Origin of the sequence: Levilactobacillus senmaizukei DSM 21775 = NBRC 103853 (genome assembly GCF_001592085.1) — a bacterium.
GTDB lineage: Bacteria > Bacillota > Bacilli > Lactobacillales > Lactobacillaceae > Levilactobacillus > Levilactobacillus senmaizukei.
The window spans coordinates 1-161,848 of sequence record NZ_BCWD01000001.1 but is presented as its reverse complement, the minus strand read 5'-3'; the positions used below and the strand labels follow the sequence as shown (position 1 = coordinate 161,848).

Here is a 161,848-nt window from a genome sequence, read left to right as displayed (position 1 = left end):
TTTTTTTGTGGCTTGAGGTTGAAGATTATTCAGTCTTGGTCGGTGTCATCAGGAAACGCAATCAACGATATCACCTGCGGCAATAATTAAAAGCGACTAAACAAAAAAACGCTAACTACGAAAAAAATAGTTAGCAGGGGAGCTTATTTTGGTGATTTTTGAAAGCTAAAGTATTATTCAACTGTCTCCATTTGGAGATTGACGTTAGTTGCTTTAATAATGATTGTGAAAATCAATAAAGCATTTAAATAGTACACAATTGGTTGCTAAATTCGATTGATTTGTTATGAAATTTAACTTTTTTATTTAAAAATATTTTCGTTAAAAATCCCGATATGACTGCGTTATTAGATGATCAGAGAAACATTTATGTGCCACAAAGTTTCACGTCATTGATTACTTCTCACAACCTGACTATAATGGATAGTAAATAGAGCTTATAGAACGATATGCGGTATAGGCTTGGTTTCAAATTATCTGATTTTTGGTCATAGTTAATGAGGGGGACCAATCATGAAGAATTTTGAACAGAGAACACATTATAAGATGTACAAGTCACACAAGGGCTGGCTGGTAGCCGGTATCACGGTAACCACTATGGCAGTCGGCATCATTGCAGGACCACAAGGGACCCAGACTGCGCAGGCGGATGACAACCTACCAAAGACGGAAAATGTGTCAGGGGCTAATGGGAGTTCTTCAAAGCCAGAGGGATCGGAGCAACAAGACCCTGCAAATTCAATTCAGAATTCAGCAGGAGGGACTAATGGAAATACCGCAGGCGCTGGAGGAGACACCGGAAGTGCTGGAAACGCCGGAGGTGCTGGGAAAACTGGTGCTACACCAGTGACAGAAAGCACAGATGTTACCAACGATGCAACGACATCAGCGCCTACTAACGTGAAGACTGGGATCACCGTTCAAAATCCAGATGACCTGACGGATAAGGTCACAGGCCAAGCGGTGTTCAATGTCAGCAAGACCCATCGGCTTCAATATACTTATGACCACTCGGACGCTAACGGGGTCAGTACCGACTTACGCGTCGTCAATGGTTATAGCACAAAGTATCAAGCACAGGGGTCAAAGGTTTGGTTAGGCGAGACATACGCCAATAATATTGCGCAGGATGCTAAGGGAATGGATGTGAATTCCCCGCTACAATACAGCGATGGGACGCATCCACTCTACATTGACGAATGGATGCCCGATTCTGGTTTGCAATACTTTATTTGGCAAAGCAATTTTACTAAGCAGTATGCAACCATTGCGGACTTCAGAGATAACTTTACGAAGGCCGAACTCGCCACGGTTACGAGTATCTACTCGGATGAGAACAAGCAAGCGGTCAACAGTAATAACCAGCCCTCAACGTACTACTATGCGTTGATGTCGATGACCACGCTGGAAGGTCTTCAGAACGCGACGAATCTTCAAAGCCTGTATCTTAACCCTAATCTTGTGGTTAGTGTCAATGCGTATAACGATGGTTTTCAATCTGGAAATTTATGGGATATTCGGGCCTTAAGTAACTTGAACAAGTTGCAGCGTATTACCGTGAGGTTATTCTCCGTGAACGATATCTCTGCACTGAGTAATAAAGACCAATTGACGACGGTCGACATGGCCTATAATCAAATTACCGATATCTCACCACTAGCTACGGATAAGAGCCTGGACATCAAGACGGGGACTCAATTAGCTGAACAACATGTTTTATTGGCTCCGATCACCGTTAGTACCGCGCTTGGCAAGGGCCAGAACGATACCGCTGATGGGACATTGAGTTACACGACGCCATCCTTTATTATCAAGGACCTGTCGGCAGCTAACTTACCGGTTAAAGGTTTCGATAATGCTAATAATGCCAAATATCCGTCCCTATTCCCATCTAGTGCCGACGCTGGGAGTATCAACGATAATACCTTGAGCTGGTACAACTTGCTTACTGGAACGGATACAGACTATGGTAGCCTATCTACAATTTGGTCCGATCCAAACAGTAGCTTCGCTGGGTACATCATTCAACCGTATGACATGGCTGAAGATGTCAGTGATTTAAACGTTAACATTCAACTCCTGCAAGCCGATGGGCAACAGCTTAACTTGGCCCCTGCAACGCTGATTTCTGGTGATGTGGGTTCCGATGTGAACGTACAAGCTAACGCCACGGTCATGACTTTCCTGAACCAACAGATTGCCAAGGGGTACACCTTCTCTGGCTTGATTTTAGATGGTACGGGTCTGTACTCTGATTGGTCGGCTGGCAATGGTAAAGCGACGCGTCAGACAAGCTGGACCACGACTCTGACGGATGCTCCTAAGACCTGGACGGTCCTGTTTTACAAGGACGTCTTGCCTTGGAATGTCTCCGTGGATTATGGGACTAAGGATGCCGCCGGGAACTTCACGCCGATCACCAATGAAGATGGGACGCCAGTTACCGACAAGTACAACGGGACGTCAGATGCTCAGGTCGCCTTGAATAGTTACCGGAAGGACTTCCCGGACTACGTTTATACCGGGGCTGAAACCAGCGTGGATGGCAAGACCTGGACCGATATCAGTCAATCAACCGACATTCCATTTGCTGGGGCCAAACAAGCTATTCGCATGGTTTACGTCAACGCCAAGCGCGCGACCGTTAGCCACGACGGGTAAGACGGTTCAAACGTTAGACTACACGACTAATCCTGAACTGCGGGGCGCCATTGGGACGACCAGTACCTTTGACTCCGCATTAGTGATTGATCCAGCCGTGGCTAAGGGCTACAAGTTGGTCAGTGACACCACTAAGAATGCCGATGGTACCAGCGCAATTGTCTTCGGGAAAGATGCCGACACAAATCTCGACTTTACGATTACGTTAGCCCACGACTTTAAGACAACTGAAAAGGCCGTTAAAGAAACGATTACGTACCAGGATCAACAACAAAAGCCGGTCGCTACTCCGGTGACGAAGACCATGAACTTTGCCACGGTAACGGATCAAGTTACCCAAGACGCTGTGACCTACAGTAATCCGGCTGCCACCGGTACACCAGAATTGGATGTCACCGGTCGACCAACCGATGCCAATTGGACCGTTTACCAGGACGGTAACCCATTAGCATTTGCTGCCGTTAAGAATCCGACCGTAGCGGGGATGCACGCCGCTTCGACGACTGACCCAGCCAAGGATTTGACCCAAACCACGGCCCAAGTAATTACGCCAGAAAGTACCGATGTGACCGTCGTCGTCACCTACGTGGCGGATACGACGACCGGTGGCGGCGGTGATAATAACGGTGGCGGTAACGTGACGCCACCAACCACTGGACCCACTGCGGGTGGTGGGGCTGCCATTGTAAAGCCTGGCAAGAAGCCAGTAACGACGCCTAAGGCACCAGTCAAGGTTGTCACGCCTAAGGCTGAAGGTGATCAGGCGGCCGTCGTCACGGCCGGTGGTCAAGGTGCTAAGGTGCAACCACTGGCGACGCCTGTCAAGCGCGTACAGTCGCGGAAGACACCCGTTAACCTGGCTCAAGGCAAGGCTGAATTGCCACAGACCAATGAACAATGGGGGAGCAGTTTAGCCCTTGTTGGCCTGGCACTTTTGGGAAGCTTAGTCGGCCTGGCCGGTTGGAAGAAACGGGAACATTAGATGTGGATTCTCTTAAGTAAATAAGAGTGACTCTTTGTCAACGAGCGTTGATAAGGGAAATTTGCGAGGTTCAACTCATTTGCGAGTTGGACCTCTTTTTTTGACCTAAAGATGGTGCTGATATCAGATATCATAGAACAAAAAAAGGCAGACCTCGACGGTTGTCGGGGTCCGCTTTCGTTAGATTATTTATGGGACTTGACGGTCAGGTTGTGACTGAGGTGGCGAACCTGCTTGGCGGCATGTCTTTCATTAATCAGGGTGACAATTTTGGGGAGGGTTGTCGAGTAGGTCTGATCCTTGCGAAAGGAGTGGACGATCATACTGTCGTAGGCCACGCCCTGATGCGCGGTGAGGCGAAACCAATTAGGTTCGAGATTCTTCTCGGCATCCGTGATGTGCTTATCTGGCCAAACCAAATAACGCCAGTCGTTGCCATGCGGATAGCGCTCGACTTGCCAGCCGGCCTCTAAGTCAGAAAGCTCCTGCCACCGTTGTAACTTGGGTTGGTGGAGGGCAAAGTAAATAATGCTGGTATATTTCAATTCCGGATTGTGGGCCAGCTCGTGAACGGTCAATTTTGGCGTTTGCCGCTTGGGGGTCGGTTTACTTGTCGATGAGGTAGGGGTCCCTGTCGATGGCTGGTGAGTGAAGATGGCCAGGCCACCGCCGATGAGCAGTAAGCCAAGGAGCCCGGTTAATAATAAGAATCGTCGTTTCAAAAGCGTCACTTCTCCTGAGCGTATTTTCTCTAGTGTACCCGAAGATCAAAAAAACGGCTAGTCCGTGGGGGATTAGCCGCGAATAAATGACATTTTAGTACCAGTGATGATGTTGCCAGAAGCTCTTAGCCTTGGTCCAAGAACCGTAACGACCCTTAACATACTTGTTAGCAGTCTTTTCTTGGTTTGCAGGGGAGTAGTCGCCGTGCAGGTAAGACTTCAAGAGTTGGTAACGACCATAACAATGACCATTACGAGCTCTGTAGTTGTAACGGGATTCGTGGTAGGCGATCCAATTCTTGGCTTTCTTTTGTTTCTTAGAAAGGCCGGCGTTGATCTTAGCGATCTTCTTCTTTTGACTAGCGGAAACCTTGGTTGAGGCTTGGGCCGTCGTCACATTTGACGAGACCAGGCTGCTAGTCACATCGGTAACCATACCGAAAGTGAAGCCGAACATTAATAAGATAGATGCAATTTTGATTTTAAATTTAGACATATTTTTATTAAACACTCTTCCTAATCTCGTTTTCGTTACTTACTAGAATACAAGAAGAGTGTTGCAGTTTTATTACTAAGGAGTTAAAACGGCGTCACATCTTCGCCATTATACGTAAAATTTGAGATATAAGTCGTAAAAGTATGGGAGAATGACAACGCTTAATGCCCATAACGGCGGGCCTGGTGACATGGATGACGGTTTAAGTCATCAAAACCGCAATTATTTTAACATTTTGACCAATTATCCACGAATTAATCCAAAATAGCTGATAACGATGATCCCCAGGCCAATTCGGTACCAACCAAACGACTTAAAGTCGTTATTGCGGATGTAACGTAACAGGAATTTGATGGCTAGGTAGGCGACCACGTAGGACACAACCACGCCGGTTAACAGGACGATCAGTTGCATGCCGGTGAAACTGTTGCCATGCAGGAAGTACTTCAAGACTTTCAAGAGTGAGGCGCCAAACATCGTCGGAATTGCTAAGAAAAAGGAAAATTCGGTGGCCACGTAGCGTGAGGTCCCAAGGAGAATCGCACCGAGGATGGTCGCGCCTGACCGGGAGGTTCCTGGAACCAGTGCCAACACTTGGAAGAGTCCAATCAGAATGGCCAGTTTAATGGGTAGTTGGTTAAGGTCGGTGAAGATGGGGGTCCGATCCTGGTTATAATTTTCAATCCAAATGAATAGGATCCCGTAAATAATTAGGGTCGCTGCGATCACTTGCCAACTCGTTAGGTGGGCATCCATCCAGTCATTTAAGGGAATCCCCACGATGACGGAAGGTAGGACCGCAATGACCACCTTCAGCCACAACGTCCAAGTCTGCTGCCGCTCGCGGATGCCCTTGCTGGGGGCCCAGGGATTTAGCTTGTTAAAGTACAGGACCAGAACGGCCAGAATGGCGCCCAACTGGATGACGACCATGAACATGTTGATGAAGGCCGTCGACTCATGGAGTTTGACGAATTCGTCGGCCAGGTAAAGGTGACCGGTGGAGCTGATCGGCAGGAACTCCGTAATTCCTTCGATAATGCCTAAAATAATGGCTTTTAAGATGTCTAACACGGTTGTTCTCCTCTTGGATCAGTTTATGATTCCGTAAGAATAAGCATACCGGAACCGTGTAAAACGACCGTTTCAAAGACGTAAATTATTGGTAAATCTCTGAATAACATTAATTGTGAAAAGGGAGCCATCGGGCCAAAAAAATGGCCACACGTTCACAGACGTGTGGTCACTTCGGAATATTTTAGATTAAAGGATGTGGATGTTGTGGGCTTCACATTCGTCGATCATGGCTTGGGGCCAGGTTGAGGCTTGCACCTCGCCGACGTGGGCCTTACCCAGCAACAACATGCAGAGCCGTGATTGACCAATCCCACCACCGATAGTGAAGGGCAGTTCGTCATGCAAAACGGCTTGGTGGTAAGGGAACTTCAAGCGATCTTCGGCGTCTGCTGCCTTGAGTTGTTTCATCAAGGAGTCGGCGTCGACCCGAATCCCCATGCTGGAGATTTCAATCCGTTGGTTGAGCGGTTCATACCAGAACAAGATGTCCCCGTTCAGTTCCCAATCGTCGTAGTCGGGTGCCCGGCCATCGTGACGTTTGCCACTCTTCAATGGGCCACCAATCTTCATTAAGAAGACGCAACCGAGTTCCTTAGTAATGGCGTTTTCCCGTTCGAAGGGGGTCATATCAGGGTAACGGTCTTCCAATTCCTGCGTCGTGACGAAGTGAATTTCGTCAGGTAAATGGTGGACCGCCTGGGGGAACTTGTACCAGACTTCATGTTCCATGTGCTTAATGACTTTGAAGATTGTGCGAACGGTGTCCTTCAGAGTTTCTTCGGTCCGTTGGTCATGGGTGATGACCTTTTCCCAGTCCCACTGGTCAACGTAAGCGGAGTGGAAGTTATCAAGATCTTCATCCTTACGAATGGCGTTCATGTTGGTGTAGAGGCCTTCACCGAGTTCGAAGCCGTACCGTTTCAAGGCAACCCGCTTCCACTTAGCCAAGGAGTGGACGATTTCCATTGTCGAACCGCCCATGTCTTGCATGGTGAATGAGACGGGCTTTTCGATACCATTCAGGTTGTCGTTTAACCCCGTTGAGTGTTCAACGAACATCGGTGCTGACAGCCGTGACAGATTCAGTTGGTCACCAAATTCATCTTGGAATGTTTCACGAATGTAGCGAATTGCAGCTTGCGTTTCCTTAACGGATAACTTTGGTGCGTATGATTCTGGAATGATTAAATGCATAGTCCTTTTTCTCCTTTACGTTATAAACTAAGACAAAATAAAAAGTCTTCCGTCCCTTAGACAAGGGACGAAAGACTTTCTTTCGCGGTACCACCCAAGTTGCTTATCCTAAAGATAAACCAGCTCATTTGGAGTACAAACATACTCCACCGATGGTAACGTATCGGTAACGGCTCAACCTACTGCGACCCGGGTCGTTTCAGCCAGCAACTAAGAAAGTGTTATTCCGAAAGGTCAACTCTGATTGGGTTTTCACTGAGCCCCAACTCACTGCCAGAATGACGAAACGTACTTGTCTTTCCTCCGTTTTTTATCTTGTGGCATTAATATTAGCACCTTTTGTGATTTTGTAAAGAGGATGATGAGAAAATTATGAGTAAATCATTTTCTTCGATGGGTTATCACCAAGATGTCAAGGCTGATAATCAACTGGTATCAAACGGCTGGAGGCCGTTTAGAACTGGATAATTTCTGTTGATCAACCCTGGGAAAAACCTTTTATCGACGGTCTTTAAGCGGTTGATTCTGTGATTTATGACAAATGGCTCAAAGCGTAATCGGCCTGGGCCTGAGTGAATTGTTCGCCCGCACTAGACGTCAGTTGGTCGCGAATGGCGGCTGGTGCCATGGCCATATCGTTTTGATAGGACTTGGCCTTGGCAAGGGCGTTGGCGTTCCAGCTCACGCCTTTTAGATGACTGATCGCGTAATCTGCAGCGGCCGCTGAGAATTGTTCGCCGGAGGCAGAGGTCAACTGGTCATAGAGGCTGGCCTTTGACATATCCATTTCCGTGGCGTAGATTTCGGCCTTACTCAGGGCAGACGTGTACTCGGTGGATATTTTTGATGACGAGCTGGTGGTCTCAGCCACGTCGTCACTGGTGGATTCACTTTCGGCGTTAGGCTCGTCGGAGTCCGATGAGTCGGCCGTGGTCGCGGTGGAACTGTCCTGGTCCTCGTCGTCATCATTGTCAGAATCTAAGCCATTGAAGTATTCGGCCTGACTGCTGGTCAGCGTCAGGGTGGTACTATCGAATTTGTCCACGGCTTTGGTGGCAATTTTCTTAGCGATGGTGCTATTAGTCCAAGGTTCGTGGTAGTCGGTAATGGCAAAGAGTTGAACCTTGCACTGATCACCAGCCCGATACTTGGACTTGTAGGCCACGCTGATGGGATCAATATTTACTGAGAACTTGCCGTCATGAACGGTGGCCCATGATGCGGGATTGTTGGCGGCTTCGCCCCCCAGGTCGCCGAAAAAGTCGTCGTCTTCATCGGCGTTGGTCACGATGATCTTGGCGTTATCTGGTGCCTTAGTGGTGCCGTGGACGGTCCAATCGCCATCGTCGTCGGTGGCCTTGCTCGTCTGCACGTCTACGGCATAGATGGCGTGACCATCGACCTCCGCAGCATGAGCGCCAACGCCACAGGCACTCAGTGGCAGGATAAGTAAGGCGATGATGCCCACTATTAGGTGTTTCTTCATCAAGTTAACTCGCTCCTCAAAGATCAGCTTTTAATGACGTCAGTGTTTGGTCGGGGGTCCCCTGAATGGTGAAAGAGGTCATGGATGCCAGTCCCGTGCGGGCGATCTAGCAAACGGTTTAACTTGTATATTGTAACAATAGTTGTATAAATCGGCAATGGGTGAATTAACTACAGCGATCATTAAAAAGTCAGACAGGATGAGCTGATAATGCTATAAACTTGCGGTATTGGTTGAAGATAAGTGGGTGATTATTTGTACATTCTTGCAAAACGGGTCTGGGACAAAATCCCCAGACCCGTTTTTTGCGTACCAGCCTTAATGCTCGCCGGCTAATCGCCTTTTGTCCCACTCTCTTTAAATATCAGTTAGTTAATCTTGTTTGCGTCGTAAGGCTAATGAACCGGTCAACGCTAAGAGAACGAGGCCCAACTCGGCCGCCCAGGCGTCGGCCTGTTCGCCGGTTTGTGGCAGACGGGTCGATGAGGTCGATGATGAAGGCCGGCGTGGGTCGGTCACGAACGTGGCTGGTGAGCCGTTAAAATTGGTGGCGGTCCGTTGTGTGGTGCCAGTGGTGGTCGGGTATCCCGTTGCGGCCAGCTTGCCAGTAGTTGTACGCGGATGACGCTTCGTGGTGGTATGCGGGGTCTTCGTGACCTTGGCTGGCGTCTTACCAGTCGTCGGGTTACCCGGAGCGGTCGGCTTAGCCGGCATCGTTGGTTGATTAGGCGTTGTCGGATTGGTGGTCGTTCCGGTTGTCCCGCTATTGTTAACGGGGGCCTTGATGGTCAAGCTGACCTGCTCCGAGGTGATGGTGTTGCCATTGGCATCGGTGTACGTGTAGGCCAGTTGATAAGTAGCTGGCGTCTTCAAATCAAGGGCAGCGGGATCGACGGTTTCACCTTTGCTGTTGGTAATTGTCACGGTCGCCTTGGAACCATCGGAATTGGTTCCAGCTAGGGCAGCCGCAATGTCGGCACTGGTTCCATCAACGCCGCTTAGAGCCGTAATATTGTCGGCCGGTGTCCATGAATCGCCGGCCGTAAGGGTCTTGTTGGTGACGGCCAGGCTGCTGGCTGTGGGCAGAACGGTGATCGTTGCCTCGGCGACTGTTGAGATTAAGGCGGGGCCACTTAGGTAAGAACCGATGTTGCCTTGAATGTCAGTGTAAGTGTATTTAACGGTATAGGTTCCAGGTTTCGTTAATTGGTCCTGGGTGACGACTTGGCCAGCGGCATCCGTGATAGTTAGGGCCAGTGTTCCTAAATCTTTAGCAACTTGGGAATTCGGATCGAGCGACCCGTCCACATCGAGAACACTGCCATCGGGTGCGATGCCTGTCAGTGTGTCGGCTGGCTTCCAGCCATTGTTTGGTCCGGCATGGTAGGTCGCATTGCTTGATTTGAGAGCCGTTTGAATCAAGTTAATGAAGAAATTATAAGTTTTACCCGGTGCAGTGGTGGAACCCTCTGGCAGGTCCAGGCTGGTTGGTTCAAGCGTGACCGTTGTTGGCAGCGTCTGTGGGGTGTAGTTTGATGTGCTGTATCCTTCATACTGAAGGGAATCTAACCAGTATCTCCTGGGAGGCATGTTAAGCTTTTCTACTTGAGAGGACAGATTATAGGTGACGCCAGGTTTATTATCACTGATATCTTTATTATTAATGTAGACCGACAACCCCCTTTGAATGGCGCGCTTGCCGGACGCATCAGTGGGCGAATAGACATTAAGGTGGTCATTGACCGTGACATTGATATAGGTCAATTTGCCAAAGTTATCGCTCTTAGTGGCCGCTCCGTTGTTGGCATAGATGCTGACAAGGTTGGTGTCTGGCCAATCCTCAGCGTTGTTCCCAAAGGCGTCCACGGCGTTATAACCAATATAGTCATCGCCGTTGCCTTTGTAGTCCTGATCGCCAACCCCCATGAAGAGGACGTCGTGGATTGGCAGATTACCATCCTTTCCGGCAGGGTTGTTGAAGGTAAGGGTGGTGGGTTCGGTGGTCGCCCCCGTAGATTTACCCGTGGAAACCAGGGTGTACATGTGAATTTGCCCACCGTAGCCAACGGCACCCGGTTGCTTGGCGGTAAAGGTTGCCCCGTCGTTGGGTTTGAAATAGTAGACTTGGCGGCCGTCGTTGGTGTCTTTCAAACGATAAACGGTTAAGCTCTTGATATCCACATAGGGCAGGCCGGTACTTGGATTGATGTTGGCTCGTAAGGCGGTGACATAATTGGCAGCGCTGGTCCGAACGTCCAACAGGTTTGGCCGTAATGGTCTCGGGCAGGATTACATAGAAGCCGAAGACGTCTTGCGGGAAGGTGGTAAAGTTTTCCGCATCATAAGGGACCAGGCCAACCATGGCCTTGGCATCATAGGGGATATAGCCCCCACCCGTCACGTTGACGTAGAAGTTACTGAGTACGGGGAGTGTTGAGAGCGCCGTACCCGTCACGACGTTACCGTCGCTATCAGCCCCCGTCTTCGCTGTGAGAGTGGTGGTGTCGTCGGGTAAGTCAAAAGTGGTTGGGAGGCTGGCGTCATAGGCGGCAATTTGGGATGTGGTCGACTTAGAAGCCGGGGCGGCACCGATTAGCCCTTGTGCCGAGCCATCATAAGTTGATCCATGGATCTGTGATAGTGAACTTTCCGAGTTGATAAGTTGCCCAGATTGGTCGTTAGCAGTAGATTTATTCGGGTCAGATGTGGGATTGTCAGACGGTTTATCTTCGCTCCCAGTGGAGTTGTTCAGACCGTTGTCAGAGTCGTCAGCACCTTGAGCGGTTCCGGCAACCTGGCCACTTGGATTCTGGGATGCGCTATCATCGGTGGCCGCTTGGGCAGTTGTGAATCCCAAGCCGGCAATGATGGCAATGGAAGTCAAACCGGCAACTAGCCACAATTTTCCTGCTTTGTAGAGCTTGAAGTGAAGTTTAGTGGTCGTTGGGATATTGCCACGCTTTTGCATTCTCATAAAAATTTCTCCTCGCTGGTGAACCAAAGTCAGGAACGTCACGAAACAGCGTGGTGGCCGTGATTACGATTAATACTATCTAAAGTTCATATTAGCACAAAACAATGTACATATGTATTGTTTAAATGGGCAATAGGTTACTCACTAATAGCCGGCTTGGTGAGAAACTCAAGTCGTGATTGGTGATTAGCCGAAGTGTGGTGAAGTATGGTAGCGACCTTGCTTTTTCGTGGCTAAATGTTTGTGGGATCATGAGGGCGATGGGGACAGACCGAGTGATTGCAGCGAAACACTTTTGAACAGTGACCAACATGTGGGCAAATCGTGACGAGGATCGTTTAAAATTAGCCGCTCACCTTGGCGAGAATTTCTCGCAAGCGTATAATTAGGAAAAACGGCCATATGGAGGAAAATATGATTGCATTAAAGTCACAACGAGAAATTGATGGGATGCGGCAGGCGGGGGACATCTTAGCTGGTCTATTCCATGAACTGGAAACTTACATTAAGCCGGGGATGACCACCTGGGATATCGACCACTTCTCCTACAAGTACATCGTCGATCATGACGCCACGCCAGGTGAATTGAACTTTGAGGGCTACAAGTATTCGACTTGTGTCAGCGTTAATGACATGATTTGTCACGGCTGCCCCAGCAAGGATATCCTGGTGAAGGACGGCGACCTGATCAAGGTCGATACGGTCATCGATTACCACGGGTACTTGAGTGATGCTTGCCACGCCTTCGTGGCCGGCAAGGCTTCCGCTGAGGTCCAGAAATTGATGGATGTGACCCTGAAGGCTCTATACCTGGGGATTGACCAGGCGGTCGTTGGTAATCGGATCGGTGACATTGGTTTTGCCATCCAAGACTATGCGGAAAACAAAATGGGTTATGGCGTGGTTCGCGACTACATCGGCCATGGCATTGGGCCGACCATGCATGAAGAACCCGACGTGCCACATTATGGGGTTCCTGGCCATGGCACGCGGTTAAAGGCGGGGATGACCATCACGATTGAACCCATGATCAACGTGGGCGACTACGGGTGTAGTGCTCCGGCCGATGATGGCTGGACGATTCGCACCCTGGATGGTAGCCTGAGCTGTCAGTATGAACACACTCTCGTGGTGACCGACAACGGGCCTAAGATCTTGACCTCATTTGACCACCAGTTGGACGCAAAATACCTGTAGTAAGGGGTGCCATCGGGCGATACCGATCGGCATAAACGGTTAAGAGTCTGTGCTGATAAGTTGAAAAATTTTAAATTAATTGTGGTTATTTCAAGAATAGGCCTCATTATAAAAAGCACGTCGACTAGTCATTGGTCAACGTGCTTTTTCATGGTCCCAGACTTCGTGGGTTGGTAATAGAAGGGCATCTTAGTCGTTTTGATGAATTTTGTGATAACGAATTTTGGCGGGATCTAGACGCTGGTTTTTCGAGATGATAAACTAGAGACCTATCGGGGAATGGACCATTGATTCTGTGAAATTATCGGAGAATAGGGGAACTAATCATGGAAGATCGCTTTAAGTTTTGTCCCAAGTGTGGGACGCAAGTAGCCAAGGACGTCGTCTTCTGTCCTAAATGTGGGACGAATTTAGCGGGTGAGGGCCTGCCTGACCCAGCAACTAATCAGCAGGCAGTACCGACGTCAACAACGCCGGAGAAGTCACCTAACGCGGCTTTACTGATTACGCTGGGCTGGATTTCTACCGTCGTTTCATTACTGTTTGTACCGATTCTATTTGGGGTAGCGGGCGCCTTTTGTGGCTACCGGTTGACCCGCTTCCCGGGTAATCGGACCGCCGGAATCGTCCTCATGATTTTTGCCATCTTGTTTGGAATCATTGGCGTTGTCATGGGTGCCGCTGTTGGTGCTACCATATACGGGTCTTAAAAAACAGAGCAACGCAAAAGCACCGTCTGGATAATTTATCCGGACGGTGTTTTTTAGTGACTAGTCTTCCGTTGGAAACAGGATGACGTCGGTTTCGTAGTGGTCGGACCAGACAGAGATGGTCCGCGCGCCACGCGGTAACGTCCCATAGGTGTTGTAACCCGTGACGTTGCCGTAGTTTAAATCGATGCCACCGGTCGTTCCGGTGAAGTTGTTATCGTGATCGTGACCGGCAAACAGGGCCTTGACGTTGCCGGCCCGTTTTAGTGAATAGAACAAGCCGGAATTAGTGACGGGCGAGCAAATTTCTTCGTTTTTGCCACCGGTCATCACGTGTGCCGCGGCCAATTGGTATTCGGGCAAAGGAATGTGGATGAACCCGAGGTCAACCTGGTCGACTGTCCGGGCATAGGGCAGCCGATAGAACCAGTCGATCTGTTCCGGTTCGATCGCCGCATACTGTTCATCGCTGGGCCAGTGAGAATATGCACCGCTGTCCCAAACGTAGAACACGTGCGCCAGCTGACCATCGCGAGTAACTTCCAGGGTATAACTCTCCCGATCATTCGTGACCATGGCCTGGTGTTTATCTGCTGGATAACGAATCAGGCTTTCCAGTTCGCGGAGCTTGGCCCGCGTGTAGGGGCCTTCGCCATCGTGATTGCCGTAGGTGACGGCCACGGGAACCGGATACTGGTTCAACGTGCCGTAGAGCGCGGTGAGCGTTTGGTCTGGTCGTTGCACCTCTTTGCCCCAGAGTAGGTCACCCGTTAGCATGATCAGGTCAAAGTCCTGCGTGGCCAGTAAGTGGTCGATGGCTGCCAGGGTTTGTTGGCTGGCGGCATTCAGTGGGGTGGCCCCCAGGTGGATGTCGGTCAGCTGACAAATCCGGAATGGTTGATCGCCGGTCGTGGTTAATTTCATCCTCGTTAATCCTTCCTACAGGTAATCCTGTTGTTCCAAATACGTGTTGTAACCTTGGGCAACGGCCGCCACTCGGTGGGCATCGGCCCCGAAGACGAGTGGAATGTGACGTTGCTTCGCAGCTACTAGCCAAGGTGTCGTTGGGGTGGTTTCTGTTTCGGTTTCCCGGAACAGACCGGCCATGTTGCAATCGAGTAGATCGTGTTGTTCGGCAACCTTATCCAAGATCGTGTTCAACAGATCCCGGGTAGTGGCGTCTTCCCAGACGGTTTGCGGCGAGAAGGTGTTGCGCCACTTCCGATACAACATGATGTGCCCGTACCGACAAGGCTTTAGCGGTGAGTTCCAACTTACGGCGGCTAGAACCTGCTCCAGGTAGGCGTTAGCGACCTGGAGTGGGGTGTCATAGGCAGCCAGGACGCCGGTCCGAAAGTCCAGGGCCGTATCATCGATGGCACGGAGCCCACTTGGGGTCGGCAAAAAATGAACAGACAGGATGGCATCGTCAATTTGAGACCCGTAGAGGGCCAATTGCTGATCCGTCCAACTGGTAAATTCGGTGGCGTAATCAATCTCAAAGCCGACCAGTAGGCGAATCTGGGCCTGGTACTTCTCCTTGAGATGCTTCATCTTGGCGAAGTAGGTGGGTAATTCCGCCGCGGTCATGGACGCGGTGTAGATGGCGTGTCGAGAGCCAGTCGGCTGGCGGTAAAATTCTGGTGGCATGGGAAAATGTTCCGTAATGGAATAGGTCTTGAAGCCATTTTGGATGGCTGCCCGGATGAATTGTTCCACGTCCTCACCGGAACCGTGGGGACAAAACTCCGTATGGTTATGACCACTCCAGGTGCGACGGTCGATGGCATTGAGATCGGCTCGACTAAGCATTGGTGGCACCAACCTTCTGAATGGTGCGTTCCTGAACGTACAGCGTGACGTCGCGGTCCATCGGCAGCGGTTCTTCTTGGTTCAGCAGTTCCACCTTTAGCTTCAAGCCAGCGACACTCTTAAACCGATACTGAATCCGGTCCCCGAGGACGGCGCGTGAGGTGATCTTCCCCGTGATGGGGCAGCTCTTTTCCGTGGTTGAGGCGGTGGGACAGAATAACTCTGGCCGAATGATATAGTGCGCGGTATCGTCCACCGCGGTCCCCCGAGCGGACTGAAAGCCTAATTGCCGAAGCTCGGCGCCCGTCAACAGGTTATGGTTACCGATGAACTGGGCCATAAACAGGTTCGCCGGGTTGGCGTAAATGTCCATGGGTGACCCCTGCTGCTGAACCTGACCGTCGTTCATCACGATGATGTCGTCCGAAATGGCCATGGCTTCAGCCTGGTCATGGGTCACGAAGAGCATGGTGATGCCCAGCTTCTGTTGATACTTCCGAATTTGTTCGCGGAGTTTCACCCGAATCTTGGCATCCAAGGCACTCAAAGGTTCATCAAGGAGTAAGAGCTTAGGCTGTAACACCATGGCCCTGGCGATTGCGACCCGTTGCTTCTGACCACCAGACAGTTGGTCCGGGTAGGCATCCTTCTTCTTGGCTAGCGAGACGGTCTCCAACATTTCCATTACCGCTTGTTCAATCTCCGCGGCCGGTTTCTTTTGAACGCGCAACCCGTAGGCCACGTTATCGAAGATGGTCATGTTGGGAAACAGGGCGTAGGATTGGAACACCATCCCAATGTTTCGTTGGTTGGCCGGCAGAGCGTGAATCTCTTCACCGTCTAACCGAATGGCACCAGCAACTTGCGTATTTAAACCGGCGATTGCCCGCAGTACCGTGGTTTTACCACTCCCACTGGGGCCGAGGAAGGTCGTCAGGGTATTCTTCTTAATAGTAAAGTTCATCTGATTGATGATACTGTTGCCAGAAAGATTAATCCCGAGATCTTCAATTTGCAAAAAGGCTTCAGGCATTAGTGATCAGGCACCTCCTTAGGTGATTTGTGGGGCGCTGAATAGCGCTGCATAATGATGATTAAGATTAGTGAAATCAGGGCCAGGAAGAGGAAGTAGATGGTGGTCAGCACACTGCTAGCCTGACCATTACTTTGCATCAACCGGAACATGTAAATCTTCAGCGTCTCGAAATTTCCACCTAATAGGAGGTTGGTCAAAACGTATTCGCCAAAGGCACTGGTGAACGTGAGGAGCATCGCCACCAGGATGCCGGCCCTGATATTTGGAATGATGATTTTAACGAACGCGGTGAAGGGCTTGTCGCCTAGCACCAAGGCTTGTTCGAACATGGCCCGGAAGTCGCGGCCGATGAAGGCGTTGTCCAACGCTTGATAGGTCATCGGTAAACTCAGTAGCGAAATGGCCAGGACCAAGATGAGAATCTTGGGGATGGGTAGGTTCGCGTAGAGTTGAATTAACCCGGTAACCAGAATGATGCCAGGGATGGTAAACGGCAACACCGTGATGAAGCGCAGGTGAGACTTCACGCTCGGACTGTAAACGTTGGCGTAGAAGACGACCGGTAGGAAACAAATCATGGCAATCACCGTGGTTAAGAGGCCCAGGCCGAGTGACCGCACCAGAGCGGTGGTGAATTCAGGATTGGTCACCAGTTGGCCATACCACTTGAGCGTTAACCCCGAGGGAACGATCGACTTCACCCAGGTCGTGGAGAAGGAGTAAATAATCGTGACCACAATGGGTGTCGCGAGATAGATAAAGAGAAAGGTAATGATGGCCTGAGCCACCCGACGACTAGTTTTAGGGGTCATGCTGCCTCCCGTTTAGAGCGTGTGACACGGTTCCCAACCCAGACGATCAAGGTCATCACCAGGGCAAAGAGGGTGGCAAAGGTACAAGCCAACGGAATGTTGGCCGTCAGTCCACCATCGATCAGGGTTCCGATGAGGATGGGGATGGTCACGATACTGTTACCCGTTAAGGCGTAAATGGTTTCGTAGGTCCCCATAGCGTTGGCGAATAACAGGGTGAAGACTTCAATCATGTTGGGCAGAATAACCGGCAAGATGACCTTCTTGAAGAAGAACAACGGCTTGGCACCCAGGACGGCGGAGATTTCCCGCCATTCTGGATTCAGTTCCTCGAAGACCGGGAAGAGGAACATGATTCCCAGTGGAATTTCGAAGAAGGTAAAGGCCAGCGTGGTCCCCGTCAAGGAGTAAATTTCTAGGCTGTCCTTAAGGTGCATGGCAGCCGTCATGGCCTTCCAGACACCGGCATTCCCAAACAGGATGATTAAGGAAAAGGCCAGGGGCACCCCAGCAAAGCTGGCCGACATGTTGAAGAGCGTAATTAAGATGTTCTTGGTCTTCTGTGACAGCCGAGTCAGAGCCCAGGCGCCGATGACGGCGATGACCAGCGAGACGGCAGACGCCACGACGGAAATCCCAAGACTGTTACGGATGGCCTTCAGGTAATAGTGATTCGTGATCACCTGTTGGTAGTTGGCCAGGCTAAAGCTGCCGTCCGTAGACTGGAAGCTCGCGATAACCATGATGAGGATGGGGAGCAGTAAGACCAACACCACTAAGATACTGAGTGGAAAGAAGACTTTTAGGCGGGTTCTCATGGGCGTTACTTAGACCCGAGAACTTTGTCTTGCCATTGTTGACCTAACTTAACCGTGGCCTTGTTCCAAACTTCGTTACTCTTAACGTGGAAGACCTTCTTGTATTCACTTTGTGGGATTAACTTCTTTTCCACGTCGGCAGGTAACTTCACGCTGGAACGGATTGGTCGGGCGTAACCCTTAGCCAAGTTGATTTGACCTTGGTCGGACAGGATGAAGTTACGAGCTAACTTCGCTGCGTAAGGGTGAGCGGCGTTCTTGTTGATGATTTCCGTGTAACCACTGGTTACGGTACCGTCGGTTGGTACGGTAATCTTGAAACGTTTGGAATCGATGTGGTGCGCGTAGTTCAAGGCGTTGAAGTCCCACATAACGGCAACTTTCAATTCACCCTTTTGCATGTTTTGGATGTTTGGTTCCACCGTGGAAAGACGCTTCTTGGCCCCTAACTTGGCAAAGTAGTCTAAACCAGGCTTCAGGTCGTTTTCGCTCCCACCGTTAGCGTAGGATGCGGCCAGGACCGAGTATTGGGCTTGGGCGGCTGAGGCCACGTCACCAATGGAAACCTTGTAGTCGCCCTTGGCGAGGTCGGCCCAGGACTTAGGTGCGTCGGCCGCCTTCACGTTCTTCGTGTCCGTGATGAAGACGATGGAACCGGAGTAACCAGCGGAGTAGTAACCCTTTTTATCCTTGGCCCAGCTAGGAATTTCCTTCCAGTACTTGGTTTTGTAAGGCGTTACCAGGTTTTGTTCAACGGCGGTTGGGGCAACGTTCAAACCAATGTCACCAATGTCAGGGGAGTCGCTAGACTTGGCTTGCTTGAACTTTTGCAGTTCCTGCGCACTCGACATGTCGGTGTCGGTATGAGCAATGCTGTACTTGGACTTGATGTCGCTCCAAGTGCCAATCCAGTTAGCCCAGGTATCAGGCATCCCCACGGAAGCCACTTTGCCTTCCTTCTTGGCTTGCTTTTCAATGGTGCTCCAGCTATCTGACGTTGCCGTGGCCTTCTTGCTTGAGCAACCGGCCAGTGACGTAACCGCGAAGACGGCAGCCGCAGCCACCACTAAATTCCGTTTTAACATTTTGTATGAACACTCCTCTTTCTCGATTTGGTACGGCTACTACACTAACCGATTTATGTAAATACTCTGCAAAATGACGGTATAATTCGTGTAAAGGTTGAATAAATAAAATCATGTAATCGGTTTTCGTAACCCGCGAGGAACGAAGGATTAATCGGTGAGTCGTTGATAAATTTAGGGTGAAAAAAAGGCGCCGAGATAATCAACACAGTTGATTATCCCGACGTTAATTTATGGGTCCAGTTAGTCTGGGAGAATGGCCACCCGGACTAGCTGGTCAGCGGTAACGCTAAATTTGAAGGGGCTGGTGCCGTTAAAACCGTTACCGGTCACGGCTAATTGAACCGTCCAGTCCGTGGCGGAATCCTGTTGAAAATCCACAAGTTCGAAGTGGGAGTCCTTGCCGATGTTGTCGGTTTGATTCCATTTGGCGATACCATCTTGACCGTGATACTCATTGCCCCAATCGTTTAGCGTGGCGTCCGCCGCAAATAAAGCGACGAAGCCGGTCGAATCGGCGGCATTGGTGGTATTGATGAACGCCGTAATCACAGTGGGTAAAGTTAGGTCGTCCATGATAAGTCTCCTTTAGTGCGGCCGTTCGCCGGCCGGATTAGCTTTATAAAACCATATTAGATCTGATAAGTCAATGGATTGAACCATGTGGGGGCCTGACGATTAGGTGGTTTATCCTGCGAAACGCGATCCCTGGGTGGCCCCATCGGATGGAGGTGGACGGCGAATTTAGTGTTGGCCCTGAATTGTCGAGGCGAACTAGTTGCCGTGCTTAAGTGGATGACCTAAACTCAAATCAACTTAAACAGAGAATTGAGGGGTGAACGGTGTGAAGGTGGTCAGGCGACTCCTGGTGGTCATGGTGGTTGCGATAGGTTTATTTGTGCTGAGTAATTGGCCCACCCTTTCGTTGCAGTTCAGATATTATCATTCGGCACTGACGGCAACAGCGGGGCAGTTACTGGACCAGAAGGGGTCTTCAGCGAGTTCGGGAAATACTAAGTCGAGCGGGTTGATCCTTCGCAATACCAAGGATGCCACCACACAAACGGGAGCCGATGCCACGCCCGTCGAAGCGGCGGTGCAAGGGGTGTTACTCGACCAGCAATACACCTACCAGTTTGCCCAGCAGACGCCGCTAGCTGCTCGCCGGGTCTTGGTCAATGCGATTCAAACTTACAATGATACGGGGATTGTTCGCTTGAGACCGGGAGCGGCGCAAAAGGGGCGAAATCACTTGACGTTGAGCGTTTATCGTAAGCAGGAGCCCAAGGCCCAGACCATTGTGGAGTATGGTCACGGGGGGCCATTGATCACCCAGCGGATCACCTGGCGTGGTATTGAGACCACCAACGCGGCGACGGCAAAGTTAAACGCGACCTATCCCCGGTCTTTTAAGAATTCCGTGGCGGTCCACGAGGTTGGACATGCGCTCGGACTGGATCACAGCTCGGACAAGCGTTCCGTGATGACGCCCATTGACCAGGGCCGCACGGTGCTATCGGCGGCCGATCGTAAGAGCCTGAAGGCCATTTATCAAAAAGCCCTACACTAAAAAATGGACACCATGATGATCAGCATCATGATGTCCATTTTGGATTACTCGTCGGTAGGTTTGGTCTGGACGTGGGCCTGGATGGTGGCCATGGCGTCTAGTACCTGTTGTGTTTCGGTTGGCGTGAGGTTGGCGAAGAGGTGCTGGACCTGTTCATCGGCTCGTTCGTTAATGGTGGCCAATGACGCTTCGCCGGCGGTCGTTAAGACCAGAATCTTGGTCCGCTTGTCGACGGGATTGGCCGTGCGCTGTAAGAGGCCGCGGTCTGCCAACTTGGTTAATAGGCGACTCAGGTAACCCTTGTCGATCGTCAGGGCTTGCGTGAGTTGCACGGCGGTATTCCGGTGGTTTTCGCCGATTTCTAGTAGGAGCCGGGCTTCAACCAGGGTCAGCGTCGTGTGGAGGTGATACTTGTCCGTCAGCCGAAACAGCTGGGTATAGAACCGATCGAAGTGCCGAATTTGGTGAATTGCTTGGCTGTCCATATAAATTCCTCCAATAGTTGACAAAAGCAACTAGTGTCATTATGCTTATGACAGTTGCTTTTGTCAACTAAAACTAAAAGAGGTCGGCGAATCGGTATGCACAGACACCAAGTTTCCTTCATGCTTCTCATGGTTGGGGCCTTTCTCAGTGTCCTCAACCAAACCCTGATGTCCACGGCCTTACCCGCAATCATGCGGGCATTTAGCATTACCACGGCTCAGGGGCAGTGGTTAAATAACGGATATCTCCTGATCAACGCGCTGATGATTCCCACGACGGCGTACCTGATCAAGCGGTATACGACGCGTCAACTTTATCTGACGGCGGCGGTCATCTTCATGCTGGGGTCGTTGATTGGGGCCGTGGCGACCCAGTATCCCATTCTGATTATTGGCCGGATGATTCAGGCCTTGGGCGCCGGAGTGGTGATTCCACTAGTTAACGTGGTGGTGATGACCTCGACCCCGCCAAGTCAACGGGGCGCTGCGATGGGGGTCGTGGGGTTGGCATTAAACCTAGCACCCGTGCTGGGGCCCACGGTAGCCGGAGCCATTCTTGAACACCTCAGTTGGCGGTACTTATTTGGGCTGACCTTGCCCCTAATGCTGGTAGATATTCTGCTGGCAACCAAGTTATTACATAATGTCGGTCACCTGGAGCACTTCCGGTTAGACCGAATTGGGCTGTTATTGTCGGGCTTGGGTCTGACACTAGCCCTTTATAGTTTCTCAAATGTTGGGGAAGCGGCCTTCCTGTCGTTGAAAGGGATTGTCCCGCTGGTCGCCGGGCTAGTCTTACTGAGCCTCTTTGTCCACTGTCAGTTCAAACAGACTCATCCCTTATTGAACCTACACGTCTTCGACTACCGGCAGTTCATCTTGCCCCTAATTATCAATATGTTGTTAATGGTGACGATGTATGGAAATTCGGTGATTATTCCCGTCCTGGTGCAAAATGTTTTCCACCACAGTGCGTTGGTCTCCGGATTGACCCTGCTGCCAGGGTCGGTGCTGACGGCGATTATTTCACCGCTCAGTGGGCGGTTCTATGACAAATATAATTTCCGGTGGATGGTGATTACCGGGCTCTGTATCGATATGAGCGGGTCGCTACTCTTGAGTTCAACGGGTAGCCAGTCGTCAATCTGGTTCGTGGTTTTGGGGCAAACGATTCGCCAATTTGGTCTGGTGCTGGTGCTGATTCCCATTCAGACGCACGCCTGGTGTATGTTGCCGGCCCCGATGATTCCAGATGGCGTGGCCGTTTACAATACCCTGCGGCAGGTGGCGGCCTCCTTTGGGACCGCCCTGTTGGTCGCCATTATCAGTGTGACGGCGAGTGGTCAGTGGCATTGGTCCATGAACAGTCAGTTGGTTGGGATCAAGCTCAGCTATTTGTCATCCACAATTATGGTGGGGATCTGTGTGCTGTTGGCACGCCAGCTCCGGCGAGCGCATGCCTAGCGGGTCGTTTGCACCGACTGGCGGGAAAGCTTAGAATCAGAGTAACTTATGGAACGGTGAAGGGGGGCGGTAAAGTGAAGAAACTTTGGCGATGGCTGATGGGTCTAGGCATTATCGCGGCGGCGCTGCTCATCTTGAATGGCCGGGCGGTTCGGCGATCGTTAGCCACGCACGTCACCCATGCCAGTATCGGTTTGGTTGAACGGCTCCAAAATAAGGTTATACCGAAGTGGACGGGAACCAAGGCACCATCCAGCGCCAGTCATAGCGTTGGCACCACGGATGATCAGGCGACACCGATCGAGGCTTCGGCCCAAGACGTGGCGTTGACTCCCACTTATTATTATCATTTCACCAAGCAAACTCCAAAGGCCGCTCAGGAGGCCTTCCTGAAGGCCGTGAAGGTTTATAACCAGACCGGTGTTGTCGACTTGCGATCCGGCACGGCTAGTGGCGCCCAGAATGAATTGACTTTTAGCATCTATCACAAGGCAATCGTTAAGGGGCAGACGGGGATCGAATTGGGAATTGGCGGTGTTAATGTGACGCGTACCGTATCCTGGGAGGGGACTAAGGTTCGTAATCAGGCGAAGGCCACGTTCAATGCCACCTATCCCCGGTCGTTTCGCGAATCGGTAGCCCTTCACGAAATCGGGCACGCCATGGGCTTGGCCCACAGCAGTTCGACTAGTTCGGTGATGTATCCGTATGATCGCGGTAATCGACAGCTGTCACCCGATGATATCGCCGCACTGAAGAAAATTTATCGATAAAACTATCCGAGCACGGCGGCTTTCCTCAGAGGAAGTCACCGTGCTCGTTTTCGTTCGGTTTTAGAGTGAACGAGGAGAATCGGCCACCGGAAATGATTAGTTTGGTTAACGTCCAATGAGCGATAGCTCCGCATGGTAGCGTCAAAGCCGCATTGCACGGGTTAGTCCAATAATTGAATTCCTGATTAGCTTAACGGGCAAACTAAAACTTGCTCCGTTTATTCGGGTTTTGCTTTCCTTCGTGAGTTGGATCTGGTATAGTCTCAATTGAGATAGCTAACTATTTCTAATTATAAGTAGACTAATATTCGGATTTAGGAGGAAAACACCGTGGACAATTTCTTTAAACTTAAGGAGTCAGGCACCACCGTCGGCACTGAAATTGCGGCCGGCGTCACCACCTTCTTCGCCATGTCGTATATCTTATTCGTTAATCCACAAATCCTGGGGCAAACGGGGATGCCTCAACAGGCGGTCTTCCTGGCGACCATTATTGCCTCCGTGGCCGGAACCTTGGTCATGGGACTCTTCGCCAACGTGCCCTATGCGGTTGCACCGGGGATGGGGCTGAACGCCTTCTTCACCTACACCGTGGTCATGGGGCTCGGCTTCAAGTGGCAACAGGCCCTGGCGCTGGTATTTTTCTGTGGCATTATTAATATCATTATTACCGCAACCAAGATTCGGAAAATGTTAATTTCGGCGATTCCGTTGAATTTACAATTAGCCATCAGTGGTGGGATTGGGGCGTTCATTGCCTATGTTGGCCTGAAAAATGCCAACTTTTTACAGTTTACCAGCGATGCGAACAACATCTTGTCAATCAACGGTCAAGCCTTTAAGGCGACGCAAAAGACCTTTGAACACGGCGTCGGGTCGATCGTCACCGGCGGGGGCATCGTGCCCGCCCTATCTAACTTTACGTCGCCGGCCCTGGTGCTCGCACTGATCGGGCTGGTCATTACCGTGATCTTCAAGGTTAAGAAGGTTCCCGGTGCCCTATTGATCGGGATCCTGGCGACGACACTGATCGGAATTCCCATGGGGGTTACCAACCTGCATCTGGTCAGTGGCTACTCCATTGGTTCATCCTTCCATGAATTGGGGACGACCTTCCTGGCGGCTTTTTCGGCCGAAGGGATGGGGTCACTATTCACAGAACACAACCGAGTAATTTTAGTCTTGATGACCATTTTGTCCTTTAGTCTTTCCGACACGTTTGATTCTCTGGGGACCTTTATCGGGACCGGGCGGCAAACGGGGATCTTCTCGGGCGAAAAGGAGTTGGCTTTGGAACAAGAACCGGGATTCAAGTCCAAGTTGGATAAGGCCCTGTTCGCCGACTCCATTGCGACCGGGGTTGGGTCGATCTTTGGGACGTCTAACCTGACGACTTATGTCGAAAGCTCTGCCGGGATTGGTGCCGGTGGGCGGACTGGTTTGACCAGTGTTGTGGTAGCCGTGCTCTTCCTGGTCAGCTCGTTGGCGTCACCATTACTATCTATTATCCCAACCGCGGCCATTGCACCATCGTTGATTCTGGTTGGGATTATGATGATGAGCTCACTGGGGAAGATTCCTTGGCACGACCTGAACGAGGCCATTCCAGCCTTCATGACCACGTTCATCATGGCCTTTGCCTACAACATTACCTACGGAATCGCCGCTGGGTTTATCTTCTACTGTGTGGTGAAGTTGGTCCTCGGGAAGGCTCGAGAGGTTCATCCATTGATTTGGATTGTCTCACTGCTCTTCGTGATTAACTTTGCCGTGTTAGCCATCGTCTAACGCCAACATAATAACGTTTCGCAAAAAAATCGTTGCTGAGCTTGTCTGAAGTCGGTAACGATTTTTGGGTGGGATACATTATCGGGGGTAAAAAGTCGTATAATCTGACTTGTAAGCAGGAAATGTCGATCTAAATAGTCAGCAGCATACCACGCCGTACCAGAAGGTCCGGGGTGGTATTTTAACTAGTATGGCTCATTTTTTTAGGGTTCCGACGAGACATTTCTTAATTGCAGGTGTACAGTATAATTGTGCACAACTAAAAGCGATGGGTTCCAGAAGGGCGGTTTCACAATGGCAAGAATTTATGATTTTCAAGAAACTGAAATGAATGGTCACGCAATTGATTTCAATGATTACCGCGGCAAAGTGGTTTTGATTGTAAACACCGCCAGTAAGTGTGGCCTAGCACCACAGCTCGAAGGTTTAGAGGATCTCTATCAACGTTTCCATGCGGCGGGTTTAGAGGTGATCGGATTGCCTTCGAACCAATTTCGACAGGAGCTGGGTTCCGATAAAGAAATCAGTGAGTACTGCCAACTTCATTATGGGGTGACATTTCCAATGACAAAACCAATTCGGGTGAATGGTGCCGAAGAGGATGAGTTGTTCACGTACTTGAAGAAGACTGCCGGTCACGGCCGGATTAAGTGGAACTTCACCAAGTTCTTGATTGGTCGTGACGGCAACCTGATTGATCGGTTTGCACCGGTGACGAAGCCGGAGAAACTGGTTAAGGTGATCGAGGCCGCCCTGCGTTCTGAAACTGAGCCGGATTAGCGGCTTAATTTTAATAGTTGGTGTACAATTGTTTTTAGGGTAACTTATCGCACTATCACAGATGAGCTGATTGGAAAGGATGATTTAATCGTGACGACTGTTTATGATTTTTCTGAAACCGAAATGGGTGGCAAAACCATCGACCTGAAGGACTACGAAGGTAAGGTAGTCTTAATTGTTAATACCGCCAGTAAGTGTGGGTTCACACCACAATTCAAGGGCTTGGAATCACTGTACAAGAAGTATCATGACCAAGGCCTCGAAGTACTGGGGTTGCCATCTAACCAATTCAAGCAAGAATTAGATTCTGACGAAGCCGCTAGTGAATTTTGCCAAATGCATTATGGGGTAACTTTCCCAATTACGACGCGGGTTGCCGTTAACGGTGACGACGAAGACGCGCTCTTCACCTACCTGAAGGACGCTTCTGGTGAAGGCGACATCGAATGGAACTTCACCAAGTTCTTAGTTGGTCGCGATGGCCAATTGGTCAGCCGGTTCACGCCTGACACCGAACCCGAAAGTTTCGAAGCCGACATCGTGAAGGCTTTGGACGCTAAATAATCGCTTAACTTAACTAGCCGCTGCTGGAGTAATCCAGCGGCGGCTTTTCTTTTGGTCTTTGAATGACCGCCGTCGGCGGTCCGGGACTGCGTCCTATGGGGCCCCGTCTAAAGCCAAAGAGCGGTCTTTGAACTCGCTTGGAAGCCTCACTAAGACCGTGAGTCTCCCAAGACGGCCCGTGGTGTAAGCTTGGCAAACCCGGCCAACCTAACACCACCGACACAGGACTCCGTCCCGGGCCACCTTTGGCTAGGACCGTCGACAAAGTCAGATTGATCTTCGCGTGACCCTTACCAGCGCTTCCAGGCTGTGTCCTATGGGGCCCGTCCAAAGCCGAGGGTCAGTCTTTGAACTCGCTTGGAAGCCTCGCTAAGACCGTGAGTCTCTCAAGGCGGCCTGTGGAATAGGTTCGGCAAACCCGGCCGACCAACCAACACCACTGTCACAGGACTTCGCCCCGAATCGTCTCCGGCTAAGATAGACGCCCGGTACCGGGAAAACGTTTGGTCCTCGGCGCCAAGGGTTCGGAGCTCGACGATTAATCGGTGTCATTGGTCTGTGGCCCCCCAGGTGAACGGTCTATTTACGAGTGACCGGAGTTGGTTCAAATCGATATTGGCCGTTGTTTGGGAAAGCTTTTGGACGGCGTCTTTAGATTTTGATTTAGGCCTTCGTTCCTGAAGCCAGTGGACATTTCAACGACAAGTTTGAGCCGAAGGCAGGCAGACCAATTTCATTAAAAAGAAAAACCCTCACCAAAAGGCAAGGGTTAAACAATTTAGAAGTGAAGGAAATTTAACAAGAGACTACCGGCCAGGGTGGCAATGCCGACGTAGACGACAGCAATCACACTGGTTTGTAAGGTACTCTTGTTCCAGAATTTTTCATTCATGAGACGATGCCTCCTAAGCAGTCACAGCGGGAGCGGAAGTCAACTTCGTGCGGTTCAACAGTAGTGAGCTGGCCACAACGGAGAGGGAACTGAGCGCCATCCCGAGGCCGGCCAGTTCTGGGCTGAGCGACAGGTCCAGACCGAAGAAGACGCCGGCGGCCACCGGAATGCCCAGGGTATTGTAGATGAAGGCCCAGAATAGGTTGAACTTAATCCGTTTGAAGGTGTGCTTACTGAGTTCAAGGGCCCGAACGACGTCTTGCAGGTCATTTTTGACCAGCACGATTCCACCGGATTCGATGGCAATATCGGTTCCAGACCCCATGGCAATCCCCACGTCGGCTGTGGTTAATGCCGGCGCATCGTTGATACCGTCGCCGACAAAAGCCACGGGACCGGATTCTTGCAAGGCTTTCACGTGGTCGGCCTTGTCACCGGGGAGCACGTCGGCAATGACATCGTCGATGCCAACCTGAGCGGCAATCGCTGCGGCAACCCGGGCGTTGTCACCGGTTAGCATGACGGTTCGTAACCCTTCACGCTTGAGGGCGGCAATTGCACCGGCCGAACTGGCCTTGGGTGCGTCTTGAATGGCAATTAGGCCGATGACCTTACCGGCGAAGCCAACAATGACGACCGTCTTGGCTTCTTGTTGCAAGTGTTCCATGGTGGCTTGTTCTGCGGCGGATAGGGTGTAATCGGTCAGGAGTTTATCGTTACCAATAAAGGCGGCGTGACCATCAACGGTGGCTTGGACACCTTTGCCTTGGATGGCGGCAAAGTTTGTGATCTTTGCGGGCGTTACCACGGTGGTCTTGGCCCGATTCAGGATGGCCGTGGCCAGTGGATGTTCCGAGCTGGCTTCCAGGGCGGCCGCGACCCGGAGTACCTGGGTCGCGTCGCCAACAATGTCGGTCACCTGCGGATGACCTGCGGTGATGGTTCCCGTCTTGTCGAAGACCACCGTCTTAATCGTATTGGCAGCTTCCAAGACCTCACCATTTTTAATCAGGATACCGAGTTTGGCACTGCGACCGGTTCCAACCATGAGGGCGGTAGGTGTCGCAATCCCCAAGGCACAGGGACAGGCGATGATGACGACCGAGACGGCAAACAACATGGAACTAACCAGGCTGGCACCAATCAAGACATCCCACACGAAGAAGGTGGCAATCGCGATGATGAGGACCGCGGGAACGAAGATATCCGCAATCTTGTCGACCGTCCTTTGGATCGGCGCATGACTGGTCTGTGCCTTTTTAACCATTTCGACAATCTGAGCTAACAGCGTGTCATCGCCAACCTTGCTGGCCTTGAACATGAAGGTTCCAGTGCTATTCATGGTGGATCCGATCACGGCGTCGCCAGTCGCTTTGGTGACCGGCATACTTTCACCGGTGACCATGGATTCATCAATCGTGGATTGGCCCTCGGTAATGACCCCATCGACCGCAATCTTTTGTCCCGGTTTCACCTGAATAATATCGCCGACGGCTACATCACTGAGGGGAATACTGACCAACCGGCCGTCTCGCAGAACGGTCGCATCCTTGGCCTGTAAATCCATCAGTTTTTCCACGGCGCCAGACGCCGAATGCCTCATCCGGTCTTCGAAGACTTGGCCTAACAGGATGAACGTGACCACGAAGGCGGCGCTTTCGAAGAAGACCGCTTGGTGGGTTAACATCGCGTAGATACTGTAAAAGTAGGCCGTAGCAGTCCCGATGGCGACTAGGGTGTCCATGTTGGCGTGATGATGCTTGAAGGCCGCCCAAGCACTCTGGATGAACGGACCGTCGGAGACGAGCATGACGGCCGTGGCTAACAGGAACATGGTCCATTCGTGGCCGGGTAACATGAAACCAAAGGGCTTCAGGAACATTTCAATCAGCATGGGTAGAGAAACGATTAATGAGAAGACGAAGCGATTTTTGATGCTCATGGTTCAATCACCACCGTCCCGCGGAACATGTCCATCCCGCAACTAAAGGTGAAGTCGCCAGCACTTGAGGTGTCGATGGCAAAAGTCTGAGGGTCGTTTAGGGGTAAGTCGTGGGTGTCGGAGCTGTTGGGCAAGATGACTTGGTCCAAACAACCGGCATTGCTGACCCGGTTGAAAGTTAATTCTGCGGGCGTGCCTTGTTTAAAGGTAATCGTGTTGGGTTGGTAGCCACCGTCTACGGTGACCTGAGCAGTTTGTTTGTTTGTCATAATAAAGACCTCCATGATGTGAGTTATTTAACGATGACCTTACCGTGAAACATATTCATCCCGCAGGCGTAGTCGTATTCGCCGGGCTTGGATGTGTCGATGGTCACGCTGTGTTTTTCATTTTTAGGCAGGAAGTCGTTGATGCCGAAATCCTCAAAAACCACTTGTTCCAAACAGCTTGAGGCATCCTTACGATTGAAATTAATTTGAGCAGGGATCCCCTGTTTTAAAACGACGGTGCTGGGGCTGTACCCCCCGCTGACCTCGACGTCGACCGATTGCTGGTCCGCAGCTTGGTTGGCCGCCACTTCCTTGACGGCGTGCTTGCCGAAGAACCACCAGCTGATGAAGGCGATCAAGCCAAAGGCCACGACCGTCACAATGAGTTTATCCATGAGTTCGACTCCTTTTTTTAATTGCCAGTTAGCAAAAATGTATGATTACGTTTGTAATCGATAAATCCAATTTACACCGAGCGTTTACATTTGTCAACGATAAAAAACCGCCACGGCCAAATTAATTGGCACGGGCGGTTCTGAAGGTGGAAATTAACTAACGACGCGGTGTTCAATGAGTCGCCGTAGCTGGTTGAGGTTGGCGGCGAAGGCCTGTTTAGCAATTGGGGCCAGTAGTTTGAGCGGTAAATGTGATCCATCGGCTGTCCAAAGTTCTTCTTCGATCAGCGTTTGGTCGGTCACGCTGGTCAGGTGAAAGCGCAGCTGGTAGACTAGCCGCCCGCCGGTGCTGTCATAGATGACCTGATTGGGAGTGGTCGTGATGGTTAGCAATTCATGTTGATTGAGTGCGGCCGTCGTCCGGTCGATACGAAACTGATGGCCGTTCCCAGCGACACTGCTGATGGCCGGATTCCAAGTCAGCAGTTGTTGGGCGTCAGCCAGAATGGCGTGTACGGTGGCACGGTCAGCGGTGATCAGGACTTGATTCGTAAAGAGTTTATTCATGAATGGGACCTCCTCTAGTTGATGGCCCCAGTGTACATAATTTGCCGATTCGTTAAAAATCAGCTTACTGATATTTGGTAAAGTCGTCGAAAATTTTCTCATGGAAGAGGGTCGTCAGCATGGTCGCAAACTGATTGGCTTCATCGGCCTGGTTTTGGTGGTCACTTTTGGCCGAGATGACGGCCAACAGGTGGTAGCTATTCGCCAGCATGTAATGTGAATCGTGAGCGGTGATGAAACGGAGGCCATCCTGTAGCCTGACGGTGGCCGCTACGGGCCGGCCCAACTGGTAATCGGCGAGCGCGGCTAGGTAAAATAGTATGTTCAGATCCGCTTCGTAAGGTGCCTGGTCGATATCGGCCAGGGCCGTGGTGAACGCCGTCGTTGCCACCGTTGGTTTACCGGCTGTGGCGGCGGTCAGACCATTGGCCGCGTGAATCAGTCGGGTGAGTGTGGTCGCGGGTCCGGCGGTGCTGTTCAAGGCCAAATCAAAGTCCTGCTGGGCAGCGTCAAGGTTGTGCTTGAGTTGATACTCGGTGATGCCGAGGTAGTAATAGTAGGCTTGAGTTTGGCGATCGGTCGTGATCGCTGCCAAGACCGGTGCCGAGAGAAGGTAATCGTTGAGGGTTTGATAGGCGTGCCGATTACACAAGCGGTCGAGCTCTTGATTAATGGCGACCTGGTTGCTGATATCAAAATTATCGGCGAGGCTGATGGCGGTGAGACTGATCTTTAACCGTTGACAGAGCTGAATTAGAATCTCCGAATTGGGGATGTAGCGGCCGTTCTCGATGGCCGACAACATGGATTGAGCACAGATGCCTTCGGCGGTGGCGGCCTGGGTTAATTGTGCATCGTGCCGCGCTCGTCGCAAGGTGAGTCCCAGTGAGTGGGTCATGAACGTTCTCCTAACTTGAACAAATTTAGTCTCAGTATACTGAAGTTACGGGGAAAGTGTTTGTAAGGTTATGCCGCCAATTGAAGGTTGGGAATAGGTCTTAAAAAATTCACTCGGTACAATTGGGTCAAGTTAGGGAGGCGATACAATGAAACCAGCACGGGTGCGTATACCGTTAGAGGTTGGCGGGAGCCTGGTGGGGTCAGCCCTGATCATCGGCATCATTATTGCCTTTGCCACCTTTTGGACGCAGGCGGCCGGTCGCGTTCGGCTCAGGGTGGCGCTGCTAGGATTGGTGGTGGTTAAGCTGACGCGGGTGGCTGGTCGGTGGATTAGCGTGACCAACAGCCGGGATATGGGGTTCGTCTGGCTCTTGGGCGCCCTGTTGATATTTGGTCTGTGGGAGGCCCACTGGCGGCTCCGTCGGGGCGATCAGTAAAAAAGCGACGGCCGTTTGGCCGTCGCTAGTTGTTATTTAAGTCCTGGATGATCTGGGGATTATAGACCATTTTCTGAACGTGTTGCGTAATCTGAGCGATGTGTTTGAAGCCCGTCTCGCCGTCAGGTTGCGGTCCGTGGGTCGTCACAACCAGAATATACTGTTCGCCATTGGGTAGGGTGACGATGCCGGCATCATTATTGGTATCACCGAGGAAGCCCACCTTGTCGGCTACCCGGGTGCCGGGCTTTGCGGCCTGCGCGCCGGCGGGGATGCCGTGCCGATAAACTTGCTTATGCATGAGGCCCAACAACCATTGCCGATCGGCGGCGTGGTTGAAGGGCTTTTTTTGTTGGGCCAAGTGACGGAGAATCAGCGTCAGACTGGCTGTCGTGGTTCGTGCCGTTTCTCCCGCGATGAACATGGGGGTGAAGGCCTGCTGTTGATGGGCAAATTGGTTCAAGCCCGCCAGACCATTGGTGTCCATGAAGTCCTCGGCAAAGTCATTTTCGCTGTAGACGATCATCCGGGTCAGGCCCTCACGATTGGCCGCGGTCCAAGGATACCGCCCCTGATGATGCAGAGAGAATAAGTACCCGGCGACGAAGAGCTTGTAGGTGCTGGCGGAATCAATGGGGGTGTGCGCATTGGCCGCAGCGGTCAGCCGACCGGTCTGGTAAAGCTGGGCTGTGGTGGTATTCTTGGCGGCCACACTGTGGGGCTTGGCGCCCAGGCTGTAGAAGCTCACGCCGGTCGTACCGTCGGTGGTGACGGTCTCGAAGTAGCGTTGCAGCTGGTTCTCGAGTCGATCCTGACGCCGTGCAATCGCCTGGGGTGTCGGACCACTAGGCCCCTGGTCGGCGGATTGGGTGGGTTGACCTTGGTGGGCTTGACCGACCAGGATCCCGACAAAGCCGAGGACCACCATGGCGCTGATGATCATCAGTCCCCAGTGGGGCACGGGGCCGCGGTTATGTTTGTTCGTTGGTCGGCGTCGCATTTCGTCCATCATCCATTTCGTTATGTATTTAATGACTTAGTTAACAGCTTGAATTATACGCTTACATTGGCGAGGCCACAATGCTAATCAGGGTGGCGAGAGGGAGGTCCTTTCGTCGATTATAAAATTTATAAGGCGTTGCCCTTGTCAACCGTCAGTTCTGATGTTATAGTGTAATAGTCAAATAGAACACTATGGAGGTGTGACAACGTGCAGTTTGATGATAAGGTGCCAATTTATTACCAAATCAAAAATCAGCTTTATCATGAAATGATTACCGGCGAACTTGAACCAGGGGACAAGCTACCGGCAGTTCGGCAATTAGCCGTTGATATGACGGTCAATGTTAATACGATTCAACGAGCGTTAGGGGAAATGATTACGGAAGGCGTGATTGAATCGCAACGGGGAAAGGGGAACTTTGTCACGATGGATCATGAACGAATTACCCAATTAAAGGAAGCACTCATTACGGAACAATTAGAACGCGTCTATCAACAGCTCCACGCTTTAGACTTGAGCGATGAGGATATCATCGCGAGTCTACAAAACTTTATCAAGCAAAGAGGTGAACAGCATGTCTGATGTTTTAACGATTAAGAATTTGAATTATAAGCGCAACCTGAAGGTGATCCTGCATGACGTCGACCTGACGTTAGCCCAAGGAAAGATTGTCGGTCTGTTAGGGGAAAACGGTGCCGGGAAGACGACCCTGATGCGACTCATCACTGGCAGCGCCAAGGGGAGCGGCCGCATTGCCGTTCGCGATTCAGAAAGAGTCGTCGATCGCAAGCTGCATGTGAGTTTCTCGGAGCAATTGAAGGGGTTTGCCGATGGCACTCGGGTGGATCGGGTCGTGGACTATTACCGGTTGGTCTACCCCGACTTCGATGGCCAACGCTTCGAAGAGTTGGTGACCTTCCTCCAGATCGATACCAGCCTGAAGCTGTCCGCCCTGTCTAAGGGGATGAAGGAAAAGGTGGTTATCGCCTTAACCCTCTCACGCCAAGTGGACCTCTACCTCTTGGACGAACCCTTCAGTGGAATTGACAGCATGAGTCGTAAGCGAATCATTAGCAGTATTATCAAATGGAAGCCGGACGATGCCACGATGGTGATCAGTGACCACTACGTTACCGAAATCGCGCCGATTCTGGATGACGTGGTCATCGTGAAGGACCGGACGGTTGCCATTCACCAAGCCGCCGATGACATTCGTGACGAATATGGAATCGGTATCGAAGCTTACTACGAGAGTTTGTATGAAGGAGGGGTTAAGCATGACTAATCTTTGGTCAGCGATTAAAGCAATGAGCGGGTCACGGTTTCGCCAAATGAATCAGATTCTCCTCATCGACCTGATCGCTATTGTTGTGACGACCCTCTGGTCAGCGGTGACCGGTCACTTTGCCGACCTCACGATCCTGCAGTCCGTGAGTGGCTGGGCGTTCGTGACTATGGCGGTGAGCTTCGTGATGCTGGCGGTTGCCAGTGAGCGCGCCTTCACCAGCGATAGCCTACGATTAATGCCCTTAAGTGATGGCAAATTTTATTTTGCGAACCTCGTCACGTCTTTCGGCCAACTGCTCTATGTCTGGGTCGCTCAGACGATTATGACGGCGATTGGCGTGCTGCTTGGTTGGAGCACCATCAGTCGCGAGCTCCACGGCATTTGGTCCTGGAATGCGGGCCTGCAGACGCCGGGCGACTTATTCCAGACGGGAGCTACCATTCTGGTCTTGGGCTTCATGGTGTGGTTGGTGATTTGGAGCACGATTTCACTCGCCCACTTGGCAACCAATGTGATTACGCGTTTTCTCCCTCAGTTCCGTCAACAGGTGGTGTCCTTCGTGCTTTACGTGGCCATCATTTGGTTAACCATTCGCCTAGTTTCCTTCGTTGGCGGATTGGTCGCGAAGTTTAGTTCGCTGTTAATTGGTCAACAGGACCTGGGACAGCTATGGATTGCCATTTTGAGTTTAGCCATTATTAGCGCCTTAGAAATTGCCGCAAACCTCTTCATGCTAAAGAAGTGGGTTGAAACGGTGCACTAGCAGAATAGCGAAAAGGCTGTGACATTGCTGTCACAGCCTTTTTTGTACGTTGAAGTTACATTAAAAGGCAGCTGGTTCCGCTTAAAACTGATAACCAGCTAACCACCTTTGGTCGCACTCTTTTTTTATGGAAGCGCCAATTCAAAAGCCACCCGTTTGCCGGTTGGCGTGTCATCCACGTAGATGATCCCGCGGTACTCATAGCCAAAGGACTTAATGATGTGTTGCATCCGCAGGTTGATCTCGTGGGTATCGATGCGGAAGTGGCGCACGCCGTCATTGTAGGCGTGTGACAACAGATTGGAGAAGAAAATCTGACTGAGGTGCATGCCGCGGAAGTCGGACGACAGAGCGATCCGGTGAATCGTGGCATAGGGATGGGTCTCGTCTGCCCAGTGGCCAGCCTCAATCACGGCGTAGTTGGGTTCGGCGCCCGTGATTAAGGTGGCGGTGCCGGCGATTTGTCCGTCGACCATCAGAACAAAACAGTGGTGTTGGTCAATATCCGTTCCCATGATTTCCCGGTCGGGATAGCCATCCTGCCATTGAGTACTGCCATCGGCCTTGAGTAATGCCTGGGCCTCCGTGATGATGGCCATGATGCGGTCGAGATCGGCGGGCTGAGCGGCCCGCATGTAAATACTTGCCATGAATGCATCGACTCCTTTAGTTAGTGTGATCAGAAGAATAAGTAGTAGAGGCCACTGAGGCCAATGAAGAGATAGATGCCACGTTTCATGTGGTTAATATCCAAATGATTCAGTAGGTGAGCCGCGATAATCGTTCCGGTGGTGGCGCCAACCATCCCCAGTAGAATCAGGGGAACGTTGCTGGCAACCAGCACCCCGGTGGCGACCCGGACGCTGGTGACGTAGATGGTATCGAACAGGAAGAACGTTTCGATACTGGCCAGGTATTCATCGGTTGAGTCAGACAGTGATAGAAAGTACAACGCCATCAAGGGACCACCGATACCGAACAGACCATTGAAGAAGCCCGAAATGAGCATGAAACCAATGGCAACGGGCCAAGGATACTTGCGGTCACCGGCACTTTTACTCCAGAGAAAGTAGATGGCCAGACAAACCAGGAGTATTCCCAGCATGAGTCGGAGCCGGTGGACGTCCCAGACGCGGGTGAGGTGAATTGACCAGGTGGCTACACTGGCGTAAAGGATAAACGGCAGGATGATGCGACGGAGGTGAATGGCATGCCGATACCGGTAGACCAAGGTGATGACGCTGGCCGCCATGACGAGCGTCGCTACGCCGGCCCCCTGGCCAATTGGCAGGATCGCTGGTAGGAAAATCATCATGATAATGGCGGAACCGAAGCCCGTCAATCCCTGAATGAGTCCGGCCAAAAGTGCTGGTAGAAAGACCAACCATAACATGGCCATGCCGTGTCGCCTCCTTTACCTAATTAAAATTATTTTGGCGGTTTTTCTCGGACTTGTCAAACGCTTATTGTGGGGCCTGCGGCACCTTTTGATAAATAAATGAGTATGGTCTATACCGAAACGTTACAACTTCTCACCATTAACTTTACATGGTTTTGGTAATCTAGGGTTAATCAGAAAGGGGATTGATTAGTAATGCGATTTCGGACAGTTTTAGCAGGCATGAGTTGTGCCTTAACATTGATGGGAGCTGCGGTAGTTCCCGTTCAGGCGGCAACGTCAAATGCTCAACTACAACCGGCCATTTCACAAAAAGTTACCCGACCAATTAAATTGCAGGGTGCAGAAAATATGCGGGATTTAGGTGGATACAAGACCAAGTCCGGCCAACGCGTCAAGCTGGGCCGTTTGCTACGGAGCGACTCGTTGGAAAAGCTGACCACGTATGATACATTCCGGTTGACCGACCAATACCACCTGACGGAGATCGTCGACTTACGGACGACCGACCAGATTGCTAAGAAGCCCGATCCAGTCTTGGATGGCGTAAAATACATGCAGGCCTCTGTCTTGGGCAGTAAGTCCAACTATGACAACGATGACGAAGGAATGTACGTCGACATGGCGACGAAGGGCGCTGCCCGTCGGAGTTACCGCAATCTATTAGTTCAGATGGCGGAAAACAAAAAGGGTGCCCTGTTATTCCATTGTTCTCATGGGATGGACCGAACGGGAACGGCAGCCGCCATTCTCTACTCGATCCTGGGGGTTAGCAAGAAGGATATTCAACGTGATTACTTATTGTCCAACACGCAATTAAACGTGACCTGGGCCAAGCCAGAACTGCTGAACCTGTTCTACAAGAAGGTTAACAAGCAGTATGGCTCCATGGACAAGTACGTTAAGAAGGGCTTGAAGATTAAGCCAAGCCAATTAAAGGCTATCCGGACCAACTACTTAACAAAAGCCCATAAATAAATCGACTTTAATTCTAAGGACGTGACGGTGGTCACGTCCTTTTTTGGCGACGTAAAATTTGGGGCATTTGCATGGAAACCCCCATGGTTTACACGGGCAAGCCAAGTCGAATAGTTTGTGAATTGACTTTCAGAAAAATCATCCTAAAAGCGAACCATCGATTATGTAAATAGTGCGAGAGTGACCATAAATAACGCCTGGTAAATCGCCAATTAGACTGAAATATCAGTGTTTCTTAGGATTGAAATCCTCATGAAAAACTTCCGGGGGATCATTGTGTTACGGGGCTAAATGTCTTATAGTGAATATGTGAATACTTTATCAAAAGGGGGAAGTTTTGAATGCCAATTACGATATCGGTTTTAAAAGAAAGACCCAATGAAAATCGGGTGGCATTATCACCGACCGTTGTGAGCAAGTTGGTCAAAAGTGACTACCAGGTGCTGATTGAACAGGGTGCTGGGAGCCGCGCTTTCTATCGTGATGAAGCCTATACCGATGCCGGGGCCAAGGTCGTGGACCGTGAGACAGCCGTCAAGGATGCCACGATTATCGCGACGATTGACCAGCCGGATGATGCCGTGATTGATCAAATGCAGGCGGGCCAAGCTTTATTAGGACTTTTGGCACCGCTTACAGATTTAGATTTCGTGAAGAAACTCGCCGCCAAGAAGATTACGGCGCTAGCCTTTGAATTGTTGCCACGGACCGTTTCGCGGGCTCAAACAATGGATGTCTTGAGCTCACAAGCCAGTGTGGCCGGGTACAAGGCCGCCTTATTAGCCGCCGACAGTTTTGCCCGTTACTTCCCAATGATGATTACCGCCGCCGGGACTGCTAAACCAGCGAAGGTTTTGGTCCTAGGAACCGGGGTGGCCGGTCTGCAAGCCATTGGGACTGCCAAACGGTTAGGGGCCATGGTCTCCGGGTATGATATCCGACCAGCCTCACGGGGCGAAGTTGAATCATTGGGGGCCACCTTTTTGACGACCTCCGTTTCGGCCACCGGTGAGGGGGGTTATGCCCGGCAACTGACTAAGGAAGAAACCGAACAACAACAAGCCGAACTGGCCAGTTTTATTGCCCAAAACAACGTTATCATTACGACGGCGCAAGTTCCCGGGCGGCGGCCACCACTATTGGTTACCCAAAAGTCGGTTGATGAGGCTAAGCCGGGCACATTATTTATCGACCTGGCCGCTAGTGACCTAGGTGGTAACGTGGCTGGGTCCCAGCCGGGAACTACCGTCACGACCGACAGCGATGCCCAAATCGTGGGTGCCGGGGACATGGCCAGTCAATTACCAGCCTCGGCTTCCGACATGTATGCGAAGAACGTCCAAGCGGTCATCACTGATTTGACGACCGACGGCGCCTTGGTCTTTGATGTTGACGATGAAGTGGTGGGCGATCTCTTGGTCACCACCGATGGAGAAATCATTAGCAATCGGCTCCGCTCTGCCATGGATTTGCCAGAGCGCAAACCGGCAGTGGCTGACACACCGGATGAAGCGGCCGATGACAAAGGAGCTGAATAAGTCATGAGTGAAGAATTATTCTCGAATCTCGCCATCTTTGTTTTAAGTTTATTAGTGGGTTTTGAAGTTATGAGTAAGATTCCCGCAACCTTACAAACACCAATGATGTCTGGGGCTAACGCCATTCACGGGGTCGTTGTTGTAGGGGCCTTCGTGATTGCGGCGGAAGCCAACAACTGGCTATTCTATTGCCTCGCCTTCTTCGGTGCCTTCTTCGCGGCGGTCAACGTTGCCGGTGGTTACACGGTGACGGACCGGATGCTGGGTATGTTTGACCGGAAACCAGCGGCTAAAGCAAAGGAGGATGATCACAAATGAGTGCCTTACAAACAGTCTCATCCCTCATTTACCTGGTCTCCGCGGTTTGCTACGTCTTAGGTGTTCACCTGATGCGTTCGCCAAAGACCGCTCGTAAAGGGAATGGTTTGTCAGCTGTCGGGATGTTCCTGGCGGTTATTACAATTATTGTTAATGTCATTATTGAAAAGCGGATCACGCCAACCGGCTGGATCGTCTTGATCTTAGGCCTGGCCTTTGGGATCGGCTACGGGGTCATCAAGGCCCGCAAGGTTCCCATGACCGACGTACCACAACTGGTTAGCTTGTTCAACGCCGTTGGTGGTGGGGCGGCTGCCGTCATCGGGATCTTCGATTACTTGTTGAAGGGTGACGGTGCTAGCCTGAACCTGGCCTTCTCACTCCCAGTTTGGTTGGACGTGATTATCGGGGGAATTACCTTCTCCGGGTCACTGATTGCCACGGGTAAGTTGTCCGGCCACGTTCCCGGTAAGCCAATTACGTTCCCCGGTGCTCGGTTGGTTAACGTTGTGGTCGTCGTCGCCATCCTGGCCTCTGCCTGGCTGATGATGGGCATGGAAACCAACGTTTGGTACGTAGTTTTAGCCTTAGCTATGAGTCTGATCTTTGGTCTATTGATGACACTGCCAATTGGTGGGGCCGACATGCCGGTGGTGGTGTCCTTACTGAACGCCTTTACCGGGTTAGCGGTTGCCTTTGCCGGGTTCGTCATCAACAACCAAGTCTTGATTATTGCCGGGGCCTTAGTTGGGGCGTCCGGGACCATCCTGACCTTGCAAATGGCCGAGGCCATGAATCGGTCGGTTGCCAATATCTTGGCTGGTGGCTTTGGGACTGGTGATAGCGACAGTGGTAGTGCCGCAGCCGATGTACCCGTTGATGTGAAGGAAACTTCCGCCGATGACATTGGACTGCAACTGGCTTACGCCCACAGCGTCATGATTGTTCCTGGGTATGGTTTAGCCGCCGCTCAAGCGCAACATGAAGTGGCCGAACTGGCTAAGTTGCTAGGCGACGCCGGAATTAATGTGAACTACGCCATTCACCCAGTTGCTGGGCGGATGCCGGGGCACATGAACGTGTTGCTGGCCGATGTTAACGTTCCTTATGACCAAATGAAACAATTGGACGATGCTAATCCAATGTTTGAAAGTACCGATGTTTCCTTGGTTATCGGGGCCAATGATGTCACGAACCCATTAGCACGTGAAAGTGGTAATGAGATTTCCGGGATGCCAATCCTGGACGTGGACAAGTCGAAGTCCGTGGTTGTCATTAAGCGGTCAATGAGTACTGGGTATGCCGGCATTCAAAATCCGCTATTCTCAGCCGACAATACGCAAATGTTCTTCTCCGATGCTAAGAAGGGGTTACAAGACATTGTGGCCGCTACGAAGCAATACTTGGATGACTAATTGAGTTGAGATCAAAATAACCGGACGCCACGATTAGGTCGTGACGGTCCGGTTTTAGTTTACAAAAAAAGCCCCCATCAATCCGAGATGGAGGCAACTAGTTGATCCATAGGATACATCTGGAATGTACAGAGCAACTAGGCAGGTGGGAACCTGCATTAACAAGCATACGCGTCTTATCTGAGAATAGCTAGGAAAACTTATAAAATTGATGATGGACGGCTGGCAGGGAAACCGGTATGATCGGGTCATCACAGTTAAAGGGGTGGCTTTTAGGATGCAGAAAACACGGTTGATGCTTTACGTTAATGACGTTGATTTGGTGGCTGACTTCTGGCGGAATAATTTTGCCGCGACCACCGTCGCAACCGATCCGTTACCGGACGGATCGGTTAATATTGTTCTGGCGACACCCTTTGGGGTGGAACTTTCGTTCTTCTCACGGGAATTTATCAAGCAGTATTCACCGGAGGTCCTGGACAACCAGCCATCCGTCATGTTCTTCAGTGAAGACTTCGCGGCGTTGCATGACCGGCTAGCCGGTGCCACCCCGATCGTGGACGACAATGGCCAACCGGCATTTGGCTTTCCCGATCCGGAAGGCCACTACTTTGCGATTGGCAAGGCTTAAAGACTGAACTAATCGGATAATGATTGGTTTGGTGGGTCGATCCGATTGTGATAGTCATGAGCTAGGGGCCATGCTATGCTGATGGCATCACGATTAGGGGGAGACTATCGATGAAAAAGATGATGGCAACACTGGTCACCGTTGGCCTGGCGGCAACCACCTGGGGTAGCGTGAGCGCCAAGGCCTGGACCATCGAACCAACGATGCCGACACCAATCTCAAGTAATGGCTGGTTACACGGCGAGGACAGTCAGCTGGGGGCCTTTCGTAATCAGTATTACCGGCTGAACGCGGCCACTAAGGCGACCGTCTTGACCAGTAAGATCAAGGGTCGGGGGTGGATTAAAAAATCGGTGACCCTGCCAAAGGGAACGGTGATTACCGGTCATCGATCTGGAAACCACGTTATGTCAAATGTTTACGATTACGGTAGCGTCAGTTATGGCCTTAAGCGGGCCGGGTTACCTGCCAAGAATGGGGCCAACGACGGTTATGTGGATTTCAAGATCGCAAAGAAGCGGGTCACGAAGATCGCCCGCCCAGCCTATGCCTTAACCTTTGGGGATAACCAATTCTATCGTGGTGGTGTCAAGGCGATTAAACAGTTACCCACTCGCGGAAGCAGGATGATTAAGGTGACCAGCGATGGTTACTTGGAGGATTATCCCTATGCACCACGGGTGTTCACCGCGACGGACGAGTATCAAGGCGACTACACCTGGCGGATTGATCACGCTGCTAAGCCGAAGACCAGCCTCAAGATCACGAAGGCTACGGTCAAGGGGGCCAATATCCAGTTGTACACCAAGGCCAGGCCGAGTGGCGTGACGAGCCGACGCGTCACCAAGACGGGGCGTTTCCAATATCGGACCACGTTAACCAATCGGCATCGGCCTTACCAGTTCCAGGATAACCGTTATGGTGATGATATGGCCTGTGCCAGTACCTACAGTATTGGCAAAACCGCCTTTTACACGGTGATTGGCGAGGGACATAATTAATTTTGATTGAACGAGCGGCTGCCTTAATGAGTAGCCGCTTTTCTTGTGCTAGAAACGCCGTGTACCCGGGGCTTCATGCGATATCTGAGGATAGATAGTTAGCGTTTAGTTAGTTTTAATTTACAAAAGCTAACTAAAATGCTAAGATAATTTCATTCAATTAAAGGAGGAAGCATGATGTCAGAAAAAAGTCGTGATTTATTAAAGAGTTTTGGTAAGCTGTTGCACAATCGAGGCTTCATGATGGTCGTGGGCCATCAGCCGGGCGGTCACGGTGGCCCGAATGGTGGCCGGGGACAAATGCAATTGGCCCAGCTACTCTATCAGACACCGGATGGTTTAACCAATGCTGAGATTGCCGAGATTTTAGATATTCGGCCAAGCTCCGTGAGTGCCACGATTACCCGGCTGGTCGACGCCGAATTGGCGGAACGTATTCCCAGTGCCACCGATAAGCGGGCCGTGATTGTTCGGTTGACGGACCGTGGTCGGGAATTCTTCGATCAACGCGATAGTCATGTGGACGAGATGGCGGATAAGTTATTTAGCGGATTAACACCGGAAGAACAAGCCCAGTTGGCTAAATTACTGACGAAGCTGAGTCATCAGGTGGACGATTTACAATGGAACGATTTCCGGCGTCCAGGCCATGGGTGGCCACACCGGGGGATGGATCGGCCCCACTGTTAATTTTTTAAAATACCGGAGGCAAAGAGATGGAACACAGAATTGCAGCACCACGGACCGCCAAGCAACGGCCAACGGGCAAATTTGATTTCAAAGGATTTTTAAACCTAATTCGGCAAACGAAGCCGAAATATTGGCAGTTATGGGTGGGCCTGTTCCTGGGGATGCTCGCGACGGGCGCCCAACTGGCCGTGCCGAAGCTGGCCCAGTCCCTGATTAACGGACTGGGGCATGCGCTGAATCGGCCATTGCTAGTGACCGTGATCGGCCTGTTCATTGCCAGCGCCCTGATCAGTGCAGTCTCGGGGGCCTTACTGGGCTTCTTCGGTGAGAACGTCGTTTCCCGGCTCCGTGAAACGCTGTGGCAGAAACTCATTCGCTTACGGGTCAGCTACTTCGACAACGTGAAGACGGGGGAGATGACCTCCCGGTTGGTTAACGATACGATGCAGATTAAAAATCTGTTGGCTAACTCCTTCCCACAGATGGTGACCTCGCTCCTGCAATTAGCCGGGGCGTTGGTTATCATGTTGATCATGGACTGGAAGATGACCATGATTATGTTTGTGGCCATTCCCCTGGTGATGCTGGTGATGTTTCCGATCATGCGGCAGTCCAGTAAGATTGGTCATCGGCGGCAGGACGCCATGGCCGCCTTCAGTGGTGAGACCGATGAAACCCTGAGTGAGATTCGTTTGGTGAAGTCGTCCAACGCCGAGCGCTATGAAATGCAGACGGGGTCTAACCAGATTCAGGATCTCTATCAGATCGGGTTGAAGGAAGCCATCTACGATTCGATTGCTGGCCCAGCCATGACGGCCGCCATGTTAGCGGTATTCGTGGGTGTGCTAGCCTATGCCGCGGTGCGGGTTTCCGCCGGAACGATGTCCATGGGGACTATGTTTTCCTTCCTGATGTATCTCTTCCAAATCATTGGTCCCGCGGGCACGTTGGCGCGGTGCTTTACGGACCTGTCCAAAGCCAACGGGTCGACGGAACGGGTTCGCGATTTACTGCGGGAACCGGAAGAGCAGCTACTTACCGGGCCCACACAGTCCGTTTCCGACCAAACGCTGGCCATGGAACACGTGGACTTTGCCTATGACGACGAGGGCTTAGTGCTGCACGACGTGTCGTTTGAAGCTAAGCCCAATACCGTGGTGGCCTTTGCCGGACCTTCCGGTGGGGGCAAGTCGACCATCTTTGGCCTGCTGGAACGCTACTACCAGCCAACCAAGGGGATGGTGACCATTGGTGGCGAGAACGCCAATGATTTCAATCTGAGTGACTGGCGGTCACAAATCGGCTATGTCAGCCAAGATTCGGCCATTATGGCCGGCACCATTCGGCATAACCTGACCTACGGATCTGCTAAGACCTATACTGACGAGGAGTTGTGGCACGTGTTGCAACTGGCCTCCGCCGAGGACTTTGTCCGTCACATGGCGGACGGCCTCGACACCCAGGTGGGTGAACGCGGGGTCAAGGTCAGTGGTGGACAACGCCAACGGCTGGCGATTGCCCGGGCCTTCCTCCGCGATCCCAAGATTTTGTTGTTGGACGAGGCGACGGCGAGCCTGGATTCCGAGTCAGAAGCCATGGTCCAAGTGGCCCTGGGCGAACTGATGAAGGGCCGGACGACACTGATCATTGCACACCGGTTGAGCACGATCGTCGATGCCGACACGATTTACTTTATCGAGGACGGACACGTCAGTGGGAGCGGGAACCATCAGGAATTGATGGACCGGTTGCCGTTGTACCGCGATTACGTGAAGATTCAATTTAAGAATTAATGATTAAATAAAAATTGGTGTTGATGGGGAAACCATCAGCACCAATTTTTTGTGTTATATAAACAATGTTTCAGTAAATACGCAATGTACTTAGGCCTAATTGCAGATCGGGTCGTGACTCACGGTGTAGCGCAAGAGTTGATCGACCACAGATTAATGTTACATTTTCATTACAATTTTTCGGCTTAGAAACCGAATTCTTTTAAAATGCTGATATGACGCAATTTATCACAATTCGATGTTCCCTCGTGAAACAGGTCCTGCTGATATTAAGTAAAAAGGGGGGACGCCAATATGAATAGGAAGTCATACAGGGAACAGTTGAGACAGACACGACGACGTAGTTCAATTCGAAACTTCGTCAGATCAGTAGTAATTGCTGTCGTTGCTTCATACATAGCCTCACTGATTTAATTCAATAGCCTGAATTTCGTTCACTTCAATTGAGGTGAGTGAAATTCAGGCTATCTTGTTCTGTTTCAGTATCTTTTGTGCTCGTCCTAGTGCATAGCCAAATACTCACTTTGTAGGCACTATAACGCAGCTCACAACTGAACAGCTCATGTATACATTCATATTCCAAATGTTCCAGAAGCGATCGTGTTTTTACTTAGTAGCGACCATGTCGTGATTGGTCTTTTTATAAATATTTATTGAACATCGTCCATATCATCACTGTCTAAACGATGATGGTAAAGGCTTTGGTCGGTCTTGTCAGCGTCGGTATTTAACGCCTGTTCGATGACAGATTGGACTTCCATCATGTCAGCCTTGTTGAAGAATGGCACGGAGATCAGGTAGCCGCTACCACCCTTTTCGATAACGAATTGGGTTAAGATCCCGTTCAAAAATAGGGCAACACCAATTAACAGGGTAATGAAGCCCATTAACGGTGATGAGACGAATGAGGCAAGTCCGGCAAGAATAAAAAGGATCCCCCAGATGAAACGGCTGATCTTGTAAGAAGTGTTCAACTGAACATCGGTAATATTCTTCAAGGGAATGTTTTGCTTGCTGCTACCAGCAGGGATTAAACCGAAGACCGTGTTTTGTTCAACGATGTGAACCGCACGGTAGTCCACGGAAACTTTTTCCTTGATCCAAAATAATAGGGCACTAGCGGAGAATTCCTTATTAATCCATTCGTTAGCGCGTGACTTTTTGACAGTTGTGGCAGTTTCATTATGTAAGTTTACTTCTGGCATATTTTTGTCCTCCAAAGACGTTTAGTAGGAATTAATTATATATTTATTAATTTATGATTGCAATCTTTAGTCTAAATTAATAAATAGTAAACGTTTTCTTATGGCGTGATAGGTCTGAATTTGATACTTAAGAAGCTAAATTGCGAAAACTAGTGATGATGAACTTGAGAATTGGTTTTAAAAAAGCGATCACCTTCTCACTGGAAGATGATCGCCTATCAGGTTTTGATTAGTGGATATTAATTACTTAACGAGTTTAACGGCGTTCTTGGTGTAAACCACGTGCCAACCCTTAGGCAAACCAGAGACGTGGTTGAACTTCCCATGACGGGAACGGAAGGTTAAGACCTTGCTGCCAGACTTAACTTTCCCGGCAGTTAACTTCAACGTGCCAGCTAATTTGGCCGACTTCTTGATGGTCAGATGACCGTTGCGGGCAAGTTTGATTTGGCCGCCCTTGCCGTTTTGGAAGTTACCCTTCACCGTTACGCGTTGGGTCGTCAGTTGTAGGGAACCTTGGTTGACCTTGACGTTACCCTTACCAGCGGCACTGCTGGTAGCTAATTGCAGGGCGCCGCCTTTGACCAATAGGCCGCCAGCGAAGTTGTTGTGACCACTCAGGGTCAGGCTACCAGTCCCGGTCTTAGTCAGACGACCACGACCGGCAATGTCATTGCGCCAGTTGTCTTGCGCGTTGAAGCTGCCCTTGGACGCATCCATGTCGACGGTAACGTTGTCATTCAAGGCACCGTAACCATTGGCTGCGGAGAAGAGGTCGAGGCGGCCCCAACCTTCAGCATCGTCCATATCGGGGTAGCCGGAAGGCATCCCGGTGGTGAAGAGGACATCGCGACGTTGCGTATCAGTCAGGTAAGGCAACCGGGTTGCCAGTAGGACTTCGGCGCCCTTAGGCACGCGCATGGCTTGGGTGGTATCCCCGGTTTGGTTGAAGCCGTAAGTCATCCGGAAACGGTAAGCGTCCCGGTTGGTCTTGTAGTCGGCGAAGTCGTCGCTCGCGGAACTGTCTTTGGCACCCAAGAGCGCGTCGGAATGGGCGGCCTTGATGGCTTGCTTCATGGTTTCTTGGTTATTGGCATCGTTTAAGGTTGCGGCGGTCATGGCGGTTCCGACCATCCGACCACCCATAACGGCTAATGGTGAGTGTCGGCCGGCCAGAACTCGGTCGTAACCCACTTCGGAAGAACGGGTAATTAATTCCTGGAACCGTTCTGGGAAGACGTAGGCCAAGGTTTCACCGGTTTCGAAGGCAGCCGTGGTATGGCCACTTGGGAAGTCGTAGTCATCGTGACCAGCGGCGGCCATGATTTTTGAAAGGGCCGGTAATGGCTTGACGTCGGTACTCTGACGGTATGGCCGTTCGTATTGCACCACGTGCTTAATTGTCCCGGTCCCAGAGAACTTGGAACGGGAGGTCGTGTTGACCAGCTGAACGACGGGTCCAAGAGCGGAAGTCGTTGAGGCCCAGTTCATCTTGATGTAATGCCGGTGAAGTGGCAGTGGCTGATCGGGCATCGAAGTGTAAGGCGTTTGGGCATCGGCGTTTTTGATGAAGGCGCCAGCGTAAGGTCCAAGCCCGGAGATTAAGTTGTAACGGAGATCCCGGACGTCGGTCAGGTAGGAACGTTCTTCTTCGGCGTGGGTCCGTTGTTGCGTGATCGTTGCGGCTTGGGACACGTTAGAGGCTAACATGTCGGGATCCAGCTTTTGACCGTTGGCCCAGTACTTGGCAAATCCAGACATTTCCCCAATAACCGGGTTGGTTTCGGGGGTCTTGTTCTGACCCACGTTCTGTTGGTATGTATCGATAAAGTAGCCATAAACGCCGGGATGATTTGAGAGGTCATCGGTGCTGGCTTGAGCAGTGGTGGTCACCATGGGGAGCGTGATAGCGGCGAGAGAAATCATGGCCGCAATCTTGCGAGTCCATGTTTGTTGACGAGTTTTCATGAAAATACCTGCCTTTCAAAAGTGAGGTGTCCTTTTCATTTCCGATTACATTCTCATCATAGGTCAGTTCTCGAAGGTTGTCAGTAGGATTAATGAAATCGATACAGCAACCATACAGAACCATTACATTCTAATTGTGTCAAAGCCACCAAAAGGTGAGATTAAATTCATGAAAATCATTGCCAGGGCGGCAATCGGTCGGTGTTTTATGAAAGAGGTTGTGAATGGCTATAAGTCAAGTGTTTTGCTGTTTGGGGGTGTCCCCAGCTGACTAAAGTTTCAGTGAGTAACAGAATCATTTGCATTTCTATTTCTCCAGCCGGTAGTTGGGACTATAATAAAAATTATAGAGAGATTGGAGGTCGTTTTATGCAAAAATATTTGGCAGAATTCATGGGGACCTTTATGTTGGTCTTCCTGGGGACGGGTGCCGTAACGGTTGCGGCCGGTAGCACCCTGACGATTGGGTTAGCGTTTGGTCTAGCCATTACGGTGTCAGCCTATGCCTTTGGTGGCATCTCCGGCGGGCACTTTAACCCAGCCGTGACGACGGCGATGTTGATTAATCGGCGGATCGATGGTCGTGACGCCTTAGGCTACGTGGTTGCTCAAGTCCTTGGGGCGACCGTGGCATCGGCTTGTATCAAGTTGTTCGTCAGTGGCCTGGGCCTGGCAACCAATCAATTGGGGCAAACGGATTTCCCAAAGATTTCAACGGGCCTAGCCTTCTTAGTTGAAGTCCTGGTAACCTTCTTGTTCCTGCTGGTCATTCTCAACGTGACGAGTGACCGTCACGGTAATGGGGACTTTGCCGGCTTGACCATTGGGGTGACCTTAGCCTTTCTGATCATTGTCGCCTTGAACCTCACCGGGGGTTCCCTGAACCCGGCACGGTCATTTGGCCCCGCCATCTTTGCCGGTGGTAGTGCGTTGAAGCATCTCTGGCTTTACATCCTGGCCCCAGAAGTTGGTGCGATTTGTGCCGCTTACGTTGGTCGCTTCATGGGCAGTGAAGATTAATTGTTGTGACAGTAAAAGAACCTCCGATAGCCGTTTTTAACGGTTGTCGGGGGTTCTTTTTTACTGGTTGTTTTGAATTTCTTTTAAGCGAAACTGGACCATAGCTGTGATTAAGTCTTCCGGCAGCGGTTGGTCGTAAGCAAACTGCACGGCGCCCTTACTAGTTGGGTAGGCGGCTAAGTCCGTCCTGAACTGCACAATGGGACTGCTGGTTGGGTAGAAGCCCAGGTGATGCTTGGTGGCCCCGAAGTAGGCTACCGGCTTATCCTGATAGAATGCCGGCATACCGTAGCTCATCTTTTCGGTGGCGTCCGGTAAAGCGGCCTGCAGCAGATGGTACATGGCGGTTAATTGTGCCTGCTGGGCGGCGGGTGCTTGAGCGATGTAGCCAGGAATTGGTGACATTTGGGGGTCTCCTTAGTGAGTAACGAGTAGTTCGGAAACGTTGCCACGACCCTTTGCCCGAGCCGAGATCATGCGGGCCGCTTGAATGCGTTGGATCGTGAAGTCGGCATACAAATCATCGAAGAAATTATCATCGGGATCGCTCTGGTGGGGATCGGAGTTACTTAAGGCAAAGTGGGCCCCTTTAGCGGCTAGTTGCTGGGTAAAGGTGGCTAATTCCACTTGGGCGTCGTCGTTAAAGGTCGACTTGGCATAGCTGGTAAAGCTGGCCGAATCGGTCAGTGGCCGGTAGGGCGGATCGAAGTAAAAGAAGGTCTTAGGTCCGGCATATTGAGCCGTCTGATGGTAGTCACCTAAGAGGATTTCCGTATTCTGTAAGAGCTGAGAAAAGTTGGTTAGGTTAGCCGGTTCAAAGAGATTGACCTGTTTGCGCTGGCCGAAGGGGACGTTGAAGGTGCCCTTGGAATTGACTCGATAGAGGCCGTTGAAGTCGGTCTTGTTCAGAAACATGAACCGTACCGCCTGATCGACGCTGGCTTCGTCGACCAGGATACCTTGGTTAAAGGCCGACCGAACCGCGTAGAAATTTTCCTTTTGCGTGGTTAAGTCCGGTAGGTCATTGTAGGTGGCTTGAATGGTGGTGAGTCCCGTCATGAGGTCGGTGAGGTGATCACGAACCTGGCGGTAGAGATTGATCAGCTCAGGATTGATATCCAAAATAACCTGGTGCTTGAAATGATATTTGGTGGCCAAATAAAGCAGCATCGAGGCGCCGCCGGCAAACGGTTCGACGTAGGTGTCGATGGTCGAAAAATCAATTTGATTGCTGGCAGCCTGTTCGATCGTTGGCGCTAGCTTTTTCTTACCGCCGGCCCACTTGATGATGGGGGTGATCACGGGAAATAATTCTGAATCTGCGGCCAAGTTAGTCGCCTCCTTTAGTTGTTACCGTGGTTAAAGACCGAACCACCAGTAATCATAGTTGTCGAAGAAAATTTTTATGCCATCAATCCGGAGATTGTCAAAGTAGTCTTGATAGGCGACTTCATTCTTGCGGGGTGGGTTCGTACCAGCCGGTAGGGCGTGGTCGAGGCCATAGATCCACCACGAGGCATTAAACAGTGCCGCAAATTCCACGGTCGGTTTGGGTTCGGTGGGCAGTTGATTGAAGTTATTTTGATAGAGGCGCCGCTTATTGACGAAGCCAAAGATCTTCTCATCAACCGAACCGGACTTTTGCTGCCATTTCTTTTCAACGATGAAGATGGTATTGGCATCAAAGTTGAAGAAGACCTCGTCGGGTTTCCAGCGTTTATGATTTTGATTAGTAACGTGATAGTACTCAGATAAAATGTTATAAAATTGGAATTGTTTGGTAATGATTCCGACGAGGTGATGGTCGGTTCGGCGATAGACGTCGAAAGCCTTTGACGTTGAAAGGTCTTTCGTACTAGCGTGTTCAATTAGTTCATAGTCCGCGGACCGGTCCCGTTCGATTCGGGCCGCCAAATCCGTTTTATTTTCAAAGGCGAGCCCACCACGATTGGTGTTGGCCCCACCAGTTCCCCCGGTTTTCACGGTTATCGCCTCCTGGAAAGTTAGCTTTCGTCTTCTTATTATACGGGACAACGGCGAATCTTCAACCAGAGTTTGGTACACTAAGAGCAAGAGAAAATGAGAACTGAATCCGGAGGGCAGACTTTTTGGAGGCGAACCAAGATGACAAATGATGACCTTAAAATCATTGGTAACATTGGCGCGGGAACCATGGGCCACGCCACGGCATTACAGTTTGCGATGCACGGGTACCCAGTCCATCTACTAGATCAAAGTGACGCGGCTTTGGCGGCGGGGATGGCGGCCATTGAACAGGACTTGGCAACCTTTGCGGATGCTGGTTTACTAACCGACTCGATTGCCACGATTATGAGCCGGATCACGCCGACCACGGACTATGCGGCGGCCTTGAGTGATGTGGACTTTATAATTGAATCGGTCGCTGAGAATTTACAGGTGAAGCAGTCCGTTTGGCGGCGGGTCGAATCGATTGTCGGAACGGCAGTCACCATGGCGACCAACACGTCTGGGCTGAGCCCCACGGCGATTCAGTCAGTCTTGAAGCGCCCCGAACGCTTCGTGGTGGCCCATTTTTGGAATCCGGCGCAACTGATGCCACTGGTCGAGGTGGTTCCTGGCGAACAAACGGAGACGGCCACGGTGACCACGACGGTGGCCTTGATGCGCGCCATTGGTAAGCATCCGGTGGCCCTGAAGAAGGCTTCATTGGGATTTGTGGGTAATCGGATCCAATTAGCAGTCTTACGTGAGGCGTTGCACATTGTTGCGGAAGGAATTGCCAGTCCGGCGGCGGTCGACGAGGTGGTCCAGACGAGCCTTGGCCGCCGCTGGGGCTTAGTGGGACCGATTGCCAGTGCCGATCTTGGTGGCTTAGATATTTTTGATCATATCAGCCAATACCTATACGCCGACTTGGCCAATGAAACGACCGGCGATGCAACCTTGGCTAAAAAGGTGGCGGCCGGAGATCTAGGGTTGAAGAGTGGTCAGGGCTTTTATGACTGGTCGGGCACCGCGGGTCAGGACCTGGTTAAGCATCGGGATGCCGAGTTATTGGCGCTCCTACAACATGACCGGTCCAGCGACTAATAGAAACCGCCTAACCTGAGCGAATCGTGACGGATTCACCTGGGTTAGGCGGTTTTAGTTATAGCAGATTATTTATCTGTGGATTTCTGGCGGGGGAGTTTGGCATACTCATCCTCACCGAGCAAGTGGTAGAGGGCCGTTTCTCTGGGCTGGTGTGCCCGACGGCCCAGAAAGTAGAAGAGCAGTCCCAGGCCGATCCACACGGCCAACATGATGTATTCCGTTGGCCAGACCAAGGCAACTGGGGACTTCGGATATAGGGTTCCAATCGCAATGGCAACCGCTAGGACCCCACCAAGAATGCTCGGCCACAGATGCTTTAGCCGAAAGCCAGCTTCCAGCGTGGGATACGCACGGCGCACCCGCCAGAGTGACAAAGCGGTTAGCGCCCAGGCCATGGCGACGAAGAAGCCGCCTAGATCGAGAAAGTAGGTCATGGCCCCCTTGCCAAGCCAACCAAAACCAATTGCGAAAATTAGGACCAGGGCGGTGGCGTTAATTGGTGTACGGTGTTTTTCATTAATTTTAGCAAATTGTTCTGGCAATAAGCCCGCTCGTGCCAGGGACAAGATTAGTCGTGGTGCCGCGGTGAAGAGACCGATAAAGCTGGTCAACAGGCCGAGAAAGGCAATCAGGAAGGCCGCCATTCCGAGGATTGGGAAGCCGGCTTTGGTAAAGGCGGTTATCGACCCCATCGTGAATGTTGCGGTTTTTTTCCAAGGGTAGACCCAGGCGCTGGCCAGCAGCACGATGATGTAGTAGCTGGCCGCGATGACAATGGCACCCACGACGGCCTTCCCGATCTTAGCCGGGGCCATGTCGGCTTCCTCTGCCAGGATGGAAACGACTTCCCAACCAGTCAGGAACGTCATGGCCGGCAAGACAAAGCGAACCACGTTTAGTAGAGCGGGGGTTCCCACCTTGAAGGCGGGCCAAAAGTTAGCCGGTCGACCCTGGGTGAACCCGGTTACAACCAAGGCGGCCCCCAGAACCACGAGTCCGATGAAGAGAGCGGCCTGGACACCCGCGGTGACCTTAGTCCCACGAACGTTGAGAACGAAGATCATGATGGTAAAGAGAATGCCAATGAGTAATTCGAGAAAGGAAACGTGGGCGCCAGCAATGGTATAACCGGGACCCGCCGATATCTGAGGAAAAATGGTCGCCAGGAGCATGCTGCTGGCGGTGACGTAAAAGGATAGGGCACTGAGGTAGGCGCCCAGAATGGCCCAACCGGTGGCGAAGCCGAGGCGTTTGCCAAAGGCCAGGTAACTGTAGACCACGGGGCCGCCGCTTCGAGGGAAGATTGACGAAAGTTCCGCAAAGGAGAGGGACGCCAGGATCGTAATGAACATGGCGAGACCGAATCCGAAGATTTCGCCACCGGCGCCGTATTTATCGAAAAAGATTCCGTTGGTGTAGATCCAACTGCTCCCAATGACGCTGGCGGCACCTAGGATTAACAGGCGGGGAAAAGAAATATGCCTGGACAAGTTTTGCATGAATATCGCTCACTTTCTGAAGATCGCAGATTTATGTACTTGTGAAGCCCACAGTCTACCTTATGTGAACGCTTACATCAACGAAAGCGACTCGGTTAATTCACAAAGTTAAGCAGGCCCCAAGCGGCGTCGACCGGTCGGGGGACTCTTCGGTAACGGGGAAAAATGGAAAGCATCAGTGCGGTTCAAGCGCGCCGTCATGAATGACTTGCGACGGGGCACTAATTCCACTAGAGTAGGGTTAAAGCGTCTTTGAACTGGAGGAATTGCGATGCAGGCACCGTTACGTTTCGATGAATCAACGTATGAAAAGGCCACGACCACCGTGGCCGGTGAGGCGATAGCCTACCGGTCGTTCAAGCAGATCGACTACGTGAGTCGGCCAGTAGACCCAATTCAACGGTTAAATATTTTTGTACCGGAGGCCTATTTCAATGGTGGCCAAGTGAATGGCTACACGCGGGTGTCGGCACCTATTTTTATGCCCAATACCATTGGTGGGTATCGACCGGGGCCGAGCGACTTTCCGGAAAATGTGGCCCGTTATGGGCAAGGAGCCACCATGCTGGCCGCGCTGAAACAAGGCTATGTGGTCGTCTCTGCCGGGGCCCGTGGGTGGACCTCTCGGGACAGCAACAATGAATTCACCGGTAAAGCGCCGGCATTTATTGTCGATTTGAAGGCGGCCGTTCGTTATGTGACCTACAATGCCGGTTGGTTGCCGGGGGATCCCAATCATATTGTGGTCAGTGGGACCGGTGCCGGTGGTGCTGCTGCAGCTTTGTTGGGGGCCAGCGGGGAGGCAGATTTCTTTGAAACACCCCTGCAAGAGTTAGGAGCGGCCCCGGGGACGGACGCGGTCTTTGCGGTGGCGACCTACTGTCCAATCATGGATTTGGAACACGCCGACGACGCCTATGAATGGCAGTTCCACGGGATTAGCGATTGGACCCAGCGATCACTTAAGTTGGTTGACGAGCAGCCCCAGATTACGGTGCAATCCAGCCACTTGTCGGGCGAAGAACAACGCTGGTCATCCGAGCGTCAACAGGCCTTCATTGCCTATATCAATGGGTTAAAACTGCGCGATGATCAGGGGCACGACTTAACCTTGAATCTTAATGGTACGGGAAGCTTCCGGGAAGCCATCGTTGCCGATCTATTAAGTGCCGCGCAAGCAGCCGGAGTCGCTGGTCAGGCGTTGGGAAATAGCGCCGGCGTTACGACGAAAGATGGCCATATTGTGGCGATCGACTGGTACCGTTATACGGCAGCGCTCGGCCGACAAAAGGGATTGCCGGCATTCGATGCGCTAGATCTCAGTCATCCAGAGAATCAGTTGTTTGGTAATCGGTTGATGCCGGCGCGGCACTTCACCGAATTTGCGCAGTCCCATACGTTGGAGGCTGCCAGCCGGGCCGATCCGGATCTGGTGGCCGCCATTAACCCAATGACCTATCTTAAAACGACGCAAAGTCAGGTGGCACCACATTGGTGGATTCGGCATGGGGCAGCTGATGCCGAAACGGCGTTCGCAATTCCCAAACTGCTAGCGACGCGCTTAGCCAATCAAGGTTATGACGTGAACTTTGCCTATCGCTGGGCGACCAAGCATGAAGGCGACTATGACTTGCCGGACTTATTCAACTGGGTTAATCAGTGCTGTCGTTAATAAGTGAATGTTATCGAAATGAGCCTGGGGCTACCCAGACTCTTTTTTGATCGGTGAGGTTAATTTGCGGTCGTAACGGTCGGTTTAAATAGTTAATTGCTGGACAAATTGGCCGCCGGGTCTATATTTGAGCCAATCAAATAAAGGAAGTGGCAGCTATGCAAAAGTTGTATCGGCTGGTGCCCTTAATGAACGCGTCTGGTGCGCTACTTTTCTTGTTAATTCTGTCGATTGTTCCGGCGACAACCAGTCTTGGTTGGCATTTTCATTGGCAGATGTCGGATATCTTAATGACGGTTGTCTTGGTTGGTATTACGGTGGTGACGGCGTTGGCACATCGTCGACAAGCTCAGTTGATTGGCCTAGCCATCAATATCGGATTAATTGGGGTCATGATCTTTGTCCTATGGTGGGCCAACTTAGCGGCGTTAGTTGGTGATTACCTGTGGTTGTGGTCGCTGCTGATGAGCTTTAACGCGGCCCTAATTGGTTGGGGTTGGGTTCATTTACGTAACGGTGACTGAACTGGATCGCCGCATGATCGTTGGCTGCCTTTAGTCACCGATAGGTCTATGCCGGGTACCTGGATGGTATTTTGGTAAGTTGGTATCACCAGAGCGGCATTCGTTAATTTGAAAATTAGGCAAAAATAAAACGCCTCGTCATGATTGGTTTAATCAATCATGGTGATGCGTTTTGGATTATCTAAATGAGGATGCCGTCGCAGTGGTCAATTTCGTGTTGGATAATCTGCGCAACGAAGCCCGTAAAGGTTTGCGTTTGGTTTTGGAACTGGGCGTTTTCAAAAGTTACCGTGATGGAACGGTAGCGAGTTGTTGGTCGCTCACCGGTGAGTGAGAGACAGCCTTCCTGTGTATGATACTGTTCGGATTTTTGCGTAATGACGGGATTAATCATCGCTACCGGTAGGACCCCGATTGCGACGACAATGATGCGGCGGTGAATGCCAATCATGTTGGCGGCCATGCCGACACAGTTTTCGCGATTGGCCCGAAGCGTGTCCAGCAGATCGGTGACAGTTGCGGCGTCCAGGGCCGTGGCTGGCTGTGAGGGTTGACTGAGTTGTGTTTGATCGTGAATGATGGTTCTAATCATGAGGTGCCTCCAGAATTGTTTTAAGTTTGGTCGTAGTATTGAAGTTACGGGCGCTGGTTTGGTGGTACAGGTCCGATCCCATGATTTTTGAGTAAAAGGATCGGCTAAAGTGGGCCTTTAGAGTCGACGTCCAGAAAATCACGGTGGGAGTAATCCAGATCCGATCATAATCGCTCGTCACATGGGCCGTTAACCACGCATCGTTGGCCGGTTCATACTGGTTCAGCTTGAAGAGGGCGTTGTGTCGTAAGGCGGAATCGGCGCCCCACCAGGTCGGGGCCGCGGCCAGGTCGGCGAGAAAATCAGGCCGGGCCAGCAAGCGAAAACTGATTGGAAAATCGTAGTTCAGCTCGAGCAACTGGCCGATGATGGTTTCACAGTCGGCTGGTGAAAGGTCACTTGTCACAAATAGGTTGCCACTATTAATGTATGATCGAACATGAGTAAAGCCGCCCTGCGTGAGTTGTTTCCGTAGGTTCGCCATGGGCACGCGGTGCCGGCCACCAACGTTGATGCCTCGTAATAAGAGTAGGTAGTCCATCTTGTCGCCGCCTTTCGATGTTTTCCAGTATAGCATGTCAGACGGTGACGTCATTAAAATGTTTAGTCTAAAGAGATACCTGATTGAAGCTGGCCCGGCGATGTGCGCATTGATTACGGGCAATCTTAGTTTCAACCAGGGTAGATTGCAATGGATTATTGCGGGTTTGATGATTGAACGAATATTCACAAGAATGTGGCGGACCGACCGGTGCTAGCCAGCGAATTAAGTACAATTATTTTTGCCAAGGCGTCGATAATTTACTGCGCGGGTTGACGGAAATAAGGGTATACTGAGGGCATCATTTAGCAACGGGGAGGTTGTTAGGATGTTTAAAAGATTGGTAAGTATAATGGGGCTCTTGGCTTTAGGACTAGGCTTGGGTGGTGCCCTGGTGACGGAGCCAGTCACGGCATCGGCCGCGAGCAAGTCAACCATGAAGACGTTTCCCAAGGCCTATCGGCACACTTGGTATCATTACAGTCGGGGGCACTATGATACCGTGACGTTTGGTGCCAAGCGGGTCGGTGGTTTGAGCTATTTCAATGGCGTCGCGACCAAGTATGTGGCTTACCTGCATGCCCACAAGCTGACAACGACCAAGCTCAAGCAACATCCGTCATGGAGTACTGCCGTTAACGTGACCGCGCGGCAGGCGACCTGGGTAAATGTCCGGGGCTGGAACCAGATCATGGGTGCCGGTGATTTCTATAAGGTCATGTCAAAATCGGTGAGTGGCCAGCAACATCAAGTGTTGAGTCAAGCGGGCGGTGCCGGTGTTTGGACGGATGCGCATTACTATCGGAGTAAGGTCGTCGCCAAGCAGCTCGGCAACCGTCATTTCAAGGGTGAACGGTACTACTAATTTATTTGAATCGGTCCGAACGTTTTGCGGGTGAATGGTTCAGTGGCAATGCGATTATGCTAAACTTATCATTTGAATCCCCAAACGAAGTTGGTCGTGACGAAGGTTCAAAAGGTGGCGGAGCAGGTCGAGGTCTACCAGTCGATTAACGGTAAGTCTAAGACCAAGAAGGTCAAAGAAAATGATCATTATAAATTGGTGACCTTAAGCTTAATGACATAAATCATGGGCCCATCGGCGGAAGTCGACGGGCCTTTTTGCTACGATCAGTCCATCAAGGCTAGATTCGCTTGCGACGGGTTACAAAAGAGGGGATGGATGATTGACAAGAAAACAGGGTGAGTATATACTCACCTTATCTGGTAAGTAAGTAATCACTCACCATTTTAAACTTGAATTTCTGGGAGGCAATATTATGGCGCGGGCAATCATTGATTTAACACATCTAGCTAAAAAATTTGGTCAGCAGATGGTCTTGAAGGATATCAATTTAACGGTGAACCAGGGTGAAATTGTTGGCCTGATCGGGCCTTCCGGTGCCGGCAAGTCGACGGTGATCAAGGTGGCCCTGGGAATGGAAGTGGCCAGTGGGGGTTCCGCCAAGGTCTTCGATACCACGATGCCTAATCGCTTATTGTTGGGTCGAATGGGTTACATGGCCCAAACAGACGCGTTATATACGGACCTCACCGGCCAGGAAAATTTGAAGTTTTTTGGTGAAATGAAGGGAATTAAGTCAAACGACATGGCGGGCGAGGTCAAACACGCGGCCGCGGTGGTTGATCTGACCGCCGATTTGGGCAAGCGAGTGGCCGGCTATTCTGGTGGGATGATGCGTCGCCTCTCACTTGCGATTGCCCTGTTAGGTAGTCCGGAACTGCTCATCTTAGATGAACCAACCGTTGGGATAGACCCCGCATTGCGGCGTCAGATTTGGACGGAACTGAAGCGTCTTCGAGATCAGGGACGAAGCATCCTGATCACGACGCATGTGATGGATGAAGCGGAATTGACCGATCGCGTTGCTTTATTGCTGGATGGCGAAGTGATGGCCTTTGACCAACCGACAGTGCTCAAACAACAATACGAGGTTGACACGATTGAAGACGTCTTCCTAAAGGCGGAGGGTGTGGAATAATGCGGACAATTGCGATTATGAACCGGGTCTTGAAGGAACTCTTCAGAGATAAACGGACGTTGGCGCTGATGTTTTTGGCTCCAATTTTAATTATGTTGTTAATGAGCGTGATCTTTAACACCAACTCCACGACGGATGTCAGTGTCGGAACGGTTTCCGTGACCCACAAGTTGAATCAGGAAATGGCGGACCTCAAGCACGTTGATGTGCAGGCCTACGAGACCGAGCACGCCGCCGCCAAGGCTTTGGAAGATGACAAGATTGATGCCATGATTAGGCAGCATGGCAATACTTACAGCCTGACCTATGCCAACACGGACTCTACCAAGACGGCTGCCGTCAAGATGGCCTTCAAGAATGCCTTGACCACGACGAGTACCGACCAGTTGAAGGCGGCCCTGAAGCAGAGTACCAAGACTACTCTGAAGTTACAAGCACAGCTTCAGGCCATGCAAAAGCAACAGGCGGTCGCCGGTGCCGCGACCGCTGCGACCGGTAACGCCGCGGCAGCCAAGGCAACGTCAGCGACGAACGCCACCAAGCAACCCAGTCCACAGGCGCCCAAGATTACCAATCACTATGTCTATGGTGACCAGGATACCGGCTACTTTGCTAAGATGTTACCGATCCTGATGGGCTTTTTCGTTTTCTTCTTCGTCTTCCTGATCTCAGGGATGGCCCTGTTGAAGGAACGGACAACCGGGACCCTGGAGCGGCTCTTGGCAACGCCCGTTAGGCGGTCTTCCATTGTCTATGGTTACATGTTGAGTTATGGCATTCTGGCCGTTATCCAGACGATTGTGATCGTCTTGGTTACCGTGTGGTTACTGGGTATCGAAGTGGTTGGGAGCATGTGGAGCGTGGTGGTCATGAACCTGATCCTGGCCTTGGTTGCCCTGGCCTTCGGGATTTTGCTATCCACATTTGCCAACTCTGAATTTCAAATGATGCAATTCATCCCACTGGTTGTCGTGCCGCAAATTTTCTTCTCCGGGATTATTCCGTTGGATTCCATGGCCGCTTGGGTCAAGGATATTTCTTACATCGTTCCCTTGAAATACTCCGGTGATGCCGTTAACGACATCATCATGAAGGGATCGTCACTAATGGATGAGGGTGGTAACATCTTGGTTCTGTTAGGTTTTCTGCTAGTGTTAACGGTTTTGAACATCGTCGGCTTACGGCGGTACCGGAAAGTTTAACTAGAAAATAATCACAACCAGAATCCGGATCGCGTATAATGGTTTAATGAATGTGAAATGAAAGGGTGAGTGGCGTGGAGCCAAGTATTTTCAAGAGTTACCGCGAATGGCTAGAACACGAACAGATGCCCAAGGGTAAGAAGGCCGCGTTGGTGGCCGCGATGGAACTCTTCGCCGAGACGGGGTTTGATGGGACCTCAACTAGCCAGATTGCCGAGCACGCAGGCATCAGTCAGGCAACGATCTTTAAGTACTTCCATACCAAACAAGACCTGTTGTTAGCCATCGTCAAACCGGTCATGCAGCACCTGTTTCCCGAATACCGGGATGAGTTCTTCCTGGGGATGAGCAAGTGTGAGACACTTCCCGACCTCATTCACTTCATTGTGACGGATCGCTATGCCTTCATTAGCAAAAATGCCGAAGTGGTTAAGATTCTAGTCATGGAAATGATGACGAATCAGGAAATTCGGGAACTCCTGCACCAACTCATTGCAACGAACGATTATAACTTTTTGAGTGAACTGATGGGGAACTTTCAGCGGACCGGGGAGTTGCGGGATGACATTGATTCGGCCGCGATCCTGCGGGTCATTGGCGGGCAGCTGATTACCTATACCATTCAGCGGCGCTATGCACCGGGATGGGTCGGCGACGAAGCGACTGACCTACGGAACATCACGGCACAAATCATTCGCACAATCAGCCAATAGAAGTTAGGAGCCTGGGGCCAAGCCCCGGGCTCTTTTTTGGTGAAAACAATTTTCTTAGGCCGTTCCCCTAATAATTTGGCGGTGGATAGTGTAGTCTGGTAATTAGAAATCAAAATGAAGACGGAGGAATCGTTGTGAATAGGTATCGGTGGCAGGCCATTGTTTTTGTGCTAGTGGCGTTTATGTTGGGGTGTAATGAATTTATCGTGGTCGGGGTTCTCTCGGATATTGCCAAGGAGTATCGCATTCCGGTAGCAACCGTGGGCTATTTGGTGACGATCTTTGCCACGGTGTATGCCGTCAGTACGCCATTTATTACGATCTTAACCAATCGTTTCAGCCGCTATAAGACGCTGATGGTCTTAATGGGAATCTTCCTGGTCGGTAACACGCTAAGTGGCTTGGCCATGAACTATCCGGTCTTACTGCTGTCGCGGATGATGACGGCGATGGTGGCCGGCGCCATTATTTCCCTAATCATGACCTTTGCCAGTACGATTGCGCCGCGTGAGAAGCGGGCGAACCTGGTGTCTTGGATCTTCGCGGGCTTCAGTATTGCTTCGGTTTTCGGGGTACCCATTGGGACGGCCATTAGTACCAGTTACAGCTGGCACGATGCCTTTTATCTGATTTCCGTGATCAGCGCCATCACCTGCGTCTTACTCGGGTGGTTACTACCTCGTGAGGTAGAACAGGTTCAGGGGAGCATCAAGAACCAGCTGGTTTTGTTGAAGGACCGACGTATTTATGTGGGAATCGCCCTGGTGCTCTTCACCGCGGCGACCATGTACGCTTACTATACCTACATTCGGCCATTGTTAACTAATGCGTTGGGTTTCAGTACGGCTAGTTTGAACTGGCTGCTGTTCCTGATTGGGATCATGAGCATCATGAGTAATCGGTTTTCGGGGATGCTGGCGGAGCGCAATGGGTTGCGGATTATGCCCCGCTTCTACGTGGCCGACATGGTCCTGCTCTTCATCCTGCCCTGGGCGTTGCACCTTAAGTGGGCCGGGCTAGCCGTCCTGCTCATCATGAGTCTAATAGTGACGCTGTTGAACTCACCGATTCAAATTCACTTCTTAAACATTGCCGAGGAGGAGTACCCGCAGTCGGCGGTACTAGCTTCCTCGTTGAACTCGATCTTCTTTAATTTTGGGATTTCCTTGGGATCGGCCACGGCGTCCGGCATGTTAGGCACAGTGGGGTTGAACCATATCAGTTGGGGGGCCGCGGCCTATGCGGCCATCTCGTTGGTACTGGCACTGATCTTGAACCGAGTCATTCGCGATCATCGGCGGCAAGCACAGGCGAAATAGTTTTCATCGTTTGCCGATAGCGTTACGCTACTTGTATGACTTTTAATGGAGGTTATTCAGGATGAAAAATAGGCCAGTTGTAACGTTAAATGATGGCTTTCAGATGCCATCGGTTGGTCTGGGTACGTTTGGTGTCCGGGGTGGCCAGGGGGTTAACCAGATCGTGGCGGCCATCGGTGATGGCTACCGCAGTCTTGATACGGCGACCAACTATGATAATGAAGGGGCCGTGGGCGCAGCTATTCGTCGCAGTGGTGTGGCCCGAGCAAAGCTGTTTGTGACGTCCAAGCTACCGGGGAAATATCAGCGGTACGCGGATGCCACGATGGCGATTCAAGAGTCGCTGTACCGGATGGGTCTCGACTACTTTGATTTGTTTCTGATTCACTGGCCGTTGCCTAAACGGGACCACTATGTGGAGGCTTGGCAGGCCATGATTGATGCCCAGCAGCGCGGTTTGATTCGGTCAATCGGCGTTTCTAACTTTGAGCCGGAACACCTGGACCGGTTGATCACTGAGACCGGCGTGACGCCAGCGGTTAATCAGCTGGAAGTGCATCCTTACTGGGCGCAGGAGAGCATGCTTGCTGCAGACCGCAAACGCGGGATTGTCACGGGAGCCTGGAGTCCCTTAGGTCGTGGTAGCGCCGCCTTAAAGGAGCCGTTGATTAAGGACCTGGCAGACAAGTATGGGAAGAACGTTGGGCAAATTATTTTGCGCTGGCATGCCGAACGCGGGGTGGTTCCGATTCCTAAGGCGCGGCACTTGGATCACCAACGAGCCAACCTAGATCTGTTTGATTTCGAGTTGACCCCGGATGAAATTGCGGCAATTACCGCGCTGAGCAAGCCGGATGGTCGCATCGATAATCAGGACCCCAACGAGTATGAAGAATTCGATTAAAGACTGAGTGATTGAAGCTCGCAACGATAGTTGTTGCGAGCTTTTTGTCGTCTAAAATGCTTGGCCCCGGCATTAGTGGATAGCGATTGGTGTGGTTGGTCAACCGCATTACAATTTTAATTTTAAGTTAGGGGATGATGGTTTATCTAGAGTCGATTTTCAGACAGGGGTCGAACGCTTGGGCTGTGAGGAGATTATAGTATAACCAAAGTTATCAGAGGATAGATTTTTGACAGCTTGAAAGGATTTATAGGTAGAGCTTGTTAGGAATATTTTAGCCAGTTACACAGGTTTAAGTGATTGGAGGGAATTAGAATGCACAGGAAGATCTATGCAGTCATTGTAAGTGTTCTCATGGCGCTGACCGTCTTCCTCGTTGGCAGCGGCACGTTTGGAACAGTGACTGCGCACGCCGCGGAAATCCCGACATCGGGATTGACCGCTGGAGATGCCACGGTTTTGGATATTAATGGTAACTCCGTTCCGGACAATGGTGATCTAAGTTGGTGGACGAACTATTCCGTCGCTTATGATTGGTCAATTCCGAATGGGACCACCATTAAGGCGGGAGACACGGCAGTTGTTGAACTACCAAATAGCGCTCAAGCGAAGCACGATCTGAACATTCCCTTGGTGAATGATTTGGGGGTTGTTGTCGGGACCTTCAGTATTAAGGCTGGAGAAACGACAGGAACGATTACTTTCAATGATGTCTTAACCTCGCAAACTACGAATCGTAAGGGGACCCTGTCCTTCTACGTTCGTGGGTCCAATACTAGTTCTGATGTGAACATGGAATGGGGATTGAACAAAGTTGGCTGGATATCAGAGAAAGACGCCAACGGTGTTCCAACGAAGTTAACTTGGAATGTCGCCTTTAACCCTAAGGGAATTAACTTGGGGAATGTGACCGTCACGGATACCTTGGGGCCTAACCAAACTTTTGTTCCAGGCAGTGTCATTGCCTCGACTGGGTCATATGACTCAGCCGGCCACTTTAGCACGAGTGGTAGCACGACACCAACGGTATCTCAAAGTGGGAACGTTTTGACATTTGGTTTTACCGACGTCACGACCGCTGTTAACATGACTTACAATACGGTACCAGATTTGAATGGTGCTGCCAGTGGGACTTGGAAAAACAGCGCGAGTCTGAATGGTAAAACGGTCGATTCTCAAATTGCTTGGGGCGGTTCCGGGACTGGTAACGGAACGAATGACCAAGACTTGGGAGAAGTTATCTTAACTAAAATGGACAAGTCCACGGGGATGTCATTGGCGGGTGCTGAATATGAAATTCGGGATGCCAACAATGACGTCATCATGAGCGGCTTATCAACTGAGAGTAATGGTGAATTGCGAGTGAAGGACTTAGCTGCTGGGAGCTACACGTTTGTTGAAACGAAAGCACCAGAAGGTTACGAGCTATCGACTGAACCAATTCCATTTACGATTGCGGTCGGTCAGACCAGTGCCGTCACGGTGAACGCATTTGACGAAGAAGAAGCGCCAAGTGTCACCTATCCTGGCGGGCCAGAGAACCCTGAAAATCCAGAGGAACCAGAAAACCCAGGGACGACCACGCCACCAACGAATCCTGGTAACCCTGGAACCACAACGCCACCAACGCATCCTGAAAATCCAGGAACGACCACGCCACCAACCACGACGCCAACGCACCCCGAAAATCCAGGAACGACGACGCCAACGCATCCAGAAACACCAGGAACCACAACACCAACACATCCATCAACGACTTACAAGCCGGGAAGTGGATCAGGTGCAGCTAACGGCGGTGCCGGTGGTTACGTAACTGGTAACAATGGCTACGCAGGTAGCAGTAGCGGGAATAATGGTTACGGTTACCCAGTCGCTAGTGGTTCCGGCAATGGCTATGTCGGCTCGACCTTACCACAAACTGGTGAACGTCGTTCCAACACCGTCTCCTACTGGATTGCCGCTTTAGCCTTAGTGGCGGTTGCCAGTGGCTTATGGTACGACTGGAAGCGTAAGCATCATTAGAACGTCCAGCGAGTTGAATCTTAAGTAGAGAGATGGTCGCCCAATCGCGACCATCTTTTTGTTTTGGCTCAATGAAAGCCCGTTTTCATGCAAAGACAACCCCATAATGAAATTAGTTGTAAGCATTAGGCTTCGTCCGCTAGCGGTCCTGTGATATACTGACGGTAAAAATAAGTAAATGGTGTAAATTATATATAGGGAAGCTGGCAGGAATTCGGGGGTTAGTGGGCGGATAGAAACGGTGCCATAGGGAAGGAAGAGCGAGTTTGCTGGAAGTGAAGGAACATCGGGAGTGGTGGCGGTGGATCGCGATAGTGGCAATGACCATGGGATTGTTGGTTGGTCTGAATCAGGGTCACCAGGTTCCGGTTGCTCATGCAGTTGGCGGGCGGACCCTGGATGGTCATTATCAGGCCGCATTAACCGTTAGAGCGAGCCCGGAGTCGGCTACCGGCATTGTTGGTGATCCGGTTGGGTCAGTTCAAGCGGTTGGGCGTCCAGTCAACGGCCACCGGTTACCCCAGGTAGACGAACCTGTGATAGCTTCGGTGACCGTCAAATCTGGGCCATCACGTCCCAGGCCGCCGCAACTGATGGTTCCCAGTAAAGGGCTTAGTCAGGAGAGGATCATCATCGCTTGCCTGATACTGGCGATCGTGGTCCTTTTGCGCAGCAAGAAACGCGCTTAAAACCCGGGTTAGATGTCGGGATGGTCAACCAAGAAGTTAATGAATAGTGACAGGGAATAAACTAACACCACCAGTTTATTTTGTAGATAATTAAAGGTATAATGGCGAAAGGATTTAGAACGGGGGCAAAGCATGGTAAAGAAGCGAACGTTAACACGTGAAAAGGTTATTGATCAGGCAATCCAGATGATTGCTGAACGCGGGGTTGACCAACTAACTATTCGGGCACTGGCGGATGAACTAGCGGTACGGCCTCAGTCAATTTATAACTATATTGAGAGCTTGAATGATCTCTTAGACCAAGTTGGCGTTCGATTCGTTGGCGATCTTGCGGATCGACTCATGCATAACTTAATGGGTGTTTCCGGTAAAGAGGCTCTGATGATCTTTGCCCGGGAATTCCGTCAGGGCTGTTTGACTCAGCGACACCTGGCCCCACTTCTAATGAACCCTAATGACTTGCGGCCCCTGGTCCAGACCCATGCGGCGCTGGTGCAGTTGTATCAACAAATGTTTCACAGCTTACATCTGAGCGAAGCGGACGGCACGACACTGGTTGAAGCTAGTCTTTATCGCTCGGCGCTGTTTGGGTTTATTGTTCAAGAAATCGGTGGGTTCATGCGGGTAACGCCACAAAAGGTCAATGAACGGTTTGACCAGACTATGCGGTTAGCCATTTCTCAATTCAGCAGCTTAGCTTAAATACCGACACGTCTGAGACAATTTTGGCTTGGGCGTTTTTATTTGGCCTTTTTTTGACAAAAGGCCTTGCCTTACAGTGCACTCGAAGGTGTTTACTAGTCTTGTTAACCAGTTAAGGGGGTCAAGGTGATGGCAGAAAAACAATATCGGATTGGTGAATTTTCTCAGCTGGTCGGATTATCGACTTATACCCTCCGTTATTATGAAGACCAGGGCTTAATTCTGTCTCAGCGCGACGATAATGGCGTGCGGTTCTACACGGAACATGACATTCGCTGGGTCGGCTTTATCCTACATCTTAAAGGGACGGGGATGCGGCTGAATGAGTTGAAGCGCTACGTGAAGTTACGAGCCGAGGGCGACGCAACTATCGGTGAACGCCGGGAGATGTTACAGCGGATTAAGAATGAGGCTGAGGCCGAAATTGCCGAGCGTCAGCTGCATCTGACGGTGTTAGAACACAAGATCAAATGGTATGACGAAAAACAAGCGCATACGATCGATGACTCCGAGACTTTTCACGACTACCTACAAAGGTTTCAGGACTAGAAAGGATGATTAATGATGGCAAAAAATGTGGATATTAAAAATGGGGTTATTTTCCCAGCAGGTGACAAGAACGTGGCTTATCAAGATTTCTTTGTTGGTCAAAGTTATCTCCAAGGGTTGGTCAACGACCCCGATGTGAGCGTTGGGGTTGGGAACGTGACCTTTGAACCCGGATGCCGGAATAACTGGCACATTCATCATGATGGGTTTCAAATCCTCTTGGTTACTGGCGGTGAAGGGTGGTACCAGGAGGCCGGTCACACTGCTCGTCGGTTAAAGGCGGGCGACGTGGTGGTGACCAAGGATGGCGTTAAACACTGGCACGGAGCAACCAAAGATAGCTGGTTCAGTCACATTGCCATTACGGCTGGGACTCCAGAATGGTTGGAACCGGTCAGCGACGAAGCCTATGCCGCACTAGATGGAAAGGAAGAGTAAGATGGCTAAAAAACAAACTGCCGGACGCGACAACTTAGGCGAGTTTGCCCCGAAATTTGCGGAGTTAAATGATGATGTTTTGTTTGGCGAAGTCTGGTCCCGTGAGGCGGAGTTATCCGCACACCAACGGAGTTTGATTACGATTTCGGCGTTGATCTCTGCCGGAAGCTTTGAACAATTACCCGCTCACTTGAAGATTGGGAAGAGCAATGGGATTACCAAAGATGAAATTTCTGAAGTGATTACTCATTTAGCCTTCTACGTCGGTTGGCCCAAGGCCTGGTCAGCTTTTGGTATCGCTAAGGAAGTCTTCGGTAACTAAATTGAGCGTAAATAAAAATCGGTTGGGAATTTGATTCCCAACCGGTTTTTTGATTAATTGTTTAGTAAGTTGAAACGTAAGCTTGGTTAGCAGTAATGTACTTGCCGTTCATCAATTGGAACCGGTAAGCATTCTTGCCGTTCTTGACAATCGCCTTAACCTTAAAGTTTTGACCGGCTTTGAACTTCTTCACCCGGTTCTTCTTGGCGAAGCTAGTAGACTTGTATTCGTAGACGGCCTTGTCACCCTTAACGCCGGTGACCCCGTTCAGGCTATTGTAGTAACTAGCCTTGGCGTGACTAGTCTTACTTGCAAACCAGCTCTTAACCGTCTTGCCGTCTAAGACCTTGTTCAAGTCCACGTTTCCGCTGATACCGGAAACCCGACCGGAACTGGTGTATTGCCAGAGGTCAACGGATGTGCCGGAAACCTTAGGCTTGACGGAACTGTACTTGGCAATCCAAGTTCCATCAAATTTCGAGAAGTTTAATTTATGTGCGTTGGCATAGTATTCCCCAGCGTACATGATCAGTGGCTTGTCGGTTAAGCTACGCATAGTCTTCAACCAGGCATTGACGTAAGTTTGTTCCTTACCCTTGGCAGAAGGCATCCGCTTTTCTTCGTCTAAGACGTAGAATTTGGTGTGGGAGTTACTCCGCTTGTAGAAGTCCTTGGCTTCTTTTTGGGCATCCTTAACACTGGTGAATTCGGCGAACATGTATTGACCGAAAGGAACGCCATACTTGTAAGCACCCTTGGCGTTGACGTTCCGCTTGCTGTCGACCATGTAACCGGCATCGCCCTTGCTCCCATGTTGAACACGGATGATAGCATACTTTAAGTCTTTCGAAGCCTTTTTCCAGTTAATGTTCCCTTGATATTGTGAAATATCGGCAACTTTCTTGCCTGAAGCACTGGCGGTTGTCGTGTTTAAACCAACGCCGACGGCAACAACGGCGGCTAATGCGGCTAAGCCAGCACCTAATTTATGTAACTTACTTTGCATGAATGATGTCCTCCTCAGTATTTAGAATCTATTGTACACGGTATGACTGGCTAGCAGGTTACCGCAGATTTACATTTGATTACAGTTAAGTTGCAAATAAAAAAGTTACCGACCAAACGAAGCAGTCGATAACTTTGACGGAGTTACGGGTTAGTGCGTTGCGGTATAAACCTTGAGCGCTAACTTAGCGCGATTCTTGTCAGTCGTGGTAATTGGATTGTACTTGGATAGCCCCGCCTTGACTTTGGCGTAGCTGTAGACGTTGGAACTACCGCTTTCAAAGTACATCAGGTCGGCCTTGTTAGGCGAATGATTCATCCCTAAGACGTGGCCAAATTCGTGAGCGATAGTGCTAGCGTATTCATACATCCGGCCTTCGGTAGCTAACTTACTGTTAACTGCGGCAACATCCTTTTTAAGGCTGCTGTATGCGGAGAGACTCTTTTCAATCCGTTCGGCTTCTTGGTCGAACAGGGTATTGTAATTGTTGTCGGAACTCGTGATGCCTTTGGCAGCCAAGTTGGCCTTAGCCTTTGATTCAACAACGTTCGAGTAGCGCCTATAGAAGGCGTTATTAAGCTGATTAGTCATTGCGACGCCAATGTTGTCCGTTTCAGCCTGGTAGTAGGACCAGCGAACCTGAACCTTTTTTCGACTGGGCGTCCACCAAGCGTCACTTTGGTCGCTCTTAGTGGGCTTAGCATATGAGACGGAGAAGGTTAGGGTATGGTTCTTCTTGGAACCCTTAACGAATTCCTTCTTGCCGAGTTTCTTGTTCCAGTAACCCATAGCAACTTTGACGCTTTGTTGGAGTTTCTTATCTTTGGTATTCACGTACACGTAAGCCTTGCCGTTTTTCTTCAGGCCGGTCTGCGCGTTGTAGGCTAATTTGTATTTTTTACCTAAGGTTTTAGCATGTTTGCGATAATAATTCTTACTCTTTTTCAGCATGGCCGATGATGGCTTGACGCTGGCCGCTTGAGCTGTCACGGTACTAGCCGCAACAACCGGCGTTACTAAGACGGCAGTTGCCGCTAGAATTGTCAGTGAACGTGCTTTCAAATGATGTGATCCGAGCATGATGCTAACCTCCCTAATTCCCCAAAACATTTAACATTTACAATAGCATAGACTTTTAGCCATTCAGGGTCAAGTATTAAAGGCCCTGGCTGTATGCGGTTTCAATTAGCTATTTATAAGAACACCTGTTTGGGGTGCGATTTAGAATCTGGTATAGTAGTCTTAAACCAACAAATGGAGGAAATTCAAATGACAAAGCGTTGCGATTGGGCCAATTCATCACCGGAGATGCAAGCATATCACGATAACGAGTGGGGCCACCCAGAGCATGCGACGCCGGTCTTATTTGAATTGTTGTGTCTAGAGACGTATCAGGCGGGCTTAAGTTGGCAGACGGTGATTAATAAGCGGGCGGCCTTTAGACGAGCTTTCTATAATTATGATATTGAACGGGTCGCAGCAATGACCGCCGATGATTTGGAAAGATTACTGACAAACAAAGCCATTATTCGGAATCGACTTAAATTAACCGCCACGATTAATAACGCTCGGGTACTGGCCAATTGGTCGGCGTCGGTCCCATTTGACGACTGGCTGTGGGCCTTTGTGGATGGCCAGCCAGTTAGACATGCGGTCACGACGATGGCAGAGATACCGGCGACAACCGACCTTGCCAGGACAATTGCCAAGGCTATGAAGAAGCGCGGATTTAAATTTGTGGGTCCCACGACGGTTTATTCATTCTTACAGGCTGCGGGATTGGTTAATGACCACCTGATAAGTTGCGATTGGGCGCCGGAGAATCAAGTTAGAGGGGTGTCATAATGAAATTTCTACATACGGCCGATTGGCATATCGGTAAGCGGCTCAATGGCTACGACTTACTAGAAGAACAGCAGGATGCTTATCGTCAAATTAAGGCCATTGCACGTGAGGAAGCCGTCGATGCTGTCGTCATTGCGGGTGACCTATTTGACCGTGCCCTGCCGAGTGAAGCGGCCGTGGCCGCGCTAGACGACATGTTGGTGGATTTAAACCGCCACGAGCACTTTCCATTGCTTGCCATTAGCGGCAATCACGACTCTGCGGTACGGCTAGGTTATGGCCAAGAATGGTTTGCCAGTACCGATTTTTACTTGCGGACGGATCTGAAGAACTGCTTAACCCCCATTAGCTTGGGTGATACGGAATTCTTTTTATTACCCTACTTTGAGCCCTTTGCCGTACGCCAATTTTTCCAGGATGAAGAGATTCGCACGGTTGCTCAGGGGATGGCGCGGTTGGTGGCCGCCATGCAACAGCATTTTACGGCTGGCAAGCGGCACGTCCTGGTTGCCCATTTCTTTGCGGCGGGTAGTTCACATACGGATTCCGAGACGCTGGTACAAGTCGGGGGCTTGAATGCGGTTCCCGTCGATCTCCTATCGCCATTTGATTACGTGGCCTTGGGTCACCTGCACCGCAAGGAAGCCCTGCAAGGCGAGGCAAAGATTAAGTACAGTGGATCACCGTTAAAGTTTTCCACTAGCGAGGCCGCGGATACCAAGGGGGTGTGGATTGTGGATACGGCGACTGATCCAGTTACCGTGTCTTTCCGCCCATTGAAGCCTCTGCATGATTTGGTCGTCTTGACCGATAGCTTTGCTCATTTGATGGATCGAGAGCAGGACTATCCAGTCACACCGGAAGACTTTGTCGCCGTTGATCTGACCGATACGGTGCCGATTACGAATGTAATGCAGGAGCTGAAGACCCGGTTCCCAAAGATCATCGAGTTAAACCGCGTGAATCAGTTAACCGTGACGCCAGATGACTTGGAGACCCAAGAGCTACAGCAAGACCCCCAAACATTACTGGCTAACTTTTTTGAGCAGATGACACAGCATCCCCTGACCGATCAGCAACGAACGTGGTCCGAGGCGGCCTTGCAGCGTGCCATGAAGGAGGATACGGAATGAGCCCCTTAACCCTACATTTAGAATTTTTTGGGCCGTATCGCGATACGACCATCGACTTCACCAAGTTTGCGGCTACGCCGTTATTCTTAATTAGTGGAAAAACGGGTAGCGGCAAGACGACCATTTTTGATGGCATGAGCTATGCCTTATTTGATCAGACCTCCGGCACCGATCGTGAACCCAAGGCCATGCGGTCCGACTTTGCAACGACGACAGATATCACGCGAGTAACCTTTAATTTTACCCATCGCCATCGGCGTTATGAAATTATTCGTGAACCCAATCAAACCTTGGCCAAGAAGCGGGGATCAGGGACAACCGATGTGGCCTCTAAGGTCACGTTGACCGTGTTTGAGGATGACCGTGAAGTGGCACAATTAACCAAAAATGGACAGGTGAAGGACTACCTGCAGACCTTACTACAGATGGATGGTAAACAATTTGCCCAGATAGTTCTGTTACCGCAAGGCCAATTTCGCCGGTTCTTAGTGGCACCTAGTGATGAGAAGGCTACCGTGTTAGAACAACTCTTCAACACGGAAATCTTTGCTAAGTGGACGGCAGAACTCCGGGAACAGGCCAAGCAAGATGTCTTGAACAACCGGGCTGCCGCGGAGTCGTTAAGCCGACTACAGGAACAACTACAGTGGACCGAAGCCAATGAAGTCACGGCCAAAGCAGCCTTAGAACAACAGCAAACGACGACGTTATTGGACTTAATGGCCACGCAACAAGCAGCGAGTCGTCGAGATATCCAGGCGTTGACGGATCGGGTGACGAGTGCGCAGGGTCGGGTGGAACAATTGACGCGGCAAGATACGCAGGAAGCCCAGTTGGTCAAGGATCAGGCTGCCTTGAAACAGGCCAAGCTCATGCAGCAGACCTTAACAAATCGTGAGTCCGAGATGCAGCAAGTGCAAGCCGAGATTAGTGAGCTGGAATGGGGCCAAAAAATCCAGCCCCAGTGGTTGGAAGAACAGGAAGCAACGCGAGCCCGTACCCAGCGGCAGCAGGCTCTCGAGAAGACGCAACTGGTGTTAGACCAAGCAGAAGCTGGCAAAACGAATGCCATTGCTGAACAACAAGCGTTAGCCGCGGTCAAGCAACGGGTCCAGGATGGACAAAGTGAATGGGACCGAATGCAGCAGTTACAACCGCTCTATCACGAATTGGCGCAAAGAACCACGGAGCTAACGGCTCAACGCCAAGATCTGCAGGCAAATCACAGTAAAGTCGAACGCCTCAAACTGACGATCAAGGATGGCGAACGGCAACAGGATCAGTTTCAGGCGGTGTTGGATCGTCAGGTTGCGGTGACAAAACGGTCGCAAGTCCTGAGTGAACGGGGAGCTCAGTTAAAGGAATACCGTCGGCAATTGTCCGTGCTCACGGCGGGGGATCAAGCATTGCAGCAGTTAAGGCTGCAAGCCGATTCCTTAGGGAAACAACTAGCCGAAGCCCAAGCGGCAGCAGGGAAACTGGATCAGCAAGCCGAAACGGTTAATCAGGCCTTTATTCGTGATCAGATTCAACAGCTAACCCGGCAGTTAACGCCAGGAACACCGTGTCCCGTTTGTGGGTCAACCGACCATCCCCATCCGGCCACCATTACCGCCGAGCCCGAGGTCACGCAGCAAGCCGTTGATGATGCTAAGGCTTTGGCCGCCACGGGCGCTCAGAAAGTGACTGCCCTGACGCTAGACAGTCAGCAAAATCAAACGCAGTTGCAGGAACAAGTGGCGACCCAACAAGCCGGACTCAGCGAGCTGGCCCAGGTCTTGAAAATTAAAGAACAGCCGGATGTGTCCGTAGTGGCAGGCGCCTTAAAGGCCCAGGAAAAGGCTCACCAGACTGCCCTGACAGCTAATCATGACCAGCAAGTGGAGTTGACCCAGACACAGGAAAAATCAAAAGAATTAGTGGCGGCATTGGCCGGACATCGCCAGGATTTTGACACGGCCCAGCAGGCGTTACAGGAGGCACAGCGTCGCGTGGATCGCTTGGAAACCACCATTCAAGGTCAACGGGATCAGTTGCCAACGGATGCACCGACCTTGACAGCCTTTACCGAACGGGGTCAAGCGTTACAAGCGCAGTTGAAGGCAGACCGAGACCAGCTTGACCGGGCGGCTGCCGCGGTCGTGACGGCTGAACAGGTGTTAGCGGGTGCTCAGGCGAGCGTCCGGAACGCCACGACCGAAGTGACGCAAAGTACCCAACGGTGGCAGAAAGCTCAAACAGCACTAGCCACCAGTCTTAGCCAACATTTTGACCAAGTAACTGAATCTTCACGGCAACACGTCGCGGCCCTGTTGACAAAGCTGCCGGCGTTAGCCGCAAAACGGCAAGTCATTCAAGACTTTCACAGTCAACGAGAACGTTTAACCACCCAACTCGAGGATTTACAACGCCGGACGGCCGGTCGGCCGATGCCGGATCGGGAACAAACGGAGGGTAAGCTTAAGGCAGCTCAGGGCGCGGTGACCGTGCTTCAGGATGACCGGCACGCGCAACAGACCCGTTGGCAACAGAACGATCGGTTGGTCCAACAAATCACTGAGCAGGTGGCCCGGCAAGCAGCAGCCCTGCAACGGACTCAGGCACTGACAGAACTGAGTGGTGTTGTAACGGGGGATGGCACCAGTAGTCATTTGGGCTTGGAACGCTATGTCCTGCAGACATATCTGCGCCAAATCTTAACGGTGGGGAATACGCGTCTGCGGCAGCTGACCAATGGTCGTTATCAGTTTGTGATCGATGATTCTCAGGCCTCTTCGAAGAAACGGTCGGGGCTGGAAATCAATGTCTACGATGACCACGTGGGTGAACAACGGAGCGTCCATACGCTATCCGGTGGTGAAAGTTTTATGGCGTCCCTGGCGTTAGCGTTAGCGCTTGGCGAGGTCATTCAAAGTACCACGGGAAGTGTGGAAGTCGATGCCTTATTCATCGATGAAGGATTCGGATCACTGGACGAAGAGGCACTCATGACGGCTTTGGAATCGTTAGAGACCATTGAGGGACAACACCGAATGATTGGGATCATCAGTCATGTTAGCGAGTTACGCGATCAGGTAGGGAATCAACTGCAGGTCCTTTCAAATGGAAATGGTGAAAGTACCGTTGCCTATCAGGCCGATAACTAAAAAAGAGTCGTCATCGGGGTCGGTGGCGGCTCTTGTCTTTAGGGAAGCATCCCTTAACTACCGGGGGCGTTGTCGGCATGGAGGGGTAGTCTAGGTGGTTGCGGCAGGGTGGCAGTCACTGACTAACCTGCCGAAGTTAGCGAACGATCATGTTAACAGAACCTAAACAATGTGATGACCGACAACGCAGCCAACCGGGCAGTACCCACGGGGGTAGTTAGGGTTAGAGTGGGATGCTTTCCATGCTAAGAATACCCGACGGCCGGACCGATAGATATCGGAGAACCGTGAGATCTTTAAAAAAGCCAAAGTTTTACCGGTGAATTTAAAATGCTCAGTTAATTATGGTAACCAAAGATCAGGCACCGTGAACATAACGGGCTTAAACCGTTTAGGGACGTATAGAATGCTGATCTGAAGGGATTTAGCGATTCAATCATATAATTAACGATTATCCGTGCACAAATTCACCTCAAGGTTTAAAATAGTGGATAACTATATTGGAAACGGGATGATTTTTAATGTGTACTAGTTTGACCTACGAAAATGGTCGTGGCGATCACTTCTTGGCTCGGACCATGGATTTTGCTTTTGAATTGGGTGGTCAACCGGTCTTTATGCCGCGTCACCAAACTATTCACGGGGATGCCGGGGATTTCACCACTAAGTATGGGTTCGTTGGTGGTGGCCGCAATTTAGGTCACTATGTTTTTGTCGACGGAGTCAATGAGTTCGGGTTAGGCGCGGCGGCCCTGTATTTCCCACAATATGCTAAATACCAAACCGAAGCAGCTGACGATAAGTTAGGCTTAGCGCCACATGATTTTACGGCTTGGGCGATGGGAAATGCCAAGAGTGTTGCGGATCTTCGTGAATTAGTCAAGACGGTTCAGTTACTGGATATTCCGGTCTCATTGTTAGGCCTCACAACGCCCTTGCACTACATCTTTAGCGACCCAACCGGTGACACTGCCGTGTTAGAAGCTACTGATGATCATTTACAGCTAATCGATAATCCAGTGGGTGTCATGACGAATGCCCCCCAACTGAGCTGGCATTTACAGAATTTAAGCACTTATGGCACCATGCAGGCGGCCGAACGGCCCTTACATGACTATATGGGAATGGAATTGAAGACCCAAGGACCTGGAACTGGCGCCCTCGGGTTGCCTGGTGATTACACGTCACCATCCCGATTCGTTCGGACCGTCTTCAACCGGCATTACAGTGAAACGGCCGCCGATACGCCCACAGCGCTGAACACCTTGCAACATCTACTCGACAGCGTGACGATTCCTAAGGGGGTCAAGCTTAAGCCGGATGGGAACAGTGACTACACCCAGTATCGAGGCTACATGAGCTTGGACGAACGTGCCTACTACATGGAACCCTACGATAACTTGGAGTTACAAGGGGTTAAGATTACCGACAAGATGTTGTCTGACTGGGATACGCCGATGGAATATCCACTGGATCACACCCCACACGTCAGTCACTTGAATTAGCCTATGCTGACTTTTAAACGAGTGGCCTTTGCGGATTTAACGACGACGGAGCTTTTTGCGATTTATAAATTACGAACGGAAATATTTGTGGTAGAGCAGGCGTGTGCCTATCAGGAAGTTGATGATCTGGACTTAACTGCCCAACATCTGTTCAGTTTGGACACGGATGGTCAAGTCCTGGCGTATGCCCGCATCATGGACGAGGGCGATCAGGTTCGAATTGGCCGGGTGGCGGTGGCTAAGCGTCAACGGGGCCAGGGATCGGGCCGCACTTTGGTAACACAGGCCATTCAGGCCGCCCAAACCGTCGCGCCACAAGCGCAGCGGATCGTGATTCAGGCGCAGGCTTATCTACAGGCGTTCTACGCGTCATTTGGATTTGAGCCGGTGAGCGACGTCTACCTGGATACAGGGATTCCCCACCTTGACATGGTTTTAAAAATATCAAAATAAATAAAACACGAGTTATCCCGGTTAACTAAAGGGATAGCTCGTGTTTTTGGTTGAGAGGCTTCGCAATATTTCGCGAAAATATCTCGTTGGATTTCGTTAGTAAGGGTAAGGGCTAATGTTGGTTAGCCGCCGCAATGAAATTGTTAATGAGGTCCGCGGGTGTACCGAGTGAAACGGTTGCTCGTAACGGCATGTTCAGAAATAGCCGGTTTTGTAAGGCCAAGAGTTGGCCATCCTGATCGGTCGCGGTCAACATGGATGGTGTGTCCTCGTTGGCTTGCAGGGGGGCGATGACGGTCTCGAGGAATAATTCGCGAAGTTGGTCATCCGCCACGATTCGACTGAGGTACGTCTCTTCAGTTACCGGCGCAGGAGAGTTCTTGAAGTCCATCGTCAGCTTGGTTTGTAAGCGCATGTCTCGTGAAGAGTCACCGATCATAATCTCGTAGTCACCAGAGTCGGCTTGCCACCGTTGCTTAGGTTCACACCACCAGCTAAAGTCGCGGCGATTGAGCTTGAGGATGACTTGCTTGGTTTCATTCGGGGCCAGATTGACCTTGGTAAACGCCCGCAATTCCTTGGTAGGCATGGGGGCGTGGGTTGCATGGTTGGCAACGTAGAGTTGGGGAACCGCTTGACCAGCACGGTCACCAGTGTTGGTGACGTTAAAGGTAATCGTTGCGCCGTGTTCATTCTTGGTAATAATCATCTGAGTATATTCGAAGGTGGTGTAACTGAGACCGTGACCAAATGGGAATAAGACGTGCATTTCGTGGGTGTCGTAATAGCGATAACCCATGAAGATTCCTTCCGTATAGTACTCGTGATGTGGATCTTGGCCAAAGGTGGGGGCCATTGGCGTATCCGTCAAGCGTAATGGGAAGGTTTCGGTCAAGTGACCGGATGGATTGACCTTACCGGTGATAATATCCCAAGTCGCTTCACCGACCGCCTCACCAGCTAGATAGGTTTCAACGATCGCGTCGACCGAGTGAACCCACGGCATTTCAACCGCCGAACCGTTTTGTAAGACCACGGTCGTATGAACGTTGGCCTTCGCTAAGCTTCCAATCAGGTCAGTTTGATTTTCAGGCAACATCAGGGAATTTTTATCGAAGCCCTCGGACTCACTGGCAGCCGGGTAACCGGCGAAAACGATGACGTGATCAGCGGCCCGTGCCGCGGCTAGCGCGGCGTCGGCCAGGTGTTCATCGGTCTCGTCTTCGTCCAGGCGGTAACCGGGGTAGTAATTAGCCTTCAGACCACTGGCAGCCAGAGCTTCCAAGGGCGTCTTGAGGGTCGTGGGATTGACATGTGAACTCCCGGCACCTTGGTAACGGGGATGTTCCGCCAGCTCACCGATAATGACAACCTGACCGGACTTGCCTGGTTCAAGGGGTAACTCGTCATGATGGTTCTTGAGTAATACGATGCCATCGTCGGCGAGCTGCCGAGCAAAGGCATGGTGCGCGGCATGGTCGTAGGTGCTAGCTTCGGCCGCTGGTGCCCAGTCCTGAATGACGTGCAGCAGATGACGAATGGATTTATTGAGGGTTCCCTCATCCAATTCACCGGTTTCCACGGCACGGATAATTTCGTCGATTGACGCCTGTCCCTTACCAGGCATTTCCAGGTCTAACCCAGCGCGTAAGGACTGGGGATGGTTGGCAACGGCCCCCCAATCGGACATAACGGCGCCATGGTAACCCCATTCATCGCGCAGAATTTCACGTAACAGGTGCTTATTTTGAGAATTTAGCACGCCGTTAATCTTGTTATAAGAGGTCATCATCGTGGCGGGGAATGCCGCCTTCACAATGATTTCGAAGGTACGGAGATAGAGTTCTCGGAGTGCCCGTGGTGACATGTCACTTGAGGCGGTGAAGCGTTGATTCTCGCGGTTGTTGGCGGCGAAGTGCTTGACGGCGACGCCGACGTGTTGGGATTGAACGCCTTGAACGTAGGCACTGGCAAGCTTACCAGCGACCAGCGGATCTTCGGCTAGATACTCAAAGTTGCGACCGCCAAGGGGTGAACGCTTTAAATTGACCCCGGGTCCCAATAACAGACTGACTTGTTCTGCGCGGGCCTCGGTCCCTAAATGTTCACCTAGTTGGCGCATCAAATCTTCATTCCAAGTGCTAGCGCTGAGCGCCGATGAAGGGTAGGCAATGGCCTTCACGGAATCGTTAAAGTCGGTGGAGGAGGTGACTTGCTTACGGAGCCCAGAAGGGCCATCGGTCATCATTAATGCCGGAAGTCCTAGGCGTTCTATGGCGGCGGTAAACCAACCATTGTGTCCGGTGACCAGTGCAGCTTTTTCTGGCAATGTCAGTGCGGCAAGCGTGCGTTCGATGTCCATACGTTCAAATCCTTTCTTTTCTCTTAGAATATCTTTAGTATACCGTTTTCGACAGGTGGTTGTTACCCATGAAGTAATATCTTTTGACAATCAATTCAAAGTGCGGTAACTTTAGTCTTGTGCAATCCAATTAGTTATTAAAAGTAAGGAGGGAAAATCACGATGATGATGAACGCAGGCCGAGTTGAAGTATTGAATGCCGCATGTTGCGTATGTAACGTGTCTCTTTGCGTTGCTCTAAATCGTGATTTTTCGGCTAACCAGTAGCATTACATAGCGACGACCGTTCCGGTCGTCAGTGTAACGGGTTACCTTTCACGATGCGAGTGAGAGGTAACCCGTTTTTTATGGCTTCAAGTGTGTTAGGGATTGCACGCCAATAAATTCATGAGGAAAAGGGAGCAATTATTTTATGAAAAAATGGACAGGAATTGGCTTGATTGCTGCATTAATCACGGTGAGTTTGAGTCTCGCCGCATGTGGTAACTCAGCCACATCGTCAAAGCCTTCGCAGGTCTTGCGCCTACCAGCAACGGCTCAACTCGATACGATTGACCTTGCCAAGGCCACTGGTTATGGTCAGACTGGGAATGTGTTCGAGGGCTTCTATCGTTTGGGTAAGAACGGCAAGGTCGCCCCAGGGTTGGCCGACTCGGTTAAGGAATCCAAGGACCAAAAGACCTGGACGTTCCATATTCGTGACAATGCGAAGTGGAGCAACGGTGACAAGATTACCGCCCAAGACTTTGTTTACTCTTGGCGCCGGACATTGACGCCATCCACCAAGTCCTCTTACCGAAATATGTTCTCCGGGATTAAGAACGGGGACCAGATTATTGCCGGAAAGGCTCAGCCAGAAACGATTGGGATTCATGCGAAGAATGCTCAGACGGTCGTGGTCAAGCTGGATAAGCCAATCGCCTACTTTAAAATTTTGATGGCCTATCCGCTGTTTGCCCCACAAAATGAAAAAGTGGTCAACAAATACGGCAAGAAGTACGCGACCAAGTCCGAATACATGGTCTACAGTGGGCCATTTAAGATCTCAAACTGGAGTGGGACCGGTAACACGTGGTCATTCGTTAAGAATAATCACTACTGGGATAAACAGGTGGTTAAGCTGAACAAGGTTAACTTCCAAGTTGTCACGAACCCGCAGACGGGTCTGAGCCTCTATCAAAACAACAAGCTCGATTTTGCTAACCTGACCAACGAACAGGTTAAGAATTACAAGAACGATAAGGCCTTTAAGGAATATCCATACTCCATCGTGATTCATCTGAAGTATAACTTCCAAGATGCCGACAAGGCTAAGCGGCGGATCATGAGCAATCAAAATATTCGGCAAGCAATTGCACTGTCGATTAATCGAGGTCAATTGACGGAGAAGGTCTTAGGTGATGGTTCCGTGACACCAACCGGTTTCGTTGCCAGCGGTCTGGCTAAGGATCCCAAGACGGGTGAAGATTTCGCCAAGCAACAGACGGTGAAGGACTCAACGACGTACAACCCAAGTTTAGCCAAGAAAAAGTGGGCCGCGGGGTTGAAAGAATTAGGTGTCAAGAAGGTAGACTTGAACATTATGGCCGGTAACGACGACGTTGCAGCCAGCACCGTCACGCAATATTTGAAGAGTGCCCTGGAAGATAATCTCAAGGGCTTTAACTTGAAGATTCAAAACGTGCCGGCTTCCGTCGCCCAATCGCGTTCCACGAGTGGTGACTTTGACCTGTACCTGTCACACTGGGGAGCTGATTTCAACGACCCAATTTCCTTCCTACAAATTCCGGTGAGCTCAAATTCTCTGAACTACGGCAAGTGGTCCAACAAAGAATATGACGAATTGATTGATAAGGCCCAAAACCAAGATGCCGGTCAGCCAGAGGTTCGTTGGCAGGATATGATTAAGGCGGCTAAGATGCTGAACAAGACGCAAAGCTTTACGCCGTTGTATCAGGCTAACTATGCCTATCTCCAGCGGAACACCGTGAAGGGCATCATTCACAACACGGCTGGTACGCAATGGAGTTACAAGTACGCTTATATTCAATAAAATAATTTTACCTGATTAAACGCACGGGCGAGCCATGACGAAGGTTATGGCTCGTCTTTTTGGTTTGCGCCGCTGAGCGTGTACAATGGGATCAAACTAGATTAATGAGGGGGGATTGCATGACCATTGGACCTAGGGATGGCCACGAGTGGACGACAAACGGTACGGCTGAGTATTCAGCCTATTTTGGCACGCCAACTCACGATGATCACGTGCTATTTGAATTATTGACGGTCGGGGTTTTTCAAGTTGGCCTCAGTTGGCAGGCCGCAGCCAGCAAGCTACCCGTGTATCGTCGGGTATTTGCGGGGATGGACCCGTTGACCGTGGCCGGTTTTGAGGACGAGGTCGATGGCGAACGAATTGCCCAGGATGCCAAGATGATTCGCAATGGTCGTAAGATTCGCGCCACGATTCATAACGCGCGGGGGATTGTCCAATTACAACAGGAATTTGGTAGTTTCAGCAATTACCTGTGGGAATTTGTGAATGGGACCCCATTGCTCTTACCAGCGGTTACGCGCGAGGAATTAGTGAATCAGTCGGCCATTGGTACGGCCGTAGCCCAGGACCTTAAACGGCGGGGATTTAGTTTTGTGGGTCCCGTTGTCACGCACATGTTTTTGTTGGCAGCAGGAATCATTCGTGAACAAATTATTGATGAGTAAGTGAAATTTAGGTTAGAAAATCTTTTGTTAATAAATTCATTTCAAGTGAACATATATAGTAGATTGCCGTAGTTCCGGCGCTAATTAGTGACTTTTTTGAGATTTGTGCTTGACACTTAATTAGAACTGCATTAGACTACTTGTAACTTAAGCGATTGAAAACAATGTGATCAGGAGAGTAACCACGTCAATGGTTCAAAGAGAGCTCGTGTTTGGCTGAAAGCGAGTAACCCACGGCGAGGTGAAGATGGCCTGAAAATTAATTGGTATCACTGAGTCATTTGATGAGGTGGTAATGCTTGGCACTCATTATCGTGCACGCACTCCAAGGCGCAAGTTGGCGAGTGTTAATGAGGAGCCGGCATTAGTCTATGCCTGACTCGAATTAGAATGGTACCACGACAAAGTTCGTTTCTATTAATTTAGGAGCGGACTTTTTGTTTTGGTCACGGTTTTCGATCGCGAGGGTAACAACCTTGAGTTGTTATAAAATTTGAGAATTAAAGGGGATTTTGAGTATGAAGAAATCATTCAAACATTTTAGCTGGTTATTGTTATTGCTGATTCCACTGTTGATTGTTGCCGGTTGTGGTAAGTCCAGTAGCAGCAACAAGACGATTAAGGTTGGGATCATGGGATCCGACGAGAAGATTTGGAAGCCGATTAAGACCAAGTTAGCCAAAGAAGGCGTCAAGATTAAGTTAGTCACCTTCACCGATTACAACCAACCTAACGCCGCTCTCAGTAATCATGAAATTGATATCAACTCGTTCCAACACACGTACTTCATGAATGCCTGGAACAAGGCCCACAAGACCAACATCGTTTCCATTGGTCGGACGGTCCGCGCACCACTACGTTTATACTCCAAGAAGGTTAAGAACGTCTCTGATATCAAGAAGGGTGACCAAATCACCATTCCTAATGACTCCACTAACGAAGGCCGGGCCCTACACTTACTGCAATCGGCTGGGTTAATCAAGGTTGATGGCAAGGTTGAATTACCAACGCCCAAGAACATCACCGAAAACAAGTTGAACTTGAAGATTACGCCGGTTGATGCTGCGCAAACCCCACGCTCCTTATCCGATGCCGCTGGTGCCGTGATCAACAACGAATTTGCAGCCGAAGCTAAGTTGCCAAACAACGAAACCATCTACAAGGAAAAGCTGAACAAGGCCTCAATTCCTTACATCAACATCATTGCTGCTAACAAGTCTGACAAGAACAACGCGACCTACAAGAAGATCGTGAAGGCTTACCAAACCGAAGCAACCAAGAAGTTGTTGAAGAAGTACTACCATGGTTTAACCATCCCGGCATGGTAAACCAGCCGTCTCATTCGGGACCACTGAGAGTTAGACCCGGTGAGTTTCGATGAACAACTAAACGATTAGCGACCGACTTCAATCAGTCCAATGGTGAATTGCCAATGAATTGATTGAAGTTTGGTATTAATATAGTAGGTTTTTGTTAATTAATGTTCTTTTAAAGCGTTGGGAACAGCGTGAGAACGGTCGTTGGTAGTTGACATGGGTCTGTCACTTAGATCCGGTCACGAAAACGCCGATTAACGATACCCCATCAATGATTAAATTTGCCGGCATAGGCGAGTGAGGAGAATGAAATCTGTGACTAATGAAGCGATTATTCAGTTAAAAGATATCGATGTGACCTTTCATACCAAGGGTCAGACCGTGAATGCCGTGAAGAATGTTTCTCTCACGGTTAACCGCGGTGACATCTATGGTGTCGTCGGTTATTCCGGGGCCGGTAAGAGTACCCTGGTACGGGTGATCAACCGCCTTCAACGGCCAACCGCCGGCACGGTGTCGGTCAATGGCCAGGCCATCTTGAATCTTCGGCCGAAGGAACTCCGAGCGGCTCGAACGAAGATCGGCATGATCTTCCAACACTTTAATCTCATGGCATCACGGACGATTGCGGACAACGTGGACTACCCCTTGAAGGGCGGTTCATTGTCCCGCGCGGAACGGAAAGATAAGGTCGACCATCTCTTGGACCTGGTTGGCCTGACGGATAAGGCCAGCGACTATCCCGCCCAACTTTCCGGTGGGCAGAAGCAACGGGTCGCAATCGCGCGGGCGTTGGCCAATGATCCTGAGATTTTAATCAGTGATGAAGCCACTAGTGCGTTGGACCCTAAGACCACGTCATCGATCCTGGAACTATTGAAGCGGTTGAATCAAGAACTGGGTCTGACGGTGGTGTTGATCACCCATGAAATGGAAGCCGTTAAGGAAATCTGTAACAAGGTGGCGGTCATGGATGAAGGAGCGATCATCGAACGGGGTAGTCTGGTCGACATCTTCAGTCAGCCTAAACAACCGCTGACGCGAGACTTCATTAACACCGCTACGCAGATTGACCAGGCTTTGGTAAAGATTTACAAGCAGGCCGATAAGCTCGATCTGGGCGATACCCAGCAATTGGTTCAACTCCAGTATGTGGGCGATCAGACGGATTCGCCCCTGATCACGGAACTTTACAAGCGCTACGGCGTGGTTTCCAGCATTTTGTATGGTAACGTGGAAATTCTGCAAGACACCCCACTGGGCAATTTAATTGTGGTGATGAGCGGCGAACCTGACAAGCTGACGGCAGCTTGGGACTACTGCCAAGAGCAGGGTGTCCGGATTACACATTTGAAATCAAAGAACTCGGAGGTGGCCTAATTGACCTTTTTTGCAAAATACTTTCCCAACGCGGTCACGATGAAGAGTGACTTTATTCAAGCAACCGGTGAAACTTTCTATATGACCCTATTTACGGCAATCGTGGCCGGTATTCTCGGCATGGCGATTGGAATTGGGTTAATTGTGACCCAACCCGGTGGGATTCTAGAGAATCGAGCGGTTTATAATATTCTGGATAAGCTGGTTAATCTGTGTCGGTCGATTCCGTTCGTTATCTTGCTGGCCGTGATTGCCCCTTTGACCCGACTGGTCGTTGGGACGGCCATTGGGACAACGGCCGCCATTGTGCCCTTGGTCATTGGTTCTGCGCCGTTCTATGCTCGACAGATTCAAAATGCCCTGGCTGAAGTCGACCATGGGGTGATTGAGGCGGCCGAGTCGGTGGGTTCTGGTCCAATTGCGATTATCTTCCGGGTTTACCTCAAGGAAGGTCTAGCAGATATCATTCGTTCTTCCGTTCTAACCTTAATTAGCCTGATTGACCTGACCGCCATGGCCGGAGCAATCGGTGGTGGTGGCTTAGGGAACTTGGCCATCAACGTCGGGTACAGTCGGTTTGAAAGCGACGTCACGATCCTCGCTATGTTAATCATCTTGGTCATTGTGTTTGCCATCCAATTGATTGGTGACCTATTGGCCCGGCGGGTAGACCATACGGCCTAAGTCGATCGGAATTTTTCATCAATAAAAGTCATTTAACAAATAAGTAGTCGTAAGCTCAGCCTATGTTTGGCGCCGCTTTACGGCTACTTATTTAGATTTAGGCGTTGATAATTAGCCCCGTTCGTGGCTTAATGAAGAGTGGAAACGAAAATTTTTTGACCATTTATTGCCAAATTCTAATTTGCTTTCGGTAAAATAAGTCAGATTATTAGGAGTTTTGAATAGTTGATGAAAGTATGAAAGGATCTGCTGTTTCTTGAAAACGAATGCAAATTCGTCCGAAAATATCAAAAAGGGTATTTTTTGGGCAACGATGGCGTCTGCTATGTGGGGGATTTCTGGGACTGTGTTGCAGTTCATCTCCCAGAGTCAAAACGTTCCAGCCAGTTGGTTCCTATCTGCCCGGACTTCCGTGACTGGAGTGGTACTTCTGATCGTGAGTGCTATCATGTATGGCAAGAAGATTTTTAATGTCTTCAACTCGGTGCGCAATATATTATGGTTGCTCGCCTACGCCATCTTCGGTTTAGGGGCCAATCTGTTAACCTTCTATATGTCGGTTCAGACCGGTAACTCCGCGGCTTCAACGATTTTGCAATATTTGAGCCCCTTATTCATCGTGTTAGGGAGCTTAGTCTTCCTGCACCAGCGACCATTACGAAGCGATTTAATCGCCTTTGTTGTGGCCATGATCGGGGTCTTCTTGGCCATCACTCGGGGAGATATTTCCCAATTATCCATTCCGATGGTTTCGTTACTCTGGGGGATCGGCTCCGGGATTACCGCTGCTGGTTACGTCGTTTTGCCACGGAACCTAGTCAAGGAAGGTAACTCACCCATCGTGGTCTTAGGTTGGGCCATGTTCTTGGCGGGCATCATCTTTAACTGTTACCGGCCCGTCTGGGTGCAAACACCACCCATTAACCTGGGTTTGATTGCCTCGATGAGCACCGTGATTTTATTGGGGACCATTATTCCATTCGCGCTGGTACTGTACAGCACCCACTTCGCGCCGTCTGACGTGATTAGTATTGTGGACGCCACGCAACCAGTCATGACCTTTGTGCTCTCGATTATTTTCTTGGGCTTGAAGATTTCTGTGGCTGAGATTATTGGGTCAATTTTAGTTATTTTGGCGATTTATCTTTTGAATCGTGGTCGTCAAAAGGCGGATAGTCAGCGCGGCTGATAGGAAGTGAGACAATGACCACTTTTGATTGGGTTCGTCATGGCCAAACACAGGCCAACTTAGACGGACTGGCACAAGGACAATTGGATACCGCAGCAACCCATCTAACGCTGCGCGGCTTGCAACAAGCGGAACGGGTAGCTCAATGGATTCAGGGGACCAGCTATGATCAATTGATTAGTAGTCCCTTACACCGTTCACGGCAAACCACGGCGGCACTGACCCGAATGATCAGCCTGACACCAGAGTTTGATGACCGGTTGATGGAAGCCGACTATGGTGACTGGACCGGGGCCAGCCTGGAAGAATTACAGGCCAAGAACCCGGCCGCCTTCGATCCCATTACGGGTGAGGCGATGCCGGATGCGTTGCTGGCAGTCGGTGGTGAGTCCTACCGAGATGTGCAGCGGCGGGTTGGTGAATGGTTGGCTGAAGAAGTAGTTAACCATCCCGACGACCATATTTTAGTGGTTAGTCACGGGTTGACCATCAAGGTGACGGCCTTACTCATGCTAGGCACTCCGGCAACCGCTGCCTTAAGTGAGCCAGCGAATACGAGTGTCACGCGGATGGTGATTGATCCGGCAACGGGCCAACGCTATTTGCAGGGCTACGGTCTCGTGCCACAGTTAGACGAATTATAATTGATTGTAAACAAAAATCCTCTCGTTGATTAGCGAGAGGATTTTTTTGGTTGAAACAGCCGGGTGCTGTTACTTCTTGAGGTTAGCTTCAACGTAAGCCCGAACATCAGCGTCGGACTTAGCATCGATTTCCTTCATCGAAGCTTCAGTTTCATCGGTGTTGTGACCATTGGATTCCATGAAGTGATCCCAGAGAGCGTCACGAACAGGTAACGTTGCGTCGGACCAATCGAATACTTCGCTCATCTTTTCATCCAATAAAGCAGTCTTTTCTACAACAGCCATAACCAATTACCTCCAATTAGAAATTGGGGTCAGCGGTTTATGTTACTGGCATAGCCACCGGCTTCAACTTTTATGTTAGTCCTTTTGACGGCGAATGGTAAATATTTTGTTCAACCGGTCGCACAAATCGATTGAAATGCCCGTTTATTACTGTCAGAATGAGAGGGAAAGTACCGGCATGACTGGTACGGGAAAGTAGGGATAATGAATGAAGTATCGGACCTTGGGCAAAACAAATTTTGAGATCAGCGAGGTCTCATTAGGAACATGGCAACTTGGTTCAAAGTGGGGTGACCCGTTCAATGAACAAGACGCCCAGGACACGTTGGCGGCCGCTTACGATGCCGGTGTGAACTTCTTTGACACCGCGGATATCTATCAAGACGGTCAGAGCGAACGGGCCTTAGCCAGTTTCATTAAGGATAAGCGTGATAAGGTCTTTGTTTCGACTAAAATTGGCCGGAAGCTAGATCCACACGTGGCTAGTGGCTACACCAAGGCCAATATCACGAAGTTTGTTGAAGAAAGCTTGCAGAATTTACAAGTTGATGCCCTGGACAATGTGTTATTACATTGTCCACCCACACCGGTTTACTACGAACCCGAAGTCTTCTTCGCACTGGATGAGCTGAAGAAGGCCGGTAAGATTAAGAATTATGGGGTCAGTGTCGAACGGGTTGAAGAAGGCATGAAGGCCTTGGACTACGATATTTCGGCTGTGGAAATCATTTACAACATGTTCCGCTTACGGCCAGCCGATAACTTCTTCAAGATGGCCCAAGAACACAACGTCGGGATCATTGCCCGGGTGCCATTAGCCAGCGGTCTGTTGAGTGGAAAATACACGCTGGACACCACGTTTGGTAAGGACGACCACCGGAGCTTTAATCGCCATGGTGAGGCCTTTGACCAAGGGGAAACCTTCTCCGGGGTCGACTACGCCACGGGGGTCAAAGCAGCCAATGAACTGCATGAACGCTTGGGGTTGGATCAAGCGCTGGCGCCCCTTGCTTTGCGGTATATCCTGATGGCGGATGCTGTAAGCACCGTCATTCCTGGCGCTTCCAAGCCAGAACAAATTGCTCGTAACGTGGCGGCCGCGGATTTGCCAGCCTTTACGGATGACCAAATGGCCATCGTGCGGGATGTTTACAATAAGTACATTAAGAACCCCGTTCAATACAAGTGGTAAATTTAGAGACACTTAAAGACGCCGGACTCGCTGTCCGGCGTCTTTTGTTAGACGAATTTATTTGGCTACAAGCTGTGCGAACGAGGCGCCAGCCTTGCTTAAAGCTGGCGCCCCACACGCGCGGTTAGTGGCTTTGAATATCCAAAACCCAATTATCACTTTGTGAGTTTTCATTCAGCCGGGAGGGGTCGGTAATCAATGCCTCGTTGACTTTGATTATGGTACCGGCCACCGGCGTCTTGAAGTTTTCGACGGCCTTGTCGCTTTCAACCTCGAGGATGTCATCGCCCTCGGCGAGCACATCACCATCCAGGACGGGAAGATCGGCAAAGCTAATCTCGCCGATTTGGTCCAAGGCATCGCTGGAGAGGCCGAGCCGATAATGCCCCTGATCGCGCTGCTCTAACCAGACACCATCCTTGATGGTTACTGATGGCTCTGGGGCCTTATGCCGGGGCCACCAGCTGAATAGTCGTTGCCAAAGTGATGGTCTTGATTCACTCATAAGAATTCCTCCCTCGTGTCTACTCATATTGAGTATACGCTTTCATTAATCATCCTGACAATAACTCGGCTCGTTGAAAGTTGTTGCGGCCGTAGGTGTATGCTAAACTCAATTTAAAATAGGCTCAGGGAAGGGAGCAACACAGATGTTTCTGATCGATACGAATCGCCATGGCAAGGTAGTCACGGATGCGGTGGTGAACCAGTCCATCGATAATTATCTGGTAAATGACTTAAAGCTACCTGGTCATGGCCTCATGATGTACGTTAATCAACCGGCCGTAATTGTGGGGATTAACCAGACGGTGACGGCCGAGGTGGATTTTAAATACCTGGCCGAAAATCGCGTGCAACTGGTACGGCGGACCTCCGGTGGTGGCGCGGTGTACCATGATGAACGCAACTTAATCTTTGAACACATCGTGAATGGTGACCCGCAAGATGGGTCAAAGTTTGGCGACTATACGGTCTTTGCCGACCCGATCTTAAAGGCATTGGCTGAAATGGGCGTCGACAACTTAGGTATTAGTAACAAGAGTGCCTTGATGGTTGGCGACCGTAAATTTTCTGGCATGACCATGTTTAAGAATGGGGACGGCTATGCGGCTGGTGGCACAATCATGTATGATCTCAATGTTGCGGCGGCCCATGCGGCGTTAATTCCCGCTGCGGAAGGGGGGCACCCCGGGGTTGCCTCGAATCGCGTTTCGATTACGAATTTACGCCAACACCTGGCACCGGCCTACCAGGATCTTTCCATTCAGGAATTCCGCGTGGCACTACTTTGTCACATCTTTGGCGTCGAGCGACTGGATCAAATTGAAACCTACCATCTGACCGACCACGATTGGGCGGTGATTGATAAGCGGCTAGCAGAAAAGTATGCGACAGCCGCCTGGAACTACGGGGCTAATCCCGGTTTCCGCGAGTATCGGCAACTCAATCTGGCGGCCGGTCAACTACACGTTAATTTCACACGGCACCGTGACCTGTTGCGGTCAGTGGCCTTGTTTGGCACGGTGGCGACGCCGGCCGCACTTGCGGCCATTGCCCAACGGTTAGTGGGCCAACCGGCCACCATCGCGGCGGTGAAGGCGATCCTGACTGTGCCGGCGGTGTCGGCGGTCATTGGCACCGATGGCGTTGGAGCATTGGTTCAGGCCTTAACGGAGGTGAGCGAATGAAGGGACAATATGCGGTAAACCTCTATACGGGGGTCCCGGTGGTGGCCAACGCTTCGGGTGACTATGAGATAAAACGTGAACCGGATGGTGACTTTAAGCTGCACGCCTGGCGCACCGGTAAACACAGCAAAGGAAAATACCAAGGTGTCGGCCAGATCTTCTTGACCGAGAATAACTTGAAGGTGGCCGTCATTGCAGCCGAGCCCGTGCCATTTAAAAAGCGTCACGATTACACCCCCATGCAACGCCTCACCAGCGAGTTCGTCAGTGACGCCGTCGTTGCGGCGGCATCTACGGCGCTGAACTAATTTTTTTAGGTTAGGGACTCGCTTACGGTGGTTAAATATAACAAAAATGGGTCTGGGACAAAGCCCCCAGACCCATTTTTTGCGTACCAGTCGATATGGCTGAAACGTGCGACCAAGGGCAGCCGGTTCCGCTTAAGGCTAATTGCCTTTTGTCTCACTCGCTTTATTTATTTCACGAAGTAAGCACCCTTGAAGTTGGACTGGGTACCGACCGTGTTAAATTGCACCCCATTAAGCTTAGGATTGACCAGGTAGTTGCTGGCTGGTTGTAAGAGTGGGGTCACGCCTTGATACTTCATCAGGATACCCTCGGCCTTTAGTAGGTTCTGCCACCGCCGATTATTAAAGCTGCTGGCGTTGCTGGCCTGAGCAACCAAGTCATCGTAGGTCTGGTTGGACCAGTGGCCGGTGTTCGCCGCATTTTCGGTCGTGAAGAGGGCTAACATGGACAAGGGGTCCGCGTATTGGGCCCGTTGGGTGGTGAGGGTAATATCGGTATCGACCTCGTCGTCCTGTTCGCTGATGGTCCATTCACGGGCCTTCAGCGTTACCTTGAGGCCAGGCAGTACCTTGGTTAATTGTTGCTGCAGCCGCTGCGCCACCTTTTTTGTCGAGGGTCCCACTAAATAGCTGAGGGACAGCGTGGGATGGCTGATTTCAGCCTGCTTCAGAGCGGATCGCCATTCCTTGGTGGCTAATTTGGGATTGTAGGCCAAGGTTGACTGGTTCGTTTGCGCCGCGGCGAAGTCAGCGGTGCCTCGTTGACCACGACTCAGGCCGGCGGGAACAATTCCCTGTGCTGGTAACGAGGTAGCACCATAAGTCGTCGTTCCTAAGCTCTTACGGTCGATGGCATGCGAGATGGCCAGTCGAGCCTGCGACTGCTTGAGTAAGCGATTGACGCCGGGCTTGGGCCCTCGTTGCCGGTAACTCAAAAGTAACATCTTAGAGTATGGCCGCGCCGTGTAATCAGCCTGCTTTTCCAGGTGTTTATCTTTTTGGAAGGGCAGATGCACCTCATCCAATCGGCCATCCTGGTAGGCTTGCCACATCTTCTTTTGTGATTTGAAGACGGTGACATTGATCCGCGTCAGGTAGACGTGGTCCCGGTCCCAGTAGTGGGGGTTCGGCACGAGGTGCCAGTGAGTCTTGGTGTAGCCCTTGGTTGCCACCATGAAAGGTCCCCCATAGACTTGGTATTGCGGTTTGGTGGCGTACTTGGCCCCATATTTTTGGGCCACCCGTTCATTCTGGGGTCCAAATAAGGGATAGGCCAGTCGTTCGGGCAATTCCGCCATGGGGTGATCGAGCTTGACGACAAGTTTGAATTTGCTGGGAGCACTGACGCCTAACTGCGTTGCCGGGAGCTTGCCCGCTAAGATTGGCTTGGCATTGTGGATTCCCGTGAACAGATCGGCGTCTGGCGCCTTAGTCTTGGGGGCGAGGGCGCGTTGCCAGGAATAGACGAAATCCTTGGCGGTGATCACGTCACCATTACTCCAATAAGAATCGTGATATAACGCGAACGTGTAAGTCGTTTTGGCTGCATTCACCGTGACCTTTTTAGCCAGAGCTAGTTCGGCTTGCCCCTCGTTGGCAGTGGTGTAGAGGCCCTCAATGGTATTGTTTAGTCGGCCAAATTGACTCAGTTTGTCGGTATCCAACGTACGAATGGGCTGAGTGCTGGCCAGATTAACGACCTGGTGTTTCGTCATCACCCCTTTGCTATCGCTGGGTGTTTCCGTTTCGTGGCTGATGGAACAGCCGGCAAGACTTCCACACAGAATAAGTAATAAGAATAATCTCCAATGTTTCACAATTAATCCTCCGATAGGTTAACGCATGTCCCTGAACAATTAGCCGATGGCTGCTAGCAGGTAGCGCGGTTAGTTGGTGCTGCTGAACGTGGCGTGATGGCCCGCAACACCCGATTGTTCAATGGGTTATCTTTCTCGATAATAGGTGAGTCCTGAGGTGGCGTCAAGCCCCATTTATGGTCGCACTTGTCGTCACGGTCAGAATTGGCTAGAATGGGGAAAACGATGGAAGGATGGGATTCAATGGAAGAGTGGACACCGGCCACTATTCAAGCTTTTCGCCGGGCACTATTGACCTGGTATGACCACGAAGGTCGGGATTTACCCTGGCGACGCGATCACGATCCCTACCATGTATGGGTGAGTGAAGTCATGCTACAGCAGACACAAGTCCAGACGGTGATTCCGTATTATCAAAACTTCATGGCAATCTTTCCCACGGTGGCGGCCTTAGCGGCGGCTCCGGAGCCCGACCTATTGAAGGCTTGGCAGGGGCTGGGTTATTATTCGCGTGCTCGTAACCTCCAGCGTGCCGCCCAACAGATTGTGACGGACTATCATGGACAATGGCCCCGGACCGCCGCGGGACTGGCAGACTTAATCGGCGTGGGACCTTACACGGCCGGGGCGATTGCCAGCATTGCCTTTGGTGAAGTGGTACCGGCCGTCGATGGCAATGCCTTTCGCGTCTTCGCCCGACTCCTAATGATTGACGATGACATCGCTAAACCGCGGACCCGTCAACGATTTGAAAACATTATTCAGCCAATCGTGGATCCCGAACGGCCGGGAGCCTTTAACCAGGCGATTATGGATCTGGGGTCAAGTTATATGACGGCCAAGAATTCCGATCCCGCCCATTCACCGGTTAGGGACTTTGATGCTTCGTACCAAGCAAATCGGGTGGCAGACTTCCCCGTCAAAACCAAGGCACCACGGCCAAAATTAATGCCGTATTATGGCTTGATTATCCATTCACCAGCGGGGTATCTCATGGTCCAACGCGGGGAACAGGAAATGTTGAGTGGTTACTGGACTTTTCCATTGGTCTTACAGGCCGACCTTCGGGAGGACGAGGCGGAGGTTGCGCCGACAGTGACAACGGATATTACCGAAATGACGCGGCGCTGGCAAAAAGACATTCAGTTGGATCTTGATTTACAGCCGCTAGGTGGCCGCCCAGTGAGTCAAACCTATACGCATCAACGGTGGCAGGTGAAATTATTAACGGCCAACTTACAAACCATTTCCGACCTGCAATTTTACCCGGGGCAATGGGTTGCCCCCGGGGATATCACGGATTTACCCTTGCCAAAAGTTCAGGAAAAGATGCTGCAACGGTTGCAGGACCAAAATCCCTTTGAAGAATTGGAATGGAAGTAGTTCTCGTTCGGTGAAAAAGGCTGTATGATTGGTTTAAAATTAAATTAATTCAGGAGGAGTGATCAACATGCCCACAATTTTTTCCGTTTTAAAACAAGTCTCCATGAATCATCAAGAAGTTGAAAGTCATCAGGTCGTGGTCACCGATCCCGCGGGAAAACCCAATGGATTATTGACCGATTTGTTGCGGGATTTAATTAATAACGCGTTGTTGTTTGTCTCACTGAAGGAAATTACCTCGGCGAAGGAACTAATTGAACACTTACGGAGCCACACACCACTACCGATCGACGTTTTATCCGAATACGAAAAGATTCTCACCGAGACCTGTTCCGGCTTAAACTTCGCGCCGCAAAAGGAACAAATTGAGATTGTGGTTCGGCGTTAGGAGGTTCGCTCGTGGATGACGATGACTTAATTGAATGGTTGCCGGGTGCCAATACCGAGCCGCCGGTACTCCTCTTGCAGGGGACCGGTGGAACCAATCAGGAAATATTAACGTTCGGTCGACGCTTGGCGCCACAGAGTCCTTTGATGACCGTTGCAGGGCGTCAAGGGATTGGAGCCCAGCGGCAATATTTCCGGCAAACGGCCGCCGGTGCCATCAATGCCGAACAAGTCGCGACCGAGGCCCAATGGATCGGTAGAATGGCCCTTCAGATGTGCACAGAGCAACACTGGGAAAGCCAACGGTTAGTTGTTATCGGCTACTCTAACGGGGCGGCTATGGCTGCATATGGCGTGCAGACGGGCGCAATTCCGGCCACGACGGCCGTCTTGTTTCATCCGCTCTGGTTGGCGGCTCCGTCGATTCAGGAACGCCCCGACTTGGCGGCCTGGCTTTCAGCTGGTCGGCGTGATCCGCTGGTTAGTGTGGGTACGGTGAGTCAGGTTGAATCCGCTTGCAAAAAAACCGGTGGGACAACAAAATTAGAAGTCACCAATGGCAGTCATCAATTAACGCCGCAAGAAGTACTCGCGGCGCGGTTATGGTTAACACGGCAGATCGGTAACTCTTAAAAAAAGCCACTAAAATCAAACAACTCATTTGCTATTCTGCCGAATACCTGTTATCCTATGGATAATGTATTTATGGTTCGGAAGTTTTAAAGGCTCGACGTTCTTTAAGAATGGCTCCTTTGACCCCAGCTTTCAAATGCAAATATTATTGCGCTATGCGCACGGAGGTTTCATTCTTATGGAACAAGGTACTGTTAAATGGTTCAACGCTGATAAAGGTTACGGCTTCATCACTTTGGAAAACGGCTCAGACGTTTTCGTTCACTTCTCTGCTATCAACAGTGAAGGCTTCAAGACTCTTGAAGAAGGCCAACACGTATCCCTTGATGTAGAACAAGGCGACCGTGGCCCACAAGCTGCTAACGTTTCGGTTGTCGACTAATTTACATTAGCCTAAATCGAGTTTAAAAAAGCCATCGACGGTGTGTCGGTGGCTTTTTTGCTGTCATCATTTTTACTTATCGGGTGACCACCAAAATACTTGAGTTGGCTGGTTATCTCCACTATGATGGGGATAAATAAATTAGGTGGTGGATTGGATGAGTGAAAAGGTCTTTAATCAATCGGAATTAGCAAAGTTTGACGGTCAAGCAGGGCAACCAGCATACGTGGCTGTCGATGGCACAGTGTATGATGTCACTGGGGTGGCCGCCTGGTCCGGTGGTCGACACCACGGTAATTTAGCAGGGCAAGAATTGACGAAAGTCATTGATGGCCAATCGCCTCACGGTCGCAAGGTTTTAAAAGATCTACCCGTCGTTGGCACCTATGCTGACTAAATAAATTGACCAAGAGCATCCCGTTGAAGCCGGTTGGCTGATGGGGTGCTTTATTGTTAGTTGTTGTAATCAACTAACAAGCGGAAAAGTTCGTCAAAATAAGGTCCAAGGGGCTGAATTAATTTATCCAGGAATTATGCAGAACCTCAGCAAAAGTCGTGAACGAGGTTGGCTGGAAAGGTATCATGGATAAACCGGTTGAGCAATGGTATCGCTTACATGTGGCTGATGCCGTGGAATCAATCATAGCGATAGCCTGAGTATCACGTTTAACGGTTCAATCGACTAGTCTGCACCTGTCGTGGCCAAGTCAGGTTTTATGAATAAAATCGTGAACGTATAAACTCGAGTAAAGTGGGGAAACTTTTTTTAGGAACGCCGTGCTAACAACGTTTTGAAAACGTATTCAATAGAACTCCTCGCTAATCGACCACAAACATTAGAAACGGGTTAAACGATTGAGGCCGTACATCTGGATATTGAACATTTGTTCACAAGAAAAATGCAAAACATGAATTATTATACGAAAATGGTCTAAAAAATACTGGGTCTATACCATGTCGTCCCCTAAAAGAGTTAGACACATCATAGTAAATGTCTATTACCGTTTTTTAATTTATGGCTTATGATTAGCACGTAATTTAGATTACATACATTTGGCCAAGTGTACTCGCGCTATTACTTCATTTTTAATAGATATTACTTCAATTATAAAGGATATGACATAATTATGAAGAATAATGAAACCTCAGGATCCAGTGAAGCGACTAGCAGCGCCGAACTTAAAGCGCGTAATCAACTTACTGGACCTCAATTTTTCTCAATGACGATTTCCATGGTTCTGACGGCTTATGGTTTTGCGGCCTTCGCCCTGAACGGTGCCGTTGCCATCTTCTTCCTGTTTATTGCCGGTATTTTATGGTTTGTTCCCGTTACTCGTACCGCCGGTGAAATGGCGTCTATCGATGGTTGGGAACGTGGTGGTGTCTTCACTTGGACTAAAGCGACGCTGGGTGACCTACCTGGTTGGGCTTCAATCTTCTATCAATGGATTCACATCACGGTTGGGATTAACACCATGATGTACTTTGCCATTGGGTGTTTATCGATTTCCGTTGGCTTCCCATTCATGAACGACAATCCAGTTATGCGGTTCTTCTTCCAAATGTTAATTCTTTGGAGCTTGATTGTTATTCAACAACGGGGGACTAAGACCACTGGTAAGATTGCGCAATGGTGCTTCTTACTTGGTGTTGCTCTGCCAACCATCTTCTTACTCTTGGTATTTATTATCTACTTAGCAAAAGGCAACAAGATGTTAATTACGATCAACTGGCACACGATCTTCCCTAAGAACTACCAGTTCGCAACGTTAGTTGGTTTGGTTCCATTCGTTCTGGCCTTCGCCGGTGCCGATGGTTCTGCAACCCACGTTAAGGACTTAAAGAACCCACGGGTTTACCCAAAGGCTATGATGCTCTTAGCAATTATCGCGATTGCCACTGATATCATTGGTAGTTTGTCAATTGCTGGGACCATCCCAGTTGACAAGATCCAATTGAGTACTGGTGTGGTTTACGCATACGGCTACATCGTTGCCAAGCTTGGGTTCTCTGCAGCCATGGTTCAAGTAACGCAAACGATTCTCGGTGTGCTTTTCGCTATCGGGATTCTTGGAATCATCAGTGGTTGGGTTGTTGGACCTAACGCTGGGATGCACGAAGCGGCTTTGCAAGGTTACATGCCTAAGATCTTCACTAAGACTAACCGTTGGGGTATTGAAACTAACCTGATGATTCTTCAAGGGATCGTTGTTTCACTGATGGGTGCTTACCTGACCTTTGGTGCTGGTGGGACTAGTAGTAACGTTTCCTTCCGGACGGCCATGGGGCTAACCGTTGCCATTTACATGGTTATGTACATGACCATGTTCGTTGGTTACCTGGTTCTTCAATTCAAGCACAATGACATTCACCGGGTCTTCCTGGCCGGCAGAACTCACATCATGCGGATTCTGATTGGGATCTCTGGATTCCTACTGTCATTGCTTAGCTTCATCGTGACCTTCTTCGCACCAACTGGTTACACGGTTGCTCAAGGTCATACCTACACGAAGATGTTGCTAATTGCCTTCACGATTGTTCTGGTTATTCCATTTATCATGTACACCTTCCGTAAGAAGTGGGCTAAGGAAGTTGGTTTCAGTATCGAAGATGCTAAGGAAGACCGGAAGCGTTTATTAGCTCCTGGTAAGCCTAGCGATGACGATGCCAAGGTAGCCACTGAAGAAGACTAGACGTTTCGGAAGCTACCGGTTTATGTTGTTACTTAATAATTTTTGTGAAATGTGATGAAAACGAAAGAAGGTTTTTCTTTTGGACAAGCGGCCTATCGGCTTTATGGATTCTGGTATTGGTGGATTAACGGTTTTCGATCAAGTTTTTAAGAAGTTACCTAATGAAGATTACATTTATATTGGTGATCAAAAGAATTTGCCATATGGTGAAAAGTCTTCAGAACTGGTTTGCCAATTAACGACACGGATTGCAAAATACGAAGAAACCTTGGGTATTAAGATGATGGTTATCGGTTGCAACACGGCAACCGCTGCCTCATTGGATTACCTGCAAAAAGAATTAACCATTCCAGTGATTGGGGTTATCGACGCGGGTGCTGAACTCGGTGTTGAAACAACCAAGAACCATAAGATCGCTGTTATCGCAACTAACGGGACGGTTAAGTCCGGCCGTTATGAACGCAAGATTAAAGAGTTATTACCGGATGCAGAAGTTATTTCTAAAGGGTTACCAGACTTTGTGACCTTGGTTGAAGGCGGCCATGCTAAGGATGCCGACACACCAGCTAAGGTTGCGGATGCTTTGAGTTCATTCGATGGTACTGGTGTTGACACCATGATCATGGGATGCACCCACTTCCCAATTATCCGGGATAGCATTCAAAAGGCTGTAGGCCCAGACGTGACGTTAGTTGACCCAGGTGTTGGGGCAGCTAAAGCCGTTGACAAGTATCTCGGTGACAATGACATGTACAACGACCAAGACAAGGGAACCCAAAAGTTCTTGAGTACTGGGGACGAAAAGGCGTTCGAAGAACATGCTAGCACGTTCTTATCCTACCCAATTACGGTCAGCCACATCGATCTGTAGAAATTGAGATTCCATTATAGTGCAAGTTAAAAATACCCATAACGTTGGCATCAAACCAACGTTATGGGTATTTTGTTTGGAACGATTAAAATTGATGTCGCAAGAGAGATTCGAACCCTCGACCTACGGTTTAGAAGACCGTTGCTCTATCCAGCTGAGCTATTGCGACCTAATGGCTCATAGCCCCTTAATTATAGAGAAGCAAGCAAGGTGTGTCAATTGATTGTTAGGGTGAATGGGTGGCTAGTTGACGGGGTAATGCTGTTCAAGTAGAGTGGAATTAAACAACCAATGGGGGGACGTAAAAATGGCCATTATTCATACGATTGCAGAGGTCGTGGTATTCTTTGCGGCGATCTGTGTCATTTACTACTTTTTCCAAATTACACAGGCCCAAGGTGTCCGTAAGCAAAATCTCAAGTATTTGGGATTGTCGGTGCTGGTCTTACTGGTAGCCTACCCAACGGCAAACCTCTCGGGGAAGAAGGATGTTAGTCCAACCAACCAGGTGTCTAACCAGGTCCGCAAGACTAAGAAACGGCGTGAGTCTGAGTCTCGCGAGCAGTCAAGAAAGGAATCCGCGAAGAAGGCCTCAACGAGAAAGGAATCCCGATCGACAAGTAAGTAACTTAACAATTCAATGAGAAAATCAAGAAATTCTAATTATTGAGTCGGAGCCCTTGAAATATTCCTGTAACATTAGGATAATAGTCTTGTAACCTAATGTTGACGGGGGGAATTGTTATGTATGCTGTTTTGATTATTTTATTGCTCATCGCAGTTGCCGCAGCAGGACAATTGTATGTCAGCAATCGAGAGGCTTTCCGCAAGCGAAGCAAACACTTGGCCACTCGACGTAAATATGATGACGACTCAAATGGTCGCTTAATTTAACAATCGTCAACGGTAGTGAATTGACTCACTACCGGGGGTCGTGGCTGATGGCTACGACCCCTTTTTCTGTTTTCTAACCAACGAGTGCTTGATATGAAGTCGTTAGGGTGTTTGTGCTAAAGTATGAAGGAGAGTACGTACGCGAAGACGGCGTAAAAATAACGAGGAGCTGAAGGCATGACCACCTTGGTTTTAGTATCCCATCCAGAGCTAGCAGACTCGAGTACCCAACAGTTTTTAAAGGCGAGTCTGCCCAAAACGGATGTTGTATGGGAACATATCGAAAGTCAATCAACGATTGATATTGAAAAGGAACAGCACCAACTACGTGCGGCGGACCGGATTATTTTACAATTTCCATTGTATTGGTACACTGCCCCGGCAGGGTTAAAGCAATGGGAAGACACCGTGCTGACCCGTAACTTTGTGTATGGCGATCGACGTTATCCGTTGGCTGGTAAGGAGTTAGGGCTCGTGGTATCGACTGGCATGCCAGCCACCGCGTTCCAACGGGGTGGAACCGAAGGCTTCTCACTGGATGCTTTATTGACGCCATTTGCCGCCCTGGCTCAGCGAGCCAGGATGGTGTGGCTGCCGACGCTAGCTATCCCCCAGTTTGGTTATCTGGAGGAGCCGGAAAAGCTCAGGCTAGTCACCGACTACCAACGATATCTGACGCAGACTTATCCGGATAGCTTAGCCAATCGACAGGTTTGGTTTGCGGAACAATTGGCTAAACAAATTGCTCAGTTACCAGCCGACCAACGGGTGACCGGGCGAATGCTGGCCGACCAGTTTGACCAGCGACGCACAGCCATTTCAGATTTGCAAGGCACCTTGGCAATGATTAAGGAGCAGGAAGATGACTGAAGAAACGAAATGGTTAACCGAACAGCTTGATCGGCTGGCACAACAGCAACCGGATTTCACTAACCGGGCGTTCTGGTTAGCGTTGGAACGAGTGGTTGCCGAGCAAGACCGCCGGACCGAACAGTTAGGCGGCGAGGTTGATGGCCGAACCTGGAGCCCGGATCGCTGGTAGATGAACTAAAGGTGGGTTCATAAGGTTGAAAAGGACCGTGACGATGGTCACGGTCCGGATAATCTTAGTCTTCAGTTGCAGGGGTCAGGTCAATCTTGGCAGCCTGGGCGGCCCAATGGTTGATAGGACCGAATTTGTGACCAACCTGGATGGGGTCACCGATAGCGGTGTTAACGAACTGCTTGGCAATTTGAATCGCCATCTTTATCGGGGTGCCCTTGGCCAATTCCGCCGTGATGCAGGCCGACAGCGAGTCGCCGGTGCCGTTAACTCGGTCGGTGTCATGGTACGGTTCACTGAGCCAGAAGCCTTCGCCCGATTCGAGTAACACGTAGTCCCTGACGACCGTCTGGTTGGAATCGCTATGGGCCCCCTTGGCGATCACGTTCTTGGCGCCCATGGCTTGTATCTTGTGGGCAGCGGTAATGGTATCATCATCGGTCCGGATGGTCATTTCGGCAATCTTCTGTGACTCATAAAAGTTAGGCGTAATAACCGTTGCCAGCGGTAAGAGTGCCATCCGAAGGGTGTCAAAGGCGCTTTCCTCCAGCAATTGGCTACCGTGCTTCGTCATAATGACGGGGTCCACAACCAATGGACCAAAATCACCTTTTTGATAATTCTTGACCACATTTTTAATCAATTCGGAGTCTGCCAGCATGCCGGTTTTAGAAGCCTTGATGTGGTAGTCGTCCGTTAAATCTTGAAATTCTTGGTCGATGAAGTCAGTGGGCATGGGGACGCTGGCGTGAATACCGTAAGAATTTCCGGCAACACAAGCGGTAATCACCGAAGCCCCGTAGACGTTGCGAGTAAAGAAGGTGTGCAAGTCGGCCTGCATACCTGCGCTACCATCGCTGTCTGAGCCGGCAATGGTGAGTGCCTGGGGAGTTGAATTAATCATGAGTTGTTTAGCCTCCATCGAAGAAATTAAAAAGCACGACAAGCATAGCATAGCGGAGAAACCGGTGCGAACATTCTGGCCTATAAAGTTATTCATAGCGGGGTGGGGGGCCTTTATATGAGCAAAATTACACAACATTTGGTAGGATGGCTAGCCGGCGGCATGGTGGCCGCCTGGTTGGCTTGGCTGGGTGTGACAGATACTTTGTATCAAATAATTCCCAGCGAACCGATCATTTTAACACTCGGAGTGGTGGTAACTATGATAAGCTTGATAGGGATTAGTCGAACAGCTAGGCGCTGTTCGCAGGGGTGGTTGGTCCCGGCAACCGTGGTTGCTTTCTTTGTGGCGACGGGGTTACTGATTGATCTCACCCTGTTAGGTTTTGGCCTGACGATCCCGGGATTTTACTGAGTATAGGTAAATAGGAGGAAGATTAGCACTTATGTTAATTCAACACGGACTGATTGAAAATGCCAAACAACCACAAGACATTCGGATTACGGACGGTAAGTTTGCGGCGATTGCCGACCACTTAAGCCCTGAATCGGGGGAAACGGTTATCGACGCCACCGGTAAATTAATTTTGCCGCCATTCGTTGATCCTCACGTTCACCTGGACAGTACGATGACTGCCGGTGACCCAGAATGGAATCAATCTGGGACACTGTTCGACGGTATTCGGATCTGGTCCGAACGTAAGAAGACGTTAAGCATCGAAGACGTCAAGACCCGCGCACGTCAGGCCTTGGAACTCCAAGCCGCTAACGGTATTCAATTTGTACGGTCTCACGTGGACGTAACCGACCCTGATTTAACGGCTTTGAAGGCCTTGATTGAGGTTCGTGATGAAGTCAAAGACTTTATCGAGTTACAACTGGTGGCGTTCCCACAAGAGGGGATTCTGTCATTCCCTCATGGAAAGGAATTAATGGAACAGGCGGCCAAGTTGGGCGTCGACGTGATCGGGGCAATTCCTCACTTTGAATTCACCCGTGAATACAGTGTTGAGTCGCTGCATTTCGCTGTTGAATTAGCCCAAAAATACGGTAAGCTAGTTGATGCTCACTGTGACGAGATTGACGATCCCGCCTCCCGCGGATTGGAAACCTTGGCCACCTTAGCCTTGGAAACGGGTTTGGGGGACCAAGTGACGGCCAGCCACACCACGGCGATGGGGTCTTACAACAATGCCTATGCGTACAAGTTGATGCGTTTGCTGCAGATGTCACATATCAATATGATTTCAAATCCACTGATCAATACCCACTTGGGTGGCCGGTTCGATACGTATCCTAAGCGTCGTGGGTTGACTCGTGTGAAGGAACTGAATGCTGCCGGAGTTAACGTGGCTTTTGGGGAAGACGACATTAAGGACCCTTGGTACCCAATGGGGAATGGCGACATGTTGGACTCGTTGCATATGGGCTTGCATGCCGCGCAGGTCATGGGCTACGATGAAATCATGAACTCCTACGAATTCGTGACGACTCACGGGGCCAAGGCCATGCACGTGCTAGACCACTATGGTTTGAGTGAAGGTAAGCCAGCTAACCTGGTGATCATGAATAACAATAACTTCTATAACGCGTTGAACGAGCGCTCAGAAATTCTTTACTCTATTCACCACGGTAATGTGACGGTTAAGACCGATCCTAAGCAGGTCCATTTAAACTTAAAGTAACTAAATTAGCGTAGGCGAAAGGCGGCGTGGAGATTAATTCTCCACGCCGCCATTTTAGTTAGCTTATTTCTTAATATGTTTCACCTTGTTTACCCGTTTGACGTCAGTCACGCTAGCTGGCTTAGGGGCAGGTGTTACGGGCTTTTTCTTTTCATGATGTAAGATGCGCAGTTGTTCCTTCAACGTGTCGATTTCGGTGGTGTGTTCTTGACGCCAATCGACGTAAGAAGTGGTTGAATCGGTATCGCCGGGCTTCAAACCGGTGTTTAACCAGAAGCAGGCTTCTGATAGGCTGGCGAAGTTGTGAATCCACAGCGTCTGACCATTGTCGGAATCAAAGGCCACATATGAGCGGAAATGTTTTTTTAAGAAAGTGTGCCGCCGAATCTTAAATGCTTCACGCTTACGAGTTAGCCGGTAATCGGGTAAAATATATTGACCGGAGACGGCTAATTGTGGAAAGCGTTCGTCGCGTTGTTCACGCTGATCTTTCAGCATGGCCCGAGCTTGATCGACGGTGATAATGGTGGCGCGTATCGGATTTTTCATGAAAAACCCCCTCTAAGATTTCGTGAATTAAGTGGTTCTGAGTTCTCCGATCATAATTCACCCTTACTAGGATAGCATAATATAAAAGTTATGAGAATAATTTACACTTTGAAATTAATCTTTTTTAAGTTTTCTCACGGAAAGTTGGCTCAACAAATTAATCGGTCATCACAACAATGGTAACGCATTCACTAACTTGGCCCTATTCGATTTGGCAGAAAAGTTGGCAAAGTATGGTAAACTAGTTTAGATTAGTTTGAAAGTGGGGGTTCAAGTGGGACAGAAATACTATGCCGTTCGACAAGGTCGACAGAGGGGAATTTACCGAAATTGGCCTGAGACCCAGAAACAAGTTAGTGGATACGCCGGTGCGCGGTACAAGAGCTTTATGACGTTGGCAGAAGCCCAGGCTTTTATGCGGGCAACGCCAACGCAGCGGGTGGCCCGACCGAGTCAGCCCACACAGCCACAGACTACCCGTGCGGCCGTTCCAGCAACGATCACGGTCTATACCGATGGTGGGTCCCGAAATACCGGGAACGTCGCTGGTGGCCACGTGAGGGCCGAAGATAAGGCCGCCTGGGCGTATCGGATCGAACTGGCCAACGGTGAAGTCGTTGCCGACTCTGCCGGTGAATTTGGGGCCAGTAATAATCGAATGGAAATCATGGCTTTTCGCAATGCCCTACGGAAGTTGGCAGAACTTGGGCTGACAACCAGTGGGATTAAATTCGTTTTAGACTCCAAGTATGTCTTGGATGCCGTACGGCTTGGCTGGTTAGCGGGTTGGAAGCAGCGGCAGTGGCGCCGGAGTGCCGGGCCATTGGCTAATGCAGAATTATGGCAAGACGTGGACCAGTTACTAGGACGGTTCACGGGTCTCTCGTACGAGTGGACCAAAGGACACGCGACCAATCAGGGGAACGTGTTTGTGGATCACCTGTTAAACCAAACGATGGATCAAATGTGATTGATCGGGGATGGTTCGGCCGAAATGCGACGGTTGAATGACCTTTAATTAAGTAGATGAATGGGGTTCCGATGATGCAAGCAAAAATAATTCCGTACCTGGAATTCGAGAATACAAAGGACGCAATTACCTATTATCAGGAGGTTTTTGGCGCCACTAATGCCTATCGTGTCAGCCCAACGGCGGCTGAAGCGGAACAATTGGGCTTGGAAGCTAGTGTGGATCTAGAGGCCATCACCATGCGTGGCGGGTTTCAAATCATGGGCGTGGATGTTCAATGTGCCGATGCCTTAATGGGCCAGCCAACGTCGTCAACGTTGATTTCGTTAATGTTAACGGTTGACGAAGATGATAATGCGGCCGTCAAAGCCTTAGGCGAGCTGTACCAGCGCCTGGTTGACGCTGATGTTAAGGTTATCAGTCCCTACATCAACATGGCCTTAGGGGGCAAAATGGGGCAGGTCGTCGACCAATATGGGATTACTTGGATTTTACGGGAACATCCCCATACGATGACAGAAACAGCTGAATAAATCCTAAGTGAGTTCGCGGTGGTTGCCGAGGACTCTTTTTTTGTTGCCGGTGAGAGTGGTATCATGACGATAGAGGAGTGATTTTTAGATATGACAACTGCACGTGAAGCGATGACGGCCGGTCAGCCCTATAATCAATTTGATACAGAGTTGATCAACCGGCGAGTAAAGGTTCGGGAAGCATTACAGGCCACGAATCAACTGGCAGATAATCAGCAACGTAACGCGGGTTACCAAGCTATGATTAAGGATAGCGGGGCCGACTTCTTCGTTGAAGCTGGTTTCAAGTTTGATTATGGCTGGAACATCCACATCGGCGACCATTTTTATGGCAACTATGATATGACGTTTCTTGACACTTGTCCCATTACCATTGGGTCACACTGTTACTTTGGGCCCAACATTGGTCTGTATACGCCAGTCCATCCCTTAAATGCCAAGGCGCGAGTAGCTGACGTTGAAATGGGGGCACCCATTACTATTGGCGATAATGCTTGGTTAGGTGGTCGGGTGACGATTTTACCAGGAGTCACGTTGGGTAATAACGTGGTGGTTGGTGCTGGTTCGGTTGTCACCAAGTCCTTCGGCGATGATGTCGTGATTGCCGGAAATCCAGCGCGGGTCATTAAGACCATTGATAATGGCGCCACGGGGGATGCTGCGGCCGTGGAACAGTGGCCAGATTTGCTGAAATAGACCGGGATTTTCTGGGGCCCCTAAATTCTCATCAAATTCTTAGATTGTAGTTATCATCGTCGATGTAACCGGCTACATTTTCACTTTAAAAACTTATTAATGACCTAGATTTTACTTATCGATCGCTCTGCGTATAATAGACGTTGGATATTGATTTAACGAGATTGACGCAGGCATTTTGTATTTAACGCGGTAGCGCTGTACAGGTGGCTCGGATGACGACCCCAGGAACAGCGCTTTTTTTGTACAATCTCACCTGAACAACATCCGCTGGGAGCTGGGCTCCCAGGAAACAAATGAGGAGGATTATTTATTTTAGCGCGTAAAAATATTGATAAGTTAGTATTCGTACCAACCATCGTTTTATTTATTCTCGCGTCATTGCTGTTTATCCTAGGTGGCGGCCAATTACAGGCTGGCCTAAGTTCACTTTTAAACTGGATTGATACTCGCATGTCATGGGCTTACTTGATGGTGTACGTCGTCAACTTCTTATTTTTTATGTATTTGGCTTTTGGAAAATTCGGTAAGATTAAGTTGGGTGATCCCGACGACAAGCCCCACTACAGCAACTTTCAGTGGGGGAGCATGGTATTTGCGACGGCGATCGATGCCAGCATCCTGATGCTGTCGATCGTTGATCCCTTACGGTACGTGCAACACCCAGCGTTTGGCTTCAAGCCATTCTCAAGCAATGCTTACGGCGCTGCGCACATGCTGGGGCAGTTCAACTGGGGCCCGATGGCGTGGATGATGTTTGCACCAGCCACGATTGCGATTGCTTACGTGTTATACGTCAAGCATGCTAAGGTCCAACGAGTTAGTGCGGCAATCACCAGCCTTCAGGGTGATAGTCGGGGCAAGGTCATTGCTCGACACGTCGTGGACTTCTTAGTGGTCTTTGGTATTATGGGGGGGATTGGTTCATCCGTCGGGATGGAAATCCCCATCATTTCCAAGGTGCTCAGTCGACTTACCGGTGTCCAAGACAATTTAATGCTAAAGATTGAACTCTTTATTGTATTGTTTATCCTCTTTGCTGTGACGGTCTTTCACGGCCTGAACGGGGGGATTAACCGCTTGAGTTCCGCCCATATTTGGACGGCCTTGGGTTTGTTGGCCATTATTTTAGTGATTGGACCAACCGTGTATATCTTAAATTCTGAAACCAATAGTATTGGGTTAATGGCCCAAAAGTTTATCGCAATGTCGACCAACACCCTACCAAATGGTGGGGATAGCACGGCTCAGCAGGAAACAATTTTCTACTGGGGCTGGTGGTTATCCTACATGCCTGTCATGGGCTTGTTCATTGCCCGGATCTCTAAGGGACGGACGATTCGTCAGGTCTTAGTCGGGATGTTAACGTATGGGGCCTTGGGCTGCATGAGTTTCTATGCTATCTTCGGGGGTTATTCCTTGTGGCTCCAACGGACCGGTGCTGTGAATTTGGTCCACATTCTGAATACGCAAGGTCAAGCTGCCGTGGTTGCCACGGTGATTGCCACCTTGCCATTCAAGATGATCATCTTGGCACTGTATTGTGTCTCTTGTTTTATCTTCCTAGCAACCACGATTTCATCGTCAGCGTTCATCGTGTCATCCTTTACCAGTCTTCACTTGGATGATGGTCAAGAACCTAGCCGTTGGAACCGGATGATCTGGGTGGTGGTCTTCATTATCTTCTCCTTCGGGATTGTGATGGTGGGGGGCTTCAAGACGGTCCAAACGGTCTCGACGATTGCCGGGTTCCCATTGATGTTTGTCTGTGGCCTGTTGTTGCATTCAATTTGGCACATGCTAACCGAGAAGGAACGGGCTGTGGCTCCCGTCACAGTTCCGCATCCCGTGGTTATGCGCCGGAGTACGGTGGAATTACCGCGGGCGGTTCAGGGACCGATGATTCTTTCGCCTAATCACGCTAGCTAAACCTTTAAACTGAAAAGATTGTGAAAACGTCCCAGTAAAGTGGGGCGTTTTTTAATTAACTATGATACAATTAGGCCGACTATTTATTGGAGGGGTTCGATGACAGACGAGAATAATAATCCGTTGTTCTTCCGGCGGATTCTAATCACGATTGATGAGGATGATCGACCATCGACTAGTCGGGCATTTCGGTTCGCGATGACGATGGCACGGGATTATCAAGCCCATCTGGGAATTGCTTCCGTCATGGAAAACAATGATATTAGCATTTACGAATCACTGATGCCCGCTAAGTTAAACGAGCGGCGGGATCACTTGAAACGCATTGTTGCCACGTATGCCGAACAAGCCAAAGACTTCGGCGTTGAGCAGGTGCGGTCGATTGTGGCCGAGGGCGGTGACGTTGACGACGTGGTTTTAGACAAGATTGTCCCCGATTTCGAACCCGACCTGATTGTTTGTGGGGCCGACGTGGACTTTGCCAGTCACGGTCGTCCGGGTGCCATTGGGTTACGGTTGGCCAAGAAATCGACGACATCCGTGATTGTCATTCGCTAGGCATAAAAAAACGAGGCCAGGACCAGTGTCCTAACCTCGTTTTTGTCGTTAATCTAATAGCCGGTCATCGGGAACCAAGGTGCGGAGTTCGTGAATCAGAACTTCCTTTAAGATGACTGCTTGGTTATGTTCTTCGTCCTTGGCACCATACAGTAAAATGACGTCTTGGTCGGGGAGAATCTTTTCTACTTGTTGAATGAATTCGGTGAGGGCGGGGTTGATCTTCAGCTCGGCACGATACCGTTCATTAAACTTTGGAAATTTTTCCGGTTCATGGTTGAACCACTTTCGTAATTCCGTGGTGGGACCAACTTCCTTGTTCCAGTCGTCGAGGTGGGCATTTACTTTTGAAATGCCTCGTGGCCAGAGCCGATCGACTAGGACCCGGTAGCCATTGAGATCTGCCGGTTTAGTATAAATACGTTCACACTTAATTGCCATAAGGATACTCATCTCCAATGAGTCTAGTTTAACATAGTCGAAAGGGGAGCGTTAATGGATGAATAAGTCGTTAGGTGAGTTTTATACCGGTCGACCAACCGCCGAAATTGCGGCGGATCTACTGGGACATGAATTAATTTATGAAACGCCAGCCGGCAGGATTAGCGGTTGGATCGTGGAGGCTGAGGCCTATTTGGGTGAGCAAGATACTGCAGCCCATGCCTTTAACGGTCGGTACACGGCGGCTAACGCCGCGCTGTATGATGCTCCCGGTACCATTTATATTTACATATTGCGGGGCTATTACATGTTAGATATTGCCACCCAGGCTGAAGGGACGCCTCAGGGGATCTTAATTCGGGGCATCGAACCACATCAGGGATTGAATCTGATGCAACAAAACCGGGATAAGCCGATTCCAGATGTTACCAATGGTCCCGGCAAGTTGACGGCTGCCATTGGACTGCAATCCAAGGATTTGAACCGCACTTTGTTGGGGGCCAACAATTTAACGATTACGGCCGATGCAACCCGTCAGCCGAAGCAAGTGTTGGCGACTTCACGGGTCGGTGTGAGTGATGGCAGTTGGCAGGATCGTCCGCTACGGTATATTGTGGCGGGAAATCCGTTTGTCTCGGCCAGCCGTAAGCGGGATTGGGATCGAGAACAGCATGGCTGGCAGCCGGACAAAACGCAAAAGTAAGGACTGAGTACGCGTGAATATTGATATTTTTATCGAGACCCGTCGGCGATTACACCTCTCACAACAACAGCTAGCCAAGGGCATTTGTACCCAGGCTACGCTGAGCAAATTTGAACGACGTGGTCAGGTGCCGGCTATCAAAATACTATTACAATTATGTGAGCGCTTGGAGTTGACGCTCAATGACCTCTTTCCACTGGACCAAGGCGACGATCCTACCGGGACCGCGGCCTTAGAACAAGCCGAGTGGGGCCTACTTCAAGGCGAATTCGACCTGGTCCGGGAGCAACTCGGTCAAGTCAACCACGTGGAACGGGGAACTCAGACCTTTCAGATGCGGTATTACTTCATTAGAGGTTATGTAACAGCACTGGATGGCGGTACTATCACGGACGCCCTGTTTGATTTTTCTCAGATTCTTGACCACTTTGACGAGGGGCACCATACCCTATACGCTTTGTTGGCGTATGCAGGAACGGGGATTGCTTATCAACAGGCGGGAGACAACGATCGAGCAGGATTCTATTTCCAACGAGTTACCGAGGACCTGGTAGAACTTAAATTACGGCCACGTCAGGGCGTTTGGCGAATCTTAACGGTCTTGTACTACACCGCGCGGTTTTACGGCGAGACGGGAGAATTAGGCACGAGTAACGACCTTTTGAATCGTGGGGTGGCCCTTTGCGCTGAGTATCACGTAACTTATTACGTGGCCCGGATTCTCTATCAGCGGGCGTTGAATACGCGTCGCCAGGGTGGCGAGCCTGCGGATATTCATCAAGACTTGCGGGACGCGGCGGCCTTTGCCCGCCTCAATGGTAATCAAAAACTTCTAAAAAAAATTACGGCGATCGATCACAATTAATGAGATCGAAAAGGGCCAGTCATGGTTGCTCCCTTATGGGAAGACCATGACTGGTCCTTGTTATTAGGGTTTATTGGTAGGGTTTGGTGCCGAAATGCACGGCGGCCGCACCGAAGTTGAAGCTTTGATAGTGGACGTGGACCAGTCCGGCCGTGTGAAACATCGCCGCCAACGTTTGGACGTCCACGAACTGGTGGGTCGAACGTTGCAGATAGTTATAGGCCCGGTACTGGTGGACAACGACGCGGCCCATCAACGGGACCAGCTGACCGAAGTAGAGTTGCCAACCAGCGTGAATCACGGGATTTGTGGGTTGCGACGTTTCTAAACAAACCACTTGGCCCCCCGGCTTGACGACGCGGGTTAGTTCGCTCAAAACCTGGTTGGCATCGGGAACATTTCGCAGGCCAAAGCCAATCGTTACCACGTTGAAGGCATTATCCGGATAAGGGAGCTGCATCGCATCACCCTGTTTGAGGGTAATCCGATTCGCAAACCCGGCCGTGCGCACCTTGCGATCGGCTAACGCTAGCATTTGATCACTAAAATCCAAGCCAACCACCTGACCGGCCGGGCCCACCGCTTGCGCCAGGGCGAGCGTCCAGTCGCCGGTGCCGCAACAGACGTCTAGCGCAAAATCACCGGGATGGATCGTCATGCTGGTCATGACCTGGTGGCGCCAGTGGTGATGTGTGCCTAAACTGATCAAGCTGTTCATTCGATCGTACTGCGGGGCAATTTGATTAAAGAGTTGCTGAACCTGGTGTTCAGGCGTATGGTTTGTCAGGCTCATGACCGGTCACCTCACCAAATTAGAGTAAGTACTTGGCATCAAAATCGGGGTCTTGCGACGTTAGGATCTTGGGACCATCCTTGGTGATGACCAAGGTGTGTTCGTATTGAGCAGACAGGGACCCATCGGCCGAGACATAGTATTCCCATGAGTCGTCTGGCGTCATCTTTGACGAAATTTCCCAGGTTCCCAGGTTAACCATGGGTTCGATGGTAATGGTCATCCCTTCACGCAAGCGCAAACCATGGCCGGCTTCACCGTAGTGGGGGACATTTGGTTGTTCATGCATGGTGGGTTGAATGCCGTGGCCGATCAGCTCACGGACATCGCCCATGTGATTCTTATTTTCGACAAAGTCTTGAATGGCGTGACCAATGTCACCGATCCGGTTGCCCACCGTGGCTTGGTCGATCCCTAAGTACAAGGCCTTCTTGGTCACGTCCATGAGGTGCTTAACGTCGTCGGAGACTTCACCGACCGCGTAAGACCAGCAGGAGTCACTTTCGAAGCCGTCTAAGTTGACCGTCATGTCGACCTTGACGATGTCGCCATTCTTTAAAATAAGTTCCTTACGAGGGATGGCATGGGCCACTTCATCGTTAACACTGACACAGGTGGCGTACTTGTAGCCTTCAAACCCCTTTTCGGAAGGCGTGGCACCGTGTTCGGCGATGTAACGGTTGGCAAAACGTTCGATTTCCCAACTGGAAATACCTGGCTTGATGATATCGCGGAGGCCCTTGTGGACTCCAGCCAAGACGGCCCCGGAGGCCGCCATCTTTTCAATTTCACGAGCTGACTTAATGGTTATCAACGTGTTACCTCCTAAAAAATTTTCTTCTCTTCTAATCTACACCTAATGAGAACTTTCAGCGAACCGGATTCCCTAAAAGGGATGAAATTGAAGAACGACCGAACGAAGGGTCTCGTTCGGTCGCTTGACTACTCAGCCTTAAGGCGATTGATGTTTCCAGTGTCGATTTGTTTTAAGATATGCTTGGCCTCGGTAATCCGGGCGTCACAAAGGAAATGCATGGCATTGTCCTGGTCGTCTTGAGCCTGTTCCATTTGTTCAGTTAAAAAATCAATCTCGTCAGTTAAATATGCAACTAAATCCATAGTCTGCCCTCAATTCCTTGCGTAGTCCGCTGTGACCGATGAACATCAGTCATCAATTAATTCTATTGTAACAAAGATTAACAGATAAGTAACTTGATTGAACAGGTCACCCCTGGCACGATCAGTTTACAGGGGACGTCAAAAGGACTACGATAGTTACTAGTTGATAATGTTTCTAAAGTAGACGTGAGGGGAGCGGATCGAATGCAACAAGCAATTGATTTGAAGGGGCGGCCATATAGCCATTTGGCTTTCATATGGACGTTATTAGCGGGAACCTTTACCATGTCGATCAGTCAATCGTCATTATCCACGGCTTATCCGACCTTAATGAGGTATTTCAATATTCCGGCGTCAACGGTGCAATGGCTCACGACCGGCTTCATGTTGGTGATGGTGGTCATGATGCCGGTTAGCCCATGGCTGTTGAACAATATCCGTTTCCCAGTGCTCTTCGTAACGGTCTTGGCCCTGTTTGATGTGGGGACCTTCATCATCTATCTGGCCCCGAGTTTTGGCTTGATGATGCTGGGACGGGTCATGGAGGCCATGGCCGTTGGGATTATGTTTCCCTCGTATCAAACGGTGATGCTTCGGATTACACCGGAAGACCAACGGGGGAGTGTCATGGGCTTTGCCGGCCTGGTTATGGGATCCGCACTGGCCGTTGGCCCAATTATCTCGGGAATCGTGTTGAAATATACCACGTGGCAAGGCCTATTCGTAGTCTTCATGGTGATTATTACGGTGGTCTTCCTGATCGCACTTAAGACGATTAAGGATGTGATGCCGGCCCATGCCTCCAAGCTGGATTCGGGTTCCGTCATCAGTAGCCTGGGCTTCATTGGCATTCTCTACGTGGTCAATCAGACGGGTAAAGCCAACGTCAACTGGGGTTGGATGATGGGTCTGCTGGTCGTGAGTGTCTTGGCCGTGGCCTACTTCGTTTGGCGGCAATTTCACGTCGACACGCCACTCTTGGACTTACGGGTTTTAAAGACGGTCAACTTCGATCTGGCGGTCCTGTTGACGGGGGCGTCTTACATTGCCCTGATTGTCGTGACCATCATCTTCCCATTGTATTATCAAGAGGTGTTGGGATTATCACCATTTGCTTCGGGGATGGCGCTGGTGCCGGGGGCCGTGGTACTCAGTCTCCTGAATCCGTTAACGGGTAAATTAGCGGACCGGATCGGCTTCAAGGCCACCATGCTAGCGGGGATGACCATGATTGTCTTCGGCTGGTTGTGGTTGACCCTAGTCGGGGGGCGGCAATCCTTGGTCGCCATGATCTTGACGGCAGCTTTAATCGAGGGTGGTAATGCCTTTGTGATGATGCCAGCGGTGACCTTGGGGGCCAATTCGCTACCGGATCACCTGATCTCGCATGGGACGGCGGTGATTACGACGGTGCGACAAATCCTTGGCTCGACGGGGGTTGCGGTGGCTACCCTGGTCTTGGCTGGAGTGACGGCCAGTCGTGCAAAGGCGGGCTCGGCCAGTGCTGCCTTGGTCGGATACCGGGCCGTCTTTGCGGCCTTCCTGGTCGTGGCCGTCGTTGGTTGGGTCTTCGCCGTTCTCCTGCGGGATGGTCGGCAAACGGCCCAGAAAACCAGGAACGATTAAAGAAGTCGCTTCCCTCAAAGTTAAAACTAAGCTAAAATGGCGAATAAGACAGTTGTGAAAGGGGCTTTCCCATGGAAAAAACTAAGGCGATTGATTTGGCATCCTTCTATGCCAACCCAGACCGCAATGTGGCGGTGCTGAACTTCAACGCACACTTCATTACCAATATCTTTGACTTGGTTAACAGCGAGGAATTAGCGGCATTTGTTCGCTTATTCTTAAAGGACCAACGTGACAAGACGCCTGACGATGCCGAGGCTAAGGATACCTTCAACCTGGCATCACCGGAAGTCTACTTAGCCACGGTTAAGGCCATTTTAACCGATAGTCCAGACGCTTATGCGCAATACCAGCCGGCGGAAATTCTGGCCAGCATTGAAGCTCTGTATAGTTACTACCGGGCCTACCTGCGGGTTGCCACGATGACGGTTAAGCATAACGATGTCGTCAGTGCCGAATTTATGACGATTGATCAACGATTTAATAACCTGGTTATTCGGCTATACCGACAGATTGAAGAAAAATTACAAGGACATGCCAACCATGTTTACCGGCAAGTGAATGCGGGGTCCAGTGCGTGTGTCCTGCTACAAAAGATTAACTGGCCAGTGCCTGCGGGTTACGAGGACTTACGAGATATCCGCTTCATGAGTCGCCTGATGTTGCGGCCACCAATGATGCTGCATACCAAGAGTAATAAGCGTAAGGGGCACTTCACCCCAACCGCAACCAACCCCATCGAACATTTTACTGGGACGAAAGACGATTGGTTCTGTTACCCAGCTATGATCGGTGAGAGCTTGGCTTACATTTATTTCCACCGGGACTATTTGGCTTCGGGGATGGCCCTAGCCAACCTGTTCAAGCTGGCCGACCATGCCCGGATCGAAAATCACAAGCCAGATCTGGTTCTGATGTTCGGGACACCCGGTTCTCAAGGCGATGACCAACCGGCTAACGGTCATTACTTCTACGATGCTGAAAACGACCTTTATGTGGGTCAGGTGCCGTACAACGATGACACGACTTACTTTGGCTACATGAAGAAGATGTGTTTGACACTGCACAACTTGCACATGATTTCGAAGCACAAATTGCCCATCCATGGCTCCATGGTCAAGATTACCTTCACTAATGGTAAGACTAAAACGGTGGTCTTCTTCGGTGATTCTGGTGCCGGAAAGTCCGAGTCGATTGAGGCGCTACAAACCGTCGCGGATGAGGAAATTGTGAACATTGAAACGATCTTCGACGACATGGGGAGTTTTACCCTGGAAGACGGTAAGCTCTATGCCCAAGGGACCGAAACCGGGGCGTTTGTCCGGCTTGATGATCTGAGTAGTGAAGTGGCCTTTAACAATATGGACCGTGGGATCTATATGAATCCCGAACAAAAGAATGCCCGGGTCATTATTCCAGCCAACAGTTGGCCTCGGGTCGTTGCGCACCATGAAATTGACATGTGGGTTTACGCGAACAACTATGACGATGCGGTGGGTATTCACCGGTTTACCGATGAAGCAACCGCCAAGGATACCTTTGTTGCTGGGAAGCGACGGGCCCTTGGTACTACCGACGAAGTGGGGATGAGCACGACCTTCTTTGCCAACCCATTCGGCCCCGTTCAAGAGGAAGCGGCGACGCGGCCAATTATCGATAAGGTCTTCGACCGGCTGTTTAAGGATGATGTCTATGTCGGCGAAATCTACACCCATCTTGGCAACGACAAGTCACAAGACAAGTTGAACGAATCGGCCCGCGAGCTGCTACAGGTCCTACTCGACCTTTAGACTGTCGCTGTTTAGTGGTCATTGGTCGCTCCCGACGATGGGCTAGAGGCTGGAACGTGGTGCGCTCGTTTGGAAGCCAAAGGGCGGTCTTCCAAGCCGGCGTTGCCTAAGCGAGGAATCTACTCACCAAGGCATTTTCACCACGGCTGCTTTGACTTGGCATTCTGATTTTGTCAGGAAGGCTAGTGTTCATTGGCCGCTCCCGGCGGTGGGTTAGAGGCTGGAACGTGGTGCGCTCGTTTGGAAGCCAAAAAGCGGTCTTCCAAGCCGGCGTTGCCTAAGCGAGGAACCCACTCGCTAAGACAATTACACCACTGAGCCTCGCTCACCTCTGGTCGCTTAGAATTGTCATTCTGATCGGAATGGTTAAGTGACTTGAGGCGAGTGGTGATCTGGAATTATACGATCGTGAGTGGTGTCTTAAGGGTGGACAGCAGTGACTGCCCTTAGCTCCGCAATTTAATCAATTAAGACAAAATAAATACACCTAACGGATGTAATCCGCTAGGTGTATTTTTACGTTTTATTGTTTTATTGTTTTATTCGTTTGCTCTTTAGTCATGACAGCGACTAATGGTGAGCCGAGGGTGTGGCCGGGGCTCAACCGTGTCGTTTCTCTTGGGCCGGTGGGCTTACCAGGCCTAGAGAAAGGCCAGTCTTTGAGACGTTCCTTGGCTCAAAGCTGTGCCCACGGCGTTCCAGCCCGTCAAGGCCACATCTTCGGCGGACGTTGTCCACCATCTTAATTGAATCAGAAAACTAAGATCTTAAGGTCCTAGTTAAACTGACTCAATAAGGCTGTCATGAAGGCGGAGGCATCGCCGACATAGCCGTAGTCGGCAACATCGAAAATAGGGGCATCGGGATCCGAGTTGACGGCCACGATGGTCTGGGAATCTTGCATACCAACCAAGAATTGAACGGCACCACTGATCCCGAAGTTCAGGATCAGCTCGGGGTGAATGGTGTTTCCACTCTGGCCGATTTGGTCATCGTGGGTGAAGCGTTCCTGGTCGGTTAATGGCCGGGAAACACCAATACGACCGCCTAGTTTTTCAGCTAACTTGGTTGCGGTATTAATGGTCGTGGCACTAGCAGCCCCCCGGCCTAAGGCAACTACGCGGCTGGCATCGCCAACCGTTGTCGCCGTATTAACGACCGGCGTTGCGGTCTTTACTTGTAGGCGTTTAACGGGGTGGAAGGTGATGGTTGCGGTCGTGACGGTTGCGGCACCATCGGTGGGTTCAGCCACGAAGGTGTTGGGCCGAACTGTCGCCATTTGTGGTCGGTGATCTGGGCAGATGATTTCACACATGATGTTGTCCCCATAAGAGGGCTTGGTGGCTACCAAGGTATCGTCATCGAAACGTAAGTCCAGGCAGTCGGCCGTCAAGCCGGTTTGCAGCTTGGCCTGTAGCCGCGGTGCAATCGAGCGGCCCGTGATGGTGGCCCCGAACAGAATTGAGTTTGGTTCGTTGCTCGTCACGAGTTGTTGCAGGGCGTCGGCAATTTCGGCATCGGTGGCTGTCGGGAATCGGTCATCCTTGACGATCCGGATTTCATCGGGACCGTAAGCCTTGAGCTCGTCTTCTAGGTGATCCGTCGTGGCTTCAAAGAGGACCGCAACGGTATGCATTTGGTCGCCGGCAAGATGCTTGGCTTTGGTAATCAGTTGTTGCGTCGTGGGTTCAATGTGGTCAAGTCGTCGTTCAGCGACGACCCATAATTCTGGTTTTGACATACGTGCTTCCTCCTTAAATTAATTGCCGGCCCTTGAGCGCCGTGATCAGTTGGCTAGCAGCCTCGGCAGGCGTGCCGTCGAGCTTGGTGAGTTCCCGCTTGACGGGTTCCGGGGCGTAAACTTTCGTAACAATGGTGGGCGATCCAGCCTGACCTAAACGTGTGTCGTCAAGGTCTAAGTCGTCGTGGTGCCAGGTGGTCAGAGGTTTGTCGAAGCTCAGTTGGATGTTTCGTGGTGTTGGGTAACGGGGCGTGTTTAACTCGCTCCGGACGCTAACGACCGCTGGTAGTTGCGCGACCAAGGTTTGCTTGGTGTCTTCCAACAACCGTTCGGCGGTAACTTCATTATCACCGCTCAGGCGCAGACTGGCCGCGTAGGTGATTTGTGGTTGTTGTAGAAATTCGGCCACAATGGGGCCCACTTGGCCGGTGTCGGCGTCGACGGCTTGGCGGCCGAAGAGGATCAGATCGGCATCGCCAATCTTCTTGAGGGCTTGGGCAATTACATAACCGGTGGCCAGCGTGTCGGCACCGGCGAAGGCGCGATCGGACAGAAGGTAGCCTTCGTCGGCACCCATGGCCATGCCTTCACGTAGGGATTCGGCATAGTCATCGGGTCCCATCGTCAGTAGGGCAACCTGTACGTCATCGCGACTATCCTTAAGGTCCAGGGCGAGTTCAATCGCGTTCTTGTCAAAGGGATTCATAACGCCAGCTAGACCGCGGCGATCCAGGTTATGGGTCACGGGGTCAATGGTGACATCGTTGGTTTCGGGAACTTGTTTGATACAAACCACAATTTTCATGGGGAACCTCCTATTTATTAAATTCGGCGGTGGCAATCGCGGACCGCATCTTCTCAACGGTTCCTTCGGCGATTTCCATGGCCCGGGCGTCACGGATCAAGTGTTCAACGGGATATTCCCGACTGTAACCATAGCCGGCGAGGATTTGTAAGGTGTCGTCACCGGCGGCTACAGCGGCTCGTGAGCCGTGGGCCTTTGCCATGGCGGCTTCTTCACTGTATGGTTGGCCCGCAGCCTTTAATTGGGCCGCTTTTTCAAATAATAATTTCGTTGTTTCTTTGCGCATCGCGATGTCGGCAACCTTACGATGGGTGACCTGCAGGGCGGTCAGGGGTTGATCGCCGGCCTTACGTTCTTTGGCGTAGTCAGTGGCAATCTTCAGTTCATGTTCCATGATACCGGTCAGCACGGCGCCCATTAGGATTCGGGCGTCATCGTGGGCGGAGTCGCCGATTCGGCCGCCGTCGCCGACCTTACCCAATAGGTGGTCGTTATCGACAATGATGTGATCCATCACGATTTCACCGACGGGCGTCCCGCGAAGGCCAATGAAGTCTTCCCGTTTCCCGAATGAAAAGCCGGGCATGTCTTGGTCAACGACGAAGACGGAGAGCTCATGTGGGGCAGTCTTGACCAGTACACAGTAAACTTGGGCCAGGCCACCGTTCGTGATCATGATTTTATCCCCGTTTAAGACCCAGTGATCACCTTCACGAGTTGCCGTCGAACCGATCCCCATCGGGTTGGAACCACCGCTGGCTTCAGTCATCGAGAAGGCAAAGATCCGGTCGTTAGCAGAGGGCAACAGTTGTTGTTGCAAGGCTGGTGTCCCAAACTTCAGAATTTGGTCGATGGTCTTAAAGTGACCTTCCAGCGTGACGGCCGTGCTGGCGTTGCCGCGGGCAATGTGGTTCAAGGCCGCAGCGGTCACTTCAGGACCGAAGCCGGCACCCCCAAATTCTTGGGGCAACATCATGCCTAAGAATCCGGTATCCGTTAGTTTTTGAATAAAGCCAGCGGGAAAGTCGCCCGCGGCGTCCATGGGCATATCTTCTGGACTGATTTCGCGTTCAGTATAGTCGTCGACCATTTGAAGCAAGAGCTTCTCGGCGGCTGCAGTAGTAGATGGCATTATAGTTCCTCCTTATATCAAGCGTCAGTAATTTGTGTAATGCTGAACGATTCGCAAGTAGTATAGCGAATAATCAATTGATAAGTCCAGAGAAATCACGGGGGTTGCGAATACTCATTATTCCATTATCGTATATTTGCCATTCCTGATAAATATGGACTGATAAAAAGCGGGGTGGTCGCGGTGGCTGGGGCCGAAGCTAACTTTTCTACAAAAATTTTACTAAAAATTGGTACATTTCCTTCGAGTATTATACAATGAAACCGGATTCTTAATTTTGGAGGTGCGCGATTTATGGAAATTACTGAAAGCGCTGCCGGGACATTACACCAGCAGGCGGTTAAAAAGTACGTGTTAACCAATCAACAAGGCACGCGGGTGGCGATTCTCACCTGGGGCGCAACCTTGCAAGAGTTTAGTGTCGTGGAAGATGGTAAACGTCATCAATTAGTTGTGCATCAACCCAATTTAACTGACTACGATCATAATCCCTTCTACCTGTGCCAAACTTTAGGCCGGGTAGCTGGACGGATTGCCGGTGCGCAATTTGACTTAGATGGTAAGACGGTCCACTTGGATGCCAACGAAGATCCCAATGCTAGTCACGGGGGACCACATGGTTTTACCTTTGTGAACTGGGAGGCAACGACTACTAAGACGGCGGACACGGCCAGCGTCATCTTGACGCATACCGCGACGGAAGCCGACGACAAGTATCCTGGGACTATGGACGCCAAGGTGACCTTTACGCTATCCGAAGAAAATCACCTCGACATTCAATTCGATGCCAAGAGTGATGCGACGACGTTGTTTAATCCAACGGTTCACAGCTACTTCAACGTCACAGATGATCAATACAGCCTGGACGACCAGTGGTTGAAGTTGAGTGGCGACAAGCGCCTGGTCTTAGACCAAGCCAAGATCCCTACGGGGGAAATGGTTGCCACCGCCGGAACCGGGTATGATTTCAGTCACCCACGAACCATCAAGGATGGGCTGGACCAACTGCATAAGACGGGGCAAGTCGAATACGATGATGCCTTCGTCGTGCGTCCAAGTAAAGATGAACCCATCGCCGAGGTTGGTGACAAGGCTGGTCACCGGACGGTTTCCGTCTTCTCCGATCGGAACGCCTTAGTGGTCTTCACGGCCAACGCCACCGATCCTAAACGGGCCGAGAAACATGATTACAATGCCCTGGCCATGGAGGCCCAAACCTTACCGGATGCCATTCACCACGAGGACTTTGGCGACGTGATTCTACCAGCCAATCAACCGGTCACACACTGGATTAGCTATCAATACGAACGGAAATAAGAGGAGAGATTTTAATGAGTTGGCAAGATAATTATCAAGTTTGGCAAGCACAACCAACGATGATTCCTTACATTAAAGGTGAATTAGCCGCGATTGCCGGCGACGATGATGCCCTGAAGGCCGCCTTCACGGCCCCTATGAGTTTTGGGACCGCCGGTATGCGGGGGATCATGGGCCCCGGAATTGGCCAAATGAACGTTTACACGGTTCGGCAAGCTACGGAAGGGGTTGCCCGCTACCTGGACACCCTGGATGACGCGACGAAGCAACGTGGGGTCGCCATTAGCTTCGACTCCCGGTACCACTCTAATGAGTTTGCGCACGAGGCAGCCCATGTCTTAGGTGCTCACGGGATTCCTAGTTTCGTGTTTGATGACTTACGGCCAACGCCAGAGTTGTCGTTTGCGGTCCGTCATTTACACACGGCAATGGGCATCATGATTACCGCCAGTCACAACCCCAAGCAATACAACGGGTACAAGATTTATGGCCCTGATGGTGGGCAAATGCCACCTAAGGTGTCCGACATGATCACGACGTTTGTCCGTTCCGCCAAGGATGTCTTTGGCATTGCGGTGGCTGACGAACAAAAGCTACGGGCCGACCACCGGTTGACCATCATTGGCGAAGACGTTGATCAACCTTATTTGGAACAAGTTGAATCTGTCACGATTAACCATGACTTGGTGGCTAAGGTGGGGAAGACCATGAAGTTGATCTACACGCCACTGCATGGGACTGGTAAGGTAATTGGTGAGCGGGCCTTACGGGGCGCCGGCTTCGAGAACTTTACCATGGTTCCCGAACAAGCCATCGCCGATCCTGAATTCCCAACGGTGCCATTCCCGAACCCTGAGTTCGCCCAAGCCTTCGACATGGCGATCGCGTTAGGGAAGAAAGAGGGCGCCGACCTCTTGGTTGCCACCGATCCCGATGCCGACCGTTTAGGAGCCGCCGTTCGTCAACCGAATGGGGACTATCAACTGTTGACAGGAAACCAAATTGCGTCCATTTTGTTGGCCTACATCTTGAAGGCCCGCAAGGCCGCTGGCCAGTTACCGGCCGACGGGCGCGTGGTGAAGTCCATCGTTTCCACCGAATTAGCCACCAAGATTGCGGCAGCTTATGGGGTAGAGATGAAGAACGTCTTGACTGGGTTTAAGTTTATTGCCGAACAAATCCACCAATACGAGACCAATCACGACCACACGTTCCTCTTTGGCTTCGAAGAGAGCTACGGATACCTGATCAAACCATTTGTTCGTGACAAGGATGCCATCCAATCGACAGTACTCCTGGCCGAAGTTGCGGCGGACTACAAGGAACGGGGGATGACCCTGTACGATGGGATCGAAGAACTCTATGCGACCTATGGTTACTCAGCCGAAAAGACCACGTTTGAAGAATTCCCTGGTGTTGACGGGGCCGATCAGATGGCACACTTGATGAGTGAGTTCCGTGACAATGCTCCGAGAGACTTTGCTGGAACGGCTATCACCGCCGTGGAAGACTTTGCGACGAGTGTGAAGACCGCTGCGGATGGCACCACCAGCAAGATTGACTTACCACAAGCCAACGTCTTGAAGTACTGGCTCGCCGATGAGACCTGGATCTGCATTCGACCTTCAGGGACCGAGCCTAAGGTTAAGTTCTATATCGGGACCAGTGCAAAGACGGATGCCGCTGCGCAAGCCCAATTAGCGATGTATGAAAAGGCCTTAAAGGCGTATGTCAATTCAGTTGAATAGCTGAGTGAAAACATTTCACCGGTAAGTGAAAAACGCTTACCGGTGATTTTTTGTTTTCATTTATAAATATTGTTTACTAAAAAAGTTATGGCCACAGGACAACCGGTTGCAACGTGACAACTAGTACTTATAACAGAACATTTTGTGTTAAAACGCACAAAAATTGCGGTTGCAATTTTGCTGAAGAGTCCTAGAATGACATATGTAAAGCGCTTACATTTTAGTAAAAGCGCAACAAGTTTTACCGATCCTATAAATAACAATTGGGAAGACGAGGTGTTTTGCAATGGCAAAGAAAAACGAAAAGATTACGTTAGATCCAGAGGCGTTCGCAGCGGCAGTCCTTGGAGGGAACGAGCAACGGCCAGATGAGGCGAATAAGCTCTACATCAAGCGTCAGTTGACCCTTTACCTTGAGGCAACCCTGTTAGCCCAAGATTTTAACGAACTGGAAGAGTCACAATTTGATATGGCGAAGTCCCAACAACGAGAAGCCGTCTTATCGAAAATCATTGAACACCGTTATCACTAATACATATAACGGCATAAGACGGAGTTTCCGTTGAAAGGTGTGGAGGAAAAAATGATTAAGCAGTATCTCTCATATGCTTTAGGGGCGTTCGGTCATGATGCGTTCTACGCGACCCTGAATACTTATTTTGCTATTTTTGTTACCAGTGCCTTATTCGTTGGCAAGGGTGCGGCTGCTGAAGCCGGTATCGTTACCACGATGGTGGTGGTTATTCGTTTAATTGAAATTGCGTTTGACCCAATGATTGGTGGGATGGTTGATAACACCAATACCAAGGTTGGGAAGTTCAAACCCTGGATTTTGGCTGGGGCGATCGTTAGTTCCGTTGGGATTATCCTGATGTTCTCCAGTCTCTTCGGTTTGGCGGACAGCAACACATCCATTTACTTCCTGGTATTTGGGATTGTCTTCGTCATCATGGATATCTTCTATTCATTCAAAGACATTGCCTTTTGGTCCATGTTACCTGCCTTGAGTGTTGATTCTAAGACGCGGAATAAGTTCGGGACGATTGGTCGTTTCGGTTCTACGTTAGGTTCTCAAGGGGTGATCATCGTTGTTACCCCATTAGTCGTTTACTTCTCACAAATGTTCTCTGGGTCTCACGGAGATACGCAAACTCGGGCCGGCTGGTTAGGCTTTGCCATCGTCATCGGGGCCGTTTCATTTTTAGGGGCTCTGGCGACTTACTTTGGGACCAAGGAGCAGACGAGTTTGATTCGGGAAAACACCGAACAAACGCGGTTCCGCGATGTGTTCAAGGTTATCGGGGAAAACGATCAACTGATGTGGTTGGCGTTCTCGTACCTGTTATTTGCCTTAAGCTACGTGGTTACCAACTCACTCCTGATTTACTACTTCCGTTACGTCATTGGTAACGCCGGTGCCTACAGTCTGGTCGGGGTAATTACCGCCATCTTAGGGATTCTTTCCGTACCACTGTTCCCAACCATCGTGGCTAAGATTACGCGGAAGGGTGTCTACATTGGTGGGATTTGCATGATGTTAATTGGTTACGTCTTGTTCATGTTTGCGGGGACCAACACCATCATGATGTACATTGCCGATGCTATCTTCTTCTTCCCATACCCAATGATCTTCTTGGCGGCCTTGATGACCATCACCGATAGTGTTGAATATGGTCAATACAAGAACGGCACTCGTAATGAATCCGTTACCTTGTCCGTCCGGCCACTGATTGATAAGTTGGCCGGGGCCTTCTCAACGGGGATCGTGGTTATCGCCGCCGTCCACTCTGGGATGACCGGGGATGCCAAGCCTAGTGACATTACGGCTCACGGGATGTTTATCTTCCATTCCTTCATCTTCTATATGCCGATGATCTTATTGATTGTGGCGGCCTTGATTTACCAATTCAAGATTACCTTGTCTGAAAAGAAGCACGCTGAAATCGTGCGCGAATTGGAAAAGAAATTGGAAACTGAAAAGGCTGAAGCTAAATAAACTGGTTTTTCACAAGGCCGCAGGTGATATGAGCCTGCGGCCTTTATTTAAAAGGAAAGAAAGCGCTTTAAAAAGTTGTTGACAAGCATCGCTGAAGCGCCTATGATAATGGTAAAAGTTTTACTAAAACTACGAAGGAGTTAATAGCCATGGATTATGCTACCCTTGCATCTGAATATCAAGAACAGTTTAACGTCGCACCAGAACGGGTCTTCTTTGCCCCCGGTCGGATTAACCTGATTGGTGAATACACCGACTTCAACGGCGGCCACGTCTTTCCGGCCGCTATCAGCATGGGCACCTACGCTGCCTACTCAGCTCGGGACGACCGCGAATTCCGCGTTTACTCAGCTAATGTGCCAGATGCCGGGGTCTTAACCTTCTCTCTGGACAACTTGACCTTCGACAAAGCTGACAACTGGGCCAACTACCTGAAGGGGATGCTGTTCGAACTGGCTAAGCAAGACTTAACCATCGACCATGGCTTCGACCTCTATGTTCACGGGAACTTACCAGATGCTTCCGGCTTGTCCTCATCTGCCTCGATGGAAATGTTGATGGGCGAGATTTTGCATGTCGGTTACGATATGAAGTTGGATGAAGTTGAAATGGTCAAGGTCGGCCAACAAGTTGAAAATGATTACTTCGGTTTGAACACCGGGATCATGGACCAATTTGCCATTGGCATGGGGAAGAAAGACCAAGCCATCCTGTTGGACACCAACACCATGGACTACGAATACGCCCCCCTAGACTTGGGCGATAACGTTGTGGTGATCATGAACACGAAGAAGCGGCGGGAGCTGACCGATTCCAAGTACAACGAACGGCGGGCTCAATGTGAAGAAGCCCTGCGTCGCTTACAAACGAAGCTGGACATCAAGACGCTGGGCGACTTGAACGAAGATGAGTTTGACCAAAATGCTTATCTGATTAACGATGAGACCTTAATCAAGCGGGCCCGTCACGCGGTCTTCGAAAATCAACGGACGTTGAAGGCCTTCGATGCGTTACAAAAGGGTGACATGCAGAGCTTCGGTCACTTGGTCAACGCCTCACACATTTCCTTACATTATGACTTTGCCGTAACGGGTAAGGAATTGGATACGTTGGTTGAAACGGCTTGGGAACAACCGGGTGTCTTGGGTGCCCGGATGACCGGTGCTGGCTTCGGTGGCTGTGCGATTGCCATCGTCAACAAGCACAACGTTAAGGACTTTGAGGCTAAGGTTGGCAAGGTTTACGAAGATACGATTGGTTATCCAGCCGAATTCTACGTCGCCGAGATTGCCGATGGCCCTTCAGAATTAACCAAGTAATTTAACTTTCAAGTCAAGAATGGCTGGCGGAATTGGGTCAACGTTGTGTGAGTAACTCCGCTGCGTGTGACCTGATCGCCGGCCATTTTTGGTTGAGAGACGGGCCTACAAGATTTTAGTTAATTAGCGTAAAATAAAGACGTAAAGACATAAGAGGAGGAATTGAACAATGACAGTTTTAGTATTAGGTGGTGCCGGTTACATCGGTTCTCACGCCGTTGATCGTTTAATCGAAAAAGGTTATGACGTTGCCGTTGTCGACAACTTAGTCACTGGCCATCGGGCAGCCGTTAATAGCAAGGCCCGGTTCTACGAAGGTGACGTTCACGATCAAAAATTCTTGAACGACGTGTTTGATAAGGAAGACATCGAAGGCGTGATGCACTTCGCTGCCTTCTCAATTGTCCCCGAATCGATGGAAAAGCCATTGAAGTACTTCGACAACAACACGGCTGGCATGGTTTCCTTACTGGAAGTCATGAACAAGCACAACGTTAAGCGGATTGTCTTCTCTTCAACGGCCGCAACGTACGGCGAACCTAAGCAAATTCCAATTAAGGAAACCGATCCCCAAATTCCAACGAACCCTTATGGTGAAAGCAAGCTGATGATGGAAAAGATCATGCACTGGTCTGACGAAGCTTACGGTATCAAATTTATCGCGTTGCGGTACTTCAACGTTGCCGGGGCTAAGGAAGACGGGAGTATTGGTGAAGACCACCATCCAGAAACCCACTTGATTCCAATCATCTTGCAGGTTGCTGCTGGCGAACGCAAGGAGTTATCCATCTTCGGCAGTGATTACCCAACCAAGGATGGGACCAATGTGCGAGATTACGTCCACGTCGTTGACCTGGTCGATGCCCACATCTTGGCCTTAGAATACTTGAAGGCCGGTCACGACAGCGATGCCTTTAACCTCGGTTCTTCAACTGGCTTCTCTAATAAGGAAATGTTGGAAGCCGCTCGCAAGGTCACAGGTAAGGAAATTCCAGCCAAGATGGCACCTCGTCGTGCCGGTGACCCAAGTACCCTGATTGCCGCCAGTGACAAGGCTCGTAAGGTCCTGAACTGGCAACCGCAATTTGATAACGTGGAAGACATCATTCGCACGGCGTGGAACTGGAAGCAAACGCATCCACAAGGCTATGCTGACCGGACTGAGGAGACGAAGTAATGACTGAAGACACGATTCAAACCTTTATCGATGCCGTCGTGGCATCGCCAGCACCTTATACGGAGTTGGATCGGCAGTATGTGACCAACCGGATCTTTGCCCTCATTGGTGATGGCCAAGCCGAGGCTGCCACTAGCAATGAACCGATCGATCTGGTTAATGCCATGATTCAAACGGCGATCAATCACGGTAAAATTGAGGATTCTGCGAGTCCTAAAGAAATCTTGGAGTCGCAACTGATGGATCTGATGACGCCACTACCATCCGCCTTAAATCGTGGCTTCTGGGATCGGTATCAAAAGAGTCCCAGTGCGGCAACCGACTGGTTTTATCAATTAAGTCAAAAGAACAATTACATTAAGACCCGTAACATTGCTAAAAACGTGGTCTTTCCTGCCAAGACACCGGCCGGTGAGTTAGAGATCACCATCAACCTGTCGAAGCCAGAAAAGGACCCAAAGGCCATTGCTGCCGCGTTGAAACAGAAGTCGACCAGTTATCCTTTGGACCAACTGTGCATGACGAACGAAGGCTACTTGGGTCGCTTGGGCTATCCCGCCCGCAGCAATCACCGGATTATCCGAATGATGCTGGGCGGCGAAACCTGGGGCTTCCAATACTCCCCATACGCCTACTTCTCAGAGCACGCGATCTTCTTGGCCCAGGAACACCGACCAATGCTGATCAACCAGCATACCTTCACCAACTTGTTGGAAATTGTTCGGCAATTCCCAACCTACTTTGTTGGGAGTAACGCCGACCTGCCAATCGTTGGGGGCTCGATGCTCACACACGACCATTACCAAGGTGGGAAGCACGACTTTCCAATGATGAAGGCGCCGGTTGACCGCGCGATCGACCTGGGCGTTGCCGGTGTCGCTGCCGGTGTTGTGGATTGGCCAATGACGGATATTCGCTTGACCGGGAGTCAACCGGAACCCCTCATCACCGCTGCCACAAAGATTTTAAACAGTTGGATTGACTACTCCGATGAGTCGGTCGATGTTCGAGCCTACACGGATGACACGCGCCATCACACGGTGACGCCGATTGCCTACCGGAAGGGTGACGACTACGTTTTGGATATTGTCCTGCGAGACAATCAAACGTCCACGACTTATCCTGATGGGATTTTCCATCCGCACCAGGATGTGCAACACATCAAAAAGGAAAACATTGGCCTGATTGAAGTCATGGGTCGAGCCATTTTACCCGCTCGACTGAAGGCCGAAATGGCCGAGGTCACGAAGTACTTGTTGGACGAACCCAATGAGATGGCGGACATGCACCAGGCCTGGGCCGATCAGATTAAGCGAGACCACCAGTTGACGGCAGAGAACGTCACTGAGGTCTTACACCAAGCGATTGGGAACGTCTTTGCCCGAGTCCTGGCCGATGCCGGGGTCTTCAAGCGTGACACCGCCGGTCAAGCCGCCTTGGATAAGTTTATTGCCCAAATTTAGTTGGAAAGGGAAGTGAGGAATCATCGCAGCTACGTTGAAAGATATTGCCCAAACAGTCGGGGTGTCCTTGGCGACGGTTTCTCGCGTCCTCAACTATGATCGGACCTTGTCCGTGAGCGAGTCTACTCGGAAGCAAATCTTCGAGGTGGCCGAGCGGTTGAACTATTCTAAGTTCAAGCGGCGGCCGGTTCCTGTGACCAAGGAATTAAAGATTGCCATTGTGCAATGGTATTCCAAGACCAAGGAACTGGATGACTTGTACTACATGTCGATTCGCTTAGGCCTCGAGAAACGATGTGAGGAACGCCACTTCTTGGCCACACGAACTTTCCACAGTGATCTGAGCTCCATCGATGCCGATGTTGATGCGATTATCGCGATTGGAAAGTTTAGCGCCCAGCAGGTCACAGCGATGGCTCAACTCACGCCAAATCTAGTCTTTGTGGACCAAGACCAGCTGGCGGAGGGCTACGATAGTGTGGTGACCGACTTCGATATTGCCGTGAAGCAGGTCATCGATGGGTTTTGGGCGGCCGGCCAGCGACGGATTGGCTTGTTGTATGGGACTGAGTGGACCACGGATGAAAAGTTGGCGGTCATCGACCCACGGTATCTGGCCTTCAAACACGAGATGGAAGACCACGGGGCGTTTGATCCCGCACTGGTCTTCTCCGGTGACTATACCAATCAGTCCGGTTACGAGGCCATGATGACGGCCATTAAGCAATTTGGTTCGGATTTACCCGCAGCCTTCTTTGTGACCAATGATCCCATGGCAGCCGGGGCGCTCAAGGCCCTGCATGAACAGGGAATTGCTGTTCCCCAGCGGGTGAGTGTCATGAGCTTTAACGATACTACCATCGCCAAGTTCGTTTTTCCTGAGTTGAGCAGCGTTCACGTGGACACTGAGCTCTTAGGTAGCGCAGCCGTAGACTTGGTGGCCGACCGATATAACAACGGACGGACCACGCCCCAGCGGATGACGATCGGGACTAAGATCGTGAAGCGAGACAGCACGAAATAACTTCGATGAACAAATCAAAGGATCGAGACAAAAATTAGTCTCGATCCTTTTTATTGTGGCTGTTTTTAATGAATTGATGAATCTTTTTCGGAAGCTTGCCGTTTCTGGACGGCCAGCCGGTCGGCCTGGTGGCCCCATTCGGCCAGATGGCCATAGGTGGCCAGGACGTCGGCTTCAGGAGTGGTTGTGAGGACTTCTTGCCAGATACTCGTCATGATAGTCCGAACGGCTACCGCGGTCTCCTGGCCCGTCTGGGTGAGGGTAATCCAGGTGATTCGATGATCAGCTGTGTCGGCTTGGCGGGTAATGTAGCCAGCCGCTTCCAGTCGGGTCATTTCACGACTGACCAGGCCCTTATTAATGACCAGCTCATTTGAGAGTTGTTTAGCGGTAATGTGGTCATGCTCACTGATGAAGAGGAGAAAGTTGGCATTCGTGGTGCTCAATGCCGGGAAGTCTAGTTCATGACTAATCATGGTTTGAAATCGCCGGTGTAGGATGCCAATGATTTTGCTGAGTTGTGTGATTTCCATAGGAACACCGTCCTTTGCGCCTTAGTATAGCATATAGTTGACAATTAAACTAATCAGCGTATACTAAACAAATAGTTGCCTTATCAACTGAATAGGAGATCTTAAAGTGAATTCAAAGCAAAGATTATTATTTTCGATTACAATGACGACGATTATGGCGAGTGTTATGAGCTGGTTAGGCATGGCGAAGAGTACGGGAATCAATTTGGCGTTTTGGCGGGCCTATGCCACGAGCATTCTGCCAACGTTGGCGTTTGCCATCATGTGGAACGTGTTGGTGGCCTCGAATGTGGCCAAGCTGATGATTAAGTTGGGTACTCGTAAACTAACAGACGAGGCAGAAATCATCACGCGGAGTGGCACGATTCGTAGTTGGACCATGATTTCTGTGATGTGTTTCACCATGAGCACGTTGGCCCTGGTCGTTAATGGAGAGTTATTCGCGATGACACCGGTGACCTTCATCCTCGCCTTCTTTGGGGACTTCACGATGGCGTTCTTTGTCCGGGGGATGTTTGTGATGCCCCTGGTCAAGCGAATGGTGCTGGGGACGCCTAAGACGGTTCAGATTATTTCTGAAGAGGAAGCCGAAGAAAACGTTGAGGCCGCGGCTGAATAGCTTAGCCAGAAATTCCTAACATGAACTAAACTGGCAGTGTAAGTGGCCAGCTAAACAAAATTAAAGGAGTCGCTATCGTCTAGGAAAAGACGATAGCGACTCCTTTTTTCGTGCAATTGAGGATAACTAGTTGGCTAGCGCAGACTCGTAAGTTTGTGAATGACCATCAATCAGAGCCGTCGGCGACCTTACCTGGAGGACGAAGGCGGACCATGGAATGAGTCTACCAGATCTTAACTCGGTCGGCAGGAGCCAGGTACATGGCATCGTCGGGTTGCACGTTAAACGTGGTGTAGAAGTCATCAAGGTTCTTGACCTGCACGTTAGCCCGCAGCTTGGCTGGTGCGTGAACGTCGATCGACAATAGGAGCTGCATGTATTCCGTCGTAGCCTTCATCCGCCAGACATTGGCCCAGTTGATGAAGAAGGCTCGGAGGTCGACGTCATCGGCTGACTTGGCAGCCTCGAGCGCACAGCTCAGACCACCGGCGTCGGCAATGTTTTCGGAAACAGTGAGCTTTCCGTTGACCTTTTGGCCGGCAAATTCGATCCCATTGAATTCGTTGATCATGGCTTTAGCCAAGCCTTGGAAGTGTTCCAAGTCGGCATCCGTCCACCAGTTGTTCAGGTTCCCAAATTCGTCGAACTGTGAACCATTATTGTCAAATGCGTGGGAAATTTCGTGGGCGATCACGGCCCCGATTCCGCCGTAGTTGGCACTGCTGGATTGGTCCAAACTGTAGAATGGCGCCTGTAAGATAGCCGCCGGGAAGACAATTTCGTTGTTGGATGGGGAGTAGTAGGCATTAACCGTGTTGGCACTCATGTCCCAACGTTCACGATCGACGGGTTTGCCCCAGTGACCGTAGTAGTTTTGGATGGCAACTTCACTGATGGCTTGTAGGTTATCGAACAGCGACTTGTCTGGATCAACCCGGTATTTGCGGTAGAGTGGGTCAATTTCGTCAGGGTAGCCGACCTTAATGGTTAGCTTCTGGAGCTTGGTGATGGCCTTTTCACTGGTGGCGGTGCTGAGCCAGTCGTTGGCCTTTAACCGTTGTTGGTAAACGTGGGTCATCTTCAAGACCATCTTGCGGACGTCGGCCTTGGCGGCTTCACCAAAATATTTACGACCGTAGTAGTCCCCAACCACTTGGGAGAAGGTTCCGGTAGCGAGATAGAAGGCGGCTTTTTCTTTGGAGCGAGCCTGTTTTTGGCCGGACAGTGCGCGCCGATAGGTCCCACCGACTTGACGGAATTCTTCCGTGAGGGCACCGGTACCATCGAAGACGGTCTTGACCATCATCCAGTGTTTGATCAGCTCAAAGTTGGCGGGGGTGATCAGGTCATTGGTCGCATCGAAGAAGATCGGTTGCGGTAGGATAGCCTGTTCAGGCACGTCACCTAATAGGGCCTGGATGGTCCCAGTTAAGTCCAAATGGCTGACTTGCTTAGCCACGGCGCTGGTGTCACGTGGGTTATAGACCTTTACATAATCCGCCGCCTCTTCGGATGACTTAACGTGGGGGGCAATTTGGGCGTCGAAGGCCTTGGCATCTGCCACGATCTGGTGGGCGTCGTCGGTTGAGTAGCCCAACATTCCTAATAGTTTTTCGGCGGTACTGGTGAAGATTGGCATTAGTTGGGCCGCCGCCTGATTGCCTTTCTCGTAGTAGGTCTTGTCTGGTAAGAAGAGGTTCGGGGCATCCAGATATAGGGCGTAGTTGCTCGTGTCCTTCATATCGGGTTCCACGCCAAAGTCAATCGGCGTTGGTAAGCCAACCTTGATGAAGTCGACCAAATGACGGTTCAAATCGTCGAGATCGGTTAAGGCCGTGATCCGGTCGAGATAGGGCTTCAGGGGTGCCGTTCCGGTGGCCTCACGTTGCTGGAAGTCGTTGGCTTGGGCATAGAGCCGCTTGAAGGCAGCCATTTCATCGTTGGCCGGCATTAATTTTCCAGTCAAGAGATCACGGAAGTCGCTCATTAGAGTCTTTTCGATGTTATCAACCAAATCCATAAACCCACCGGTTGACGCGTGGTCGCCGGGAATGGTGGCTTGGTCGGCCCAGGCGCCATTAACGGCGTCATATAAGTCTTGAGTCAGTTGCTGGTCGTTGACTGGAAAGTCCTTGGTGGCCCCTCCAGCTGCTGTATCAGACGTAAAATGATTAAGTCGCATACGAAATCCTCCTAAAATTTGTGTGATTACTAAAAGACTAACCCATTTGTGAAGAAAAAGGAATTTTTTTGACGGTGACGACACGAAAAAAGAGCTGAGAAGATCTCAACTCTTTTTAGCTGGCTTTAGTCATCACCCAGAGCCCGTTTTTTAGCGCTGATGACTGGCCGGTGAAACTTCGGCCGCGTCCGGTCCCAGGTCGCAATGTTGGCTTGGTATTGGGTGAAGAAAGCGTTGATGTCTTCGGAAGTCAGGCTGCTAGGAATTTCTTCCCAGGCTTCGGCACTTTGAAGAAAGGCTTGGCGGATGTCGCGTTCCACGTTGGTCCCCTTGGTGGTCAACCGGAGATACTTAACCCGGCGGTCATCCAACTTGGCTTCTTGTTCCACAAATCCGTCGAGCAGTAGTGCTCGGAGCTTACGAGCAGCCGCCGAACGAGTGGTACGAGTGGAATCGGCCAATTCACTCAACGTGATGTTGCGTTGTTCATGAATTTGTTTTAGAAGTAAATATTGTTCAAAACTGACTGAGTACTGACTGGTAATCTGTTCTGCGGCGTTGATCAGGACGCGAAAAATTTCGCGGTATTGCCGCAAGAACGCTTCAAACACGCGATCTTCATTCTGCATATTAACTCCCCCTGGAAATGCATATTCTGTTGAGTGTCACGAAGTTGGCCGGGTTAATGGCGGCGGGTCTTCATGACCTCAGCATACCGTCATTATGCGGCCTGACCAGTGGGGATAAAAATGATTGTGCTCGCGCACATTGGGTTAGGATAAGTCAGCTTGTTTTCTAAATGGTCGGTGGATCGGAATATAGCGCATATAAAAAGCCGACAACGATGTGTCGGCAGGGGTACAGCGTTATTTTGTCATGTAAATATAGAGGTGGTCGGTGGAGAAGCCCACGTTGAAGCGAACCCCATTGGAGTGAATGGTCTTCGTGGTCGTGGAGGAACTGTTCTTTTTGGCATCCTTCATAACTTTTTCGAATTGCTGCATGACGCTCTTGGGCTTCGTCCCCAAGGCGTTGCCAAGTAAAGCGAAGGTCGTGATGAATTTCTTCTGGCCGGTCTTAGTCTTCATTTCCTTGGTCGGGACCAAGAGGGCTAATCCCATTAAATGGCCATCCTGAACGTTTCCCCGAATCGTGGTGTACTTGGTGGTTGCGAGGTTATGCAAGCCAGTGGTTGTGGTTGTTGGGAGCAGATCGTCTTTGGCCTGCTTTTTAGCCGTAGCCAGGCGCTGTTGTAACTTCTGACCGGCCACTTTTTGTTGTTGAACGGCTACGGCGGCTGCCGCTGGATCGGTTTGCGCGAGGGCCGCTAATTTTTTCTTGGTTGCGGCCTGGTTAGCCTGGGCACTCTGCAATTGTTTCTGCGTCTTGGCGGGCAGGTAGCTGGCCGTGGCCATTTGGTTGTAACTAGTGGCAATCTTCTGGTAGTTGCCTAATGCCGCCACCTGCTTGACCGTAACGGTTTTGTGGGCGGCCCCGGCGGTAATCTTGACAGTTTGATCTTTAGTTGCCGCGGGAACTTGGAAGAAGTAGGTACCGCCGTTCAGGTTAGCCCGTTGGCTGGCGCCATTATCGATCCGGTAGGTGACGTGTTTGGCCGCAGCCTGTCCCTTGATGACAGCGGTCAACGCGGTCGGCTGGTAGCTTTGGTGATTAGTGGTTAATTGATTGTTCGAGCAGCCGGCAAGGGTAAGCGTCAGCAGGCCGCCGAAAACAAGTAGTAGCTTTTTCATATTAGATCCATCCCTTGGTCAGTAATTTACTTGGTTCATCTTACCACAAACTACTTGCTAATCGGGTAATGAGACTCATCCATTTCTTTTGCCAGTTAACTGGCGAGAATCCTTGCTAGTCAAGCAAAAATTGGTATGATAAGAATAAGTAAGTGGATGAGCTGAGCTGAACTGAAGGGAAGGGATCGCATGTATGAACGGATTTTAGTACCCACCGACGGCAGTAAGAATGCCCACGCGGCGGTCAAGGAAGCCATTGCCTTAGCCAAGGTTTTAGGATCGGAACTTTTCATTGTGGCCGTGGCCACGGACCAGAGCTATAACCACTATGGGGCTAAATTTGGTGGCGAAATCATGGACCATTTCAGGGAAGAAGCGGCCGGTTATCTGAAGGATGCGGCTGATGAAGCTCGTGAAGCGGGTGTCAAGGCCAGCACGAGTTTTAAAGTTGGGCTGCCGAAGCCAACGATTGCCCAAGTTCTGCCCGAGGACTTCGATACCAGTTTAACGGTGATCGGGCGGTCCGGTTCCCACGGGATCGGACGGGCCATCATGGGGGCGACGACAACCTACGTGGTTCAACATTCCGATACGAACGTCTTAGTAGTCGATTAAAAATTAACGAAAAAAGAAGCACTGACCCGTAGGTCAATGCTTCTTTTTGGTATAGGCGTCAGACTACTTCTTGTTCTTTAACCAACGTTGTAAGTCTGAAATTTCGTCGCGGCGCTTCCGGTCCTTTTTACGGTTAACCTTCCGGCGGCCTTGAACGCCATTTGGATGTGCTTTTTTCATTAGTAAACCCTCACTTAATTAAAATAACAATCGACTGTTATTCTACTGGTTTTCTACGGGAATTGCAAGGGGGTCCACCGTTTTCGTGGTAAATGACGGAATGACAGTCCGTGGTGAGCAAGGCTTTACTGTGATTTGGTTAAAAATTTTTGGTGAGGAAAAATCCCCCGTTTGAGAGTGGTATATTGGGCATATGAGTAATTAGAAAGGGACGAAGCATGTGCAATTCTTGAAAACACGACCCGGCCGCATCTGGACCTGGGTATTAGCCCTCGTGCTGGGATTCTTGTTGGTATGGGGAACGCAGCACGACGCGGCGTTGTATCACGACCCCATCATGCGAGTGACGCAGGTTCAAACCGGTCGACGCGCCACGATGACCGATGATTTTCACAATCACGATACGCAGATTACCCAGAAGTTGACGGGGGTCATTTTAAATGGTCAACACCGGGGCCGGCGATTAACGATTAGCAACACGTATTCACGGTCGCGAGCCATGGATCAGCGTTACCGCCGAGGAAGTCAGTTGTTCGTGGTGATTCATAACCACAGCCGGTCGAAGTTGACAGCTACCGCGAAGGACTTGAAGCGTGACACGACACTAGTCTTCATGATCTGGTTGGTCGTTGCACTCTTACTCTTAATTCTTCAATTCAGTGGGTTGATGGCCTTTCTTAGTGTGGCCGCCAACGGGGTGTTATTTTACATCGCCATCCTTATTAATGGTTCGACCCAAGGAGCCCAGGTCCTCTGGATCTTCGGCAGCTTGGCGGTCGTCTTTGCGGCCCTGACCCTCTGGCTAGTCATTGGGACGAACCGGCAAATGTTGATCACCTTGGCCACGACGATTGGGGGCACCATGGTGGCGCTGGTTATTGGCTTACTGGTCTTTCACTTTACCCATGAACGGGGCGTTACCTATGAATCAATGCAATATGTGACCCAACTCCCCCGGCCCTTATTCTTGGCGGAAACGTTGCTGGGATCACTGGGAGCGGTCATGGATGAGTCAACCGATATTATTTCCTCGCTTTTCGCCTTGAAACGGGAGCGCCCGGAATTAACGGCGGGGCAAGTCTTCAAGTCCGGCCGGCAGATTGGGAGCACCATCATGGGACCGCTGATTAACGTCTTGTTCTTTATCTTCGTGGCGGATACTTTCCCGATGGCGATGTTGTTTCTAAAGAACGGCAATAGCTGGGGGTATACCTTCACGATGAACATGTCCCTCGGGGTCGTCCAGAGCCTGATTAGCGGGATTGGTATCGTGTTAGCCGTCCCGTTAGCCAGCTACTTGGCCAGTCGATTCATGGAAAAGCGGGTGATTAAATGAGTGCGATTACCGTTTTAGGTCTCATTTTATTAATTTTAATGATTTTAGTTGGCGGCAAGGCGGGGGCCCAGTCGTTCCTAGCACTGTTACTGAACTTTGGCTTGCTATTCCTGGCGATTGTCCTGGTGGCCTTTCACTTTTCACCGTTGATCGTGACGCTGGTCGTGGGGCTACTGGTATTAGCACTAACCATCTTTATGAGCAGTGGGGATGACCTATCCAGTACCGTGGCCTTCATTGCTTCGGCGGTTGTGCTGGTGGCGCTGGTCTGCTTGATTGTTCCAGTTGAACAATGGGGCCTGGTTCAGGGGTTTGGCCCCGAAGATAGCGAGGACTTGGAAGGTCTATCGGTGCTGGTAGGGATTAACTTTGTTCAGGTTACCACCGCCACTGCCATTTTAAGTACCCTAGGAGCCATTGCGGAGGCTGCCATGGCCATTGCCGCTGGACTGAGTGAAATCCTCCAGCAGCACCCGCAAGTGGCCATCAGTGACCTCTACCAGGAAGGTATCCTGGTGGGTAAGCAGATTATCGGGACGACATTTAATACCCTATTCTTCGGTTTCTTTGGGGGCTTCTTGGCGTTGTTCATCTGGTTTACCGGCGTTCACTATTCTTTTGGTGAAATCTTTAACGATAAAATTTTTGTCTCAGAAATTTTGATGATTCTGTTTGCGATGATCAGTGTGATCCTGACCGTGCCAATTACAACGTGGGTGATGACCCGCGCAGTGAGCCGTCAGCGACGGCATCCGGTCCGGTCAACGGATGATCAATAGGAGTTGAAGGGTAATGTACTATTTAAAGACAACGGCGTCCGCACCACTCTATGAGCAACTGACCAGCCAAATGAAGGCCGCGGTTCACCGTGGTGAATTGGTCGGGCAGCTGCCTTCGATTCGGTCCTTGGCAGACGAGCTCAAGGTCTCCAAGGGGACGGTTGAGAATGCTTATGAATTATTGGTTGCGGAGGATTTAGTCGAGAATCGGCCACAACAAGGCTTCTTCGTTAAGACCGCGGTGGCGTTACAAGACGTCAGTGAACACGACCGTGACTTGGCCCAACCAGATTTTGACTTCTCTCTCCAATACGCCTCTTCAATGTTGGAAACCCATGCCAAGAGTGCCTGGAAGCGGTCGTTGAATACAGCCATTCAGTCGCAGTTTGACCGGATTGCCAAGACGGCCATTCGACGGCAAGGTTCAATTGAGCTCCGGGAAGAAATCGTCAAGTTACTGGCCCGCCAACGGGGAATTCATTGCGATCCAGATCAGGTGATTGTGACCACTGGGAGTACCGAGTCCCTGACAGTGGTCAACCAGATCGTTCGGGGCTGGTTGCAGCATCCAGTCACGTTGGGGATTGAGGACCCGGGTTATCGTAACGCATACGAGACCTTGAAACGCCAAGGCGTTCACCTGGTGCCCATTCCGGTGACCGCAACGGCCGGGATCGTGGTTGACCGTGTGGCAGAAGCCCCGTTGGATTTGGTCTACGTGACCCCATCACATCAGTTTCCTCTAGGGGCACCGTTAGCCGTCGACCAGCGCCGGCGACTGTTGCAAATCATGGCGGCCAAGCAGGGGTTGGTAGTCGAGGACGATTATGATAGTGAGTTCTCGGTCTTAAGCAAACCCGTGCCAGCCTTGAAGGCATTGGCGCCCGATCAGGTGATCTATCTGAGTGGTTTTTCCAAAACGATTTCATCTGATTTGCGGTTAAGCTTTATCGTCCTGCCGCCGAAATTACTGCCAACTTATCACCGGTTGTTCGAGTACGAGAGTAGTTCGGTCTCGTATATTGCCCAGGCAGCCACGACCGACTTTATTCGATCGGGGGCTTACAGCCGACATATTCGCCGGTCGTTACAAATGAATCGCCAGAAATATGACCTGTTGAAGGACCGACTGACGCCGTTTGTCAATCGGGGATTATTAGCGGCCCGGTTTGGCGAGGCGGGGATTCATATCGTCTTCCACCTGTGTAACGTCACGAATATTGCCCCATTTGAAAGAGCGTTAGCCCGGCACCATCTGTACCTGCGGGCAATGGATCGGTGCTGGTTCACTCAGGTTAAGCCGGGGTATTACATCATTGGGTTTGCTCATTTCTCTAAGGCGGAATTCAATCAGGGCTTATCAAAGCTGGTTGCGATTCTCAACACATTGTCCGTTTAAATTTGATCAGAACTGTCACTTTTCGCAGGTCACGGATTGCCTATACTTAAGGTAATCTAACGGATAGGAAGGCGACATCATGATTGAATACAAAGTGGATAAGATGCTGGACGTGGCAACCTTTAAGGATTTAATTCTCAGGGCTAAGATTCACCGGCAGACCAACGACGATGCAAAATTACAGCGCATGTTGGACAATGCTAATTACCTCTTTACGGCCTGGGACGGGGACCAAGTTGTGGGTTATACCCGTGGTCTAACCGACTATGCGGACGCCGTTTACGTGGCCGACTTGGCGGTTGATGAACATTACCGTTATCAAGGCATCGGTCGGCACCTGCTTGAACTCGTGGACCAAGAGGTCGGGCATAGTATCCATTCGGTTCTCTTCGCATCGGAATTAGCCAAAGACTTCTATGCTAAGATTGGTTACACCAAGGATCCCCGCGGGTACGTCAAGAATCCCGTTCATCTTGATCCAGATGACTGGACCGTTTAAACATTAACTAGCCCAAAAAGGCCGCCTGAGTAATTCTCAGGCGACCTTATTTTTAACTAATGATTTGGGGTGGTGACGATTTAGTTGCTGGAACTGGCAGATGTCGTGTCTTGAGCATCCTCAATATCGGTTAAGTTACCAGCGTATACCCAGTAACGAGTCTTGCTGGTGGTGTCAGTAGCCGGCTTGATCCGGTACCAAGTTGTCCCGTTGCTCTTCTTACCGACCATGTCGATGCTGTAGGTCTTGCCAACCTTAGGCGCAATCTTGGACCAACTTTGACGCTTAGCGTTCTTGTTGGCACCCTTAAGATGGTTGTACAGATAGTACTTCGTGTACTTGCTGCTCAACTTAGCTTGTTGGTTAACGGACGTGTAAGTTGCGGTCATTAACTTGGTGTGCTTCGTGTTCATCTCGTTGTAGTACTTCTTAACCATCTGGTAGAAGGCGGCCATGTTGTAAGACTGACCGAAGTATTTCTTACCAGCAGAAGAGTAGTAGCCAACGGGATCGGTATGAGTCGACCCACCGAGCTTATGCGCAACGGCCTTATGAGACCAAACCGTCCCTTTGTAATCATAGGCGGCGTCGTTAGGCTTCAGGTTGTACTTGTTTAACAGGTAAGCCGTGTACCAGGAAGCGTTAGCAATTTCGTGGGCAAAGGCCGACTTGCTGTGAACCTCGACCTGTTCGAATTGAACATAACGAGCGTTTCCAGGGTAACCAACCCCCCAAGCCAGGTAGTCCGTGTTAGCGATGTTGATGATCCGGGAACCATCGACGAAACTGTGCACGAAGGCGTTGTTGTAGTTGCGCTTCATGTAGGCAATTTCGTTGTAAATGGTTGAGGAAGGGTTCGCGGTTTCGTGAACGACCACCCCTTCTGGTTTAGCCTTACCATGACGGTATTTATTCTTAGGGAAACCACTCCAAACGGACTTGGTTACCTTAGCAGGCTTAATCTTCTTGCTATTAATATAGTTGTTGACCTTGGAACTACTTGCTGATGCCGTGGTCGTGGACATCCCGATAAAACCAGCAGCCCCCAGTGTGGCCAGTACGGTTAAAACAATTTTTTGCATCTTCACCCTGATCATCCCTCAAATCTTTCTTGTCATTTGACAACCGTCCGTTAGACCGTTGCCTATTCGATATTATTCGTTATCAACTATAAACATTATTGTGGCCCACGACAACCGGCCTGACGGCATTTTCGTGTAATATTACGCCGATTATAACGAGCCTAATGGGCTTTGTTCGGCGTGTTTTCAAATAGATTAAAACTTCACGACACCTGTAATCTCCTTGTAATATGCTGGGTGCAGGTCATTTTCTTCCCAATTTCCAATCAAAAAGCGTCTGGCCGGGGCCACACGCTTGAGTCGAGCTATTCCGGTTGTGACCAGGTTTGTCGAGCCGGGTCGATATGCAGCTTTTGTTGGCATTCGGGGCAGAGCCCATAGACTTCGACGTGGTTACTGGTAATCAGGTAGCCCGTCTGCTCACTGGCTTGGTCATTTAGGGACCGTTCAATTTCCGCAAAGTTAGGCGCGAAGACGTCGGTAATTTTGCCGCAGTTTTCGCAGATCACATGGTAGTGGGGCCGACCATAGAAATCATAGCGCAAACCACCGTTATCATTGGGTAACTCGATGACGATACCAAGGTCCACCAGAAGATTTAGGGTGTTATAAACCGTGGCCATGCTGAGATTGGGGAGCTCGTCTGCCAATGACGTAAAGATCGTCTCGACTGCCGGGTGGTTATGGTGGGTGACCAGGTAGGTTAAGATGACCCTTCGTTGGGGGGTGACCCGCACGTGATGTGACTTTAACGTTTGCAAGGCTTGATTTAACAATTGTTTCTGACTAGCCAAGGTTATCCCTCCTTATTTGTAATCGCTCTAGTTTGTATCTATTAAACCACTTTTTTAGAATACTTCCAGTTTTATGATTGATCATTGGTAAAAATTAGCGTTAACAAAGAATTAATGGTGGATGGTTTACATTTAACTAGAAATTGAGTACAATGGCCTCGTTAAGCAATTAAGAATGATTCTAAAGTGATGGTTAAAGTTAGATAAGCCAAACTTTTATCTCCATGTGTGTTAACATGGACTTGGTGCGATAGGCACCATGATTTCGGGGGCGAAAGAGTATGAAGAAGAATAAGAAGCAGGCAACACTGGCACAGCGAATCAACGTGTTGCGGGCAAGTGTGATGGGGGCCAACGATGGTATCCTATCCGTTGCTGGGATCGTGGTTGGTGTGGCTGGCGCCGCCACTAGTAGTTATGCCATCTTTATTTCGGGGATTGCGGGGATGATTGCCGGCACCGTCTCGATGGCGATGGGGGAATATGTCTCGGTGAACACCCAGAAGGATGCCCAACGTAAAGCGATTGAAACGCAGACGATTGCGCTGGATAACGATTATGAAGGGGAGGCCAACTTCATTCGTCGTAAGTATGTCGCCACGGGGATCAAGCCCGAATTGGCTGAACAAGCAACGAAGGAAATGATGACGAAGGATCCCCTGAAGGCGACGGTCAGAGAACGTTTTGGGTTCAACGTTGGCGAATATACCAACCCGTTTTCGGCAGCAATTGCGTCAATGATCTCATTTCCAACCGGGTCAATCTTGCCTTTGGTCTCCATCAGTCTCTTACCGCGTCAATGGCGGGTTGTTGGGACCTTTGCGGCCGTCGTTATTGCCTTGTCAATCACCGGCTACGTGGCGGCAATCTTGGGTAATGCCAACCGGCGCAATGGGACGGCACGTAACGTGATCGCCGGCATCTTGACGATGTTAGTGACCTATGGCATCGGACACTTATTCGCTTAGGGGGCGGTCGTTATGGCAGAGAATGAAAAAATACAAGTAAAAAAAGCTAAGCAACATCAAACCATGGATGAACGCCTGAATACCTTGCGGGCCGGTGTGCTCGGGTCAAATGACGGTATTCTAACCGTTGTTGGGGTCTTGTTCAGTGTGGCCGCGGCAACCACCAATCAATTTACCATTTTCATTGCTGGGCTAGCCGACCTCTTGGCCTGTGCCTTCTCCATGGCTTCAGGGGAATACGCTTCCGTCAGCACACAGAAGGATACAGAAAAGGCTGCTGTCGCTAAGGAAGCAGCGCTGTTGAAGACTAATTATGCCGATCAATTGGCCGCCGTTCGTCATTTTTATGAAGAACGTGGGGTGACCACGGCAACCGCCGAAGCGATCGCGGAAGACTTAATGAATAAGGACGCCCTGGGAACGGTCGTCAACGTGAAGGAAGACATTCAGCTGGGACACTACATGAATCCCTGGGATGCGGCCTTTTCATCCCTGTTTGCGGCGGCACTAGGAGGCACCTTCCCCCTGGTTGCCATGACCATCTTCCCGGCGGCGACGCAGTGGCCCGCCACCATTGTGGCCGTGTTATTGTCGGTCACATTAACCGGGTATCTCAGCGCCAAGTTGGGTCACGGGTTAGTTAAAACGGCCATTATTCGTAATGTCATTGTGGGAATTATTACCATGTTTATTCATTACTATGTTGGGCAATTCTTCTAACCGATTGTCGAGATACGGTCGACCATGGTCAGGCTTCCCCAGCTAGTGTACAATAGGCAATACGATTGCTTAGAAAGTAGGGAATGCCGTTGAGACGGAAGATGAGTTTATTTTCATTGGTCATGCTGACACTCAGTGCCATTATTGGTTCTGGGTGGCTTTTTGGTGCCGGAATGGCCGCGCAGATCGCAGGTCCTGCAGCCATTATCTCCTGGCTCCTAGGGGCCCTTGTGATTGGGCTGATCGCGATGAACTACATCGAGTTGGGCACCATGTTTCCAACCAGCGGGGGAATGAGCCAGTATGCGGCTTTTTCCCACGGGCCCTTGCTGGGGTTCGTTGCCGGTTGGGCCAACTGGTTGTCACTCCTGACCATCATTCCAATTGAGGCCGTCGCCGCCGTTCAGTACATGAGCTCCTGGCCCTGGGCCTGGGCCAACTGGACCCGTGGCTTCCTGCGTGCGGGAAACGTGACCAATGAGGGGTTGGTCATCGTCTTCCTCTTTATTCTGGCATTTACACTGCTTAACTTTTGGTCGGTGAAGCTGTTGACTCGCTTTACTAGTTTCGTCTCAGTCTTTAAATTAGTGATTCCAACCTTAACGATTATCGTCCTGGTCATCACGGGATTTGAACCGCAGAATTTTGCCCACATAGGAGGCTTCATGCCCTATGGGAGTTCCGCGATCTTCTCAGCAACTACGGCGGCCGGCATTATCTTTTCATACAATGCCTTTCAAACGACCATTAACATGGGCAATGAAATTGAACATCCTGAGCGAAATATCCTTTGGGGAATCGTGATTGCCTTTGGGATTAGTACGGTTATCTATACGCTCCTGCAGGTTGCCTTTATTGGGGCAGTCCCAGGTGGGAGCCTCGTGCACGGGTGGCATGGCGTCAACTTCCAGTCGCCATTTGCGGATATTGCCATTCTGTTGAACTTGGGGTGGTTGTCGACACTACTGTACCTAGATGCCTTCGTTTCGCCATTTGGAACCGGGGTTTCGTTTGTCGCCACGACCAGTCGGGCCTTAGCTGCTATGACTGGGACCAAGCATATGCCAACCAAGCTGGGCGAAGTTAACCGGAAGTATCAAACACCTCGGCGGGCGATGGTGGTCAACCTGTTCCTCGGGGTTGTTTTAGTCGCGGGATTTCGGAACTGGGGCACTCTGTCGAACGTGATTTCGACGTCGACCCTGATCGCCTACCTAACCGGACCGGTCACCGTGAGCTCACTGCGGCGGCAAGCGCCAGAGCTTGTGCGGCCGTTTCGGCTGCATGCCGCGCAGTGGTGGTCACCTTTGGCCTATGTGTTGGCGAGTCTGGCCATCTACTGGGCTAAATGGCCAACCACGGTCGAAGTCTTTGGCGTCATTGCCCTGGGCCTGATTTTTTACGTTTACTATGAGATTCGGCGTCCATCCGGTTGGCAATCGTTACGGGCTAGTCTGCGTGGCGGACGCTGGTTACTGGCCGAAATGGTGTGGCTGACGTTGATGTCTGTGGTGGGGAGTCACCAATTTGGTGGGAGTGGCTGGCTGAGCTACCCACTCGATTTTGTTGGTGTCATCCTCGGCAGTCTTGCCTGTTACTATCTTGGGGTGCACGATGCCTATGAGAGTGACTCGCTGGACATTGCACGGTCATTGAATCGGCGCGTGGTCGAAAAAGAATAAAAAGTAAACCCGTCAAGTTGGCGGCGTGTGTCCTTGTACACACGCTGTCAACTTGACGGGTTTTTAAATCGGTTAGTCATGGTTAACGATAACGATGCCATTCCCAATGTTGTGGGGATTTACTAGTGAAGCCGGCTGCTTCGATCGCGGTGGGGTCGAGGTGTTTGGCCGTTTGTAACGTGAGGGTGTCGAGTTGCAATTCATCTCGCCCAAAGGCGACGAGGCGTTCCAGAATCTCCCGTTGGTCATTTGCCGGTAGCGGGCGTCCCAAGACGTAGACTTGCCCGGCCTGATCGGTGAGGTCGAGAATGGGGAAACCGCCCCAGGCCACGAGCTTGTGGGTGGTGCGATCCTCGATGCCCCAGACCAGTTTACGGCGATCCATGGTGTCACGCATGGTGGTATTGATCCAGTCAGCGGTGATTGAAAGATCTTGTTGGGTTAAATCGGCAACATTTTTTAAATTAAAGCGCGTTAACCAATCGAAACGATAACGAGAGGTTAAGAGTGGGTGGTAGCCTTCAAAGCTGGCCATGTGACTCGCGTCCTTTCTGAACATTTATCTCCATTGTATCGGTAATTGCCGAGGCTGACCAGTGACTTTATCGGTGGTATCAGATCGGCTGTGCTATACTTAATAGTAAGTACGGCAAGAGAAAGGAGCAGCATTCATGACGGAAGATTTTTATATTGGGACCTACACCAAGCGCATTAGTCGCGGAATTTATCGGGTGAGCGTCGATTCCAAGGCCAATCGATTGGTTGATTGTGAATGGTTGGCGTCTGCAGGTAGTCCCACCTACCTTGCAAAGGCGGCAGCCCAGCGGTTGTATGTCATCAATAAAAAAGAAACGGATGGTCAAACTCAAGGTGGGTTAATCATCTATGACGTAACCGATGTGAAGCCGCGGGCGATTCAACAGGTTCTACGCGCTGGATCCTCACCAGCTTACGTGGCAGTGGATGAAGACCGACAACTGGTCTACACAGCCAACTATCATACGGCGGTGGTCACCGTTTACGCGATTGCTGCTGACGGGACGTTGACCCAAGCAGATGAAGTGGTCGATCAAGGCCCAGTTGGCACGGCACCAGAGCAGGCCGATGGCCCACATCCGCACTTTGCTGACCTGACCCCGGATCATCGGTTAGTCGTTTGTGATTTAGGGACTGACCGGGTGTACATCTATGATGTTACCGACGCCGGTAAGCTGACGCTGGTGAGTCAATTGGCCTTACCCGATGGCTTTGGCCCGCGGCACATTACCTTTGATGCCAAGAAGGGGGTGGCCTATCTGGTTGGTGAATTGAGTAGCAACGTCGCCACCCTGGCTTACGACGCTGTCAAGGGTTCCTTAGCCCTGAAGGGAATTGTCTCAACGATTCCTGACGACTGGACGGAACATAACGGGGCCGCGGCTATTCGGATGAGTGCCGATGGTCAGTTTATCTACGTTTCCAATCGTGGCAATAATTCAATCACGGTCTTTGCGACCGACGATGCCGGGACGTTGACCACGGTTCAACGGATTAGCACGGAAGGGGACTTCCCACGTGACTTTAACTGGGATGCCAGTCAACGGCTGGTTCTGGTGGTGAACCAGAATTCCGATAACGCGAGTCTTTATACCCGGGATGCCTCGAGCGGTAAGCTCACATTGGCCCAAAAAGACTTTATGGTGCCAGAAGGCGTCTGTGTTTTACCCGTTAAATAAGTCAAACGAATCTAAATAAGGAGCCATGACAAATTGTCATGGCTCCTTTTGGCGTTCGGTGATGATTTTAAATGGGATAGTTTTGCTTGAAGTAGTTCGCCATGACTTGGAGATGGTGAATAATGCTCAGGCGTTTGATCACGCCTAATCCTGGAAAATGTTGCGTGGCTTGGTAGCTGGCCAGTTGTTGGGCGGCCGGCGTTTGAACGGCCGCGTCCTGAGTAGGTAACCAGGCGGCGAGCTTGGCGATCGCCTGGAAGAATTTTTCTTTTGGATGCTTGAAGTCCACGTGATCGTCCGAGACGAATCGGTGAATTCGTAGCTGTGATCCGTGAAAATACGTGAGGTGGATGGTCACCGCCCGTGCGGGGTAACCGTGTTCACTGTAGTGGCCACCACCAATCCCGTAGTCACTGTACCCACTGTAGGGGCCGGTACCAGCCACCCAGTCGTCACTGAACAGGGCGTCTGGCAGATCGGCGTAGGTCCGGTCATGTTCCGGGAACCACGCGTGATCGAAGAGCTGGATGGTGGGCCGGTCTAATAGTTGGCGAATGCGGGCTTCCGGCGGAACCAACAAGTGAGTGGGCGTCGTCAGTAGGCCGGTTTGTTTGGCGGCCACGAGTTCATCGTATTGTCGCGCCACCAGGAGGGTTTGCTGTCCCGGTTGAGCCATCAGGTCCTCCGCCACCAGGGTTGGTGACAAGATGTGACCGACAATCAGTGCCGGGTCGGCTTTCCAAGGGGACCAGTCGTGCAATTTCTGTTGCGTCAGACCATAGTCACTGACCGTGGGGTTGGCGATGATCGCGAGCGGTTGGTGACGATCCATGAAGGCCGCAATGGTTTTGGGCAAGGCAGGAATGTCGCGGACAGGTTCGATGATGGGGATGATGTTGGGTGGAAGTAGCCGTTGCTGAGCCACCGTTTTTAATGCTAGCAGGTCGAATTGACGACCTCGAAAGTAGGGGAAATAATACACGACGGTCACTTCTTTTCTGGGTGCTGGAGTTGGTAGATTTCCAAGTTGAGGGCATCGACTTCGCTTTGCAGGGCGGTGACCGCGGTAGATTCGGTATCCTCGATGAATTGATCGTAAAAGTTACGGTCCGGATCGTAGATATCGTAGTGTTGGTGGCGCCGCTTTAGTTCATGATAGAGTTGGTCGGTGTGATATTGTTTGAGTCCAGTGGCCATTTGCTTGGCCTTGTAGACCTCACGGGCCTGGGAGGCGATGAACCGGGTGGTGAGTTCGGTCGCCGGTACCTGCAGTGGTTGGCGCCGCGGCGACCTAGCTACCGTGAGATACCCGGGTGTCAGTGGCGGCTCGGTGGCCGTGGCCAACATCGTGGGATTGAATGGTCGGTAAATGAGGACGCCAATGCCGGCGGGGATCTCGTCCGTCACCTGCTTGTACAATTTTAGTGGTAAAACAAAGTAATTGTAGTGGCCCACGAAGGAAAGCTTGGCTTGTGAGTGAAAATCACTCTTGGTGACCTTCAATTCGTAGCAGCGCCACTCAATGTCGCCGGAAGGTAACGCTTGATAACTGAGGGTGTCCACGATTCCTTGATCATCCGGCATGGTGACCTCTTCAACCGGAGCAGCGCCCGTCTCGCGACAATACTCGTAGAGGGTTCGTTCTAAGTCGAGAGTTAATTTAGTCTTCATCGGGAGCCTCCTTTTGCCAAAATGCTTGAATCATTGGGGCGAGTTGTTCGGGTCTGTAGAGGCGTTGGAAATGTTGCCAGTGTTTCGGGTATAGGTTGGTGTAGCGGGGACTGGCAAATCGCTGGTCCATGAGTAAAATGATGCCAACATCGTGTGATCCACGGATTAAACGGCCAGCTGCCTGAAAGACGTTGTTGAGGCCTGGAAGTTGATAGGCAAACGCGAATCCTTGATGAGATTGTACGTCAAAGTAGTCGCGGATGAGGTTGGTTTCGGGATTTATGCCGGGAAGGCCGACACTGACAATGCCCACGCCGATTAAACGGTCGGCCTTGAGGTCGATTCCTTCGGCGAAGATGCCGCCAAGGAGGGCAAAGCCTACCAAGCTGGTCTGGGGATTGCTAGTAAAATTGGCCAGAAAGGCGGTCCGGTCGGCTTCGGCCATCTGGTTCTGCTGAATGACCGTCTTGACGTGGGGGTAAGCCAGTTGGAAGGCCTGACTGACCGTCACCAAATATTGATGGGAGGGCAGAAAAATCAGGTAGTTACCGACCTTACCGTCGATGAGTTGCTTAATGGCGAGCAGAATGTTGGCCAGGTTTGCATCGCGTCGTTGATAGGTGGTCTGAATGTAGTTGGTGACTAGAATGGCCTGATGCTGAGGTGGAAATGGTGAATCCAAGCGGTAGGCCAGACTATCTGGTTTCCCGCCTAAGACGGCTTGGTAGTAATCGAGCGGGGAGAGGGTGGCAGAGAAGAGCACCGCACCGTGGCCCAATGCCAGGCTGTCGGCCAGAAAGACACTGGGATCTAGGCACAGCTTTTTCAAGGTAATGTTGCCCTCATCGAGCTCGAGGCGCATCCGGTAGGTGTCGTCATAGTATTCGCTAATTCTTTGATAACTAATCGCGGCAAAGTAATAGTCTAAAATGGCTTGTACGAAGGGGGTCTGGGGCTGGTCGATCAGCCAGTCATGAACGGCCTCGACCAGGCGCGCTAGATCGTGTTCGAAATTTTCAGGTGGTGTGAGGAAGGTACTATCCGTTTGATGGTCGGCAATGAGGGGTGCCGCCAAGTCATCGAAGGTCGCCCGCAGGTCACCCAGCCGGCGGCGAAGCTTAGGTGTTGCTGCACCGGCTTCGTCACTTAAGCGCAGTAGGTGGTTCAGTGGACGGCTACTGATGGCTGCGGAGTACATTTCACGCGAACGATTGACCAGGTTGTGGGCTTCGTCAATGAGGAAAAAGTTGTCGGGGTCCGTGGTAGCAAAGAATCGTTGCAGATGGACTTGGGGATCGAAGAGGTAGTTGTAGTCGCCAATGATGACATCACAAAATAGGCTGGCATCCAGTTGAAATTCAAATGGATCCAGGGTGTGTTTACGGGCAACGGTCTCAATGACCGGGCGCGTCAGCTGGTCATGATTTTGGATCAGGTCCAACAATGCGGGCTTCAGTCGATCGTAGTATCCGAGCATGAACGGGTTCTCTTCGGGCTGCAGGTCGGCTTCTTCTGGGAAACGAATCTTATCCTTAGCGGTTAGGGTGATGCTCTTTAGCTTGAGACCCTGCGAGGCCATGAGGTCGAGCGCCTCTTCGGCGACGCGGCGGGTACTTTGCTTAGCGGTTAAATAAAAGATTCGCTGAATGACGCCCTCGCCGATGGCTTTAATGGTTGGGAAAAGCGTGGAGATCGTCTTACCCGTGCCGGTTGGCGCCTCAGCGAAGAGCCGTTGCTGGGTCAGGATGGTCTTGTAGACGGCAACGGCCAGCTCGCGTTGTCCCGGTCGATAGTGGTCAAAGGGAAAGGTAAGTCGATGAATGGTGGGGTCGCGGCGCTCACGCAGGTCCGATCGAAACTTCAGCCAGGTGACATATTCGTCGATGACTTGCTGAAAGAAGTCACCGGCGGCTTGGCGACTGATGGTTTGTGTCGTCTGCGTCGTTTCTTCCGTATTGGTTTGGAAGTACGTGAGGGTTAGCTTGACCTTATCTAGATCAGGTTCCTTTTGCATGAGTAGGTAGGCGTAGATCTTAACCTGGGCCCAGTAGAGGGTGAGGGTGTTGTCACTTAGCTTGTCGAAGACGGTCTCGGAGGTTTTGATTTCTTCGATACTGGCCGAGTTTTCCGTTAAGGTGACCCCGTCGGCTCGACCATGGATCAGGTATTCCTGATCATTTAGGGACAGTTTCAGGTCCAAATAATATTCTTTTTGATAGTTGGCCCCGCGCTGCTTTTGCAAACGCCGATGGATTTGGGCCCCGAGGAGGGCGGTATTCTGGCTGCCAGAGACGTTGCTCAGATCGCCAGTTCGTAAGGTAAATTCAACTAATTCCCGGACACCTAATTTGATCAAAGGAACGCCTCCATTTCTGGCAATATCATACCATATTTTGCGGGTGGATTGAACGCGTGTTCGTTGAACGACCGAGTCTCCGGGAATTTAAAAAAGTGGTTGGCAAGCTTAATGTAATCGCTTACAATTAGGCTAGAGGTGATTTTTGATGAAAACAATTGGGTTCCAGTTACACCAGGATATGCCAAAAGTAGACGAGGCCGATGCCTTTACGACGATCTGTCAACGACATCAAGCCAAGGCAACCATTAAGATTCACGATATTGAAATCAATCCGCGGGATAAAGATGAAGTCAGCTTATTGGCCGACCATGCCGGTCACTTCGTTCAAGTGGTTACCGATGGTCCGGATGAGGCCCAATTGGCTGCCGCACTGCATCAACAATTAGCCAAGGACAAGTACTGTAATTAAGCGCTTGACGCTAATCGCGGTTTTGCGTAAGCTCAAGGGAGTTGCGTGAATGGAGATTAGCTAATGAGTGAAGAACAAGTGAAACGGCTCTGCGAAATTGCCCCGAAGTATGGGCTGACGTTGGAGAGCCAAGGGTTGGTCATTACCAAGATTAATGGTCAGCCAACGCAATTGGATACGGCAAAGTATATGCCAGACCAGTTTGTTGACCTATTGGCTCAGATTATTGCGACCAATATGAAGGCCGACCTATGGCAATGGCAATAGCGACTCAAAAAGGCATTAGGCTAAATTATCCTAATGCCTTTAATTTTGACAAAATTTAGAACCCTTAGGCTTCTTCCCAGCGGTCGAAATCGCCAGCATGGCTACCTAAGTAAGCCATAGCTTCTTGGGCTAAGGCTTGACTTTCGGCGTCATAGTCCGTGTTGGGATCGGCTTCATCTGTTTGAACCTCGTCGTGGAGAAAGCCCGAAGCGACATCTAGGTACTTGGTCCGGCGGCCGATGCCGTTATCCTTGAATAACGTGTCTAATCCCGTCAGATCGTCTTTGGCAGCGGCAAACACCGATTGTGCCAGATTAGGATCCTTACCTAACCGCGTTGCTGCATAGTCCATCAGAAAGTCATTCATATCGGTAATGATGGCTTCGCGGGCTGCCCGTTCATTTTTTTTAGCCATTGCGACTCACCTCTTAATTTCATTTTAGTCATTTTACAATTGAAGCGCAATGATTCAATTAGGAACAAACATTTATTTACTGGTCACGCTAAATCCCTTTCATAAGTGAATTTATGGGGACTTTGGCAACATTTACCGAAAATTTACATGATTGCGACGAAGACTACATATTAATCGCTTAGAATCTAAATTGTAAGTTAAGGGGAGGCACCACAAGAAGTGCTTAGCTTACGATGTGGTGGTTCTACAATATCTTAAAAAGACATGGAGTGACAGAGATGAATAATGGGTCAAAGTTAGCAATGGGGATTGCGGCAATTAGTTTATTACTGGTTGGTTGTGGTAAGGCCACGAGTTCAACTAGTAGCAAGAGCAGTAGTAGCAGTCAGGCGTTGTCCGGTAAGGTCACGGCGGTGGGCTCAACTGCTTTACAACCATTAGCCGCAAAGGCCGGCACCAACTTCACGACTAAGAACAGCAAGGTTACCTTGACGGTTCAAGGTGGTGGTTCCGGGACTGGTTTGAGCCAAGTTCAAGCCGGTGCCGTTTCCATCGGTGATTCCGATATCTTCGCCGAAGAAAAGGATGGCATTAAGGCCGACAAGTTAACTGACCACAAGGTCGCCGTTGTTGGTATGGCACCAGTTGTTAACAAAGACACTGGTGTTAAGAACTTGAAGATGGCCCAATTGAAGCAAATCTTTACTGGGAAGATTACCAACTGGAAAGAAGTCGGTGGTAAGGACCAAAAGATTGTGATTGTGAACCGGGCCCAAGGTAGTGGGACGCGAGCAACTTTTGAAAATGCTGTCTTAAAAGGGGCAACGGCCGTTAAGTCACAAGAACAAGACTCCAACGGTGCCGTTCAAAAGATTGTTTCTTCAACACCAGGGGCAATTAGTTACTTGGCCTTCTCATACTTCACGAACAAGTTACAAGCCGTTTCCATCAACAACGTGACGCCAACGGACAACAATGTTGAAAACAACAAGTGGAAGATCTGGTCTTACGAACACATGTACACGAAGGGCAAGCCTGACGCCGCAACGGCTGCTTTCCTGACTTACATGAACTCCAAGACGGTTCAAGATAGCTTGGTTAAGGACATGGGTTACATCAGTATCCATGACATGAAGGTCGCCAAGGATGCAAAGGGTGTCGTTACACAAAACTAGTACCGATTTGAGGCGGTGTTAGTTACAGGGGTGAAGGTGCGGTTGCAGCACCTTCACTTTTTTTAAAGGGGGAGTCAACTTATGGAACAAACTAATTTACAACTTAACAAGCCGGATTCCCAAACCAATGAATGGGATGCTCGGCTGCATCATGCTACTCGGGCCACCCGGGAAGATTGGGCCGGTCGGGGTATTAGTTACCTCTGTATTGGCGCGATTATCTTGGTGGTGGCTTCGATGCTCTGGTTCATCAGCTCTAAAGGAATTGCTACCTTTACGCAAAATCACGTGAGTGTTTGGAAATTCTTGACCGGGACTAACTGGGCGCCGGATACCGGCCACATTGGGGCCGCCCCTATGATTGTGGGGTCATTTGCCGTGACCTTTGCGGCGGCGATCGTGGCCACACCCTTCGCGATTGGGACGGCCATCTTCATGACTGAAATCTCGCCCAATCGAGGTCGTAAGCTTTTACAGCCGGTGATTGAATTGCTGGTCGGAATTCCCTCGGTTGTTTATGGGTTTATTGGATTAGCCGTTGTCGTTCCATTCATGCGACACCTGGTCGGGGGCTCCGGGTTCGGGATTATTTCCGCAACCTTCGTTCTCTTCGTCATGGTCTTACCCACGATTACGTCCATGACGGTCGATAGCCTGCGGGCCGTTCCTCGTTACTACAAGGAGGCCTCACTGGCATTAGGTGCCACGCGTTGGCAAACCATTTCACGGGTAATCTTACGATCGGCAACGTCGGGGATCTTGACGGCGGTCATCTTCGGTATGGCACGGGCCTTTGGGGAAGCCTTGGCCGTTCAAATGGTGATCGGTAATGCGGCCGTGATGCCAAAGAACCTGATTTCCGCCGCTTCAACTTTAACGAGTCAATTGACGTCGGGGATTGGAGACACCATTGATGGGACACTACCCAACAATGCCTTGTGGTCGTTAGCCTTAATCCTGTTGCTAATGTCATTGTTCTTCAACGCCTTGGTACGGTTCATTGCGAAGAGGGGGCAATTAAAACATGAACGCTAAACAACGAGATCGCGTAGCCACGGTGATTATTGACCTAATTGTCGCTGCCGTTGTGGGAATTCTATTGTTCTTATTGGTCTACATTTTAAGTGCTGGTCTACCGCACGTTAGCTGGAAGTTTATCACGGGGGCCTCTGACCCCATGAGTGGTGCCGGTGGAATTGGCGTTCAACTGTTTAATTCCTTCTACCTTCTAGTCTTAACGATGTTGATTTCGATCCCAATCTCGTTGGGCGCCGGAATTTATCTGGCAGAGTATGCCAAGGATAATTGGCGCACCAGCCTGATTCGCTCCGCAATTGAAGTCTTGAGTTCGCTGCCCTCTGTGGTAGTCGGGCTCTTTGGGTTCTTGCTCTTCGTGGTGAAGTTTAAAATGGGCTTCTCCGTTATTTCTGGGGCCGTGGCTTTAACCTTCTTCAATCTGCCCTTGTTGACACGAAACATTGAAGAATCTCTGAGCGCCGTATCGCGTAGTCAGCGGGAAGCGGGTCTTTCTCTGGGCCTGTCTAAGTGGAAAACGGAGATCGGCATTATTCTGCCCGTGGCCTTGCCGGGGATTGTGACGGGGGTTGTTCTGAGTGCCGGACGGGTATTCGGTGAGGCCGCCGCATTGATCTATACGGCCGGCCAGAGTGCTCCCGTCACGAATTTTTCCGATTGGAATCCGATGGATCCGGCCAGCCCATTGAATCCAATGCGGCCGGCAGAAACCCTTGCCGTGCATATCTGGAAGATTAATACCGAAGGCATGGCCGAAAATGCCGCTCAGTTATCCGCGGCAGCCTCAGCCATTCTGATCTTGGCGGTCCTGTTGTTTAACTTGGGAGCCCGCCTATTAGGTAATTTCTTGTATCGCCGTGTCACGGCCAGTAAGTAGGGGGAACGACCAATGTTAAAACAATATTCATTTGAAAAGACGGCCGTTCAGTCGTTTGATGCGCAGACGACGTTGGCCTTGAAGACGGAAGATCTTCAAGTATTCTATGGTGCCAATCATGCCATGCATGATGCCAACTTAGGCTTTCCTAAGAACCAAATTACCGCTTTGATTGGGGCTTCCGGTTCGGGGAAGTCAACGTACCTACGGTCTCTGAACCGTATGAACGATGGGATCGCCACCGTAACCGGTAAGATTTGGTATCACGGGGTAAATATCAATGAGCCCAACGTAAATATTTATGAAATTCGCAAGCATATTGGGATGGTCTTTCAGCGGCCAAATCCGTTTTCGAAGTCCATTCGGGAAAATATCGTTTACGCTTTGAAGGCTAATGGTATGAAGTCTAAGGCCGATCTGGATGAACGCGTTGAGACGAGTTTACGGGGAGCGGCACTATGGGATGAGGTTAAGGACACGCTTGATAAGAGTGCCTTGTCACTGTCCGGTGGCCAGCAACAACGGTTGTGCATTGCGCGGTCGATTGCCATGGCGCCGGATGTGCTATTGCTCGATGAGCCATGTAGCGCACTAGATCCCATTTCCACGGTGAAGGTTGAAGAAACGCTGCTCGAGTTGCAGAAGCAATATACGATTATCATCGTAACGCACAACATGCAACAGGCGGCGCGGGTTAGCAGCCAATGTGCTTTCTTCCATCTAGGACATGTGATGGAATACACGTCTACTGGCACGATGTTTAGCAATCCTCAAATTCCAGTCACCCAAGATTATATTGCCGGCAGCTTCGGCTAAAGAGGCTCGTGAGTTAACGAAATGGCGTTGGCTCACGGGGCTTTTTTAGATCACAAAACGCCTAACGGCTGGAACCATGATTCCCGGCCATTAGGCGTTAAGTTTTAGTGATGCATTTTGAATTCGAGGTAGCGATCGTTATATAGCTGAACCTTGGCTGGTGACAGGTCTTTGTAAATCTGTAGATGATCGAGCGTCGTGTTATCCGGATAGAACTGGCGGTCAGCGCGCACGGACTTCGGTAATAGTGCCTTAGCTTTCCGGTTCGGCGTGGCATAACCAATGTATTCCGCGTTTTGGGCAGTATTTTCCGGCTTACTCATGAAGTTCAGGAAGGCGTAGATGGCGTTCTCATGTTGAGCAGTTTTGGGAATGACCAGGTTATCAATCCACAGATTGCTACCTTCACTGGGGACCACATAGTGAAGGTGGTGGTTATTGGCTAGCATTTCGGCAGCCTCTCCTGACCAGTCAACCGCCAGTGGGGCCTCGTCTTGGCTCATGTACATCTTGATTTCATCGGCCACGACAGCTTTCACGTTCGGGGCTAGGGCGTTAAGTTTGTTTTCGGCATTTCTCAGGACGGTCGGATTGGTGGCGTTCATCGATTGATGTTGCGTAATCAAGGCCATCCCCATGATATCGCGAGCAGAATCAATCAACATAATTTGGTCGCGATACTTGCTGGACCAAAGGTCGTTCCAATGGTCGACCGTTCCGGGTTTGATGGTTTTATCGTTGTAAATAATGCCTAATGTTCCCCAGAAGTAAGGTATCGAGTATCGATTGTTGGGATCGAACGACTCATTCATGAAGCGAGAATCATAGTTGTTAAGCCCAGTTAGTCGGCTCTTGTCGAGTGGCTTCAACAGGTGTGCCCGTTTCATCTTAGTGACCATATATTCACTGGGAATGGCCAGGTCATAATGAGTTCCACCCTGATTGATCTTAGTATACATCGCCTCGTTGCTGTCAAAGGTTTCAACATTGACGTGGTAGCCCGTTTCTTTTTGAAACTTGGTGAGAAGTTTCGGGTCGATGTAATCGCCCCAGTTATACAAATTGAGGACTCGGCTGCCCGTGCTCCCACTCGACCGCTCCAGTTGTTGGCTGGAGTAGCCCAACAGACCACAGATGGCGAGGAGCCCAATGATTAAAAGCATTAAACGTTTCATGAGGCCATCCTCCGTTTCCGTTGCTTCCGCCGTGAACTGGCCTGTTCAATCCAGTAGTAACCAGCGACCAACAAGAGTGAGAAGAGAAACATCACGCCGGACAGGGCGTTGATTTCCAGGTTAATCCCTTGGCGGGCTCGCGAGTAAATTTCAACCGACATCGTTGAGAAGCCGTTGCCCGTCACGAAGAAGGTGACGGCGAAGTCATCAAGTGAATAGGTGAGGGCCATAAAGAAACCGGCGAAGATTCCGGGTGAAATGAACGGGATGATGACGTGCGACAGTAGTTGCCGAGTGGTGGCTCCCAAGTCTTGTGCGGCGTCCAACATGGAACTCGACATTTCCCGTAATCGGGGGAGAACCATCAGGACCACAATCGGGATTTCAAAGGCAATGTGACTGAGTAAAACGGATACGAAGCCCAAGGGGATCTTAAGCATCGTAAAGAAGATCAGAAAGCTGGCCCCAATGATGACGTCCGGGGAAACCATCAGAACGTTGTTTAAAGCCAGCAACGATTCCTTGGTGACCCGACTGGTGGTGCGGTTGATTCCCAGGGAGCCTAAAGTTCCGACTAGGGTGGCAATTAGCGCGGAAAGTAGGGCTACTAGTAAGGTGTTGGCCACGATGGCCAGCATCCGCGAGTCGTTGAAGAGGTCGCGGTAGTGTTGCCAAGTGAAACCGTGAAAGGCCGTCATCGTGTCGCCGGCGCTGAAGGAGTAGACAATTAGGAAAACAATCGGGGCATAGAGAATGATAAATACCAGAATTAAGAAGGCATTTGACAGTCGTTTGCTCATCGTGGCGTTCCCCCCTTCGGCTTCTGGTCACCGGTCAATAGCATGACGATGACCATGGCAACGATTAGGACGACCCCAATGGTTGAACCCATTCCCCAATTCATCGTCGTCAGGAAGTGTTCTTCGATGGCGGTCCCCAGGGTGATGACCTTGTTACCACCGATCAAGCGGGTCAACATGAAGAGGGATAGTGAGGGGATGAAAACGGCTTGTACACCAGCCTTCACACCAGGTAAGGTTAACGGAAAGATGACGCGCTGAAAGGTTTGCCAACCACTAGCGCCGAGATCCTGACTAGCATTGATAAACGCTGGGCTCAGGTCATCGAGGGCGTTGTAAATAGGTAGAATCATAAAGGGAATTTGAATGTAGGTCGCCACGAAAACAAAGCTAGCATTGGTGAAGAGAATTTGTTGTGGTCCGATGCCAATGAAGCTTAGAAATTGATTGGCGATCCCTGCTTGGCTAAAGATGCCAATGAAGGCATAAGCCTTCAAAAGAATATTAATCCAGGTGGGTAAGATGACCAACAGTAGCCAGAACTGGCGATGTTTTAAGCCGTGTAAGAAATAGGCGGTTGGGTAACTGATTAGTCCGGTAAAAACCGTAATTAACAAGGCATACCAGACCGAGTTCAGCGTCATCTTTAAGTAGGTTAGTGACTGAAAATAATTAGCGTAATTACTAAAGGTAAAATGATGGTCGAGATTGAAGAACGATTGATAAAAAATCAAGGCCAAAGGTGCGATCACGAAGAGTCCTAGCCACAGGCCGTAAGGGATGAAGTAAAACCAAGTCTTACGTTTCGTCAAGGTCATCATCCTCCGTTCCCTCGTAGGTCTCTAGACGGGCATCGAATTCCTCTTCTTTTTCATCGTAACGCATGACGTGAAGGTCTTGAGGGCGGAAGGTGATGCCGATCGTTTCACCATCTTCGGCGGGATTGACGGAGTGAATGAGCCAATCGTTACCCAACCTATCGGTCGCAGAGATTTCATAGTAATCACCGCGAAAGAGTTGGGTATCGATGGTGACCTTGAGTTTGGCGTGTTCGGGTTCGGTCAGGTTCAGGTCTTCCGGTCGAATGACAATTTCAACGGGTTCGTTGACGGGAATCCCGGCATCGGCACACTCGAACTGGTGCCCGCCAAAGGCGACTTGATAGTCGCCCATCATTTTTCCCGGTAAGATATTGCTTTCCCCAATGAAGTCAGCGACAAAGTGATTAATCGGTTCATCATAAATATCAACGGGCGATCCGCTTTGGAGGACCTCACCCTGGTTCATGACAAAAATTTCGTCACTCATAGCGAGGGCCTCTTCTTGATCATGAGTGACAAAGAGAAAGGTGATTCCCAGTCGTTGTTGGAGATCGCGCAGTTCATATTGCATTTCACGGCGCAATTTGGCATCGAGGGCAGAGAGAGGCTCATCAAGGAGCAAGACCTGGGGCTGCATCACGATGGCTCGAGCAATGGCAATCCGTTGTTGTTGGCCACCGGAGAGTTCGTCGATGGCCCGGTCACCAAAGTCCGCGAGTTGGACTAACCGCAGAGCTTGATTGACTCGTTCGTCGATTTGATCTTTGGGCATTTTTTTAAGGGTTAGGCCAAAAGCCACGTTCTCAGCAACCGTCATGTGTGGGAACAGAGCGTAGTCTTGGAAAACCGTGTTAACATTGCGCTTGTTGGCCGGGACATCATTGATTCGCTTGCCCTTGAATAGGACGTTGCCCGAGGTGACGGTAGTAAAACCGGAGATAGTTCGTAAAATAGTGGTTTTACCACAGCCGGAAGGTCCCAGGAGAGTGTAAAACTTTCCTGGTTCAAGTGTGATACTAATGTCCTTTAGGACCGTATGGGTCCCATAACTTTTGGTGACCTGTTCAAGCTCGACAATTGGTTCAGTCATCAGGGCACCTCCTCTACAGAAAATTTGCGTTAAATAAAACGGTTTCAACTCTGTTAATTATAGCGGGTTTAGGCTAAAAATGAAATGAACAGATACCTAACTTCTCTAACCAACTCGCGGTGATGGACTGGCGCATCAAAGGCTGAATTTTATGGGCACCGGCCACGGGTAGAGTGAGTGGCCAACGCCGCTTGTCCTGGCGAATTTTATTGGGACCGCCTGGCTTCTAAAACGATTTGGATTATAATTGATTTAATATCACCAAGGAGGTGGGGTTAATGGAAGATGAACCAATGACGGTCACGCTGGAGTATACGTTGAGCGATGTCCGGCAATTGTTTTGGCACACGACGGGACGTAGCTTGTTAGCCCTGCTGACACCACTATGGATTATTCTGACCTGTACAGAGTACTACACGGCACTCTTGCCACTTGGCTGGATTAGCGGTGAAACGATTGTTCTAGTTGTCGCAGAGATCGGTTACATAACCTATTATGGTAATCGTTGGGCGCACCAGTACCTACAGCAATGGCGAAATGTTTGGGATGGTCCTACAACCTTTGCGTTCTTTGATGATCGGGTGGTTATGCATTATTTTAACGAAAAGACGACTATTTATTATCAACAGCTGTATCGGGTCAAGAAGACGCATTCGGCCTTTTATCTGCGACTGAATCGGCACCGGACGTTGTTATTTAGAAAACGAGAATTACCGATTGATTTACGGCGATTCTTGACGCGGTTAGCTAAAACACGGCATTAAAGTCGCCATGCATGAAGGCCATTTTGTGGATGGCTTCTGTTGGGCAAAGAAGGGCACGATTAGTTTTCGGTGGCCTCCGGGACGTCACCAAATGATAAATAAAACGCCTGCGAAATATAAATTCGCAGGCGTTTTTTGCTTATTTTTTAATCACCAAGGTCTTGTTAGCAGTGATGTAGTAGCCATTGGTTAATTGGAAACGGTTGGTTAAATGATAATGCTTAATGGTTTTAACTTTCAAAACCTGACCGTGACGGTAGTGCTGAACGGCCTTACCAGATAATTTGGTAGTGTGATACGCGTTCACACCGTGTGCATTAAGAACGTCAATCTGCTTGGGGACAGTGGCGTAGTAGGTTGGCGCAACGAAGCTAGTGTGGTCAAATAACCGGTGCGCCCGTTTGACTTGGTGTGATGGTTGAGGTCGCGAACATGGTCACGTAATGTGCCTTTCTTTGTATGAGCGTAGCCGGTGACGACAAATTGCGGGCGCTTGGCTCGGTCTTGCTTCGAGTACCAGAGTTCACGATTTTTGGTGTCAAAGTTGGCATGTCGATCGAGTCCGACTTTCTTGGTGACGTAAATGGCAATCCCTTTTGCAACCACGCGGTTTGGGGAGGACATAACGGTATTTGAGGAGCTGGATAATGACGAGGTGTTTGGTGCCGGAGTTGCGGTTCCACTGTGACCGTTGATATCAGTAGGGCTTACATAGTGATAGGTATAGGTATCACCGGAGACAGTGACGGGGTTGGTGGTGCGAAGCGTATGACCGGAGATTGACAGGTCGGCAAGCATTACAGCCTTGCGCAGGTTGGTCAGCGTTGGATCGTCCGGATAGTAGCTGGTTTGAATGGTTTTGCTGCCGACGATGTCCTGACCTTTGGCATCGACAAATCTAAAGCTTAGGGCAACACCAGCGGTTGATTCACCGTATCCGGTGATCGTCCCATTAGTGTCTTCATTGTCAGTGGAGTGGGCATCAACACTAACGACACCTGTTCCCCGGACAAGGTAATCATCAGGGGTGCCGTCCTTTTTGACTAAACGATAGGAAAGACCATAGTCGTTAACTTTTTGGGCGGGAGTCCCCAATGTGAGTAAGACACGGTCTGCGTGTCTTGTGGTATCCAATCGGGGCCTACAATGACTTTAGGCGTCGATCGAACGTTATGATCAGTATCGGTCAAGGTTGTTATAATCCATTGATCCGTATTATCCGACGCAATGTAATCGTAACCAAAATCTGAACCAATCATAAAAAAATTTGATCCAGCCGGTAGCTTCGCCCAGATGGCATATGGTGCACCGGCCACTCCATAATCCGTGCCCGCAACGCTGGTAGTTGGCGTGGTATCGGCCGCGTGAACGGTCGGTACCGGTTGTCCCATCTATAAGCCGAGACTAGCGGTGACAAAAATCAGCGATATCCCAAAGACTTTTAATCACATAAAATGGTTCCCTTTCTGAATATTAACTATAATCGCTGTCAGTATAGGGGCTTTAGTTAAGTTACACAATGCGAATGGTGTTCCGATTAGTCCGATCTGGGTGATTGCCTTTTTCCGGTTTCGGGTACCAGGAGGGGTGACGATCCTGTGAATAGTGAGAATAGGAGAGACGGTGAGATTAAAAAAATAGCTAACGCGTCAGTTAACTGTTACTGAACTGACATAGAGGTTCATTTATGAATCCATTAACGGTACGGGAGTTGTCTCCTCCGATTTATCTGCGGTGGGGGAGATGAGTTCTCGTGGTGCAAAAGGTTCTTGTGATAACTGTTGTTGGCAACCTAGTTACCGTATTTACATGGCT

General features: G+C 50.5%; 163 protein-coding genes, 1 tRNA gene and 1 pseudogene. 101 read left to right on the top strand and 64 right to left on the bottom strand.

Annotated elements, in window-relative coordinates:
- Positions 1-513 precede the first annotated feature (513 nt).
- The gene (locus LSE01S_RS10885) at positions 514-2,661 is read left to right on the top strand and encodes a KxYKxGKxW signal peptide domain-containing protein (protein WP_061775722.1); all 2,148 of its coding nucleotides are present in this window, start codon (positions 514-516) and stop codon (positions 2,659-2,661) included.
- The gene (locus LSE01S_RS00805) at positions 2,543-3,643 is read left to right on the top strand and encodes an LPXTG cell wall anchor domain-containing protein (protein WP_082622284.1); all 1,101 of its coding nucleotides are present in this window, start codon (positions 2,543-2,545) and stop codon (positions 3,641-3,643) included. Before LSE01S_RS10885 ends, LSE01S_RS00805 begins: the two co-directional genes overlap by 119 nt.
- 185 nt (positions 3,644-3,828) lie before the next feature.
- Here the strand turns inward: LSE01S_RS00805 and LSE01S_RS00800 are convergent, their stop codons facing one another.
- The 7 genes from LSE01S_RS00800 to LSE01S_RS11095 all read right to left on the bottom strand — a co-directional run bounded on the left by LSE01S_RS00800 (position 3,829) and on the right by LSE01S_RS11095 (position 11,592).
- Positions 3,829-4,365 carry a hypothetical protein gene (locus LSE01S_RS00800; protein WP_061775720.1) on the bottom strand — a complete coding sequence of 179 codons (537 nt, stop codon included), beginning with the start codon at positions 4,363-4,365 and terminating at the stop codon, positions 3,829-3,831.
- 94 nt (positions 4,366-4,459) lie between these two features.
- A complete protein-coding gene (locus tag LSE01S_RS00795) occupies positions 4,460-4,861 on the bottom strand; it encodes an aggregation-promoting factor C-terminal-like domain-containing protein (RefSeq protein WP_061775719.1) in 402 nt (133 codons plus the stop codon).
- A gap of 243 nt (positions 4,862-5,104) precedes the next feature.
- On the bottom strand, positions 5,105-5,935 hold the full coding sequence (locus LSE01S_RS00790; RefSeq protein WP_061775718.1) for an undecaprenyl-diphosphate phosphatase: 831 nt from the start codon (positions 5,933-5,935) through the stop codon (positions 5,105-5,107).
- A gap of 189 nt (positions 5,936-6,124) precedes the next feature.
- Complete coding sequence (asnA, locus tag LSE01S_RS00785; protein WP_061775717.1) at positions 6,125-7,132, bottom strand: aspartate--ammonia ligase; 1,008 nt, start codon at positions 7,130-7,132, stop codon at positions 6,125-6,127.
- Positions 7,133-7,664: 532 nt separating this feature from the next.
- Positions 7,665-8,618, bottom strand: coding sequence for an Ltp family lipoprotein (locus tag LSE01S_RS10740; protein WP_082622286.1), 954 nt, complete (start codon positions 8,616-8,618; stop codon positions 7,665-7,667).
- 372 nt (positions 8,619-8,990) lie between these two features.
- Positions 8,991-9,332 (bottom strand): LPXTG cell wall anchor domain-containing protein, encoded by a 342-nt coding sequence (locus LSE01S_RS11100; protein ID WP_235808281.1) that lies wholly within the window; start codon positions 9,330-9,332, stop codon positions 8,991-8,993.
- A gap of 1,303 nt (positions 9,333-10,635) precedes the next feature.
- Positions 10,636-11,592, bottom strand: coding sequence for a KxYKxGKxW signal peptide domain-containing protein (locus LSE01S_RS11095; protein WP_156470438.1), 957 nt, complete (start codon positions 11,590-11,592; stop codon positions 10,636-10,638).
- 414 nt (positions 11,593-12,006) lie between these two features.
- Between LSE01S_RS11095 and map (LSE01S_RS00765) the strand changes: the two genes are divergently transcribed.
- Together map (LSE01S_RS00765) and LSE01S_RS00760 are read left to right on the top strand one after the other, a co-directional pair.
- Entirely contained in the window at positions 12,007-12,789 is a 783-nt protein-coding gene (map, locus tag LSE01S_RS00765; RefSeq protein ID WP_061775714.1) for a type I methionyl aminopeptidase, read from the top strand.
- A gap of 326 nt (positions 12,790-13,115) precedes the next feature.
- Positions 13,116-13,499, top strand: coding sequence for a zinc-ribbon domain-containing protein (locus tag LSE01S_RS00760; protein WP_061775713.1), 384 nt, complete (start codon positions 13,116-13,118; stop codon positions 13,497-13,499).
- Between the two features lie 60 nt (positions 13,500-13,559).
- On the opposite strand, the gene LSE01S_RS00755 is transcribed toward LSE01S_RS00760, so the two are convergent.
- From LSE01S_RS00755 to LSE01S_RS00725, 7 genes are all read right to left on the bottom strand, one after another.
- A complete protein-coding gene (locus LSE01S_RS00755; RefSeq protein ID WP_061775712.1) occupies positions 13,560-14,423 on the bottom strand; it encodes a metallophosphoesterase in 864 nt (287 codons plus the stop codon).
- 15 nt (positions 14,424-14,438) lie between these two features.
- On the bottom strand, positions 14,439-15,311 hold the full coding sequence (gene hisJ / locus LSE01S_RS00750) for a histidinol-phosphatase HisJ (RefSeq protein WP_061775711.1): 873 nt from the start codon (positions 15,309-15,311) through the stop codon (positions 14,439-14,441).
- A complete protein-coding gene (locus LSE01S_RS00745; protein ID WP_061775710.1) occupies positions 15,304-16,344 on the bottom strand; it encodes an ABC transporter ATP-binding protein in 1,041 nt (346 codons plus the stop codon). Before LSE01S_RS00745 ends, hisJ begins: the two co-directional genes overlap by 8 nt.
- Positions 16,344-17,159, bottom strand: a complete 816-nt coding sequence (locus tag LSE01S_RS00740) for an ABC transporter permease (RefSeq protein WP_061775709.1) — start codon at positions 17,157-17,159, stop codon at positions 16,344-16,346. Before LSE01S_RS00740 ends, LSE01S_RS00745 begins: the two co-directional genes overlap by 1 nt.
- Positions 17,156-17,977 carry an ABC transporter permease gene (locus LSE01S_RS00735; protein ID WP_061775708.1) on the bottom strand — a complete coding sequence of 274 codons (822 nt, stop codon included), beginning with the start codon at positions 17,975-17,977 and terminating at the stop codon, positions 17,156-17,158. The genes LSE01S_RS00740 and LSE01S_RS00735 overlap by 4 nt, the downstream gene beginning before the upstream one ends.
- A 5-nt stretch (positions 17,978-17,982) precedes the next feature.
- On the bottom strand, positions 17,983-19,062 hold the full coding sequence (locus tag LSE01S_RS00730; RefSeq protein ID WP_061775707.1) for an ABC transporter substrate-binding protein: 1,080 nt from the start codon (positions 19,060-19,062) through the stop codon (positions 17,983-17,985).
- 243 nt (positions 19,063-19,305) lie between these two features.
- Complete coding sequence (locus LSE01S_RS00725) at positions 19,306-19,638, bottom strand: nuclear transport factor 2 family protein (RefSeq protein ID WP_061775706.1); 333 nt, start codon at positions 19,636-19,638, stop codon at positions 19,306-19,308.
- Positions 19,639-19,906: 268 nt separating this feature from the next.
- On the opposite strand from LSE01S_RS00725, the gene LSE01S_RS00720 reads away from it, so the two are divergent.
- Positions 19,907-20,632 carry a matrixin family metalloprotease gene (locus LSE01S_RS00720; RefSeq protein ID WP_156470437.1) on the top strand — a complete coding sequence of 242 codons (726 nt, stop codon included), beginning with the start codon at positions 19,907-19,909 and terminating at the stop codon, positions 20,630-20,632.
- Between the two features lie 44 nt (positions 20,633-20,676).
- Here the strand turns inward: LSE01S_RS00720 and LSE01S_RS00715 are convergent, their stop codons facing one another.
- Entirely contained in the window at positions 20,677-21,117 is a 441-nt protein-coding gene (locus LSE01S_RS00715) for a MarR family winged helix-turn-helix transcriptional regulator (protein ID WP_061775705.1), read from the bottom strand.
- Positions 21,118-21,213: 96 nt separating this feature from the next.
- Between LSE01S_RS00715 and LSE01S_RS00710 the strand changes: the two genes are divergently transcribed.
- The 5 genes from LSE01S_RS00710 to LSE01S_RS00690 all read left to right on the top strand — a co-directional run bounded on the left by LSE01S_RS00710 (position 21,214) and on the right by LSE01S_RS00690 (position 26,486).
- On the top strand, positions 21,214-22,581 hold the full coding sequence (locus tag LSE01S_RS00710) for an MDR family MFS transporter (protein WP_061775704.1): 1,368 nt from the start codon (positions 21,214-21,216) through the stop codon (positions 22,579-22,581).
- A gap of 74 nt (positions 22,582-22,655) precedes the next feature.
- Positions 22,656-23,354: a matrixin family metalloprotease gene (locus LSE01S_RS00705; RefSeq protein ID WP_156470436.1), complete on the top strand. Its 699-nt coding sequence runs from the start codon at positions 22,656-22,658 to the stop codon at positions 23,352-23,354.
- Between the two features lie 330 nt (positions 23,355-23,684).
- Positions 23,685-25,142 (top strand): NCS2 family permease, encoded by a 1,458-nt coding sequence (locus LSE01S_RS00700; RefSeq protein WP_061775703.1) that lies wholly within the window; start codon positions 23,685-23,687, stop codon positions 25,140-25,142.
- A 294-nt stretch (positions 25,143-25,436) separates the two neighbouring features.
- The gene (locus LSE01S_RS00695) at positions 25,437-25,922 is read left to right on the top strand and encodes a glutathione peroxidase (RefSeq protein ID WP_061775702.1); all 486 of its coding nucleotides are present in this window, start codon (positions 25,437-25,439) and stop codon (positions 25,920-25,922) included.
- Between the two features lie 90 nt (positions 25,923-26,012).
- Positions 26,013-26,486 carry a glutathione peroxidase gene (locus tag LSE01S_RS00690; RefSeq protein ID WP_061775701.1) on the top strand — a complete coding sequence of 158 codons (474 nt, stop codon included), beginning with the start codon at positions 26,013-26,015 and terminating at the stop codon, positions 26,484-26,486.
- 905 nt (positions 26,487-27,391) lie between these two features.
- Here the strand turns inward: LSE01S_RS00690 and LSE01S_RS00685 are convergent.
- The 5 genes from LSE01S_RS00685 to LSE01S_RS00665 all read right to left on the bottom strand — a co-directional run bounded on the left by LSE01S_RS00685 (position 27,392) and on the right by LSE01S_RS00665 (position 31,449).
- Positions 27,392-29,320, bottom strand: a complete 1,929-nt coding sequence (locus tag LSE01S_RS00685) for a copper-translocating P-type ATPase (RefSeq protein WP_061775700.1) — start codon at positions 29,318-29,320, stop codon at positions 27,392-27,394.
- Positions 29,317-29,589, bottom strand: coding sequence for a cupredoxin domain-containing protein (locus tag LSE01S_RS00680; protein WP_061775699.1), 273 nt, complete (start codon positions 29,587-29,589; stop codon positions 29,317-29,319). The genes LSE01S_RS00685 and LSE01S_RS00680 overlap by 4 nt, the downstream gene beginning before the upstream one ends.
- 23 nt (positions 29,590-29,612) lie before the next feature.
- Positions 29,613-29,984 carry a cupredoxin domain-containing protein gene (locus LSE01S_RS00675; protein ID WP_061775698.1) on the bottom strand — a complete coding sequence of 124 codons (372 nt, stop codon included), beginning with the start codon at positions 29,982-29,984 and terminating at the stop codon, positions 29,613-29,615.
- Positions 29,985-30,137: 153 nt separating this feature from the next.
- The gene (locus tag LSE01S_RS00670) at positions 30,138-30,551 is read right to left on the bottom strand and encodes an SRPBCC family protein (RefSeq protein WP_061775697.1); all 414 of its coding nucleotides are present in this window, start codon (positions 30,549-30,551) and stop codon (positions 30,138-30,140) included.
- Positions 30,552-30,615: 64 nt separating this feature from the next.
- On the bottom strand, positions 30,616-31,449 hold the full coding sequence (locus LSE01S_RS00665) for a helix-turn-helix transcriptional regulator (protein WP_061775696.1): 834 nt from the start codon (positions 31,447-31,449) through the stop codon (positions 30,616-30,618).
- 148 nt (positions 31,450-31,597) lie between these two features.
- Between LSE01S_RS00665 and LSE01S_RS00660 the strand changes: the two genes are divergently transcribed.
- Positions 31,598-31,888, top strand: a complete 291-nt coding sequence (locus LSE01S_RS00660; RefSeq protein ID WP_061775695.1) for an LlsX family protein — start codon at positions 31,598-31,600, stop codon at positions 31,886-31,888.
- 25 nt (positions 31,889-31,913) lie between these two features.
- Here LSE01S_RS00660 and LSE01S_RS00655 read toward each other — a convergent pair whose 3' ends face one another.
- Positions 31,914-32,888 carry a serine hydrolase gene (locus tag LSE01S_RS00655; RefSeq protein WP_061775694.1) on the bottom strand — a complete coding sequence of 325 codons (975 nt, stop codon included), beginning with the start codon at positions 32,886-32,888 and terminating at the stop codon, positions 31,914-31,916.
- Positions 32,889-33,098: 210 nt separating this feature from the next.
- Here LSE01S_RS00655 and LSE01S_RS00650 point away from each other — a divergent pair, with 210 nt between their 5' ends.
- The 3 genes from LSE01S_RS00650 to LSE01S_RS00640 are packed head-to-tail and all read left to right on the top strand — an operon-like array spanning position 33,099 to position 34,942.
- Positions 33,099-33,473 carry a GntR family transcriptional regulator gene (locus tag LSE01S_RS00650; protein WP_061775693.1) on the top strand — a complete coding sequence of 125 codons (375 nt, stop codon included), beginning with the start codon at positions 33,099-33,101 and terminating at the stop codon, positions 33,471-33,473.
- The gene (locus tag LSE01S_RS00645; protein ID WP_061775692.1) at positions 33,466-34,176 is read left to right on the top strand and encodes an ATP-binding cassette domain-containing protein; all 711 of its coding nucleotides are present in this window, start codon (positions 33,466-33,468) and stop codon (positions 34,174-34,176) included. Before LSE01S_RS00650 ends, LSE01S_RS00645 begins: the two co-directional genes overlap by 8 nt.
- Positions 34,169-34,942 carry a hypothetical protein gene (locus LSE01S_RS00640; RefSeq protein WP_061775691.1) on the top strand — a complete coding sequence of 258 codons (774 nt, stop codon included), beginning with the start codon at positions 34,169-34,171 and terminating at the stop codon, positions 34,940-34,942. Before LSE01S_RS00645 ends, LSE01S_RS00640 begins: the two co-directional genes overlap by 8 nt.
- 125 nt (positions 34,943-35,067) lie before the next feature.
- On the opposite strand, the gene LSE01S_RS00635 is transcribed toward LSE01S_RS00640, so the two are convergent.
- Together LSE01S_RS00635 and LSE01S_RS00630 are read right to left on the bottom strand one after the other, a co-directional pair.
- Positions 35,068-35,592 carry a GNAT family N-acetyltransferase gene (locus LSE01S_RS00635; RefSeq protein ID WP_061775690.1) on the bottom strand — a complete coding sequence of 175 codons (525 nt, stop codon included), beginning with the start codon at positions 35,590-35,592 and terminating at the stop codon, positions 35,068-35,070.
- 29 nt (positions 35,593-35,621) lie between these two features.
- Positions 35,622-36,335, bottom strand: a complete 714-nt coding sequence (locus LSE01S_RS00630; RefSeq protein WP_082622295.1) for a sulfite exporter TauE/SafE family protein — start codon at positions 36,333-36,335, stop codon at positions 35,622-35,624.
- A 201-nt stretch (positions 36,336-36,536) separates the two neighbouring features.
- Between LSE01S_RS00630 and LSE01S_RS00625 the strand changes: the two genes are divergently transcribed.
- The 8 genes from LSE01S_RS00625 to LSE01S_RS00590 all read left to right on the top strand — a co-directional run bounded on the left by LSE01S_RS00625 (position 36,537) and on the right by LSE01S_RS00590 (position 44,705).
- On the top strand, positions 36,537-37,319 hold the full coding sequence (locus LSE01S_RS00625) for a tyrosine-protein phosphatase (protein WP_061775688.1): 783 nt from the start codon (positions 36,537-36,539) through the stop codon (positions 37,317-37,319).
- A 341-nt stretch (positions 37,320-37,660) separates the two neighbouring features.
- Positions 37,661-38,857, top strand: coding sequence for an NAD(P) transhydrogenase subunit alpha (locus LSE01S_RS00620; RefSeq protein WP_061775687.1), 1,197 nt, complete (start codon positions 37,661-37,663; stop codon positions 38,855-38,857).
- 3 nt (positions 38,858-38,860) lie between these two features.
- The gene (locus LSE01S_RS00615) at positions 38,861-39,175 is read left to right on the top strand and encodes an NAD(P) transhydrogenase subunit alpha part 2 (RefSeq protein ID WP_061775686.1); all 315 of its coding nucleotides are present in this window, start codon (positions 38,861-38,863) and stop codon (positions 39,173-39,175) included.
- Positions 39,172-40,590: an NAD(P)(+) transhydrogenase (Re/Si-specific) subunit beta gene (locus LSE01S_RS00610; RefSeq protein ID WP_061775685.1), complete on the top strand. Its 1,419-nt coding sequence runs from the start codon at positions 39,172-39,174 to the stop codon at positions 40,588-40,590. Before LSE01S_RS00615 ends, LSE01S_RS00610 begins: the two co-directional genes overlap by 4 nt.
- A 277-nt stretch (positions 40,591-40,867) precedes the next feature.
- On the top strand, positions 40,868-41,221 hold the full coding sequence (locus LSE01S_RS00605; protein WP_061775729.1) for a VOC family protein: 354 nt from the start codon (positions 40,868-40,870) through the stop codon (positions 41,219-41,221).
- A 110-nt stretch (positions 41,222-41,331) separates the two neighbouring features.
- Complete coding sequence (locus tag LSE01S_RS00600; protein WP_061775684.1) at positions 41,332-42,222, top strand: hypothetical protein; 891 nt, start codon at positions 41,332-41,334, stop codon at positions 42,220-42,222.
- A 177-nt stretch (positions 42,223-42,399) separates the two neighbouring features.
- A complete protein-coding gene (locus LSE01S_RS00595; protein WP_061775683.1) occupies positions 42,400-42,912 on the top strand; it encodes a MarR family winged helix-turn-helix transcriptional regulator in 513 nt (170 codons plus the stop codon).
- Between the two features lie 26 nt (positions 42,913-42,938).
- Positions 42,939-44,705, top strand: coding sequence for an ABC transporter ATP-binding protein (locus tag LSE01S_RS00590; protein ID WP_061775682.1), 1,767 nt, complete (start codon positions 42,939-42,941; stop codon positions 44,703-44,705).
- Between the two features lie 650 nt (positions 44,706-45,355).
- Here LSE01S_RS00590 and LSE01S_RS00585 read toward each other — a convergent pair.
- Together LSE01S_RS00585 and LSE01S_RS00580 are read right to left on the bottom strand one after the other, a co-directional pair.
- Positions 45,356-45,910: a hypothetical protein gene (locus LSE01S_RS00585; protein WP_061775681.1), complete on the bottom strand. Its 555-nt coding sequence runs from the start codon at positions 45,908-45,910 to the stop codon at positions 45,356-45,358.
- A 243-nt stretch (positions 45,911-46,153) separates the two neighbouring features.
- Positions 46,154-47,878, bottom strand: a complete 1,725-nt coding sequence (locus LSE01S_RS00580) for a phosphatase PAP2 family protein (RefSeq protein WP_061775680.1) — start codon at positions 47,876-47,878, stop codon at positions 46,154-46,156.
- A gap of 369 nt (positions 47,879-48,247) precedes the next feature.
- Here LSE01S_RS00580 and LSE01S_RS00575 point away from each other — a divergent pair, with 369 nt between their 5' ends.
- A complete protein-coding gene (locus LSE01S_RS00575) occupies positions 48,248-48,898 on the top strand; it encodes an MIP/aquaporin family protein (RefSeq protein ID WP_061775679.1) in 651 nt (216 codons plus the stop codon).
- 60 nt (positions 48,899-48,958) lie between these two features.
- Here LSE01S_RS00575 and LSE01S_RS00570 read toward each other — a convergent pair whose 3' ends face one another.
- Genes LSE01S_RS00570 through LSE01S_RS00560 form a run of 3 tightly spaced genes read right to left on the bottom strand, consistent with a single transcriptional unit; the run spans position 48,959 to position 50,881 of the window.
- On the bottom strand, positions 48,959-49,303 hold the full coding sequence (locus LSE01S_RS00570) for an iron chaperone (protein WP_061775678.1): 345 nt from the start codon (positions 49,301-49,303) through the stop codon (positions 48,959-48,961).
- Between the two features lie 12 nt (positions 49,304-49,315).
- Positions 49,316-50,227 carry a DNA adenine methylase gene (locus LSE01S_RS00565; RefSeq protein ID WP_061775677.1) on the bottom strand — a complete coding sequence of 304 codons (912 nt, stop codon included), beginning with the start codon at positions 50,225-50,227 and terminating at the stop codon, positions 49,316-49,318.
- Positions 50,228-50,257: 30 nt separating this feature from the next.
- Positions 50,258-50,881 carry a hypothetical protein gene (locus LSE01S_RS00560; RefSeq protein ID WP_061775676.1) on the bottom strand — a complete coding sequence of 208 codons (624 nt, stop codon included), beginning with the start codon at positions 50,879-50,881 and terminating at the stop codon, positions 50,258-50,260.
- Between the two features lie 141 nt (positions 50,882-51,022).
- On the opposite strand from LSE01S_RS00560, the gene LSE01S_RS00555 reads away from it, so the two are divergent.
- Positions 51,023-51,970 (top strand): 3-hydroxyacyl-CoA dehydrogenase family protein, encoded by a 948-nt coding sequence (locus LSE01S_RS00555; RefSeq protein WP_061775675.1) that lies wholly within the window; start codon positions 51,023-51,025, stop codon positions 51,968-51,970.
- Positions 51,971-52,038: 68 nt separating this feature from the next.
- Here LSE01S_RS00555 and LSE01S_RS00550 read toward each other — a convergent pair whose 3' ends face one another.
- Positions 52,039-53,472 carry an APC family permease gene (locus tag LSE01S_RS00550; RefSeq protein ID WP_061775674.1) on the bottom strand — a complete coding sequence of 478 codons (1,434 nt, stop codon included), beginning with the start codon at positions 53,470-53,472 and terminating at the stop codon, positions 52,039-52,041.
- Between the two features lie 271 nt (positions 53,473-53,743).
- On the opposite strand from LSE01S_RS00550, the gene LSE01S_RS00545 reads away from it, so the two are divergent.
- Both LSE01S_RS00545 and LSE01S_RS00540 read left to right on the top strand, forming a co-directional pair.
- Positions 53,744-55,144, top strand: coding sequence for a subtype B tannase (locus LSE01S_RS00545; RefSeq protein ID WP_061775673.1), 1,401 nt, complete (start codon positions 53,744-53,746; stop codon positions 55,142-55,144).
- A gap of 158 nt (positions 55,145-55,302) precedes the next feature.
- A complete protein-coding gene (locus LSE01S_RS00540) occupies positions 55,303-55,668 on the top strand; it encodes a hypothetical protein (protein WP_061775672.1) in 366 nt (121 codons plus the stop codon).
- 181 nt (positions 55,669-55,849) lie between these two features.
- Here LSE01S_RS00540 and LSE01S_RS00535 read toward each other — a convergent pair whose 3' ends face one another.
- Together LSE01S_RS00535 and LSE01S_RS00530 are read right to left on the bottom strand one after the other, a co-directional pair.
- Entirely contained in the window at positions 55,850-56,260 is a 411-nt protein-coding gene (locus tag LSE01S_RS00535) for a peptide deformylase (RefSeq protein WP_061775671.1), read from the bottom strand.
- Positions 56,253-56,801, bottom strand: coding sequence for a DUF1697 domain-containing protein (locus LSE01S_RS00530; RefSeq protein WP_061775670.1), 549 nt, complete (start codon positions 56,799-56,801; stop codon positions 56,253-56,255). The genes LSE01S_RS00535 and LSE01S_RS00530 overlap by 8 nt, the downstream gene beginning before the upstream one ends.
- 328 nt (positions 56,802-57,129) lie before the next feature.
- On the opposite strand from LSE01S_RS00530, the gene LSE01S_RS00520 reads away from it, so the two are divergent.
- From LSE01S_RS00520 to LSE01S_RS00465, 13 genes are all read left to right on the top strand, one after another.
- Complete coding sequence (locus tag LSE01S_RS00520) at positions 57,130-57,666, top strand: hypothetical protein (RefSeq protein ID WP_156470435.1); 537 nt, start codon at positions 57,130-57,132, stop codon at positions 57,664-57,666.
- A 96-nt stretch (positions 57,667-57,762) separates the two neighbouring features.
- Entirely contained in the window at positions 57,763-57,888 is a 126-nt protein-coding gene (locus LSE01S_RS11165; protein WP_268872853.1) for a hypothetical protein, read from the top strand.
- A gap of 193 nt (positions 57,889-58,081) precedes the next feature.
- On the top strand, positions 58,082-58,804 hold the full coding sequence (locus LSE01S_RS00515) for an ABC transporter ATP-binding protein (RefSeq protein WP_061775667.1): 723 nt from the start codon (positions 58,082-58,084) through the stop codon (positions 58,802-58,804).
- Positions 58,804-60,006: an ABC transporter permease gene (locus tag LSE01S_RS00510; RefSeq protein ID WP_061775666.1), complete on the top strand. Its 1,203-nt coding sequence runs from the start codon at positions 58,804-58,806 to the stop codon at positions 60,004-60,006. The genes LSE01S_RS00515 and LSE01S_RS00510 overlap by 1 nt, the downstream gene beginning before the upstream one ends.
- A 74-nt stretch (positions 60,007-60,080) precedes the next feature.
- On the top strand, positions 60,081-60,719 hold the full coding sequence (locus LSE01S_RS00505; RefSeq protein ID WP_156470434.1) for a TetR/AcrR family transcriptional regulator: 639 nt from the start codon (positions 60,081-60,083) through the stop codon (positions 60,717-60,719).
- Positions 60,720-60,853: 134 nt separating this feature from the next.
- On the top strand, positions 60,854-62,038 hold the full coding sequence (locus LSE01S_RS00500) for an MFS transporter (protein WP_061775665.1): 1,185 nt from the start codon (positions 60,854-60,856) through the stop codon (positions 62,036-62,038).
- A gap of 61 nt (positions 62,039-62,099) precedes the next feature.
- The gene (locus LSE01S_RS00495; protein ID WP_061775664.1) at positions 62,100-62,942 is read left to right on the top strand and encodes an aldo/keto reductase; all 843 of its coding nucleotides are present in this window, start codon (positions 62,100-62,102) and stop codon (positions 62,940-62,942) included.
- Between the two features lie 315 nt (positions 62,943-63,257).
- Positions 63,258-64,964: a SpaA isopeptide-forming pilin-related protein gene (locus LSE01S_RS00490; protein WP_061775663.1), complete on the top strand. Its 1,707-nt coding sequence runs from the start codon at positions 63,258-63,260 to the stop codon at positions 64,962-64,964.
- Positions 64,965-65,230: 266 nt separating this feature from the next.
- On the top strand, positions 65,231-65,653 hold the full coding sequence (locus LSE01S_RS00485; RefSeq protein ID WP_061775662.1) for a hypothetical protein: 423 nt from the start codon (positions 65,231-65,233) through the stop codon (positions 65,651-65,653).
- A 132-nt stretch (positions 65,654-65,785) separates the two neighbouring features.
- Positions 65,786-66,355, top strand: coding sequence for a TetR/AcrR family transcriptional regulator (locus tag LSE01S_RS00480; RefSeq protein WP_061775661.1), 570 nt, complete (start codon positions 65,786-65,788; stop codon positions 66,353-66,355).
- Positions 66,356-66,484: 129 nt separating this feature from the next.
- Complete coding sequence (locus tag LSE01S_RS00475) at positions 66,485-66,904, top strand: MerR family transcriptional regulator (RefSeq protein ID WP_061775660.1); 420 nt, start codon at positions 66,485-66,487, stop codon at positions 66,902-66,904.
- Between the two features lie 15 nt (positions 66,905-66,919).
- Positions 66,920-67,342 (top strand): cupin domain-containing protein, encoded by a 423-nt coding sequence (locus tag LSE01S_RS00470; RefSeq protein WP_174520174.1) that lies wholly within the window; start codon positions 66,920-66,922, stop codon positions 67,340-67,342.
- A gap of 1 nt (position 67,343) precedes the next feature.
- On the top strand, positions 67,344-67,664 hold the full coding sequence (locus LSE01S_RS00465; protein WP_061775658.1) for a carboxymuconolactone decarboxylase family protein: 321 nt from the start codon (positions 67,344-67,346) through the stop codon (positions 67,662-67,664).
- Positions 67,665-67,725: 61 nt separating this feature from the next.
- Here the strand turns inward: LSE01S_RS00465 and LSE01S_RS00460 are convergent, their stop codons facing one another.
- Together LSE01S_RS00460 and LSE01S_RS00455 are read right to left on the bottom strand one after the other, a co-directional pair.
- Positions 67,726-68,670 carry a GH25 family lysozyme gene (locus LSE01S_RS00460; RefSeq protein ID WP_061775657.1) on the bottom strand — a complete coding sequence of 315 codons (945 nt, stop codon included), beginning with the start codon at positions 68,668-68,670 and terminating at the stop codon, positions 67,726-67,728.
- 150 nt (positions 68,671-68,820) lie between these two features.
- Positions 68,821-69,750, bottom strand: a complete 930-nt coding sequence (locus tag LSE01S_RS00455) for a matrixin family metalloprotease (RefSeq protein ID WP_061775656.1) — start codon at positions 69,748-69,750, stop codon at positions 68,821-68,823.
- A gap of 189 nt (positions 69,751-69,939) precedes the next feature.
- Here LSE01S_RS00455 and LSE01S_RS00450 point away from each other — a divergent pair, with 189 nt between their 5' ends.
- From LSE01S_RS00450 to LSE01S_RS00430, 5 genes are all read left to right on the top strand, one after another.
- Positions 69,940-70,515: a DNA-3-methyladenine glycosylase I gene (locus LSE01S_RS00450; protein WP_061775655.1), complete on the top strand. Its 576-nt coding sequence runs from the start codon at positions 69,940-69,942 to the stop codon at positions 70,513-70,515.
- Positions 70,515-71,648, top strand: a complete 1,134-nt coding sequence (locus LSE01S_RS00445) for an exonuclease SbcCD subunit D (RefSeq protein WP_061775654.1) — start codon at positions 70,515-70,517, stop codon at positions 71,646-71,648. The genes LSE01S_RS00450 and LSE01S_RS00445 overlap by 1 nt, the downstream gene beginning before the upstream one ends.
- Entirely contained in the window at positions 71,645-74,794 is a 3,150-nt protein-coding gene (locus tag LSE01S_RS00440; RefSeq protein WP_061775653.1) for an AAA family ATPase, read from the top strand. The genes LSE01S_RS00445 and LSE01S_RS00440 overlap by 4 nt, the downstream gene beginning before the upstream one ends.
- 521 nt (positions 74,795-75,315) lie before the next feature.
- Entirely contained in the window at positions 75,316-76,299 is a 984-nt protein-coding gene (locus LSE01S_RS00435) for a choloylglycine hydrolase family protein (RefSeq protein ID WP_061775652.1), read from the top strand.
- 3 nt (positions 76,300-76,302) lie between these two features.
- Complete coding sequence (locus LSE01S_RS00430) at positions 76,303-76,752, top strand: GNAT family N-acetyltransferase (protein WP_061775651.1); 450 nt, start codon at positions 76,303-76,305, stop codon at positions 76,750-76,752.
- 112 nt (positions 76,753-76,864) lie between these two features.
- Here the strand turns inward: LSE01S_RS00430 and LSE01S_RS00425 are convergent, their stop codons facing one another.
- Positions 76,865-79,114, bottom strand: a complete 2,250-nt coding sequence (locus tag LSE01S_RS00425) for a beta-glucosidase (RefSeq protein ID WP_061775650.1) — start codon at positions 79,112-79,114, stop codon at positions 76,865-76,867.
- A gap of 412 nt (positions 79,115-79,526) precedes the next feature.
- Between LSE01S_RS00425 and LSE01S_RS00420 the strand changes: the two genes are divergently transcribed.
- The 7 genes from LSE01S_RS00420 (at position 79,527) to LSE01S_RS00390 (ending at position 87,048) form a co-directional block, all read left to right on the top strand.
- Positions 79,527-81,167 carry a peptide ABC transporter substrate-binding protein gene (locus LSE01S_RS00420; protein ID WP_061775649.1) on the top strand — a complete coding sequence of 547 codons (1,641 nt, stop codon included), beginning with the start codon at positions 79,527-79,529 and terminating at the stop codon, positions 81,165-81,167.
- A 119-nt stretch (positions 81,168-81,286) separates the two neighbouring features.
- Positions 81,287-81,835, top strand: coding sequence for a DNA-3-methyladenine glycosylase I (locus tag LSE01S_RS00415; protein ID WP_061775648.1), 549 nt, complete (start codon positions 81,287-81,289; stop codon positions 81,833-81,835).
- A gap of 518 nt (positions 81,836-82,353) precedes the next feature.
- Complete coding sequence (locus LSE01S_RS00410) at positions 82,354-83,163, top strand: MetQ/NlpA family ABC transporter substrate-binding protein (protein ID WP_061775647.1); 810 nt, start codon at positions 82,354-82,356, stop codon at positions 83,161-83,163.
- Between the two features lie 303 nt (positions 83,164-83,466).
- Positions 83,467-84,531, top strand: coding sequence for a methionine ABC transporter ATP-binding protein (locus tag LSE01S_RS00405; RefSeq protein ID WP_061775646.1), 1,065 nt, complete (start codon positions 83,467-83,469; stop codon positions 84,529-84,531).
- A gap of 39 nt (positions 84,532-84,570) precedes the next feature.
- Positions 84,571-85,215 carry a methionine ABC transporter permease gene (locus tag LSE01S_RS00400; protein WP_061775727.1) on the top strand — a complete coding sequence of 215 codons (645 nt, stop codon included), beginning with the start codon at positions 84,571-84,573 and terminating at the stop codon, positions 85,213-85,215.
- Between the two features lie 256 nt (positions 85,216-85,471).
- The gene (locus tag LSE01S_RS00395) at positions 85,472-86,404 is read left to right on the top strand and encodes a DMT family transporter (RefSeq protein ID WP_082622289.1); all 933 of its coding nucleotides are present in this window, start codon (positions 85,472-85,474) and stop codon (positions 86,402-86,404) included.
- A 14-nt stretch (positions 86,405-86,418) separates the two neighbouring features.
- Complete coding sequence (locus tag LSE01S_RS00390; RefSeq protein ID WP_061775645.1) at positions 86,419-87,048, top strand: histidine phosphatase family protein; 630 nt, start codon at positions 86,419-86,421, stop codon at positions 87,046-87,048.
- A 69-nt stretch (positions 87,049-87,117) separates the two neighbouring features.
- Here LSE01S_RS00390 and LSE01S_RS00385 read toward each other — a convergent pair whose 3' ends face one another.
- The gene (locus LSE01S_RS00385) at positions 87,118-87,333 is read right to left on the bottom strand and encodes a P8 family protein (RefSeq protein ID WP_061775644.1); all 216 of its coding nucleotides are present in this window, start codon (positions 87,331-87,333) and stop codon (positions 87,118-87,120) included.
- Between the two features lie 208 nt (positions 87,334-87,541).
- Between LSE01S_RS00385 and LSE01S_RS00380 the strand changes: the two genes are divergently transcribed.
- Positions 87,542-88,525: an aldo/keto reductase gene (locus tag LSE01S_RS00380; RefSeq protein ID WP_061775643.1), complete on the top strand. Its 984-nt coding sequence runs from the start codon at positions 87,542-87,544 to the stop codon at positions 88,523-88,525.
- Positions 88,526-88,649: 124 nt separating this feature from the next.
- Here the strand turns inward: LSE01S_RS00380 and LSE01S_RS00375 are convergent, their stop codons facing one another.
- Entirely contained in the window at positions 88,650-89,030 is a 381-nt protein-coding gene (locus LSE01S_RS00375) for a glycine cleavage system H family protein (protein ID WP_061775642.1), read from the bottom strand.
- A gap of 145 nt (positions 89,031-89,175) precedes the next feature.
- Here LSE01S_RS00375 and LSE01S_RS00370 point away from each other — a divergent pair, with 145 nt between their 5' ends.
- A complete protein-coding gene (locus tag LSE01S_RS00370; RefSeq protein ID WP_061775641.1) occupies positions 89,176-90,213 on the top strand; it encodes a lipoate--protein ligase family protein in 1,038 nt (345 codons plus the stop codon).
- Positions 90,210-90,521, top strand: a complete 312-nt coding sequence (locus LSE01S_RS00365; RefSeq protein WP_061775640.1) for a DUF7671 family protein — start codon at positions 90,210-90,212, stop codon at positions 90,519-90,521. The genes LSE01S_RS00370 and LSE01S_RS00365 overlap by 4 nt, the downstream gene beginning before the upstream one ends.
- Before the next feature lie 167 nt (positions 90,522-90,688).
- Here LSE01S_RS00365 and LSE01S_RS00360 read toward each other — a convergent pair whose 3' ends face one another.
- Positions 90,689-92,338, bottom strand: coding sequence for a peptide ABC transporter substrate-binding protein (locus LSE01S_RS00360; RefSeq protein ID WP_235808278.1), 1,650 nt, complete (start codon positions 92,336-92,338; stop codon positions 90,689-90,691).
- Between the two features lie 243 nt (positions 92,339-92,581).
- Here LSE01S_RS00360 and mutY point away from each other — a divergent pair, with 243 nt between their 5' ends.
- The 7 genes from mutY (at position 92,582) to murI (ending at position 98,687) form a co-directional block, all read left to right on the top strand.
- On the top strand, positions 92,582-93,721 hold the full coding sequence (gene mutY, locus LSE01S_RS00355) for an A/G-specific adenine glycosylase (RefSeq protein ID WP_061775639.1): 1,140 nt from the start codon (positions 92,582-92,584) through the stop codon (positions 93,719-93,721).
- 67 nt (positions 93,722-93,788) lie between these two features.
- The gene (locus LSE01S_RS00350) at positions 93,789-94,109 is read left to right on the top strand and encodes a hypothetical protein (RefSeq protein WP_061775638.1); all 321 of its coding nucleotides are present in this window, start codon (positions 93,789-93,791) and stop codon (positions 94,107-94,109) included.
- 11 nt (positions 94,110-94,120) lie between these two features.
- Positions 94,121-94,741: an alpha/beta hydrolase gene (locus LSE01S_RS00345; RefSeq protein WP_061775637.1), complete on the top strand. Its 621-nt coding sequence runs from the start codon at positions 94,121-94,123 to the stop codon at positions 94,739-94,741.
- A gap of 178 nt (positions 94,742-94,919) precedes the next feature.
- Positions 94,920-95,123 carry a cold-shock protein gene (locus LSE01S_RS00340; protein ID WP_011668621.1) on the top strand — a complete coding sequence of 68 codons (204 nt, stop codon included), beginning with the start codon at positions 94,920-94,922 and terminating at the stop codon, positions 95,121-95,123.
- Positions 95,124-95,280: 157 nt separating this feature from the next.
- Positions 95,281-95,520 carry a cytochrome b5 domain-containing protein gene (locus tag LSE01S_RS00335; RefSeq protein WP_061775636.1) on the top strand — a complete coding sequence of 80 codons (240 nt, stop codon included), beginning with the start codon at positions 95,281-95,283 and terminating at the stop codon, positions 95,518-95,520.
- A 730-nt stretch (positions 95,521-96,250) separates the two neighbouring features.
- The gene (locus LSE01S_RS00330) at positions 96,251-97,816 is read left to right on the top strand and encodes an amino acid permease (RefSeq protein ID WP_082622290.1); all 1,566 of its coding nucleotides are present in this window, start codon (positions 96,251-96,253) and stop codon (positions 97,814-97,816) included.
- A gap of 79 nt (positions 97,817-97,895) precedes the next feature.
- Positions 97,896-98,687, top strand: coding sequence for a glutamate racemase (gene murI, locus LSE01S_RS00325; RefSeq protein ID WP_225417563.1), 792 nt, complete (start codon positions 97,896-97,898; stop codon positions 98,685-98,687).
- A gap of 95 nt (positions 98,688-98,782) precedes the next feature.
- Here murI and LSE01S_RS00320 read toward each other — a convergent pair.
- A tRNA-Arg gene (locus tag LSE01S_RS00320) sits at positions 98,783-98,856 on the bottom strand.
- A 138-nt stretch (positions 98,857-98,994) separates the two neighbouring features.
- Between LSE01S_RS00320 and LSE01S_RS00315 the strand changes: the two genes are divergently transcribed.
- From LSE01S_RS00315 to LSE01S_RS00305, 4 genes are all read left to right on the top strand, one after another.
- A complete protein-coding gene (locus LSE01S_RS00315; RefSeq protein WP_061775635.1) occupies positions 98,995-99,315 on the top strand; it encodes a hypothetical protein in 321 nt (106 codons plus the stop codon).
- A gap of 116 nt (positions 99,316-99,431) precedes the next feature.
- Positions 99,432-99,581 (top strand): hypothetical protein, encoded by a 150-nt coding sequence (locus tag LSE01S_RS11040; RefSeq protein ID WP_164510961.1) that lies wholly within the window; start codon positions 99,432-99,434, stop codon positions 99,579-99,581.
- 177 nt (positions 99,582-99,758) lie between these two features.
- Positions 99,759-100,451: an NAD(P)H-dependent oxidoreductase gene (locus LSE01S_RS00310; protein ID WP_061775634.1), complete on the top strand. Its 693-nt coding sequence runs from the start codon at positions 99,759-99,761 to the stop codon at positions 100,449-100,451.
- Complete coding sequence (locus tag LSE01S_RS00305; protein ID WP_061775633.1) at positions 100,444-100,623, top strand: hypothetical protein; 180 nt, start codon at positions 100,444-100,446, stop codon at positions 100,621-100,623. The genes LSE01S_RS00310 and LSE01S_RS00305 overlap by 8 nt, the downstream gene beginning before the upstream one ends.
- A 64-nt stretch (positions 100,624-100,687) precedes the next feature.
- Here LSE01S_RS00305 and thiD read toward each other — a convergent pair whose 3' ends face one another.
- The gene (thiD, locus tag LSE01S_RS00300; RefSeq protein ID WP_061775632.1) at positions 100,688-101,527 is read right to left on the bottom strand and encodes a bifunctional hydroxymethylpyrimidine kinase/phosphomethylpyrimidine kinase; all 840 of its coding nucleotides are present in this window, start codon (positions 101,525-101,527) and stop codon (positions 100,688-100,690) included.
- A 117-nt stretch (positions 101,528-101,644) separates the two neighbouring features.
- Here thiD and LSE01S_RS00295 point away from each other — a divergent pair, with 117 nt between their 5' ends.
- A complete protein-coding gene (locus LSE01S_RS00295) occupies positions 101,645-101,941 on the top strand; it encodes a hypothetical protein (protein WP_061775631.1) in 297 nt (98 codons plus the stop codon).
- Between the two features lie 31 nt (positions 101,942-101,972).
- Complete coding sequence (gene codA / locus LSE01S_RS00290; protein WP_061775630.1) at positions 101,973-103,211, top strand: cytosine deaminase; 1,239 nt, start codon at positions 101,973-101,975, stop codon at positions 103,209-103,211.
- A gap of 63 nt (positions 103,212-103,274) precedes the next feature.
- Here codA and LSE01S_RS00285 read toward each other — a convergent pair whose 3' ends face one another.
- Entirely contained in the window at positions 103,275-103,760 is a 486-nt protein-coding gene (locus LSE01S_RS00285) for a hypothetical protein (protein WP_061775629.1), read from the bottom strand.
- A gap of 274 nt (positions 103,761-104,034) precedes the next feature.
- On the opposite strand from LSE01S_RS00285, the pseudogene LSE01S_RS00280 reads away from it, so the two are divergent.
- The 5 genes and pseudogenes from LSE01S_RS00280 to LSE01S_RS00260 all read left to right on the top strand — a co-directional run.
- Positions 104,035-104,727, top strand: a pseudogene (locus tag LSE01S_RS00280) (ribonuclease H family protein); the annotation flags it as partial.
- A 77-nt stretch (positions 104,728-104,804) separates the two neighbouring features.
- Entirely contained in the window at positions 104,805-105,263 is a 459-nt protein-coding gene (locus tag LSE01S_RS00275) for a VOC family protein (RefSeq protein WP_061775627.1), read from the top strand.
- Between the two features lie 90 nt (positions 105,264-105,353).
- A complete protein-coding gene (locus tag LSE01S_RS00270) occupies positions 105,354-105,959 on the top strand; it encodes a sugar O-acetyltransferase (RefSeq protein ID WP_061775626.1) in 606 nt (201 codons plus the stop codon).
- A gap of 312 nt (positions 105,960-106,271) precedes the next feature.
- Positions 106,272-107,888, top strand: a complete 1,617-nt coding sequence (locus tag LSE01S_RS00265; protein WP_305775253.1) for a BCCT family transporter — start codon at positions 106,272-106,274, stop codon at positions 107,886-107,888.
- A gap of 99 nt (positions 107,889-107,987) precedes the next feature.
- On the top strand, positions 107,988-108,446 hold the full coding sequence (locus tag LSE01S_RS00260; protein ID WP_061775624.1) for a universal stress protein: 459 nt from the start codon (positions 107,988-107,990) through the stop codon (positions 108,444-108,446).
- Between the two features lie 48 nt (positions 108,447-108,494).
- Here LSE01S_RS00260 and LSE01S_RS00255 read toward each other — a convergent pair whose 3' ends face one another.
- Positions 108,495-108,887: a DUF488 domain-containing protein gene (locus LSE01S_RS00255; protein WP_061775623.1), complete on the bottom strand. Its 393-nt coding sequence runs from the start codon at positions 108,885-108,887 to the stop codon at positions 108,495-108,497.
- A gap of 58 nt (positions 108,888-108,945) precedes the next feature.
- On the opposite strand from LSE01S_RS00255, the gene LSE01S_RS00250 reads away from it, so the two are divergent.
- Together LSE01S_RS00250 and LSE01S_RS00245 are read left to right on the top strand one after the other, a co-directional pair.
- Positions 108,946-109,590, top strand: a complete 645-nt coding sequence (locus tag LSE01S_RS00250; protein WP_061775622.1) for a DNA-3-methyladenine glycosylase — start codon at positions 108,946-108,948, stop codon at positions 109,588-109,590.
- Positions 109,591-109,603: 13 nt separating this feature from the next.
- Complete coding sequence (locus LSE01S_RS00245; protein ID WP_061775621.1) at positions 109,604-110,455, top strand: helix-turn-helix transcriptional regulator; 852 nt, start codon at positions 109,604-109,606, stop codon at positions 110,453-110,455.
- Between the two features lie 70 nt (positions 110,456-110,525).
- Here LSE01S_RS00245 and LSE01S_RS00240 read toward each other — a convergent pair whose 3' ends face one another.
- The 3 genes from LSE01S_RS00240 to LSE01S_RS11035 form a co-directional block, all read right to left on the bottom strand.
- Positions 110,526-111,248, bottom strand: a complete 723-nt coding sequence (locus tag LSE01S_RS00240; RefSeq protein ID WP_061775620.1) for a demethylmenaquinone methyltransferase — start codon at positions 111,246-111,248, stop codon at positions 110,526-110,528.
- A 19-nt stretch (positions 111,249-111,267) separates the two neighbouring features.
- The gene (gene map, locus LSE01S_RS00235; protein WP_061775619.1) at positions 111,268-112,062 is read right to left on the bottom strand and encodes a type I methionyl aminopeptidase; all 795 of its coding nucleotides are present in this window, start codon (positions 112,060-112,062) and stop codon (positions 111,268-111,270) included.
- A 128-nt stretch (positions 112,063-112,190) separates the two neighbouring features.
- Positions 112,191-112,367: a hypothetical protein gene (locus LSE01S_RS11035; RefSeq protein WP_169790362.1), complete on the bottom strand. Its 177-nt coding sequence runs from the start codon at positions 112,365-112,367 to the stop codon at positions 112,191-112,193.
- Positions 112,368-112,571: 204 nt separating this feature from the next.
- Here LSE01S_RS11035 and LSE01S_RS00230 point away from each other — a divergent pair, with 204 nt between their 5' ends.
- Positions 112,572-113,993 carry an MFS transporter gene (locus LSE01S_RS00230; RefSeq protein WP_061775618.1) on the top strand — a complete coding sequence of 474 codons (1,422 nt, stop codon included), beginning with the start codon at positions 112,572-112,574 and terminating at the stop codon, positions 113,991-113,993.
- Positions 113,994-114,064: 71 nt separating this feature from the next.
- Positions 114,065-115,783: a phosphoenolpyruvate carboxykinase (ATP) gene (locus LSE01S_RS00225; RefSeq protein WP_061775617.1), complete on the top strand. Its 1,719-nt coding sequence runs from the start codon at positions 114,065-114,067 to the stop codon at positions 115,781-115,783.
- A gap of 775 nt (positions 115,784-116,558) precedes the next feature.
- On the opposite strand, the gene LSE01S_RS00220 is transcribed toward LSE01S_RS00225, so the two are convergent.
- From LSE01S_RS00220 to LSE01S_RS00210, 3 genes are read right to left on the bottom strand one after another with little or no spacing between them, the layout of a single operon-like run.
- A complete protein-coding gene (locus LSE01S_RS00220; RefSeq protein WP_061775616.1) occupies positions 116,559-117,524 on the bottom strand; it encodes an electron transfer flavoprotein subunit alpha/FixB family protein in 966 nt (321 codons plus the stop codon).
- A 13-nt stretch (positions 117,525-117,537) separates the two neighbouring features.
- Entirely contained in the window at positions 117,538-118,329 is a 792-nt protein-coding gene (locus LSE01S_RS00215) for an electron transfer flavoprotein subunit beta/FixA family protein (protein ID WP_061775615.1), read from the bottom strand.
- Between the two features lie 10 nt (positions 118,330-118,339).
- On the bottom strand, positions 118,340-119,461 hold the full coding sequence (locus tag LSE01S_RS00210) for an acyl-CoA dehydrogenase family protein (protein ID WP_061775614.1): 1,122 nt from the start codon (positions 119,459-119,461) through the stop codon (positions 118,340-118,342).
- 294 nt (positions 119,462-119,755) lie between these two features.
- Between LSE01S_RS00210 and LSE01S_RS00205 the strand changes: the two genes are divergently transcribed.
- The 8 genes from LSE01S_RS00205 (at position 119,756) to LSE01S_RS00170 (ending at position 129,505) form a co-directional block, all read left to right on the top strand.
- Positions 119,756-120,778: an aldose epimerase family protein gene (locus tag LSE01S_RS00205; protein WP_061775613.1), complete on the top strand. Its 1,023-nt coding sequence runs from the start codon at positions 119,756-119,758 to the stop codon at positions 120,776-120,778.
- A 14-nt stretch (positions 120,779-120,792) separates the two neighbouring features.
- Entirely contained in the window at positions 120,793-122,526 is a 1,734-nt protein-coding gene (locus tag LSE01S_RS00200; RefSeq protein WP_061775612.1) for a phospho-sugar mutase, read from the top strand.
- Between the two features lie 286 nt (positions 122,527-122,812).
- A complete protein-coding gene (locus LSE01S_RS00195; RefSeq protein WP_061775611.1) occupies positions 122,813-123,058 on the top strand; it encodes a hypothetical protein in 246 nt (81 codons plus the stop codon).
- 51 nt (positions 123,059-123,109) lie between these two features.
- The gene (locus LSE01S_RS00190) at positions 123,110-124,522 is read left to right on the top strand and encodes a glycoside-pentoside-hexuronide (GPH):cation symporter (protein ID WP_061775610.1); all 1,413 of its coding nucleotides are present in this window, start codon (positions 123,110-123,112) and stop codon (positions 124,520-124,522) included.
- Positions 124,523-124,671: 149 nt separating this feature from the next.
- A complete protein-coding gene (locus LSE01S_RS00185) occupies positions 124,672-125,841 on the top strand; it encodes a galactokinase (protein WP_061775609.1) in 1,170 nt (389 codons plus the stop codon).
- Positions 125,842-126,010: 169 nt separating this feature from the next.
- Positions 126,011-127,018, top strand: coding sequence for a UDP-glucose 4-epimerase GalE (gene galE / locus LSE01S_RS00180; RefSeq protein ID WP_061775608.1), 1,008 nt, complete (start codon positions 126,011-126,013; stop codon positions 127,016-127,018).
- A complete protein-coding gene (locus tag LSE01S_RS00175; protein ID WP_061775607.1) occupies positions 127,018-128,481 on the top strand; it encodes a UDP-glucose--hexose-1-phosphate uridylyltransferase in 1,464 nt (487 codons plus the stop codon). Before galE ends, LSE01S_RS00175 begins: the two co-directional genes overlap by 1 nt.
- Before the next feature lie 22 nt (positions 128,482-128,503).
- The gene (locus LSE01S_RS00170) at positions 128,504-129,505 is read left to right on the top strand and encodes a LacI family DNA-binding transcriptional regulator (RefSeq protein WP_061775606.1); all 1,002 of its coding nucleotides are present in this window, start codon (positions 128,504-128,506) and stop codon (positions 129,503-129,505) included.
- Between the two features lie 65 nt (positions 129,506-129,570).
- Here LSE01S_RS00170 and LSE01S_RS00165 read toward each other — a convergent pair whose 3' ends face one another.
- Positions 129,571-130,038: a MarR family winged helix-turn-helix transcriptional regulator gene (locus tag LSE01S_RS00165; protein ID WP_061775605.1), complete on the bottom strand. Its 468-nt coding sequence runs from the start codon at positions 130,036-130,038 to the stop codon at positions 129,571-129,573.
- A gap of 106 nt (positions 130,039-130,144) precedes the next feature.
- Between LSE01S_RS00165 and LSE01S_RS00160 the strand changes: the two genes are divergently transcribed.
- Entirely contained in the window at positions 130,145-130,657 is a 513-nt protein-coding gene (locus LSE01S_RS00160; protein ID WP_061775604.1) for a DUF2798 domain-containing protein, read from the top strand.
- Between the two features lie 223 nt (positions 130,658-130,880).
- Here LSE01S_RS00160 and LSE01S_RS00155 read toward each other — a convergent pair whose 3' ends face one another.
- From LSE01S_RS00155 to LSE01S_RS00145, 3 genes are all read right to left on the bottom strand, one after another.
- On the bottom strand, positions 130,881-132,839 hold the full coding sequence (locus tag LSE01S_RS00155; RefSeq protein WP_061775603.1) for a M13 family metallopeptidase: 1,959 nt from the start codon (positions 132,837-132,839) through the stop codon (positions 130,881-130,883).
- 125 nt (positions 132,840-132,964) lie between these two features.
- Complete coding sequence (locus LSE01S_RS00150; protein WP_061775602.1) at positions 132,965-133,468, bottom strand: MarR family transcriptional regulator; 504 nt, start codon at positions 133,466-133,468, stop codon at positions 132,965-132,967.
- A gap of 237 nt (positions 133,469-133,705) precedes the next feature.
- Positions 133,706-134,590: a hypothetical protein gene (locus LSE01S_RS00145; protein ID WP_061775601.1), complete on the bottom strand. Its 885-nt coding sequence runs from the start codon at positions 134,588-134,590 to the stop codon at positions 133,706-133,708.
- A gap of 189 nt (positions 134,591-134,779) precedes the next feature.
- Between LSE01S_RS00145 and LSE01S_RS00140 the strand changes: the two genes are divergently transcribed.
- From LSE01S_RS00140 to LSE01S_RS00120, 5 genes are all read left to right on the top strand, one after another.
- On the top strand, positions 134,780-135,205 hold the full coding sequence (locus LSE01S_RS00140) for a universal stress protein (protein WP_061775600.1): 426 nt from the start codon (positions 134,780-134,782) through the stop codon (positions 135,203-135,205).
- 400 nt (positions 135,206-135,605) lie between these two features.
- Entirely contained in the window at positions 135,606-136,721 is a 1,116-nt protein-coding gene (locus tag LSE01S_RS00135; RefSeq protein ID WP_061775599.1) for a YibE/F family protein, read from the top strand.
- The gene (locus tag LSE01S_RS00130; protein ID WP_061775598.1) at positions 136,718-137,500 is read left to right on the top strand and encodes a YibE/F family protein; all 783 of its coding nucleotides are present in this window, start codon (positions 136,718-136,720) and stop codon (positions 137,498-137,500) included. Before LSE01S_RS00135 ends, LSE01S_RS00130 begins: the two co-directional genes overlap by 4 nt.
- Before the next feature lie 13 nt (positions 137,501-137,513).
- Positions 137,514-138,899, top strand: a complete 1,386-nt coding sequence (gene pdxR / locus LSE01S_RS00125; protein ID WP_061775597.1) for a MocR-like pyridoxine biosynthesis transcription factor PdxR — start codon at positions 137,514-137,516, stop codon at positions 138,897-138,899.
- 79 nt (positions 138,900-138,978) lie between these two features.
- The gene (locus LSE01S_RS00120) at positions 138,979-139,398 is read left to right on the top strand and encodes a GNAT family N-acetyltransferase (RefSeq protein ID WP_061775596.1); all 420 of its coding nucleotides are present in this window, start codon (positions 138,979-138,981) and stop codon (positions 139,396-139,398) included.
- 80 nt (positions 139,399-139,478) lie between these two features.
- On the opposite strand, the gene LSE01S_RS00115 is transcribed toward LSE01S_RS00120, so the two are convergent.
- A complete protein-coding gene (locus tag LSE01S_RS00115; protein WP_169790363.1) occupies positions 139,479-140,480 on the bottom strand; it encodes a peptidoglycan recognition protein family protein in 1,002 nt (333 codons plus the stop codon).
- Between the two features lie 305 nt (positions 140,481-140,785).
- The gene (locus tag LSE01S_RS00110; RefSeq protein ID WP_061775594.1) at positions 140,786-141,274 is read right to left on the bottom strand and encodes a Fur family transcriptional regulator; all 489 of its coding nucleotides are present in this window, start codon (positions 141,272-141,274) and stop codon (positions 140,786-140,788) included.
- A gap of 281 nt (positions 141,275-141,555) precedes the next feature.
- Here LSE01S_RS00110 and LSE01S_RS00105 point away from each other — a divergent pair, with 281 nt between their 5' ends.
- The 3 genes from LSE01S_RS00105 to LSE01S_RS00095 all read left to right on the top strand — a co-directional run bounded on the left by LSE01S_RS00105 (position 141,556) and on the right by LSE01S_RS00095 (position 144,644).
- The gene (locus tag LSE01S_RS00105) at positions 141,556-142,242 is read left to right on the top strand and encodes a VIT1/CCC1 transporter family protein (RefSeq protein WP_061775593.1); all 687 of its coding nucleotides are present in this window, start codon (positions 141,556-141,558) and stop codon (positions 142,240-142,242) included.
- Between the two features lie 12 nt (positions 142,243-142,254).
- Positions 142,255-142,962 (top strand): VIT1/CCC1 transporter family protein, encoded by a 708-nt coding sequence (locus LSE01S_RS00100; RefSeq protein WP_061775592.1) that lies wholly within the window; start codon positions 142,255-142,257, stop codon positions 142,960-142,962.
- An 83-nt stretch (positions 142,963-143,045) separates the two neighbouring features.
- Positions 143,046-144,644, top strand: a complete 1,599-nt coding sequence (locus tag LSE01S_RS00095; RefSeq protein WP_061775591.1) for an APC family permease — start codon at positions 143,046-143,048, stop codon at positions 144,642-144,644.
- 82 nt (positions 144,645-144,726) lie between these two features.
- Here LSE01S_RS00095 and LSE01S_RS00090 read toward each other — a convergent pair whose 3' ends face one another.
- Positions 144,727-145,179, bottom strand: coding sequence for a GNAT family N-acetyltransferase (locus LSE01S_RS00090; protein ID WP_061775590.1), 453 nt, complete (start codon positions 145,177-145,179; stop codon positions 144,727-144,729).
- Positions 145,180-145,315: 136 nt separating this feature from the next.
- Here LSE01S_RS00090 and LSE01S_RS00085 point away from each other — a divergent pair, with 136 nt between their 5' ends.
- Positions 145,316-146,359 (top strand): lactonase family protein, encoded by a 1,044-nt coding sequence (locus tag LSE01S_RS00085; protein WP_061775589.1) that lies wholly within the window; start codon positions 145,316-145,318, stop codon positions 146,357-146,359.
- Between the two features lie 67 nt (positions 146,360-146,426).
- Here the strand turns inward: LSE01S_RS00085 and LSE01S_RS00080 are convergent, their stop codons facing one another.
- The 3 genes from LSE01S_RS00080 to LSE01S_RS00070 are packed head-to-tail and all read right to left on the bottom strand — an operon-like array spanning position 146,427 to position 150,386.
- Positions 146,427-147,341, bottom strand: coding sequence for a sce7725 family protein (locus LSE01S_RS00080; protein ID WP_061775588.1), 915 nt, complete (start codon positions 147,339-147,341; stop codon positions 146,427-146,429).
- Between the two features lie 5 nt (positions 147,342-147,346).
- A complete protein-coding gene (locus LSE01S_RS00075; protein WP_061775587.1) occupies positions 147,347-148,030 on the bottom strand; it encodes a hypothetical protein in 684 nt (227 codons plus the stop codon).
- The gene (locus LSE01S_RS00070) at positions 148,020-150,386 is read right to left on the bottom strand and encodes an ATP-dependent DNA helicase (RefSeq protein ID WP_061775586.1); all 2,367 of its coding nucleotides are present in this window, start codon (positions 150,384-150,386) and stop codon (positions 148,020-148,022) included. The genes LSE01S_RS00075 and LSE01S_RS00070 overlap by 11 nt, the downstream gene beginning before the upstream one ends.
- A gap of 148 nt (positions 150,387-150,534) precedes the next feature.
- Here LSE01S_RS00070 and LSE01S_RS00065 point away from each other — a divergent pair, with 148 nt between their 5' ends.
- Positions 150,535-150,798, top strand: a complete 264-nt coding sequence (locus LSE01S_RS00065; protein ID WP_061775585.1) for a PTS sugar transporter — start codon at positions 150,535-150,537, stop codon at positions 150,796-150,798.
- 63 nt (positions 150,799-150,861) lie between these two features.
- Positions 150,862-151,065, top strand: a complete 204-nt coding sequence (locus tag LSE01S_RS00060) for a hypothetical protein (protein ID WP_061775584.1) — start codon at positions 150,862-150,864, stop codon at positions 151,063-151,065.
- Between the two features lie 64 nt (positions 151,066-151,129).
- Here the strand turns inward: LSE01S_RS00060 and LSE01S_RS00055 are convergent, their stop codons facing one another.
- Positions 151,130-151,480 carry a hypothetical protein gene (locus LSE01S_RS00055; RefSeq protein WP_061775583.1) on the bottom strand — a complete coding sequence of 117 codons (351 nt, stop codon included), beginning with the start codon at positions 151,478-151,480 and terminating at the stop codon, positions 151,130-151,132.
- A 278-nt stretch (positions 151,481-151,758) separates the two neighbouring features.
- Here LSE01S_RS00055 and LSE01S_RS00050 point away from each other — a divergent pair, with 278 nt between their 5' ends.
- From LSE01S_RS00050 to pstB, 4 genes are all read left to right on the top strand, one after another.
- On the top strand, positions 151,759-152,655 hold the full coding sequence (locus tag LSE01S_RS00050) for a phosphate ABC transporter substrate-binding protein PstS family protein (RefSeq protein ID WP_061775582.1): 897 nt from the start codon (positions 151,759-151,761) through the stop codon (positions 152,653-152,655).
- Positions 152,656-152,736: 81 nt separating this feature from the next.
- Positions 152,737-153,690, top strand: coding sequence for a phosphate ABC transporter permease subunit PstC (pstC, locus tag LSE01S_RS00045; protein WP_061775581.1), 954 nt, complete (start codon positions 152,737-152,739; stop codon positions 153,688-153,690).
- The gene (gene pstA / locus LSE01S_RS00040) at positions 153,680-154,567 is read left to right on the top strand and encodes a phosphate ABC transporter permease PstA (protein WP_061775580.1); all 888 of its coding nucleotides are present in this window, start codon (positions 153,680-153,682) and stop codon (positions 154,565-154,567) included. The genes pstC and pstA overlap by 11 nt, the downstream gene beginning before the upstream one ends.
- Before the next feature lie 12 nt (positions 154,568-154,579).
- Positions 154,580-155,383: a phosphate ABC transporter ATP-binding protein PstB gene (gene pstB, locus LSE01S_RS00035; protein ID WP_061775579.1), complete on the top strand. Its 804-nt coding sequence runs from the start codon at positions 154,580-154,582 to the stop codon at positions 155,381-155,383.
- A 104-nt stretch (positions 155,384-155,487) separates the two neighbouring features.
- On the opposite strand, the gene LSE01S_RS00030 is transcribed toward pstB, so the two are convergent.
- From LSE01S_RS00030 to LSE01S_RS00015, 4 genes are read right to left on the bottom strand one after another with little or no spacing between them, the layout of a single operon-like run.
- Positions 155,488-156,558, bottom strand: coding sequence for an ABC transporter substrate-binding protein (locus LSE01S_RS00030; protein ID WP_061775578.1), 1,071 nt, complete (start codon positions 156,556-156,558; stop codon positions 155,488-155,490).
- A complete protein-coding gene (locus tag LSE01S_RS00025; RefSeq protein ID WP_061775577.1) occupies positions 156,555-157,358 on the bottom strand; it encodes an ABC transporter permease in 804 nt (267 codons plus the stop codon). Before LSE01S_RS00025 ends, LSE01S_RS00030 begins: the two co-directional genes overlap by 4 nt.
- A complete protein-coding gene (locus LSE01S_RS00020; protein WP_156470432.1) occupies positions 157,355-158,179 on the bottom strand; it encodes an ABC transporter permease in 825 nt (274 codons plus the stop codon). Before LSE01S_RS00020 ends, LSE01S_RS00025 begins: the two co-directional genes overlap by 4 nt.
- Positions 158,157-159,269 (bottom strand): ABC transporter ATP-binding protein, encoded by a 1,113-nt coding sequence (locus LSE01S_RS00015; protein ID WP_061775576.1) that lies wholly within the window; start codon positions 159,267-159,269, stop codon positions 158,157-158,159. Before LSE01S_RS00015 ends, LSE01S_RS00020 begins: the two co-directional genes overlap by 23 nt.
- A gap of 278 nt (positions 159,270-159,547) precedes the next feature.
- On the opposite strand from LSE01S_RS00015, the gene LSE01S_RS00010 reads away from it, so the two are divergent.
- Positions 159,548-160,033 (top strand): YcxB family protein, encoded by a 486-nt coding sequence (locus LSE01S_RS00010; RefSeq protein ID WP_061775575.1) that lies wholly within the window; start codon positions 159,548-159,550, stop codon positions 160,031-160,033.
- Between the two features lie 139 nt (positions 160,034-160,172).
- Here LSE01S_RS00010 and LSE01S_RS10880 read toward each other — a convergent pair whose 3' ends face one another.
- The gene (locus tag LSE01S_RS10880) at positions 160,173-160,340 is read right to left on the bottom strand and encodes a DUF5776 domain-containing protein (RefSeq protein WP_156470431.1); all 168 of its coding nucleotides are present in this window, start codon (positions 160,338-160,340) and stop codon (positions 160,173-160,175) included.
- Positions 160,337-161,167, bottom strand: a complete 831-nt coding sequence (locus LSE01S_RS00005) for a hypothetical protein (RefSeq protein ID WP_156470430.1) — start codon at positions 161,165-161,167, stop codon at positions 160,337-160,339. Before LSE01S_RS00005 ends, LSE01S_RS10880 begins: the two co-directional genes overlap by 4 nt.
- Positions 161,168-161,848: the final 681 nt, after the last annotated feature.

Bases quoted from the DNA above. Each gene is read 5' to 3' on its own strand.
- LSE01S_RS10885 (WP_061775722.1), top strand. From the start codon at position 514: ATGAAGAATTTTGAACAGAGAACACATTATAAGATGTACAAGTCACAC.
- LSE01S_RS00805 (WP_082622284.1), top strand. From the start codon at position 2,543: ATGGCAAGACCTGGACCGATATCAGTCAATCAACCGACATTCCATTTG.
- LSE01S_RS00795 (WP_061775719.1), bottom strand. From the start codon at position 4,861: ATGTCTAAATTTAAAATCAAAATTGCATCTATCTTATTAATGTTCGGC.
- asnA (WP_061775717.1), bottom strand. From the start codon at position 7,132: ATGCATTTAATCATTCCAGAATCATACGCACCAAAGTTATCCGTTAAG.
- LSE01S_RS10740 (WP_082622286.1), bottom strand. From the start codon at position 8,618: ATGAAGAAACACCTAATAGTGGGCATCATCGCCTTACTTATCCTGCCA.
- LSE01S_RS11100 (WP_235808281.1), bottom strand. From the start codon at position 9,332: ATGCCGGCTAAGCCGACCGCTCCGGGTAACCCGACGACTGGTAAGACG.
- LSE01S_RS11095 (WP_156470438.1), bottom strand. From the start codon at position 11,592: ATGAGAATGCAAAAGCGTGGCAATATCCCAACGACCACTAAACTTCAC.
- map (WP_061775714.1), top strand. From the start codon at position 12,007: ATGATTGCATTAAAGTCACAACGAGAAATTGATGGGATGCGGCAGGCG.
- LSE01S_RS00760 (WP_061775713.1), top strand. From the start codon at position 13,116: ATGGAAGATCGCTTTAAGTTTTGTCCCAAGTGTGGGACGCAAGTAGCC.
- LSE01S_RS00755 (WP_061775712.1), bottom strand. From the start codon at position 14,423: ATGAAATTAACCACGACCGGCGATCAACCATTCCGGATTTGTCAGCTG.
- hisJ (WP_061775711.1), bottom strand. From the start codon at position 15,311: ATGCTTAGTCGAGCCGATCTCAATGCCATCGACCGTCGCACCTGGAGT.
- LSE01S_RS00745 (WP_061775710.1), bottom strand. From the start codon at position 16,344: ATGCCTGAAGCCTTTTTGCAAATTGAAGATCTCGGGATTAATCTTTCT.
- LSE01S_RS00740 (WP_061775709.1), bottom strand. From the start codon at position 17,159: ATGACCCCTAAAACTAGTCGTCGGGTGGCTCAGGCCATCATTACCTTT.
- LSE01S_RS00735 (WP_061775708.1), bottom strand. From the start codon at position 17,977: ATGAGAACCCGCCTAAAAGTCTTCTTTCCACTCAGTATCTTAGTGGTG.
- LSE01S_RS00730 (WP_061775707.1), bottom strand. From the start codon at position 19,062: ATGTTAAAACGGAATTTAGTGGTGGCTGCGGCTGCCGTCTTCGCGGTT.
- LSE01S_RS00725 (WP_061775706.1), bottom strand. From the start codon at position 19,638: ATGGACGACCTAACTTTACCCACTGTGATTACGGCGTTCATCAATACC.
- LSE01S_RS00715 (WP_061775705.1), bottom strand. From the start codon at position 21,117: ATGGACAGCCAAGCAATTCACCAAATTCGGCACTTCGATCGGTTCTAT.
- LSE01S_RS00710 (WP_061775704.1), top strand. From the start codon at position 21,214: ATGCACAGACACCAAGTTTCCTTCATGCTTCTCATGGTTGGGGCCTTT.
- LSE01S_RS00695 (WP_061775702.1), top strand. From the start codon at position 25,437: ATGGCAAGAATTTATGATTTTCAAGAAACTGAAATGAATGGTCACGCA.
- LSE01S_RS00685 (WP_061775700.1), bottom strand. From the start codon at position 29,320: ATGAGCATCAAAAATCGCTTCGTCTTCTCATTAATCGTTTCTCTACCC.
- LSE01S_RS00680 (WP_061775699.1), bottom strand. From the start codon at position 29,589: ATGACAAACAAACAAACTGCTCAGGTCACCGTAGACGGTGGCTACCAA.
- LSE01S_RS00675 (WP_061775698.1), bottom strand. From the start codon at position 29,984: ATGGATAAACTCATTGTGACGGTCGTGGCCTTTGGCTTGATCGCCTTC.
- LSE01S_RS00670 (WP_061775697.1), bottom strand. From the start codon at position 30,551: ATGAATAAACTCTTTACGAATCAAGTCCTGATCACCGCTGACCGTGCC.
- LSE01S_RS00665 (WP_061775696.1), bottom strand. From the start codon at position 31,449: ATGACCCACTCACTGGGACTCACCTTGCGACGAGCGCGGCACGATGCA.
- LSE01S_RS00660 (WP_061775695.1), top strand. From the start codon at position 31,598: ATGAAACCAGCACGGGTGCGTATACCGTTAGAGGTTGGCGGGAGCCTG.
- LSE01S_RS00655 (WP_061775694.1), bottom strand. From the start codon at position 32,888: ATGCGACGCCGACCAACGAACAAACATAACCGCGGCCCCGTGCCCCAC.
- LSE01S_RS00645 (WP_061775692.1), top strand. From the start codon at position 33,466: ATGTCTGATGTTTTAACGATTAAGAATTTGAATTATAAGCGCAACCTG.
- LSE01S_RS00640 (WP_061775691.1), top strand. From the start codon at position 34,169: ATGACTAATCTTTGGTCAGCGATTAAAGCAATGAGCGGGTCACGGTTT.
- LSE01S_RS00635 (WP_061775690.1), bottom strand. From the start codon at position 35,592: ATGGCAAGTATTTACATGCGGGCCGCTCAGCCCGCCGATCTCGACCGC.
- LSE01S_RS00630 (WP_082622295.1), bottom strand. From the start codon at position 36,335: ATGTTATGGTTGGTCTTTCTACCAGCACTTTTGGCCGGACTCATTCAG.
- LSE01S_RS00625 (WP_061775688.1), top strand. From the start codon at position 36,537: ATGCGATTTCGGACAGTTTTAGCAGGCATGAGTTGTGCCTTAACATTG.
- LSE01S_RS00620 (WP_061775687.1), top strand. From the start codon at position 37,661: ATGCCAATTACGATATCGGTTTTAAAAGAAAGACCCAATGAAAATCGG.
- LSE01S_RS00615 (WP_061775686.1), top strand. From the start codon at position 38,861: ATGAGTGAAGAATTATTCTCGAATCTCGCCATCTTTGTTTTAAGTTTA.
- LSE01S_RS00610 (WP_061775685.1), top strand. From the start codon at position 39,172: ATGAGTGCCTTACAAACAGTCTCATCCCTCATTTACCTGGTCTCCGCG.
- LSE01S_RS00605 (WP_061775729.1), top strand. From the start codon at position 40,868: ATGCAGAAAACACGGTTGATGCTTTACGTTAATGACGTTGATTTGGTG.
- LSE01S_RS00600 (WP_061775684.1), top strand. From the start codon at position 41,332: ATGAAAAAGATGATGGCAACACTGGTCACCGTTGGCCTGGCGGCAACC.
- LSE01S_RS00595 (WP_061775683.1), top strand. From the start codon at position 42,400: ATGTCAGAAAAAAGTCGTGATTTATTAAAGAGTTTTGGTAAGCTGTTG.
- LSE01S_RS00590 (WP_061775682.1), top strand. From the start codon at position 42,939: ATGGAACACAGAATTGCAGCACCACGGACCGCCAAGCAACGGCCAACG.
- LSE01S_RS00585 (WP_061775681.1), bottom strand. From the start codon at position 45,910: ATGCCAGAAGTAAACTTACATAATGAAACTGCCACAACTGTCAAAAAG.
- LSE01S_RS00580 (WP_061775680.1), bottom strand. From the start codon at position 47,878: ATGAAAACTCGTCAACAAACATGGACTCGCAAGATTGCGGCCATGATT.
- LSE01S_RS00575 (WP_061775679.1), top strand. From the start codon at position 48,248: ATGCAAAAATATTTGGCAGAATTCATGGGGACCTTTATGTTGGTCTTC.
- LSE01S_RS00570 (WP_061775678.1), bottom strand. From the start codon at position 49,303: ATGTCACCAATTCCTGGCTACATCGCTCAAGCACCCGCCGCCCAGCAG.
- LSE01S_RS00555 (WP_061775675.1), top strand. From the start codon at position 51,023: ATGACAAATGATGACCTTAAAATCATTGGTAACATTGGCGCGGGAACC.
- LSE01S_RS00550 (WP_061775674.1), bottom strand. From the start codon at position 53,472: ATGCAAAACTTGTCCAGGCATATTTCTTTTCCCCGCCTGTTAATCCTA.
- LSE01S_RS00545 (WP_061775673.1), top strand. From the start codon at position 53,744: ATGCAGGCACCGTTACGTTTCGATGAATCAACGTATGAAAAGGCCACG.
- LSE01S_RS00540 (WP_061775672.1), top strand. From the start codon at position 55,303: ATGCAAAAGTTGTATCGGCTGGTGCCCTTAATGAACGCGTCTGGTGCG.
- LSE01S_RS00535 (WP_061775671.1), bottom strand. From the start codon at position 56,260: ATGATTAGAACCATCATTCACGATCAAACACAACTCAGTCAACCCTCA.
- LSE01S_RS00530 (WP_061775670.1), bottom strand. From the start codon at position 56,801: ATGGACTACCTACTCTTATTACGAGGCATCAACGTTGGTGGCCGGCAC.
- LSE01S_RS00520 (WP_156470435.1), top strand. From the start codon at position 57,130: ATGTTTAAAAGATTGGTAAGTATAATGGGGCTCTTGGCTTTAGGACTA.
- LSE01S_RS00515 (WP_061775667.1), top strand. From the start codon at position 58,082: ATGGCGCGGGCAATCATTGATTTAACACATCTAGCTAAAAAATTTGGT.
- LSE01S_RS00510 (WP_061775666.1), top strand. From the start codon at position 58,804: ATGCGGACAATTGCGATTATGAACCGGGTCTTGAAGGAACTCTTCAGA.
- LSE01S_RS00495 (WP_061775664.1), top strand. From the start codon at position 62,100: ATGAAAAATAGGCCAGTTGTAACGTTAAATGATGGCTTTCAGATGCCA.
- LSE01S_RS00490 (WP_061775663.1), top strand. From the start codon at position 63,258: ATGCACAGGAAGATCTATGCAGTCATTGTAAGTGTTCTCATGGCGCTG.
- LSE01S_RS00480 (WP_061775661.1), top strand. From the start codon at position 65,786: ATGGTAAAGAAGCGAACGTTAACACGTGAAAAGGTTATTGATCAGGCA.
- LSE01S_RS00475 (WP_061775660.1), top strand. From the start codon at position 66,485: ATGGCAGAAAAACAATATCGGATTGGTGAATTTTCTCAGCTGGTCGGA.
- LSE01S_RS00470 (WP_174520174.1), top strand. From the start codon at position 66,920: ATGGCAAAAAATGTGGATATTAAAAATGGGGTTATTTTCCCAGCAGGT.
- LSE01S_RS00465 (WP_061775658.1), top strand. From the start codon at position 67,344: ATGGCTAAAAAACAAACTGCCGGACGCGACAACTTAGGCGAGTTTGCC.
- LSE01S_RS00460 (WP_061775657.1), bottom strand. From the start codon at position 68,670: ATGCAAAGTAAGTTACATAAATTAGGTGCTGGCTTAGCCGCATTAGCC.
- LSE01S_RS00455 (WP_061775656.1), bottom strand. From the start codon at position 69,750: ATGCTCGGATCACATCATTTGAAAGCACGTTCACTGACAATTCTAGCG.
- LSE01S_RS00450 (WP_061775655.1), top strand. From the start codon at position 69,940: ATGACAAAGCGTTGCGATTGGGCCAATTCATCACCGGAGATGCAAGCA.
- LSE01S_RS00445 (WP_061775654.1), top strand. From the start codon at position 70,515: ATGAAATTTCTACATACGGCCGATTGGCATATCGGTAAGCGGCTCAAT.
- LSE01S_RS00440 (WP_061775653.1), top strand. From the start codon at position 71,645: ATGAGCCCCTTAACCCTACATTTAGAATTTTTTGGGCCGTATCGCGAT.
- LSE01S_RS00435 (WP_061775652.1), top strand. From the start codon at position 75,316: ATGTGTACTAGTTTGACCTACGAAAATGGTCGTGGCGATCACTTCTTG.
- LSE01S_RS00430 (WP_061775651.1), top strand. From the start codon at position 76,303: ATGCTGACTTTTAAACGAGTGGCCTTTGCGGATTTAACGACGACGGAG.
- LSE01S_RS00425 (WP_061775650.1), bottom strand. From the start codon at position 79,114: ATGGACATCGAACGCACGCTTGCCGCACTGACATTGCCAGAAAAAGCT.
- LSE01S_RS00420 (WP_061775649.1), top strand. From the start codon at position 79,527: ATGAAAAAATGGACAGGAATTGGCTTGATTGCTGCATTAATCACGGTG.
- LSE01S_RS00415 (WP_061775648.1), top strand. From the start codon at position 81,287: ATGACCATTGGACCTAGGGATGGCCACGAGTGGACGACAAACGGTACG.
- LSE01S_RS00410 (WP_061775647.1), top strand. From the start codon at position 82,354: ATGAAGAAATCATTCAAACATTTTAGCTGGTTATTGTTATTGCTGATT.
- LSE01S_RS00400 (WP_061775727.1), top strand. From the start codon at position 84,571: ATGAAGAGTGACTTTATTCAAGCAACCGGTGAAACTTTCTATATGACC.
- LSE01S_RS00390 (WP_061775645.1), top strand. From the start codon at position 86,419: ATGACCACTTTTGATTGGGTTCGTCATGGCCAAACACAGGCCAACTTA.
- LSE01S_RS00385 (WP_061775644.1), bottom strand. From the start codon at position 87,333: ATGGCTGTTGTAGAAAAGACTGCTTTATTGGATGAAAAGATGAGCGAA.
- LSE01S_RS00380 (WP_061775643.1), top strand. From the start codon at position 87,542: ATGAAGTATCGGACCTTGGGCAAAACAAATTTTGAGATCAGCGAGGTC.
- LSE01S_RS00375 (WP_061775642.1), bottom strand. From the start codon at position 89,030: ATGAGTGAATCAAGACCATCACTTTGGCAACGACTATTCAGCTGGTGG.
- LSE01S_RS00370 (WP_061775641.1), top strand. From the start codon at position 89,176: ATGTTTCTGATCGATACGAATCGCCATGGCAAGGTAGTCACGGATGCG.
- LSE01S_RS00365 (WP_061775640.1), top strand. From the start codon at position 90,210: ATGAAGGGACAATATGCGGTAAACCTCTATACGGGGGTCCCGGTGGTG.
- mutY (WP_061775639.1), top strand. From the start codon at position 92,582: ATGGAAGAGTGGACACCGGCCACTATTCAAGCTTTTCGCCGGGCACTA.
- LSE01S_RS00350 (WP_061775638.1), top strand. From the start codon at position 93,789: ATGCCCACAATTTTTTCCGTTTTAAAACAAGTCTCCATGAATCATCAA.
- LSE01S_RS00340 (WP_011668621.1), top strand. From the start codon at position 94,920: ATGGAACAAGGTACTGTTAAATGGTTCAACGCTGATAAAGGTTACGGC.
- LSE01S_RS00335 (WP_061775636.1), top strand. From the start codon at position 95,281: ATGAGTGAAAAGGTCTTTAATCAATCGGAATTAGCAAAGTTTGACGGT.
- LSE01S_RS00330 (WP_082622290.1), top strand. From the start codon at position 96,251: ATGAAGAATAATGAAACCTCAGGATCCAGTGAAGCGACTAGCAGCGCC.
- LSE01S_RS00315 (WP_061775635.1), top strand. From the start codon at position 98,995: ATGGCCATTATTCATACGATTGCAGAGGTCGTGGTATTCTTTGCGGCG.
- LSE01S_RS11040 (WP_164510961.1), top strand. From the start codon at position 99,432: ATGTATGCTGTTTTGATTATTTTATTGCTCATCGCAGTTGCCGCAGCA.
- LSE01S_RS00310 (WP_061775634.1), top strand. From the start codon at position 99,759: ATGACCACCTTGGTTTTAGTATCCCATCCAGAGCTAGCAGACTCGAGT.
- LSE01S_RS00305 (WP_061775633.1), top strand. From the start codon at position 100,444: ATGACTGAAGAAACGAAATGGTTAACCGAACAGCTTGATCGGCTGGCA.
- thiD (WP_061775632.1), bottom strand. From the start codon at position 101,527: ATGATTAATTCAACTCCCCAGGCACTCACCATTGCCGGCTCAGACAGC.
- LSE01S_RS00295 (WP_061775631.1), top strand. From the start codon at position 101,645: ATGAGCAAAATTACACAACATTTGGTAGGATGGCTAGCCGGCGGCATG.
- codA (WP_061775630.1), top strand. From the start codon at position 101,973: ATGTTAATTCAACACGGACTGATTGAAAATGCCAAACAACCACAAGAC.
- LSE01S_RS00285 (WP_061775629.1), bottom strand. From the start codon at position 103,760: ATGAAAAATCCGATACGCGCCACCATTATCACCGTCGATCAAGCTCGG.
- LSE01S_RS00275 (WP_061775627.1), top strand. From the start codon at position 104,805: ATGCAAGCAAAAATAATTCCGTACCTGGAATTCGAGAATACAAAGGAC.
- LSE01S_RS00270 (WP_061775626.1), top strand. From the start codon at position 105,354: ATGACAACTGCACGTGAAGCGATGACGGCCGGTCAGCCCTATAATCAA.
- LSE01S_RS00260 (WP_061775624.1), top strand. From the start codon at position 107,988: ATGACAGACGAGAATAATAATCCGTTGTTCTTCCGGCGGATTCTAATC.
- LSE01S_RS00255 (WP_061775623.1), bottom strand. From the start codon at position 108,887: ATGGCAATTAAGTGTGAACGTATTTATACTAAACCGGCAGATCTCAAT.
- LSE01S_RS00250 (WP_061775622.1), top strand. From the start codon at position 108,946: ATGAATAAGTCGTTAGGTGAGTTTTATACCGGTCGACCAACCGCCGAA.
- LSE01S_RS00240 (WP_061775620.1), bottom strand. From the start codon at position 111,248: ATGAGCCTGACAAACCATACGCCTGAACACCAGGTTCAGCAACTCTTT.
- LSE01S_RS11035 (WP_169790362.1), bottom strand. From the start codon at position 112,367: ATGGATTTAGTTGCATATTTAACTGACGAGATTGATTTTTTAACTGAA.
- LSE01S_RS00230 (WP_061775618.1), top strand. From the start codon at position 112,572: ATGCAACAAGCAATTGATTTGAAGGGGCGGCCATATAGCCATTTGGCT.
- LSE01S_RS00225 (WP_061775617.1), top strand. From the start codon at position 114,065: ATGGAAAAAACTAAGGCGATTGATTTGGCATCCTTCTATGCCAACCCA.
- LSE01S_RS00220 (WP_061775616.1), bottom strand. From the start codon at position 117,524: ATGTCAAAACCAGAATTATGGGTCGTCGCTGAACGACGACTTGACCAC.
- LSE01S_RS00215 (WP_061775615.1), bottom strand. From the start codon at position 118,329: ATGAAAATTGTGGTTTGTATCAAACAAGTTCCCGAAACCAACGATGTC.
- LSE01S_RS00210 (WP_061775614.1), bottom strand. From the start codon at position 119,461: ATGCCATCTACTACTGCAGCCGCCGAGAAGCTCTTGCTTCAAATGGTC.
- LSE01S_RS00205 (WP_061775613.1), top strand. From the start codon at position 119,756: ATGGAAATTACTGAAAGCGCTGCCGGGACATTACACCAGCAGGCGGTT.
- LSE01S_RS00200 (WP_061775612.1), top strand. From the start codon at position 120,793: ATGAGTTGGCAAGATAATTATCAAGTTTGGCAAGCACAACCAACGATG.
- LSE01S_RS00195 (WP_061775611.1), top strand. From the start codon at position 122,813: ATGGCAAAGAAAAACGAAAAGATTACGTTAGATCCAGAGGCGTTCGCA.
- LSE01S_RS00190 (WP_061775610.1), top strand. From the start codon at position 123,110: ATGATTAAGCAGTATCTCTCATATGCTTTAGGGGCGTTCGGTCATGAT.
- LSE01S_RS00185 (WP_061775609.1), top strand. From the start codon at position 124,672: ATGGATTATGCTACCCTTGCATCTGAATATCAAGAACAGTTTAACGTC.
- galE (WP_061775608.1), top strand. From the start codon at position 126,011: ATGACAGTTTTAGTATTAGGTGGTGCCGGTTACATCGGTTCTCACGCC.
- LSE01S_RS00175 (WP_061775607.1), top strand. From the start codon at position 127,018: ATGACTGAAGACACGATTCAAACCTTTATCGATGCCGTCGTGGCATCG.
- LSE01S_RS00165 (WP_061775605.1), bottom strand. From the start codon at position 130,038: ATGGAAATCACACAACTCAGCAAAATCATTGGCATCCTACACCGGCGA.
- LSE01S_RS00155 (WP_061775603.1), bottom strand. From the start codon at position 132,839: ATGCGACTTAATCATTTTACGTCTGATACAGCAGCTGGAGGGGCCACC.
- LSE01S_RS00150 (WP_061775602.1), bottom strand. From the start codon at position 133,468: ATGCAGAATGAAGATCGCGTGTTTGAAGCGTTCTTGCGGCAATACCGC.
- LSE01S_RS00145 (WP_061775601.1), bottom strand. From the start codon at position 134,590: ATGAAAAAGCTACTACTTGTTTTCGGCGGCCTGCTGACGCTTACCCTT.
- LSE01S_RS00140 (WP_061775600.1), top strand. From the start codon at position 134,780: ATGTATGAACGGATTTTAGTACCCACCGACGGCAGTAAGAATGCCCAC.
- LSE01S_RS00130 (WP_061775598.1), top strand. From the start codon at position 136,718: ATGAGTGCGATTACCGTTTTAGGTCTCATTTTATTAATTTTAATGATT.
- pdxR (WP_061775597.1), top strand. From the start codon at position 137,514: ATGTACTATTTAAAGACAACGGCGTCCGCACCACTCTATGAGCAACTG.
- LSE01S_RS00120 (WP_061775596.1), top strand. From the start codon at position 138,979: ATGATTGAATACAAAGTGGATAAGATGCTGGACGTGGCAACCTTTAAG.
- LSE01S_RS00115 (WP_169790363.1), bottom strand. From the start codon at position 140,480: ATGCAAAAAATTGTTTTAACCGTACTGGCCACACTGGGGGCTGCTGGT.
- LSE01S_RS00105 (WP_061775593.1), top strand. From the start codon at position 141,556: ATGAAGAAGAATAAGAAGCAGGCAACACTGGCACAGCGAATCAACGTG.
- LSE01S_RS00100 (WP_061775592.1), top strand. From the start codon at position 142,255: ATGGCAGAGAATGAAAAAATACAAGTAAAAAAAGCTAAGCAACATCAA.
- LSE01S_RS00095 (WP_061775591.1), top strand. From the start codon at position 143,046: ATGCCGTTGAGACGGAAGATGAGTTTATTTTCATTGGTCATGCTGACA.
- LSE01S_RS00090 (WP_061775590.1), bottom strand. From the start codon at position 145,179: ATGGCCAGCTTTGAAGGCTACCACCCACTCTTAACCTCTCGTTATCGT.
- LSE01S_RS00085 (WP_061775589.1), top strand. From the start codon at position 145,316: ATGACGGAAGATTTTTATATTGGGACCTACACCAAGCGCATTAGTCGC.
- LSE01S_RS00075 (WP_061775587.1), bottom strand. From the start codon at position 148,030: ATGAAGACTAAATTAACTCTCGACTTAGAACGAACCCTCTACGAGTAT.
- LSE01S_RS00065 (WP_061775585.1), top strand. From the start codon at position 150,535: ATGAAAACAATTGGGTTCCAGTTACACCAGGATATGCCAAAAGTAGAC.
- LSE01S_RS00060 (WP_061775584.1), top strand. From the start codon at position 150,862: ATGAGTGAAGAACAAGTGAAACGGCTCTGCGAAATTGCCCCGAAGTAT.
- LSE01S_RS00055 (WP_061775583.1), bottom strand. From the start codon at position 151,480: ATGGCTAAAAAAAATGAACGGGCAGCCCGCGAAGCCATCATTACCGAT.
- LSE01S_RS00050 (WP_061775582.1), top strand. From the start codon at position 151,759: ATGAATAATGGGTCAAAGTTAGCAATGGGGATTGCGGCAATTAGTTTA.
- pstC (WP_061775581.1), top strand. From the start codon at position 152,737: ATGGAACAAACTAATTTACAACTTAACAAGCCGGATTCCCAAACCAAT.
- pstA (WP_061775580.1), top strand. From the start codon at position 153,680: ATGAACGCTAAACAACGAGATCGCGTAGCCACGGTGATTATTGACCTA.
- pstB (WP_061775579.1), top strand. From the start codon at position 154,580: ATGTTAAAACAATATTCATTTGAAAAGACGGCCGTTCAGTCGTTTGAT.
- LSE01S_RS00030 (WP_061775578.1), bottom strand. From the start codon at position 156,558: ATGAAACGTTTAATGCTTTTAATCATTGGGCTCCTCGCCATCTGTGGT.
- LSE01S_RS00025 (WP_061775577.1), bottom strand. From the start codon at position 157,358: ATGAGCAAACGACTGTCAAATGCCTTCTTAATTCTGGTATTTATCATT.
- LSE01S_RS00020 (WP_156470432.1), bottom strand. From the start codon at position 158,179: ATGATGACCTTGACGAAACGTAAGACTTGGTTTTACTTCATCCCTTAC.
- LSE01S_RS00015 (WP_061775576.1), bottom strand. From the start codon at position 159,269: ATGACTGAACCAATTGTCGAGCTTGAACAGGTCACCAAAAGTTATGGG.
- LSE01S_RS00010 (WP_061775575.1), top strand. From the start codon at position 159,548: ATGGAAGATGAACCAATGACGGTCACGCTGGAGTATACGTTGAGCGAT.